The 229350-nt window shown below is 59.8% G+C and carries 214 protein-coding genes, 3 tRNA genes, 3 pseudogenes and 1 riboswitch (2 of these 221 only partly in view); of the genes and pseudogenes, 123 read left to right on the top strand and 97 right to left on the bottom strand.

What is annotated here, in order from left to right; genetic code table 11:
* Positions 1 to 699: the 3' portion of an RsmB/NOP family class I SAM-dependent RNA methyltransferase gene (locus BSF79_RS02365; RefSeq protein ID WP_090267775.1), read on the top strand. The gene continues 459 nt to the left of window position 1, outside the view; only the last 699 of its 1158 coding nucleotides appear in the window; its start codon lies beyond the left edge, outside the window; it ends in the stop codon at positions 697 to 699.
* Between the two features lie 146 nt (positions 700 to 845).
* Entirely contained in the window at positions 846 to 3104 is a 2259-nt protein-coding gene (locus BSF79_RS02360; RefSeq protein ID WP_090267773.1) for a hybrid sensor histidine kinase/response regulator, read from the top strand.
* Between the two features lie 215 nt (positions 3105 to 3319).
* Here BSF79_RS02360 and BSF79_RS02355 read toward each other — a convergent pair whose 3' ends face one another.
* Positions 3320 to 3916 carry a gamma-glutamyl kinase gene (locus BSF79_RS02355; protein ID WP_090267770.1) on the bottom strand — a complete coding sequence of 199 codons (597 nt, stop codon included), beginning with the start codon at positions 3914 to 3916 and terminating at the stop codon, positions 3320 to 3322.
* 195 nt (positions 3917 to 4111) lie between these two features.
* Between BSF79_RS02355 and recA the strand changes: the two genes are divergently transcribed.
* The 3 genes from recA (at position 4112) to BSF79_RS02340 (ending at position 8263) form a co-directional block, all read left to right on the top strand.
* The gene (gene recA / locus BSF79_RS02350; RefSeq protein WP_090267768.1) at positions 4112 to 5185 is read left to right on the top strand and encodes a recombinase RecA; all 1074 of its coding nucleotides are present in this window, start codon (positions 4112 to 4114) and stop codon (positions 5183 to 5185) included.
* A gap of 126 nt (positions 5186 to 5311) precedes the next feature.
* Positions 5312 to 7972, top strand: coding sequence for an alanine--tRNA ligase (gene alaS / locus BSF79_RS02345; protein WP_090267766.1), 2661 nt, complete (start codon positions 5312 to 5314; stop codon positions 7970 to 7972).
* 3 nt (positions 7973 to 7975) lie between these two features.
* Positions 7976 to 8263, top strand: coding sequence for a DUF1330 domain-containing protein (locus tag BSF79_RS02340; protein WP_090267764.1), 288 nt, complete (start codon positions 7976 to 7978; stop codon positions 8261 to 8263).
* Positions 8264 to 8317: 54 nt separating this feature from the next.
* Here the strand turns inward: BSF79_RS02340 and typA are convergent, their stop codons facing one another.
* Positions 8318 to 10135 (bottom strand): translational GTPase TypA, encoded by a 1818-nt coding sequence (typA, locus tag BSF79_RS02335; protein ID WP_090267762.1) that lies wholly within the window; start codon positions 10133 to 10135, stop codon positions 8318 to 8320.
* 71 nt (positions 10136 to 10206) lie between these two features.
* Entirely contained in the window at positions 10207 to 11184 is a 978-nt protein-coding gene (locus tag BSF79_RS02330; protein WP_090267760.1) for a GNAT family N-acetyltransferase, read from the bottom strand.
* 45 nt (positions 11185 to 11229) lie between these two features.
* Between BSF79_RS02330 and BSF79_RS19685 the strand changes: the two genes are divergently transcribed.
* Entirely contained in the window at positions 11230 to 11367 is a 138-nt protein-coding gene (locus BSF79_RS19685) for a hypothetical protein (RefSeq protein WP_175545236.1), read from the top strand.
* Positions 11368 to 11421: 54 nt separating this feature from the next.
* Here BSF79_RS19685 and BSF79_RS02325 read toward each other — a convergent pair whose 3' ends face one another.
* On the bottom strand, positions 11422 to 11940 hold the full coding sequence (locus BSF79_RS02325) for a single-stranded DNA-binding protein (RefSeq protein ID WP_090267756.1): 519 nt from the start codon (positions 11938 to 11940) through the stop codon (positions 11422 to 11424).
* Between the two features lie 225 nt (positions 11941 to 12165).
* Here BSF79_RS02325 and BSF79_RS02320 point away from each other — a divergent pair, with 225 nt between their 5' ends.
* The 4 genes from BSF79_RS02320 to BSF79_RS02305 all read left to right on the top strand — a co-directional run bounded on the left by BSF79_RS02320 (position 12166) and on the right by BSF79_RS02305 (position 14611).
* Positions 12166 to 12705 carry a cytochrome b/b6 domain-containing protein gene (locus BSF79_RS02320; RefSeq protein ID WP_090267754.1) on the top strand — a complete coding sequence of 180 codons (540 nt, stop codon included), beginning with the start codon at positions 12166 to 12168 and terminating at the stop codon, positions 12703 to 12705.
* Between the two features lie 35 nt (positions 12706 to 12740).
* Positions 12741 to 13238 (top strand): helix-turn-helix transcriptional regulator, encoded by a 498-nt coding sequence (locus tag BSF79_RS02315; protein WP_245776292.1) that lies wholly within the window; start codon positions 12741 to 12743, stop codon positions 13236 to 13238.
* 72 nt (positions 13239 to 13310) lie between these two features.
* A complete protein-coding gene (locus BSF79_RS02310; RefSeq protein WP_090267750.1) occupies positions 13311 to 13898 on the top strand; it encodes a lytic transglycosylase domain-containing protein in 588 nt (195 codons plus the stop codon).
* Positions 13899 to 14095: 197 nt separating this feature from the next.
* A complete protein-coding gene (locus tag BSF79_RS02305) occupies positions 14096 to 14611 on the top strand; it encodes a hypothetical protein (RefSeq protein ID WP_090267748.1) in 516 nt (171 codons plus the stop codon).
* A 57-nt stretch (positions 14612 to 14668) separates the two neighbouring features.
* On the opposite strand, the gene BSF79_RS02300 is transcribed toward BSF79_RS02305, so the two are convergent.
* The 6 genes from BSF79_RS02300 to miaA all read right to left on the bottom strand — a co-directional run bounded on the left by BSF79_RS02300 (position 14669) and on the right by miaA (position 22936).
* The gene (locus BSF79_RS02300) at positions 14669 to 16771 is read right to left on the bottom strand and encodes a dipeptide ABC transporter ATP-binding protein (RefSeq protein ID WP_090267745.1); all 2103 of its coding nucleotides are present in this window, start codon (positions 16769 to 16771) and stop codon (positions 14669 to 14671) included.
* A gap of 97 nt (positions 16772 to 16868) precedes the next feature.
* Positions 16869 to 18041, bottom strand: a complete 1173-nt coding sequence (locus BSF79_RS02295; RefSeq protein ID WP_090267743.1) for an ABC transporter permease — start codon at positions 18039 to 18041, stop codon at positions 16869 to 16871.
* A gap of 15 nt (positions 18042 to 18056) precedes the next feature.
* Positions 18057 to 19109, bottom strand: a complete 1053-nt coding sequence (locus tag BSF79_RS02290) for an ABC transporter permease (RefSeq protein ID WP_090267740.1) — start codon at positions 19107 to 19109, stop codon at positions 18057 to 18059.
* Positions 19110 to 19228: 119 nt separating this feature from the next.
* Complete coding sequence (locus BSF79_RS02285) at positions 19229 to 20887, bottom strand: ABC transporter substrate-binding protein (protein ID WP_090267890.1); 1659 nt, start codon at positions 20885 to 20887, stop codon at positions 19229 to 19231.
* Positions 20888 to 21126: 239 nt separating this feature from the next.
* Positions 21127 to 21840: an AraC family transcriptional regulator gene (locus BSF79_RS02280; protein WP_245776291.1), complete on the bottom strand. Its 714-nt coding sequence runs from the start codon at positions 21838 to 21840 to the stop codon at positions 21127 to 21129.
* A gap of 214 nt (positions 21841 to 22054) precedes the next feature.
* Positions 22055 to 22936 (bottom strand): tRNA (adenosine(37)-N6)-dimethylallyltransferase MiaA, encoded by an 882-nt coding sequence (gene miaA, locus BSF79_RS02275; protein WP_090267738.1) that lies wholly within the window; start codon positions 22934 to 22936, stop codon positions 22055 to 22057.
* Between the two features lie 216 nt (positions 22937 to 23152).
* Here miaA and pyrH point away from each other — a divergent pair, with 216 nt between their 5' ends.
* From pyrH to lpxB, 13 genes are all read left to right on the top strand, one after another.
* Complete coding sequence (gene pyrH, locus BSF79_RS02270) at positions 23153 to 23842, top strand: UMP kinase (protein ID WP_217650038.1); 690 nt, start codon at positions 23153 to 23155, stop codon at positions 23840 to 23842.
* Positions 23843 to 23902: 60 nt separating this feature from the next.
* Entirely contained in the window at positions 23903 to 24466 is a 564-nt protein-coding gene (gene frr / locus BSF79_RS02265) for a ribosome recycling factor (RefSeq protein WP_090267733.1), read from the top strand.
* 20 nt (positions 24467 to 24486) lie between these two features.
* Positions 24487 to 25212, top strand: a complete 726-nt coding sequence (gene uppS, locus BSF79_RS02260; protein WP_090267731.1) for a polyprenyl diphosphate synthase — start codon at positions 24487 to 24489, stop codon at positions 25210 to 25212.
* Positions 25209 to 26000, top strand: coding sequence for a phosphatidate cytidylyltransferase (locus tag BSF79_RS02255; protein ID WP_090267729.1), 792 nt, complete (start codon positions 25209 to 25211; stop codon positions 25998 to 26000). The genes uppS and BSF79_RS02255 overlap by 4 nt, the downstream gene beginning before the upstream one ends.
* Positions 25997 to 27181 carry a 1-deoxy-D-xylulose-5-phosphate reductoisomerase gene (gene dxr / locus BSF79_RS02250; RefSeq protein WP_090267726.1) on the top strand — a complete coding sequence of 395 codons (1185 nt, stop codon included), beginning with the start codon at positions 25997 to 25999 and terminating at the stop codon, positions 27179 to 27181. Before BSF79_RS02255 ends, dxr begins: the two co-directional genes overlap by 4 nt.
* A gap of 15 nt (positions 27182 to 27196) precedes the next feature.
* Positions 27197 to 28540, top strand: coding sequence for an RIP metalloprotease RseP (rseP, locus tag BSF79_RS02245; RefSeq protein WP_090267724.1), 1344 nt, complete (start codon positions 27197 to 27199; stop codon positions 28538 to 28540).
* Between the two features lie 100 nt (positions 28541 to 28640).
* Entirely contained in the window at positions 28641 to 28766 is a 126-nt protein-coding gene (locus BSF79_RS20175; protein WP_281248620.1) for a hypothetical protein, read from the top strand.
* 126 nt (positions 28767 to 28892) lie between these two features.
* Positions 28893 to 31247, top strand: a complete 2355-nt coding sequence (gene bamA, locus BSF79_RS02240) for an outer membrane protein assembly factor BamA (RefSeq protein ID WP_090267722.1) — start codon at positions 28893 to 28895, stop codon at positions 31245 to 31247.
* Positions 31247 to 31822: an OmpH/Skp family outer membrane protein gene (locus BSF79_RS02235; protein ID WP_175545235.1), complete on the top strand. Its 576-nt coding sequence runs from the start codon at positions 31247 to 31249 to the stop codon at positions 31820 to 31822. The genes bamA and BSF79_RS02235 overlap by 1 nt, the downstream gene beginning before the upstream one ends.
* Positions 31823 to 31898: 76 nt before the next feature.
* Positions 31899 to 32363, top strand: coding sequence for a 3-hydroxyacyl-ACP dehydratase FabZ (gene fabZ / locus BSF79_RS02230; RefSeq protein WP_090267720.1), 465 nt, complete (start codon positions 31899 to 31901; stop codon positions 32361 to 32363).
* A gap of 6 nt (positions 32364 to 32369) precedes the next feature.
* Positions 32370 to 33158: an acyl-ACP--UDP-N-acetylglucosamine O-acyltransferase gene (gene lpxA, locus BSF79_RS02225; protein WP_090267718.1), complete on the top strand. Its 789-nt coding sequence runs from the start codon at positions 32370 to 32372 to the stop codon at positions 33156 to 33158.
* Positions 33158 to 33961 (top strand): LpxI family protein, encoded by an 804-nt coding sequence (locus BSF79_RS02220; protein ID WP_090267716.1) that lies wholly within the window; start codon positions 33158 to 33160, stop codon positions 33959 to 33961. The genes lpxA and BSF79_RS02220 overlap by 1 nt, the downstream gene beginning before the upstream one ends.
* On the top strand, positions 33961 to 35118 hold the full coding sequence (gene lpxB / locus BSF79_RS02215) for a lipid-A-disaccharide synthase (protein ID WP_090267714.1): 1158 nt from the start codon (positions 33961 to 33963) through the stop codon (positions 35116 to 35118). Before BSF79_RS02220 ends, lpxB begins: the two co-directional genes overlap by 1 nt.
* A 3-nt stretch (positions 35119 to 35121) precedes the next feature.
* On the opposite strand, the gene BSF79_RS02210 is transcribed toward lpxB, so the two are convergent.
* Positions 35122 to 35739 carry a thiamine phosphate synthase gene (locus BSF79_RS02210; protein ID WP_090267710.1) on the bottom strand — a complete coding sequence of 206 codons (618 nt, stop codon included), beginning with the start codon at positions 35737 to 35739 and terminating at the stop codon, positions 35122 to 35124.
* 192 nt (positions 35740 to 35931) lie between these two features.
* On the opposite strand from BSF79_RS02210, the gene BSF79_RS02205 reads away from it, so the two are divergent.
* The 3 genes from BSF79_RS02205 (at position 35932) to BSF79_RS02195 (ending at position 39398) form a co-directional block, all read left to right on the top strand.
* Positions 35932 to 36672: an RNA methyltransferase gene (locus BSF79_RS02205; RefSeq protein ID WP_090267707.1), complete on the top strand. Its 741-nt coding sequence runs from the start codon at positions 35932 to 35934 to the stop codon at positions 36670 to 36672.
* Positions 36673 to 36778: 106 nt separating this feature from the next.
* Positions 36779 to 37921 carry a heme A synthase gene (ctaA, locus tag BSF79_RS02200; RefSeq protein ID WP_090267704.1) on the top strand — a complete coding sequence of 381 codons (1143 nt, stop codon included), beginning with the start codon at positions 36779 to 36781 and terminating at the stop codon, positions 37919 to 37921.
* 1 nt (position 37922) lies between these two features.
* On the top strand, positions 37923 to 39398 hold the full coding sequence (locus tag BSF79_RS02195) for a carboxypeptidase M32 (protein WP_090267701.1): 1476 nt from the start codon (positions 37923 to 37925) through the stop codon (positions 39396 to 39398).
* Positions 39399 to 39454: 56 nt separating this feature from the next.
* On the opposite strand, the gene BSF79_RS19420 is transcribed toward BSF79_RS02195, so the two are convergent.
* The 5 genes from BSF79_RS19420 to BSF79_RS02170 form a co-directional block, all read right to left on the bottom strand.
* Positions 39455 to 39646, bottom strand: coding sequence for a hypothetical protein (locus BSF79_RS19420; RefSeq protein WP_139246370.1), 192 nt, complete (start codon positions 39644 to 39646; stop codon positions 39455 to 39457).
* A gap of 350 nt (positions 39647 to 39996) precedes the next feature.
* Positions 39997 to 40836 carry a LysR family transcriptional regulator gene (locus BSF79_RS02185; RefSeq protein ID WP_090267883.1) on the bottom strand — a complete coding sequence of 280 codons (840 nt, stop codon included), beginning with the start codon at positions 40834 to 40836 and terminating at the stop codon, positions 39997 to 39999.
* 139 nt (positions 40837 to 40975) lie between these two features.
* Complete coding sequence (gene gyrA, locus BSF79_RS02180) at positions 40976 to 43711, bottom strand: DNA gyrase subunit A (RefSeq protein ID WP_090267696.1); 2736 nt, start codon at positions 43709 to 43711, stop codon at positions 40976 to 40978.
* A 247-nt stretch (positions 43712 to 43958) separates the two neighbouring features.
* A complete protein-coding gene (locus tag BSF79_RS02175; protein ID WP_090267694.1) occupies positions 43959 to 44576 on the bottom strand; it encodes a MarC family protein in 618 nt (205 codons plus the stop codon).
* Positions 44577 to 44591: 15 nt separating this feature from the next.
* On the bottom strand, positions 44592 to 46439 hold the full coding sequence (locus tag BSF79_RS02170) for an ABC-F family ATP-binding cassette domain-containing protein (RefSeq protein WP_090267692.1): 1848 nt from the start codon (positions 46437 to 46439) through the stop codon (positions 44592 to 44594).
* Positions 46440 to 46570: 131 nt separating this feature from the next.
* On the opposite strand from BSF79_RS02170, the gene ndk reads away from it, so the two are divergent.
* The gene (ndk, locus tag BSF79_RS02165; protein ID WP_090267881.1) at positions 46571 to 46993 is read left to right on the top strand and encodes a nucleoside-diphosphate kinase; all 423 of its coding nucleotides are present in this window, start codon (positions 46571 to 46573) and stop codon (positions 46991 to 46993) included.
* A 416-nt stretch (positions 46994 to 47409) separates the two neighbouring features.
* On the opposite strand, the gene BSF79_RS02160 is transcribed toward ndk, so the two are convergent.
* Both BSF79_RS02160 and BSF79_RS02155 read right to left on the bottom strand, forming a co-directional pair.
* Entirely contained in the window at positions 47410 to 47754 is a 345-nt protein-coding gene (locus tag BSF79_RS02160) for a RidA family protein (RefSeq protein WP_090267690.1), read from the bottom strand.
* A 140-nt stretch (positions 47755 to 47894) separates the two neighbouring features.
* The gene (locus BSF79_RS02155; RefSeq protein WP_090267688.1) at positions 47895 to 49517 is read right to left on the bottom strand and encodes a long-chain-fatty-acid--CoA ligase; all 1623 of its coding nucleotides are present in this window, start codon (positions 49515 to 49517) and stop codon (positions 47895 to 47897) included.
* A gap of 484 nt (positions 49518 to 50001) precedes the next feature.
* Here BSF79_RS02155 and BSF79_RS02150 point away from each other — a divergent pair, with 484 nt between their 5' ends.
* The 8 genes from BSF79_RS02150 to BSF79_RS19415 all read left to right on the top strand — a co-directional run bounded on the left by BSF79_RS02150 (position 50002) and on the right by BSF79_RS19415 (position 57135).
* Positions 50002 to 51018, top strand: coding sequence for a BMP family protein (locus BSF79_RS02150; RefSeq protein WP_090267686.1), 1017 nt, complete (start codon positions 50002 to 50004; stop codon positions 51016 to 51018).
* On the top strand, positions 51015 to 52556 hold the full coding sequence (locus BSF79_RS02145; protein WP_090267684.1) for an ABC transporter ATP-binding protein: 1542 nt from the start codon (positions 51015 to 51017) through the stop codon (positions 52554 to 52556). The genes BSF79_RS02150 and BSF79_RS02145 overlap by 4 nt, the downstream gene beginning before the upstream one ends.
* A complete protein-coding gene (locus BSF79_RS02140) occupies positions 52553 to 53602 on the top strand; it encodes an ABC transporter permease (protein ID WP_090267682.1) in 1050 nt (349 codons plus the stop codon). Before BSF79_RS02145 ends, BSF79_RS02140 begins: the two co-directional genes overlap by 4 nt.
* Positions 53603 to 53606: 4 nt before the next feature.
* Positions 53607 to 54551 carry an ABC transporter permease gene (locus BSF79_RS02135; RefSeq protein WP_090267679.1) on the top strand — a complete coding sequence of 315 codons (945 nt, stop codon included), beginning with the start codon at positions 53607 to 53609 and terminating at the stop codon, positions 54549 to 54551.
* Positions 54551 to 55834 carry an amidohydrolase family protein gene (locus BSF79_RS02130; RefSeq protein ID WP_090267677.1) on the top strand — a complete coding sequence of 428 codons (1284 nt, stop codon included), beginning with the start codon at positions 54551 to 54553 and terminating at the stop codon, positions 55832 to 55834. The genes BSF79_RS02135 and BSF79_RS02130 overlap by 1 nt, the downstream gene beginning before the upstream one ends.
* Before the next feature lie 54 nt (positions 55835 to 55888).
* A tRNA-Ile gene (locus BSF79_RS02125) sits at positions 55889 to 55965 on the top strand.
* Positions 55966 to 56322: 357 nt separating this feature from the next.
* On the top strand, positions 56323 to 56745 hold the full coding sequence (locus BSF79_RS02120) for a hypothetical protein (RefSeq protein WP_090267675.1): 423 nt from the start codon (positions 56323 to 56325) through the stop codon (positions 56743 to 56745).
* Positions 56746 to 56916: 171 nt separating this feature from the next.
* Positions 56917 to 57135, top strand: coding sequence for a hypothetical protein (locus tag BSF79_RS19415; RefSeq protein WP_139246369.1), 219 nt, complete (start codon positions 56917 to 56919; stop codon positions 57133 to 57135).
* A gap of 302 nt (positions 57136 to 57437) precedes the next feature.
* Here BSF79_RS19415 and BSF79_RS02115 read toward each other — a convergent pair whose 3' ends face one another.
* A complete protein-coding gene (locus BSF79_RS02115; RefSeq protein ID WP_090267673.1) occupies positions 57438 to 58763 on the bottom strand; it encodes an ATP-binding protein in 1326 nt (441 codons plus the stop codon).
* A 40-nt stretch (positions 58764 to 58803) separates the two neighbouring features.
* Between BSF79_RS02115 and BSF79_RS02110 the strand changes: the two genes are divergently transcribed.
* The 3 genes from BSF79_RS02110 (at position 58804) to BSF79_RS19410 (ending at position 60601) form a co-directional block, all read left to right on the top strand.
* On the top strand, positions 58804 to 59715 hold the full coding sequence (locus BSF79_RS02110) for an MBL fold metallo-hydrolase (protein ID WP_090267671.1): 912 nt from the start codon (positions 58804 to 58806) through the stop codon (positions 59713 to 59715).
* Between the two features lie 81 nt (positions 59716 to 59796).
* A tRNA-Asn gene (locus BSF79_RS02105) sits at positions 59797 to 59871 on the top strand.
* Between the two features lie 91 nt (positions 59872 to 59962).
* Positions 59963 to 60601 carry a hypothetical protein gene (locus tag BSF79_RS19410; protein ID WP_139246368.1) on the top strand — a complete coding sequence of 213 codons (639 nt, stop codon included), beginning with the start codon at positions 59963 to 59965 and terminating at the stop codon, positions 60599 to 60601.
* Positions 60602 to 60749: 148 nt separating this feature from the next.
* On the opposite strand, the gene BSF79_RS02100 is transcribed toward BSF79_RS19410, so the two are convergent.
* Entirely contained in the window at positions 60750 to 61796 is a 1047-nt protein-coding gene (locus BSF79_RS02100; protein ID WP_245776290.1) for a methyltransferase, read from the bottom strand.
* 477 nt (positions 61797 to 62273) lie between these two features.
* Between BSF79_RS02100 and BSF79_RS02095 the strand changes: the two genes are divergently transcribed.
* The 7 genes from BSF79_RS02095 to BSF79_RS02065 all read left to right on the top strand — a co-directional run bounded on the left by BSF79_RS02095 (position 62274) and on the right by BSF79_RS02065 (position 69309).
* Complete coding sequence (locus BSF79_RS02095) at positions 62274 to 63818, top strand: flavocytochrome c (protein WP_217650036.1); 1545 nt, start codon at positions 62274 to 62276, stop codon at positions 63816 to 63818.
* A gap of 69 nt (positions 63819 to 63887) precedes the next feature.
* The gene (locus BSF79_RS19680) at positions 63888 to 64553 is read left to right on the top strand and encodes a cytochrome c3 family protein (protein WP_175545234.1); all 666 of its coding nucleotides are present in this window, start codon (positions 63888 to 63890) and stop codon (positions 64551 to 64553) included.
* A 62-nt stretch (positions 64554 to 64615) separates the two neighbouring features.
* Positions 64616 to 65944 (top strand): surface lipoprotein assembly modifier, encoded by a 1329-nt coding sequence (locus tag BSF79_RS02085; RefSeq protein ID WP_175545233.1) that lies wholly within the window; start codon positions 64616 to 64618, stop codon positions 65942 to 65944.
* 335 nt (positions 65945 to 66279) lie between these two features.
* Positions 66280 to 67263, top strand: coding sequence for a thiamine pyrophosphate-dependent dehydrogenase E1 component subunit alpha (locus tag BSF79_RS02080; protein WP_245776289.1), 984 nt, complete (start codon positions 66280 to 66282; stop codon positions 67261 to 67263).
* Between the two features lie 22 nt (positions 67264 to 67285).
* A complete protein-coding gene (locus BSF79_RS02075; protein ID WP_090267663.1) occupies positions 67286 to 68302 on the top strand; it encodes an alpha-ketoacid dehydrogenase subunit beta in 1017 nt (338 codons plus the stop codon).
* Position 68303: 1 nt separating this feature from the next.
* Entirely contained in the window at positions 68304 to 68546 is a 243-nt protein-coding gene (locus tag BSF79_RS02070; protein WP_090267661.1) for a biotin/lipoyl-containing protein, read from the top strand.
* Complete coding sequence (locus BSF79_RS02065) at positions 68536 to 69309, top strand: lipoyl protein ligase domain-containing protein (protein WP_090267659.1); 774 nt, start codon at positions 68536 to 68538, stop codon at positions 69307 to 69309. Before BSF79_RS02070 ends, BSF79_RS02065 begins: the two co-directional genes overlap by 11 nt.
* Positions 69310 to 69688: 379 nt before the next feature.
* Here the strand turns inward: BSF79_RS02065 and BSF79_RS02060 are convergent, their stop codons facing one another.
* From BSF79_RS02060 to BSF79_RS02035, 6 genes are read right to left on the bottom strand one after another with little or no spacing between them, the layout of a single operon-like run.
* The gene (locus tag BSF79_RS02060) at positions 69689 to 69961 is read right to left on the bottom strand and encodes an amphi-Trp domain-containing protein (protein ID WP_090267657.1); all 273 of its coding nucleotides are present in this window, start codon (positions 69959 to 69961) and stop codon (positions 69689 to 69691) included.
* Positions 69962 to 69963: 2 nt separating this feature from the next.
* Complete coding sequence (locus BSF79_RS02055) at positions 69964 to 71328, bottom strand: metallophosphoesterase (RefSeq protein ID WP_090267655.1); 1365 nt, start codon at positions 71326 to 71328, stop codon at positions 69964 to 69966.
* Between the two features lie 13 nt (positions 71329 to 71341).
* Positions 71342 to 72049, bottom strand: coding sequence for a histidine phosphatase family protein (locus BSF79_RS02050; protein ID WP_090267652.1), 708 nt, complete (start codon positions 72047 to 72049; stop codon positions 71342 to 71344).
* On the bottom strand, positions 72042 to 73124 hold the full coding sequence (locus tag BSF79_RS02045) for an HprK-related kinase B (protein ID WP_245776288.1): 1083 nt from the start codon (positions 73122 to 73124) through the stop codon (positions 72042 to 72044). Before BSF79_RS02045 ends, BSF79_RS02050 begins: the two co-directional genes overlap by 8 nt.
* Positions 73121 to 74005 carry a GAK system ATP-grasp enzyme gene (locus tag BSF79_RS02040; protein WP_090267650.1) on the bottom strand — a complete coding sequence of 295 codons (885 nt, stop codon included), beginning with the start codon at positions 74003 to 74005 and terminating at the stop codon, positions 73121 to 73123. The genes BSF79_RS02045 and BSF79_RS02040 overlap by 4 nt, the downstream gene beginning before the upstream one ends.
* Positions 73998 to 75632 (bottom strand): phosphotransferase, encoded by a 1635-nt coding sequence (locus BSF79_RS02035; protein WP_090267648.1) that lies wholly within the window; start codon positions 75630 to 75632, stop codon positions 73998 to 74000. Before BSF79_RS02035 ends, BSF79_RS02040 begins: the two co-directional genes overlap by 8 nt.
* A gap of 237 nt (positions 75633 to 75869) precedes the next feature.
* On the opposite strand from BSF79_RS02035, the gene BSF79_RS02030 reads away from it, so the two are divergent.
* Positions 75870 to 77051 (top strand): GAK system CofD-like protein, encoded by a 1182-nt coding sequence (locus BSF79_RS02030; protein WP_090267646.1) that lies wholly within the window; start codon positions 75870 to 75872, stop codon positions 77049 to 77051.
* A 152-nt stretch (positions 77052 to 77203) separates the two neighbouring features.
* Here the strand turns inward: BSF79_RS02030 and BSF79_RS02025 are convergent, their stop codons facing one another.
* From BSF79_RS02025 to BSF79_RS01995, 7 genes are all read right to left on the bottom strand, one after another.
* Complete coding sequence (locus BSF79_RS02025; RefSeq protein ID WP_090267643.1) at positions 77204 to 77920, bottom strand: ABC transporter permease; 717 nt, start codon at positions 77918 to 77920, stop codon at positions 77204 to 77206.
* A complete protein-coding gene (locus BSF79_RS02020) occupies positions 77917 to 78615 on the bottom strand; it encodes an ABC transporter ATP-binding protein (RefSeq protein ID WP_090267640.1) in 699 nt (232 codons plus the stop codon). The genes BSF79_RS02025 and BSF79_RS02020 overlap by 4 nt, the downstream gene beginning before the upstream one ends.
* A gap of 2 nt (positions 78616 to 78617) precedes the next feature.
* A complete protein-coding gene (locus BSF79_RS02015; protein ID WP_090267639.1) occupies positions 78618 to 79556 on the bottom strand; it encodes an ABC transporter substrate-binding protein in 939 nt (312 codons plus the stop codon).
* Complete coding sequence (gene thiD / locus BSF79_RS02010) at positions 79553 to 80368, bottom strand: bifunctional hydroxymethylpyrimidine kinase/phosphomethylpyrimidine kinase (RefSeq protein ID WP_090267637.1); 816 nt, start codon at positions 80366 to 80368, stop codon at positions 79553 to 79555. The genes BSF79_RS02015 and thiD overlap by 4 nt, the downstream gene beginning before the upstream one ends.
* Complete coding sequence (gene thiE, locus BSF79_RS02005; protein ID WP_090267634.1) at positions 80365 to 80970, bottom strand: thiamine phosphate synthase; 606 nt, start codon at positions 80968 to 80970, stop codon at positions 80365 to 80367. The genes thiD and thiE overlap by 4 nt, the downstream gene beginning before the upstream one ends.
* Entirely contained in the window at positions 80967 to 81755 is a 789-nt protein-coding gene (thiM, locus tag BSF79_RS02000; protein ID WP_090267632.1) for a hydroxyethylthiazole kinase, read from the bottom strand. The genes thiE and thiM overlap by 4 nt, the downstream gene beginning before the upstream one ends.
* Positions 81756 to 81811: 56 nt before the next feature.
* Positions 81812 to 81906: riboswitch (TPP riboswitch) on the bottom strand.
* Between the two features lie 280 nt (positions 81907 to 82186).
* Positions 82187 to 83086 (bottom strand): LysR family transcriptional regulator, encoded by a 900-nt coding sequence (locus tag BSF79_RS01995; protein WP_090267872.1) that lies wholly within the window; start codon positions 83084 to 83086, stop codon positions 82187 to 82189.
* A 141-nt stretch (positions 83087 to 83227) separates the two neighbouring features.
* Here BSF79_RS01995 and BSF79_RS01990 point away from each other — a divergent pair, with 141 nt between their 5' ends.
* From BSF79_RS01990 to BSF79_RS01965, 6 genes are all read left to right on the top strand, one after another.
* A complete protein-coding gene (locus tag BSF79_RS01990; RefSeq protein ID WP_090267629.1) occupies positions 83228 to 84835 on the top strand; it encodes an ABC transporter substrate-binding protein in 1608 nt (535 codons plus the stop codon).
* A 4-nt stretch (positions 84836 to 84839) separates the two neighbouring features.
* Positions 84840 to 85877: an ABC transporter permease gene (locus BSF79_RS01985; protein WP_090267627.1), complete on the top strand. Its 1038-nt coding sequence runs from the start codon at positions 84840 to 84842 to the stop codon at positions 85875 to 85877.
* An 11-nt stretch (positions 85878 to 85888) separates the two neighbouring features.
* Complete coding sequence (locus tag BSF79_RS01980) at positions 85889 to 86752, top strand: ABC transporter permease (RefSeq protein WP_245776287.1); 864 nt, start codon at positions 85889 to 85891, stop codon at positions 86750 to 86752.
* A 2-nt stretch (positions 86753 to 86754) separates the two neighbouring features.
* Positions 86755 to 88386 carry a dipeptide ABC transporter ATP-binding protein gene (locus tag BSF79_RS01975; RefSeq protein WP_090267623.1) on the top strand — a complete coding sequence of 544 codons (1632 nt, stop codon included), beginning with the start codon at positions 86755 to 86757 and terminating at the stop codon, positions 88384 to 88386.
* A gap of 18 nt (positions 88387 to 88404) precedes the next feature.
* Positions 88405 to 90201, top strand: a complete 1797-nt coding sequence (atzF, locus tag BSF79_RS01970; protein ID WP_090267621.1) for an allophanate hydrolase — start codon at positions 88405 to 88407, stop codon at positions 90199 to 90201.
* A gap of 326 nt (positions 90202 to 90527) precedes the next feature.
* Positions 90528 to 91034: a hypothetical protein gene (locus tag BSF79_RS01965; RefSeq protein WP_090267870.1), complete on the top strand. Its 507-nt coding sequence runs from the start codon at positions 90528 to 90530 to the stop codon at positions 91032 to 91034.
* Positions 91035 to 91166: 132 nt separating this feature from the next.
* Here BSF79_RS01965 and BSF79_RS20040 read toward each other — a convergent pair.
* The 4 genes and pseudogenes from BSF79_RS20040 to BSF79_RS01950 all read right to left on the bottom strand — a co-directional run.
* A pseudogene (locus tag BSF79_RS20040) lies at positions 91167 to 91632 on the bottom strand (transposase); the annotation flags it as partial.
* A gap of 135 nt (positions 91633 to 91767) precedes the next feature.
* On the bottom strand, positions 91768 to 100680 hold the full coding sequence (locus BSF79_RS20035) for a calcium-binding protein (RefSeq protein ID WP_090267619.1): 8913 nt from the start codon (positions 100678 to 100680) through the stop codon (positions 91768 to 91770).
* A 246-nt stretch (positions 100681 to 100926) separates the two neighbouring features.
* A protein-coding gene (locus BSF79_RS01955; RefSeq protein ID WP_090267617.1) for an IS3 family transposase occupies positions 100927 to 102062 on the bottom strand; the annotation gives its coding sequence in 2 pieces (ribosomal slippage) (positions 100927 to 101816 and positions 101816 to 102062; 1137 coding nt in all).
* Positions 102028 to 102510, bottom strand: a complete 483-nt coding sequence (locus BSF79_RS01950; RefSeq protein WP_090267615.1) for a DUF6538 domain-containing protein — start codon at positions 102508 to 102510, stop codon at positions 102028 to 102030. The genes BSF79_RS01955 and BSF79_RS01950 overlap by 35 nt, the downstream gene beginning before the upstream one ends.
* Positions 102511 to 102803: 293 nt before the next feature.
* On the opposite strand from BSF79_RS01950, the gene BSF79_RS01945 reads away from it, so the two are divergent.
* From BSF79_RS01945 to BSF79_RS19395, 14 genes are all read left to right on the top strand, one after another.
* Entirely contained in the window at positions 102804 to 104060 is a 1257-nt protein-coding gene (locus tag BSF79_RS01945; protein ID WP_090267612.1) for a tyrosine-type recombinase/integrase, read from the top strand.
* Positions 104053 to 104706 (top strand): hypothetical protein, encoded by a 654-nt coding sequence (locus tag BSF79_RS19400; protein ID WP_139246365.1) that lies wholly within the window; start codon positions 104053 to 104055, stop codon positions 104704 to 104706. The genes BSF79_RS01945 and BSF79_RS19400 overlap by 8 nt, the downstream gene beginning before the upstream one ends.
* Before the next feature lie 72 nt (positions 104707 to 104778).
* Positions 104779 to 104994 carry a helix-turn-helix transcriptional regulator gene (locus BSF79_RS01940; RefSeq protein ID WP_090267610.1) on the top strand — a complete coding sequence of 72 codons (216 nt, stop codon included), beginning with the start codon at positions 104779 to 104781 and terminating at the stop codon, positions 104992 to 104994.
* Positions 104991 to 105263 carry a hypothetical protein gene (locus tag BSF79_RS01935; RefSeq protein ID WP_090267608.1) on the top strand — a complete coding sequence of 91 codons (273 nt, stop codon included), beginning with the start codon at positions 104991 to 104993 and terminating at the stop codon, positions 105261 to 105263. The genes BSF79_RS01940 and BSF79_RS01935 overlap by 4 nt, the downstream gene beginning before the upstream one ends.
* 6 nt (positions 105264 to 105269) lie before the next feature.
* Entirely contained in the window at positions 105270 to 106073 is an 804-nt protein-coding gene (locus BSF79_RS01930; protein WP_245776295.1) for a bifunctional DNA primase/polymerase, read from the top strand.
* A gap of 62 nt (positions 106074 to 106135) precedes the next feature.
* Positions 106136 to 107143 carry a helicase RepA family protein gene (locus tag BSF79_RS01925; protein ID WP_175545232.1) on the top strand — a complete coding sequence of 336 codons (1008 nt, stop codon included), beginning with the start codon at positions 106136 to 106138 and terminating at the stop codon, positions 107141 to 107143.
* 197 nt (positions 107144 to 107340) lie between these two features.
* Complete coding sequence (locus BSF79_RS01920) at positions 107341 to 108873, top strand: terminase large subunit domain-containing protein (RefSeq protein WP_090267601.1); 1533 nt, start codon at positions 107341 to 107343, stop codon at positions 108871 to 108873.
* Positions 108864 to 109220, top strand: a complete 357-nt coding sequence (locus BSF79_RS01915) for a hypothetical protein (RefSeq protein ID WP_090267598.1) — start codon at positions 108864 to 108866, stop codon at positions 109218 to 109220. The genes BSF79_RS01920 and BSF79_RS01915 overlap by 10 nt, the downstream gene beginning before the upstream one ends.
* Positions 109132 to 109551: an HNH endonuclease gene (locus BSF79_RS20265; RefSeq protein ID WP_342741830.1), complete on the top strand. Its 420-nt coding sequence runs from the start codon at positions 109132 to 109134 to the stop codon at positions 109549 to 109551. The genes BSF79_RS01915 and BSF79_RS20265 overlap by 89 nt, the downstream gene beginning before the upstream one ends.
* The gene (locus BSF79_RS01905; RefSeq protein WP_090267593.1) at positions 109545 to 110795 is read left to right on the top strand and encodes a phage major capsid protein; all 1251 of its coding nucleotides are present in this window, start codon (positions 109545 to 109547) and stop codon (positions 110793 to 110795) included. Before BSF79_RS20265 ends, BSF79_RS01905 begins: the two co-directional genes overlap by 7 nt.
* On the top strand, positions 110795 to 111361 hold the full coding sequence (locus BSF79_RS01900; protein WP_090267591.1) for an HK97 family phage prohead protease: 567 nt from the start codon (positions 110795 to 110797) through the stop codon (positions 111359 to 111361). Before BSF79_RS01905 ends, BSF79_RS01900 begins: the two co-directional genes overlap by 1 nt.
* A gap of 1 nt (position 111362) precedes the next feature.
* Positions 111363 to 111905, top strand: coding sequence for a hypothetical protein (locus BSF79_RS01895; protein WP_090267589.1), 543 nt, complete (start codon positions 111363 to 111365; stop codon positions 111903 to 111905).
* 62 nt (positions 111906 to 111967) lie between these two features.
* Entirely contained in the window at positions 111968 to 112960 is a 993-nt protein-coding gene (locus tag BSF79_RS01890) for a phage portal protein (RefSeq protein WP_245776286.1), read from the top strand.
* 52 nt (positions 112961 to 113012) lie between these two features.
* Positions 113013 to 113366: a hypothetical protein gene (locus BSF79_RS19395; RefSeq protein ID WP_139246363.1), complete on the top strand. Its 354-nt coding sequence runs from the start codon at positions 113013 to 113015 to the stop codon at positions 113364 to 113366.
* A 145-nt stretch (positions 113367 to 113511) separates the two neighbouring features.
* On the opposite strand, the gene BSF79_RS01885 is transcribed toward BSF79_RS19395, so the two are convergent.
* Positions 113512 to 113601 (bottom strand) — tRNA-Ser (locus tag BSF79_RS01885).
* Between the two features lie 251 nt (positions 113602 to 113852).
* Between BSF79_RS01885 and BSF79_RS01880 the strand changes: the two genes are divergently transcribed.
* The 3 genes from BSF79_RS01880 (at position 113853) to rpmA (ending at position 115777) form a co-directional block, all read left to right on the top strand.
* Positions 113853 to 114668 (top strand): DUF2059 domain-containing protein, encoded by an 816-nt coding sequence (locus tag BSF79_RS01880; RefSeq protein ID WP_245776285.1) that lies wholly within the window; start codon positions 113853 to 113855, stop codon positions 114666 to 114668.
* A 199-nt stretch (positions 114669 to 114867) separates the two neighbouring features.
* A complete protein-coding gene (locus BSF79_RS01875; protein WP_090267582.1) occupies positions 114868 to 115494 on the top strand; it encodes a 50S ribosomal protein L21 in 627 nt (208 codons plus the stop codon).
* A gap of 13 nt (positions 115495 to 115507) precedes the next feature.
* Complete coding sequence (gene rpmA / locus BSF79_RS01870; RefSeq protein ID WP_090267581.1) at positions 115508 to 115777, top strand: 50S ribosomal protein L27; 270 nt, start codon at positions 115508 to 115510, stop codon at positions 115775 to 115777.
* Between the two features lie 56 nt (positions 115778 to 115833).
* Here the strand turns inward: rpmA and BSF79_RS19675 are convergent, their stop codons facing one another.
* Entirely contained in the window at positions 115834 to 115977 is a 144-nt protein-coding gene (locus BSF79_RS19675) for a hypothetical protein (RefSeq protein ID WP_175545231.1), read from the bottom strand.
* Between the two features lie 108 nt (positions 115978 to 116085).
* Between BSF79_RS19675 and BSF79_RS01865 the strand changes: the two genes are divergently transcribed.
* Genes BSF79_RS01865 through BSF79_RS01850 form a run of 4 tightly spaced genes read left to right on the top strand, consistent with a single transcriptional unit; the run spans position 116086 to position 120086 of the window.
* On the top strand, positions 116086 to 116625 hold the full coding sequence (locus tag BSF79_RS01865) for a GNAT family N-acetyltransferase (protein WP_090267579.1): 540 nt from the start codon (positions 116086 to 116088) through the stop codon (positions 116623 to 116625).
* A gap of 32 nt (positions 116626 to 116657) precedes the next feature.
* A complete protein-coding gene (gene obgE / locus BSF79_RS01860) occupies positions 116658 to 117695 on the top strand; it encodes a GTPase ObgE (RefSeq protein WP_090267577.1) in 1038 nt (345 codons plus the stop codon).
* The gene (proB, locus tag BSF79_RS01855) at positions 117683 to 118789 is read left to right on the top strand and encodes a glutamate 5-kinase (protein WP_090267574.1); all 1107 of its coding nucleotides are present in this window, start codon (positions 117683 to 117685) and stop codon (positions 118787 to 118789) included. The genes obgE and proB overlap by 13 nt, the downstream gene beginning before the upstream one ends.
* A gap of 34 nt (positions 118790 to 118823) precedes the next feature.
* The gene (locus tag BSF79_RS01850) at positions 118824 to 120086 is read left to right on the top strand and encodes a glutamate-5-semialdehyde dehydrogenase (protein WP_090267868.1); all 1263 of its coding nucleotides are present in this window, start codon (positions 118824 to 118826) and stop codon (positions 120084 to 120086) included.
* On the opposite strand, the gene BSF79_RS01845 is transcribed toward BSF79_RS01850, so the two are convergent.
* The gene (locus BSF79_RS01845) at positions 120083 to 120676 is read right to left on the bottom strand and encodes a histidine phosphotransferase family protein (RefSeq protein ID WP_090267571.1); all 594 of its coding nucleotides are present in this window, start codon (positions 120674 to 120676) and stop codon (positions 120083 to 120085) included. The genes BSF79_RS01850 and BSF79_RS01845 overlap by 4 nt on opposite strands.
* Positions 120677 to 120702: 26 nt before the next feature.
* Here BSF79_RS01845 and BSF79_RS01840 point away from each other — a divergent pair, with 26 nt between their 5' ends.
* From BSF79_RS01840 to olsA, 3 genes are all read left to right on the top strand, one after another.
* Complete coding sequence (locus BSF79_RS01840) at positions 120703 to 120885, top strand: DUF3553 domain-containing protein (protein ID WP_090267569.1); 183 nt, start codon at positions 120703 to 120705, stop codon at positions 120883 to 120885.
* A 134-nt stretch (positions 120886 to 121019) separates the two neighbouring features.
* Positions 121020 to 121799, top strand: coding sequence for an L-ornithine N(alpha)-acyltransferase (gene olsB, locus BSF79_RS01835; RefSeq protein ID WP_090267865.1), 780 nt, complete (start codon positions 121020 to 121022; stop codon positions 121797 to 121799).
* Positions 121799 to 122626, top strand: coding sequence for a lyso-ornithine lipid O-acyltransferase (gene olsA / locus BSF79_RS01830; protein ID WP_090267567.1), 828 nt, complete (start codon positions 121799 to 121801; stop codon positions 122624 to 122626). The genes olsB and olsA overlap by 1 nt, the downstream gene beginning before the upstream one ends.
* Here olsA and mnmA read toward each other — a convergent pair whose 3' ends face one another.
* Positions 122627 to 123766 (bottom strand): tRNA 2-thiouridine(34) synthase MnmA, encoded by a 1140-nt coding sequence (mnmA, locus tag BSF79_RS01825; protein ID WP_090267564.1) that lies wholly within the window; start codon positions 123764 to 123766, stop codon positions 122627 to 122629.
* A 121-nt stretch (positions 123767 to 123887) separates the two neighbouring features.
* Here mnmA and sciP point away from each other — a divergent pair, with 121 nt between their 5' ends.
* The 4 genes from sciP to recG all read left to right on the top strand — a co-directional run bounded on the left by sciP (position 123888) and on the right by recG (position 129257).
* The gene (gene sciP / locus BSF79_RS01820; protein ID WP_090267562.1) at positions 123888 to 124166 is read left to right on the top strand and encodes a CtrA inhibitor SciP; all 279 of its coding nucleotides are present in this window, start codon (positions 123888 to 123890) and stop codon (positions 124164 to 124166) included.
* A 93-nt stretch (positions 124167 to 124259) separates the two neighbouring features.
* Positions 124260 to 124976, top strand: coding sequence for a response regulator transcription factor CtrA (ctrA, locus tag BSF79_RS01815; RefSeq protein WP_090267560.1), 717 nt, complete (start codon positions 124260 to 124262; stop codon positions 124974 to 124976).
* Positions 124977 to 125052: 76 nt separating this feature from the next.
* Positions 125053 to 127170: an NAD-dependent DNA ligase LigA gene (gene ligA, locus BSF79_RS01810; protein ID WP_090267558.1), complete on the top strand. Its 2118-nt coding sequence runs from the start codon at positions 125053 to 125055 to the stop codon at positions 127168 to 127170.
* Complete coding sequence (recG, locus tag BSF79_RS01805) at positions 127167 to 129257, top strand: ATP-dependent DNA helicase RecG (protein WP_090267556.1); 2091 nt, start codon at positions 127167 to 127169, stop codon at positions 129255 to 129257. The genes ligA and recG overlap by 4 nt, the downstream gene beginning before the upstream one ends.
* A gap of 439 nt (positions 129258 to 129696) precedes the next feature.
* Here recG and BSF79_RS01800 read toward each other — a convergent pair whose 3' ends face one another.
* Positions 129697 to 130152, bottom strand: coding sequence for an iron-sulfur cluster assembly scaffold protein (locus BSF79_RS01800; RefSeq protein ID WP_090267553.1), 456 nt, complete (start codon positions 130150 to 130152; stop codon positions 129697 to 129699).
* Between the two features lie 48 nt (positions 130153 to 130200).
* On the opposite strand from BSF79_RS01800, the gene hisI reads away from it, so the two are divergent.
* From hisI to BSF79_RS01765, 7 genes are all read left to right on the top strand, one after another.
* The gene (hisI, locus tag BSF79_RS01795) at positions 130201 to 130578 is read left to right on the top strand and encodes a phosphoribosyl-AMP cyclohydrolase (protein ID WP_090267551.1); all 378 of its coding nucleotides are present in this window, start codon (positions 130201 to 130203) and stop codon (positions 130576 to 130578) included.
* A 181-nt stretch (positions 130579 to 130759) separates the two neighbouring features.
* On the top strand, positions 130760 to 131155 hold the full coding sequence (locus BSF79_RS01790; RefSeq protein ID WP_090267549.1) for a DUF2946 family protein: 396 nt from the start codon (positions 130760 to 130762) through the stop codon (positions 131153 to 131155).
* A gap of 93 nt (positions 131156 to 131248) precedes the next feature.
* Positions 131249 to 133312, top strand: a complete 2064-nt coding sequence (locus tag BSF79_RS01785) for a TonB-dependent receptor domain-containing protein (protein ID WP_090267546.1) — start codon at positions 131249 to 131251, stop codon at positions 133310 to 133312.
* 67 nt (positions 133313 to 133379) lie between these two features.
* Positions 133380 to 134312 (top strand): MotA/TolQ/ExbB proton channel family protein, encoded by a 933-nt coding sequence (locus BSF79_RS01780; protein ID WP_175545230.1) that lies wholly within the window; start codon positions 133380 to 133382, stop codon positions 134310 to 134312.
* Complete coding sequence (locus tag BSF79_RS01775; RefSeq protein ID WP_090267542.1) at positions 134309 to 134686, top strand: ExbD/TolR family protein; 378 nt, start codon at positions 134309 to 134311, stop codon at positions 134684 to 134686. The genes BSF79_RS01780 and BSF79_RS01775 overlap by 4 nt, the downstream gene beginning before the upstream one ends.
* Before the next feature lie 3 nt (positions 134687 to 134689).
* Positions 134690 to 135073 carry an ExbD/TolR family protein gene (locus BSF79_RS01770; protein WP_090267540.1) on the top strand — a complete coding sequence of 128 codons (384 nt, stop codon included), beginning with the start codon at positions 134690 to 134692 and terminating at the stop codon, positions 135071 to 135073.
* Complete coding sequence (locus BSF79_RS01765; RefSeq protein ID WP_090267538.1) at positions 135070 to 135861, top strand: TonB family protein; 792 nt, start codon at positions 135070 to 135072, stop codon at positions 135859 to 135861. The genes BSF79_RS01770 and BSF79_RS01765 overlap by 4 nt, the downstream gene beginning before the upstream one ends.
* Before the next feature lie 514 nt (positions 135862 to 136375).
* Here BSF79_RS01765 and gluQRS read toward each other — a convergent pair.
* The 3 genes from gluQRS to BSF79_RS01745 all read right to left on the bottom strand — a co-directional run bounded on the left by gluQRS (position 136376) and on the right by BSF79_RS01745 (position 139809).
* The gene (gluQRS, locus tag BSF79_RS01755) at positions 136376 to 137248 is read right to left on the bottom strand and encodes a tRNA glutamyl-Q(34) synthetase GluQRS (RefSeq protein WP_090267534.1); all 873 of its coding nucleotides are present in this window, start codon (positions 137246 to 137248) and stop codon (positions 136376 to 136378) included.
* Position 137249: 1 nt separating this feature from the next.
* Positions 137250 to 138593, bottom strand: coding sequence for a methylenetetrahydrofolate--tRNA-(uracil(54)-C(5))-methyltransferase (FADH(2)-oxidizing) TrmFO (gene trmFO / locus BSF79_RS01750; protein WP_090267532.1), 1344 nt, complete (start codon positions 138591 to 138593; stop codon positions 137250 to 137252).
* A gap of 430 nt (positions 138594 to 139023) precedes the next feature.
* Positions 139024 to 139809 carry an enoyl-CoA hydratase gene (locus BSF79_RS01745; protein ID WP_090267863.1) on the bottom strand — a complete coding sequence of 262 codons (786 nt, stop codon included), beginning with the start codon at positions 139807 to 139809 and terminating at the stop codon, positions 139024 to 139026.
* 58 nt (positions 139810 to 139867) lie between these two features.
* Between BSF79_RS01745 and BSF79_RS01740 the strand changes: the two genes are divergently transcribed.
* Positions 139868 to 140284 carry a PaaI family thioesterase gene (locus BSF79_RS01740; protein ID WP_090267529.1) on the top strand — a complete coding sequence of 139 codons (417 nt, stop codon included), beginning with the start codon at positions 139868 to 139870 and terminating at the stop codon, positions 140282 to 140284.
* Positions 140285 to 140360: 76 nt separating this feature from the next.
* Here BSF79_RS01740 and BSF79_RS01735 read toward each other — a convergent pair whose 3' ends face one another.
* Positions 140361 to 140594: a DUF1127 domain-containing protein gene (locus BSF79_RS01735; RefSeq protein WP_090267527.1), complete on the bottom strand. Its 234-nt coding sequence runs from the start codon at positions 140592 to 140594 to the stop codon at positions 140361 to 140363.
* Between the two features lie 96 nt (positions 140595 to 140690).
* Here BSF79_RS01735 and BSF79_RS01730 point away from each other — a divergent pair, with 96 nt between their 5' ends.
* From BSF79_RS01730 to rpsI, 3 genes are all read left to right on the top strand, one after another.
* Positions 140691 to 142067: an aminotransferase-like domain-containing protein gene (locus tag BSF79_RS01730; protein WP_090267524.1), complete on the top strand. Its 1377-nt coding sequence runs from the start codon at positions 140691 to 140693 to the stop codon at positions 142065 to 142067.
* Between the two features lie 178 nt (positions 142068 to 142245).
* On the top strand, positions 142246 to 142707 hold the full coding sequence (gene rplM / locus BSF79_RS01725) for a 50S ribosomal protein L13 (RefSeq protein WP_090267521.1): 462 nt from the start codon (positions 142246 to 142248) through the stop codon (positions 142705 to 142707).
* 2 nt (positions 142708 to 142709) lie between these two features.
* Complete coding sequence (gene rpsI, locus BSF79_RS01720) at positions 142710 to 143195, top strand: 30S ribosomal protein S9 (RefSeq protein ID WP_090267519.1); 486 nt, start codon at positions 142710 to 142712, stop codon at positions 143193 to 143195.
* A 148-nt stretch (positions 143196 to 143343) separates the two neighbouring features.
* Here the strand turns inward: rpsI and BSF79_RS01715 are convergent, their stop codons facing one another.
* From BSF79_RS01715 to BSF79_RS01670, 10 genes are all read right to left on the bottom strand, one after another.
* Positions 143344 to 143916: a TorF family putative porin gene (locus BSF79_RS01715; RefSeq protein WP_175545229.1), complete on the bottom strand. Its 573-nt coding sequence runs from the start codon at positions 143914 to 143916 to the stop codon at positions 143344 to 143346.
* 336 nt (positions 143917 to 144252) lie between these two features.
* Complete coding sequence (locus BSF79_RS01710) at positions 144253 to 144867, bottom strand: TetR/AcrR family transcriptional regulator (protein ID WP_090267514.1); 615 nt, start codon at positions 144865 to 144867, stop codon at positions 144253 to 144255.
* Complete coding sequence (gene ppk2 / locus BSF79_RS01705; protein WP_090267861.1) at positions 144860 to 145729, bottom strand: polyphosphate kinase 2; 870 nt, start codon at positions 145727 to 145729, stop codon at positions 144860 to 144862. Before ppk2 ends, BSF79_RS01710 begins: the two co-directional genes overlap by 8 nt.
* A 117-nt stretch (positions 145730 to 145846) precedes the next feature.
* Positions 145847 to 146770: a homoserine O-acetyltransferase MetA gene (metA, locus tag BSF79_RS01700; RefSeq protein WP_090267512.1), complete on the bottom strand. Its 924-nt coding sequence runs from the start codon at positions 146768 to 146770 to the stop codon at positions 145847 to 145849.
* Between the two features lie 44 nt (positions 146771 to 146814).
* Positions 146815 to 147675 carry an ATPase gene (locus BSF79_RS01695; RefSeq protein WP_090267506.1) on the bottom strand — a complete coding sequence of 287 codons (861 nt, stop codon included), beginning with the start codon at positions 147673 to 147675 and terminating at the stop codon, positions 146815 to 146817.
* Between the two features lie 49 nt (positions 147676 to 147724).
* Positions 147725 to 148639, bottom strand: coding sequence for a DMT family transporter (locus BSF79_RS01690; RefSeq protein WP_090267503.1), 915 nt, complete (start codon positions 148637 to 148639; stop codon positions 147725 to 147727).
* A 127-nt stretch (positions 148640 to 148766) separates the two neighbouring features.
* Positions 148767 to 149876, bottom strand: coding sequence for an OmpP1/FadL family transporter (locus BSF79_RS01685; RefSeq protein ID WP_175545228.1), 1110 nt, complete (start codon positions 149874 to 149876; stop codon positions 148767 to 148769).
* Between the two features lie 121 nt (positions 149877 to 149997).
* Entirely contained in the window at positions 149998 to 150873 is an 876-nt protein-coding gene (locus BSF79_RS01680) for a DMT family transporter (RefSeq protein WP_090267499.1), read from the bottom strand.
* Positions 150874 to 151121: 248 nt separating this feature from the next.
* Positions 151122 to 152684, bottom strand: coding sequence for a glutamine-hydrolyzing GMP synthase (gene guaA / locus BSF79_RS01675; protein WP_090267495.1), 1563 nt, complete (start codon positions 152682 to 152684; stop codon positions 151122 to 151124).
* Between the two features lie 73 nt (positions 152685 to 152757).
* Positions 152758 to 154026, bottom strand: coding sequence for an OmpP1/FadL family transporter (locus tag BSF79_RS01670; protein WP_090267491.1), 1269 nt, complete (start codon positions 154024 to 154026; stop codon positions 152758 to 152760).
* Positions 154027 to 154353: 327 nt separating this feature from the next.
* Here BSF79_RS01670 and BSF79_RS01665 point away from each other — a divergent pair, with 327 nt between their 5' ends.
* Positions 154354 to 155898, top strand: a complete 1545-nt coding sequence (locus tag BSF79_RS01665; RefSeq protein ID WP_090267485.1) for a trimethylamine methyltransferase family protein — start codon at positions 154354 to 154356, stop codon at positions 155896 to 155898.
* Between the two features lie 29 nt (positions 155899 to 155927).
* On the opposite strand, the gene BSF79_RS01660 is transcribed toward BSF79_RS01665, so the two are convergent.
* On the bottom strand, positions 155928 to 156230 hold the full coding sequence (locus BSF79_RS01660) for a DUF6477 family protein (RefSeq protein WP_090267481.1): 303 nt from the start codon (positions 156228 to 156230) through the stop codon (positions 155928 to 155930).
* Positions 156231 to 156466: 236 nt separating this feature from the next.
* Between BSF79_RS01660 and BSF79_RS01655 the strand changes: the two genes are divergently transcribed.
* A complete protein-coding gene (locus BSF79_RS01655) occupies positions 156467 to 157609 on the top strand; it encodes a DUF6456 domain-containing protein (RefSeq protein ID WP_245776284.1) in 1143 nt (380 codons plus the stop codon).
* Between the two features lie 4 nt (positions 157610 to 157613).
* Here BSF79_RS01655 and BSF79_RS01650 read toward each other — a convergent pair whose 3' ends face one another.
* Both BSF79_RS01650 and BSF79_RS01645 read right to left on the bottom strand, forming a co-directional pair.
* Positions 157614 to 158330, bottom strand: coding sequence for a VIT1/CCC1 transporter family protein (locus BSF79_RS01650; protein WP_090267475.1), 717 nt, complete (start codon positions 158328 to 158330; stop codon positions 157614 to 157616).
* 176 nt (positions 158331 to 158506) lie between these two features.
* The gene (locus tag BSF79_RS01645) at positions 158507 to 159058 is read right to left on the bottom strand and encodes a peroxiredoxin (RefSeq protein ID WP_090267470.1); all 552 of its coding nucleotides are present in this window, start codon (positions 159056 to 159058) and stop codon (positions 158507 to 158509) included.
* A gap of 261 nt (positions 159059 to 159319) precedes the next feature.
* On the opposite strand from BSF79_RS01645, the gene lipA reads away from it, so the two are divergent.
* Complete coding sequence (gene lipA, locus BSF79_RS01640) at positions 159320 to 160273, top strand: lipoyl synthase (RefSeq protein ID WP_090267467.1); 954 nt, start codon at positions 159320 to 159322, stop codon at positions 160271 to 160273.
* 61 nt (positions 160274 to 160334) lie between these two features.
* On the opposite strand, the gene BSF79_RS01635 is transcribed toward lipA, so the two are convergent.
* Entirely contained in the window at positions 160335 to 160493 is a 159-nt protein-coding gene (locus BSF79_RS01635) for a hypothetical protein (protein WP_342741829.1), read from the bottom strand.
* Between the two features lie 20 nt (positions 160494 to 160513).
* Positions 160514 to 161059 (bottom strand): hypoxanthine phosphoribosyltransferase, encoded by a 546-nt coding sequence (gene hpt / locus BSF79_RS01630; RefSeq protein WP_090267461.1) that lies wholly within the window; start codon positions 161057 to 161059, stop codon positions 160514 to 160516.
* Between the two features lie 70 nt (positions 161060 to 161129).
* Here hpt and BSF79_RS01625 point away from each other — a divergent pair, with 70 nt between their 5' ends.
* Entirely contained in the window at positions 161130 to 161588 is a 459-nt protein-coding gene (locus tag BSF79_RS01625; RefSeq protein WP_090267457.1) for a type II toxin-antitoxin system RatA family toxin, read from the top strand.
* Between the two features lie 162 nt (positions 161589 to 161750).
* Here BSF79_RS01625 and BSF79_RS01620 read toward each other — a convergent pair whose 3' ends face one another.
* The 4 genes from BSF79_RS01620 to BSF79_RS01605 all read right to left on the bottom strand — a co-directional run bounded on the left by BSF79_RS01620 (position 161751) and on the right by BSF79_RS01605 (position 165226).
* On the bottom strand, positions 161751 to 162929 hold the full coding sequence (locus BSF79_RS01620; protein WP_090267453.1) for an ammonium transporter: 1179 nt from the start codon (positions 162927 to 162929) through the stop codon (positions 161751 to 161753).
* Positions 162930 to 163092: 163 nt separating this feature from the next.
* Entirely contained in the window at positions 163093 to 163566 is a 474-nt protein-coding gene (locus tag BSF79_RS01615; protein WP_090267449.1) for a CinA family protein, read from the bottom strand.
* Entirely contained in the window at positions 163563 to 164054 is a 492-nt protein-coding gene (locus BSF79_RS01610; RefSeq protein ID WP_090267445.1) for a phosphatidylglycerophosphatase A family protein, read from the bottom strand. Before BSF79_RS01610 ends, BSF79_RS01615 begins: the two co-directional genes overlap by 4 nt.
* Entirely contained in the window at positions 164051 to 165226 is a 1176-nt protein-coding gene (locus BSF79_RS01605) for a bifunctional 2-C-methyl-D-erythritol 4-phosphate cytidylyltransferase/2-C-methyl-D-erythritol 2,4-cyclodiphosphate synthase (RefSeq protein ID WP_090267441.1), read from the bottom strand. The genes BSF79_RS01610 and BSF79_RS01605 overlap by 4 nt, the downstream gene beginning before the upstream one ends.
* 190 nt (positions 165227 to 165416) lie before the next feature.
* Here BSF79_RS01605 and dusB point away from each other — a divergent pair, with 190 nt between their 5' ends.
* The 5 genes from dusB (at position 165417) to ntrX (ending at position 172633) form a co-directional block, all read left to right on the top strand.
* On the top strand, positions 165417 to 166400 hold the full coding sequence (gene dusB / locus BSF79_RS01600; protein ID WP_245776283.1) for a tRNA dihydrouridine synthase DusB: 984 nt from the start codon (positions 165417 to 165419) through the stop codon (positions 166398 to 166400).
* A complete protein-coding gene (locus tag BSF79_RS01595) occupies positions 166397 to 167485 on the top strand; it encodes a two-component system sensor histidine kinase NtrB (protein ID WP_090267437.1) in 1089 nt (362 codons plus the stop codon). Before dusB ends, BSF79_RS01595 begins: the two co-directional genes overlap by 4 nt.
* Positions 167485 to 168855 (top strand): response regulator, encoded by a 1371-nt coding sequence (locus BSF79_RS01590; protein ID WP_090267434.1) that lies wholly within the window; start codon positions 167485 to 167487, stop codon positions 168853 to 168855. The genes BSF79_RS01595 and BSF79_RS01590 overlap by 1 nt, the downstream gene beginning before the upstream one ends.
* Positions 168856 to 168954: 99 nt before the next feature.
* Positions 168955 to 171210, top strand: a complete 2256-nt coding sequence (locus BSF79_RS01585) for a sensor histidine kinase NtrY-like (RefSeq protein ID WP_090267431.1) — start codon at positions 168955 to 168957, stop codon at positions 171208 to 171210.
* Positions 171211 to 171217: 7 nt separating this feature from the next.
* Positions 171218 to 172633 carry a nitrogen assimilation response regulator NtrX gene (gene ntrX / locus BSF79_RS01580; protein WP_090267428.1) on the top strand — a complete coding sequence of 472 codons (1416 nt, stop codon included), beginning with the start codon at positions 171218 to 171220 and terminating at the stop codon, positions 172631 to 172633.
* A 6-nt stretch (positions 172634 to 172639) separates the two neighbouring features.
* On the opposite strand, the gene BSF79_RS01575 is transcribed toward ntrX, so the two are convergent.
* Positions 172640 to 173110: a hypothetical protein gene (locus BSF79_RS01575; protein WP_090267425.1), complete on the bottom strand. Its 471-nt coding sequence runs from the start codon at positions 173108 to 173110 to the stop codon at positions 172640 to 172642.
* Between the two features lie 113 nt (positions 173111 to 173223).
* Between BSF79_RS01575 and trkA the strand changes: the two genes are divergently transcribed.
* The 5 genes from trkA (at position 173224) to BSF79_RS01550 (ending at position 178544) form a co-directional block, all read left to right on the top strand.
* Positions 173224 to 174600 (top strand): Trk system potassium transporter TrkA, encoded by a 1377-nt coding sequence (gene trkA / locus BSF79_RS01570; protein ID WP_090267420.1) that lies wholly within the window; start codon positions 173224 to 173226, stop codon positions 174598 to 174600.
* A gap of 3 nt (positions 174601 to 174603) precedes the next feature.
* Positions 174604 to 176121, top strand: a complete 1518-nt coding sequence (locus BSF79_RS01565) for a TrkH family potassium uptake protein (protein WP_090267417.1) — start codon at positions 174604 to 174606, stop codon at positions 176119 to 176121.
* 132 nt (positions 176122 to 176253) lie between these two features.
* The gene (gene hfq / locus BSF79_RS01560; RefSeq protein ID WP_090267414.1) at positions 176254 to 176493 is read left to right on the top strand and encodes an RNA chaperone Hfq; all 240 of its coding nucleotides are present in this window, start codon (positions 176254 to 176256) and stop codon (positions 176491 to 176493) included.
* Positions 176493 to 177767, top strand: a complete 1275-nt coding sequence (gene hflX, locus BSF79_RS01555; protein ID WP_090267410.1) for a GTPase HflX — start codon at positions 176493 to 176495, stop codon at positions 177765 to 177767. Before hfq ends, hflX begins: the two co-directional genes overlap by 1 nt.
* Before the next feature lie 33 nt (positions 177768 to 177800).
* A complete protein-coding gene (locus tag BSF79_RS01550) occupies positions 177801 to 178544 on the top strand; it encodes a helix-turn-helix transcriptional regulator (protein WP_090267406.1) in 744 nt (247 codons plus the stop codon).
* 174 nt (positions 178545 to 178718) lie between these two features.
* Here the strand turns inward: BSF79_RS01550 and BSF79_RS01545 are convergent, their stop codons facing one another.
* Positions 178719 to 181184: a penicillin acylase family protein gene (locus BSF79_RS01545; RefSeq protein WP_090267403.1), complete on the bottom strand. Its 2466-nt coding sequence runs from the start codon at positions 181182 to 181184 to the stop codon at positions 178719 to 178721.
* A gap of 82 nt (positions 181185 to 181266) precedes the next feature.
* Here BSF79_RS01545 and BSF79_RS01540 point away from each other — a divergent pair, with 82 nt between their 5' ends.
* The gene (locus BSF79_RS01540; RefSeq protein WP_090267399.1) at positions 181267 to 182142 is read left to right on the top strand and encodes an NAD(P)-dependent oxidoreductase; all 876 of its coding nucleotides are present in this window, start codon (positions 181267 to 181269) and stop codon (positions 182140 to 182142) included.
* Between the two features lie 21 nt (positions 182143 to 182163).
* Here BSF79_RS01540 and BSF79_RS01535 read toward each other — a convergent pair whose 3' ends face one another.
* From BSF79_RS01535 to BSF79_RS01495, 9 genes are all read right to left on the bottom strand, one after another.
* Complete coding sequence (locus BSF79_RS01535) at positions 182164 to 182499, bottom strand: DMT family transporter (RefSeq protein WP_090267396.1); 336 nt, start codon at positions 182497 to 182499, stop codon at positions 182164 to 182166.
* 25 nt (positions 182500 to 182524) lie between these two features.
* The gene (locus BSF79_RS01530; protein WP_090267393.1) at positions 182525 to 183157 is read right to left on the bottom strand and encodes a YitT family protein; all 633 of its coding nucleotides are present in this window, start codon (positions 183155 to 183157) and stop codon (positions 182525 to 182527) included.
* 248 nt (positions 183158 to 183405) lie between these two features.
* Complete coding sequence (locus BSF79_RS01525) at positions 183406 to 184620, bottom strand: NADP-dependent isocitrate dehydrogenase (protein WP_090267386.1); 1215 nt, start codon at positions 184618 to 184620, stop codon at positions 183406 to 183408.
* A 111-nt stretch (positions 184621 to 184731) separates the two neighbouring features.
* Positions 184732 to 185952: a multidrug effflux MFS transporter gene (locus tag BSF79_RS01520; RefSeq protein WP_090267383.1), complete on the bottom strand. Its 1221-nt coding sequence runs from the start codon at positions 185950 to 185952 to the stop codon at positions 184732 to 184734.
* 101 nt (positions 185953 to 186053) lie between these two features.
* A complete protein-coding gene (locus tag BSF79_RS01515; RefSeq protein WP_090267380.1) occupies positions 186054 to 186413 on the bottom strand; it encodes a potassium channel family protein in 360 nt (119 codons plus the stop codon).
* Between the two features lie 4 nt (positions 186414 to 186417).
* The gene (locus tag BSF79_RS01510; protein WP_090267375.1) at positions 186418 to 187062 is read right to left on the bottom strand and encodes a DsbA family oxidoreductase; all 645 of its coding nucleotides are present in this window, start codon (positions 187060 to 187062) and stop codon (positions 186418 to 186420) included.
* A 72-nt stretch (positions 187063 to 187134) separates the two neighbouring features.
* Complete coding sequence (locus BSF79_RS01505) at positions 187135 to 188655, bottom strand: class I adenylate-forming enzyme family protein (protein ID WP_090267371.1); 1521 nt, start codon at positions 188653 to 188655, stop codon at positions 187135 to 187137.
* Between the two features lie 42 nt (positions 188656 to 188697).
* Positions 188698 to 188811, bottom strand: coding sequence for an entericidin EcnA/B family protein (locus tag BSF79_RS01500; RefSeq protein WP_090267368.1), 114 nt, complete (start codon positions 188809 to 188811; stop codon positions 188698 to 188700).
* Between the two features lie 5 nt (positions 188812 to 188816).
* Positions 188817 to 190631, bottom strand: a complete 1815-nt coding sequence (locus BSF79_RS01495) for an extracellular solute-binding protein (RefSeq protein WP_090267365.1) — start codon at positions 190629 to 190631, stop codon at positions 188817 to 188819.
* A 266-nt stretch (positions 190632 to 190897) separates the two neighbouring features.
* Here BSF79_RS01495 and BSF79_RS01490 point away from each other — a divergent pair, with 266 nt between their 5' ends.
* On the top strand, positions 190898 to 191671 hold the full coding sequence (locus BSF79_RS01490; RefSeq protein ID WP_090267851.1) for a 3-hydroxybutyrate dehydrogenase: 774 nt from the start codon (positions 190898 to 190900) through the stop codon (positions 191669 to 191671).
* Positions 191672 to 191770: 99 nt separating this feature from the next.
* Entirely contained in the window at positions 191771 to 192814 is a 1044-nt protein-coding gene (locus tag BSF79_RS01485; RefSeq protein WP_090267361.1) for a patatin-like phospholipase family protein, read from the top strand.
* Positions 192815 to 192881: 67 nt separating this feature from the next.
* Here the strand turns inward: BSF79_RS01485 and BSF79_RS01480 are convergent, their stop codons facing one another.
* The 4 genes from BSF79_RS01480 to BSF79_RS01465 form a co-directional block, all read right to left on the bottom strand.
* Positions 192882 to 193547 carry a DUF502 domain-containing protein gene (locus BSF79_RS01480; protein ID WP_090267358.1) on the bottom strand — a complete coding sequence of 222 codons (666 nt, stop codon included), beginning with the start codon at positions 193545 to 193547 and terminating at the stop codon, positions 192882 to 192884.
* Positions 193548 to 193626: 79 nt separating this feature from the next.
* Entirely contained in the window at positions 193627 to 194544 is a 918-nt protein-coding gene (locus tag BSF79_RS01475; RefSeq protein WP_090267355.1) for a pseudouridine-5'-phosphate glycosidase, read from the bottom strand.
* Entirely contained in the window at positions 194541 to 195434 is an 894-nt protein-coding gene (locus BSF79_RS01470) for a PfkB family carbohydrate kinase (protein WP_090267351.1), read from the bottom strand. The genes BSF79_RS01475 and BSF79_RS01470 overlap by 4 nt, the downstream gene beginning before the upstream one ends.
* Positions 195435 to 195482: 48 nt before the next feature.
* Positions 195483 to 196301: a DUF4198 domain-containing protein gene (locus tag BSF79_RS01465; RefSeq protein WP_090267346.1), complete on the bottom strand. Its 819-nt coding sequence runs from the start codon at positions 196299 to 196301 to the stop codon at positions 195483 to 195485.
* Between BSF79_RS01465 and BSF79_RS01460 the strand changes: the two genes are divergently transcribed.
* The 3 genes from BSF79_RS01460 to tsf all read left to right on the top strand — a co-directional run bounded on the left by BSF79_RS01460 (position 196279) and on the right by tsf (position 199529).
* Complete coding sequence (locus BSF79_RS01460) at positions 196279 to 197415, top strand: HupE/UreJ family protein (protein WP_090267342.1); 1137 nt, start codon at positions 196279 to 196281, stop codon at positions 197413 to 197415. The genes BSF79_RS01465 and BSF79_RS01460 overlap by 23 nt on opposite strands.
* 400 nt (positions 197416 to 197815) lie before the next feature.
* Positions 197816 to 198574, top strand: coding sequence for a 30S ribosomal protein S2 (gene rpsB, locus BSF79_RS01455; RefSeq protein ID WP_090267846.1), 759 nt, complete (start codon positions 197816 to 197818; stop codon positions 198572 to 198574).
* Between the two features lie 79 nt (positions 198575 to 198653).
* A complete protein-coding gene (gene tsf / locus BSF79_RS01450; protein WP_090267339.1) occupies positions 198654 to 199529 on the top strand; it encodes a translation elongation factor Ts in 876 nt (291 codons plus the stop codon).
* A 396-nt stretch (positions 199530 to 199925) separates the two neighbouring features.
* Here the strand turns inward: tsf and BSF79_RS01445 are convergent, their stop codons facing one another.
* On the bottom strand, positions 199926 to 200681 hold the full coding sequence (locus tag BSF79_RS01445; protein ID WP_090267335.1) for a LuxR family transcriptional regulator: 756 nt from the start codon (positions 200679 to 200681) through the stop codon (positions 199926 to 199928).
* 324 nt (positions 200682 to 201005) lie between these two features.
* Between BSF79_RS01445 and BSF79_RS19390 the strand changes: the two genes are divergently transcribed.
* Entirely contained in the window at positions 201006 to 201476 is a 471-nt protein-coding gene (locus tag BSF79_RS19390) for a hypothetical protein (RefSeq protein ID WP_175545227.1), read from the top strand.
* Positions 201397 to 201621: pseudogene (locus tag BSF79_RS01440) on the top strand (integrase core domain-containing protein); the annotation flags it as partial. The gene BSF79_RS19390 and the pseudogene BSF79_RS01440, both read left to right, overlap by 80 nt.
* Before the next feature lie 79 nt (positions 201622 to 201700).
* On the opposite strand, the gene BSF79_RS01435 reads toward BSF79_RS01440, so the two are convergent.
* A complete protein-coding gene (locus BSF79_RS01435; RefSeq protein WP_090267330.1) occupies positions 201701 to 203896 on the bottom strand; it encodes a thiamine pyrophosphate-dependent enzyme in 2196 nt (731 codons plus the stop codon).
* A 40-nt stretch (positions 203897 to 203936) separates the two neighbouring features.
* Positions 203937 to 205157, bottom strand: a complete 1221-nt coding sequence (locus tag BSF79_RS01430; protein ID WP_090267325.1) for an acyl-CoA dehydrogenase — start codon at positions 205155 to 205157, stop codon at positions 203937 to 203939.
* 137 nt (positions 205158 to 205294) lie between these two features.
* Here BSF79_RS01430 and BSF79_RS01425 point away from each other — a divergent pair, with 137 nt between their 5' ends.
* Entirely contained in the window at positions 205295 to 206203 is a 909-nt protein-coding gene (locus BSF79_RS01425; RefSeq protein ID WP_090267322.1) for a LysR family transcriptional regulator, read from the top strand.
* 102 nt (positions 206204 to 206305) lie between these two features.
* Here BSF79_RS01425 and phoB read toward each other — a convergent pair whose 3' ends face one another.
* The 10 genes from phoB to BSF79_RS01375 form a co-directional block, all read right to left on the bottom strand.
* Positions 206306 to 206995 (bottom strand): phosphate regulon transcriptional regulator PhoB, encoded by a 690-nt coding sequence (gene phoB, locus BSF79_RS01420; RefSeq protein WP_090267318.1) that lies wholly within the window; start codon positions 206993 to 206995, stop codon positions 206306 to 206308.
* A 4-nt stretch (positions 206996 to 206999) separates the two neighbouring features.
* A complete protein-coding gene (gene phoU / locus BSF79_RS01415; RefSeq protein ID WP_090267315.1) occupies positions 207000 to 207716 on the bottom strand; it encodes a phosphate signaling complex protein PhoU in 717 nt (238 codons plus the stop codon).
* A 12-nt stretch (positions 207717 to 207728) separates the two neighbouring features.
* Positions 207729 to 208526, bottom strand: coding sequence for a phosphate ABC transporter ATP-binding protein PstB (gene pstB / locus BSF79_RS01410; RefSeq protein WP_090267312.1), 798 nt, complete (start codon positions 208524 to 208526; stop codon positions 207729 to 207731).
* A gap of 14 nt (positions 208527 to 208540) precedes the next feature.
* Positions 208541 to 209875 (bottom strand): phosphate ABC transporter permease PstA, encoded by a 1335-nt coding sequence (gene pstA, locus BSF79_RS01405; protein WP_090267307.1) that lies wholly within the window; start codon positions 209873 to 209875, stop codon positions 208541 to 208543.
* Entirely contained in the window at positions 209872 to 211344 is a 1473-nt protein-coding gene (pstC, locus tag BSF79_RS01400) for a phosphate ABC transporter permease subunit PstC (RefSeq protein ID WP_090267303.1), read from the bottom strand. The genes pstA and pstC overlap by 4 nt, the downstream gene beginning before the upstream one ends.
* A 78-nt stretch (positions 211345 to 211422) precedes the next feature.
* Positions 211423 to 212463 (bottom strand): substrate-binding domain-containing protein, encoded by a 1041-nt coding sequence (locus tag BSF79_RS01395; protein WP_090267299.1) that lies wholly within the window; start codon positions 212461 to 212463, stop codon positions 211423 to 211425.
* A 267-nt stretch (positions 212464 to 212730) separates the two neighbouring features.
* Entirely contained in the window at positions 212731 to 213774 is a 1044-nt protein-coding gene (locus BSF79_RS01390) for an ATP-binding protein (protein ID WP_090267296.1), read from the bottom strand.
* 15 nt (positions 213775 to 213789) lie between these two features.
* The gene (locus BSF79_RS01385) at positions 213790 to 214320 is read right to left on the bottom strand and encodes a gamma carbonic anhydrase family protein (RefSeq protein WP_090267293.1); all 531 of its coding nucleotides are present in this window, start codon (positions 214318 to 214320) and stop codon (positions 213790 to 213792) included.
* On the bottom strand, positions 214317 to 214958 hold the full coding sequence (gmk, locus tag BSF79_RS01380) for a guanylate kinase (protein ID WP_090267288.1): 642 nt from the start codon (positions 214956 to 214958) through the stop codon (positions 214317 to 214319). Before gmk ends, BSF79_RS01385 begins: the two co-directional genes overlap by 4 nt.
* Positions 214959 to 214961: 3 nt before the next feature.
* Positions 214962 to 215840 carry a YicC/YloC family endoribonuclease gene (locus BSF79_RS01375; protein ID WP_090267285.1) on the bottom strand — a complete coding sequence of 293 codons (879 nt, stop codon included), beginning with the start codon at positions 215838 to 215840 and terminating at the stop codon, positions 214962 to 214964.
* Positions 215841 to 216124: 284 nt separating this feature from the next.
* Between BSF79_RS01375 and BSF79_RS01370 the strand changes: the two genes are divergently transcribed.
* On the top strand, positions 216125 to 216769 hold the full coding sequence (locus BSF79_RS01370; protein WP_090267282.1) for a PAS domain-containing protein: 645 nt from the start codon (positions 216125 to 216127) through the stop codon (positions 216767 to 216769).
* 100 nt (positions 216770 to 216869) lie between these two features.
* Here BSF79_RS01370 and BSF79_RS01365 read toward each other — a convergent pair whose 3' ends face one another.
* Positions 216870 to 218237: a class II 3-deoxy-7-phosphoheptulonate synthase gene (locus BSF79_RS01365; RefSeq protein ID WP_090267844.1), complete on the bottom strand. Its 1368-nt coding sequence runs from the start codon at positions 218235 to 218237 to the stop codon at positions 216870 to 216872.
* Between the two features lie 170 nt (positions 218238 to 218407).
* Here BSF79_RS01365 and BSF79_RS01360 point away from each other — a divergent pair, with 170 nt between their 5' ends.
* Positions 218408 to 219412, top strand: a complete 1005-nt coding sequence (locus BSF79_RS01360) for a GlxA family transcriptional regulator (protein ID WP_090267279.1) — start codon at positions 218408 to 218410, stop codon at positions 219410 to 219412.
* Positions 219413 to 219700: 288 nt separating this feature from the next.
* Here the strand turns inward: BSF79_RS01360 and BSF79_RS01355 are convergent.
* Positions 219701 to 220342, bottom strand: a pseudogene (locus tag BSF79_RS01355) (NAD(P)H-dependent oxidoreductase).
* 94 nt (positions 220343 to 220436) lie between these two features.
* Here BSF79_RS01355 and BSF79_RS01350 point away from each other — a divergent pair.
* The 6 genes from BSF79_RS01350 (at position 220437) to BSF79_RS01325 (ending at position 226441) form a co-directional block, all read left to right on the top strand.
* Positions 220437 to 220865, top strand: a complete 429-nt coding sequence (locus BSF79_RS01350; RefSeq protein WP_090267276.1) for a winged helix-turn-helix transcriptional regulator — start codon at positions 220437 to 220439, stop codon at positions 220863 to 220865.
* Positions 220866 to 221135: 270 nt separating this feature from the next.
* On the top strand, positions 221136 to 222332 hold the full coding sequence (locus tag BSF79_RS01345; RefSeq protein ID WP_090267272.1) for an ABC transporter substrate-binding protein: 1197 nt from the start codon (positions 221136 to 221138) through the stop codon (positions 222330 to 222332).
* A gap of 92 nt (positions 222333 to 222424) precedes the next feature.
* A complete protein-coding gene (locus BSF79_RS01340; protein WP_090267269.1) occupies positions 222425 to 223207 on the top strand; it encodes an ABC transporter ATP-binding protein in 783 nt (260 codons plus the stop codon).
* A 71-nt stretch (positions 223208 to 223278) separates the two neighbouring features.
* Positions 223279 to 224040 (top strand): ABC transporter ATP-binding protein, encoded by a 762-nt coding sequence (locus BSF79_RS01335; RefSeq protein WP_425443226.1) that lies wholly within the window; start codon positions 223279 to 223281, stop codon positions 224038 to 224040.
* 89 nt (positions 224041 to 224129) lie between these two features.
* On the top strand, positions 224130 to 225140 hold the full coding sequence (locus BSF79_RS01330) for a branched-chain amino acid ABC transporter permease (RefSeq protein ID WP_090267262.1): 1011 nt from the start codon (positions 224130 to 224132) through the stop codon (positions 225138 to 225140).
* Positions 225137 to 226441: a branched-chain amino acid ABC transporter permease gene (locus BSF79_RS01325; protein ID WP_090267259.1), complete on the top strand. Its 1305-nt coding sequence runs from the start codon at positions 225137 to 225139 to the stop codon at positions 226439 to 226441. The genes BSF79_RS01330 and BSF79_RS01325 overlap by 4 nt, the downstream gene beginning before the upstream one ends.
* 115 nt (positions 226442 to 226556) lie before the next feature.
* Here the strand turns inward: BSF79_RS01325 and BSF79_RS01320 are convergent, their stop codons facing one another.
* Positions 226557 to 228107, bottom strand: coding sequence for a helicase HerA-like domain-containing protein (locus BSF79_RS01320; protein ID WP_090267255.1), 1551 nt, complete (start codon positions 228105 to 228107; stop codon positions 226557 to 226559).
* A 453-nt stretch (positions 228108 to 228560) separates the two neighbouring features.
* On the opposite strand from BSF79_RS01320, the gene BSF79_RS01315 reads away from it, so the two are divergent.
* Positions 228561 to 229154: an invasion associated locus B family protein gene (locus tag BSF79_RS01315; RefSeq protein WP_090267250.1), complete on the top strand. Its 594-nt coding sequence runs from the start codon at positions 228561 to 228563 to the stop codon at positions 229152 to 229154.
* Positions 229155 to 229226: 72 nt separating this feature from the next.
* Here the strand turns inward: BSF79_RS01315 and BSF79_RS01310 are convergent, their stop codons facing one another.
* Positions 229227 to 229350 carry the 3' end of a beta-ketoacyl-[acyl-carrier-protein] synthase family protein gene (locus tag BSF79_RS01310; RefSeq protein ID WP_090267246.1) on the bottom strand. The gene runs 1085 nt beyond the window's last position, so the window shows 124 of its 1209 coding nt (coding positions 1086-1209); its start codon lies beyond the right edge, outside the window; it ends in the stop codon at positions 229227 to 229229.

Here is a 229350-nt window from a genome sequence, read left to right as displayed (position 1 = left end):
ACGGATCCTGCGGGGGCGATTTCCGCACTGGCAGAGGGCGGGATCATGGCCGAGCCTGACGCGATTTCACGGACAGCGTTGCGGGTTTTGGACGGCGCACGCAAGGTGTCAGGTAGCCGCGCCTATGCCGACGGGCTTGTAGAGTTGCAGGATGGCGCGAGCCAAGCTGTCGCGGATGAGCTCAACCTCGTAGATGGCTCAAAAGTATTAGATTTATGCGCAGGCGGAGGCGGTAAGACCTTGGCCATGGCTGGGCTATCGCGGGCACAATTTTATGCTTATGATGCCAATCCACAGCGGATGCGCGACCTGCCTGCGCGTGCCGAACGCGCAGGTGTCGTGGTGAACATTCTGGACGATGCCGGGGATGCGGCGCCTTACGATCTGGTACTATGTGATGCGCCCTGTTCGGGCAGCGGGGCGTGGCGGCGCGCACCTGAGGGGAAGTGGCTGCTGAGCGCCGAAGGGTTGGCCGATCTGAACCGCACACAGGATGAGATTCTGGACCGTGCGGCGGGCTTGGTTGCGCCAGCGGGCGAGCTTGCCTATGTGACCTGTTCGGTACTGGCGCGAGAAAACTTGCAACGTATCGAGGCGTTTATTGCACGCAATCCGGGATGGCGGGTTTTGTCAGAGCGACAATGGCTGCCGGGGCCGTCGGGTGATGGGTTTTACCTGTCGCGCTTGACGCAGGGCTGATTTCATACAACCGTAGAGAGAGGCTGGCCTGAGTTAAGCTTCGGTTAACTGTTCGTGCGCCTAATGCATATGGGCGAATCAATACGGGGGCTGCCTTGGCATATACAGTGTTCTCTTCCGGTCCATTGAGACGAGGCACAGGGCGGATGGCACAATTCTCGCTGGTGTTGGCTGGGTTGGGAGTCGCGTGCCTGATTGGTGCATTGCGCTATGCCGAGTCCTCTGTTGGTTTGGCGCTGATGGCTGCCGGGGCAAGCATGATAGCGATGGTTGTCCTGACGCAGGTGGTCAGGGCCGCGCATCGCCTGTTGAGGCGACGCACACTTGCCCAAGTTGCGGGGTTTGTTGAGCATGACGCCGCCGCCAGTTTTGTAACAGACGTTTTGGGGACGGTCGTATATTTCAATAGTGCGGCGCGGGCGCAGTTTGATTTGTCGGGCCAGACGACGCTGGCATCGGTATTGCAGGAAGTGTTCGCAAACCCCTCGGGAGTTTTGATGCGTCTGCAAGCGCGTGCAGACGCAGAGGCCGGAGCAACTGAAGATGTTGTAACGCGGCGCGGTCATATCCGACTGAATGTGCATAGGGTCCGCCACGACGGGTATTTGTGGCGGGTTGAAGTTATTGGAGAAGGGCAAGTAAGGGCGCGGTCTGGCGTGGGGTCTGGTCTGCCAATGCTGACTGTTGGGCGCGGTGGAACGATCTTGTTCATGAATGATGCCGCGCGGCAATTTGTCGGCGAGCGCACGCGTACACTTGATCGAATTTTCCCAGAATTGCCGTTGCGGCTGGGGAAAGAGAACCGAGTTTCCGGTGCCGCAGGAGTTGGCCGATGCATGGTTCACGAAGCACCAGGCAGCGCTGGACGTCGCGAGGTCTATTTTATGCCTGTGCAGAAAGAAGCGCTTGCAACGGAAGCCAGCAAGGCAGCTCTTGATGCCCTGCCTGTTGCTGTGTTGCGGTTGGGGAGCGAGGGCGAAATTCTGATGTCCAATCGGCTCGCACGCGATCTGCTCGGGATTCCCGATACGGATGGCCGTTGGTTGCCGCAGATGATGGAGGGGCTGGGCCGATCCATTACCGATTGGTTGGATGATGCGGCAATGGGGCGCGGACTGAACGCATCAGAGTTCTTACGGCTGAAACGCACTGACCGCGAGGTGTTTGTACAGGTGTCGCTCAATCGGGTGCATGATGCGGAAGGGAAGGCACTTATTGCAGTATTGCACGACGCAACCGAGCTAAAAAGCCTTGAGGCTCAGTTTGTACAAAGCCAGAAGATGCAGGCCATTGGCGAGTTGGCCGGGGGCGTGGCACATGATTTCAATAATCTTCTTACGGCGATCTCGGGGCATTGTGATCTGTTGCTGCTCCGGCATGATCAGGGCGATCCGGATTATGGGGATCTGGTGCAAATCAACCAGAATGCCAACCGCGCAGCGGCGCTTGTCGGTCAGTTACTGGCCTTTTCCCGTAAACAGACCCTGAGGCCCGAAGTGTTGGATATGCGTGAAACGCTGGCCGATCTGACGCATCTTCTAAATCGGCTGGTGGGCGAGAAAGTCACGCTGTCGTTGAGCCATGATCCCGCGCCGCGCACGATCCGCGCCGATAAGCGACAGCTGGAACAGGTGCTGATGAATTTGGTGGTGAATGCCCGAGATGCGATGCCGACAGGTGGAGATATTCGCATTGAGACGGAGACGCGCGGCCTGTCTGAGCCGATTGAGCGCGACCGCGCAGTCGTTCCAGTCGGCGAGTATGTGGCGGTTTGCGTGTCTGACGATGGCTGCGGGATTGCCCCTGACCGGCTGCAAAAGGTGTTTGAGCCATTTTACACAACCAAACGCACAGGCGAAGGTACTGGTTTGGGCCTGTCGACGGTTTATGGGATCGTAAAGCAAAGTGGTGGCTTCATTTTCGTTGATAGCGTCCTTGGTCGCGGAACATGTTTCACCTTGCTGTTTCCCGTCTATGAAGGGAAAGAAGCTCTCTCTCCGGTGGAGGGCAGGATATCTGCACCGGTTGCAGCGAGACATGGCGATGGGGTTGTTTTGTTGGTCGAGGATGAAGCGCCGGTGCGGGCATTTGCCTCTCGGGCCCTTCGTCTGCGAGGATATACTGTAATTGAAGCCGAGTCGGCAGAGGATGCGCTGAGCGTTCTTCAAGATCCCGAGTTGAGCGTGGATATTTTTGTCACCGACGTTATCATGCCGGGCATGGACGGGCCAACTTGGGTGCGCGAGGCGCTTAAGGACCGCCCTGGCGCACGGGTGGTCTTTGTTTCAGGTTATGCTGAGGATGCTTTTGATGACAGTAGCCGACGTATTCCGAATTCGGTGTTTTTGCCCAAACCGTTTTCTTTGAATGACTTGACAGAGACTGTGCAGCGCCAGTTGCATTGAGCCTCGCTCGTGGCCTTAAATGCTATTGCAGCGCTATCGAGAGGCTGCTCTCGCAAAGGGCGGACAACGGAATCCCGTTTCTGCGGACGCGCAGACCGTTCGGACGCTCAAAGAACAGAACGGTCTTGAGATGGCTGTTGGGCAGAGCGGAAAACACGGGACCTCAGCGCGACAAAAATACCGAAATGTTGCTTCCAAGCGAAGGTCGCGCTTGGTCAGTTGCCAATACTGTTCCAAAGCTCGAATTCAGCAGCACATTTTTGGCGTAACTTCTGCGCCGTTGCCTTGGAGAGGGTCAGGTCCATGACCGGCGAGACGTTCTCGCGCGACAGGTCAAGGTGCAGTGAAAGTCGGCTTTCGAGGAAGGAAATCAGGCGCGGTTGGTTTTCATAACGAAACAGATGGGTCACGCACGTGCCGTTAGGGCGCGGCTCCAGAAATTTGGCCTGGCTACCGACATTGGCAAACCCAGGAGTCTTGTTCTCTGCGTAGGCGTCTACAAAGGCGTCGAAGCTGATATCATGGGTGGAATTGGGCTTTCCCAACATGAACGGCCTGCGTCGATATCGATACCAGCTTCCAAGCCAGCTGATGGGCTCGCGCATCACTGCAAATGTTTCCAGCTCGGCCTTGCAGGCCTTTTCAAACATCGGGCGAAAGAAGCGGTTGTAGCGATAAACCGGCGCATGCTTCAGTTCAGGCGGGTCGAGAATCACCATGGATGCGTGTGGCGCCAGTGCCATCTCATATGCGGTCGTCCCGGTTTTGGGGACGGAAAGAAATACGAGTTTTTCCTTCCAAAACACTAGCATAAACGCTCCTTTCCCAAAGCCGGGCCATTTCAGAATTAGTGTAAACCATTCTTTAACCTTGCTGGGTCAAATTCAACACATGAAATTTCAAGTTGCAATGTTCCCATTTTGTGCTCATAGAGGTGATGGGAACAAGATGAGAACATGAAGCAGTGATTGCCGGCCGGTGGCGGGTATGGGATAAGGAAGCGAACAATGGCAGCGGCAGATCTTCTATCCATGGACAGCAAAAAAAACGCAGACAAGAAAAAGGCACTGGACAGCGCCTTGGCTCAGATCGAACGTCAGTTCGGCAAGGGGTCCATCATGAAGCTCGGCGACGAGAATGCCGTGCAGGAGATCGAATCCACATCGACGGGATCTCTGGGGCTAGATATTGCGCTTGGTATTGGCGGGTTGCCCAAGGGGCGCGTTGTCGAAATTTACGGCCCGGAAAGCTCTGGTAAAACCACTCTGACGCTGCATTGCGTGGCGGAGGAGCAGAAAAAGGGTGGGGTTTGCGCCTTTGTTGACGCCGAACACGCACTGGATCCGCTTTATGCGCGAAAACTGGGCGTCAACTTGGATGAGTTGCTGATCAGCCAGCCAGACACAGGCGAACAAGCGCTAGAGATAGTGGACACGTTGGTGCGATCTGGCGCTGTCAGCATGATCGTGGTTGATTCTGTGGCCGCCTTGACTCCGAAAAGTGAGTTGGAGGGGGACATGGGGGACAGCAGCGTCGGTGTTCATGCCCGCTTGATGAGCCAGGCAATGCGGAAGCTGACAGGATCAATCAGTCGGACCAAGTGCACGGTTGTGTTCATTAACCAGATTCGGATGAAAATTGGCGTCATGTTCGGGAGCCCGGAAACCACGACGGGTGGCAATGCGTTGAAATTTTATAGCTCGGTTCGACTTGATATTCGCCGTATCGGTTCGATCAAGGATCGTGACGAGGTGGTCGGGAACTCGACCCGGGTCAAAGTGGTCAAGAACAAGGTGGCGCCGCCGTTCAAGCAAGTTGAATTTGACATCATGTATGGCGAAGGAATTTCCAAGACCGGCGAATTGTTGGACTTGGGGGTTAAGGCCGGTGTGGTCGAGAAGTCGGGGGCTTGGTTCAGTTATGCCGATGAACGTCTGGGGCAAGGCCGTGAAAACTCGAAGCTGTTTTTGAAGGACAACCCGAAAGTGGCGATGGAGATTGAAGATAAAATCCGCGCGGCACATGGGCTGGAGTTCAACATGAACGAGGATGGCGGCGAGTCCGATATTCTCGAAGCTTAAGCAGTATGCAGGACTGATTTGGGGCCGTGGCTTGAGAAAGCCACTGGCCCTTTTACTTGCTGTGGACACGGGGGGCGCGGGGGGATAAATCTGCGTGACCTTTGCTTTGCCCGGGAAGACCCATCCATGCCGACGCTGAATGACATCCGTTCGACTTTTCTGAACTATTTTCAGAAACAGGGGCACGAGATCGTGCCGTCCAGCCCTCTTGTTCCCCGGAACGATCCGACTTTGATGTTTACCAATTCGGGAATGGTGCAGTTCAAGAATTTGTTCACCGGGGTCGAGCATCGCGACTATAAGCGTGCGACTTCGGCGCAGAAATGTGTGAGGGCGGGTGGCAAGCACAATGATTTGGACAATGTTGGCTATACCGCGCGGCATCATACGTTCTTCGAGATGCTCGGAAATTTCAGCTTCGGGGATTATTTTAAATCTGATGCGATCCCGTTCGCTTGGGAACTGATCACCAAAGAGCTGGATATTCCAAAAGACCGTCTGTTGGTGACAGTGTACCACACCGATGACGAGGCCGCAGAGATGTGGAAAAAGGTGGCGGGATTGAGTGATGACAAGATCATCCGCATCCCGACAAATGACAACTTCTGGATGATGGGACCGACCGGGCCGTGCGGGCCGTGCACAGAGATTTTCTTCGACCACGGTGATCATATCTGGGGCGGGCCTCCGGGTAGCCCAGAGGAAGATGGCGACCGGTTTGTCGAGATTTGGAACCTCGTTTTCATGCAGTACGAGCAGTTCGAGGATGGCACACGCCGCGATCTGCCGAACCAATCGATTGACACCGGAATGGGGATCGAACGTGTCGCGGCGCTGCTGCAGGGGACGAACGATAACTATGCAACCGACCTGATCCGCAGCCTGATTGAGGCCAGCGCAAATGCAACTTCGACCGATCCGGATGGCCCGGGCAAGATGCATCACCGGGTGATTGCGGATCATTTGCGTTCGACCTCGTTTTTGATCGCGGATGGCGTCATGCCGTCGAACGATGGGCGTGGCTATGTTCTGCGCCGGATCATGCGGCGCGCCATGCGCCATGCGCATTTGCTGGGTGCGAAAGATCCGCTGATGCACCAACTCGTGCCCGCTTTGGTGGGGCAGATGGGGGCGGCCTATCCTGAACTGGGGCAGGCTCAGGCGCTGATCGAGGAAACGCTGAAGCTGGAGGAAACTCGGTTCAAGCAAACGCTTGACCGCGGATTGAAGTTGCTGGACGACGAACTGGGCGATTTACCCGAAGGAGCAGCGTTGCCGGGCGAGGCTGCATTCAAGCTTTATGATACTTTCGGGTTTCCGCTGGATTTGACACAAGATGCGCTGCGCGAGAAGGGGCGTGCGGTGGACACTGACGGGTTTGATGCGGCAATGGCCGAGCAGAAGGCCAAGGCGCGTGCCGCTTGGGCTGGTTCAGGTGAAGCTGCGGATGCCACGATTTGGTTTGACGTCGCTGACAAGCATGGTGCGACGGATTTTTTGGGCTACGATACAGAAACCGCCGAGGCGCAGGTTGTGGCTCTGATCAAGGATGGAGCCGAAGTTGCCAAGGCCACGAAAGGCGAAACCGTACAGATCGCGCTGAACCAGACGCCGTTTTACGCGGAAAGCGGCGGTCAGGTGGGCGACACCGGGATGATCCGGGGCGAAGGTGGTGTCGCCCGGATAACTGACACGCGGAAATCGGCAGGTGTATTTATTCATTTCGCCGAGGTAACCGAGGGCGAGATTTCCAAGGGGGCAGCGGTCGCACTAGAGGTCGACCACGCGCGGCGGACGGCCATTCGTGCCAACCACTCGGCGACACATTTGCTGCACGAGGCACTGCGCGAAACGTTGGGCGCGCATGTCGCGCAGCGCGGATCGTTGAATGCGCCAGACCGACTGCGGTTTGATTTTAGCCACTCCAAGGCGCTGTCCGATGCCGAACTGAGCAAGGTGACGGCAGATGTGAACGCCTTTATCCGACAGAACAGTCCGGTTGTGACTCGGATCATGACGCCAGACGATGCCCGCGCGATCGGCGCGCAGGCGTTGTTTGGCGAGAAGTACGGTGACGAGGTGCGTGTTGTATCGATGGGGCGTGCGGCGACCGGGAAAGGTCAGGATCGGCAGACCTATTCGCTGGAGCTGTGCGGCGGGACACATGTGAAGCAGACTGGGGATATCGGTATCTGCGTGGTTCTGGGCGATAGCGCGTCCAGCGCAGGCGTGCGCCGGATCGAGGCGTTGACCGGGCAAGCCGCGCTGGATCATTTGCATGATCAGGCCGCGATTTTGGCGTCCGTTTCGGATGCGCTGAAGGCGCCATCGGCGGATGTGGCGGACCGGGTTAAGGCCTTGCTAGACGAGCGGCGGACGCTGTCGAATGAGGTGGCGCAGTTACGCCGCGAATTGGCGATGGCTGGTGGCGCCGGGCAGGGCGGCGCTGCTGAAGTGCGCGAGATCAACGGCGTGAAATTTGTGGCGCAGGTATTGTCGGGCGTATCCGGCAAGGATCTGCCTGCTCTAATTGACGAACACAAACAGCGGCTTGGGTCGGGCGCGGTGCTGCTTATCGCTGATGCCGACGGCAAGGCTGCGGTGGCTGCCGGTGTGACGGCGGACCTGATTGGCACTGTTTCGGCGGTCGATTTGGTCAAGGCGGCCGTACCGGTATTGGGTGGCAAAGGCGGCGGTGGCCGCCCGGATATGGCGCAGGGCGGTGGCAAGGACGTGTCGAACGCTGATGCGGCCATCAAGGCGGCGGAAACCGCGATCGGAGGATAAGAGATGGGCGCACTTTGGATTGCACATGTGACTGTGACGGACGCCGAGGCTTACGGCAAATACGCCGAATTGGCGGGGCCAGCGATCGCCAAGCACGGCGGCACATTTGTTGCGCGCGGCGGCAAGTTCGTTCAGCTTGAGGGCAAGGAACGGCCGCGCAATGTGGTCGCGCGGTTCCCATCGGTAGAAGTGGCTGTGGAGTGCTATCACAGCCCTGAATACCAAGAAGCGCTAAGCCATGCGCGCGGTGCGTCCGAGCGTGAGCTGATGGTGGTTGAGACCTCTGAGTAAGATCTAATACGCAGCAGAAAAAGGGCCTCGGCATTGCTGCCGGGGCCCTTTTTATTAGGTGTTGCGCGCGTGGCGCTTACGTTCGTGCGGATCAAGGTAACGCTTGCGCAGGCGGATCGCGTTCGGCGTCACTTCTACCAATTCGTCATCGTCGATATAGGCAATTGCCTCTTCGAGCGACAGCGTGATTGGCGTGGTCAGGCGCACTGCCTCATCGGTACCCGAGGCGCGTACGTTGGTCAACTGCTTGCCCTTGAGAGGGTTCACTTCAAGGTCGTTGTCGCGGCTGTGCTCGCCGATGACCATGCCCTGATAGACATTTTCCTGAGCGCCGATAAAGAAGCGACCGCGATCTTCGAGTTTCCACAGTGCATAGGCCACAGAGACACCGTTTTCCATCGAGATCAGAACGCCCTGACGGCGACCTGGGATCGGGCCTTTGTGCGGCGCCCAGCTGTGGAACACGCGGTTCAGAACGCCGGTGCCGCGGGTATCGGTCAGGAATTCACCGTGATAGCCGATCAGGCCGCGCGACGGAACATTTGCGATGATGCGCGTCTTGCCCGCGTTTTGCTTCATCTCGACCAGTTCGCCTTTGCGCGTGCCGGTGATTTTTTCGATGACTGCGCCGGAGTATTCGTCATCCACGTCGATGGTGACTTCTTCAATCGGCTCCAGTCGCTCGCCGTTCTCGCCTTCGCGGAACAGAACTTGCGGGCGCGAAATGCTCAGTTCAAAGCCTTCGCGGCGCATGTTTTCAATCAGCACGCCCATCTGAAGTTCGCCACGACCGGCGACCTCAAAGGCGTCACCGCCGGGAGTATCGGTGATTTTGATGGCGACGTTCGATTCGGCTTCTTTCATCAGGCGGTCGCGGATGACGCGGGACTGCACTTTTTTGCCGTCACGGCCTGCCAGCGGAGAATCGTTGATGCCGAAGGTTACGGTAATGGTGGGCGGGTCGATCGGTTGGGCTTCCAGCGGCTCTTCGACAGAGAGGGCACAGATCGTGTCCGACACGGTGGCCTTGGCCATACCGGCCAATGTGACGATGTCACCTGCGACGGCCTCGTCAATTTCCTGCAGCGCGAGGCCACGGAACGCCTGAATTTTCGAAACGCGGAATTGTTCGATCTTCTGGCCGATGCGGCTGATGGCCTGCACGGATGCACCGGCCTTGATGGTGCCGCTTTCGACACGACCGGTCAGCAGGCGACCGACAAATGGGTCGTTGCCAAGCGTGGTGGCCAGCATGCGGAAGGGTTCGTCCTTGTGCTTTTGCTGCTTGGGCGCGGGCACGTGGTTAACGATGAGATTATAGAGCGCGTGCAGGTCCTTGCGCGGCCCGTCCAGTTCAGCATCTGCCCAGCCAGAGCGGCCCGAAGCATACATATGCGGGAAATCCAGCTGATCATCATCGGCACCGAGGGTGGCGAAAAGATCAAAGCATTCGTCCAGCGCGCGGTCGGGCTCGGCGTCGGCTTTGTCGACCTTGTTCAGTACCACGATCGGGCGCAGACCCAAGGCGAGCGCCTTGGAGGTCACGAATTTGGTCTGGGGCATCGGGCCTTCGGCGGCGTCCACCAGCAGCACCACACCGTCGACCATCGACAGGATCCGCTCGACTTCGCCGCCGAAATCGGCGTGGCCTGGGGTGTCAACGATGTTGATGCGGGTGCCTTTCCATTCGACCGAAGTTGCCTTGGCCAGAATGGTGATCCCGCGTTCGCGTTCCAGATCGTTGCTGTCCATCGCGCGTTCGGCGACGGCCTGATTTTCACGGAAAGCGCCGGATTGCTTCAGCAGCTCATCCACCAGCGTAGTCTTGCCGTGGTCAACGTGGGCGATGATGGCGATATTGCGCAGTTCCATGAGATGTCCTTGGGTTGTTCGCGGCTCGGCTATACGGTCTTGTGCCAAAAGGCCAGAGCCAATGGACAGGATCAGGAAATAGTGGCCCCTCCGCCGCATTTCAAGCGGCGGGCTGGGCGCAAAAGACGTCCCAAGGGCGTGACCAGCGGCGCGTCGAGCCATGTATGCCCCAAAGGACGAGCCGTTGCGCCGGAGCCGATTTTGAATCGGGCAAGGCCGGGATTAATGTCCGTCTCTAACGTGCCGAGGTCAAGACCAGTGATTTTCTTGGATCGCAACCAGAGTGACGCGTGCCAGAGAAGCAGGTGATGCGCCGAGGCTGCACGCCCCTGCGGCCCGGTCCAGCCGATATGATAGCTGGCCTGCGGAGGATGCAGTAGAAAAAGCATCGCGGCGATTGGTGTTTCGCCAACCCAGGCGGTGAAAATGCGGGTTTGATGCGGGGCAAGGCGAGACAGGGTCAGCGGAAGAGACAGCGGCAGGTTGGCATAGCGGCGTATGCTGCGCTGTTTGGCCTCTGCCCGAAGCAGCCAGTGGTCTGGGTCGGGCGGCAGCGGCGCATTCATGATACGCAGGCCCTTGCGACCGGCGGCGCGCAGATGGTTGCGCCATTTGGGGTTCTGGGTGGCGAGACGGGTGTCATCATCTGGGCGCAGGTCAAGCGTGGCGATGTGTTGCGGAGTAATCAGCGCGCTGTGACCAAGGGTATGGTGGGCGGTGTCCTGATACGGGGTCTCGGCATTCGCGATCAGCGCAACGGGGCCAAGCGCAGGCAGGGTGTGTCGCAGCAGGTGCAGCGTGGTTCGTTGCTGTGCGGGGCTGGGCGGCTGTGCCCAGACCGGGCCGCGCGGCAGATAGGCCAATGTGCCAAGCCTCCCAGCAGAGCGCAGGATCAACTGCGCCTGGGCCAGATCCCTCCCGCTGTCGGTCAGGCGAGCATGGATCACACGCCGCCCCAGCGCGGTCAACGCAGTGGCATAGGCGGCGCTTTGCGGCAGCGGAGCGGGCAGGCCGGTCGGCGCGGCGGTGTCGGACCAGTGACATTCCATGTCTCTGTTAACGCTATGAACACCTAAGACGTGGTTAATGGGGGCATGAAAAAGACCTCTTCCCCGATTTTCGGCGTAACCGCACCCGCACCGCGCCTGACGGCGCGGGCCGCATTGCTTCTGGCTGTGGGGCTGTCGCTGCCTGTGGCCTGTGTAATGTGGGCAATCGAGTGGGTCATGTAACGCCAAAGGCCGCCCGGATAAGGGCGGCCTTTGGTCTGTAAAATGGTATTGCGATCAGAATGGGATTTCGTCGTCGATATCGCGGGAAGGCGCACGACCGCCACCGCCCTGTGCGGGGCCGCTATCATATCCACCACCCGCGCCGCCGCTATAGTCATTCCCGTAATCGCCGCCATAGCCGCCGCCCTGACTGCCACCGCCCTGGCTACCGCCGCCTTCGCCGCGGCCATCCAGCATCACCAGTGTGCCGTCAAAGCCTTGCAGAACCACCTCGGTGGAATAGCGGTCAGCGCCGGACTGATCCTGCCATTTCCGGGTTTGCAGCTTGCCTTCGATATAGACCTTGGAGCCTTTGCGCAGATATTGCTCCGCCACTCGGACTAGACCTTCCTGAAAGATCGCAACCGAATGCCACTCGGTGCGCTCTTTGCGCTCGCCAGTGCTGCGGTCTTTCCAAGTTTCCGAGGTCGCGATGCGCAGGTTGCACACTTTGCCGCCATTCTGGAACGACCGCACTTCGGGGTCGCGGCCGAGATTGCCAACGAGTATTACTTTATTCACCGATCCGGCCATGTTTTTCTCCCGTCGAGTCGTGATTTTTCACGGTTACACCACCCCAGCGCGCTGAAGGGAAGGCAAACTTTGCGTAAATAGATCGGCAACCCGCCTAAACCGCAGTTATAGGCCCCGGATTTCGCCATCATTGCTACCGCTGATCAATGTCCCTTTGTCACGGCTCTGTCACAGGGTGCCCGCAGATCAGGTGGCGCAAATGCTGGCGCGCAAGGAGACAGGACAATGCGGAAAGAAAAGATATGGGACCCGGTTGTGCGGGTGTTCCATTGGGCACTGGCAGCTGGGATTCTGGCAAACGGGCTGTTTGTGGATGATGAAAGCCAGCTCCATATCACGCTGGGATATGGCGTGGTGATGCTGGTGCTGCTGCGGATCCTGTGGGGGTTCACCGGCAGCAAACACGCGCGGTTTTCCGACTTTCCGCCCAGTATTGAACAGGCGATGGCCCAGCTGTCGCACATGGCGACAGGGCGCGGGCGGATATACCGGGGGCATACGCCGCTGGGGGCGCTGATGATGTATAATATGCTGGTCACGGTGCTGTTGATCGGGGCAAGCGGATATATGATGACGACAGCGATGTTTCGCAGCTCGGGCTGGGTGGAAGAGGCACATGAAACCTTCGTGATCTGGATGGGGTTTTCGATTTTGGTGCATGTGGGCGCGGCCATCTTGGAAAGTCGACGTTCGGGCGTTAACTTGCCGCTGGCGATGGTGACTGGCACCAAAACCTTTCCAGGGCACGAAGTGGACAAATATTGACGACCCCAGAAACTCAGAAAAGGCAGGGCCTTATTTTGGCCATCCTGATCTTGGTGCAAAGCTTTGCCGCAGTGTTTTTCCTGAGTGACACGATTGCCGATTTCTGGACTGAAGGTTTTGTCACAGACCCGGATGATCATATGTTTCTGGAAACAGTGGCTTCGCTGTCTCTGGTCGTCTCGGTTCTGTTCGAGGTGCGGTATCTGATGCAGATGCTGCGGCGCCAGGCGCACATGAGCCGTGGGCTGAGCATTGCCACAGGCGCGCTGCACGATTTGATGGAAAGCTTTTTTCGCGATTGGAGGCTGACCCCCGCTGAGCAGGACGTTGCGATGTTCGTGATCAAAGGCATGTCGATCTCGGATATCGCCCAATTGCGCGGTTCGGCTGAGGGAACGGTCAAGGCTCATCTGAACGCGATTTACCGCAAAGCCGACGTGTCTGGGCGGGGTGAACTGGTAAGCTTGCTGATCGAGGATCTGATGGCGCAGCCCTTGGTGGTCCCTGCAGGGGATGGGCAAAGCCCCGCCTGAGCGCGCAATCCGGGCTGGAATCGGAGAGAATTTCGGCTATGGTGCACGCAACGAAATGGCCGGGGCGGCAGGATGCGTGGATTTGCAGTGGCAGCGGTTGCTTTTGGGCTGGCCTTCGGGGGCAGTGCTCAGGCCGACATTCTCTCCTCAAAGTCGCGCAACAAGCTGTTCCACTCCCAAACCAAGGTTTTGGACACCCGCGCCGCCAGCCAGTATAAATCTTCGGTCCGGTTGCAGCCTGCTGCGGTGAACACTCCTACGAAATGGGGCACGCCGAGCGGGTATAAGGGGAAATATCGCGGCCCTTATCTGGAGATGGCGCGCGCAGCGGCGCGGCGGCACGGGGTGCCTCAGGATCTGTTCTTGCGGCTGGTGCAGCAAGAATCCGGCTTCAACGCCAAGGCGCGATCACACAAGGGCGCCTTGGGGCTGGCGCAATTGATGCCCGGCACGGCGCAGCGGCTGGGGGTTGACCCGCACGATCCAGAACAAAATCTGGATGGTGGTGCGAAGTATCTGGCGCAGCAGTATAGGACCTTCGGGTCGTGGCGGCTGGCGTTGGCGGCATACAATGCTGGTCCCGGCGCGGTGCGCAAGCATGGTGGCGTGCCGCCCTATGCCGAAACGCGCAACTATGTTCTGGTGATCTGGGGCAGCTAGGCCACGGTCTGGCGCATGAACGCCACAGGCTTTCGTCGGTTTTGAGTGTAAAAAAATACATTAAAATCAGCAGCTTGGATTATATTTTTGTCAGGGATCTGAGTTTCGCCGGAACCAATTGCGGTTTCACCCGGTTGTGTCTTCATACAGAGCGTGGCGCTTGTGCCGTGCCTGACCCAATCGAAGGAAACTGATCCATGATGAAGAAAACCATGACTGCGCTTGGCCTTGTGATGGCCCTTTCAACGACCGCTCAGGCCGCCCAGCTTCCGGTGGTTGATGTTGTCGTGACCTCTGAAATCGATGGCATCGAAAACGCCAATGCCATGCAATACTGGCCCGAGATCGAGGGTGATCTTGAATCCGCGATCGAAAAAGAGCTGACCAACATGGTCGAGGTGAACGGCTTTATCGTCGACGTGTTCATTCAGGAGGTCCGCCTGAACGATTCGCCGGTTCTGACCGATGACGGGCGGTTCAACTACATTGCCGGCTATATCGATGTGTACGAAAAGAACGAGAACGTGCCGCATCACACACTGCCGTTGATCCTGAAGGCCTATGAGGACGATACGCCCCAAGACGGCGTAATCTATGTCAGCCCCGATGTGGAAGACTTTTACGGCGCACTTCTGACGACCTTCGCCGAGAAAACGGCGACGTATCTGGACGAGTTGCCGGAAACCACCCCGGCGGATGAAACCAGCAAATAACAGGCATTGCCTGATGACGATTCGGCCCCTGTTCTGCGGAACGGGGGCCGTTTGCGTTTATGCCGTTTGCGGTTCTTCGGCGGCGGCGGTGCTTATCACCGGCAGCATGCGGGCCAGAATATCGCTTGCGAGGTGGCATTTGACCTGATGGTGGTCGCCAAGGTCGCGCATCGGTGGCACCTCGGTATCACACAGCCCCCCCGGCACCTGCGATTTCCAACGGCAGCGGGTCTGAAACGGGCAACCCGGCGGCGGGTTCATCGCTGAAGGGATATCACCATCCAGCACGATACGCTCTTTCTTGACCTTGGTGTCGGCGATGGGCACGGCGGACAACAGTGCCTCGGTATAGGGGTGATAGGGCGGGGCAAAGACCTGATCCGTTGTTCCCAGTTCGACCACATGGCCAAGGTACATTACCATCACCCGGTCGCTCAGATAGCGCACGATGCTCAGGTCATGACTGATGAACAAAAGCGTGGTTTTCTGGGTCCGTTGGATTTCCATCAACAGATCGGTCACAGCTGCCTGCACCGAGACGTCCAAGGCAGAAACAGGCTCATCCGCGACCACGATCCGGGCGTCGCCAGCAAAGGCGCGGGCAATGCCGACACGCTGCTTCTGCCCGCCAGACAGTTGTCGCGGCATCCGATTGGCAAAATCGCGCGGCAGTTTGACCAGATCCAGCAGCTCCAGCATCCGGGTTCGGCGCTCGGCCTCGGATGTGCCGATGCCGAAAATTTCCAGTGCGCGAATGATCTGTCGGCCCACCGTCATCGACGGATTCAGCGTGTCAAACGGGTTCTGGAACACCATTTGTACATCGGCCACGGTTTTGGTGTCGCGCTGTTGGATCGGGATCTGTTCGATCGATTTTCCATCCAGCAGGATTTCGCCATCGGTGGCGGTTTCCAGCCCCATCAGCACCTTGGCCAAGGTCGATTTCCCGCAGCCGCTTTCACCGACAATCGCCAGAGTCTCGCTTTCGCGGGCCTCGAAACTGAGGGTTTCATTGGCTTTGACCACCTTTTTGGCACCTGAGGAAAACAGCGCGCTCGCGGCCACTTCATAGTATTTCTTCAGGTTGTCGATCTTCAGAACGACCTTGCCGATCTCGGCCTTTTCCTTGACCTCGGCCAGCTCTGGGGGCGCTCTCCAGTCGATCTCTTTCCACCTCAGGCAGCGGGTTTCGTGGCTGGCCTCGGGGTCAATCGGATCCATGAATATATGGCCCTGATCACAGACCCCTTGCTGAAAGTAATCACAGCGCGGGCCAAAATTGCAGCCCGTAGGGCGCTCGTGCGGCAAAGGGAAATTTCCGGGGATCGCGACCAGAGGGTGCGCGTTTTTATCGGCGCCGGGCAGGGGGATCGAGCGGAACAACGCCTGCGTATAGGGGTGGCGCATCTTGTCGAACACGTCTTCGATGCTGCCACGTTCCACAGCCTCGCCGGAATACATCACACAGATCCGGTCGCAGGTTTCCAGAACCAGCCCAAGGTTATGCGAGATGAACAGCATGGAGGTGCCGTATTTGCGGCCCAGATCCTTGACCAGGTCAACAATCGCCGCCTCAACCGTCACATCCAACGCCGTGGTCGGCTCGTCGAGGATCAACAGGGATGGCTTTGACATCAGCGCCATGGCGATCACGATACGCTGCTGCTGCCCACCCGATAGCTGGTGCGGATAGGACCTTAGGATACGCTCGGGGTCGGGCAGCTTCACATCCATGACCACCTGAAGGGCACGTTCGCGCGCTTCGGTTTCGGAAATGCCCTCGTGGATCATCGGCACTTCCATCAGCTGCTGGCCGATTTTCATTGCCGGGTTCAGGCTGGCCATCGGTTCCTGATAGATCATCGCGATCTCATTTCCACGCACATCGCGCAGCTCTTCGGCGGTTAGCTCTGACAGGTCACGGCCCTTGAACTTGATCGAGCCACCAACGACGCGGCCGTTCTTGCCAAGATCCTGCATCACCCCCAGCGCGACGGTGGACTTTCCACAACCAGACTCGCCCACCAGCCCGACCGCTTCGCCGGGTTGCACCGTGACCGAAAAATCCATCACCGCCGGGATTTCACGCAGCCGGGTGAAGAACGAGATTGAAAGCTTGTCGATCTCAAGGATTGGTCCGTCGTGATCCCATTTTGCCATTCTCGTCTCTCCTCAGGGGCGGGTCATTTGGACCAATCCCGTTTCATCTTGCCAACAATGCTCCGGGGCGGGGGATGATCCCCGCCGCAGTCCGGAATCAGTCCTTCAGGCTTTCTTCACGCAGCCCATCCGCCAGCAGGTTCAGCCCCAGCACCAGGCTGAGCAATGCCAGTGCGGGCGGCAGGGCGGGGTGCAGATAGATCGACAGCAGCTTGCGCCCTTCGTTGATCGTCGATCCCCAATCGGGGCTTTCCGAGCTGAGCCCGAGGCCGAAGAAGCCCAATGTGCCCAGCAGAATGGTGGTATAGCCGATCCGAAGGCAGAAATCGACGATCAGCGGCCCGCGGGCGTTGGGAAGGATCTCCCACAGCATGATATACCAAGGGCCTTCGCCGCGGGTCTGGGCGGCGGCGACGTAATCGCGGGTTTTGATATCCATCGCCAGACCCCGCACGATGCGGAACACCGTGGGCGAGTTGACGAAAACGACCGAAACAAACACCACCAACAGGTTGGGCGGCATCGAAATCAGCCCCAGCGGATCGGCGTTCCAGGCAATGCCCAGATACAGCCACAGCCCCAACACCAGCGTGATCCCCAGATAGAGGTTGCGCTTGGACGGTTGAGTATGGAACCGCGCGTTGAACAGGATCACCAGAAATACGATCGGGAACATGAACAACACGCCCGCCATATAGACCGGAATGCCGGTCGCCACGATCTCCGGCGTGACCAGAAGATAGAACAGCAGGATCACCGGGAAGGCGAGGATCAGGTTGGCGAGGAACGACAGGAAGGTATCCAGTTTACCGCCGTAATACCCCGCCGGCAGGCCTAGGGTGATCCCGACCATAAAGGCAAACAGCGTGGCGAAGGGGGCGATCTTGATCACCTCCCATGCGCCGACGATGACACGGGAAAACACGTCACGCGCCAAGTTGTCGCCACCCATTAGATAATAGGGATATTCCCCTGCCTCGGCCCCGTTAAGCGGCGTACCGGGCACTTTGTTTTTCATGCCCGAAACCTGCGACAGCACGTCATGCGTGGTGATCAAGTCAAAACCGCCGCCGAAGACCCCGGCAAAGACCCAAAACATCACCAGCGCAAAGCCGGTCATGCCAATGGGGCTGTCAAACAGTTTGCCATAAAGACCCAGGCGCCGCTTGAAGCGGATCGACAGGGCGAAGGTGGCGAACAGCGCGGCCCAAACGGGCCAAAGCTGCGTCAGGATACGTGTGGTGATTTCGATCCAACCGATGGGTTCCATGTCTGTGCCCCTTCCTTAGCTGACGCTGATCCGGGGGTTCAGCCAGACATAGCCGATATCGGAAATCAGCTGAGTGACCAGAACCACGATGACAGACACGACTGAAACACCCAGCAGAAGCTCGATGTCGTTGTTGCTGGCTGCTTGCACCAGCGTCCAGCCGAAGCCTTTGTAATTGAACAGGGTTTCCACAATGACCACGCCGTTCAGCAACCATGGGAATTGTAGCATGATGACCGTGAAGGGGGCGATCAGCGCATTGCGCAGCGCATGTTTGACCACGATGTTGCGGAAACTCACACCTTTCAGCCGGGCGGTACGGATATACTGCGCCGTCATTACCTCGGCCATCGAGGCGCGGGTCATACGTGCGATATAGCCCATACCGTAAAGCGCAATGGTCAGCACCGGCAGGAAGAAGTTTTCAAACGTGGCGTCTTTCATAGCGCCGGTGGCTGTGCCCTTGAACCATTTCAATCCGACAGAAGACGAGGCGAAAACCGCGATCAGGATCACGCCCGACACATATTCCGGCGTCGCCGTCGACAGGATCGAGAAGGTGGAAAGGGTGCGGTCGGTGCGCGACCCTTCGCGCATGCCTGCCAGCACCCCGATGATAAGCGCCGAAGGCACCATCAGCACCATCACCCAGAACATCAGCTTGGCCGTCAGCCCCAGACGTTCGCCGATGATCGAGGCGACATCGGTTTTGAAAACCGTCGATACCCCCCAATCCCCCTGAAGGATGCCGCAGAACTGGCGCGCGTCAGCGGCTTGTGCCGGGGTCACTATGCCGTCGATACAGCGCCCGGTGACGCCGTCAGGAGTTTCCAGTGTCCAGCCCGGCAAGGCGCCCAGCCACTGGCCGTATTTAATCGGCGTCGGCTGCATATAGCCTTCTTTGCGCAGATAGCTTTCGACCTGTTCGTCGCTCATCCGGAAGTTGCCCTGGGTTTTGGCCAGTTTTTCCAGATTCGGATACAGGTTCGTCAGAAAGAAGACGATGAATGTTAGGCAAAGCGCCGTGAGGATCATCACCCCAAGACGGCGCAGGAAAAACAGTCCCATGTGTGCCCCTGTCGGTCAGGCTATGGCGGATCTATTGGCGATCCGTCCTTATTGGCGGCCAGTCAGGTTGGCCCTGAGGGCGCCGCGCCCCGAAAAGGGCGCGGCAAGAAGGGCGCGGATCAGGCCGCGAGACCCCATTTGTAGTGGTGATGTTCGAATGCGATATGCATGTCTGCGCCCATCACGCCTTCGCGCATGTGGCGATACAGCGAGCGCCAGTACGGTTGAACCGTGACGCCTTCGGACTGGATCAGCTGTTCCAGCTTGGCGGCGACCTCGCGGCGTTTGTCGACATCGGCGATCGACAGCGCCTGTTTCAACAGGGCGTCGAATTCTGGGTTCGACCAGCCGAACTCGTTCCATGCTTGACCCGAAGCATAGGCCAGCGCCCAGATCTGTACCGCAAGGGGGCGGTGGTTCCAGTTGGTCGAGCTGAACGGATATTTGGTCCAGTCATTCCAGAAGGTCGAGCCGGGCAGGATGGTGCGTTTGACCTTGAAGCCCGCGTCACGCATCTGCGCGGCGACGGCGTCGGTGGTGTTCTTGCGCCAATCATCGTCGATCGAGATGATCTCGTGCTCGAACTCCAGCATCCCTGCCTCTTCCATCAGCGCCTTGGCGGCTGCGGGATCGTGCTTGAGCGGGGGAAGCTTCGCATATTCCGGGTGCACCGGTGCGGCGTGGTGGTTTTCGGCCACTTTGCCGCGATTGCCGTACCCAAGCTCAAGGCAGATCGCATTGTCCACTGCCATGTTGATGGCCTGACGGACGCGGACGTCGGCATAGGGTGTCTTGCCGTCGACGACAGCCAACTGATTGGGGCGGATCACCAGCGTGGCGCCGGTCACGACCTCGGACTTCACCAGACCCAGACCATCCATGATGTCGATGAATTCGCCCACGGATTCGTGCAGCATATCGACTTCTTCGGATTCCAGCGCCGCCAGCCAAGCCGAGCTGTCAGTGCCGAAGTCGATATATTCGATCCGGTCCAGATACGGCCCGCCATAGACCTCGGTGCCCCACCATGCGTGATCGGCGTTCTTGACCAGCGTGCATTTCACGCCGACCTCAAGCTCTTCGATCGTGTAGGGACCGGTTCCGACGTTTTGGATCGCAGCGGCATCATAGCTGCTGTGGGTGATGGCAGCGGGGTAATCGGACATGCCGGGGATGATCGAAATGTCCGGCTGCGGCAGTTTCAGCATCACGGTGTGAGGGTCGACAACGGTGATTGCACCTTCAAGTGCTGCGCCGGTGGCTTCGTCCATCAGCGTGCCCATGCGCCCGGTCATCGAGTTGCCTTCGACTGATTTGTCGCACCAAGCGGTGATGTTGCGGACCACATCGTCGGCGGTGAAATCATCACCGTTGTTCCACTTGACGCCCTTGCGCACATGCAGGGTGTATTCGGTGGCGTCTTCGTTGACGTCCCAGCCCTCAAGCAACATGCCGCGGAAGGAACCATCGTTGTTGTATTCGACCAGATATTCCAGCGTGCCGCGGGTCTGGTTGGCAATCTCGGACCAGTCGGCGGTGCGGGTGTCTTTCAGCGCACGCACGCTCATCTGTACACGCAGTGTGCCGCCCATGGCAGGGCTGCCATGCGACGCGGCCTGCGCCGGGGCGCCCAGCCCGCCCAAGGAATACGCGGTGGTTGCGGCAACACCCAGTGCGGTGGCGCGGGCCAGAAATTCGCGGCGGTCCAGTTTGCCTGCCTTGAATTCCTCGGCGTACATGTGCGCAGCGCTATGAATGGATTTGGTGGGTTTCGTCATCATGTTCTCCCTGTGAGACATCCCGTTAGATTTGTCGGGTTCGGCACCCCAAGCAGCGGGGCGGTTGTTGGTCACGGGCCATTGTGTGATCCGGTAAGTGATCTGGCCTTCTGCCCGGCATTCGGCACGAGTTTTTCCCGTGCGTCAACGCGTGGTTTCGTCATATGCGGGTCTGAAAGCGACATTGCCCCTAATCAAAAGCGACATTGGGCCGCTGTGCAACCCCTAAACCAATTTATTCAACGGGATGTGACGGTGGAGGGAACTGCTTTTTTGCGCAGGGCGCTGGGAGAGGAGCCGGTGTGATGCTGGACAAAACGCGAAAAATAGGCGGCGCTGCCAAAGCCCAGAGCCTCGCCAATATCTTTCAGCGGCAGGTCTGTGGTTTCGATCATGTCGCGAGCGGCGCAGAGGCTGCGCAGGGTCAGCAGGTCGGCCGCAGTCATGCCGCAGCAGTCTTTGCAAGACCGGGTCAGGTGAGTGGGCGTGACCCCCAGCATGGTCGCATAGTCAGCCATAGGCTTGCCACTGCGGTAGTCGCGACTGACCAGAGCACAGAAGGCCGCGACAAGGCGATGCGCGGCTGTGGGGCGCTTGTCTTCGGATTGATCCGCAGGTTGAAGGCCAAGCTGACGCCGAAGGCAGACCGCAAGCAGGATGGCATGGGCGGTGACGGCATGGTGCCGGAACGGGCGGGCCGTAGAGATTTCCCGCTGGAGCGTGTCCAGCCGCCCGGTGATTTCAGCCTGCGCCTGAACATCGCGAACCCGGAGCAGAACCGCATCCTCGGGCAAGGGAAGGCCATGATTCAGCGGGATCTGAACAGCAAGACCAAAGCCGGTTTTGCCAAGATCGAGGGAAAATAATGTGCCTGCGGGGATGAAGATGGCATTATGTGGGCCAATACCACGGCGCAGCCCCTGAAGCATGGCGCGGCCTTGACCCCTTGTCACCCAAAGCAGCAGATGACACGCGCGATCATGCGGCAGGCCCAGTCGCCAAGTGGTACCCCGCGCGAGTTGCGCAAGGCTTTGTACTGTGATCGGAGGCGAGGCGGTATCGGGCACAGTCTTTTCTGAAAATGAGTAAAAGTCAGGACTCAAGAGGTAGCCCGTCCCTGAGTAGTGGCACCAATCATTGAAAATTGTAAAGCCGTTGCGGCCGGTTTTAGCTAATTTCAGGCTGGAATTTCTGCCAGCTTCGCATTTTTGACCGAAACCAGGTGCGCTGTCTTTTGGCGAATTGTCGCGTGGCGATGGTGGCGGTCTCGCGGGCGGTTTCAAGGCTGATTTCGCCGCGCAGATGGGCGATCAGTTCGGGGGCGCCGATGGCTTTGGACGACAGGCGCGCCGGATCCCAATCGGGCAAATTGGCGCGCGCCTCGTCCAGCGCGCCCTGATCAAGCATCTGATCGAAGCGGCGGGAAATGCGGGCATTCAACCAGTCTTTGTCGACGTCAAACAGTATCGGTATTACGTCGGTATTACGTAGGTATGGCGTCGGTGTTTCAGCCTGCCAAGCGGCCAGACCGCGCCCGGTGCTGCGCAGCACTTCCCAAGCGCGCTGCACCCGCATCGGGTTGAGCGGATCAACACGGGCGCGGGTGGCTTCATCAAGTTCGGCCAGCAGCGGGGCGTGACCTTCGGCCAGAATGCGGGCGTCGGCCTCGGCCCGGATCGCGGGTGGCGTGGCGGGGATCTCGGCCAGACCTTCGGTGAGCGCGGTGAAGTACAGCCCGGTGCCGCCGACGATGATCGGGCGCGGACCGTCGCGCAGCAGCGGCGCCACCTCGCGCAGCCAATGGCCGACCGAATAAGCCGCGTCGCCCGGCACATGGCCGTAAAGCAGATGCGGCACCTGGGATTCGTCCTGAGGGCTGGGGCGGGCGGTCAGGGTGCGCCAGTTGTCATAGACCTGAATCGCATCGGCGTTGATGATCACGCCGCCTTGTTCGCGCGCAATTCGCAGCGCCAAAGCGGATTTGCCCGAGGCGGTGGGGCCGGCAATCAGCACCGGCAGGTCAGAAGGGATGGTTTGAAGGTCCAGCATTCAGGCCACATAGTCCGATTTCAGCAATGTTTCGAGGGCGAACAGGCGGAATTTGTCTTCGGGGCCGTTCTCGGATTGAACCCGGCGACGTTTTCCGACATTTTGCGCGCGATCCGACCCCCTGCCAATTTGGAGCGCGCCATGGCCGATGATGCCCACACACCAACTTCACCGGATACGGCGGATTTGCCCTCACAGACCAGATTTCACCGCGTGATGCTGAAAATCTCGGGCGAGGCCCTGATGGGGCCGCAGGGATTCGGGCTGCATCCGCCCACCGTCGAACGGATCGCCCGCGAGGTGAAGACCGTGCACGACATGGGCGTCGAAATCTGCATGGTGATCGGCGGCGGCAACATTTTCCGCGGTCTGCAAGGCAGCGCCCAAGGGATGGAGCGCACGACCGCAGATTACATGGGGATGCTGGCCACAGTGATGAACGCGCTGGGGATGCAGGCCGCGTTGGAGCAGATCGGGGTGTTTACCCGTGTGATCAGCGCGATCCCGATGGATCAGGTCTGCGAGCCCTATATCCGCCGCCGCGCCGTTCGGCACCTTGAAAAAAAGCGCGTGGTGATCTTTGCGGCGGGCACCGGCAACCCCTATTTCACTACGGATACCGCCGCCACATTGCGCGCAAATGAGATGGCCTGTCAGGCGATTTTCAAGGGCACCAAGGTGGATGGGGTTTACGACAAGGACCCGGTGAAATTCCCCGATGCCAAGCGGTTCGACAAGGTTACCTATGATGAGGTGCTGGCGCAGCATCTGGGGGTGATGGATGCCAGCGCGATTGCTTTGGCACGCGACAACAACCTGCCGATCATCGTGTTCTCGCTGGACGAACCGGGCGGTCTCCGGGGCATTCTGGCCGGGGAAGGCACCTATACAACCGTTCACAGTTGACGCTAGATTGGCCCGGCCCCGTATCGTGGGGCGCCGGGCCACGCAGCAAGGAAAGAAGACATGTCAGAAGAAATCGAGATTGATACCGACGATCTGCAGCGCCGCATGGAAGGCGCGATGGGGGCACTGAAGACCGAATTCGCCTCGCTGCGCACCGGGCGGGCCTCGGCCTCGATGCTGGAGCCGATCATGGTTGAAGCCTATGGTCAGAAGACGCCGATCAACCAGGTCGGCACGATCAACGTGCCGGAATCGCGCATGGTCACAATCAACGTCTGGGATAAGTCGATGGTGGGTGCTGTCGAGAAGTCCATTCGGAACAGCGGTTTGGGGATCAATCCTCAGCTGAACGGCACGATCATCATGCTGCCGATCCCCGAGTTGAACGAAGAGCGCCGCCGCGATCTGACGCGCGTTGCCGCGCAATATGCCGAGCACGCCCGCGTGGCGATCCGCAATGTGCGCCGCGACGGGATGGATCAGATCAAGAAGGCCAAGGCGGACGGCATGTCGGAAGATGACCAGAAGTTCTGGGAAACCGAAGTACAGGCTTTGACGGACAAGTTCACCGGCCTGGTGGATACGGCGCTTGAGAGCAAGCAAGCCGAGATCATGCAAGTCTGACCCGGAAAGGGCCCGCCACAATGGCCGCCGATACTGCACAGGGAACAGGCCCGCGTCATGTTGCCATCATCATGGATGGCAACGGACGCTGGGCACAGGCGCGGGGCCGTCCGCGCCTGTTCGGTCATCATGCCGGGGCCAAAAGAGTGCGCGAAGTCGTGGATGCCTGCCCCGATCTTGGGGTGAAATATGTCACGATCTTTGCCTTCTCGACCGAGAACTGGAAGCGTACGCAGGTTGAAGTGGCCGGGCTGATGAGCCTGTTTCGCCGCTATATCGCCAAGGAAACGCGGGTTTTGTTCGAAGAGGGCGTGCGGGTGCGGTTCATTGGGGATCGGGTCAAGCTGGACGCCAAGCTGATTTCGCTGATGGACGAGCTGGAGCGGATGACGGCGTGCAATGATCGCGTGCATCTGACCATCGCGCTGAATTATGGCGGACGCGACGAGGTGGCCCGCGCCACCAAGCGGCTGGCCGAGGATGTGGCGGCGGGGCGGTTGGACCCGGCCTCGGTCGACGAGGAGACCTTGCCGAAATATCTGGATACCTGCGTGTTGCCCGACCCCGATCTGGTAATACGCACCAGTGGCGAGGCGCGGATTTCAAACTTCCTGCTCTGGCAATCGGCCTATGCGGAATATGAATTCATTGACACGCTTTGGCCGGATTTCACCCGCGACGTTTTTGCCGGTCTGGTGCAGAATTACGGCACGCGGGATCGGCGATTTGGGTCTGTCAAACCATGACCGCGCCGTCAAAATGGGATGATCTGAGGCCAAGGGTTCTGTCTGCTGTCGCCCTGGTGGCGATTGGCGGGGCGGGGATCTGGCTGGGCGGGACTGCATTTCTTCTCATGATTTCAGTGCTTTGTGGCGTGATGTTGTGGGAGCTGATGCGCATGCTTGCGCCAGAAACTCCAAGCTCGGCACTGAGTGTGGGGCTGTTGGGCGCGGTGGTGGTTGCGGCGGTCGCTTATGTGCCGGTGTCGGCCATTCTACCGATGGTGCTGGCGGTTGCGCTGGTCGGGATGGGGTGGGCCGGAACGAACAAGCTGATCTGGTTGGCCTATGCGCCGGTGATCCTGCTGAGCGGGGTGAGCGCGCTGATCTTGCGGGAAAATCACGGGTTGTTCTGGGTTCTTTGGCTGGTGCTGGTGGTGATTGCCAGCGACGTGGCGGGATATTTCGCCGGGCGGATGATCGGTGGTCCGAAGTTCTGGCCCCGCGTCAGCCCCAAAAAAACCTGGTCGGGCACGATTGCAGGCTGGGGTGGTGCGGCGTTGGTCGGGGCGTGGTTCATGGCCAACAGCGCCGCTGGTCCGGGGTTGATCGCGGTCAGCGTGGGTATGGCGCTGGCGGCACAGCTGGGCGATATCGCTGAAAGCGCGATCAAGCGGCATGCCGGTGTCAAGGACAGCTCGGCGTTGATTCCCGGTCATGGCGGGTTTCTGGACCGGTTCGATGCCATGCTGGGCGCGCTGCTGCTGGCGTTGTTTGCCGGGCTGCTGATGGGCTTTCCGCCGGGGGCTGTATGAGGCGGGTTTCAGTTTTTGGTGCGACGGGGTCAATTGGGCAGAACACGCTGGACCTGATTGCGCGCGCGCCGCAGGAGTATGACGTGGTCGCCCTGACGGGCGGGCGCAACATCGCGCAGCTGGCCGCCGATGCGGTGGCGTTGCGGGCCGATCTTGCGGTGACAGCGCATGAAGAACTGTTGGACGATCTGCGCGCGGCATTGGCGGGCAGCGGTGTTGAGGCAGCAGCCGGGCAGGCCGCGCTGATCGAGGCCGCGACGCGGCCCGCCGATTGGGTGATGTCGGCGATTGTCGGCGCGGCCGGGTTGGCGCCGGGGATCAAGGCGTTGGAGCAGGGCGCCACGCTGGCGCTGGCCAACAAGGAATCGCTGGTGACGGCGGGGCCGTTGCTGATGCAGACGGCGCGCGCGCATGGCGCCACGATCCTGCCGGTGGACAGCGAACATTCGGCGATTTTTCAGGCGCTGGTCGGCGAGGAGATGGCCGCGGTCGAGCGCATCATCATTACCGCCAGCGGCGGCGCGTTCCGCGACTGGCCGATGGAGCGGTTGGCAGGGGCAACGCTGGCCGAGGCATCCGCGCACCCGAATTGGGACATGGGGCAGCGGATCACGATTGACAGCGCTTCGATGTTTAACAAGGCCCTTGAGGTCATTGAAACCAAAGAGTTCTTCGGCGTGAAGCCTGAGCAGATCGAGGTGCTGGTGCATCCTGAGTCCTTGGTGCACGCGCTGGTCGGGTTCCGCGATGGGGCGCTGATGGCCCATGTCGGCCCGCCGGATATGCGCCATGCGATCGGCTATGCGTTGCACTGGCCCGAACGGCGTGCGTTGCCGGTGGAGCGGCTGGATCTGGCGCAGATCGGACGCTTGAGCTTCTGCGCGCCCGATCCGGCACGGTATCCGGCGTTGCGGCTGGCACAGCAGGTGATGGCGCAGGGCGGGATGTCGGGCGCGATTTTCAACGCGGCCAAGGAACGGGCGTTGGATCATTTCATCGCCGGGCGCATCGGGTTTCTGGACATGGCGCGGGTGGTCGAGGCCGTTCTGACGCAAATGTCATCCGACCTTAGCCTTCTCAATGCCGCGATTAGCCTTGATAACGTGGGTGAAACTGACCATCTGGCCCGTATAAGGGCTGACGAGGCCCTGCGTGGCCTCATGCAACAAAGCCAGACATAAAGCTAGGACAGGCATTTGGATATTTTTTCATTAATTCCCGAAGTTGGCGGATTTCTTACGACCGCGCTGGCCTTTGTGGTGGCTTTGTCGGTGATCGTCGCCGTGCATGAATATGGGCACTATATCGTTGGGCGCTGGTCCGGGATCCGGGCCGAGGTGTTTTCGCTGGGGTTCGGGCCGGTGCTGTTCTCGCGGATGGACAAGCGCGGCACGCGTTGGCAGTTCGCGCTGTTGCCGTTTGGCGGCTATGTGAAGTTTCTGGGCGATGCGGATGCGGCCTCGGCGGGTAAGGACGGCGCGGCGATGCAGGCGCTGTCGAGCGAAGAGTTGCGCCACACGATGCATGGTGCGCCGCTTTGGGCGCGCACGGCGACCGTGGCAGCGGGGCCGGTGTTCAACTTCATTCTGTCGATTGCAGTGTTCACAACCATCGGGTTGAGCAGTGGCGTGGTCACTGAACCGCTGACCGTTGGCGCGCTGCGCCCGATGCCGTTCGAGACCGCGTTGCGGCCGGGCGATGAGGTTATCGCCATCGCGGGGCAGGATCTGCCGGATTATGCCGGGGGTGACTTCAGCGATTTTCTTGATGCGATTCCGGTGGAACCGCAGTTGGAGTATGTCGTGCGTCGCGACGGGACCGAGATGACGGTCAAAGGGCCGTACCCGATGGCGCCCGCGATTTCGCAGCTTGCGCCGCAATCGGCGGCCTATGAGATCGGGCTGAAGATTGACGACGTGATCACCGCCGTGGATGGCACGCCGATCTTTGCGTTTGATCAGCTGAAGGATGCGGTTCTGGCGGCAGAGGGGCAGCCGCTGTTGCTGACGGTCTGGCGCGCAGGCGAGATGATGGAATTTACGCTGACGCCGCGCCCGATGGACGAGCCGCAGGAGGATGGCGGGTTTGAAACCAACTGGCGGATCGGGATTATGGGTGGGCTGGCGTTTGAGCCGGCGACCGAGGCCCCCGGTCTGGGGCAGGCGCTGTGGGGCGGCGTCAGCATGACGTGGAACATCGTCAAAAGCTCGGTCTCGGGGCTGTATCATATGATCAGCGGCGCGATTAGCACCTGCAATATGTCCGGCCCGTTGGGCATTGCGCAGGTTTCGGGCGCGATGGCCAGCCAGGGCACGCAGAGCTTTGTCTATTTCATCGGGGTGCTGTCGGCGGCGGTGGGGCTGTTGAACCTGTTCCCGGTGCCGGTTCTGGATGGCGGGCATCTGACGTTTTACGCTTTTGAGGCGGTTACCGGTCGGCCGCCCAGCGAAAAAGCGCTGCGCATTCTGATGACGGTGGGGCTGACGCTGATCCTGTCGATGATGGCATTCGCGCTGTTTAACGATCTGTTTTGCCCGTAATCGCGGGAATTCCGAGACGAAATCTGTTGTTGCGCCCAACTCCCGCCACATTCTCTGCTTAAGGTTGTGTGCGACGACAGAATTTTCGAAAGACGGAACAATGCAGACACTAACGAGCGGATATCGCGGACTTGGGCTTTTGGTTTTGTTGAACTGGGACCGCATCTTGGTTGTTGGCATGGTCGGCATCGCCATGGCTGCAGGGGCACACCTGCGCAGTTTCTGATGATCGCAGCCACTTGCCCGATTTGACACACCCGCCCCGGTTTCGTGGCGGGTGTTTGCGCTTTTGACAACACGAGGCAATCCCGTTAGTCAGACAAGTAGTGTGATGTCTGACTGGGTTGACCGAATGAACAATAATACGGGGGGTCGGCGCGTGCGCCATGCCGCAATCACAAACAGTCTGCGCCAGACCGGTGCAGCGATTTTCCTTTGTGCGACAACGGCGTTGGTCTCTTTGCCAACGGATGCCGCAGCGCAAAGCTATCGTTTCAACACGGTCTCGATTGAGGGCAACCAGCGGATCGAGGCGGGCACAATTCTGAGCTATGCGGGAATCGCCCGTGGAAAAACGGTTTCGGCAGCAGAGTTGAATGCGGCCTATCAGCGTATTGTCGCCAGCGGATTGTTCGAGTCGGTCGAGATCGAGCCGCGCGGTGGCAAGCTGGTTATCGTCGTGCGCGAATTCCCGACGATCAACAAGATCAGCATCGAAGGCAACCGCCGCCTGAAGGATGAGGCGTTGGAGGCGATGATCCAGTCGAAATCCCGTCTGGTGTTCAGCCCGACCGTGGCCGAACGTGATGCCGCAAGTATTGCTGAAGCCTATAATCAGGCGGGCCGGTTGTCGGCCACGGTGACCCCGCGGATCATCCGACGCAGCGATAATCGCGTGGATCTGGTGTTTGAAATCTTCGAAGGTGGCATTACCGAGATTGAACGCCTGAGCTTTGTCGGCAACGAAAAATATTCTGATGGCCGCCTGCGCCGGGTCTTGCAGACCAAGCAGGCCGGTCTGCTGCGGACGCTGATCAAGCGTGACACGCTTGTCGAAGATCGGATCGAGTTCGACAAGCAGGTGCTGCGCGATTTCTATCTGTCGCGCGGGTATGTCGATTTTCGCATCACCGGCGTGAACGCCGAGCTGACCCGCGAGAGGGACGGCTATTACCTGACGATGAACGTGCAGGAAGGGCAGCAGTTCCGTTTTGGCGAAATCTCGGCCTCGAGCGAATTGGCGGATGTGGATTCTGACGAGTTCATGGCCGCGCTGAAGGTGAAGCCGGGCGTGATCTATTCGCCGACGATCGTTGAAAACTCGATCGCTCGTCTGGAACGGCTTGCCAACAAGAAGGGCCTGAACTTTGTGCGGGTCGAGCCGCGCATCACCCGCAATGATCGCGATCTGACGCTGGATGTGGAGTTCGTGCTGTCGCGCGGGCCGCGCGTTTTTGTCGAGCGGATCGATATCGAGGGCAACACGACGACAATGGATCAGGTGATCCGGCGTCAGTTCAAGATCGTCGAGGGCGATCCGTTCAACCCGCGTGAGATCCGTGAAAGCGCAGAGCGCATCCGTGCGCTTGGCTTCTTTAGCGCATCCGATGTGAAGGCGCGCGAAGGGTCAAGCCCGGACCGGGTCATCGTGGGGGTCAACGTTGAAGAAACCACCACGGGTTCGCTGTCTTTTGGCGGCACCTATTCGACCAACGGCGGTATCGGTTTGGTCGTGAGCTTCAAGGAAGAGAACTTCCTTGGGCGGGGGCAGAAAATTGGCCTGTCATTCTCGGGTGCGGATACCAACCGGGTGTACGGGCTGCGGTTTTCAGAGCCCGCCTTTCTGGGGCGTGATCTGCAATTCGACTTCGACCTGTCCTATCGTGAGACGCAGAGCGATTTTTCAAGCTACGATTCAACAGTTGGTCGGTTCAGCCCCGGCTTTACCTTCCCGGTCAGTGATAACGGTCGTCTTGGCCTGTTTTACAAGGCGGAACGGTTGGATATGCAGGATGGTGGCGATGTTTACGGCGGCATCATCGGCAGCGAGATCGCGCAGGGCGTGCTGTGGAGCAGCGGCATCGGGTATAACTTCAGCTATGACACGCGGCGCACCGGGTTGAATCCCAATGCGGGGGTTCTGTTCCAGTTTGGTCAGGAGTTCACCGGTCTTGGCGGAGATTCCGAATACGTCAAGACAACCGCCAAGGCGGTGGCCCAGACCAAGGTCATGAACGAAGAAATCACGTTGCGCGCCACGGTTGAGGCCGGGGTTCTGAGCATGAACAGCGGCTCTAGCCGTGCGGTTGACCGGTTCCAGATCGGCAACGGCATCATGCGCGGTTTCGAGCCGGACGGCATTGGCCCGCGTGAGATCGACGGTGTCACAGGATCGAACGACGCGTTGGGGGGCGACATGTTTGCTGTCGCCCGGTTCGAGGCGGAATTCCCGCTGGGCCTGCCTGAGGAATACGGTATTTCGGGCGGTGTGTTCTATGATGTCGGCTCGCTTTGGGGCTTGGGTGACACAAGCACGGCCAGCGGCACGGTGTTGTATGAAGGTTTCAACGCCCGCCATGTGCTTGGCCTGTCCCTGTTCTGGACCACGCCGGTGGGGCCGTTGCGGTTCAACTGGACCAAGGCGCTGAAGAAAGAGGACGAGGATCTGGAGCAGACCTTCAACCTGACGATCTCGACCGAGTTCTGATGACTGGGGCTTTGGGGCGTGGTCTGCGCGTCGTCGGCCTGTGGGCGCTGATGGCGTTGGCCGCGCCAGTCGCGGCGCAGGAAACGCAGGGCATGCGCAGCCCGGTTCTGACGATAGATTCCGAGCGTCTGTTCGCTGACTCGGCCTTTGGCAAGCGCGTCGCCGAGGAGTTCGAGGCCGAAGGCAGAGTGCTGGAAGCCGAAAACCGGCGCATCGAAGGTGAGCTGATCGAGGAAGAAAAGCGCCTGACCAATCAGCGCCCGCAGATGACGCCCGAAGCTTTTCGAAAGCTGGCGGATGCGTTCGATGCAAAGGTGCAGAAGATCCGCGCTGAACAGAATGCCAAAACGCGGGCGCTGACCCAGCAAACCGATCTGGCGCAGCTGCAATTTCTGACGGCGGTGCGCCCAGAGTTGGAAGGTCTGATGGCCGATGCGGGGGCCGCATTGATTGTCGAGCGCCGCAGCGTTTTTCTGAGTGCGCGCATCATTGACGTAACAGAAGAGGCGGTTGCGCGGATTGATGCGGCGATCGGTGATGGCAGCGGTCTGCCAGACCCCAAACCGCAAGAGTAGCCCGCTTGCTCCGGCTGCGCCTTATTGCTAGGGGTCAACGCCAGTCGAGACGCTTCGGCCAGAAAGGGAAAGACCAATGACAGAGCAGCTGCTGACAGCGGACATCGGAATGATCCAACGTATTATTCCACATCGCTATCCGTTTCTTCTGATTGACAAGGTTGTGGATATTGATGGCTGTGTCTCGGCGCGGGGGATCAAGAACGTGACCATGAACGAGCCGCATTTTCAGGGCCATTTCCCCGGCAAACCGATCATGCCCGGTGTGACGATCATCGAGGCGATGGCGCAGACCGCTGCCGTGATGGTGGGGGCCGCGCTGGATATGGCCGACAAGAATATGCTGGTGTATTTCATGGCGATCGACAAGGCCAAGTTCCGCCGTATGGTGGTGCCGGGCGATGTGCTGGAGATGCAGCTGACGACCCTGCGCGGCAAACCCGGTGCGAAGGTCTGGAAGTTTGGCGGCGTGGCCACGGTCGAGGGCGACATGGCGGCCGAGGCCGAGTTTACCGCGATGATGGACCTGCCCAAGGAGTAAGCGCCGATGAGCACCAACATACATCCTTCTGCGATCATCGAGGCCGGTGCTCAGCTGGGCGCGGGGTGCCGTGTCGGCCCGTTCTGCCTTGTTGGGGCGGACGTGGTTCTGGGTGACCGGGTCGAGCTGAAAAGCCATGTGGTTGTGACCGGCCAAACCGTGATCGGTGACGATACGGTGATCTTTCCCTTCGCGTGTATTGGCGAGATCCCGCAGGATCTGAAATTCCGCGGCGAGCAGACTCGGCTGGAAGTGGGGCGGCGCAACCGTATCCGCGAACATGTGACGATGAATGCAGGCACCGAAGGCGGTGGCGGGCTGACCAAAGTTGGCGATGACGGGCTGTTCATGGCGGGCAGTCATGTGGCGCATGATGTGATGCTGGGGGACCGGGTTGTTGTGGTGAACAACGCGGCGCTGGCGGGGCATTGTGTGATTGGCGATGATGTGATCATCGGCGGGCTGTCGGGCGTGCATCAATGGGTGCGGATCGGGCAGGGCGCGATCATCGGCGCGGTCACGATGGTGACGGCGGATGTCATTCCTTACGGTCTGGTGCAGGCCTCGCGCGGCGAGCTGGACGGGCTGAACCTGGTTGGGTTGAAGCGGCGCGGCGTGGCGCGGGCGGATATTACGGCACTGCGCGATGCGATGAAGCGGCTGGCCAGCGGTGAAGGCGCGTTTCAAGAGCGCGCGCGCGCCTTGGGCGAGGAAACCGACAGTGCCTATGTGCGCCAGATCGTTGAGTTTATCACCGGCAGCAGCGATCGGTCGTTCCTGACCCCGCGGAGCTGATGGCGGGGCGTTTGGCCATTCTGGCGGGCAGTGGCGCGTTGCCCGCCGAGATTGCGGCAGCGCAGCCAGAGGCGCTGTGCGTGGCGTTTGACGGCGTCGCCCATCAGGTGCCCGGCGCGGTTGTGCACCAGTTCGAGGCGTTGGGCGCGGTGTTCGACGATCTGCGTGCGCAGGGCGTGGGGCAGGTGGTGCTTGCGGGATCCATGGCGCGGCCGCCTTTGGACCCGGCGAAGTTTGATCCGGTGATGTTGGCGCTGGCGCCGCGTTTGCTGGCGGCGATGCAGGGTGGCGATGACACGTTGCTGCGGTTGGTGATCACGATTTTCGAAGAGCAAGGGTTTGACGTTCTGGGCGCGCATGAGGTGTTGCCGGGGCTGACGGCTGAAGAGGGGCTGTCGGTTGGGGCTGCGCCAACTGCGGGCGATCTGGATGATGCGGATCGCGCGGCGGATATTCTGGATGCGCTGGCGCCGGTGGATGTCGGGCAGGGTGCGGTTGTGGCCGGTGGTCTGTGTCTGGGGATCGAGACGATTCAGGGCACCGATGCGTTGCTGGAGTTCGTTGCCAAAACGCCGCCCGCTTTGCGTCGTGGGGCGCGGGGGGTGTTTGTAAAGGCTGCCAAGCGCGGGCAGGATTTGCGGGTCGATATGCCTGCGATCGGCCCCGATACCGTGGCGCGGGTGGCCGCCGCTGATCTTGCCGGGATCGTGGTGCAGGCGGAACATGTTTTGATTCTGGAACGCAAGAGCACCTTGGATGCCATTGAAAAGGCAGGGCTGTTCCTGCTGTCGCGGGTTTTGTAATGAAGGTGTTTGTGATCGCGGGTGAAGCGTCGGGCGATAAGCTGGGCGCGGCTTTGATGGCGGGGCTGTCCAGTCTGACCGAGGTTGAGTTTCTGGGCGTTGGCGGGCCATTGATGCGCGATCAGGGGTTGGACAGCCTGTTCCCGATGGACGAGCTGAGCGTGATGGGAATCGCCGAGATCCTGCCGAAATATCGCCAACTGATGCGGCGGATCAATCAGACGGCGGCGGCGGTTCTGGCGGCGCAGCCGGATGTACTGATCACCATCGACAGCCCCGATTTCTGCCTGCGCGTTGCACGCCGGGTGAAGGCGCAAAGCGCCATTCGCACCGTGCACTATGTGGCACCAACGGTCTGGGCGTGGCGGTCGGGGCGGGCGGCGAAAATGGCGAAGGTCATTGACCATGTGCTGGCGCTGTTCCCGTTCGAGCCACCTTATATGCAGGCCGCAGGGATGGCGTGTGATTTCGTAGGCCACCCAGTGGTGGCCGAGCCGGTGGCAGATGCGGCGGGTGCGCAGGCGTTTCGCGCTGAGCATGGGCTGGGCGATACGCCGGTTCTGCTGGTGCTGCCGGGATCGCGCCGGGGCGAGGTGACGCGGATGACGCCGGTGTTTGGCGCGGCCTTGCAGAAAATTCTGACGGCACGGCCCGATCTGCGGCTGGTGATCCCGACCACGGGCAACGTGACCGAACTGGTGCAGGCGGCTGTGCGCGATTGGCCCGGAGCGCCGATTGTGCTGGACCCGCGCGGGCGCGCGAGTGACGACTATAAACGCGAGAAAGCGCAGGCCTTTGCGGTGGCGGAAGCGGCGCTGGCGACCTCGGGCACGGTCTCGTTGGAGTTGGCGGCGAACGATACGCCGATGGTCATCGCCTATGACATGAGCTGGATGAGCCGTCAGGTTATCAGCCGGATGCTGAAGGTGGACACGGTCACATTGGTCAATCTGGTCAGTGAAACCCGCGTGGTGCCGGAATTCATTGGCGAGAAATGCCGCCCCGAGGCGATCGCGCCCGCGCTGTTGCAGGTGCTGGATGATCCGCAGGCGCAACACGCCGCGATGCGATTGACGATGGAGCGGTTGGGGCGGGGTGGCGAAGCGCCAGGGCTGCGCGCGGCAAAGGCGGTTCTGGACCGTTTGCCGCGCGGCTAAGCCTTAGAAGTTGGATTTCAGCGCGGCAAGGGCGGCGGAGGCATCCTCGGCCTGCCAGATCTCATCGCCGATGCCGAAGAAGTCGGTGAGCGGCGACAGTGTCTGGATCAACTGCGGCGTCAGGGCGCCTTCGGCGACGACGGGCACTTCGATCATTTCCGACCACCACTCGAACACTTCGGTTTCAGCTTTGGTGCCATCGCCCAGTGGCGTGTCGCCCACAGGGCCGAAGCTGACGTAGTCCGCCCCGGCTTCGGCGGCGTTGATGCCTTCGTGCCGCGATGTGCCGCAGAACGCGCCGATGATTGCGTCGTCGCCCAGGGCCTTGCGGGTTTTGCGGATCGAGCGGGCGCCGTCGGTCAGGTGCACGCCGTCAAGCCCAAGCCGTTCCACCATCAGCAGGTGGCTTTCGATCACCAGCGCCACGTCGCGCGCGTGGGTCACTTCGCGCAGCGCGTCGGCGGCGCGGCTGATCCGGTCTTCGTCGCGGGTGGCAAGGCTGAGGCGGACGCAGGCGATCTCGTGCGTGTCCAGAACCGCACCGAGGCGATCAGGGAACTGCGACAGTTCGAACTCGGTCGGGGTGATGAGATAGATCTGTGGCTGCTCGAACTCGGCCATTGCGGGCTCCTGATTTGCGATATCGCGCCGGTATAGCGTGGAAAAACCGGCTTGGCTACGGGGGGCGTATCTGTGCGGGCGTTGGTGGCGGCGGCGGAGGCTGGGGTGAGTATTTGGATCAGAAAGAAGCGCGAGGGGTTGGATTGGCGGGGGGGCTGGCGTATCAGGCGCGCAATGGAATGGAGTAAACCGATGCCAAGCGAAACCCCGCAACCTGCCTTTGTTCTGGTGCGCCCGCAGATGGGCGAGAATATCGGCGGGGCCGCCCGTGCGATGTGGAATTTCGGGCTGGACCGGATGCGGATCGTGGCGCCGCGCGATGGCTGGCCCAATCCGCGTGCAGTGGCGTTGGCCAGCGGCGCGGGGCGGTTGCTGGACGAGGCGGTTTTGTGTGACGATGTCGCCGGAGCGCTGGCGGATTGTTCATTCGTGTTTGCCACCACGGCGCGGGCGCGGGGGCTGACCAAGCCAGTTGTCAGCCCGGAACGCGCGATGGAGATGGCGCGCGAGATGATCGGGCGCGGTGAGAAGGTGGCGGTGATGTTCGGGCCGGAGCGCGCCGGGTTGGAAAACGAGGATGTGGCGCGGGCGAATGCCATTATCTCGGTCCCGGTGAACCCTGAGTTTTTCAGTCTGAACCTGGCGCAATGCGTGTTGCTGACGGCCTATGAGTGGCGGCGGCAATCGGTTGAGGTCGTGGCGGAAACGGTCGATCTGGCCAAGACCGATTGGGCCAGCGGGATCGAGATCGAAAAGCTGGCCGAGCATTATGAAGAGCGGCTGGACGAGGCAGGTTTTTTCTTTCCAGCAGACAAGGCGCCGGGGATGAAGGTGAACCTGCGTAATCTGTGGGGCCGGATGCGGCTGACGCGGGCGGATGTGCAGATGTTGCACGGTATTTTGCGGCAGATTATCCGGCGGCGCGATAGCTGAGCCTTTGGGGGTGCGGAAAAGCGTGCGGAGCGGCAATTGGCCCGGCGCTTGCCCTTGCACGCAGGCGCGGTCGCGCCATAATCTGCGCTGAAACCGGAGGGGCAGCATGAGCCAGAAACGCAGTATCTTTGAAGAGGTTGGGACCCAGACCGCAGAGCAGAAGCCAGCGGTCGGCGGGATGATCGACACGGCCCGGCGCGGTGCGCGCGGGGCGATCCGGGGTTGGCTGGCGGTCTTGTTTGCGCTGGTGGTGGCGATGATTGCGGTGGGTGGGCTGACGCGGCTAACCGACAGCGGGCTGAGCATCACCGAATGGCGCCCGCTGACGGGGGCATTGCCGCCGATGAACGCGGCGGATTGGCAGGCGGAGTTCGCCAAGTATCAGGAGATCCCAGAATTCCAGATGCAGAACAAGTGGATGGATCTGGCTGATTTCAAACAGATTTACTGGTGGGAATGGAGCCATCGGCAGCTGGGTCGGGTGATCGGGCTGGTTTGGGCGCTGGGGTTTGCGGGCTTTGCGCTGGCGCGCAAGGTGCCGGTGGGCTGGACGCGGCGGTTGCTGTTGATCGGTGTCTTGGGCGGAGCTCAGGGCGCCGTCGGTTGGTGGATGGTCAGTTCGGGGCTGAAGGGGTCGATGCTGGATGTGGCAAGTTACCGGTTGGCGGTGCATCTGGGGTTGGCGTTTGTTATTTTGGGGTTCATCGCGTGGTACATGTTCCTGTTGGGCCGCGAAGAGCGCGATCTGATGCAGGCGCGGCGCGGGCGTGAGGCCAAGCTGTTTTCGCTTTCAACCGGCTGGTTGCATTTCGCCTTTCTGCAGATCCTGATCGGGGCGCTTGTGGCGGGGATTGATGCGGGGCGGTCCTATACCGATTGGCCGTTGATGGGCGGGCAGGTTTTGCCGCCCGATCCGTTTATGCTGAGCCCGCTGTGGAGCAACTTCTTTGAAAATCCGGGGTTGGTGCAGTTCATTCACCGCTGTGTCGGCTATGCGCTGTTTGCCTTTGGGATCATGGTGCTCCTGCGTGGACGCAAATCTGCGCATGGGATCACACGGGCCGCATTTGCAGCCGCGTTTATCGCGCTGTGCGCGCAAGTTGCGCTTGGCATTGCGACCGTGATTACCGGCGCGCCGTGGCAGGTGGCGATTGTGCATCAGGTGCTGGCCGTTGTGGTCTGGGTCCTGATTTTGCGGGCGCGGTTCCTGAGCGCCTATCCCAAAGTAACCTCGATCCGTGGAGCATGATATGACAGCCTTTGAACAGTTGATGGCGTTTCAGCGCGAAACCGGGGCCTTGGCGCAAGTCGCGGGGCGGCTGAACTGGGATCAGGAAACGGTGATGCCGCGCGGCGCCGCAGATCAGCGGGCCGAGGAGATGGCGGCGATGGAAAGCGTGTTGCATGCGCGCCGTACCGATCCGCAGGTTGGCGCGTGGCTGGCGGCGGTGGACGATGCGGCGCTGGATCAGGTGGGGCAAGCGCAGATGCGCCATATCCGCCGGTCGTTCGAGCGCACCAACCGGGTGCCTGCTGCGCTGGCGACTGAACTGGCGCGCACCACCAGCCGGGCGCATCTGAAGTGGGCCGAGGCGCGAGCGGACAATGATTTTGCCGGATTTACCCCGTTGCTGAGCAAGGTTCTGGAGCTGAAGCGCGAAGAGGGGGCGGCGCTGGCCGAGGGTGGTGATGTCTATGACGCGCTGCTGGATGACTATGAGCCCGGCGCGAAGGCAACCGATCTTGAGGCGATGTTTGCTGCCCTTCGGCCGCGACTGGTCGCCTTGCGCGCCGCAGCTTTGGACAAGCCCGCCCCCGAGGGTTTGCAGGGGACGTTCGACGAAGGCGCGCAGATGAAGCTGACGCGCCTTTTGGCGAAGACCTTTGGCTATGACATGAGCAAGGGCCGGGTGGACAAGGCGGTGCACCCGTTTTCAAGCGGCTCGGGCAGCGATGTGCGGATCACCACGCGCACCAATCCGAATGATCCGTTCAACTGCTTCTACTCGACCATCCACGAGGTTGGGCATGCGTGTTACGAGCAGAATATCGACGAAGACTATGCGCTGACGCCATTGGGGCAGGGTGTCTCGATGGGGGTGCACGAAAGCCAGAGCCGGATTTACGAAAACCAACTGGGCCGCAGCCGTGCCTTTACGGGCTGGCTGTATGCGCAGATGCGCGATTCCTTTGGAGATTTTGGCATTGCGAGCGAGGATGCGTTCTATGCGGCGGTGAACCGGCTGTCGAACAACTTCATCCGAACCGAGTCGGATGAGGTGCAATACAACCTGCACGTCATGTTGCGGTTCGATCTGGAGCGGGCGCTGATTTCGGGCGATTTGGCGGTGAAGGATCTGGAAAGCGCCTGGAATGACCGCTTTCTGGCGGATTTCGGGTTTGCGGTGGATCAACCGGCGCATGGCTGTTTGCAGGATGTGCACTGGTCCGAGGGGCTGTTTGGTTATTTCCCGACCTATAGCCTTGGCAACGTCTATGCGGGGTGCCTGTATCAGGCGCTTCGCGCGGCGGTTCCGGGTTTGGATGATCAGCTGGCCGAGGGCGATCTGAGCGGGGCAACGGGGTGGCTTTCAGCAAACCTGCAAACTCATGGCGGGTTGTACGAGCCGCGCGATGTGATCGCGCGCGCCAGCGGAATGACCCCATCGGAGGCGCCTTTGCTGAGCTATCTTGAGGAAAAGTTTGGCGGGCTCTACGGTATCTAACCGCCTGGAAAATCGTATAAACATGGCCGTGCCAAGGCACGGTCATGTTTGTTCATTCAGGCATGAAGATCGGGCGAACGGTTGATCATGCGGCGCAGGTCGGAGAATGATCCGCCGCCGAACATCAGCAAAAACAGGCAAACCAAGATCGCAATAGCCATCGTCGGCAGCGATTCCGGCGAGGCGGAAAGATCAACCGTCTGATTGAGGCTGCTCCACGCGAAAAGGGCGGTGCCGATGAAGGCCATGGCCTGTGTCCAGATCCCGAACATCAGCAAGATGTTTGACAGGACCACAACGGAAAAGACAGCCACTGTGAAGGTCGGCAAATCAGAAACCCCCTTCACAGTGACCAAGTCCGCCGGGAGGATTTGAATTGTGGTGTGAAAGCACAGCAGAATGGCGAGTCCGACCCTGAGAATGGCTTGAACGAGGGGAAGGGGAGAAAACATTTTTTGATGCTGCCTTAGCTGTATTCTTCTTTAGGTTTAGTTAGACACACTCATCACGGGCAAACAACATCGAAGAATGCATGCCTGCTATTGCAAAAAAGTCGGATGGTAGGGGCGGCGGTGGGCGGAACATCCCAAAATCTGGGTCAGAGTTGTTCTTGCAGGCCGTGAAACCGGTCTTTGACCCATTGTACCACACATTGCAGAACGGCGTCGGTGCGCCGCGTTTCGTGGAAGCACAGGTAAAAGGTGAATTCGGACGCAGGCACGTCAGGGAAGCAGGGGGCGAGGTCGGGATCGGCGTCGGCTTCCAGGCGTGGCAAGATGCCGGGCAATCGGGTGGAGCGCATGACTTCGTGCACCGCGTCGAATGTGTCCAGCCGGACGCGCGGGGCGGCGGACATCTTCGGCAGTTCCGAGGGGCTTGTGCCACGTTGATCGTAAATCGCGGAAAGCCCGATCCAGCCCTGATCAAGCGGGCTGTCGGGATAGGCGTAATAACCTGTTTTGTAATGCCCCAGCGGGCTGACGACCAAGCGGCCCTGTTCGGGGCGGGCCAAGGTTATGAACAGGTCATTGTCGCCCAGTGAGTCCTGAAAAATGGTGCGGTTGAAGGTCAGCGATATGTCCGGCGCGATGCGCTGAAAATCACCCAGACCGGTAAACAGGACACGGTGCGCAAGGAAAGGCGGGCACCCGATGGTGATCGCACCTTTCAACGGCACACCCGTCGTCAGGGGGGTATTGAGCATCTTTTCGAGTTCATTCTCGAACGCCGTTACGCTGTCGAGCAAATCAAGAATGGCCACATTGGGTGACCATCCGCCCGGCGTTTTGAGAAACAGATCAACCCCCAGGGTTGAGGACAAACGCGCCAGCCTGCGTGATACCGTGGCGGGGTTGGTGCCCAACAGATCGGCGGCCTTGGTCATGCTGCCGGTTTTATGAACGGCAACAAGGTGGCGAAAGTCATCCCAGTTTTTCATGTTCATCCTTCCGAAGAGAGAAAAAAACAGGCACCGGTTTACGGATAGGATACAGGTATAGGTTGAATATTTAGCCTATAGGCTTTGCTGGGGTCGGTCCAGCATTTCCGGCTGCCCCGCGCCGGGGCAGCCGTGTTGCTCAGGCTTCGTCTTCGGGCGCTTCTTCGTCGCCCTGATCGGCGATCCGGGCGACCGAGACCACAAGCTCGCCCTTGCCAGTGTCGAAGACCTTGACCCCGCCAGCGCTGCGCGAGCGGAAGGAAATCCCCTCGACCGGGACGCGGATCGACTGACCCTTGGAGGTGGCGAGCATGATCTGATCGTCAACCTCGACCGGGAAAGAGGCAACAAGGTCGCCGCCGCGCATCGCCTTGTCCATCGCGGCCACGCCCATGCCGCCACGCCCACGCACCGGATAGTCATGGCTGGAGCTGAGCTTGCCTGTGCCCGTTTCCGAGATCGTAAGGATCAGGTTTTCGGCGGCCGACATTTCAACGTACCGTTCGTTCGAGAAGTTCGGATCAGCGGCTACGTCTTCGTCGTCGCTTTCGCCATCATCAGCAAGACCGGCCATGGCGCGGCGCATTTTGAGATAGGCGGCGCGTTCTTCGGACGTGGCGTCGAAGTGGCTGATCACCGACATCGAGACAACTTTGTCATCGCCCGACAGACGGATACCACGCACGCCGGTCGATTTGCGGCCCTTGAAGACCCGCACATCGGTCGACGGAAAGCGGATCGCGCGGCCCGAATTGGTGGTCAGCATCACATCGTCATTCGCATCGCAGATGCGGGCGTTAACCAGCGAGACATCATCGGGCAGGTCCATGGCAATTTTGCCGTTGCGCATCACGTTGGTGAAATCCGACAGCGCATTGCGGCGCACGTCGCCTGCGGAGGTGGCGAAGACGATCTGCAGATCGGCCCATTCCTCTTCGGGGCGATCAACCGGCATGATTGCGGCGATCGAAACACCCGGTGTCATCGGCAGGATATTGACGATGGCCTTGCCCTTGGCGGTGCGGCCCCCCAGCGGCAGGCGCCAGGTTTTCAGTTTATACACCATGCCGTCGGTGGTGAAGAACAGCAGCTGCGTGTGGGTGTTGGCCACAAACAGCGTGGTGACCACGTCTTCGTCCTTGGTGGACATGCCTGCCAAGCCTTTTCCGCCCCGGCGCTGCGCGCGGAAATCGACCAGAGGTGTGCGTTTGATATACCCGCCCGAGGTAATGGTCACGACCATATCCTCGCGTTCGATCAGGTCTTCGTCGTCCATGTCACCGGACCAATCGACGATCTCGGTGCGGCGCGGCACGGCGAACTGATCGCGGACTTCGCGCAGCTCGTCGGCGATGATGCCCATGATCCGTTCCCGGCTACCGAGAATTTCGAGGTATTCACGGATCTTGCCGGCCAGTTCCTGCAGCTCGTCGGTGACTTCCTTGACACCGATCTGCGTCAGGCGCTGCAGGCGCAGTTCCAGAATGGCGCGGGCCTGTGTTTCGGAGAGGTTATAGGTGCCGTCGTCATGGACCTTGTGGGTCGGATCGTCGATCAGCTTGATGTATTCGATGATCTCATGCGCGGGCCAGCGGCGGGTCATCAGTTTTTCGCGCGCGTCCGCCGCATCGGCAGAGGCGCGGATGGTGGCGACGATTTCATCGACGTTGCTGACGGCGACGGCCAGGCCACACAGGATATGGCTGCGTTCGCGGGCCTTGCGCAGCTCGTAAGCGGTGCGGCGGGCGACAACGTCTTCGCGGAAGTCGATGAAGCAGGTCAGGAAGCGGCGCAGCGTCAGCTGTTCCGGGCGCCCCCCGTTCAGTGCCAGCATGTTGCAGCCGAAATAGACCTGCATCGGGGTGAAGCGGAACAGTTGGTTCAGCACCACTTCGGGGGTGGCATCGCGCTTGAGCTCGATCACCACACGCACGCCGTTGCGGTCGGATTCGTCCTGAACATGGGCGATGTTTTCGATCTTTTTCTCGCGCACCTGTTCGGCGATCTTCTCGATCATGCTGGCCTTGTTGACCTGATAGGGAATCTCGTCGATGACGATGGCATAGCGGTCTTTGCGGATCTCTTCGACGCGGGTTTTGGCGCGGATGATGACGCTGCCGCGGCCTTCGAGATAGGCTTTGCGCGCGCCGGTGCGGCCCAGCATGATGCCGCCAGTGGGAAAATCGGGGCCGGGCACATAGTCGATCAGCTCTTCGCTGGTCAGGTCGGGTTCGTCGATCAGCGCCAGCGTGGCATTGATGACTTCGCCCAGATTGTGCGGCGGAATGTTGGTGGCCATGCCGACGGCAATACCGCCCGCACCATTGACCAGCATGTTGGGAAAGCGCGCGGGCAGAACGGTTGGCTCGCGGTCTTTGCCATCGTAGTTGTCTTGGAAATCAACAGTTTCCTTGTCGATATCGGCAAGCAGGAAGGCGGCAGGTTTGTCCATCCGCACTTCGGTATAACGCATCGCGGCTGCGTTATCGCCATCCATCGAGCCGAAGTTGCCCTGACCGTCCAGAAGGGGCAGCGACATCGAGAAATTCTGAGCCATCCGCACCAGTGCGTCATAGATCGCGCTGTCGCCGTGCGGGTGGTATTTACCCATCACATCGCCGACGGGGCGGGCCGACTTGCGATAGCTTTTGTCATGCGTGTTGTTGGTCTCGTGCATGGCATAAAGGATGCGCCGGTGAACCGGTTTCAACCCGTCGCGCAGGTCGGGAATGGCGCGGCTGACGATCACGCTCATGGCGTAGTCGAGATAGGATGTTTTCATCTCGTCCGTGATCGACACGGTGGGGCCGCTGTAGGCGGGCCGTGCAATTGGGTTTTCGTCTTCGTTTTCAGGGGTTTCTGGCGTGTCGTTCACGTGGTCTAACCGCTCTGCTCTGAGTGTCTATATTTTGTTACACTCTTATAACAGAGCCACGATATGGGGTGCAATGGTTGTGGTCCTTGCTGGCTGCTTGTTGCCGCGAAGATATGCTAGTTATTTGTTTTTATTGCATATTATTTTCGTTACCCGCGAATATTTTTTCTGCTTGGTCAAAACGATTTTGCGGCGGTGCGGGTTTGGGTCGACGAAAGCATAATTTGGCTATCGATCCGGTGGGAATTCAGGCGGAAATTCCGAAGGCACGCAGGCCGTCCAGCACGAATTGCACCGACAGCGCGGCCAGCAGCATGCCCAGCAGACGGGTGACGACATTGATGCCGGTCTTGCCCAGAGCGCGCTCTAGCACACCTGCGGCCAGAAACAGCAGCATGACGATGGCCAGAACCGCCAGCATCACCGCCAACGTCGTCAGCAGGCCCAGCATGCCGGGGTTTTGGCCGACAAGCAGGATCATCGTGGCGATGGCGCCCGGCCCGGCGATCAGCGGGATGGCCAGCGGAAACACCGAAGGGTCAGGGTGGTCTTCTTCTTCGGCCTGATCCTCGCGGCGTTTGGTGCGGCGCTGGAACAGCATGTCGAGGGCGGTCAGGAACAGCAAAATCCCGCCCGCGATACGAAAGGCGGCCATGGAAATACCGACAAACCCCAGCACGGCTTCGCCGAACAGCGCGAACATGCTGAGCAAGACCGCCGCCACCAGACAGGCCCGCAGGCCGATGCTGCGCCGGGTCTTTTCGGACATGCCTTGGGTCAGCGCCACGAACAATGGCGTCAGGCCGATCGGATCAATGATCACGAACAGCGTCACGAAAGCAGTGATCAGAAAGGCACTGTCCATTCTACGGCCCCCAATTTATGCCCCGGCTGTTTCCAGTTTTTCCAGGGCGCGCATCCAAAGTGCCTCGGCGCGTTCGAGCGCTTCCATCACTTCGGAGTATTTCTTTTGCCAAACGATGGCTTCGTCCTTGCGGTCGTCGTCGTACATGGCGGGGTTGGCCAGCTTTTTCGCCAGCTTATCGCTCATGTCGTTCAGCTTGCTAACACGTTCTTCGCATTTGCGCACCTCTGCGCGCAGGGCCATCAGCTGATCGCGGCTGGCGCGTTTGGGCGCGGGCTTGGGTTTGCTGGGTTTGGCGGGGGCGTCGCCTTGCAGCAGCATTTTGCGATAGGCGCCCAGATCTTCGTCGTAAGGGCTGACGGTGCCATCTTGCACCAGCCACAGCCGGTCGGCGACCATCGACAGCAGGTGCATGTCGTGGCTGACCAGAATCACCGCGCCGGAATAGGCGGTCAGCGCCTCGACCAAGGCTTCGCGCGATTCGATATCAAGGTGGTTGGTCGGCTCATCGAGGATCAGCAGATGCGGCGCGGGCAGGGTGGCCAGCAGCAGCGACAGGCGCGCCTTTTGCCCACCGGACAAGCGGCCCACCTCGGTTGTGGCTTGATCCGGGCCAAGCCCGAAGCCCGCAAGACGGGCGCGCAGCCGGGCCTGCCCCTCTTCGGGGCGTTCGCGCAGAAGGTGTTGCAGCGGGGTTTCGTCGATATAAAGCTCGTCCACCTGATGCTGCGCAAAGAAGCCGATGCGCAATTTGCTGGATTGGGTCAGCTTGCCGCCCATCGGGTCGAGGCGACCGGAAAGCAGTTTCGACAGGGTCGATTTGCCCTGACCGTTCTTGCCCAGCAGGGCGATGCGGTCATCCTGGTCAATGCGCAGGTTCAGGTTTTTCAAAATAACCGTATCGCCATAGCCGCACGAAACACCCTCGGCGGAAATGATCGGCGGCGACAGCTCCTCGGGTTCGGGGAAGGAAAACACCGTACGCGCCGCATCTTCGGGGGCGCGGATGGTTTCCATCTTTTCCAGCATCTTGACGCGGCTTTGCGCCTGTTTGGCCTTGGAGGCCTTGGCTTTGAAGCGGTCGACGAAGCTTTGAAGGTGGGCGCGGCGCAGATCCTGTTTCTTGGCCTGAGCCGCTTGCACCGCACGCTGTTCGGCGCGTTGGCGGGCAAATTGATCATAGGGGCCAGTGTAATAGGTCAGCCGCTTTTCTTCGAGGTGCAGGATCGCACCGACGGCCCGGTTCAGCAGGTCACGGTCGTGCGAAATGATGAGCACCGTATGCGGGTATTTCATCAGGTAGTTTTCCAGCCACAACGCGCCTTCGAGGTCGAGATAGTTGGTCGGTTCGTCAAGCAGCAGGTAATCGGGCTGCGAAAACAGTACTGCGGCCAGCGCCACACGCATCCGCCAGCCGCCCGAAAACGCGGAGCATGGCATCAGTTGTTCTTTGGCATCAAAGCCAAGCCCGCGCAGGATCGACGAGGCGCGGCCTTCGGCGGACCAGGCATCGATATCGGCCAGACGTGTCTGCACCTCGGCGATGCGGGTCGGGTCGGTTGCGGTTTCGGCCTCGGCCAGCAACTCGGCGCGTTCAAGGTCGGCGGCCAGCACGGTATCGAGCAGCGAAACCTCGTTGCCGGGCACCTCCTGTGCGACACCGCCGATGCGGGCGCGGGCGGGCAGGGTGATTGTGCCGCCTTCCAGCGCAAGCTCGCCGCGGATCAGTTTGAACAGGGTGGTTTTGCCAGCCCCGTTGCGACCAATCAGGCCAACCTTGTGGCCGGTGGGAATCGTGGCTGAAGCGCCCTCGAACAGAGGACGACCTTCGACGGAATAGCTGATGTCTGTGATGCGTAACATGGGCCTCCCTTGCCCGAACCACGCGGCGGGGTCAATCGCGGCTTTTCAAAGCCGGGGGCGCATGCTAGATGCGCGGCGAAATAGATGGGGATGGGCACAGGGCCGATCCCAAGACACAGGAAAGAGCGATCATGGCCATTCAACGCACATTCAGCATCATCAAGCCCGACGCCACCAAGCGCAACCTGACCGGCGCCATCGTCGCCAAATTCGAAGCGGCGGGCCTGCGGGTTGTTGCTTCCAAGCGCATCCACCTGAGCGTTGCTCAGGCTGGCGTGTTCTATGCCGTGCACAAAGAGCGCCCCTTCTACGGTGAGCTGTGCGAATTCATGGCATCCGAGCCGATCGTTGTTCAGGTTCTGGAAGGCGAAGACGCTATCGCGAAAAACCGCGAAGTGATGGGCGCAACCAACCCGGCAGAAGCCGCTGAGGGCACCATCCGCAAAGAGTTCGCGCTGTCGATCGGCGAAAACTCGGTTCACGGTTCGGATGCCGAAGACACTGCAAAAGAAGAAATCGCGTATTTCTTCTCGGGTCTGGAACTGGTGGGCTAATTTAGCTCCGCGGACCGGTCGGGCCAAGCGCTCGATCATGCTGACGATATCAAGGGCCGCTTCCGATTGGGAGCGGCCTTTGTTTTGGCCGTCTTGCCAAGAGCGTGACCGGAGGACTGCCGGGGCAGCCCGCGATCAGGCGGACGGGGCACTGACTTGGCGGAGCCCTGTCGGGGCGGCTCAGATGCTGGCGTAGTCGGTAAACACCGGAGTTTGCTGCGCCGGGGGCTGCGGTTCGGGCGTTTTCTGCTGCGTTGGAGCCGGGGTCGGTTGGGGGGTGGTTGCCTGTGCCATTTGCGGTCCTTTTTACCTGATCCACCGCCGGTTGATCCGGCGATGTGGCTTATATCTGGCCAGAATATTAAGAGATTCTGGCGGTTCCGGGGATCAATCGTGGCTGAAACCGGGCGTGCGGGTCAGGATTTGACCGCAGCCGTCACGATGATTTCAACTTTGTATTTCGGGGCGGCCAGCTTTGCTTCACCGGTGGCGCGGGCCGGGGTGTGGCCCTGCGGAACCCATGTATCCCAGACGGCATTCATTTCGGAGAAATCAGCCATGTCGGCCATCCAGATGGTAACGCTGAGCATATGTTCGCGCGAGGATCCGGCCTGCGTCAGCAGAGCGTCGATCTGGGCCAGACAGTCGTTGGTCTGTTCGGTGACGGTAAGGCCTTCACCCACCTGACCAGCCAGATATACAGTGCCGTTGTGCACGGTGGCCTGGCTCATGCGCGGGCCGGTGCCGATACGTTGGATCATGGACTGTCCTTTCAGAAGCGCAGGGCCGGAGTGGCCCCTATCAGAAGCTGACAGGCGGATACTCAGACCGCTGTGAAAGGACAAGGGGGAAAAAGGGCGGCGGCAAAGCACTGCTTAGCCGCCGCCTGAAAATGCGCCGCTTAGGCGGGCATCAGGATGTCGCCGAACTGCTCGCGCAGTTTGTTTTTCAACACTTTTCCGGTGCCACCGATTGGCAATGCGTCGACAATGATCACCTTGTCGGGCACCTGCCAGCTGGCGATTTTTCCGTCATAGAAGGCCAGCAGCTCTTTCTCGCTGGGCGAGGCGCCGCTCACGGGCAGAACAACCAGAACCGGGCGTTCATCCCATTTGGGATGGCGTGCGGCGATCACGGCGGCATTGGCCACGCCCGGATGCGCGATGGCGATGTTTTCCAGCTCGACGGTGGAAATCCACTCGCCACCCGATTTGATGATGTCCTTGGAGCGATCGCGGATGATCATGTATCCATCTGCGTCGATCGTGGCGACGTCGCCGGTGTCAAACCACCCATCCATGGTCAGCGTGCTTTTGTCGGCGCGGAAATACGTGTCGACGATCCAGTGCCCGCGGATTTGCAGCTCGCCCTGGCTGGCGCCATCGTTGGGCAGCACGTGGCCTTCTTCGTCAAGAATGCGCAGCTCAACCCCAAAGGGCGGGCGGCCCTGACCTTCGCGGATTTTGTTCTGTTCGTCCACAGACAGGGTGTCGTGCTTTTGCAGCAGGTTGTTCAGCGTGCCCAGCGGGCTGGTTTCGGTCATGCCCCAGGCGTGAATCAGCGTGGTGCCGTATTTCTCGCGGAAGGTTTTGATCATCGACGGCGGGCAGGCAGATCCGCCCACGACCGTACGCGTCAGCGACGCGGCGGTCGAGCCGGAGTTTTCCAGCGCTTGCAGCAGGCCCATCCAGATTGTCGGCACGCCAAGCGCCAACGTCACCTTTTCGCCGTCGATCAGCTTGACCAGGCTGTCGCCATCCAGCCCCGGCCCCGGCAGCACCAGTTTGCACCCGGTTCCGGCGGCGATATAGGGCACGCCCCAAGCGTTGACATGAAACATCGGCACCACGGGCATAACCGTGTCGCGTGCCGAAATGGCCAGACCGTCGGGCTGATTGCCGCCCAAAGAATGCAGCACCGTCGAGCGGTGGGTATAGAGCACACCCTTGGGGTTGCCCGTGGTCCCGGATGTGTAACACAGCGAGGAGGGCGCGTTTTCCTCCACATCGGGCCAGGTGTAGGCGTCATCGCCTTCTGCGATCAGCTCTTCATAGAACAGGATGCCGTCGATCATCGCGGCGACTTCGGGGTCGCGCGCCCCCATATAGACGACATACTTGAGCGTCTTCAGGTGTTCGCCCAGCTTGGCGGCGATCGGCAGGAACGTCTTGTCGAGGAACAGCACCTGATCCTCGGCGTGGTTGATGATATAGATCAGTTGTTCCGGGAAAAGCCGCGGGTTGATCGTGTGGCAGATCATACCGGCCCCGGCGACGCCGAAGTAAATTTCAAGGTGGCGCGTGTTGTTCCATGCGATCGTGGCGCAACGTTCGCCCTTCTGAATGCCCAGACCTTCCAGAGCCGAAGCGAGTTTGCGCGCGCGCTGCTCGACCGTGCCCCAGTCGGAGCGCATCAGGCTGCCGTCGGTCTCGACCGAAACAACCTCTGTTGCGGCATGATAGCGTGCGGCATGAGCGATCAGCGAACTGATTGTCAGTTGCTGTTTCATCATTTGTCCAAGCATGGGCTTTCTCCTGTGGTCTGGTCCGGTCCGGGCGGGCTTTTGCCGCTGGATCGGAGGCCGCATCGCGCATCAGCACGGCGCGGGCGAATGATCTGTGCGAAGACCGGGGCGTAACGCCCTAATTTCCAACCCGATGCGCACGAGGCGCTGGGTGGGTCTCCTCCCTAAGTCGGCCCGAGCGGGCCTTGCGCGGCAAGTGAAACGATCAATCGATCTTTGTCCAGCCGCAAATTCCGAAGGTGTTTTCGACGCTGCGTCGTATCTGTTGAGCGCGGAACCTGTCCGCGCTCTGGAGCGCGTGGTGCGCGGGGAGAAGCGGAATTGGCGCCTAAATTTCGGGCACCATCAAGGGTGTTGATCGGAATTCGATCGCGGAACAGGCTGTCGCGGGGATACCTGATGGATTCGGGTTCGTCTCGCTGTCAGCTTGATGATATGAATTGACCATATGGTAAAATAAACCCAACAGGGAAAGGGTATTGAAATGACAACCAAAACGGGGATGACCCGCCGTGGAATATTGCTGGGCACTGGTGCTGTATTGGCGGCAACGGGCTTGGCGGGCCGTGCGACAGAGTTGTGGGCGGCCGAGCCGCTGAAGGTCGCGGGTATCTATACTGTGCCGGTCGAACAGCAGTGGGTCAGCCGCATTCACAAGGCCGCAGAGGCCGCCAAGGCCGAGGGCCGGGTGGATTATACCTTTACCGAGAACGTCGCCAACACGGACTATCCGCGGGTGATGCGTGAATATGCGGAACAAGGCTATAAATTGATCGTAGGCGAGATTTTCGGGGTCGAGCAGGAAGCGCGCGAGGTTGCTGCAGATTACCCCGACGTGGCTTTCTTGTTGGGGTCCAGCTTCTTGCAGGATGACGCGCTGCCGAACCTGTCGGTGTTCGACAACTACATTCAAGACGCCTCGTATCTGTCTGGAATTATTGCGGGGTCGATGGCCAAGGGCAATATCGGCATGGTGGGCGGCTTTCCCATTCCCGAGGTCAACCGGTTGATGAATGCCTTCATGGCCGGCGCGAAAGAGGTGAACCCGGACATCAGCTTCCAGGTCAGCTTTATCGGATCGTGGTTCGATCCGCCCAAGGCCAAGGAAACCGCTTTTGCGATGATCGAAAACGGCGCGGATCTGCTTTATGCAGAGCGGTTCGGGGTTTCGGACGCAGCGATGGAAAAGGGTATTCTGGCGATTGGCAACGTGATCGACACGCAGGCTGATTATCCTGATACGGTGGTCGCCTCGGCCATCTGGCATTTCGAGCCGACCTTTGAAAAGGCCGTGGCTGAGGTGATGGCGGGCACGTTCACGGCGGCGAATTACGGCGTCTATTCCTTTATGAAAGAAGGGGGATGTTCGTTGGCGCCGCTGGGCACGTTCGAGGGCAAAGTGCCTGCGTCCGCGCTGGAACTGGTCGCCGCGAAAGAGGCCGCAATCAAGGATGGCAGCTTTGTTGTGACGGTGGACGACAGCGAGCCAAAATCCTCGTGACGGCGATAAAAACGGAGGCGCAGGATGTCCTGCGCCTCACCAATATTTCAAAAAGTTTCGGCGCGACCAAAGCGAACTCCGATATAAACTTTGCCCTCAAGAAGGGGGAAGTCATTGCTTTGCTTGGTGAAAATGGTGCCGGAAAAACGACGCTGATGAATATCCTGTTTGGGCATTACACGCCTGATACTGGCACGGTCGAAGCGTTTGGTCAGATGTTGCCGCCGGGCAAGCCGGGGGCTGCGCTGGCGGCGGGCATCGGCATGGTGCATCAGCATTTTACGCTGGCCGACAATCTAACAGTGGAAGAGAATATCCTGCTGGGAACCGAACCGCTTTGGAAGCTGGGGCTGGGGCGTGCCGCGGCGCGGGCACGGATTGTGCAATTGTCGCAGGATTTCGGGTTGGCGGTACATTTGGCGGCCAAGGTGGGGTTGCTGTCTGTCGGTGAACGGCAGCGGGTTGAGATCCTGAAGGCGCTGTACCGTGACGCACGGGTTCTGATCCTGGACGAGCCGACCGCCGTTCTGACCCCGCAGGAAACCGACGCGCTGTTTGTCACCCTGCGCAAGGCAGTGGCGCTTGGCCTGTCGGTGATCTTCATCTCGCACAAGTTGCACGAGGTGATGGCGATCGCCAGCCGGGTGTTGGTGTTGCGGCACGGGCGGTTGGTGGGCGAAGTGGCGGTGGCGGACACCGACAAACACGCGTTGGCCGAGATGATGGTTGGAGCTGAGGTCGCTCCGCCGGAGATTGCAGCGGCACAGATCGGGGCGCCGATTTTGTCTTTGCGCGCGGTTTCTGTCGTATCTCAAGGCACGAAGGGTGGCCTTCAAGATATTGATTTGCAACTGAAGTCAGGTCAGATCACAGGCTTGGCCGGCGTGTCGGGGAATGGGCAGGCGGCCTTGGCCGATCTGTTGTCCGGTCTGATTGTGCCGGATCAGGGCGAGGTGGAGATCGACGGCAGAGCGATTGCGCAATGGTCGCCCCGGATTGCGTTGTCGAACGGCATCGCGCGCATCCCAGAGGACCGGCACAAAACCGGGGCGATTGCCGATTTTACCCTGACCGAAAACGTTATTCTTGAGAGTTTCAAGTCAGCGCAGTTCAGTCGCAGGGGCTGGATGAATAAGGCCGAAGCGGATCGTTTCGCCCGCCATGTCATTGATACCTATGATGTCCGCTGCCCGGGGCCTGCGACGCCGATCCGGCTGCTGTCTGGGGGCAATATGCAAAAGCTGATATTAGGGCGGGCGTTGGAGCCGGGGCCCAAAGTCATTCTGGCCAATCAGCCCGTGCGAGGGCTTGATATTGGCGCGGTGACCTATGTGCAGTCGCGACTGATTGCGGCGCGGGACGCGGGGGCCGCTGTGTTGCTGATATCAGAAGATTTGGATGAAATCATGGGCTTGTCAGACGTAATTCATGTGATTTCAGAGGGGCGGCTCTCGCCCGGCTTTGCGCGAGGTAGCAAAAGTGCGACGGAGCTTGGGATCTGGATGGCGGGCCATGGGTTTGCGGAGGACGCGGCATGAGGCTGGAGCCGGTGACCGCGCCAACATTGGCGCGCACGTTAGGCTATCCGGCGCTCGCGATTGCGCTGACCGTGATACTGGCCTCGGGGTTGTCATTGCTGGCGGGGGCAAATCCGTTTGCGACGCTGGGGTTGATCATCAAAGGCGCGGTGGGGTCGAAATTCGCGCTGCTGGAAACGCTGAACCGCGCAACGCCGCTGATTTTTACCGGGCTGGCGATTGCGGTGGCGTTCAAGGCCAAGCTTTGGAACATCGGGGCCGAGGCGCAGTTGTATGCGGGGGCCGTGGTGACCGTGCTTTTGGGGACCGGCGCGGTAGGGCTGCCGCAGCCGTTCTTTTGGGTCGTGATGGCGGGCGGGGCGATGCTTGCGGGGGCGCTGGTGTTACTGGGGCCGGTTTTGCTGAAAACCCGGCTGGGCGTGGATGAGGTGGTGACGACGCTGCTGATGAACTTCATCGTTTTGCTGTTTGTTTCCTATCTGCTGGAGGGGCCGATGAAGGACCCGATGGGCATGGGATGGCCGAAATCGGCGGCCCTGCTGCGCGAAGCGCGGCTGCCGCGCATTGTGCCGGGGCTGCGTTTGCACTGGGGGTTCGGGCTGGCGTTGGTGTCGGCGGGGGTCGTATGGCTGATCCAGACCAAAACCACGCTGGGGTATGAGATCCGGGCCGTCGGGCTGAACAAAGAGGCGGCGCGGTTCGCGGGCATTTCGGTTAGCCGTGTGTTGGTGCTGACCGCGCTTTTGTCGGGGGGGCTGGCCGCGCTGGCGGGGTTTTCCGAGGTGGCGGGGCTGAAGGGGAACCTGACGCTCGATCTGTCTCCGGGGTTTGGCTATACCGGGATCATCGTGGCCATGTTGGCGCTGTTGCACCCTTTGGGGGTGGTGGTGTCGGCGCTGTTCGTGGCGGGGATTTTCGTTGGTGCGGATAGCATGAGCCGCGCGGCCGGAGTACCATCATATATCGCCGATATTCTGCTGGCTTCGGCCTTGCTGCTGATGGTTCTGGCCATTCTGCTGACGCGATTTCGCGTGGTGAGGGGATAATAAGATGGAGCTGTTCGATATTCTTATGACGGCAAGCTTCTGGGCGGCGGCGGTGCGGATCGCCAGCCCGCTGATCTTTGCCACCATGGGCGAAATCATCTGCGAGCGCGCCGGGGTGCTGAACCTTGGGATCGAGGGGATCATGGTGATCGGCGCCTTCACCGGCTGGATGGCGGTATATTCCGGGACCGGTCTGTGGGGCGGGGTGGCTGTGGCGATGGCCGCGGGGATGCTGTTCGGCCTGCTGCATTCGGTCCTGACGGTGCCCTTTGGGCTGTCACAGCACGTTGTGGGGCTGGGGATTACGCTGCTTGCGACCTCTTCCGCGTCGTTCGCGTACCGGCTGTTGTTGCCCGAGGTGACCAGCCCGCCACGCATCGTGCCGTTCCAACCCTATGAGGTGCCGATGCTGTCGGAAATCCCGCTGATCGGGCCAGCTTTGTTTGCGCAGACGCCGATGACCTATCTGGCCTTTGCCACGGTGGCGGTGGTGGCGCTGGTGCTGTACCGCACGCCGTTGGGGTTGGCGGTGCGGGCGGCGGGGGAAAACCCTTCGGCGGTGGCATCACAGGGCCTGTCGGTGACCGGGTTGCGGATGGGCGCGGTAATCGTCGGATCGGGGTTGATGGCGGTGGGTGGTGCGTTTCTGACCATGTCGGCGTTTTCGTCGTTCTTTTTCGAGATGGTCAATGGGCGCGGCTGGATCTGCATCGCGCTGGTGGTATTTGGCGCGTGGAAGCCGGGCAAGGCGCTGCTAGGGGCCTTGCTGTTTGCCGCCTTTGACGCGCTTCAAGTCCGGCTGCAGCAGACGCCGCTGGGGGCGCAGGTGCCGTATCAGGTGTTCTTGATGATCCCCTATGTTCTGTCGATCCTGGCGCTGGTGCTGATGTCGCGCCGGGCCGAGGTGCCTGCTGCGCTGATGGTGCCGTTCAATAAAGGGGAACGCTGATGTTCGATATTGTGGTCAAAGGCGGCGCTTTGCCGGATGGAACGCGCGCCGATATTGGCATCACGGGCGACCGGATCGTGGCGGTTGAGGTATTGCCAGAGGATGTGGTCGCGGGGCAGGTGATTGACGCCAGCGGCGACCTGATCAGCCCGCCGTTTGTCGATCCACATTTCCATATGGATGCGACGCTAAGCTATGGCACGCCGCGTATCAATGCTTCGGGCACGCTGCTGGAGGGGATCGCGCTGTGGGGCGAGCTGAAGCAGATCGTGACGGTCGAGGAGATGGTGGCGCGCGCGTTGGAGTATTGCGACTGGGCCGCCTCGCTTGGCCTGCTGGCGATCCGCAGTCATGTCGATGTCTGCGATGACCGGCTGTTGGGGGTACAAGCGCTGTTGGAGGTGCGCGAACAGGTGAAGGGCTATATCGACCTACAGCTGGTCGCGTTCCCGCAGGATGGGCTGTACCGCGACCCGACGGCGCGGGTCAATACGATCCGGGCGCTGGATATGGGGGTGGATGTGGTCGGCGGCATCCCGCATTTCGAGCGTACGATGGCGGACGGTGCAGCGTCGGTCAGGGATCTGTGCCAGATCGCGGCCGAGCGCGGTCTGATGGTCGATCTGCACTGCGACGAGACCGATGATCCGATGAGCCGCCATATCGAGACGCTGGCATTCGAGGCGCAGCGGTTGGGGTTGCAGGGCAGGGCGGCTGGCTCGCACCTGACCTCGATGCATTCGATGGACAACTACTATGTCTCCAAGCTGTTGCCGCTGATGGCCGAGGCGGGGGTAGCGGCGATCCCCAATCCTTTGATCAATATCGTGTTGCAGGGGCGGCATGATACATTCCCCAAGCGCCGCGGCCTGACGCGGGTCAAGGAAATGCAGGCGATGGGGATACCCGTGGGCTGGGGGCAGGATTGCGTGCTGGACCCATGGTATTCGCTGGGCACCGGCGACATGCTGGACGTGGCATTTATGGGGCTGCACGTGGCGCAGATGACCAGCCCTGAAGAAATGCGCCGCTGTTTCGATATGGTCACGCAGGGCAATGCGGCGATCATGAACCTGACAGATTACGGTCTGCATGTTGGCGCGCAGGCGTCTTTGGTGGTGCTGGATGCGGGAAATTCGATCGAGGCGCTGCGGCTGAGGCCGGACCGGCTTTGCGTGATCTCCAAGGGACGTGTGGTGGCGCAACAGGCGCGCAATGATGCGCGGCTGAGCCTGCCGGGGCGGCCGGAATCGGTACGCAGGCGGCATTCGGCGCTTGGGTAGTACGAACACCGCTTGACCCTTGGGCGTCGCCCGCATAATCAAACGCCTCAGGTGGGGCCTGTAGCTCAACTGGTTAGAGCAGAGCGCTCATAACGCTTTGGTTGCGGGTTCAAGTCCTGCCGGGCCTACCAAATCACCCCTTTCAAGATTGAATGCAGCGAATTTCAGGTTAAGAAAGCCGTTTGTATTCAGCTTTCTAGGTTTGACACGACCCCGATCAGTCTCTGAGTGTCCCTCACGATCGCCGACGTCAGACACATGAGGACCTCTGTTGACCTTGTGAAACCCTTGGTAAGACGACTATTCGTCGAAATGTCGCTGTTGGTGGGAGTTTTTCTGGCAAAACGGGGTCGAGAAGTACTTCTGCATGACTTTGTTGGTGTCGAAGTGGCAACATAGGAAACTCTCCGGCGCAGCACCGTGATTTGTATTTCCGGGATTGTCGCTTTTCGACCTAAGAAGGCTGTAACAACAAACGGCCCCATGGCATGGAAGTGTTGGGGCGCAGATATCAGGAGTTGTCGGGCTTGCGGGTTCTTGTTCACGCCGGTTTCCATAAGACCGGTACGACTACGTTGCAGCGAACAATGCAAGCAAACAGGGCGGTGTTGTCTCGTCAGGTGAATTTTCTGTTGCCGAGCGATTTGGATAAAATCGGACACTTCGCGAAACGGTATTCTATGAAGGCAAACGAGGCGACGCTTTTAAAGTTGAAGGCTGACCTGCGGATGTGCCTTTCACGTTTTTCTCACCAGCCGGACACACCGATTTTTCTGAGCTGCGAAGCACTGGCGGGGCAAATGCCGGGGCGAAAGGGCGTGTGGTCCTATGGCCAGACACATCGCATCCTGGAGGCCGTGGTTGAGGAAATTACACAAACCCTTGGCAGCTCGGCCGACGTCGTGATCTAGTTTACAACAAGAAATTCACAAGATTGGACGAAGAGCCTGTATTGGCAGAATTTACGCTCGAACCGAATTACAGATGACCTTGAGGCTTATCGCGCCAAGCTGCGGCCTGCTGCGCGGCTGGATGAGGTGGTAGGTAGAACGCGCGCCTGTCTGAGGAATGCCGCAAACGTCTTGTCGACGGATATCTCTGCGTGTCAGGGAGGACTCGGTCCGCTCAGCATTGCGCTTGGCTTACTTGGTGTAAGTGATGAAGGCGTTACTCCAAAAAAATGGCAAAATATCCAGCCTGAGGGGGGCATTGAGGCTCTTCTTGAGCTGAACAGGTCAAACCGGAGTGATGATGAGTTGGCCGCTGCGAAGCGGGCTTATCTGGATCAGATGCGCAAGTGAACAGGAAGTTGAGCCACTCCCCGAGTGTCGGAAAGGTTCTGGGATAAATTAAACGCGTCTTTGCACCTGCTGATCGGGGTTGGTTGTCGCATTTCGCTGGCAATAAAGCACCGGGGCCGGGGGCACTATCATCCACTCCATCGCTCGGGCGGGCCGTCAGACCGTGCGGATACGTTGCGTGGTTCTTATCGTGCCTACCAGTCCCGGTAGTTCCCACCGATTGGGTGGCTTTCAGCGGTGTTATTTCTCGTAAATTATTGATTTATAATTTCATATTGGGTTCTGGGCGCGCCGGTCTGCCCTCAGCGCCCGATCACGATATCCGCGCGCAATCCGCCCAGCGTGTTGCTTTCGCCCAGCCGCAGCACGCCGCCATGGGCGCGGGCGATGTCGGTGGCGATGGCCAGCCCCAGCCCGACCCCGGTACCGCGGTTCTGATTTCGTGCGGAATCAAGCCGTGTAAAGGGCTTGGTTGCTTCGCCGCGCTGGTCGGGGGGGATGCCGGGGCCATCATCCTCGACCCGGATGCGCAGGGACTTTTCGGTCAGGACGACGGAAATCTCGGCCTTGTTGCCATAGCGGACTGCGTTTTCGATCAGATTGCCAAGGGCGCGACGGATCGCCAGAGGGCGCAGGGCGACGCATCCCAGATCCTCGCCTTCAGTCTGCACCAGTGTCACTGGCACCCCGGCGCGCTGATTGTCTGCGACAACTTGCGAGACAAGCTGAAACGGGTCGGTTTGCTCGGGCTCGCCTTCACCGGTGCCGCGGGTGAAGGACAGGAATTCATCCAGCATCCGCTGCATGTCTTCCACGTCACGCTCCATCGCTTCGCTGTCTTCATTATCCAAAAGCGACAGCCCCAGTTTCAGCCGGGTCAGGGGCGTGCGCAGGTCATGGCTAACCCCGGACAGCAGTAGCGTTCGCTGCTCGATCTGCCGCTCGATACGGGCGCGCATGTCCAGAAACGCATTCCCCGCCGCCCGTACCTCCAATGCGCCCGCAGGGCGATAGGGCAGGTTGCGACCCTTGCCAAAAGCTTCGGCCGCGCGGGCAAGCCGGGTGATCGGACGCAGCTGATTGCGCAGATAGAAGAAGGCGATCAGCGTCATCAGAACGCCGAAAAATACCATGTTCACGAATAGCTGATGCGGGTTGGAGGCAGACACCCGGCGCCGGTCAAACCGCAGTTCCATCACGCCCAGCGGTGTGTCGGCAAAGACCAGCACATCATCATCGTCGGGCAGGGCGACCATGCGTAGTGTCGGCAGCGCCTCTTTGAAGGTGGCCAGAACGACAACCCCGGACAGATCGAACCAACGCCGCCCAGACGTTTGCGGTACCTGAGCGGTGTCGGGAAAGGTGACTGTGATCTCCAGCGGGCGTGCGAGCCGATGCAGTTCCTGCAGCACCGTGGCGGCGGGCAGGTCAGCGTTGGCTTCCTCGATCAGCATACGTACTTCGCGCGAGGCCGAGCGCGTCATCTGCCGTGTGACGCCTTCGAAGTGGCGCTGAATGAACACGACCGAGACCACCAGTTGCAGTGCTACAACTGGCAGGATCAGGATCAGTGCCGCCCGCGTATATAGCCCGCGCGGCAAATAGCGTTTGAGCCAGCTAAAGAACATGGGCTAAACCTAGCTTGCACACGCAGGAAGAGGAAGCAGAATGCAGCCCCCCGACGATTTCGATCCCGCCCCCGGTCAGGCCGAAGAATTGAGCGAGGGGCTGCGCCGGATCGTGGCGCCCAACCCGTCACCGATGACCTATCGCGGGACCAATACCTATTTGTTGGGCGAGCGCGATATTGCGGTGATCGACCCCGGCCCCGAGAGTGCCCCGCATCTTGAGGCGATCATGGCTGCGCTGCATCCGGGGCAGCGGATCAGTCATATCATCGTGACCCATGCACATCTGGATCATTCCCCGCTGTCGCGTGCGCTGTCGGAACGAACCGGCGCGCCGGTGCTGGCTTTTGGCGATGCCAAGGCGGGGCGCAGTGAAGTGATGCAGCAATTGGCCGACGCAGGGCTGGCGGGCGGCGGCGAGGGGGTGGATCGCGCCTTTCGGCCCGATGTTCTGCTGGCCGACAACGAGGTTATACGTGGCGATGGCTGGGATATGCGCGCGGTCTGGACGCCGGGGCATTTTGGCAACCACCTGAGCTTTGTCTGGGAGGATGCGATTTTCAGCGGCGATCTGGTGATGGGCTGGGCCAGTTCTCTGGTTTCGCCGCCCGATGGCGACCTGACCGATTTCATGGCGTCATGCGAGCGGTTGCAACAGATCCCGGCCTTGGTGTTTCATCCGGGCCACGGAGCACCGGTAACTCAGACTGCTGAGCGGTTGGACTGGTTGCTGAGTCACCGCCGCGCGCGCGAAGCGGCTATTCTGGAGGCGTTGTCCAAGGGAAGCGCGACCGCAGACATTTTGGCCCGTGCGATCTATACCGAAACCCCCGCCGCGCTTTTGCCTGCTGCTGCGCGCAATGTCTTTGCCCATCTCGTTGATTTGAAAGGGAAAGAATTGATTGAAGCGAGCGGCGCCTTATCTGCGGACGCGAAATTCATGCTGATTTGAGCAGGCGTTTCACTTTTTCTCAGGAATATGACAAAAGCCACTGGACGCGGGAAAATACCATTGCTATATCGCCCCTCGTGTTCCGGCGTAGCTCAGCGGTAGAGCAGTTGACTGTTAATCAATTGGTCGTAGGTTCGATCCCTACCGCCGGAGCCAATATCTCATTGATATTTAAGCTACTTATGGCGAGTCCCTTCGGGGGCTTGCGCCGTTTTTCGAGCTTGGGGTAACGTGGGAGCCGTTACAAATGACCGGAAAAAATATTACAAACCCTAGCCTTGCCTTGATCGAAGTGCTTGGCTCCGACACTGGGGTAAGCAGTTTTGCAGTCTCTCTAGCCGATGCAGCTTCGGGTTCGCCTTTGCCGTCAATCATTTCCTCAGCCGTACAGAGCTTTGAAACGGTACGAGCCCATTTGGAAATGGTAGCTATCACAGAGTTTCTGCAGGGCCTTAAGGGGTCATCTCCACAGCAACGCGCGAATTTCATGTCGAAATATTCAACAGAGAAAAGAGAGAAATTTGCCGCCAACCTTCTGCTCAAGATAACTACGGCGGATGATGTGCGAAAGGCACGAGCGATAGGCCATCTGTTTGACGCAATGATACTATCTGATCTTCCCGAACCAATTGCCTTTCGACTTATTGAGGCAGTGCGAAGGAGCTACTGGGAAGATCTCGTTACGCTGTCGAGTTTTAAAGACGATAGAGTGGTAGCGAGCGAAAATCCGCAGGGGGATGCTCTTGCCATTGCAGGGTTAGTTGTAATGTCAGGCGTGGATCTGGGAGGAATCTCGCCGGGATCACATTCTTCGACAAGGTCTTACCGATTGACAGATTTAGGTGTCAAATTGCTGACTTATGGTGGGCCAATGGAAGTCACTTGAGCAAGAGTATTGGCCAAAATGGGCACCCACGTTCGTCGCGGCATCCCGGTCGGTATTCAGGGCTGGCGGGTACGCCTGCTTAGGCGTCGAGCCAGCCCTGCTGAAGCGGCTCTAAGTGCAAACCAAATGTCGACATGGCGTTGTCGGATCAGGAAGGTTTCGAAAATACGACCAACTTGGTCATTGCGGGGATAAGGTTGTCGACTTGGTCGACGTCGAAGCCGATCCTTTTTCCTGTTTGCGTCAACCACCCGACCGAAAGCGAGTGGGCGTCAGGCGTAAATGCCATGTGTTGCAGTTGCCAGAGCGCCGCGAGAGCCGGTCCGCGCCGATCCTCTTCGACCATGAAATCATGCACCATCAGCTTTCCGCCGGGCGCCAGCGCATCGAAAGCCTTGTGTACTAATTCTTCCACGTTGTCGCCTGGCACGCCGCTCATCAGATAGGACATCAGGATGGCATCCTGATTGCCCGGCCACTGGACTTCGACCGCGTTTCCGGGAATGTAGCGCACGCGGTCGACCAAATCGGCTTCCGAGATAAAGCGCCAGCCGATCTCGGTCACGTTCGGGAAATCGATGATGGTCGCTTGTAGGTTGGGATATTCCCTGCACAGGCTGATCGTCATCGCGCCGGTTCCGCCGCCCACGTCCAGAAGAGTGGAGGCCGTGGCCAAGTCCACCTTCCGCGCCAATGTCCGACCCGGCCCAAGCGACCCGGCATGTTGGCTTTCGGAATAGACTGACGCCTGTTCTTCGTCCGCCATCCAGTGCCGATAGGACGCAATCGCATCGTCGGATAAATCACCTTTCATCACCGCGTTGAGCTGGAGCAGGAACGGGTACATCTGCTGGTCGATCTGATAGCGCAGGTAGTCGCCGAAATCGTATTTCGTTTGCTTGGAAAGAAAGCTCTGGGCCGCGGGAGAATTCTGGACCTTCTTGTCATCGCCAATGGTGAGTAGGCCCACGCTGGCGAGCGCCGTCGTCAGCATCACGATACGGTTGATCGGGATGTCGGCTGCCCCGGCCAATTCTTCAGCCGACTTTGGACCGTCTGCGAGCGCCGAAAAAATATCAACATGGAGCCCCGCGAATAAGGCTTTGGATGCCATGAAGCCGAATGCTATTGACGACAGGTCTTCCGCAGTTTCGATTGCCTTTGCACTGGGTGGCATCGAGTCTTGGGTCAGCATGCTGTTTTCTCTTCTTTCCGTCTTTTGTGACTATGCACAAAGCATACACAGCCGGTGATGCATCGCAACATGGGGGCCAGGATCGCGCGGGCGTTTTGCGCGGGCAACCTGACTTTGGTTGGTTCTGCGGTAAAAATAGGCTCTCCTACTTCCGTTCAAAACGCGGGGTCGAAACCGGCGCGCAATCGGTTCTTGCGGTTCTTGTCAGCAGCAAAGCCCGTCGCATTGCCGCTGACATAGCTGGAAAACACGATCACTTTCGCTGCCATCCAGACAGAGGACCGAGATCAACAGCCGGTTTCAGTCAGAGTATCGGGCGTACTGACGAAACCAAATTACGGGGCCTTTCTACCACCACTTGACCCTGATCAATTCGGCGCAACCGAACTGTGGTAAGTCTTATGGCGAGGTAACCGCTGAGTAGGAGCGACGGTTTTTCACGTCAGTTCCTTGTGGCGAAAAAAGGAGGGTCGTTTGATGAAAAGCAAATACATGGGCCGAAAAGCAAGGCTTACACGGCGCGAGATGTTGGGAACTGGCGCGCTGGCGGGGGTTTCTGTCGCACTTGCAGGTGCCGTAGAAGCCGCGCCACGCGCTGGCATTCCGGACAGTTGGGATGAAGAGGTTGACGTTGTCGTTGTGGGCACCGGGTTTGCCGGGCTTGCTGCCGCCATTGAAGCCGCCAAGGCCGGTGCGTCGGTGGCGCTTTTGGAAAAGATGCGTACCCCCGGTGGGAACTCGATCATCAGTGGTGGCGTGATTGCCGCCGCAGGTTCGCCCATGCAGGCTGAGGAAGGGATCGAGGATTCGGTCGACAGCCTTTACGACGACATGATGAAGGCGGGGCTTCACTTGAACCACCCGAAACTGGCGCGGATCGTTGCCGAGAAATCGGTCGAGACCGTGCAGTGGACCATTGACGAGCTTGGCGTCGAATACCGTGGGTTGACCCATATGGGTGGGCATGCGGTGCCGCGCTCGTACTCGTTGTCGGCGGGGAGTGGCTCGGGGATTATTGTGCCCCAGTTGAACAAGCTCAAGGAAATGGGGGTTGAACCGCGCACCCGGACGCTGCTGAAGCACTTGATCCGTGACGCGGAGGGGCGTGTTGTGGGCGTGCAGATCCACGAAAAGTTCAAGCACCCCAATATGGATAGCGGAAAGCCCAAGACCATACGCGCCCGTAAGGCCGTGGTGATGGCCACGGGCGGTTTCGGCAGCGACCCCGATTTTCGGATGCTGCAAGACCCGCGCCTTGGCGGCGATCTTGATACCACGAACCATCCGGGGGCAACCAGCGAGGCGCTGCGCGAGGCGATGAACATTGGTTGCGTGCTGATCCAGCCTTCTTGGATCCAGCTTGGGCCGTGGACCAGCCCCGATGAGCGTGGTTTTGGCTATGCGCCGCATTTCGTACAGGGTGTTTCGGCATCCTTCGGGCTGTGGATCGACACTTTGACCGGGAAACGCTTTGTCAACGAATTGGCTGACCGCAAAACGCGCGCCGATGCGATTCTTGCCGCGGGCAACAAGTGTATCGCCATGTCCGATGCCGAAGGCTATGCGAAAGGGTCTGCGGGCCGTCCGACCGATACCCTCGACAAGATGAAAGCCAACGGCGTTCTCATGGAATACGCCACGCTTGAGGACATGGCTGCGGCACATGACATCCCGCTTGAGGCGCTTCAGGCCACGATCGACACGTTCAACCAAAGTGTCGATGCGGGGGTAGATTCCGACATGAAGCGGTATTTTCCTAACAATGTCGGCAAAATCGGGACGGCGCCATACTATGTGGTGCGTCTGTCGCCCAAGATCCACCACTGCATGGGCGGCTGCGGGATCAACGAAAAGGCGCAGGCACTGGATGTGGTCACGGGCGATCCCATCCCCGGCCTTTACGTTGCTGGCGAAGCTTCGGGCGGCGTGCATGGCGCATCGCGGCTGGGGTCTTGCGCCTATGCCGATTGCTTGACGTTCGGTCGCATCGCCGGTCAAAATGCAGCAGCAGAAGCTGGTTGAGCCTGTTGCAAAACACCATGGCGGCTTGATCGCCGCCATGGCCCTTTTCCGGCTCTGCCTGAGGTATGAATGACGATACCGACCAAACTGCGCCGTATGTTCTGGGCGTCTGGGTTTTTCGCTGTATGTCTGGTTCTTGTCAGCATTTGCTTTCCGTCATCTTTGGTGGGGCAGAATTGCGGCATTCCAGGCTATACTGGGTCCGAACAAATTTGCGCGCCCGCCAACGGAGGGCTTGGGATCGTCCTGGCATCGGACAGTGGCGACAGGCGTAGATCGCGCCAGCAGAAAGGCGAGGAAGGCCATTCGGGCAATGCCTTTTCTGTGCTGGGCAAGTGCAGCAGCTGTCACCTTGAAGATCCAGTTCTGCCTGAGGGGCACGTGGCCACCGTCGAGATGCCCTTGGCACATTGCAGAACGTGCCACACTCCGAAACGGCCGATGTCGCTGGCGGGGAAAATGCCGCTGGATCACAAGCACGCTTTGGTCGGGTTCGGCTGTGTCGCATGCCACAGTGAAGAGGCCCCGTTCGAAGAGCCGGAAATGGAGGTCTGCCTGACCTGCCACGGCACGTTGGCACAGCTTGCCGCGCGGACGGACCCAAGTCTGCATGCCAACCCGCATGGGTCACCCCATGGTGCGCCATATGCCGAATGCACGTTGTGTCACTGGCAGCATGAAGAGTCGGAGGATTATTGCGCAACATGCCATGACTTCGACTTTGCGCTGCCGTGAGCTGCCGGGCGGTGGCTCGCATCCAGGGGCTGAAAGCTACGAAAGGTAAAACAATGATCTCAATGACTTTTCGTTCTAAAAGCCAGTTGCGGGCATTGATCCTTGTCGTCGGCGTCGTGGTGGCGGCATTTGGGGGGGCAGTGGCGGCAAAGGCCAGCCCGCAATTTGGCGATGATTGTACTGGCTGCCACCAGAGCAACGCCAGGCTTCCAGCCGCACACCCGCCGTTGTCGGCTATGTCCTCGTCACAGTGCGTGTCCTGCCACAGGACCAGCAGCAGCGCGCCGCCAGCGGCCATCACAACAGTCGCGCCCGCCCAGTCTACAGTTCAGGTGCAGGTGCAGGACCAACATCAGGACCGCGAACAGGAGCAAGAGCGCGAACAGGAACAAGCGCGGCTGCAGCGCACCATCGGACGACCAATATCAAGCGATACCGAACTGCGCGGGCAGCATGATGCGGGGAAGGGCAGTCACGCCCACGATGCGCCGCTTAGCCCGTGGGATTTCCGAATGACTCTCGGATTGTTGTCCAGTTCCGATCTTGCGCAGCACCATTCGAACTCAATCTTCTATGGGAATCTGGATGGGCTAGGGTCGTTGGCAGGTGCCAGCAATGAGGGCGAAAGCCCGTCAGGGTCTCGCATCCATCTGGGCGCTTTGGCTAAATACTCCGTTGATCTGGGCGCACGGACAGAGTTGGCCTATGGGCTGAAACTGACCCGTGACCGGTTCGTCGAGGAGGATCTGAACCGTACCAATGCCCGGCTGAGCTCTGAGTGGAAGCGGAAAACCGACAATGAGATCATCAAACTGGAAACCTATCTGCAAAGGATAACCTTTGATGGTGCGGGGGCCGCGAGCGAAACCGATCACACCTCGCTTGGCGCAAACCTTACCTACCACAGTTTTGTCTCGTCCACCGGGGTCTTATCCACGTCCCTGCGCGCCCGGCGCAGCAAATATGACGGCGAGACGGCGTGGCGGCATCCCGATTTCAGTCTGTCCATCGGGATGGCGGACAAATTGCAGGGCGATGTAGAATATTCATACGGGCTTGCTTTCCTGAGCCGCAACAATCCCAAGAGGGCACGGAATAGGTATTTCAGCCAGTCGTTGTTTGCCTCGCTCCAGAAACCGGTGAATGGGCGTCTGACTTTCGGGGTGTCTGGCGAGTTTGGGCTGCGCGACTATGGCGCTCCGGACGAACACACCGGGGTGACAAGATCGGACCGGTTCTGGGACGTCGGTATCGAGGCTTATGATGATCTTCTTCGTATCTTCGGCAGCGTCCCGCGGTTGTCTTGCCACTATACGCAAACCAACTCCAATATTGCGACGTCGGACTCTGAGGCCGCCTATTGCGCCGTCATGGTGGAAAAGCGCTTCTGATGGGGTTTCACGGGTGAACCGGGCGCGCTCGCGCGTGATCCCGATTGTTTCAATCGTGTAAGGGTGCGGTCGCCCCCGAACCAATGCCAGGATCGAAGAAACCAAGCAATAACATATGTCGCCCCGCAGGCGATGCCAAGAAGCGGCTTCTGCCAAAACCCCGCAAAAGCGGGGGGCGATTTCGACGTCAGGAAAATCGGAGTTGAAGTGCCTTTTGGATAGAAACTGATCTGAGTCAAGGCATAGCCATGTCAGAGGGATACCGTCTGAGGGATCGGGCAGAATGGGGATTTTCTGCAAATTACGGTAACTCAAGCCATGAAGGGAGAGAGTTCATGCCGAGTAAATCACAAGTTCTTTGGATGTATGAGGTCATGGAGAAGGCCCGTTATTATGAGGACACGATGGCGGCCGTGTACATGGAAGGGAAATCGCCAAAATTCGATATCGGGGCCGGAACGGTTCCGGGCGAGATGCACCTTGCTGCGGGGCAGGAGCCTTGTGCCGCAGGTGTTTGCGTTCATCTCAGACCCGACGATGCGGTGACGGCCACACACCGGCCGCATCATGTTGCCATCGCCAAGGGCGTGGACTTGAAGAAGATGACAGCCGAGATTTTCGGCAAGGCCGAGGGGCTTGCGGGCGGACGTGGTGGGCATATGCACCTGCTGGATCCGGCGGCGAATTTCTCGTGCAGTGGCATCATCGCGCAGGGCACAAGCCCCGCCGTGGGCGCGGCGCTTGCCACCAAGATGAAGGGCACGGATGCGGTCGCTGTCGCCTATTTGGGGGACGGGGCCGCCAACCAAGGTGGGTTTCATGAGGCGCTGAATTTGGCTGCGCTGTGGAAGCTGCCGGTGATTTTCGTGATAGAGGATAACGGCTGGGGTATTTCGGTTTCCAAAGAGAAATCGACCTCTGTGCCGGATAACAGTGTTCGCGCTGCGGGGTATGGCATTCCCGGTGTGCATATCGCCGAAAATGACACGCTGAAACTGTTTGATGCCGCCAAAGAGGCCGTTGCGCGTGCGCGTCGCGGCGAGGGGCCGACCCTGATCGAGGTGGAAACTTATCGGTACTACGGCCACTTCCAAGGCGACCCGGAAACCTATCGACCCAAGGGTGAGGTCGCGGCGCTGAAGGCCAAAGACCCGATCAAGCGGTTGCGCGATGCGGCCATTGCCGACGGCACCATGACCGAAGCCGAGGCGGACGCGGCGCTGGCACGGGCCAAGGCCGAGGTGGATGAGGCCTTTGCCTTTGCCCGTGCCGCCACCGAGCCCGCACCCGAAGACGCGCTGACCGCCGTTTTCGCGTGACACGTATTCAAGGAGTCAGACCATGACCAGCAATCGCATTCTTCCCATGTCGCGCGCGATCTCGGAAGCTATCGCTCAGGAAATGCGCACCGATCCTTCTGTCTTTGTGATGGGAGAAGACATTGGTGCCTATGGCGGCATTTTCGGGGCCACATCGGGCCTACTTGACGAATTCGGCGATGGCCGGGTTCGGGACACGCCGATTTCGGAAACCGGTTTCATTGGCGCGGGTGTTGGCGCCGCCATGTCGGGCATGCGCCCCATCGTCGAATTGATGTTCGTCGATTTCTTTGGCGTCTGCATGGATTCCATTTACAACCTAGCGGCCAAGAATACTTATTTTTCAGGCGGCAATTACAAGGTTCCGATGGTGATCATGACGGCGACCGGCGGGGGGTATTCCGATGCCGGGCAGCATTCGCAGACCTTGCACGGAACCTTTGCCCACCTGCCGGGGATGAAGGTCGTTGCCCCGTCGAACGCCTATGACGCCAAGGGGTTGATGGCCACGGCGATCCGTGACGACAGCCCGGTGATGTTCATGTTTCACAAGGGGTTGCAGGGGTTGGCGTGGATGGCGTCGCCCGATGGCGCGGCAACTGTCGTGCCGGAAGACACGTACGCGATCCCCTTTGGTCAGGCCAAGGTCGTGCGCGAGGGCAAGGACGCAACCATCGTGACGCTGTCGATGATGGTGCACCACGCTCTTGATGCCGCAGAGGCGCTGGCGAAAGAGGGGATCGAGGCCGAGGTGATCGACCTGCGGACCATCGTTCCGCTGGACCGCGACACAATCCTGAAATCTGTCGCCAAGACCGGTCGGTTGATCGTGGTGGACGAGGATTACAAAAGCTTTGGCCTGACGGGAGAGATCATCGCCACCGTGGCTGAACATGATCCGACTTGCCTGAAATCGGCGCCCCGCCGTCTGGCGGTGCCCGATGTGCCGATCCCCTATAGCCGGGTGATGGAGCAATTTGTGCTGCCGAATGCCAAAACCATCGCTGATAGCGTACGCGCAAGTGTGAAGGGGGCCTGAGATGACCGATATTATCGTGCCTGAAGGGTTATGGGACGCGGATGTGACCCCCGAGGGCATCGTTTCCAACTGGTTCTTTGCGGACGGGGCGACGGTTTCCAAGGATAGCGTCGTTGCCGAGATCATGGTCGAGAAATCGACCTTCGATATCGAAACCCCAACTGGTGGTGTCCTCAAGCACAGCGTGCCCAAAGACGGGGTCATCCGCCCGGGCACGGTCATTGGAACCGTGAATGCGGGCTGAGGCCTCGGTCGGCAGCTCTTTGGCCGTACAAATGAAGCGCTTCTGCTCTGCGGCAGAGGCGCTTCGTCGGCAGGACTACTTTCAAGACAGCCCCTTTGATCCCGGTCAGCCCGCGCTGCTGATCTGGCAGTCGCCGCGCGCCTTGCTGGCGTCGCCTGAGGATGCCCGCCTGCCAGACTTTGAGACGGTCGCGCAGGGCAGTGCCGAGGCGGGGTGGCCGGTTGCGATCCGCCGTGGCGGCGGGCGGTTGTGCCCGGTCTCACCCGGAACGCTGCAATTCGCCATCAGCCGCCCTGTGTCGGCTGGCGTCACGATTGAGACGGGTTATGACGAAATGGCTGCGCTGCTTGAAGGGCTGCTGGCGCGCTTCCAACTGCCCGTCGCGCGTGGCCTTTGTCGCGGTGCTTTCTGCCCCGGGCGATACGACTTGGCGGGGGCCGGGCGCAAAGTCGCCGGCCTTGCACAGGCGTGGCGCCTGCATCAGGGGCAAAGGATCGTGATCACCGGAGCCTCTCTTATTGTCGACGAAGAGGCTGCGGGCCTCGCTGATGCGGTAAACCGGTTTTATAACGCCTTTCAGGCGGCCCCGGCCTGTCGTCCGAACGCCATTGGATCGCTTAGCCAGATGGCCGACCATCCCATATCAGTGGAAGATGTCATGGGCGTTCTGGGCACAATGCTTTGGAACGATGGCGCGCCACCACGCGCCACGCATCGACCCATCTGGATGCAGGCGGCAGATCCCGACACGAGATTTTACTGACGCCGTGCCTGTGCACCGGGTCGAAGAACAATACACGAGGGGGACGTCAATGACGAGAATATGCCGCAAACAAGGACGCCCCCGGCCTTGACGCCAAACGGATCAAAGGCCGCTGATCCGGCCTCACCGATTGGACTGGATCATCCTGCTTGGATAGGGCTGCAGAACACTTTTAACTCTGGTCCCATAGCAGATAGCTCCGATACGGTGTGCTGTTCGCCTTCCGAGGCCTGTACCGCGACGCGCAACTTGCGGTTCGCGTCAGAATTCCCGCATGCTGATCGCTTCGTCTTTGCAGATCGGGAAACTTCAGCCCGTTGCCGACGCCACCGTCCGAATTTCAGAGAGCCGTTCGATGCGCGCAAGACTTGTTGCGGCTTCACGATACGATTTTAGGTGTTCCTTTGGCGATGCTCTGGCTTGGCTGATCGGTCCAAGAGACACGTAAATTTACCTTGCACTGGCCGTCTTCGCGTTCGGCCTTGATCCGCACCGTCATGAGGCCGCTGGGATGTAGCACAAGCTCGTCCTGCTCGTCGGAAAGGGTCAGCTCGCCTTTTGAAAACCCTTTTGTTAGCGCGGCAAGCAACGACTTGATCGTCTTGGCATCATGGAGGGACTCATGCGTAAAACGTGTCGTTTCTTTAGCCATGATCAACTCCAGTTTTCTGCAATGCGTTCCGGTGCAAAGTGCTTTGCTCGCGGATAGTCTCGGCTGAGACCGATCACATCTCCTGAAGGAAAAATCAAGGTGGCACCGGCGCCAATGCCCGGCAAGCCTTCCAGACTGCGCGACGCCCGATCAAGGGTTACATCTCCTTCAAGGTGCAAGACCCCGTGTTTCGCCAAAAGACGCTGACCCGCATGATTGTTCACATGGCCCTGTACGATCATGTGAATGCCGGCCCGGTGCAGTTGATCGACACCCGACGATGTCAACTTGCAGTCCGAAGTGCGGTACTTGGTGCGCACAAGATTGGCCAGAGGCCCGAAATAAAAGGCAAAGGAGGCGCGTTCGGCCTCGGCACGGTAGCGCGCGTTGACCAGATCAGGACCACCTTCCGACAAGAGAGCGCACATGCTGTCATCCAGCCCCGCGTGGACAAAAAGCAGCGAGCCAATACGGGTAACGACATCCATGCGGTCATAGAACCACGCATAAGGGCCACCGGGCGTAAAGAACAGGTCGTGGCATTTTAGCGCGGCGGCGAGCAACTCGCGGGTAGTGAGGCCTGTTTTGGCAACCTGCCGGTCGAATTGGGCGCTTTTTTGCTGCAACTTTTTGATTTCCAGACGGATCACCTTGGCGGGCAGTTGGCCTTTGGCCGCCTGTGAAAAACGCGCGGCCCAATCTGCGGGTGGCACCAGTCGCGCGGCGCAGGCCGTTTCGTCCGGAAGGGCCGCAATATCCGCGTCTGTGACATAGCGATCAAAGACTTCGCGCAGGGCAGGCAAAAGCTTGCGGCCCATTCGTACGAAAAGATGGTCGGTCAAAGGACTGCGGGGGCCGCGAAGCGCATCGACCGCAAGACGCAACCGCAGATCGTGATTGCCTGCAAGAAGATGCAGATCCACCCCGGTGGCGATCACGTCTGCCAGCGCATCGAGCATATCGAGGTTGCTGGGGCCCTTGTCGATACAATCGCCGCCAACCAACACCGTGGCACTGTGGCCAAAGGCCGTGAGCGTAAAACCGGCTTGATCGCTATTCTTTGCAGCCGAGCGGCAGATGACCCCGGCGGCCACAAGAGACCGCAGAAACCCTTCGGCATCCGCATGGGTATCTGACAGGAACACCACCGGCTTAGAGGGCCAGTGCCAGCCACCATGGGTCCGAGCTTTCTCCAGACAGGCCGAAATTTTCTGCATGTGTTTTGGATCGCCGGTGGCGGAATGTGATGCCTGCAACGACCATGGTTCAACGTCGCGCGGCAGGTCCGGAATATCGCAGTTCTCGTCGAAAACGGGCGGTAACAGCTGTGCGGCAGAGGGCGTCGAAAATGCTGTGGCGTTCTGCAAGACGTGGTGATCCTCAGTCCAGTGGCTCTTCCTTGATCGGTCGTTTCTTCCAGGCGCCGTCAAAGTGTTGCCAGCTAACACGGGCATTGTAACAAAGCAGTAACGGCTGGGCGTGGTGCATCGAGTGTGACGCGATCTGCGCATAAGGCAAGACGTTTAGGTGGTGCGCGCCATGGCGGAACGACGCACCATGCCCAACAAACAGTGTTAGCACGCCGGGCGCGGACGGTTGGCACGGTTCAATGACATCGCGCAAGTATCGGGCGACGCGCGCGCCTGCGTCCATAAGGCTTTCCGCGCCGTGCAGCGGCAGGCAATAGTGGCTGTCGGATTTCCATCCGGGCGGGGCAGGGGCATAGCGTGGGTCAGTCTCCAGCACGGCCTCGATCTCTTCCACCGTCAGGTTGGCCGCGCTGCCAACGCTGCGTTCGGACAGGGAAGGCGTTTCGCGGATTTCTGCAACCTGGTGACCATGGGCGCGAAGTTTGCCTGCGATTTCAAACGCGGTCTGCCAGGCGCGCAACTGTGGCGAACAATGCAGGGTCGGGTTCAGCGTGACCTCATAGCGTTCAAGCCGGGCTGCAATGTCATCTCCACACGCCCGCGCCTGTTCAATCCCCTCCGTTGTCAGAGGAAAAGGTTGCAGGGCCGAGGGCGCACCAGCGCGTTGATGATACTCCCCATGCCGGATCAACGCGGCAAGGTTCAGCGGCTCAGCCATTGAACAGCACACGGCCTTGTTCGGCGAGCGCGTCAAAATCGATCCCGCCTGAAACCTCTTTCACCCGCACCCCTTGTAGCGCCTCAAGATATGCGGCGGGGATGGGGGCGATGCCATTGCGCAAGAACTGGCCATCGGGAAATTGATAGAAGGGTCCCGGACTTTTCATGATTGCGCCCAAAAGGTCAGGACGGTCCGCCAGCGCGACCTCGGTTACGCGTGTTGGTGCATTGGACTGACGGCTCCAGTTGAGAACCCAGAAGTCGGTCAAAGGCGCCGCATATTGCACGCGGTTCGGCCCATAGACGTCTTCGATGATTAGGTCGTATTTTTCTTCAAGCGTCCACAGGGCCTCGGGCGCCATTTCCCGCAGTTCGGTGTGTCGGGCCGGTGAGAGCATACCGTGCAGGCGTGGATTGCCCACGATCGTGCCCGGATTGATCCGTGGATGTTTCGGGATTCCCAGCGCCTCGACAGGCGAGCCACCGCGCACCATAAGCCGGTCATTGGTGACGAACCGCGTGCCTTCCAGGTCCATCATGCGCAGGATGGATGTGGATTTTCCGCCGCCCGACAAGCCGGCGATGGCCAGCGTCCGGATGCCGTTGGTTACCGCTGCTGCATGGCAGATTTGCCAACCACCGCGTTGACAGATGTTGAGCACTTGCGTGTTGATGAAGTTGATCACCGTGCTGACGTTGTCCATCAATGGTCCAAAGGCAAGAACTTCGGTTTGCGATTGAAGGAACGTGACGCCAGTTCGGACCTTGTGGATCAGGCGGGCGTCGTTCAGATCAAAGATGGCATCTTTGCGCCCAGCTTTGCCGGGCTCGCGCGCCCATTCGACCCATTTCGGCGCGACCCCAAGCATCTGACCGGGAAGCAGCTTCACCGTTAATTGCGCGGCCCCATCGCCCAGCGCCTCGGCGAAATACTCTACAAGCGCGCCGCGCAGGGGCTCGGGAGACAGAACTTTCAGAGTGATTGGGCCGACCTGAAGATAGAACGGGTCTGCCTCCTCAGCGGGGGAAAGGTCAAGCTGCGCAAGAACGTCTGTGGCTTTAGTCAAAGTCATGGCTGAACCTCGTGAAGAACATGCTCCGCGATGCGCGCTGCTGCATCGATCCCGCAGCCTTCCAGCGCACCGCGATAGCCGCCAAAGGCCGAGACCTCGAACACGATCGGGCCTGCGTCAGTCAGGGCAATATCGACTGTGGTAAAGCTCAGCCCAAAGGGGTCCTGTGCCCTGCGACCGAGCGCAATTAATTCGGCATCCGGTTGGAAGGGCGCGTATTTTCCGCCTGAATGGATGGTCGTATTCCAACTGTCCGACTGGCTGATGCGTGAATAGGTACACAGATATTCGCCGTTCAGGAACACCATGCCAAGATCCTGTCCCGACAGGTTCTGTTTCTGCTGGATGTACATCACCGGGTTATCGGCGTGAAAGCTGGCGATTTGTTGCACGGCATCGGGGGCATCGTGATCCAGCAGGATCATGCCGCGCGCCTTGGTGGAAAACAGTGGCTTAAACACCGCAGAGCCATAGCGCGACAGCGCGTCGTGCGCGGCGCTTTCGTCTTCTGTGATGATGGTTGGCGGCATGGGGATTTTAGCATTGGCGAGGGTGACAGTGCAGGCCAGCCGATCCATCAGCCTCAAGATCGCCTCGGGGCGGCTGAACATTTTTACGCCACGCGCCTCGGCCACGCGCAGCATTTCCAGCCGGTCAAGCGCATCGGGGTTGTAAATCTCGGAGATCTTTTTGATCACCAAACCGTCCAATGACCCCAGATCGACGCCGTTAAACATCAAGGTTCCCGCGGCCAGATCAAGTGTCACCCGCGCCATGTCGATCACCAGACGAAAACCCGTGCGCGCCTCCAGCGTATCTGCGATCGCTTCGGTGGACCATTTTCCGGGAATGCCGACCACCCCGATTTTTACGTCAGTCACTAAACAGCTCCCTTATGGGCAGTTTCAAACGCGCCTCGCGTCCCACCGGGACAGCCAGCACCATTTCCAGTAGATATCGCGCCCGCAGGAACATCCGTGTTGCGTGGTCGTGATCAAAGATAAAGCGGGTCGAACTGGCAAACGACCGGGCCAAGCCCAGCGCCAGTCGGTATTCGAAAGTCTTGTCGCCCTGCGTCCGGGCGAATTTTGCGGCGGTGTCATGCAGGCCGATGGCGACCCGCGCAATGCGCGCGCGCGTGGCGGCATCAAGCACCTGCAGGCGATAGTTCGATACCATAAAGACTGACACGTCCTGAACGTAGTCCATATAGCGTGACCGGTGCAGGTCGATGAACCGGATCTTTTTCTCAACCGGATCAAAGATCACATTATCAAGATTGAAATCGCCATGGATATAGACCGAAAACGGCGCCGTCAGAGTGCGTTCGCGGGCGGCTGCGGCGGCGATCAGGTCTTCAAAGCCGGGCAACTCAACGCCTTGAAGCATTTTTTTGCCGCCGTGAAATCGTGGATGGATGCGATACACATCGCCCATCCGGCGCGACAGCTGATCCATCGAGGCGGCCTCGGCGGGGTCATCGGTTTTGGTCTTGCGCCAGATATCACGCACGGTTTTATGCAAGGCTGCCTGCGCCGCAGCAAGTTGCGCGTCGGACCCGTTCAACACAATGTCCTCGAAGGTCTTGCCGGGAAGATGCTCGATCAACAGCGCCGCTGATTCACCGCGCTTTTCATAGGACAGGATTTTGGGCGCGAGGCCGGGATAGACAGAATTCCAGCTTTTGACCCCCGCGCGTTCTTCCTTCACCTTCTTGTGGTCGCCATCCTTGAACACCGCATCAATCGGTTTGCCTTGGGCGGTGTGGGTGCTGACGCTGGAAATGGCACTGCCTGACCGGGTTTCGGCCAAGGGTTCCAAAGCGATATCGTCGTCCGATGTGCTGGCCCCCGCCAAGACACTGCGCAGGGTGAAATAGCGATCAAACTGAACGACCTGACCGATGTTGATCGACAGGATCGCCTCGCTTACCCCCTGAACCGCCTCGCCCATCCGGCGGATTTCATTGGCCGCCAGCAGGCTATTGGCCAGATCAGCGGTGTGTTTCGAGCCGTGCATGTCGCGCGTATAGGTGCGAAACAGCCGGTCATAAAAGTCATCAAGATTGGCGCGGGTCTGGCCGATTTTAACTGCTTTCCGACTGTCGCGCGATTGCAGCGCGGCCTGAACCAACCTCAGCGAGCTGCGTACCTGCTGGATTGGTTTCACATAGGCTTCCGCGCGCAAAAGCTTTCGTTGTGCCACGCTTTCGGCGTGCTGTACCGCGCGCCGCGCCAACCGGCTGAGTAGGTTTAGATTGCGCGCCAGTGTATCGATGCTTTGCAATTGCAGGTGGCGGGTTTGCGTGCTTTTGCCGCGTAAAAGGCCGGACAGACAAGCCTTTTGAACACGCGATCCAAGGTTGTGCGAATATCCCGCCCGCTGGACCAGCCGCTGCGCGGTCTCGGTCTGGGGGGCTTCGAAATAAGCTTGCAGCGTGGTGAGCTGACTGTCGAGTTCGGCCAGCAGAAACGACAGGTTTTCATCAACCGCTTCGGGCAACTTCATTGCGGTGTCCTCAACACTGTTGTGCGGGTCCGTTCTTCCAGACAATTGGGTGAAAGGCAATCGTGGGTCCAATATGTTGTCCTGGTTTCGAAAGACGAAACTCTGTTCCTTCCTAAGGGTGACAGCGCCCACTGTTGGCCTTATCTGGGTGTTGGGCATAGTTACGCCCTTATCCGCGACGCGGGTCTCCTATCCAAGGCGGAACAGACCGCCGTCGAAAAAAGGCGTTTCTGTCCCATGGCGAAGATCACGATACAGCGCGAGGCACGCCTGCCCGACGACCTGCGTGTCGCCCGATCTCTGAGTGCAACCCACCTTGGGCCGCGTATCCTGTTCTTTAGCGGCGGCAGCGCTTTGAATGATATCTCGAGGCATCTCAAGCGCTACACTTATAATTCATGCCACCTGATTACCCCGTTTGACAGTGGCGGCAGTTCGCAGGTTCTGCGCGAAGCCTTTGATATGCCAGCGGTCGGGGATTTGCGCAGCCGTCTGATGGCGCTGGCCGATGAAACGGATCTTGGTCAGCCAGACATTTACCGTCTGTTTACACATAGATTGTCAAAAACCGCCGAACAAGAAGACCTGAAAGCCGAGGTTGACGCGATGATCGAAGGCAAGCACCCGTTGATCAAGGCGATTTTGCGCCCGATGCGGATGCTGATCCAATCCTTCATCCAGGATTTTGCCAAGGCCGCACCAGAAAGCTTCGACTATCACAATGCCAGCATCGGCAATCTGATCCTTGCCGGCGGTTACCTCAGCAATGATCGCTTGTTGGAGCCTGTGTTGTTCTTGATGTCCAAGATGGTGGACGTGCGCGGTACTGTGCGCGCTGTGGTCGACGAAAACCTCCAGCTTGGGGTGGACCTGGCAAACGGTCAGCGTGTCATTGGCCAGCGTCGCATTAGCGGCAAAGAGACAAGCCCTATCACCTCATCCATCTCGCGGCTGTTTCTAAGTGATGGTAAAAAGGAAATCTTGCCGCGCGAAGTTCCGCTTCCGAAAAGAAACAGGAAACTCATAAGTCAGGCGGATATCATCTGCTATCCACCGGGAAGCCTGTTTTCCAGCGTTGTCGCCAACCTCCTGCCTGCGGGCGTTGGGCGCGCGATCGCCGCCAGTGATGTGCCCAAAGTCTATGTTCCCAGTCTGGGCCATGATCCTGAAGCATTTGGCCTCAGTCTTGCGGATCAGGTTTCGGCGCTTTTGGCTCCACTGCGCGCCGACGCAGGAGAGGACACCCCAACCCATCGTCTGCTTTCACATGTCATCTGCGATAGCGGTGTCGATCGTTCGATCTGCGCCGAAGTGACCGCGCGGCACGCAATTCCGTGTCATCGTGTTCCACTGGTTGATGGCACCCCTGATCGATACGATCCGGCCCGCGTCTGTGAGATGCTTGTCTCTATGGTTTAGAAGACTGCGGTGCACGCGTTTGATGGCGCGGTTTCTGTCTGAACGATCGCGCATTCAAGGTCTTGAAGCGTCGGAAAAGCAGTGTTCGTCAAACACGTCCAGTTTGGACACTGAGGCGGTAGCTGAAGGGCAACTTGTGGCGATCCCGGAGGTCAAATTTCGAAACGACGCAGAAACCGGTGGGTTACTATATTCAGCACGAGTGTCATTGCGACGATAAGGGCCAGCGCCGCGAACATCAGGTCGATGCGCAGCCGGGCATTCGACATCAACATCAGATACCCCAGACCTTTCGATGCGCCGACCCATTCACCGATGACGGCCCCGGTGGGGGCGTAAGTTACCGCGATCCGCAGGCTTGCGCCGAGCTGCGGCAAGGCGTGAGGCAAGCGCAACCAAATTAGGGTGCGCCATTGGCTGGCCTTGGCGATATGAGCTAAATCAAGCGTTGCGGCGGGCGTTGCAAGCAAACCGTCCAGAAGACCAGATGCAACAGGGAAAAACACCAACAGGACCGTCATGAGGATTTTCGGTCCCGCGCCATAGCCAAACCAGATGGTCAGTACAGGTGCCAAGACGAAGACGGGCAGGGCTTGTGAGCCGGTGAGGACAGGGCGCAGCACCCTGCGAACCCCCGCCGACAGCATCATGATGAAAGCGGCTGCAATGCCGAAGAACAGGCCGATCGCGATACCCGCCAGAACCTCGCCCAAAGTCACCAATGTATTGTGATACAGCAGTTCCGAGTTGTCGATCATGGCGCGCAAGACAGACACAGGCGTGGGCAGAACGAAGGCTGGTAAAAGCTGCAAGCTGGCAACGATCTGCCAAAATCCCAAGATGGCAAAAAATGGGGCTGCGCGCTTCATGATGATTGCCTGATCCGGGTCAGAATTTGCCCTGCGGCCAGTGCCAGTTCCAGGTCGCTAGAATCGCGTGGATGCGGTGGGGCAAGGGCAGGGACCGTTGCCAAGCCACCCTGCGCAAGCATGAAAAGATGTGTGCCCAACCGCAGCGCTTCTGCCGGGTCATGGGTAACAAGCAAGACGGTGCGCCCGGCCAACTGCGCGTAAGCCAGTTCTTGCATGGCGGCGCGATTGGCGGGGTCGAGCGCGGAAAAGGGCTCATCCAGAAGGATCAGAGGCGCATCCTCGATCAGCGTGCGGGCCAGCGCGACGCGCTGCCGTTGCCCTCCGGACAAAGTCTCGGGGCGGCGCGGCCCAAAGCCCGCCAAACCGACAGAGCGCAGAATGCTTTCAGTGCGAACCGGATCGTGGGGGCGTGCGGCAAGCCTTGCCATCAGCGTTACATTCTGGGCGACTGTGAGCCGGGGTTGCATGAGATCTGTCTGACCCATCCACCCGATACGGTCCGGTCGGCGAATGGTGCCCTCGAAGGTCGCACTGGTTTCGAGCCCGGCCAACAGCCGCAGGAGAGTGGATTTCCCTGCCCCTGACGGCCCCATCAGGCAGGTCCAGCCGGGCTCAAGCGTCAGCTCAAGCCCAGTGAACAGCTGCTGACGGTCGATCCGCGCCGACCCGGTTATGCCCCAGTTCGCGGCCATATCTATTGCGCGCCAAGCGTGGTCGCGATGGTAGAGACCTCCGGCGCCTTCGCGATCATGCCGATATCGGCCATATAGGCGCCAAAGGCTGCGTATCGCTGAATATCGAGGGTGCCGGGATCTGTCGCAAAGAGCGGTGCGGTTGCCTGCCATGCTGCGGCATTGAGTGTGTCGTCCAGCTCGGCGGAATAGGCGCGGAACGTCTGCCACCCGGCTTCGGGATCTGCCATGATTTCGGTCGTGGCGCGCTTTGTGGCTGCAAGGAACCGCGCGATCTTGTCGGCGTCCACGGTTTCGGGGTTGGTCAGATAGATCAGTTCGTCATAGACGGGAACGCCATGTTCTTCGGGTAAGAAGCACCGGCCGGTTTTTCCGATGGCTGTCATTTGAGACAGTTCAAAATTCCGAAATGCGCCGGATACCGCATCAACTTGACCCGCAGCCAAAGCAGATGTCAGCGCGAAGTTCACGTTGATTTGCTCGACGTTTGCCGGATCTACGCCGTTGGCGCGCAACATGGTGTGCATCAGCGCCTCTTCGAGGCCGGGCACGGAATAGCCGACCCTGCGGCCTTTCAGATCGGCGAGGGTCTGAACCGGGCCGCCCGCATCGACCATCACACAGTAAAGCGGCGATGAGATCAGCGTACCGACGCGCATCAGCGACAGCCCTGCCGCGTGTTGCAGATAGAGCTGCGGCTGATAGCCAACTGCCAGATCCACCTTGCCTGCCGCGGCCATCTTCGGCGGATCGGATGGGTCGGCGGGGGCGATTATATCAACTTCAAGCCCGGCCTCGGCGAAGTAGCCACGGCTTTGGGCGACGATGATCGGCCCGTGGTCAGGGTTTACGAACCAGTCAAGCATAATGGACAGCTTGTCTTGGGCCTGTGCTGGGGTCGTCAACAGTGCGAAGGCGGCGGCCGTCAGGAGATGTTTCATGGGTATGTCCTTTGGGAGAAAAAGTGATCGACTGGGCCGTGCCCGTGGTCATTTCTGTGCCCAACGCTGAGGGCATCGGCGCCACGAATGGCGCCAAGCGTATAGGTTTTTGCGGCCCGCACGGCCGAGAGCGGATCACCCGTCAGGGCAATTTGTGTCGCAAGCGCTGAGGACAGCGTGCAGCCTGTGCCGTGCGTGTTTTTCGTGGCGACCCGAGGGGCTTCGATCCAAGTTCTGCCCGTCTGAGTAAGGAACAGGTCAGGGCTGTGACCACCAGAAAGATGTCCGCCCTTGAGCAATACGGCCTTGCATCCAAGGGCCAACAAGGCCGCCGCCTGCGCCTCCATCGCCGCGCGCGTGGTGGCTTCGGGTTCATTCAGAAGATCTGCGGCCTCTGGCAGGTTCGGCGTTATGACACTTGCATGTGGCACCAGGTGGTCGCGCAGGGCCGCGACGCTCTTGGCCTCGAGCAGTCGGTTGCCGCCCTTCGCCACCATGACCGGATCCAGCACGATGGGTATATCGCGGCCCTTGAGGCAGGCCGAGACAGCCGAGATAACGCCCACGTCGCCCAACATGCCGATTTTGACAGCATCGACACGAATGTCATCAAATATTGCGTTAATCTGTGCAGCCACAAACGCAGGGGCAAGCAATTCAACGCCAAAGACCCCACAGGTATTTTGCACTGTCAGTGCCGTGATGGCGGCCATTGCGTAGCCGCCGTTGGCCGAAATCGCCTTGAGATCGGCTTGGATGCCGGCCCCGCCTGAAGGGTCAGACCCGGCGATCGAAAGAATGTTGGGGATCATTCTGTTCTCCATTTTTGGAACATGTCGCGCGTTGCCATCTCGGGATCAGGAGCCTGCGCAATCGCGGACACGACGGCTAGGCCCGCGCATCCGATGGATTTGAGCATCGGAATATCCATTGCCTTCACGCCGCCAATGGCAACGGTGGGCACAGGGCTGACGGCGGAAATGCGGGCAAGCCCGTCCATACCAATCGGCGTGGCGTGGTTGGTTTTCGATCGGGTCGCGCGGACAGGGCCTGCGCCAATGTAGTCCACGTCTTGCATTGGCAGAGCGGCCAATTGGTCAAAGCTCTCAATGGAAAGGCCGAGGATTTGATCGCGCCCGAGGGCGGCGCGGATGCCGCGCGGGTCGCCATCTGACTGTCCAATGTGCAGGCCCGCAGCGCCGCTGGCCAAGGCAACTTCAAGCCGGTCATTGATGATCAGTGGAACGCCGGCTGCTGCACAGGCGGGTGCCAAGCGACGGGCCTGCGCGATTAGTTCGGCGTCGGTTGCCTGCTTGTCGCGCAACTGGATCACGGTTGCCCCACCACGCAGCGCGGCAAGGACAAGCGTGTCTTCGGCCCCATCTGGTGTCACGAAATAGATCGAGAGATTCATGTCGCGACCACTTTTGCCCCGTTGTTTACGTCCTCCGGTGTTATCGCGTGCAGCGCATCGATGAAGCCCATGGCGAAGCTGCCAGGACCCTGCGCCACCTTCGCGGCATGTTCGCCTGCCAGCCCGTAATATGCCAGCGCCGCGACTGTGGCCTCAAGCGGGTCTTGCCCGACAACAAAGGCGCCAACCACGCCCGTCAAAGCACAGCCCAAGGCCGTTACTTGCGGCATCAAAGCGTGACCATTGGCAATGCGAAACGCTTCTGTGCCATTTGTCACGAAATCTATTGGTCCGGTGACGGCAACAACTGCGCCGGTTTGCTGCGCCAAGATACGTGCCGCGTTTTCCGCTGCACTGACCGTATCCGCCGCATCAGCCCCTTTGCCCTTGGCGGCTTCGCCGGTGAGGGCGATGATCTCGGACGCGTTGCCGCGAATAACTGTCGGTTTGCAGGTCAAAAGCTGTGCAGAGGTTTCGCGCCGGAACGCCGTCGCACCTGCGGCGACCGGATCCAGAACCCACGGTGTGCCAACGGTATTGGCGACCTGAGCCGCAGCGGTCATTGCACGAACCCAAGCGGGGGATAGGGTTCCGATGTTGATCGTCAACGCCTGTGTGAAAGATGCAAACTCGGCCGCTTCTTCTTCGGCGTGGACCATTGCCGGCGACGCGCCGCTGGCCAACATGGCGTTGGCCATCACGTTCATCGCGACATAGTTGGTGATATTTTGCACAAGCGGCGCATGTGCGCGCATCGTGGCGAGGTTTTTGCCCCAGTTTGTCATTCCATCGTCCTTTTTCGTGCGGATGGAATGACGGAACGCGTGGCCGGATTAGATCCGGGGCTGAAACCGCGACTTCCTCCGCCAGCATGATCTGGTTCAGGTTCAAAGGGTGCTTCTCAGCCCGGCAATCCGGACGCCCCTGTCACAACGTTAGGTATAGCCGACCTTAACCGATCTGCCAGCCCTAATTTCCGAACAGCCAGCGGTTGGTCTGACGTGGTCGGGCCGCTCCGGACAGGCTTGGACCAACCAAGATGCAAGCGGGGGTGGTGGCGATCATACACGTGGCGATGGACTTCAATCGTGAGTGCGTTGCTTCCGCCATTCGGCGCGGAGGGCAAGGGGGCAAAACAACGAGGCCCCGCTTATTCTAGGAGGCAATTTTAGCAATGCTTGGTTTCATGCAAAGAGCTGGCCAAAACAGTTTTCTATCAATCAACCTGCTCAGCCAACACGGCCATGAGTTGGTTGGAGAACCGCGCGGACGCGACGGGCAGAACCCGGCCTTTCATCTGACCCAGCAAGAGCTTGCCTGTCGGCACGTCTCTTTCCAGCAAGGGGCGATGGGTGATCGCGTTCTGCTGGTGCTCATCCAGGCCAATCGGGATCTGAAACCCAACGGCGTTTTCGTGGGTGACATAGTGGCGGATCATCTCGAAGGATTCGGTTTCGACCGCAGGATAGAGCGACCTGCCGATCCGCTTGGCGCCTAGTTCCAAAAGGTGGCGGACGCCATAGGGCAGGGCGGGCAGAGCCAGCTTCTGGCCCAAACAGTCGCGCAGGCGGAGGACTTCCTTGCGTGCCAGCGGATTGTCTTTGCGAAAGACCGCATGGACGGACTGGGTAAGGGTAAACAGGACTTCGAATTCGACAAGGTGAATGGGCTCGAACACCAGCGCCAGATCACTGCTGAACGATGCCAGGTCCTGTTCCGCTTGCACGCGATCGCGGACGTTGACGGAGAAGGTTACACCGGGGTGATTGGCGCGATAGATCGCAATCTGCTGCGGTAGGAAATAGGGTAAAAGCGCCTGCGAACAGGCGATAGAAACATGCCCGCGCCGCTCGCCCGACAGATCAGCGACCTGTGACTGGATACGCGCGAGATCGGTGCGCTGCGCACGGATGTGCTGCATCAGGAGTTCGCCTGCCGGATTCAGGCGCATCCCGCGCGGCAGCCGCTCGAAAATGGTCCATCCGAACTCCTGCTCGAAGCCCTGAATACGCCGGTTCAGAGCCGAGGCAGTAAGATTCATATCCTCTGCCGCTTTGCGAATAGAGCCCGCCCGCACAACCGCCTCGATCAGCTCGAATGTCTTCAAGTGCTTCATACTGATAAGTTTTTCCATATGTGTTGCAAAAAATGCACCGCTATAATGAGTATATAGCAATAGAAGTTGGCGCTGGTCCAGCGCACCCTTTTTCCAAGGGCCGAATCTGCACGGCCGGATCAGCAGCGAGAGGGTTTTTCCATGACGGACACGACGACACGACGCAACTTTCTGAAAATGGGTATGGCCGGGGCGTCTGTCCTGCCGTTCCTGCGTGCCATGCCGGCGGCCGCCCAAGGGGCGGACACGTTGGTGGTGGTCTCTGGCCAGACAATCAACAGTCTGGACCTGCACCGTACTGGCACCAATCGCGCGTCATATCAGGTGGCGGTGAACTGCTATGACCGGCTTGTGTCCTTCGGCACCAAAGAGGTGCCGGGCGGCGGCTTGTCCTATGATTACGACACCATCGTACCCGAGCTTGCCGAAAGCTGGACGGTGTCAGAGGATGGCCTGACGATCACCTTCAAGATCAAACCCAATGCAACGTTTTGGGATGGTGCGAAGGTGACTGCAGAGGATGTAAAGTGGTCCTTCGATCGCGCTGTTTCTGTTGGGGGGTTTCCCTCGGTTCAGATGAAGGCCGGTGGGCTTGTGCGCCCTGATCAGTTCGAGGCCGTCGACGCAGAGACCTTTGTCATCACGCTTGACCACCCGTCAAAGCTGGCGATCCCCGATTTGGCTGTGCCGGTGCCCTTCGTCATCAACTCGGCCGTGGCAAAGGCAAATGCCACGACGGATGACCCTTGGGCGATGGAATACCTGCATATGACGCCCGCAGGCTCGGGTGCGTTCAAGGTGCTGCGTTGGACACCCGGAGAGCAGTTGGTCTATGAGCGGAACGACAATTGGGTCGGCGGCCCGGTTCCGGCTGTCAAGCGCGTCGTGGTGCGCGAAGTGCCCAGCCCGGCCACCCGTCGCGCGCTGGTCGAGCGGGGCGATGTGCAGATGTCGTTTGATATTCCCGACAAGGATGCCGCCGAGCTGGCCGAGATCATTGATGTCTATTCGACGCCGATTGAAAACTGCATTCATTGCCTGTGCACGAATACCAAGTTCGAGCCGTTTCAGGACGCTGATGTGCGCAAGGCCGTCGCCTATGCCGTGCCTTACGAGGATATCTTCCAAGCTGCGGCTTACGGGCGTGGCGCGCCGCTCTGGGGAGGCGAGGCGGAAATCACCGACATCGCCTGGCCACGCAAGACACAATATTACACCGATATCGACAAGGCTAAGGAATATATGGCAAAATCGGGCTATCCCGACGGGTTCGAAGTGCCTTTGTCGATCAGCCTTGATCTGGCTTCATGGATGGAACCTGCGGCTTTGTTGATTCAGGAAAGCCTGGCGCAGATTGGTATCACCGCCGAGATCGAAAAGATCCCCGGCGCCAACTGGCGCACCGCCGCGTTGGTGGAAAAGCGTTTGCCGCTGCATCTGGAAAACTTCGGCGGTTGGCTGAACACGCCGGATTACTATTTCTTCTGGGCCTATCAGGACGGGCATCTGTTCAACTCCTCCAATTATCGTAACGAAGAAATCGAGGATCTGGTGAATGCCACGTTGCACATGCCGATGGATGACCCGGACTATGCGCCCAAGATCAAGCGCATGTTCGAGATCGTGTTGGAGGATCTGCCGCGTATTCCGCTCTATCAGCCGGCGCTGAACGTCGCGACCAATGGGGCAGAGGGCTATGAGTTCTGGTTCCATCGTCAGCTCGACGTGCGCCCGTTGTCGGCCGGTTAAGCCTGTGTCCGTCGCCGCATATCCCCGGCTGCGCGCCGTCGCCTTTCGCGTCGCGCAGTCTATTCCGGTCGTCATCGGTGTCGTGGTCATTAGCTTTCTGCTGACCCGGACGCTGCCCGGTGATCCTGCGGCCTATTTTGCCGGGGCAGCGGCGGATGAAGCCTCCATTGCGGAGGTGCGCAAGGCTCTGGGGCTGGACAAGCCCTTGATTCAACAGTTTTTCATCTATGTTGGCGATCTGATGCAGGGGGATCTGGGGCAGTCGATTTCAAGCGGTCGACCGGTCGCAACCGATCTGGCAAGTCGCTTGCCCGCCTCGTTGGAGCTGACGCTGACGGCGCTGATCCTGTCGTGTGGCATCGCTATTCCTTTGGGGATTCTGGCGGCCACACGCCCCGGATCCTGGGTCGATCATCTGTGTCGTGTGCTGGTGACTGCGGGGGTTTCTTTACCGACGTTCTTTACCGGGATCGTACTGATCTATGTGTTTTACTATCTCCTTGGCATTGCGCCGTCGCCTTTGGGGCGGCTGGATTTCATCTATCTGGATCCTGACCGTGTCACCGGGTTTTACCTGATCGACGCCGCGCTTATGGGCGACTGGGAAACCTGGCGCGGGGCGGCGAAACAGTTGATCCTGCCGGCGATTACTCTGGCTTTGTTCACTCTTGCGCCGATTGCGCGGATGACGCGCGCGGCGATGCTGACGGCGTTGTCGTCGGATTTCATCCGCACGGCGCGGGCCGCCGGATTGTCCCGTGGCACCATCCTTTATGGATATGCCTTTCGCAATGCGCTGCTTCCGGTGGTGACGACCTTGGGCATGGTCTTTTCCTTTACACTTGGCGCCAATGTTCTGGTGGAAAAGGTCTTTGCCTGGCCCGGCATCGGATCCTACGCGGTCGAGGCGCTTGTGGTGTCGGACTATGCCGCCGTGCAGGGCTTTGTTCTGGCTATGGCACTGCTGTTCGTTGCGCTCAACCTGGTGATCGACCTGCTTTATACCGCGATTGATCCGCGTATCGGGTTCTCCTCAAAATGACGGATACGCCCTTGAAAACAACGCCCAAGGCAACCGGCGGCTTTGATCATCTGATCTATGTCCTGCGTGCTAATCCGGTGACTTTGCTGGCCTTCGGGATGTTCGCGCTGATCATGCTGTCCGCGATCCTTGGTCCTGCGCTGGTGCCCTATGATCCGCTACAGACCAACGCCGCAAAAGCGCTACATCCCCCGTCTTGGGATCACTGGTTCGGCACCGATAACGTGGGCCGGGATGTCTTTAGCCGCGTCATTGTGGCCACGCGCCTGGACCTGTGGATTTCGGTGGCGGCCGTCGCGCTGTCCTTTGTGGTGGGCTCTGTTCTGGGCTGTATCGCGGGGTATTGGGGGGGCTGGCCGGATATCGTGTTGAACCGCATCCTTGATACGATCATGGCCTTTCCACTGTTCGTGCTGGCGATGGGGATCGTGGCCGCGCTTGGCAATACGATCGAGAATATCATCTATGCCACCGCGATCATCAACGTGCCGTTCTATGCCCGGCTTGTCCGCGCCGAGGTGAACATCCGCCGCAGCGCAGGGTTTGCTCAAGCCGCCAAACTGTCCGGCAATTCCGATGTCCGCGTTTTGGCGATGCATATCTTCCCAAACGCGCTGCCACCGATGATGGTGCAGGTATCGCTGAACCTCGGCTGGGCGATCCTGAATGCGGCGGGGCTGTCTTTTATCGGGCTCGGCGTGCGCCCACCGACCCCGGAGTGGGGGATCATGGTAGCCGAAGGCGCGAATTTCATCGTCTCGGGCGAATGGTGGATGGCGGTTTTTCCGGGGCTTTGGCTGATGATGGCCGTCTTTACCTTCAACCTTCTGGGCGACGGGCTTCGTGATATCGTCGACCCCCGCAAAAGGACGTGAGCATGTTGAGCGTCAAAGACCTTGCCGTGTCGTTTCAGACCCGGCGCGGCACCGTCGACGCGGTGCGCGGTATCAGCTTTGATTTGGCCAAAGGCGAAATCCTTGGCATCGTCGGCGAAAGCGGGTCGGGAAAATCGGTGACCTCCTATGCCTTGATGCGCATTCTGGATGCGGGCGGCACCATCGCGGCGGGCGAGGCGACCTATAGCGGGATCGACCTGCGCCGCGCAGCGGAACGCGACATGCGCGACATTCGCGGCCGCGAAATTTCGATGATCTTTCAGAACCCGCGCGCCGCGCTGAACCCGATCCGCAAGGTGGGCCATCAGATCGAGGATGTGTTGCGCCGCCATGCCCGCGCCACCCGTCAGGATGCCCGCGCCAAGGCGATTGCCGCGCTCAGGGCGGTGCGTATCAACGATGCCGAAGCGCGCTATGATGCCTATCCGTTCGAGCTTTCGGGCGGCATGTGCCAACGTATCGTTTGCGCCATTGCACTGGCCTGTGATCCGCGTCTGCTGATTGCGGACGAGCCCACGACAGGGCTGGATATCACTACGCAAAAGGCGGTGATGGATCTGGTGCGTGACCTGATCCGCGAACGCGGCATGAGCAGCATCCTGATCACCCATGACCTTGGCCTTGCGGCGCAATATTGCGACCGGATCATGGTGATGAAGGACGGGGTGATTGTCGAGCAGGGCGATCCGGTGCAGATTTTCAGCGCGCCACAGCATCCCTACAGCCGCAAGCTGGTGGATGCGACCCCGCGCGTTGGCGAAAGCATTCGCAGCCTGCTGCCGCCCGAGGACCGAAAGGCTGAGCTGCCCCATCATGTGCATGACCGTCCGCTTGTTGAGGTGCGTAACCTGACCAAGACCTATCGCGGATCCTCTGGCCCGGTCCATGCGGTCAAGGGCATTTCCTTTAGTATCAAGCAGGGCCAAAGCGTTGGGCTGGTTGGGGAAAGTGGCTGTGGAAAATCCACCACATCGGAAATTCTGGTGCGCCTGATGGATGCCACCAGCGGCGAAATCCTGTTTGATGGCCACGACATCGCGGGCATCCCGGCGCAGGGATTTGCCCGCAACCCGCGCCGCGCCGAAATTCAGATGGTGTTTCAGGATGCCACCGACAGCCTCAACCCGCGTCATACAGCGCGTCAGACGATTGCGGACCCTTTGCATCGGCTGGGCGGGTTGCGCGGTGCGAAACTGGCGACTCGGGTCGAGGAACTGGCCACGCTTGTCGGCCTGCCGCTACCTTTGCTCGATCGCTTTCCACATCAGCTTTCGGGCGGTCAGAAGGCGCGCGTGGGGATTGCACGTGCGGTGGCACTGGAGCCCAAATTCCTGATCCTGGACGAACCGACCGCCGCGCTGGACGTGTCGATTCAGGCCGTCGTTCTGAACCTGCTGGTCGATCTGCGCGCCAAGCTTGGCATGACCTATCTGTTTGTCAGCCATGATCTGCATGTTGTGCGGTTGTTGTGCGACCATGTGATCGTGATGAAAGCGGGCGAGATCGTCGAGCAAGGCCCTGCACAGGATGTCATGTCCAATCCGCAACACGACTATACCAAGACGCTGCTGGCGGCGGCGCCCAAACCACCTGCGCGCCGCCAAGTGGCCTGAATAACCGGAGACATTGTTATGCTAAGCGATCTGCCCTTCACATTGACCAGCCTGAAAGACGCCTATGCGACGGGTACGCGCCCGATCGATGTCATCGACGAAATTTTTGCCCGGCTGGATGCCGTCAATGATCCGGGGATTTTCATTCACCTGCGCGACCGCGACAGTCTGCGGGCCGAGGCGGCGGGACTGGGGGCATATGATCCATCCTTGCCGCTCTGGGGGATCCCCTTCGCGGCTAAGGACAATATCGATGTGGGAGGGATCGAGACGACAGCCGGTTGCCCGGCGTACGCCTATACCCCCGAGGCCGACGCCTTTGTCATCGCGAATTTGCGGGCTGCCGGTGCGTTGATGATCGGTAAGACCAATCTGGATCAATTCGCCACGGGTCTTGTCGGGGTGCGCACGCCCTATGGCGCGCCGCGCAATGCGGTTGATCCACTGATTGTGCCGGGCGGGTCTTCGGGCGGTTCTGGCGTAATTGTGGGCCACGGGATCGTGACCTTTTCGCTTGGTACAGACACTGCAGGATCTGGCCGGGTGCCTGCTGCACTCAATAACATTGTCGGGCTGAAGCCCACGCTGGGCGCATTGTCGGCGACTGGTGTGGTGCCAGCCTGTCGTACGTTGGATACGATTTCGATTTTTGCGCTGACCGTTGATGATGCTTACGCGGCCTTTGCCGTGGCGCGAGGGTATGATCCGGCCGACGCGTACTCCAAACTTCTTGTGCATGAGAAACTCACCGCCCCTGCATCAGATATTCGGATCGGAGTTCCTGATGCCGCGTCCATCGAATTTTTCGGGGACCAGATTCAGAAAGAAGCATTCGACCGTGATGTTGCTGCCCTCGCGGCCACGGGCGCGCGGATCGAACATATAGATTTCAGCCCGCTCTATGCCGTGGCGCGTATGCTTTATGAGGGCGCTTGGGTTGCCGAGCGCTACACGGTCATCCAGGATCTTCTGACGCGCGACCCTGATGCCGTTCATCCCGTTACCCGACAGATCATCACGCATGCCGAAACGATGTCCGCCGCCGATGCGTTCCGGGGCATTTACAGGCTGGCGGACCTCAAACGCGCGGCCGAACCTATGCTCGCCGGTCTCGACATGCTTTGCGTGCCGACAATTCCGACGTTCTACAGCGTGGCCGATCTGGAGGCGGACCCGATTACGCCGAATTCAAACTTTGGAACCTATACAAATTTCGTCAATCTTCTGGACATGTGCGGCATCGCCGTGCCCACGGCGGCGCGCAGAGATGGCAGGCCGGGCAGCGTCACATTGTTGGCGCAGGCGGGGCAGGACGCCAAGGTCGCATCGGTCGCGCGCGGCTTCGAGCAGGCATGTTCGCGTAACATGGGGGCCACACCGCATTCGGTCCCGAACCCCGCACCGTTAGCCGCGGCGGCTTCGGACACCATCGAGCTTGCCGTCTGTGGTGCGCATATGGCGGGTCTGCCGCTCAACTGGCAGCTTTCTGATCGCGGCGGCCAGTTTCTGCGCAAAGCGCAGACTGCGGCGCAGTACCAGTTCTACGCATTGGCGGGCGGGCCGCCGGAACGGCCGGGCCTTGTTCGCGCGATTACGCAACCGGCCGCCTCGGTCGCACTGGAAATTTGGTCCCTGCCGAAAAGCGCGCTTGGGAGTTTCGTCGAGGGTATTCCAGCGCCGCTTGGGATCGGATCAATCGAATTATCGGATGGAACCTGGGTGAAAGGCTTTGTTTGCGAGGCGAGCGGGACCGAGGGCGCCACAGATATTTCCGAAATCGGGGATTGGCGGAAATACCTTGGACATACGGCCTGAAGATTGATGACGGCGGGGCGGATGGGGCGCTATTGTTGAACAAATACCTGATGCGTGACGTCCCTGTTGCTCGTTGTGTTTTGGCCACGCGCACGCGATCTGCCGTGCCAAGGGCAGGCAATCGGTTCAACGAGCCCGCGCCGCTGCCGCATGCTGTGTTTGCGAGCACGCCGTTCGCCATAGCCAAAGAACTTGATCCCGATGCTGTTCGTCAGAGAGAAAAGTGGCCATGTCAGCCTGACGACCTCCTTCGGATCTGCTAGGATGCCGCGACCATGTGTTTAGATTTGGACGCAATCGGAGCACCATTGAGCGAAGAGAAGGCCATGACTGACCGAAGAGAAATTGTCGTAAATGACAAGATGCAAACCGGATATAGATATACTCTGTCAGCGCCGGAAGGTGAGCAGTTTGATGTTGAGTTCAAACCCCACTATTCGCCTCAAACGATGCTGGAAATGGGTGTGTTCGAGGGCCGCTACCTCAACGATTGTACCGACGAATTCCCCTCCGAGTGGTATCAGAACGCGAAAATTAGTCCAAAACCTGACATAACCCTGAACTTTTTCGGTGTTAAAAGCCGTCAGCCCCTCAAGGTCTGGCAACAGAAAGGGTGGATATACGGCCCCGATCCGCGCGGATGGTTTCAATGGTATTGCCGATACTATCTTGGTCGGCGCCTTGCCGATATCGATCGCATTCAAATCAAACGATGGAAAGGGTTTGCGCGTCATGCCGGGCAAATCCGGGCCAACTGCTATCCTGGCGATGTCTTTTGCCGCCCCCGTCAACGCCAAGGCCTTTTGCAGTGGTCTTACGATCCTTTGATCTGAAGTGGTTCCACTATTTTGGACTGGTTTGCGGGTCGTTTAGGATGAGATTTGTTTGGGTTCACGCGGCCAATTGGGATTGATCCGTGTCGAAGAATGAGCTGTGCCGGTTTCGTGGACGGGTAATTTAAGCTTTCATCGCTCTTTCCACGTATTGATAGGGCATAGATATTTGATGGACGAGTGGGGGTGTGTCGGGTTGTAGAAGCGTTCGATGTCGTTGAGGACATTGGTGCGGGCTTGATCGCGCGGTCGGTAGGCTTTGCGCATCACGCGCTGGATCTTGAGCGACGAGAAGAATGTTTCGGTAGCTGCATTTTGCGCCGTCAAACGACCCCCCAGATCGTTTGACGTCACTGACGTGGACCAGCCGAACGTCCCAGACGTTTCCAAACCGGCTCATCGAACAGGTGATGCCGTTGTCTCCCGTCAGGCATTGGAACGGTTCAGATGTGTATTTGGCTGCCCTGATCTGAGTGATGCAACAGTTTCTTTGCCCGACCGCGCCGCCAGATCGTCAATTCATCGATCAACCCACGACGCGTGGTGAGAGTAGATCGGTGACGACTACCCAATAAAGCCAACCCTTCGCTGTCCAGATATTTGGCCGCTTGCGCGAGACTCACATCGCGAGCCGTCATAGCTGTGTCGGCTCGCGCTCATATTCTCGGCATTGCTGTTCTCCAATTTCATAAACACCTCGTCCCGGTGTTCACGAAACCGGCATCAGTTCAGATCATAGCAAATCAAAGACATTGCCTGTGATCTGAATATTGATCTCGTCCTGCCCGCCGCCATCAACCAGCGCCCACAAGATCTGACCCGTGGGGCGATAGATGACAAAGGCCTCCTCGACACCGGCCGTACCGGCATTGGCGGTCTCGATCAGATTCACCTGGAACTGATCAATCGTGGCCGCGCGGCCGAAGACCAAAACATCACCATCCGCTGCCGTATAGTCCTGTATCCAGTCCGAGCCGTGATCCGCGACCCCGAGATGGAAGAACCGGTCGGCCCCTGTCCCGCCGTTCATCCGGTCATAGCCGAAGCCGCCGTTGAGGAAATCGTTGCCCGCGTTGCCGTAGAGCACGTCGGACCACGCCCCGCCCGTCAGCACATCATTGCCGTCCGCGCCAATGACCGTATCGGTGCCGAAGCCGCCCGAAACCGTATCGTCACCGTTGTCGCCACGCAGCTCATCATTGCCATAACCGCCGTCGATATTGTCGTTGCCATCGCCGCCATAGACCACATCGCGCAAATCGGCCTCGGTCGCGCCGCCATACAGGAAATCGTCCCCAGCCCCGCCGATGAGCGTATCGCCGTCATCGCCGCCTTCAAGCCGGTCATTTCCATCACCACCATCCAGACGGTCATTGCCATCGCCGCCCAATAGCGTGTCGTGTCCGCCCAAACCATTGACGGTGTCATTGCCAGCAAGTGCGTCAATGCTGTCATTCCCTGCTGTGCCGTTGATCAAATCCGGGCCCGCTGTTGCCGCAGGAGGAAGAGTCGCCAACGCGGCGGAAAGGGTCATGTCGTTGAAGCGGAAGAATTCCACTTCGTGAAAGACGCTTGTGACGCCAGCAAGTAGGATCTCGATGGCATCGCCGTTTTCGGTAACAGACACCTGCGCCCGCGTGGCATCGATAACAGCGGTATCGGTCCCGATGCCGCCGTCTATGGTATCCGCACCGCCGCCGCCGGTCAGAACGTTATCGAATGCGTTTCCGACCAAATGGTTGGCGGCACCATTGCCAATTGCGTCGATGGCGGACGTCCCCATTAGAAACAGAGCCTCGACATTCTGCGGCAGAGTGAACGTCACGCTGGTATAGAGGCTGTCCATTCCCTCACCAGTCGCCTCAACAACAACGTCGCCCGCTTCGTTGACGACATAGACGTCATCGCCAGCTCCGCCCATCGCATGATCCGCACCGATCCCGCCATCCAGCGTGTCGTTTCCGTCGCCACCATGCACATGATCATCGCCGACTTCGCCCTCTATCAGGTCATCGCCCGCGCCGCCTTCCAGGGAATCGTTCTCGCTTCCCCCTCGCAGCCTGTCGTCTCCGGCTTCGCCAAACAGTGTGTCGTCGCCCGCGCCGCCTTCAACGGTGTCATTACCCGCGCGGGCTTCGATCCGGTCGCTGCCACCTCGCCCGATCAACCGATCTGCCAGAGGCGTGCCAAACAGCGTATCGTCAAGGTCGGTGCCCGCAGCGCGGGCAGGGTAGAGCTGCACGGCATAGCTATAGCTGACTGACCCATTATTGGCGAACGACAGCCCCTCTACGTCGTCGGCAACGAAATCAACGCCGCCGGTCGAGGAAACCCAGATGCCTCCGACGCCCTGAGCAATGACAACTTGCGAAAGATCCGCATCGAAAGTCGCGGTGTCATATCCTGCGCCGCCGACGATTGTATCGTCGCCGTCCCCGCCGTGCAGTGTATTGTTCGACGTATCACCGACAAGCAGGTTCGCCAAATCGTTGCCATAGGCATAGTCGTTTGCCTCTGCGGTCAGGATCAGGTTCTCGACATGCGCCGGGAGGTATTTGCTGATGGCTGAAACGATTGTGTCCAAACCTTCGCCGGGGAGTTCGAGCACCACATCCAACGCATCGTCGATGTAGAAAATATCATCTCCGGTCCCACCCATGGCGTGATCAGCGCCGGTGCCGCCGTCGATCGTGTCGTTGCCTGCGCCACCGTGCACGTGGTCGTTGCTTGCGCCACCTTCCAGATTGTCGTTCCCGTCGCCCCCCTCAAGGGAATCGGTGCCGGTGTACCCGATCAGAGTATCCGCGCCCGCCATCCCGAAGAAGTTGTTGGCCGTGGCAAAGCCCGTCATCAGGTTGTCGCCGCTATTGCCCGTTGCGTTGACCGTACCGCCGTATTTAACGACAAGCTCTTCGATATTTTCCGAGAGGACGTAATCCTTGTTGATCCAGACGGTGTCGTAGCCGTTGTTGCGCGCCTCATAGATCGTCTCGGCAGGGTCTTCGATGAGATAGAGGTCGTTGCCAGCCCCCCCTTCGAAGTGGTCAATCCCCGTGCCGCCGGTCAGCGTGTCGCGTCCATCACCACCCAGCAGGGTGTCGTTGCCGGCGCCACCATCAAGCCTGTCATAACCGCCGCGGCCATCAATGACATCATCGCCGTCGCCACCGTCAATGGTATCGTTGTTCGACGTGCCAAGCAGTGTGTCGTTTCCTGTCCCGCCGCCAATCGCAAGCGCGGCGACCTCGGCATAGGTAAGGGTTGCGTCCGAAAAGCGGAAGATTTCCACATCCGCATCAATCCGGTCGGTCCCTTCCAAAGACGCCATGATCAGCGCGCCATCGGGGGTGACCGTGACGCTGACATCCGTCGAAGCGACGTCAAACACGGCCTCGTCGATCCCACCACCGCCATGCAGGGTGTCATTCCCAGAACCGCCAATCATCGTGTCGTTGCCGTCATCCCCGCCGCCCCAAATCTGGTCGTCGCCGAGGCCGCCAATCAGTCGGTCGTTGCCGGTGCCGCCATCAAGCAGGTCATCGCCTTGATCACCGTCCAGCGTGTCATTTCCGTCGAAGACAAAGAACGCCGGATCGGTAACGCTCTCGCCCGGATTGTGGAAAGGCGTCGGGATCGTGTTGGGGTAGGGGAAGGTGGCGACGTTGTATTTTTCCTTGTCGCCCTGTCCACCCATAATGGTATCGTTGCCAGCATAGCCAAGGAGGTGATCGTCAAAATATCCGCCGATCATGCTGTCATTGCGATTGAAAACACTGTCCTCGAAAAAAGCCCAGTCAGCATTGATCAGATCGTAGAGCCGCAGGTCCAGCCCGTCGATCGACACATCAGCGGTGTTCCCACCCTGAAAATCAACAGAAATTCGATTCACGGTCGCTGTGTCGATCCAGCTCAGGTTGTTCGTGCTGTAGTTCTGAAACCCTTGGCCGCCATAGAATGCACGCCCGGTTTCGGCGAGAAACTCTGTCGTGAAGTGGAACTGGTTGTTGCGGTTCGACCCCTGTGACGCCGTGCCGAAATACAGGAATTGCGTGCCGCCGCCTTCGCGCGAGGTATCAACGCCGTTATCGTTGTCGAAATAGTCCCCGGCATAGAGCCGACCAGACGTCGTAGGCACCTCTGACTCGTGCAGGCTGGTCACATCGACCAGCTGGTCAGAGAATTGCAGGAATTCGATGTCTTCCAGCCGATCAACACCCAAAGTCGAGGTGACAAGAAAGAAGTTCGGCGCACTGAAGTCGAACTGCGCATCAGCAAAGGCAATGTCGAAAACCACAGTGTCGGTTCCGGTGTCACCCTGAAACAAGTTGTTGCCACTGTTGCCGGTCATCCGGTTGTCTTCATCGTTTCCGGTCACGCCGATATCATCAGAGCCGAGCAGAATCGCATTCTCGACGTTGTCAGACAACCGCACGCTGACCGCCGTCTCGACCGTATCCGTCCCGGCATCTTGCGCCTCGGTCATCTGGTCGCCTGCGTCGTCAACAACGTAAATATCATCGCCCAGCCCGCCGAACATATCGTCGATGCCGGTGCCGCCAATCAGGCTGTCATTTCCGTCCTCGCCCAAGAGCGTATCATTCCCGGCGCCCCCATCCAGCGTGTCGTCGGCACCGCGACCCTCGATGTGATCGTCGCCGCCGCGCCCCGGAATGATGTCCGCCTGCGACGTGCCTATCAGGGTGTTCGCCTGATCGTTGCCTTGCGCGATTCGCGCAATCAACTCGGCCTGCGTCAGGGTGACGTCGGTAAAGCGGAAAAACTCGACGTCGGCGCTGACGCGATCATCCTCTAGAATGACGTTGCCATCCGCTTGAACGACCTTGAAGCCTTCGGGCGCATAGCCGATACCGACCTCGGTGCTGGCAACGTCAAAGACGACCGTATCCTCGCCAGCGCCACCTTCCAGCGTGTCGTTGCCGCGTCCGCCGACAAGGACGTTGGCACCGGAATTCCCCGTCAGATGGTCGCCATGCTGTGACCCCGACAGGTGTTCAAACCCGTTCAGCACGTCGCCTTCAGCGTCGCCACGAAAGTTGCCCCCAGTGGTCAGATTTACAGTAACGCCCGCCTCGGAGCCTGTGAAATCAGCCGTGTCTATGCCGCCTCCGGCGAAAATCGTATCCGCTCCAAAGCCGCCGTGAAAGGTGGTGGACTCGTCGTTGCCAAAGATCGTGTCGTTGCCCGACCCACCAGCAATCAACTCAAACCCGGAAAAGTAATCCCGCGCCACAACATACTTCTTGAGAACACTGAACTTCTGTTCCGGCAATAACACGTCAGGCAGGAACCGCACCGGGCTCAGGTCCGAAGGCGTTCGCGCGAACGTCGGGTCCAGCCGGAACAGGCGTTCCGGCGTGATCGGGTCTTCCCGGCGATACGTATCGTCGGATGGATCGTCGGTGCCATGGTCGAACAGCTGATAGGTATAGCGCACCTCATCTGTTCCGACCTGGATCATTTCGCCTGGGCGGCCAAGCGGGTCAGCGACCTCCTGAACCGTATCGGACCAGACAGCCCAGTCCAGTTCGGCGTGGCGGGTGGCAAGTCCGGTTGCCTCTGCCGCGCGGGTGCCCGCGCCGACCATCTCGATTTTCATGGCGTAGCCGACGATGCCATAATCCAGCGTGTCATAGCCCGCACCACCATCAAGGTGGTTGGTGCCCGCGCCGCCGCTCAACCAATCATCGCCGTCTCCGCCAAAGATCGTGTCGTCGCCTTCGCCGCCATCCAGCACGTCATCGCCTTCACGACCGTTGATACTGTCTGCACCCAGATCGCCCGCCAGCACGTTATCACCCGCATCACCAAATATGGTGTCGTTACCCATGCTGCCTTTGACGTTCTCGATGTTCCAAAGCATCTCACCGCCCGCACTGTGGTTGGCAAGATCCACAGCAACGCCGACCGACAGGCCGGTTATCAGGAAATTGCCGCCCTTGGGGTGGCTCTGACGCTCAGAGAAAATGGCGGTGTCTATGCCATCCCCGCCATCCAGCGTATCAAGGCCCAGGCCACCATGAAGTTGGTCATTCCCTTCACCGCCCGATAGAACGTCGTCGCCATCGTTGCCAAAAAGCACGTCATCGCCATGACCGCCTGAAAGGGTGTCGTTCCCGTCATAGCCAGTCAGCACGTTTGTCCCACTGTCCCCGGTCAGGATGTCATCATCCACGGACCCGATCACATTCTCGATCCCGTCGAGATGATCACCCTCGGCATATCCGCCAGAGGCTTCGCCGGTCTCAAGGTCAATGGTCACGCCGCCGAGACCCGTCTCATAGGTCACTTCGTCGGTGCCGACCCCGCCAATGATATCCTCGCGCACGTCGCCCGCAACAAGCGTATCGTCGCCATCCCCACCATCAAGCAGAATGATCTTATCGTCGGCATAGTTCCGCTGGAACGAGTCACCGCCCAGAGACTGGTTGTAGGTGCCTAGAACGTCGTCGCCTTCGCCCCCAAACAGGCTGTCCGCAAATATCTGCGCGCTGAAAAGAACGTCGTCGCCGCCGTTGCCCTGCACTAGGATCGCGTTTTCATCGCTCCCGACCGCGATAATATCACGGTTGTTCGATGCAAGGATGACTTCGAATTCGCCGATCCTTCCGGTGCCGCCGGGTGTCAGCGTGTTGCTGTCGGGCACCCGCAGTTCAAAATTCACGCCCTCGACCACTTGGCCGTTCTGGTTGGTGCCCGGCACGCGGGCTACGGCCCCATTTACGCCTGCGGTTGCCTGAATGTACTTATGATCTGTCGCCGCCGTCATGCTTAAAGGGGACTTGCCGACAAGGTCGCCAAAACCAGATCCAGCGTTCAGGTAGATTTGCCAGGAATATTCGGTTTCAGTCAGATTAAGGACGTCGATCCCCGCCAGAGCATGAGAGCCGTCCCCCCCGGTCAGGAAATCGCGGTCCACGTTCTGGCCCGCCAGAACGTGAATGGTATCGCTGCCTTCATCGCCGTAGATCTGATTTTCAACGCCGCCAAGATAGAGGTGGTCATCGCCGCCATCGCCGTGAAGACGGTTCGAAGATCCATTTGCAAATTGGGCACCAGATCCGCCCTCGATCGTGTCATTCCCGTCACCGCCCCAAATCTGCTGGACTACGACACCATCTGCCGCCTGAATGAAATCATCACCGGTGGTGCCGACAAGGCGGGTCATGTTCTCCAGCCGGTCTTCGCCGATAAAGGCGCCGGATTCGTCGTATTTACTGACCCATGCCACACCTTGGGTCGCGCTGCGATAGACCGTTATCCGGAAGTTGAAGTCATGGTCGGCCGGTCCCGTGGTCTGAAAATCAACGAAGCTCGGGTTGAGCGCGCTCAGCGTATTCGAGGCCGAGATGCCGTAGATAACGGTGTTGAATCCGCTCTCATCGCCGGTGATCGTGTCGCTACCCCATCCGCCGATGAACTCGTTATAGCCCGCGCCACCATCCATGACATCGTCGCCGCGATCACCGATCAGCGTGTCATTTCCGTCGCCACCGCGCAGAATGTCGTTGCCGTCCAGCCCGCGGATCTGATCATTCCCGGCCCGACCAAGGATAATGTTGCTGACGGCCGATCCCCAGAAATGATCGTCATAATCGGTGCCGTTGATGTTCTCAACATCCCGGATCACCCCGACACGAGGTAGATTCGGATCTGACTGAAGACGCCCGTTGAAATCGACATCAATCGCCACAGAAGAGGGGCGGAACAGCGCGTCGTCGGCTCCGGTCGCCATAAACACAGATAGCCCGCTCTTCATCGCCTGATAGACGATCGAGTCGACGCCAGAGCCACCGTAAACAACGTCATAGATTCCGCTGCCCGCGCCGATCAGGAAAAGGTCGTCGCCCTCTTCACCGCCAAGGATGTCGCCGGGGTGCCCCATCTCGGTCGAAATCGGCCCGTTGGCATAGCTGGTGATTTGATCCTTGCCCGGCCCAGCCCAGATTTCTTCGAAACCGGGGCCGGTGAAAACCCAGTCGACGCCGTTGGACGTATAGAGCAGGTCGCCGGTCTTGTATTGCCCATCTGGATATCCCTCCGGGGCCGACCCGATTTCGCGCACGTCCGAATAGGTGCGGCTGATGTAATAGCCATAGATCCCGTCGGTCCACCCAAAAGGATAGCCCGCAGGGCTATCGCCATAACTGCCATCAACACTGCGGGTGCGGATATAGGTGTCCAGATCGCCAATTGGCACCGTGGCATCCATAAAAACGATGTCCTCGACGTCGATCAGCTTGTCATAGCCGTCGTTCGTGGTGGAGTTCATCGAATAGTCGCCGATGTACCAGACACCGTGGTTAAGCCCATCCGCGCCCAATTCGCTGACAATGGAATAGTCGTTGATGTAGCCCGAGTAGATGACCACGTCGCGCTCGCCGGGGGCACCTTCGCCGCCGTCAATGGTGTCGTCGCCGCCCCCACCGATCAGATAGTCAACGCCGGCCCCCCCATTCAGCGTATCGTCGAAATCACCTCCGACGATCAGGTCGTCCCCACTTGTCGGGCGAACGTATTCACCGCCTTCGCCATGAAACAGTGCGAGGTGCGTGTCATTTCCATCGCTGCCGTTCTCGCCGATATCGGTGACCGGTCCGATGACAGAGGGGAGGAACTGCGCCGGGTCCAATTGCGCCAGCAGAGCATCCAGACGGTCAAGGATACCTGTGTTCAACAGCACGTTGAACTCAATGTCCATGGCATCCGCAAGCGCCTTCTGGATCGTATCGAGAATCTCGATGTCCGGCAGTAGCCCCGTGATATAGTCGGCTGCATCCTCGATCAGCCCCTGAATGCCCGTTGCTTCCAGCACCGCGTCCAGAACTGCCTCAAGCGGTTTCAGAAGGAATCCGAAGATAGAGCCAAGCGCGTCCAGAACGGCCCCCGCCGCGTCATAGACGGCCTCCAGCGGGGCCGCCAGAACGCCCAGTGCGTCCTCGATTTCCTGAATTTGGTCTTTGAAATCGACAAGAAGCTGAAAGTCGGGGAGATCGAGAAGATTGCGTAGATCATCCGCTGCCTTCTCAACCAATGCCATGACGTTGTTCATCGGGGCCAACGCGTTATATGCGATAGTCGCCCCTGTATCGATCTCCGAAAACAGCGTAGTCAACCGAGCCTTGATCTCAATCGCCTGAACCGTATTTACCGACGAATCGACGAAAATCTTCGCGTTGTTGAGGCGATCATTGACCAATCCGATGCGGTCCGAAAGGTTCTTGGTCGCCTTTGATTCGTCTTCCAGTGTTTCATTGATGACGTCGAGCGCCTCTTCGGCGACCTCCATTTTCTCGATGTAAGGCTCGAATTTCTTCTCAAGATCTTGCGCCTTGTCGTCGATCTTCTTGAACGTATCAGAGACCTCATAAAGGACTTCTTTGAAGGGCCGTGCGACGACCTTGAGAACTCCGATTTTTGAAAAGGCTTCGGCGATAACACCACCGCTTTTGGCAACCTTTTCAAGTCGCAGCGCAGCTTTGTGGATATCGCTTGGGATCTCAAGTATGTCCTTGGCAGTACCTAGAATGTCGTTGACCGTTTCTACGGTTCCGGCGGTTGTTTCGAGGTGGCCAGAAAATTCTAGAATCTCTGCTTCGAGGTCAACGAGTGCTTGGCTTGCGGGCATTGTATTGGGCCTTGTGAAAGAAAATTTTTGGAAAAAAAGAAACAGAATCGAAGTGCTTTGTGATTTGCTACTTTACACATAAATGTGATTTTCTCTCATTGAATGAGCACCTGCCGAAATTCGGACACTGACGCGAGCTGCAGTTCGTTGTCTGTGGAGCCTCAATACGAACGAGATCGAAGATGGCGAAACGGAAGCAAGATCACCAGATGTGGTCTTGTCACGGTTGTGTTCCGGTCTCTCAACTCATTTAGGCAGCCTTTCTCGTTCGAAGGCTAAGGGGCTTTTTCTCCCTAGCGATGAATGCCGCCGTCGTGGATTATAGAACCCGTTGATATACTGGAATATCGCGCCCTCTGCCTGGCGATGTGTGTCCCAAGGGTTGCGCCAGATCAACTCTGCCTTGATTGATTTGAAGAACATCTCGACCATGGAATTGTCGTAACAATTGCACTTGCCGCTCATTGAGACCTTGAAGCCGTGCTTTGACAGGCGTCGCTGACACTCGTTGGAACAATATTGCGACCCGCGATCCGTATGATGAATGCAGCCTTTGGGCGGTTGCTGCAGCGCCACGGCCATGTCCAACGCTCGGATCGCCAGATCCCGCTTCATGCGGTTGCTGACAGCCCAACCAATGACGCGCCGGGAATACAGATCGAGGATGACGGCCAGATATAACCACCCTTCGCTGGTCCAGATGTAGCTTATATCACCGGCCCACTTCTGGTTTGGCCCATCCGAAGAAAAACCCTGATCCAGCAGATTGGGCGCAATGTTGAACCTGTGGTTGCTGTCAGTCGTGGCCTTGTATTTTCGGGTTCTGATGATCTTGATGTCGTTCTCACGCATCAAACGACCTATGCGCCGATGACCGACTTTCAGTCCCAGCTCTTGGAGCTCTTCGGTCATGCGTGGCCGTCCATAGCTTTGCAGACTCAAGCGATGCTGCTCGCGGATATGGGCCAGGATCACCATATCATCGCGTTGACGCTGGCTCATTGGGCGCACTCGCCACGCACGGAACCCACGCGATGAATCCTGCATAATGCAGCAGAGAAACTCGACCGACCATTCTTCTTTCCAGGCGTCGATGAAGGCGAACCTCACCGACTTTGGCCTGCAAAGAAGATTGCCGCCTTTTTTAGCACTTCCCTCTCCTCGCGCAACAAACGGACTTCCTTACGAAGGCGTTCGTTCTCTTTCTCGGCGTCCTCGTGCGGACCCGACATTAGATCATCGTGTTGATGCTTTTGAACCCATTTGTTCAGCGTCGACAGCCCAACCCCTAAATCGGAGGCCGCTTGGGGCCGTGTCAGTCCACTGGTCGTCGCGATGCGCACAGCATCACGGCGAAACTCGTCCGTGTATCTCGTTGCCATTCTTTATCTCCTTCATAGCAAAAATTGCTCGAAAGAGACCGGAACTAAACCGTGGCAATACCAGTGCGGAGACGCCGCCCATGATGGCATTGGCGTCGCGCATATCGGGCCTGCCATCCTTGCGCTCTTTGACTGCTCCGACTCTGGCAAGCAAATCGTCTTGGGGCAATTCGGCCACGCAATCTACCGGGAGGTAGCGGAATCCCCGCACGGCGGCGAGATTTTTGGCGGCTTCAAATCGCTTTTCGGCGTCGCTTGTGTCTCCGGCAAGCCGGGCTTCCCAGCCTTCGACGATGTGCTGCCAAGCTGCGTGCGCCTTTTGCTGGGCGACGCTCAAGGAGTCCATATGCAGGCTGACCCACACGCTCTTGCGCTCGTCCACGTCCTGATACCGACGCGGCACGCGCTTTCTCAAATGGTAGTTATTGCCGCGCTTCACTATGGTCATGGCCGATCCCCCGCAAAGAGCTTGTGCGGCGAAATGTGTTGTAAACCAAGCCAAATTAGCGAACCCAAGACGAGCCGCATTTGTTTAACTTACTATTTTTGCTTGAAAATGTGCCAAAATCACTATGGATTTTGTGGCGGAGAGACAGGCGGCCAATGTGCCGTAACGCCCAGTAACGCGATGCACCATATAGCTATGAAATTAAGGGGTTTTCTGACATTCCTTGTAACGTCCTGTTGCGTACCGTCTATCCCAATGCTATTTCTTATGGCGGGTAGGATGATAGGAGTGGTATGCCACGAAAAGCAAAAGAGTTGTCGGCGGTCGAGGTGAAGCGGCTGGAACATTCCGGCAAGGGTGGCAATCAAACGGTTGCGGTTGGCGGTGTTGATGGCCTGTTGCTGCAAATGACGCCAGTGAACGGACGGTCATGGCTGTTGCGTTGCAAGATCGGTGACAAGCGGCGGCACATCGGCCTAGGGGGCTATCCTGACGTGACGTTGGCGCAAGCCCGTGATCGGGCGCGGGATGCGCGAGAAATGATCTGGCAAGGCATTGATCCGGTAGAACACCGCAAGGCGAACCGCGCGGCGCTGGTCACGGCGCAACGTCGCGGCCTGTCTTTCGATGATGCGATGGAACGCTATCTTGAGGGCAAGCTGCAAGAATTTGACAATGACAAACACCGAAAGCAATGGCGGGCCACGTTGGACAAGTATGCGATCCCGACTTTGGGCAAGATGCTGGTCGCGGATATTGACGTGTCCGACATCAAGCGAACGCTGGAACCAGTCTGGGCCACCAAGACGGAAACCGCGTCACGTCTGCGCGGACGTATCGAAGCGGTGATGGCGTGGGCAACGGTCGCGGGGCATCGCTCAGGTGACAATCCGGCGCGATGGAAAGGCAACCTTGACGCGATCCTGCCCAAGCCGTCGAAGCTGGCAAAGGTTGTGCATCATCCCGCTTTGCGGATGGATGAGGCGGCAAGCTGGTTTTCCGATGTGCAGGGCCGTGAAGGGTTCGCCACGCGGGCGTTGGAATTTATGGCGATGGTCGCGGCACGATCCGGCGAGGTGCGCGGCGCTGTCTGGTCTGAGATGGATTTGGACAAAGCAGTCTGGACGATACCGTCTGAGCGGATGAAGGCACGAGCAGAACACCGCGTCCCGTTGACCAAAGAAACCGTTGATCTGTTGAAAGCTCTGGATCGGCTTGCGGGGTCCGAATTTGTATTCCCTGCACCGCGCGGCGGTGAGTTGTCCGACGCGGCACTGTCGGCTTGTATGAAGCGGATACACGCGGCCAAGCCTGACAAGTATCTTGACCGCCAGTCAGGGCGTCCAGCGGTCCCGCATGGCTTGCGCAGCACGTTTAGGGATTGGGTAGCTGAGCGCACCGAGTATCCCCGCGACATGGCAGAGATTGCCTTGGCGCATACGGTCGGCTCAGAGGTCGAGCGGGCTTACCGGCGCGGCGATATGGTAGAGAAACGTCGGGCAATGATGGCCGCATGGGGGCATTTCTTGAGGGGTACGCAAGATGAATGAGTGGGGTGTACCTGATTGGCGTGACGCAACGGCCTACGTTGGAGAACCTGACTGGCACTTGGCCCGTTGGAAATGGGAGTTTCTGAGGCGGCGCAGCGATCTAAGGAAAGAGTTTGATAGCAAGAAAGCGGCCTCTTATGAGCAAGATGAAGCTTGGACAAAGATAGATAGTACGGTCCCTTTTTCGGAATACCCAAACCCTGACATGGCGGGTTTTTGTGTATCAACCTTTTTGATTGAGCCGGACTGCCCTGCGGCTACACGCCTTCCAAACCCTAGGATTGGCAATCAACCCTCAAATTGCTTGCCGCGATTGAATGATAGCACTCTGACCAAAGTTGCAAAGCGCGACCTACCTTTCGATAGCGGGTTTTATCGAGTTGATTGTGACTTATCACGACCAATAGAACCACAATTAAAGGCGGCTAAGTGTGCCTTGAAATCGTTTCAAAAAGAGTATGCTGGCAAAGTGATTGGCAAGCGTAGACACCCTGAAAAATGGCCCACTTATTTGAGGGTATTAGACGCACGGGACGCAGGCGCGTCATGGGCGGAAGTTTCTGAAATTCTAACGTATTCAGCGGCAACTGAACAGAACGCCCGCGACATTCATAAGCAGGCCTTAGCCTTGTGTTTTAATTTCTAGTTTTAAATCGCAATCCCCAAGCGTGAAAAAGGAGGGCAACTAAAGAGCAACTTGTAACAAGGAGTTGCTCTTATGCCTGACACATATCTTTCAGATAAAGACCTGTCCAACCGCTACAGTATTACACGCAATACCGTGTGGCGCTGGCATCGTGAGCGGGCTGACTTTCCCCGAGCTGTCAAACTTTCCCCGAACTGCACACGCTGGAAAATAAGTGAAATCCTGCGTTGGGAAGCGGACCAAATGCTTGCCGAAGCCAATGCGCTCGAAGCGGAGGCGGTGGCATGATTCCTCAAAACCAACGCAACAATTTTGAACGCACATCGGACCTTTTGCACGAGACGCGTGTGCTGCTGACCGCTCTTGAATTGGCGGATGACAACGCACCGGATCGTAACAATTTGGACCAATACGCTCAGGCCGTACCGGCACTGATCCGAATGTTGGAACTCAAGCTGATTGAAGTTGAAAAGGGTCATTTTCTTGAGTGGATCGGCATCGGTGGCAACTCAAACGACCTGACTGACGACGAAATCAAACTGGCGCGGGGCGAATAATTGAGCGTGCCTCACATCCCGTTCAACATCTTTCCGGCTGGACCTGACAAGGCCCCATTGATTGCAGGCTGGCAGGCAAAGGCCACCCGTGATCCGCACATTATTGCCCAATGGCGGGCCAACGGTGCGCAGGCATGGGGCATCCCGTGCGGTGCGGCTAACGGTCTGTTTGTCATTGATCTGGACTTGGATAAGGCAACGGGCGAACCCGTTGGTGAGGCGTCTTTGAAGGCCCTGCCACGCTATGCGGCGCTGATGGACCGTGCAAACGTGCATACACCCTCTGGCGGGCGTCACATCTATTGCCAGCACTTTGACGGTGCGCGGAATACGCAAGACAAGATCGGTCTGAAAATCGACACGCGGGGCGAAGGCGGCTATGTGGTCGCGCCCGGTTCGTTCACTGATGGCGGTTCCTATATTGGGTTCTTTCCCGACACGTTGCCCACGGTTCCGATGGGATTGCGGGCCAAGCTGTTGCAAGCGCCACCCGCGCCAACGCCTTCCCGCACCTTTGACCGGATCACGCCAACGGGGGAGGTTGAGGAACTACTGTCGCACCTTCCCGCTGATCTGACCTATAGCGATTGGGTGTCTGTCCTGATGGCGCTGCACGACCGTTACAACGGGTCTGACGAGGGTTTGGCGCTTGCGGATCGGTGGAGCGCAACGGGCGCGAAATACAAGGCGGGCGAGGTTGCCGCAAAGTGGCGCAGCTTCAAGCGCAGCGGCGTATCATGGGCAACTATTCCAGCACTGGCACGGCAGCATGGCGCTGACCTTTCCGCAATCGCGCGGGGTCACATGTGACGACTGTTTTCAACCTAAGCGGCATGAAGCCGAACCGTGCATCTGAAATTGAAACCCGACTTGTGAGCCTGTCGGCAATCGAGGCGGTGTTGACCAGTAACTATATGGTCAAAGGCTGGCTGGATCGTAATTGCCTTTCGATGCTCTACGGCCCGTCTAACGCGGGCAAGACGTTCGTGGCGCTGGATATTGCCATGCACATCGCGGCGGGCAAGTCATGGCGCGGGTTGCGCGTCAACGGCGGGCCTGTCCTCTACATCGCTGCTGAGGGTGGTGCAGGTATCCGCAACCGCCTCGCCGCAATCAAGCGTGAACGCCCTGACATGGCGTCTGCGCCCTTCACGTTGTTGCCTATCGGGCTGGACCTGCACGGGCAAGGCGATGCGCTGGCGGTGTGCGAGATCATGCCCAATGCTGACCCCGCTTTGGTGGTGATCGACACTTTGGCCCGGTCTATGGGAGCAGGCGATGAGAACACCGCAAAGGATGCGGCCATGTTCGTCCGCAACTGCGATCTGATCCGCGAGGCGACCGGCGCGCACGTCATGGTTATCCACCACACCGGCAAGGATGAGGATCGGGGTGCGCGTGGATCGTCTGCCCTACGTGCGGCGGTGGATAACGAGATACAGGTTACAGCCGATTGGGAAATCCTATCGCGCAAGCAACGCGATCAAGAACCGCCTGAGCCACTGCACTTCAAGCTGCGCTCAGTCACGCTTGGCATGGATGAGGATGGTGAGCCTGTCACAAGCGCAGTGGTGGGCGAGGCTGATGCACCTGCACCAACTCGCAAGCCAATTCGCGGCAAGAACGGGGTGGCTATTCAGGCCCTCAACGATGCGTTGCGTGACCACGGCACGACCAGAACAGGCAACTGCTACCCGACCAATCGCAAGGTTGTCGATGTGGATCACTGGCGTGAGGCGTGTGGCGTCCACGGACTGACCACGGGTGCAACTGCTGCGGCGGCTCGGATGGCGTTCAAGCGGGCCAAGGACAAGCTGATGGACATGGATGAGGTTCGTGAGTTTGGCGGTCATGTTTGGAGGGTTCAAGATGATGATTGAGCGTAACGAACGTAACACATGCGAACGGTTCGTAACGTGTTCTGACCCCTCTGAGCGTAACGAACGTAACACACCTCTAGGAGGTGTTACGTTTGTTCGCGGGGGTGAACTGGTCCCAATGCCCCTTTTTGATAGTGGTGCTGTTACCGTCGTCTCAACTCTTGCGTTCTCTCTCCCGAAAAATCGGGGGGAAAATCATGGATAGGGCGTCTAAAGAGGCGTCTGCGGCGCTGCGGTTTTTGCCTAAGCTGGTCGTTCCTGAGGGGCGGCTTGCAGGCAAACGGGTCAAGCTGGCAAAGTATCAAAAGCAATTTGTGCGCGGTGCCTTTGCCAAGGGTATCGAGGCGGGTTGCCTGTCGATTGGTCGCGGCAATGCTAAAACGTCCCTGTCGGCGGGTTTGGCTTTGGGTCACTTGATGGGCGAAATTGCCCCCCAGCCTAAGCGCGAAATCATCTTTGCAGCGCGAAACCGCGATCAAGCCAAAACGGCCTTTGGGTTCTTGCTGGGCTTTATCGAGGGCTTGCCTGAGGACGATCAGGAACAATTCACGATCCGGCGCGGGTCTAAGCTGGAAGTCGAAACCTCAGAGAATGGTGGCGGTCTGGCCCGTGTTATCGCGGCGGACGGCAAGTCTATCCTGGGCGGTGCGCCAACGCTGGCGATCTTGGATGAACGGGCCGCATGGGAACGCGAAAAAGGCGATGCGCTCGAAAACGCGATCCTGTCCGGTCTGGGCAAACGCGATGGCCGCGCATTGATTATCAGCACGTCCGCACCAGACGACGCCAACACCTTTTCACGCTGGTTAGACGAACCGCCCCCCGGCACCTATGTGCAGGAACATCGCCCCGACCAAGGCTTGCCGCCTGACGATCTGGCATCCCTTCTTATTGCAAACCCCGGCGCGTCTGAGGGCATTGGCCCGTCTGCAGAATGGCTTGTGGCACAAGCGCGGCGGGCGATTGCTCGGGGCGGGTCTGCCCTGTCCAGTTTTCGCAACCTGAATCGCAACGAACGTGTGGCAAGCGATGATCGGTCTGTGCTGCTGACTGTCGATGAATGGCTATCGTGCGAAGTGTCACCCGACGATCTGCCCCCGCGTGACGGCCCCGTTGTTCTGGGCGTGGACCTTGGCGGGTCGCGGTCTATGTCGGCGGCGTCAATGTACTGGCCCGAAACTGGACGGTTGGAATGTGTCGGGGCTTTCCCGTGCAATCCCGGTTTGGCGGATCGTGGGCAGGCTGACGGGGTGTCTGGTCGCTATGTCGAAATGTCCGACCGTGGGGAACTGGTGACAATGGGTGACGCCACTGTGCCGGTTGCCCGGTTCATGGCGGACGTTGTGACCAAGCTGGACGGGCAAGCCCCGGCGGCAATCGTGGGCGATAGATTCCGACATGCTGAGTTTGTCGAGGCGCTGCGCGATGCGGGGCTTGAGCGTGTGCCGTTCATTTGGCGCGGCTTTGGCTGGAAGGACGGTTCGGAGGATTGCGAACGTCTGCGCCGCGCGGTGTTTGAGGGCGAGGTGAAGGCCATGCCGTCCCTGCTGCTGCGCTCTGCCTTTTCAGACGCAATCACGCTGGTGGACCCGGCGGGCAATCACAAATTGGCGGCGGGCCGTTCAACGGGCCGGATTGATCCGGTTGCGGCAACGGTTCTGGCCGTCGCTCAGGGCGTTCGGATGCGCCGCGCACCTTCACACAAATCAGGGAGATTAGCATGGGGCTGACACACATTGCATCGCGCCTAATCAAGAAACATGGGCAAGCGGCAACGCTGCTGCGCCCCGGTGAAGGCACGGTTGACGAATACGGCGGATACACCCCCGGCCCGGATACGGGATACCCGGTTACGCTGCTATCCGCGACCTATGCAATCGAGTTGCAGCTATTGGCGGGCGGCTTTCTGGATGTGGGCGATCAACGGGTGCTGCTGTCAGTCGAGGGGCTGACGGTGGTTCCTCAAACCACTGACAAGCTGCTGATTGATGGCATCGAATTTGAGACGCGCCGGGTGGCCCCATTGGCCCCGGCTGACGCGGTCATTTTCTGGGAAATGCAGGTGCGCAATGTCTAAGCGCAAAGAGCATATCCGCCATTCACGCGCGATCACACGCGGCCCCCGCTGGCGCGCTTTGCGGATGCAGGCGCTTGAGCGTGACGGCTGGGCTTGCGTCCAGTGCGGCACCCATAAGCGGCTTGAGTGTGACCACGTTCACCCCGTCCGAACGCACCCCGAACTCGCTTACACCCTGAGCAATTTACAAATTCTGTGCGGTGCCTGTCACACGCGCAAAACCCGAATTGAGGTGGGGCATAAGCCCCTGACCCCAAAGCGCCAGCAATGGCGCGATCTGCTGCGCGATATGCAGCGAAACCCGTCGAGCATAGGAGAAAAAACATGCTGACATCGAAGAAACTTGAACTGCGCCGCTCTGAAATCCGCCAATCTCTGGCCGAACTGGCGAACATCGAAACCCCGTCTGAGGATGAGGTGCGCAAGATGGGCCAACTGGACTCGGAATACCGGGCCAAGGAATCCCAATTCCGCGCGGCTCTTGTCGCTGAGGATGAGGAACGCAAAGAGGCCGGGGCCGAACTGGAAACCCGCTCTGAGGCAGAATGGGCGAACATGGCGTCTCAATTCGAGGTCCGCCAAGTCGCTTTGGCTTTGGATGAGGGCCGCAAGCTGGACGGCGCGACGGCTGAAATGGTGCAAGAGCTGCGCAATGCGGGCGGCTTCCAAGGCATCCCGGTTCCGCTTGAGGCTTTGGAAACCCGCGCGGGCGAAACGATTGCAGGCGGCGTTCCTGACCCGATGCGCACAATGCCCACGATCGACCGCATCTTTGCCGGTTCCTCTGCAACTCAGATGGGTTGCCGCATGATTAACGTGGGCGTGGGCGAAATCGAATATCCGGTTGCCACGGGTGGCGCGCAACCCGGCTGGGCGGGATCTGAAACGGGCGATGTGGCGGGGCCTCAGGCTTACACCACGGTTGACCGGCCCATGAAGCCCGACAACACGCTGGGCGTTCAAATGAAGATCACCCGCAAGGCGTTGAAACAAGCGGGCGCTGGCCTTGAGCAAGCGGTGCGGCGTGATATGAGCGCGGCAATTCAGCAAGAGACGGATCGGGCGATTTTCCTTGGGTCCGGTTCCAGCGGGGAACCTCTGGGCATTTTCCCCGGCGCGTCCACTTACGGCATCACGGAAACGGCGGTTGATGCGGCGGCATCTTATGCAGCGTTCCGCGCGGCGGCGGTGCGGTTCATGACGGCAAACACGGCATCCGGCCCCAGCGCCGTCAACCTGCTGCTGCGCCCTGAGGTCTTTGACGGCATGGACGACCTGATTAGCGGCCTAGCCATTTCCGAATGGGACCGCTTGATTGCCAAAATCGGCAAGGTGGTCATGACGACCAACGGCATTGCCGCCCCGTCTGGCGATCCTCTGGAATCCAAGGCGCTGCTGACCACGACGACAAACGGGGTTGCCCCGATTTTCTGCGGTATGTGGGGCGCGGTGGACGTTATCCGCGATCCATTCAGCGACGCCAAGTCTGGGCAACTGCGCCTGACGGCACTGACGACACTGGACGTGACGGTTGCGCGGGGTGTGCAACTCGAAATCCTGACGGGTGTTCAGTAATGCTCTGGGGCGGTTCCAAAGGCGGGCTTGAGGTCCGCACCTCTGGGGACGGGTCAACCGTCCTCAGGGGCCGCTTTCCCTATGCAATCCCGACTGTCCTGAGTGACGGTCGGGAAAGGCGCAGGGAGGTATTCGAGGCGCGGGCCTTTGGTCGGTCTGTGTCGGATGGTGGTGACGTTCACTTGCTGGTGCATCACGATATGAACAAGCCGCTGGCATCCCGTGGGGCGGGTTCCCTGACCCTTGAGGATACCGACGACGCGCTGACATTCGAGGCCACGCTTGCGCCTGAAATGCGCTCTGTAGGGTATGTTGTGGACTTTCTGGGCACCCTTGGCGCGGGATTGGTGGGCGGCATTTCCCCCGGCTTTCGCGTTCCCCAGGGCGGCGATTATGTGAAGCGATCCGGTGGCGGCATCATGCGCGTGGTGCGCTCTGCTGACCTGATCGAGATTAGCGCGGTAACAAAGCCCGCTTATCCGGCGGCGCAGATCGAGGCGCGCAACTGGACGCCTGACCATGCCGTGAAACCCCGCACCAACGCGGCCCAACGGTGGAGGGCGTGACATGACAGACCTGTTGCAAGAGATCGAGGCAACCCCAGCAAGCTATCCCGCCACCCCGTCCGGGCTTTCGACACCGGCGGCGGTGCTTGATGCTGAAATGATCTGGGAACGGATCGAAGCCTATACCCGCACCCGCTACACGGCACGTGAGGTGGTTTGGACTGTCGAGGGGTGCGAGGATGAAAGCTGGACACCCCCACTGGCCCCTCTGGCGTCACAAGAGGCTGAGAAATGGGAAAGCGGCGCGTGGGTGTCTGTTACCCTTCCTGACGGCCACGTAGGATTCTGCCTGCCCTCTGACGGGGTGTTCAAAGTCACCGCGCAAGTGGGCGCAGGCGATCCACCTAAAGCCGTTTCTGAGGCGTTCCGGCGGCTTGCTGAATACATGGCTGACGATACCGACCGCGCGGGCGTGTCCAGCTACAGCGTGAACATGGGCGGGGCTATTCAAGAAAGTTATCAGCGCAATGCGGCCCACGCGGCCCGCGCGCTTCAAAATAGCGGGGCGGCTGACATGCTGCGCCCATATCGGAGGCAGAAATAATGTGGCCATTCAAACGCAAAACTGAAACGCGGGCGGCGTCGGGTTCGGGATACACCGCACAAATGATCCAAGCCCGCACCGCATATATCACCGGAACAAGCGGACGGGCCGAATTGACCGCGACCGTTCAAGGCGCTGTCACGCTCTGGGAAAACGGGCTGTCGGTGGCTGACGTGACCGGCACCACGCTGTTGACCCGGCGGGCGCTGGCGATCACGGGCCGGATGCTGGCACTGCGCGGTGAGGCGCTTTTCTACATCACCGACGACATGCTTATTCCGGTTGCCGATTGGGATTTATCTACCCGGCTTTCCCGTCCATCGGCATACCGCCTGACCCTTCCCGATATGGGCGGCGGCAAGACCCTGACGGCGCTTGCGGGCGAGGTGCTGCACTTTCGGATCGGGGCAGACGCGGCGCAACCGTGGTACGGAACGGCCCCGCTCAAACGGTCGAGCCTATCGGCGGACTTGCTGGAAATTATCGAGCGCGCGCTTGTCGAGGTCTACGGCGACGCGCCTTTGGGTTCCTCAATCGTGCCCATGCCTGAGACGCCAGAAACCGACCTTGCAGACATTGCGCGGGGCTTTCGCGGCTCACGCGGCAAGGTGCTGGTGCGGGAATCGGTGCAAGTGCAGGCGGCGGGCGGTCCAGCCCCGGCGCAGGATTGGCGGGCAAACGATCTGACCCCCGACCTGTCCAAAGCCCTGCTGGACAAGACGCTGGACCAAGCCCGCGACCAGATCAACTCGGCCTTTGGCATCTTGCCGGGTCTGAATAACAAAGCGACCACGGGGCCGATGGTAAGGGAAGCGCAACGCCACCTTGCAAGCTGGACCCTACAGCCAATGGCTGAGGGCATGGCAGAGGAAGCAACCGACAAGCTGGGCAACGCGGTCACACTGGACGTTATGCGGCCCCTACAGGCGTTCGATAGCGGTGGACGTGCAAGGACTGTCACGGCTCTTGTGAAGGCGCTGGCAGAGGCCAAGACGGCGGGCGTTGATCCGGCGGCGGCCCTGAATTTAGTAGATTGGAAAGAAAAAGTCGCATAGCTTAACTTGTGTTTGAACTGGCACTTCACGCCGAAAAGATTAGGTTTTTTCTATGAATAAATTGTCTGTTGCTCTGTTAATGTCGATTTGTGTTCTTGCTGGTTGCAATACAAGCACTTTTGCAAAGATTGAGGAAAGCAAGCGCATACCTTTGTCATCTGATCAGATGACTCAGATAGAATCGACCGTGACGCGTGACTTTCTTGATCCAGAATCTGCGCGTTTTCGAAATACTCGGGCGGTTGAAGTGTCACTAGCATCCGGTGACCGCGAAGTGCGCGTATGCGGAGAGGTTAACGGAAAAAATGCGCTCGGTGGCTATACCGGATATAGCATGTTTGGTGGCAGTCTTGTGAATGGCCGTTTCCAGCAAGCTGACTTCTTTGCCCCTTGTGAAGCTTGGTGACTGAGGCAAAAACCTAGTTGTTGAGTGCTGCACGATTGCTCAAGAAGTGCTAATTTCAAGTGCTTTGCTGTTGGCGGGTAGTTAAAGGGGCGAGTAATTGGCCCTGACTATTTTTTCAGCATTAACAATGCACTAGAAGGGTTTGTGGCGGAGAGACAGGGATTCGAACCCTGGGAACCCGTGAAGGCTCAACGGTTTTCGAGACCGCCCCGTTCGACCACTCCGGCACCTCTCCGCGGGGAATGGTTTGGAGCGTTTAGTCGCTCTTGCATCGGGTGGCAAGAACGATTCACGTTGCAGCGTGAACAAATTTTCCATGTCGGGCGACTTTGCTCTGATCTCTGTATTTACATTCGAGTAGCGCAGCGTGGGACGGAGCCACGAGGCGTTGATTTTTCTGCCGACGCAGGTGATGGTGCTGCAACCGGTGCCAATCTATTGCGCCGAGAACTTTAACCAGAAACGATCGGGATCATTGTGCGCAAGTTGCTGACACTAATGTTTGTGCTGATCTGTGCGGCTATGCCCGCGCACGCCCAGACTCAGGATGCGGAGAGGATTGATGCGCTGTTTCAGGCGCTCGGCATGAAACAGGTCTTTGTTGTCATGCGAGAGGAAGGATTGGCCTATGGCGAAGATCTGGCGGCAGATATGCTGCCCGGCGGATCTGGTCCGGCTTGGAAAGGGCTGGTCAGCCGGATCTATGACCCGGTGAAGATGGAACAGGTGGTGCGCACAGCCTTCGAGAGTTCCTTTGGCGCCACCGACACCGCGTCTTTGATTGCGTTTTTCGACAGCGAGACCGGGCGACGGATTGTGCAACTGGAGATCGAGGCCCGGCATACCGTTTTGGACAAGGTCGTTGAAGAGGCGGCACGCGAACGCTTCCGCTCTGCCGACGTACCCTATGAGCCGCATCTTGCGGCCATTGCGGCTTATATCGGCGCCAATGATTTGGTGGAATACAATGTTGTGGGAGCGTTGAACGCAAATTACATGTTTTTTCGTGGCCTGACGCAGGGCGGAGCGATGGATATGACGGAAGAGGATATATTGCGTGATGTCTGGGCACAGGAAGACGAGACACGAGAGGATACACGCGAGTGGCTGTTTGCCTATCTGATGCTGGCCTATGAACCGTTGAGCGCGGCTCAGATACGCTCGTATGCCGAATTGTCGCTGACGCCCGAGGGCAAGGCGCTCAACCATGCACTGTTTGCCGGGTTTGACCGGATGTACGGGGATATTTCCCTGACGCTGGGCTTGGCATTGGCGCAGCAGATGGAAGGCGAGGCGCTGTAGCTACAGTTTTTTATGCCTGCGCCCCAAACGCCCTTGACTTGATGGGGTGATCCGACGATAAGCCCGCATCCCGGGCAGGGCGATCTTTGTCCGGTGTTGGTGTAATGACGTCCACAAAGGACGCGCTGTTCGCGGTGGCCATCGGCCGAAACGCCCGGAAACGGGGACCACAGGACGCGGTAGAATGAAGGAAAAGCACATGTTTGCGGTCCTCAAGACCGGCGGCAAGCAGTACAAGGTTCAGTCGGGCGATGTGCTCCGGGTTGAAAAATTGGCTGCTGATGCGGGTGAAAAAGTACAATTCAATGAGATTCTGATGCTGGGCGGTGACAGCACGGTCGTTGGCGCGCCTTTCGTGGCAGACGCTGGTGTACAAGCCGAAGTCGTCGATCAGATCAAGGGTGACAAGGTCATCCACTTCGTTAAGCGCCGTCGTAAGCACAGCTCGAAGCGAACCAAAGGCCATCGTCAGCAGTTGACCATGTTGCGCGTGACCGAAATTCTGGCATCGGGTGCCGACGCATCGGGCGTCAAGGCGGCCATCGGTGCCGGTTCGGTTTCCGGCGCTGTTGCGGCGACTCCTGCTGCTAAAGCGGCTCCTGCCAAGAAAGCTGCCAAAGCAGCTGCTGGCGGCGACGACCTGAAACAGCTGTCGGGCGTTGGTCCTGCACTGGAAAAGAAACTGCACGAGAATGGTGTAACCACCTTTGCTCAGATCGCCGGCTGGAGCGCCGCCGACGTGGCCGACATGGACGAGAAACTTTCGTTCAAAGGTCGGATCGAGCGCGAAGGCTGGATCGACCAAGCCAAAGCCCTGGTAAACTGAGGAGTAACGACAAATGGCACATAAGAAAGCTGGCGGTTCATCCCGGAACGGTCGCGACTCTGACGGTCGCCGCCTTGGCGTGAAACTCTACGGGGGGCAAGCGGCCATCCCGGGCAACATCATCGCACGTCAGCGCGGCACCAAGTGGTGGCCGGGCGAGGGCGTCGGTATGGGCAAGGATCACACCATCTTCGCGAAAGTCGAAGGGAACGTGACCTTCCACAAAGGCCTCAAGGGACGCACCTTTATTTCGGTTCTGCCAATGGCGGAGGCCGCTGAGTAAGCTGACCTTAAGGCGCAAAGCATATTAGGGATCGGCATAACCGCCGGTCCCTTTTTTCATTTCAGGAAAGGCAGCCAGATGACCGTTGCCAATACAGTGCCCCAGACCACAGGCTCGCTGACCGGGACATGGCGCAGCCGTGCCCGCGCAAAAGCGCTCAATATAGTGAACAGGGTTGCATCGTGGTCTTCGATTGCCATTTGTTTGATACCCCACAGGTCTTGCATATCATCGGACTGGCTTGGAGGAGAGACGAGCCGACCCCGCATGATCCCAGACCTGAATATGTTTTCCGGAGGAGAAACATCATGATGCTTCAGACAGTCCCAAATCAACGGGTGATTGACACCGAGCGGTTCGTTTTGCGCCCGCTACGCAAGTCGGATCAGGGTCTGATTGACATGTATGGTGGCGACCCGCGCGTATCGCGCAATACCCGCTCGATCCCGCACCCGTTGCCGCCCGGCGCGACCGAGGCGTTCATCGCCCGCACGCTGGCCGCAGACCGGACCGAAGATGTCTGGGCCATGGATGCCACCAAATCGGGCGGATCCGAGCTGATGGGCTTGATTGCGCTGGAGCGGATGGATCGCGATCAATCTGAAATCGGCTATTGGGTCGGCCCGGCTTTCTGGAACACCGGCGTCGCCTCAGCTGCGGTCGCGGGTTTGATCGAGGCCAACCCTCAGAACAGCAAAACGCTGTTTGCCGAAGTCTTTCAGGACAACGCAGCCTCGGCGCGGGTCCTGACCAATTGCGGGTTCGAATATCTGGGCGACGCCGAAACTTTCTCGGTGGCGCGCGGGGCCAAGGTGGCCACCTGGACCTATAGCCGTAAACTGGATTGAGCAAAGCACAGCCTTTGCGCTAGGAGAAGACCATGAAATTTCTTGATCTCGCAAAGGTCTATATCCGCTCTGGCTCGGGCGGCGGTGGCTGTGTCAGCTTCCGCAGCGAAAAGTTCATCGAATTCGGTGGCCCCGATGGCGGCGATGGCGGCGGCGGCGGTTCGGTCTGGGCCGAGGTCGTTGACGGGCTGAACACGCTGATCGACTTCCGCTATCAGCAGCATTTCTTCGCTGACAACGGTCGCCCCGGCATGGGGCGCCAGCGTACCGGCAAGGACGGTCAGGACATCGTGCTGCGCGTGCCCGTCGGCACCGAGATCCTTGATGAAGACGAAGAGACCGTGATTGCCGACATGACTGTGGTTGGCGAACGGGTGCTGCTGGCCCGTGGCGGTAACGGCGGCTGGGGCAACTTGCATTTCAAATCCTCGACCAACCAAGCGCCACGCCGCGCCAATCCGGGGCAGGAGGGGATCGAGCGCACCCTGTGGCTGCGCCTGAAGCTGATCGCTGATGTGGGTCTTCTAGGCATGCCGAATGCGGGCAAATCCACATTTCTGGCGGCCACCTCGAACGCTCGGCCCAAGATCGCCGATTACCCGTTCACCACGCTGCACCCCAATCTTGGGGTTGTGGGTGTTGATGGCGTGGAATTTGTGGTCGCCGATATTCCCGGCCTGATCGAAGGCGCCAGCGAAGGCCGCGGTCTGGGCGATCTGTTCCTTGGCCACGTCGAACGCTGTGCGGTTCTGCTGCATCTTGTCGACGGCAGCTCGGGCACATTGATCGAGGATTATCACACGATTATCGGTGAGTTGAATGCCTATGGCGGCGGGCTGGCAGAAAAGCCACGCATTACTGTGCTGAACAAGATCGACGCGCTGGACGATGAAGAACGTGCGTTCCTGCGTGACGAGCTGGCCGAGGCCAGCGGCGGACCCGTTATGCTGATGTCGGGCGTGTCGCGCGAAGGCGTCGAGGACGTGCTGCGCGCGTTGCGCGCCCAGATCGACGACAATCGCTTGCGCCACCGCCTTGCGGAAGAAGAGGAGGAAACGTGGCGTCCCTGACCCTTTCCAAACGGCTGGTCATCAAGATAGGATCGGCGCTTCTGGTGGATCGCAAAACCGGCGCGTTGCGCGCCGATTGGCTGAAAGCTTTGGCCGAGGATGTGGCTTGGCTCAAGGGGATGGGCAAGGACGTTATCCTTGTATCCTCGGGTTCGATCGCGCTGGGGCGTGGGGTGCTGGGCCTGCCCGCCACCGAACTGGCGCTTGAACAATCGCAGGCCGCTGCCGCCGTCGGCCAAATCCGTCTGGCGCGCGCCTATGAAGAGGTGCTAGCGCCGCACGGCATCACCACCGGTCAGGTTCTGGTTACGCTCGAAGACAGCACTGACCGCCGCCGTTACCTCAACAGCCGCGCCACGCTGGAGCAGTTGATCACACTGGGTGTCGTGCCGATTGTGAACGAAAATGACACCATCGCCACCGATGAAATCCGTTATGGTGACAACGACCGACTGGCCGCCCAGGTCGCTGTCACTGTCGGCGCCGATCAACTGATCCTGCTGTCCGATGTTGATGGCTTCTATTCCGCCAACCCGCAGATTGACCCGACCGCGCAGCGCTATGACGTGATTGCCGCCATCACGCCCGAGATCGAAGCCATGGCAGGCGATGCCGGCTCTGGTCTCAGCAAGGGTGGCATGAAGACTAAACTGATGGCTGCTAAAACCGCAATTGCGGGCGGTTGTGGCATGGCCATCACCGAAGGGTCGGTGTTGCGACCGCTCTGGGCGCTGGAAAACGGGGCCAATGCCACATGGTTTCTGGCCGATGATGACCCGCATCTGGCGCGCAAACGCTGGATCGCCGCGATGAAGCCCAAGGGCGAGATAGTCGTCGATACCGGTGCGGTTGCGGCGCTCGGCAAAGGCAAAAGCCTGCTGCCCGCCGGTGTTGCCACCGTGCGAGGCCGCTTTGGACGCGGCGATCCGGTGTCGATCCTAACGCCGCAGGGCCACAAACTGGGGCAGGGGCTCAGCCGCTACACCGCGACCGAGGCCGGGGCAATCGCTGGCCGCCGCTCGGATGAGATCGAGGCTGTACTTGGCTATCCGGCGCGCGCCGCGCTGATCCACCGCGATGACATGGCGCTCTGACGCTGTACATATGACCAACAAGGGTATTGATCACATGAAAGACGCACAGACCATTCCCGAGATGATGACCGAGATTGGCAAGCGCGCCAAGGCCGCCGCAGCCGAGCTTGGCTATGCCACCGCTGAATGCAAGCACGCTGCCCTGATCGGCGCTGCCGATGCTGTTTGGGCCAACCGGGCGCAGATCATCGAAGCCAACGCGCAGGATATGGATTATGCCCGCAACAAAGGCCTCAGCCCCGCGATGATGGATCGCTTGATGTTGGATGAGGCGCGCATTCAGGCCATCGTCGACGGGCTGCGTGCCGTGGCCGAACAGCCCGATCCGGTGGGCGAGGTTCTGGCCGAGTGGGACATGCCTTCGGGGATTCATATCCGCCGGGTGCGCACGCCTCTGGGCGTGATCGGGGTGATCTATGAAAGTCGCCCCAACGTGACCGCCGACGCCGGTGCGCTCTGCTTGAAGTCGGGAAATGCAGTGATCTTGCGCGGTGGCTCGGAAAGCTTCCATTCCTCGCGCGCCATCCACGCCTGTCTGGTCGAAGGTCTGCGCAGCGCGGGGCTGCCCGAAGATGCTGTGCAACTGGTTCCGACCCGCGACCGCGCGGCCGTGTCCGAGCTTCTGACGATGACCGATTACGTCGACGTGATCGTGCCGCGCGGAGGCAAGGGGCTGGTTGGGCTGGTCCAACGCGAGGCGCGCGTGCCGGTCTTTGCTCACCTAGAAGGCATCGTGCATATCTATGTCGACAAGGCTGCCGATCCGGTTAAGGCGCTGAACGTGTTGCTGAACGCCAAGACCCGCCGTACCGGCATTTGCGGCGCGGCCGAATGCCTTCTGGTACATCAGGATATAGCCGCAACACTCGGAAAAGAATTGATTTCTGCTTTGGTTCAGGCTGGGGTCGAGGTGCGTGCGGATCCGGCGCTAGCTGGCCCCGGCACAGTACCTGCTAACGAAGATGACTGGGGCCGCGAATACCTCGATATGATCATCGCCGCGCGGCAAGTCGCTGATGTTGACGGTGCTATCGCTCATATCCGCAAGTACGGTTCGAACCACACCGATTGTATCCTGACCGAGGATGACGCCACCGCCGAGCGGTTCTTTGAGCGCCTCGATAGTGCGATTCTGATGCGCAATACCTCAACCCAATTTGCTGATGGCGGTGAGTTTGGCATGGGGGCCGAGATCGGGATCGCCACCGGAAAGATGCACGCGCGGGGGCCGGTCGGGGCAGAGCAGCTGACCAGTTTCAAATACCTTGTTGACGGCGCCGGTGCAGTACGCAGCTAGAAGGCGAGGCTGATCCGGTCGTCGGCAATCTCAACACTTAGTTCGCGCTCCATCTCGGCGACAAGCAAAGGCAGCAAGGCGAATTGTACCTCGGCCGGGCTAACAGAGGTTGCTGTTTGGCCGGTCAGGTTTTGCCACAGGTTCTCTTGCAGACGCAGGCGCGGCCCGTGCCCTTCGATACGCCAACCGGCGCCAGACGAGATTCGAACCTCGCCCCCATAGGGCAACGCAGTTTCAAGGCACAGCAATGCCAGAAACACGGCGCGTAATTCGTATCGGGGGCAATCATCATCCGATTGCCAGAGATAGCGGAGCCGGGAGCCGCGCGACAGATCGGCAAGCACGCGGCGCACCTCGATCGCGGCCGCGCTCTGCCCCTCTGAAGCCAGACCAAATGCGATGCGAAAAAATCGGATCCTCGCATTGGCGTTTTCAAGGCTTTCTGAGATCAGCGCGAGTTCCGGATCGCTGCCGGTGCGGTTCATTTGCATCAGCTCAAGCCCGTTGCCAATCGCACCAATCGGGCTGATAAGATCGTGGCAGATGCGTGACCCTATCAGCGCGGTCAGCTCGTGGTTACTATACCCCATGCGAATCCTCCCAGAAAGACAGCACCATGACAGATTTGAACGCCATTCTTGAGCCGGGGATGCGCGTGCGCCATCCCAATCGTCCTGATTGGGGCATCGGGCAGGTGCAGTCCAACATCGGGTCAAAAATTACGGTGAACTTCCCCGAAGCCGGCAAGGTTGTCATTGAAGGCTCCCGTATTTTGCTTGTCCCGGTCTTTGATGACTGAGGTTGGTTAGGAAATGATTAACACAACTTTGGGTTTTGATCACCTTCGAAATCGGTGATCGTTCGGCCGCGCTGTTGCCATTCCGGTTCCGCTTGCCTAAAACCCACGAAAACCAAGGACTGGATGCGCCCGGGATGACACGGACTCCGCCGCAATTCGCTGTAAAACTTGCAGAAACCGACGAAGAACTGATGGGCGCGCAACGGCTGCGCTATCATGTCTTCGTCGAAGAGCTGGGCGGTGGTGGCACCATGGTGGATCATGTCGCGCAGTTAGAGCGCGATCGGTTTGATCCGTTTTTCGATCACCTGATCCTGCTGGACAATGCCTTGCCGGGGTCGGTGGCAGACCGCATCGTTGGGGTTTACCGCGTATTGCGCGATGATCAGGCGGTTGCGGCTGGGCAGTTCTATTCCGAAGACGAATATGACCTGAGCGTTCTGAAAGATAGCGGACGCAAGCTGTTGGAGTTGGGGAGATCGTGCCTACACCCAGCGTATCGCGGGGGCGCGGCCATGTTCCATCTTTGGAGCGCTTTGGCTGACTATGTTTCTGCTCACAAAATAGAAATCCTGTTTGGCGTCGCCAGTTTCCACGGTACTGATCTGGACCGGATTGCAGCCTCTTTATCAATGTTGCACTTCAATCATCTGGCGCCGCCTGACTTGCGCGTGCGCGCACGCGAGGCGCATTTCGCGCGGATTGACCGGGTTGCTCCACAGGATCTGGATCGCCGCAAGGCGATGCTTGAGGTGCCAGCGCTGATCAAGGCCTACCTGCGGCTGGGCGGGTTCGTTGGCGAAGGCGCATATGTTGACCAAGCCTTCAATACCACCGACGTCTGTCTGATCATGGACACAAACCGCCTGAACGAGAAACAGAAAAGCATCTACTCCAAAGGGGTTGGGGCCTGATGCTCACCCAAAAACTTCCCCCCGAACCCGTACCTGAACCGATCACGCTCATGGGGTGGGTTCGGGTCTTATGGCGCGGATTTATTTTGGGAAGTGTGGTGTTCGGTGGTCTGCTTGTACTACTGCTGGTGCGACTGATCGAGAGGCCGCTGTATGGCCAGCACCGACCAATAACGCCATATATCACACAGTTCGTATGCCGCATGGCCTTCGTGATCCTCAGAATACGGTATGCTACCCAAGGCGAACGTATGCAGCAGCGCGGTGCAGTGGTGGCTAACCACTCGTCCTGGCTGGATATCTTTACGCTGAACGCCCGCAAACGGGTCTATTTTGTGTCCAAGTCCGAGGTCGCAGGATGGCCTGGCATTGGCTGGCTGGCGCGCGCCACTGGCACGGTCTTCATCGCGCGCAACCCGAAAGAGGCCAAAGCCCAACAAAACGTATTCGAGGAGCGTTTGCTGGCCGGGCACAAGTTGCTGTTTTTCCCAGAGGGCACCTCGACGGATGGGATGGTTGTGTTTCCATTTAAATCAACGCTCTTTCAGGCATTCTTTACAGATCACCTGAGGCACGAGATGTATATTCAACCCGTCACGGTGATTTATCGCGGACCAGACGGAGGTGACCCGCGGTTCTATGGCTGGTGGGGAGAAATGGATTTCGGCTCGCACCTTCTGAAGGTCTTGGCGGCGCGTCGCCAAGGCTCGGTTGAGGTGATCTATCATCCGCCGGTCCGAGTGGATGATTTCCCCAACCGTAAAACCTTGGCCGCGCATGTCGAAGAAGTGGTACGGCAAGGCATGCCCAACGACAGGCGCGGCTGATCAGCCCTTCCAGATCCAACCGCCGCCCAGAATGCGGCTGCCATCCGGCTGATAGAACACGCAGGCTTGCCCCGGCGAAACACCTTCTTCGGCAGCCAGCAACTCGACCTCGGCCGTGGTGGCCGACAGGGGCCGGATCACAGCTTCACGCGGTGGACGGGTCGAGCGCACCTTGACCATGACATTCCACTCTGACTGGCTGTCGAAAGGCTCATCGCCCAGCCAGTTGATCTCGCGCACCGGAATGACACGAGTCGCCAACAGCTCTTTTGGCCCGACAATCACCCGCCGGGTATCGACATCCAGCCGAACCACATAGAGCGGGTCGCCCAAGCCCCCGATCCCCAACCCCCGGCGTTGCCCAATCGTATAGTGGATCACGCCGCGATGCTTTCCCAGAACATTGCCGTCGACATCAACAATATCCCCCGGCTCTGCGGCGCCAGGGCGGAGCTTTTCAATCACGCTCGCATAGTTGCCGTTTGGCACAAAACAGATGTCCTGACTGTCGGGCTTGTCCGCCACGCTTAGCCCATATTTTCCCGCCAAGGCGCGCGTCGCATCCTTTGAGGGCAGGTGCCCCAGCGGGAACCGCAGATACTCCAACTGCTCCGGGGTTGTCGAGAACAGAAAATAGCTCTGATCGCGGTTTGCGTCCGTCGCGCAATGCAGTTCGGCGCCGTTGGCGCCCATCTTGCGCTGAATATAGTGCCCGGTCGCCATACAGTCGGCCTCCAGATCACGAGCGGTTTGCAGCAGATCCTTGAACTTTACCCGCTCGTTGCAGCGGATGCAGGGCACTGGTGTTGCCCCAGCCAGATAGCTGTCGGCGAACTCGTCAATCACCGCGTCTTTGAAGATGTTCTCATAGTCCAGAACATAGTGCGGGAACCCCATTTCCTCGGCCACACGGCGGGCGTCATGAATGTCCAAGCCGGCGCAGCACGCGCCCTTTTTGGCCAGCGCAGCGCCGTGATCATAAAGCTGCAAGGTTACGCCCACCACGTCATAGCCTTCCTCGGCCAGCTGTGCCGCCACAACAGAGCTATCCACGCCACCGGACATGGCCACCACCACCCGCGTCTGCGAGGGCGGCTTGGCAAACCCAAGGGAGTTCAGTTCGATGTCATGATCCAGCATTTGCGCGGTCCTCGTGAAAGTCTGCGAGAATATAGGAAAATCCTACATACTCTCAAGGCCTCGTTTCACCTGCTGTTAAGGGCGACTGCCCAAACTGATACAAACGGCAAGGAAAACAAAGATGTATCTGAAAAAAGTTGATGGTCTGCGTGCAGTCACGCTGCCCGACGGGTCTGTGATGACACGGGCGGATCTACCCAACCCTGATACCCGGCGTTGGGTGGCCAGCCGAAAGGCGGCGGTGGTGCGTGGCGTCCTGTATGGATTAATCTCGCGCGAAGAGGCGCTGAAGCGATATAGCTTGAGCGAAGAAGAGTTTCATGAATGGCTTCAGGCTATTACCGAACATGGCGAGATGGCGCTGAAAGCAACGGCAGTTCAAAAATATAGACAACTTTAGGTAGAGTATGCTATTTGTTCTTCGGCGGTAACGAGTGATTAACCTTTTTTGCTCACGGTTAATTTCAATAAACGCCGATAACGGAGAGTGAATATGCGCGTGCTGCTGGTCGAAGACGATCCTACCACCTCGAAGAGCATTGAGATGATGCTGACCCATGCTAACCTCAACGTCTATACGACCGATCTGGGCGAGGAAGGTATCGATCTCGCTAAACTATATGATTACGATTTGATCCTTTTGGATCTGGGGCTGCCGGATATGAACGGGCACGAAGTGTTGCGCCAATTGCGCCTAGCGCGAGTGGAAACACCGATTCTCATACTCTCTGGGTCTGACGATGCCGAGAGCAAGATCAAGGGTTTCGGGTTCGGCGCGGATGATTACCTGACTAAACCTTTCCATCGGGAAGAACTAGTGGCCCGTATTCACGCCATCATTCGCCGCTCCAAGGGCCATTCCCAATCGGTGATCCGCACCGGCAAGATCAACGTCAATCTGGACGCTAAGACCGTCGATGTAACTGGGAAAACCGTGCATCTGACCGGCAAGGAATATCAGATGCTCGAGCTTCTTTCTCTGCGCAAAGGCACCACGCTGACCAAAGAGATGTTTTTGAACCATCTTTACGGCGGGATGGACGAACCAGAGCTGAAGATTATCGATGTTTTCATCTGCAAACTACGTAAGAAACTCAGCACAGCCACCGGTGGTGACAACTACATCGAAACAGTTTGGGGCCGTGGATATGTCTTGCGTGACCCCGAACCCGCCGGGATGGACGATCAACGCATCGCCGTTGGCGCCTGATCAAACACCATTCACGGGCTGGACCTTGTCTCTGAGCGCCCCTATCACTTTGGACAAGTGAACAGGGGGCGCTCAGGTGGCGACAGGCAAAGCAATAGATCAGCTGACCGAGGTAGAGGCACAGGCCGAACTAGAGACTCTGTCGGCGGTATTGTCTCAGGCAAACAAAGCGTATCACACCAAGGATGCGCCCGAGATGTCGGACGCAGATTATGATGCACTAAAGCTGCGCAACGCCGCGATCGAGGCGCGCTTTCCGCACCTTAAGCGCGCCGACAGCCCCAGCGAACAAGTTGGCGCCATGCCCTCCGAAGGTTTTGGCAAGATCACCCACGCTGTGCGGATGTTGTCACTTGGGAACGCTTTCGCAGACGAGGACGTCGCCGAATTTGATGAATCTGTTCGAAAGTTCCTTGGCTTGCCCGAGGGCAGCGTTGCCTATACCGCCGAGCCTAAGATCGACGGCCTCAGTCTGTCTTTGCGCTATGAAACTGGTCAGCTGATACAGGCCGCGACCCGCGGTGATGGCGAGACCGGCGAAAACGTCACCGAGAACGCCCGAACCATTGCCGATATTCCTACCCGGCTGAGTGGCGCCCCCGATCTTCTCGAAGTGCGCGGTGAAGTCTACATGAGCCATGCCGATTTCGCTGCCCTGAACGTACGCCAAGTCGAAGCTGGGGCCAAGCCCTTTGCTAATCCGCGCAACGCTGCTGCCGGTTCTCTACGGCAACTGGACGCCGAGATTACTCGTGCCCGTCCGCTAAAATTCTTTGCCTATGGCTGGGGCGCGCTGTCGGCGCCATTGTCCGACACACAGATGGGCGCAATTCGGTGTTTGGCTGCTCTGGGATTCAGCACCAACCCGCTAACGCAGTTGTGCACCGGTACCGACGCGATGCTGACGCAATACCGACGTATCGAAGCGCAGCGCGCGACCTTGGGCTATGACATCGACGGCGTGGTTTACAAAGTCGATGATTTGTCGCTTCAGGCCCGGCTGGGCTTCCGTTCGACCACGCCACGTTGGGCAATTGCGCACAAATTCCCCGCCGAACTGGCTTGGACCCGGCTTGAGGCGATCGATATTCAGGTCGGACGTACGGGCGCCTTGTCGCCGGTGGCGCGACTGACACCCGTGACGGTTGGCGGTGTAGTGGTTTCAAACGCAACCCTGCACAACGAGGACTACATTGCCGGTCGCGATGCCAAAGGTGGCCTGATCCGCGGGGGCAAAGACATCCGCGAAGGCGACTGGGTGCAGGTTTACCGCGCTGGTGACGTGATCCCCAAGGTGGCCGATGTAGACCTTTCGAAACGCCCCGAGGGCGCGCAGCCGTACCGCTTTCCAGATCATTGTCCCGATTGCGGATCCGAAGCCGTACGCGAAGACGGTGACGCCGCACGGCGCTGCACTGGCGGCATTATTTGTCCCGCCCAAGCGGTTGAAAAACTGAAACATTTCGTTTCGCGCGCCGCGTTTGATATTGAAGGGCTGGGCGCGAAACAGGTCGAGCAGTTCTATAAGGATGGCTGGATCGCAGAACCCGCTGATATTTTTACCCTACAGGATAGGTTCAGCACCGGACTGCAGCAGTTGAAAAATCGCGAGGGATGGGGCGAGAAGAGCGCATCAAACCTGTTTCAAGCTATTGATGAAAAGCGAAAAATATCCTTCGCGCGTTTACTGTTCGCTTTGGGTATTCGCCATGTCGGCGAAGCGGCAAGCAATCTGATTGCAATGCATTATGGCACATGGGACGCGTTTGAGGCCGCCATGCGCCGAGCGGCTGATCCGGAAAGTGCCGATTGGGCAGAACTACTGGCCATTGATGGCGTGGGCGAGGTCATGGCGCGCTCTTTGGTGACCGCGTTGGCGCAGGACAGCGAGCGCGCGGGCATCGACCGTCTTGTTGAACAGCTTGAGGTTCAGGAAACGCGCCGCGCCTCGACAGAAGGCAGTCCGGTTGCGGGCAAGACCGTGGTTTTCACGGGTACGCTGGAAAAGATGACCCGCGCCGAAGCCAAGGCCCGCGCCGAGGCGCTTGGCGCCAAAGTCGCCGGGTCCGTCAGTGCCAAAACAGATTTACTGGTTGCGGGGCCTGGGGCGGGATCCAAGGCAAAAAAGGCGGCTGAACTGGGGATTGAAACCCTTGATGAGGATGGCTGGCTACAGCTCATTTCGGGACTATGACCGGGCGGCCGGAAGCACTTTTTCCGCTGTTTGCGGACATTGAAACGCTGGACGGCGTCGGCCCGAAAACTGCGGGTCATTTTGAACAAATGGGCGTGAAGCGACCGCGCGATCTTCTGTTCACCTTGCCCTATTCCGGTATCGACAGGGCCCGCCGCAACAGTTTGCGAGACGCGGTATTGCCCGATGTTGTTACCGTCGAGGTGACGGTGGGCGCACATCGCGCCCCGCGCAATCGTGGCGGGGCATACCGGATCACGGTCGAGGATGCGGAAACTAGCTTTCAGTTGGTATTCTTTCACGCGCGAACCGATTATTTGCAGCGAATTTTGCCGGTTGGCGCGCGGCGTCTGGTCTCGGGCAAGGTCGAGCTGTTCGACGGACTGGCGCAGATGGTGCACCCCGATTACGTGTTGCCGCCTGAGGAGGCGGGCGAGATACCCGCCTTTGAGCCGGTTTATCCGCTGACCGCCGGGGTCAGCCTGAAACAGATGAGCAAAGCGGTGGCCTCTGCGGTGGCACGGGCGCCAGTACTGGCTGAATGGATTGACCCCGAACAGAAAAAACGCAGCAAATGGCCGAACTGGGCTGAGGCCGTGCAGCAAGCCCATTCACCGCAAAAGCCCGAAGACCTGGCGGCGACAGCGCCCGCGCGCGAACGGCTGGCCTATGATGAACTGATGGCGCATCAGCTGACTCTGGCGGTGGCGCGCTCCCGCTTGCGGCGTGCCAAGGGCCATAGAACCAAGGGGACAGGCGCGTTGCAGGCCCGGGTGTTGACCGCACTGCCCTATAAGCCGACCGGTGCTCAGCTGCGTGCGATCCGTCAGATCGAGGCTGATATGGCGCAGCCGTTGAAAATGAACCGTCTGTTGCAGGGGGATGTCGGCTCGGGCAAGACATTGGTTGCCTTCATGGCGCTGCTTTTCGCGATCGAAGCAGGAGGGCAGGGCGTGATGATGGCCCCCACCGAAATCCTTGCACGACAGCACCTTGAAGGGCTTCGCCTATTGGCCGAGGAGGCTGGTGTGGTCCTGGAAATCCTGACAGGGCGCGACAAGGGGGCAGAGCGCAAGGCCAAGCTGGCTGCGCTGGCGACGGGCGGTATTCAGATTTTGGTTGGCACCCATGCGGTGTTTCAGAAAGACGTCGAATTCCGAGATTTGCGTTTGGCTGTGGTCGATGAACAGCACCGTTTCGGGGTGCGCCAGCGGTTGGAACTGGGTCAGAAAGGGCAGCGCGCCGATGTGCTGGTGATGACTGCTACACCGATCCCTCGCAGTCTGGCGCTGGCGCAATATGGCGATATGGATGTGTCGGTGCTGGATGAAAAGCCACCCGGACGTAAATCGATCCAGACAGCGATGGTTTCGACCGGGCGGATGGCGGAGGTGGTCGAACATCTGCGCCAAGCTGTATCTGAGGGGCGGCAAGCCTATTGGGTTTGCCCGCTGGTCGAGGAAAGCGAAATCGTGGATCTGACCGCCGCCGAAGAACGTTTCAAACGCCTGCGTGCAAGTCTGGGCGAAGACGTGGTTGGGCTGGTTCACGGTCAGATGCCGGCTGCCGAAAAAGACGCTGCGATGGCGGATTTTGCGGCCGGACGCACCAACGTTTTGGTTGCAACAACGGTGATCGAGGTCGGTGTCAACGTCCCGAACGCAACGATTATGGTGATCGAGCGCGCCGAGATCTTTGGCTTGGCACAACTGCATCAACTGCGGGGCAGGGTCGGGCGCGGCAGCGCAGAATCGACCTGCCTGTTGATGTATCAGGCCCCCCTATCTGAAAGTGCCGAGCGGCGCCTGACGACGCTGCGCGACACCGAAGACGGGTTTCGCATTGCCGAGGTCGATTTGGAAATGCGCGGCGCTGGGGATTTGATCGGCGTGGCGCAATCAGGGTTGCCCCGGTTCCGGGTTGCCGATCTGGAACGGCAAGCCGCGCTGATGGAAGTGGCGCAAAGCGATGCCCGCGCCTTGCTGGAACGTGACCCCGATCTAACCTCGGACCGGGGAAAAGCCGCGCGCGTGCTGTTGTGGCTGATGGAACAGGATCAAGCGATTCGTTTGATTTCAGTGGGTTAGATCTTTCGTTCTCAAATGTTCTCAAATGTTCTCAAAAAGTTCTTTACGGATGATTAATAATATGAGAACAAATAGGCAACAAAACAGATCAACAGGAGGCCCCGATGTTCCACGAGATAAAAAATGTAATTTCCCGGTCGCAGGATACGCTACTTGGCGATGCCGTCGGAGTTGCTGCTCTGATGATTATGTTGGTGGTTGGGTTGCACCTGCCTGTTTTTTCCTAAGTTTCTGCCTGCGTTCCTGTGCCTAAGTCTCTGACGCGCATACTGTCCCCAAATTGATGCGCCTGACTGACACTGCCTGTCCCAAGTCCCGGGGGGCCGCCCCCCGATGTCAGAGGTCGGATCAACGCATGAACGCGCACCTTGCCGCCGCCTTTCTTTGGAAAGTGCGGCGGTTTTTTTTTGTGTGTGCATGTAGAAGAAGTACGGCTTTATTACGCGCAGGAACTGGCCTGCGCCGCGAGGTCCATCGCCTCCAGCGTTGCCTCGATCGCCAGCATGATCGAGGCATGGCGGTTCTTATACTCGCGCGCGGGGCGCAGCACCTCGAACCCATCGAAGGGGGCTGCCGGTGTTGGGCCATCATTTTTCAGCATCTCTTTCAGCCCGTCCCGGGCCTGTGCTATCTGCGCACGGGTACAGCCCGGCGCCGCTGCCCCCACGATTGCAGCCGCAGCTTGGCCCAAGGCACAGGCCTTCACATCCTGTCCGAACTGATTAATTCGTCCGTCTTGTAGCGTTAGATCGACCGTGACAGTTGAACCGCATAGGGGGGAACGGCGTTTGACGCTGGCATCAGGTGCGCTCAGACGGTCAGTGTGCGGAATATCTGCGGCCAGCGCAAGAATACGCGAGGAATAGAGTTTGATCAGGTCGGTTTCGCCGCTCATGGCTTTTCCTTTCGGGACGTGTCCCATAGATAGAACCCTGACCCTCAGATGCAAAAGGTTTTTGCTATGTCCTTTGATCCGGCAACACTAAAGTATGATGCGAACGGCCTTATTCCAGCGATTGCGCAGGATGAGCTGAGCGGCGAGGTGTTGATGATGGCCTGGATGAACGCCGAAGCCGTGACAAAAACGTTGAACAACGGGCGCGTGACCTATTGGTCTCGTTCGCGGCAGGCATTCTGGGTCAAGGGCGAGAGTAGTGGTCACCTGCAGCATCTGGTGGATTTTCGCGTCGACTGCGACCGGGACTGTCTACTGATTATTGTGCGCCAGACCGGACCAGCCTGCCACACCAATCGGCGCAGCTGTTTTTATACGGCGGTGCGGAATGGTGACGAAGTGGAATTGATGGCGCCCGAGGCATAAGGGGCGCCGCCCGCTCGTCGTATTCATTGTCGGGACTACTCACGATCCGCGGGTTTTCAATGTTAGGCTCGCGAGTTGAAAGCCGCCATTGCCCGGGGGCCTAAAGCGGGAAGATACGAGAATGACGATCACGTGATTTTGTTGCTTGCCAAACATTCGCTTTTCCGAAAGTAAGGCCGGTATGGGAGTAATATCGGCATTCAAGATGGTAGGACGTGGTTTCGGCCCCGTTTTCTTGTCGTTGCTGCTGATGCTGCAAGTTTCTCTGGCAGCCTTCCCTGTTCAAGCCAGCGCTTCCGATGACGGCATACGGATCGTCATCTGTGGCGCGGGCGGTATGCGGACAGTGACATATGACCCCACGGATGGGTCGATCAGCGAAGGATCCGACGAAGAGGTCCTTACGAAATGCCCGTTCTGTGTTGTCGGTCTGGCGGCGCTTAACGATACACCAGACTGTCTTCCGGCAGAGTTCCACCACTCGCCCTTCAAGCCGAGCTGGCGCGAAGCACTCGATCTTTCAGACGAGTTGTGGGACCGTCCGATCGCGATACGCGCACCACCGCTCTCTCTTTGATTTTCTGATCTGAAATGCTGGCGCTACGCATGGCCTTCCTCTTTTGGGGCCATTTGCTGTCGCGCCGATAAGAAAACTTTTGAGGGACACAACATGAAACCCCACTTTCCGGTGCGCCTGAGCGCGACCGCTCTGCTTCTGTGCAGCCTATCCACCATCGCGCTTGCGCAGGCTGATACAGCCTCCGCCCCAGAGATCGACCTTGGCGAAATAGTCGTGCAGGCGGACAAGCCTTTGGCTACTGCAAATTCCTATGAATTCACCCCGGTGGGGCAGATGAGCGTTCCGGCTGCCGACGGCGGCGCACTGCTCAGTTCAGTCCCCGGTGTCACGGCGGGTCGAATGGGCGGCCACGGGCTGGAGCTGGTGATCCGCGGCCAGTCGCAGAACCAGTTGAATATCATCGATGGCGGCTCCTTCACTTTCGGAGGTTGCCCGAACCGCATGGATCCACCGACCAGCATCGCGAGCGTGGCCCGAGCGGACAAGATTATCGTCGAGCGCGGCTATGCCAGCGTGACCCACGGGCCGGGCGGCAGCGGCGGAACCGTCATCCTTGAGCGTGAAGCGCCCGAATTTGAAGAAAACAAACGCTGGGAGGGCGAATTCCATAGCGGCATCACGTCGAATTCCAACACGCGCGAGGCGGGCGGCACGATCAGCTACGATCTCGGGAATGGTTTCTATCTCGAAGCCGCAGGCGAATATCGCACTGCGGACAACTACGAGGACGGCGACGGGAACGAGATCCGCAGTGCCTATACTCAGAAAAGTGCAGGCCTGACTTTTGGGTACGACCGAAATGGGGTCGATTTTGCGTTGGACCTGGAGCGAGACCGTGCCGAGGACGTTCTGTTCGCCGGTGCCGGTATGGATAGCCCGCTGTCGGAAACCGACACCATCCGTTTGCGTGGCGGGATCGATCTGGACCATGGCGCGCTGCGCAGGATTGAGGGCAATCTGTTCCAAAGCAACGTCGACCACGTGATGGATAACTACTCTCTGCGCAATCCGTCCGCGATGATGGGAATGATTGCCCCCACGACGTCGGACACTTGGGGTGGGAAGATCGAGGCACAACTCGATTTCGGCGCGACCCGCGCGAAATTCGGGGTGGATCATCTTTCCAACAATCGGATGGCCCGCGGTTATATGGGGCCCATCGCACTGATCGAGGCATATGACCCGACCCGCGAAGTGGCGCTCAGTTGGCCGGATGTCACCATCGCGCAAAGCGGCCTGTATGGGGAAACCGAGACAGATCTGAATGACAGTACTGTTCTGAAACTGGGTGTCCGCTATGACTATGTCCGCGCGACCTCTGACATGGCTGATGTCGTCCCCGGTGCCGCTTCGGCGACGATGACGGCAAACGACTTCTACACCACATACTACGGCACCACGTTCGACGAAGCACGTGAGGAACACAACTTCGGTGGGCTGGCGCGTCTGGAATACAAACTCGACGCCTCTTCGGTCCTGTTTGTTGGTCTGTCGCGTTCGGTGCGCACCGCAGATGCTAACGAACGGGCAATGGCACGCAGCAACTGGGTCGGCAATCCGGACATCAATCCCGAGAAACACAACCAGTTCGATGTTGGCTATGAAACGGTGCGCGACAACTGGTCCTTCAACGCAACGGCCTACTTGGACAAGGTGGATGATTATATCTTGCGTGATGCAGTCTCGGTGCCGGGTGTGACGACCTATCGCAACGTCTCTGCCGACCTGAAAGGGATCGAGCTGTCCGGGTCGTGGGAAAACAACGGCTGGTCAATTTTAAGCGATATGACCTGGACCCACGGTCAAAACAACACCGACGACCGTCCTCTGGCACAAATCCCGCCGCTGCAGGGGCAGATCACCCTGTCCTATGGGCAAGACAAGTGGCGCGCGGGCGGCCGCGTGAACTGGGCGCTAGAGCAGGATCGGATCGATCCGTCGCGCGATCCAGGTGTGACGCCTGGCTATGCGACCTTGGACGTTTTCGGCAGCTATGACGTTAGCAAAAGCGCCGTGCTTATTGCGGGCGCTGACAACGTCACGGATGAGACCTACGCCAACCACTTGAGCCGCTCCAGTGTGTTCGATCCCGCATTGGTTCAGGTGAACGAACCCGGCCGAACCTTCTATGTCAAGCTGGAAGCCCGGTTTTGACATTGGCAACGGCGCGCCGCTCTCGAGTGGCGCGTCTCTTGTGTTCTCAACAAAATGGAGATGCCGAATGCCTATCCCCGGCAAGCGCGCCATTCCGACCGCTATAACTTTTCTCGCTCTGCTGGTTGGACCTATTCTAGCTCAGGATTTGCCAGCAGACAGCTTTAGGATCGACACCACAGCGCCGGTTCTGATGGCTCCGGCGGACGACAGGGCGGCAACATTCCGCAGCTCTGCCTCTGAACTCAGCCCGCAACCTGTTACAGTGGCAGAGGCGGCCGCGCCGTCCCCCGACGAAAGCGCGACAGAGCCTCTCTCGACCACGGTTCCCGACCAGATATTGGAACATCCCGCAGTGTCGTTTCTGATTGCTGGGGGGGCGTCGCTATGGGCGATTGCAGGGCTTTCGGTCGCCACGGTCGGGCTGATCCTGTGGAAAATCTGGGCGTTGCTTCTGTTAGGCGCCTGGTCGCGCAGGCGCGCCCGCAGGGCCGTGAGGCTTTGGCAAAACGGGGATCTGGCGCGTGCTGAGGATACCGTTCGCAACCGTCGCGGCCTCAGAAACCGCGTTTTGGAACGCGCGTTCAGCAGCAGCCAGCGCCTGCCAGAGCCGACCGCGCGGGAAGAGACGACGCGGGTCGCGCAGCGTGTCCTTGGAGATGCAACCACGGGGCTGCGCGCGCTGGAACTCATCGCAACGACTGCGCCATTGCTGGGTCTTCTGGGGACGGTGCTTGGCATGATCTCGGCATTTCAGGCGCTTCAGCACAGCGGAGCACAGGCTGATCCGGCCTTGCTGGCGGGCGGGATCTGGAAAGCCTTGTTGACCACAGCCGCAGGCATGGCCGTAGCGATCCCAGCCTCAGTTGCGCTCAGCGCATTCGATGCTGTTATCGAACGCGTCCGCCGTGATATCGAGGACCTTTGTACACGTGTTTTCGTAGCCCAAGTCGAACGAGGCCTGTCCGCGGATGCGCCGCCACAGGCACATGCCGCATGAGCCAGTTTACACTGCCCGTCCCAAAACGTCGCAAGCCAAGCCTGACACCGATGATCGACGTGGTGTTCCTGTTGCTGGTCTTCTTCATGTTGGCGTCGCGGTTTGGTGCCGACCAGGTTTTGCCGCTCCCTTTGGGTGGCGGCGGAAGCTATGCAGGACAGCCACGGCTGGTGGACATCCTGCCCGACGGCTTTCGTCTCAACGGGGTCGCCTGTGACGCAACTGTTCTGGTGGCGCAGTTGCAGGGGCTTCTGACCGATCCAAGCCAGACTATTGTACTGCGCGCGGATGACAGGATCGATACTCAGCGTGTCGTCAATGTCAGCCGAATACTGCGGCGGGCGGGGTTCACCTCGCTGGTCCTGATGGAGTGAAGCATGCGCATTCCTGCCCCCACGACCCGCAAGCAGAGTGAATCGATCTTGCCCATGATCAACGTGGTCTTTTTGCTGCTGATCTTTTTTCTAATCACGGCCCAGATACGGCCGCCCGAACCGGTCGAGGTCAAGCCGCCGCTCGCGGCGGATGGGGAGACTGCGAAAAACGGCACCCAGATCATATTTCTGGATGCAGCGGGTGAGCTGTATTTCCAGAGTTCTGTCGGGGATCAGGTTTATTCTGCCATCGCGCAAGAAAACTGGACGGGACGTGTGCAACTGAGGGTGGATGCCCGAACGCCAGCCCCCGTGCTCGCGCGTGTCATGCGGCGACTGGCCGAGGCCGGAGGGCGTCAGGTGGATATTGTGGTGCGGTTGGAATGAGGAGGTCACTGGAATTCGTCGTGTTCCTTTCGGTTACGATTGCCCTGCACGCCGCAGTATTGCTTTACCTGCCCAAGACAGGAAGCAACGCCAACGGATCGGGCGGGGAAACGCTGGTGTCCCTTGTCGCCGTCAGTGGTGATCTCGATGCTGTTGTTGCCGACTGGACGGCCTCGCCTGCGGCGCAGCTTGAAACGGCAACTCCCGATCAACCCGATCAGCCCGATGGCTCGGATGCGCCGGTGAGTCGCGCAATTCAACCTGTCCGCCCTTTTGCCGCCCCTGTCGCCATGATGGAGGTGGCGCAGCAAACCTCGTCGGGAATGCCCCAACTGGATACGGCGCCGCCCGCCTATGCTCTCCCCAAGCCGAAACCGCGCCCCAAGATTGGGGCCTCCAAAAAAGCGCTGCCGCGCAAGCAGCAGGTGGCGGTTGGGGCTGGCGGCGGAGCACAGGCCGGAACCGGGCGCAAAAGCGCTCAGGCAAATTTGTCCCAAGGTCAGCGCGCCAGCCTTCTGTCCGCTTGGGGTGCCAAGATTCGTAGCCGCGTCGAAAGCCGCAAGACATATCCCAAAGGCCAACGTGGTAGCCACTCTGTCCGGTTGCGCATCACGGTATCGCGCAACGGACAGCTTCTGGCCACCAAGGTTATTGAATCTTCGGGCATCAATGCCTTTGAAATGGCAGCTCTGAACGCGACAACGCGCTCGGGCCGCTTTCCGCCAGCACCCAGACAGCTGACCGAAAAAAGCTACTCATTTACTCTGACCATGAGGTTTCGGCGCTAGTTAAGTTGAGGCACTCGTAGATTTGCAGAGGCTTTGCCAAGCAACTTCAAATCAAGGAATTTGGCTGTCCCGTTTCGTGTCGCCTCCGGTACTCGTTTGGGTGATTTTCCATACTTGGGTGCGGGCCACGCCACGCGCGAAGCAATCCGTGGCCTCAAGCGCTACATCGCACACGAGGGCATCAACATCATTGCGCTACGCCACAAACGGATTAATCAGCTTTCAATTGCTACTCGAGTCCTAGTGGGGCACCAAGCCAGCACACTTACTTTTCAATACGGCGTTGTTTGGCAGTTCAACATCGAATGGTTTCAAATCACGTGTCTAGCCGTCGCTCTGGCGACTACTCTTTGACTGACTTCAAAATGGCATACCGCCAAACCGCATCAGTGATCATCCGAGGTGGAAAAAGTGGTGCTTGCCGCTGAGTCACAAGGGCGCTCGATGTGTCGATTGCCGCGCTGACAGCCACGGCCCAAAAAAGGTCGTATCGACCTTGGTCTGAACACACGCTCTAGGACAGTCCAATCATTTGGCGGATGTCCTGTGAAGTTGCGCCCTCGCTGCGATATTTGGCGATTGCGCTGGCGTCATCGCGTTTGGCAAGGCGCTTGCCATGCTCATCCCGGATCAACCGGTGATGATGATAGAGAGGTGTGGGCAGAGCCAGAAGCCGTTGCAGAAGAATATGGATCTGTGTGGCCTCGAATAGGTCGCGACCTCGGGTGACATGGGTAACGCCTTGCGCGGCATCGTCCAGCACCACAGACAGGTGATAGGATGTGCCCATGTCGCGCCGTGCAAGAACGATGTCACCAACGCCGTTGCACAGATCGTCAGGTGAAACCGTGATTGTACCGGTTTCTCCCAGCGGCCCCGAACCGGTTTCTACAAACGTCAGCTGCGGCGCCCCCAGCAAATCAAGAGCCCGACGCATGTTCAGCCGCAGTGCGGCCTGGGGCAGCGGAAGTCCGGCCTCGGGCAGGTGACGGCATGTCCCAGGATAGACGACACCGTCAGGCCCGACCGCGGGCGGCGCCCCTTCTTGCGGCGCGGATGCGGCCTCAAGAATATCGCGGCGATTGCATATGCAGGGGTAAAGCAAGCCTTGCGTCCAGAGCCGCTGCAACGCGCGGCGGTATATGGGCAGGCGGTCAGACTGGCGCATGATGGGGTCAGACCAGTTCAGCCCCAGCCAATGAAGATCCGCTTCAATTTGCGTTTCCCATTCTGGACGGGCTCGGGATTGGTCGATATCCTCGATCCGCAAAAGGAAGGTGCCTCCCTGTGCGTGCGCCATGTCATGCGCAAGAATGGCGGCATAGGCGTGCCCCAGATGCAGCGGCCCGGTGGGGCTGGGCGCAAATCGGGTCACGCAGATCGTCATCTTAGCTTTGATCCGCAAGCCATTCTGAAAACGCCTCTTTTGCCCGATCAGTATAAGCTTTGTAGCGATCCTTGCGTCCGCGGCGACCACCCTTCAAACCGTCAACCGGACGGAATAAACCGAAGTTTACATTCATCGGCTGAAAGGTTTTTGCCTCGGCCCCACCGGTGATGTGGTGGATCAACGCGCCCATTGCGCTGTCCTGTGGCGCAGTTGGCAAGGTCTTGCCAAGGATCTCGGCCGCCGCAAACCGACCTGCCAACAGCCCCATAGCAGAGGATTCGACATAGCCCTCAACGCCGGTGATCTGACCGGCAAACCGGATATGCGGGCGCGATTTCAGGCGCATCTGATCGTCCAGAAGAGTGGGGGAATGCAGGAACGTATTGCGATGAATTCCACCTAGGCGAGCGAAGCTGGCATTCTGCAGACCGGGGATCATACGAAACACATCTGTTTGTGCTCCGTATTTCATTTTTGTCTGAAATCCCACGATGTTATAAAGTGTTCCTAAAGCGTTGTCGCGGCGCAGCTGCACCACCGCATAGGCTTTGTTCTCGGGGGCATGGGTATTCGTCAGGCCCACTGGTTTCATCGGGCCATGCCGCAGGGTTTCGCGACCCCGCTCTGCCATGACTTCTATCGGCAGGCAGCCATCAAAATAACCAGCGGTTTCTCCCTCGTGGAATTCGGTTTTATCAGCCGCAAGAAGCGCGTCGATAAACGCCTCATATTGCGGTTTCGTCATCGGGCAGTTGAGATAAGCTTTCTGTTCTTCCTCGGTCTCACCTTTGTCATAGCGTGATTGCAGCCATGCCACATTCATATCTACGCTTTCAGCATAGACAATCGGCGCAATCGCATCAAAAAACGCCAGCGCATCGGCGCCGGTCTCAGCAGAAATCGCTGCCCCCAACCCCTGCGAGGTCAATGGGCCGGTCGCGATGATCCAATGGCCGTGTTCGGGAAGTTCGGTGATTTCGCCATATTCAACCGTTACATTAGGGTGGTCGTGCAGAGCGTTGGTAACGCTTTCGGAAAACTGATCCCGGTCAACAGCTAAAGCACCGCCGGCAGGCAGGCGATGGCGCCCGGCCATCTGCATTATTAATCCATTTGCAGCGCGCATTTCCCAATGCAACAGGCCCACTGCGTTCTGTTCATCGTCATCCGAACGGAACGAGTTGGAGCAGACCATTTCGGCCAGATTGCCAGTACGATGGGCAAAGGTTTCAACCTTCGGCCGCATCTCGTGAATGATAACCTGAACGCCCATATTGGCCGCCTGCCAGGCGGCCTCGGATCCGGCCATACCGCCGCCAATGATGTGAAGTGTCTTATCCATGTTCGGCGATGTAGGGTAAGGTTGCGGCTTTGGAAAGCCCTTCAGCGCTTCAGCAGTCGGCGCAGCGACACAAAAACGTGAGGATACGGCGGGCAGGGGGCGCAAAATTGCGATTGGTTAACACCATGTCTCGCATATTTGCGTAGGGGAAGGTCGAGTGGGTCACCTTATCCGATAAATCAGCGGCCAGAGAGAGGCTGGCTTGGAGAGACAATATGCCGACGGTGACCCACACTCGCATCATCAAGAGGCTAAGTTCGCGCCTCTATCACGCTTTTAGCAAAGGCAAATGCGGCGGAAAAGCGGCAAATTGGAAATAGTTTTGATCGTTTTGGAAACACTGCCTTAGTCTGTTGAAAATTTTAGGAAATTCCACCGCTAGGGCCGTTTCTGACCCCGAGAGGATAGCGTGAAACTGGCCGACTTCGTGTCACTGGGTCCAGTCGGGTGGGCGTTTGTCCAGAAAGGCCGCGATTCCCTCGGCCGTATCCCTGTAAAGCATGTTTTCGACCATGACATCACCAGCATAGTCGTATGCCTCGGCCATGGGCATCTGGAGTTGATTGTAGAAGGCTTCCTTGCCGATCCTGACCGCTGCCCCCAGCTTGCCCGCCACCAGTTCAGCCATGTCGGCAGTGGCCGCCCCCAGCGTGTCATGCGGTACCACGCGGTTGATCAGCCCCAGTGATTCGGCTTTGTCCGCCGGGATGAACTGTCCTGTGCTTAGCATCTCAAACGCTTGTTTGCGCGGGATGTTACGCGACAAGGCCACCATTGGGGTCGAACAGAACAGGCCGATATTCACCCCGTTGACGCCAAATTTCGTGCCCTCTGCCGCAATCGCCATATCGCAGGAGGCAACCAGTTGACAGCCCGCCGCAGTGGCGATTCCATGAACTTGTGCAATGACCGGCTGCGGAAGGCGCTGAATTGACAGCATCATGCGGGCGCAGCGGTCAAACAAGTCCTTGAAATAGGTCTTTCCGCCATCCTCGGCCTGACGACCGGCGGTCATCTCTTTCAGATCGTGCCCCGCACAGAATACTTTGCCCGCACCTGACAGAATGACAGCACGAATATGGGGTTGCTGTGCCAACTGGTCGAATTCGTCTTGCAGTGCCCGCAGCATCCCATCACTCAGGGCGTTCAGCTTTTCAGGGGCGTTCAGCGTCAGATGCGCCACCGCACCTGTATCGTTGCGTTCGAGTAATGCCATCTTGTTCTCCTCCCACATTCACTGCAACTCTAGGAGCAACAGAAGAGGGAGGAAAGTGATGGCTTTGAAAATGTCGTCGGAGGAATTGATGGAATTCATCGGCGCGGAGTTTCCGCAGGTGAAAGAGGACTTCATCATCGAAGGCTTGGCCGACAAACGGATTACCGTCAGGATGCCGGTGGCCGAGCGCCATTTGCGCCCCGGCGGAACAGTCTCGGGGCCGTCAATGTTCGCGCTTGCCGATGTCAGCGTCTATCTGGTCATTCTGGCTATGATCGGCCCCAAGGCGCTGGCGGTGACCACGAATTGCTCGTTGGACTTCATGCGAAAACCGGCCGCCGGGGTTGATCTGATTGCCGAATGTCGCCTGCTCAAACTGGGTCGCGCGCTGGCCGTCGGCGATGTGCTGATTTTTTCGGAAGGGATGGACCAGCCCGTGGCGCGCTCGACCATGACCTATTCCATTCCGGCCTGAGATTTTGCACTTTGTACCCATAAAAAGAAGCCGGGGATAACCCCGGCTTCCAGTACATTCAGGCGCGGACGGGGTGTCAATCACGCCAGAATGGGCGGGCGGCCTCCGTATAAGCCGCGTCGCGTGCGATGCCGATATCGTGCAACTGCTCAGGCGTCAGCTTGGCCAGCGCCTTGCGGGTACGATGTCGGCAGTCCCATTTTGTAACGGTCACAGCGAACATCAGCGCCCAGCGGGCCACAACCGGCGCGGGCTGGCCAAGGTCGTAAGTGATGATCTGAGCGGCGTGCAGGGCAGGCTGCTGTGACATGGGACAAATCCTTTGATTGTATTGACACAATGTAGCGATATAGCTACATATAGAATGATACAATTGGTGCAATTGAACGTCTAGGAAAAGATTGTCATGGATACAAAGTGGCAGCCAACGCTGAACACTGTGGGGCGTTCGAAGTACAAAGCGCTTGCCGACAATATCCGCGAAGGTGTCGCTGCAGGAACTTTGCTCAGCGGCGACAGGTTGCCCCCTGTACGCGATCTGGCCTATCGCTTGTCCGTGACGCCGGGGACCGTGGCGCGGGCATATACCGTGTTGACTGAAGAGGGGGTTTTGCAGGCCGGGGTCGGGCGCGGCACCTTTGTGGCCGAGGCCGCAACCCAAGCCGATTCAGCGCACGATTGGCCAACCACACTTACTCTGCGCAGCCCGCAGGTGCCGGACATGGGGCAAAGCCAACTGTTGCGCGAGGCGATGCAGACTTGTGCTGACAGCATGACGGCACAGGACCTGCTGATGTATCCCTCCCGGATGGATGACCTGCCGCTGCGTCGCGCTCTGCGCCATTGGATGGCCGACCTGCCAATCGGCAACTTCACGGCCGAGGATATCGTGCTCAGTCACGGTGCCCAGAGCGCGCTGATGCTGGTGATGCAGACCGTGTTGCGTGGGCCCGATCCGGTGGTTGCTGTCGAATCCCTAACTTATCCTGGCTTCCGTCGTGCGGCTGAGCTTTGCCGGGCGCGCGTTATCGGTATCGGCTGTGACACCGAGGGTCCGATCGTGGCCGAGCTTGAGGCGGCCGTGCGTGACCACGGCGCACAGCTGTTCTGCACCTCGTCCGAGGTGAATAATCCGACGCTGCGCACCACCTCACCCGCCCGGCGACGCGAGATCGCCGCGCTGGCGCAGCGGCTTGGCCTGCATGTTGTGGATGATGATTGCTATACGATTGGGCCGCATCGCGATGAAAGCTATCACTCGCTGTTGCCAAACCTCGGGTGGTATGTCTCGTCTCTATCCAAATCGCTGACGCCCGCCCTCAGGGTTGGCTATGTTGTGGCGCCCTTGGACCGGGTGCCCGATCTGGCCCGCACCGCCGCCTTCAGCTATTTTGGCCTGTCGCGCCCGCTGGCAGAGCTGACATTGGCCGTCATGAACGACCCTCGAATTTTGTCTGTCGCGGCCAAAATTCGCGCCCGGATCAACGAAATGGTGCGCGTCGCCGTCAACCATCTGGGAGGGCACAATGTGACTTGGCATCAGGACGTGCCGTTTTTGTGGGTCTCTCTGCCGCAGGGCTGGCGTGCCTCAAGCTTCACCCGCACTGCCGAGGCGCAGGGCGTGATCGTCAAAAGCTCGGAAGAGTTCGTCCTGCGTGATGCCCGCGCGCCACATGCGGTCCGGGTCGCGGTCAACGGCTTGGTCGATCCCGCCCGGTTCGAGGCCGGAATCATTCAGTTGCGTAAACTTCTGGATAATCCACGCGAAGAAATCACCGTTTAACCCGATCCGCGGTCAAAAACTGGGGGTATTATAATACCTATTTCGTAAGATATTGTTTTTGCTTATATAAATTGGATTTACTGCGCTTGACTGTGAATTCACTGCGGATATAACCCGGCAATCGCATTTGGACCGTGGCCTATCGCCCGCTCCTGAACTGAACAAGGGTAACCCCGCAATGAAAACCTTTTCTGCTACTCCGGCAGACATCGAAAAGAAATGGATCCTGATCGACGCTGAAGGCGTTGTTCTGGGCCGTCTCGCGTCGATCGTTGCCATGCGCTTGCGCGGCAAGCACAAGCCGTCCTTCACGCCGCACATGGATATGGGCGACAACGTCATCATCATCAACGCCGACAAGGTGCAGATGACTGGCAAGAAGCGCACCGACAAGAAATACTACTGGCACACAGGCCACCCGGGCGGCATCAAGTTCCGTACCGCAGAGCAGATCCTGGAAGGCGCATTCCCCGAGCGCGTCGTGACCGCTGCCATCAAGCGCATGCTTCCGGGCAATAAGCTGTCCCGTCAGGTGATGACCAACCTGCGTGTCTATGCCGGTGCCGAGCATCCGCACGAGGCACAGTCGCCTGAAGTGCTGGATGTGAAATCCATGAACTCCAAGAATACGCGGGTGTAATCATGACAGACCAAATCAATTCGCTCGAAGAGCTGGGTGCCGTGGCCGGTGATGCCGTGGTGGTCGAAGTCGCAGCGCCTCGTGAACCCGTTCGTGATGAACTGGGCCGTTCCTATGCCACCGGCAAGCGGAAAGACGCGGTTGCCCGCGTTTGGATCAAGCCGGGCTCCGGCAAGGTCGTCGTCAACGGCAAAGAGATGGGCGTTTATTTCGCCCGCCCCGTGCTGCAGATGATCCTGCGTCAGCCGTTCTCGGTCGCTGGTCGTGAAGACGAGTTTGACGTGACGGCGACTGTCAAAGGCGGTGGCCTTTCCGGTCAGGCCGGTGCGGTCAAGCACGGCATCTCGAAAGCACTGCAACTTTACGATCCCAGCCTGCGCGCCGCTCTGAAAGCCGCCGGCTTCCTGACCCGCGACAGCCGGGTTGTGGAACGTAAGAAGTTCGGTAAGGCGAAAGCCCGTAAGAGCTTCCAGTTCTCCAAGCGTTAATTCGTTCGGACATGGTTTCGGAAAGGGCTGCCTTCGGGTGGCCCTTTTCTTTTGGTACAGGTTCTTTTGGTACTCGTTTGGCGCGCCTCGGCGCATTAAAAAAGGCGGGCCATCAGACCCGCCTTTGCCATTCAACGAAACCGAGGGATCAGCCGCCGAACAGATTGAAATCGTATGATACGATGAACGACAGTGTGCCTGCGCTGTCATCCGCGTCTTCATACAGCAATTCCAGCGCTGCCGCGTCCGTCAGCGCATAGCCAACACTCAGCTCGGCATAGGTGTTCGCATCCGCATCGCTTTCACCAACGAGGCCTCTCAGCCACACACGATCTGTCAGCGCGATTTCCAGCTCGATCGAACGATCCAGGTCTTCGTTGTCGGGATCATAGGCCAGCTCAAGCGATCCGGTCACGCTGTCGTTGAACGCATAGGACAGCGCGGTGGTGATATCATAGTTCTGATACCCGCTGTCGTTCAGGTAGTACCCGGTCAGGCTGATATCATATCCCAGCCGATCCGAAATATCGCCGCCATAGCCCAGATAGACTTCGATTTCGGCGTCGTCAGCTGGATCGTCCTCCAAGGACCCGATCCAGACTCCGCCGTAAATCCCGTTCATTTCGGCTTCGATATAGCCTTCCAGAATGTTTTCCGAGTGGTTCAACCCGTCCGAGGTATCATAGGCAGCCGTGGCAGCAACCCCGGCAGTGACAGACAAATCCCCGGCAAAAGCAAGCTGAGGTAGCAGGCAGAGTGCAGCGGCCGCGCACAATGGGCGTTGGATGAACATGGTGGTGGTGTCCCTTCAAAGTAGCGTTCATTTTCCAAAAAAACGGCAGCTGCCTACTGCGGATCGGGATGTTTCCCTGCAATCCGGTTGGGTGGCGGGCAAAGGGCCGGGTTTTGTCCCGGTCAGCGCCACGATAAAGCCGATCAAAACTATAAGGTATAAGGCGCGAGAGAAGTCCAGAGCAGGACGGGGAAAAGGTGCCCGAGATTTTCCCAGCGCTCACCAATGTGGCGCAAAGGCATCACTGACGTCAGGTCGTTGGATCTAGTCTGGCTTGATCAGCCCCAGCCCGCGCAAATAGACACCGATCCCGGTTTCCAAAAGCTCTTCGGGCGGGAAGGGACTTTGAGTGCCCGGAGAGTTACGCGCAAAGAGCTCAACAACCCCGTGCGACATCGCCCAGATGTGCGCCGAGAACATGCTGGCAGGGGGGCGCTTCTCCGGCGGAATATGCTGTGCCAAATCGATTGCCGCGCGCTCCATCACGCCGCGCGCTCTGGCCGAAACCATGGCCAGCGCTGGCGTGCGGTTGACTGAAATTCCACTTTCAAACATCGCGATGTAATGGCCGGGGTATTTCCGCGCAAATGCCAGATAGGCCCGTCCCGTCGCCTCGAACGCGGCCAATGCCGACGGCTGCCCCTTGTCATAGGCGTATTGCATCACGTCGGCGAAAATTTCGTATCCCTGCCGCGCGGCTTCGGCGATCAAGTCTTCGCGCCCTTCAAAGTGACGATACACCGCTGCAGGGGTTACGCCCGCTTGTTTCGCGGCTTCGGACAGGGTGAACCCGGTCGGGCCTTTCGCTTCGATCAGCTCAAGCGCGGCTTCGACCAGGGCCTGCCGCAAATTACCGTGGTGATAGCCGCGTTTACGCATCCCACAGGTCCGGCCCGCCACAAATTTCGCTGTCCAGCGGGCCAAGCGCCTTCGCATCCTTGCCGTCATAGTCAATCGCATGCAGCACCCGCCGAACTGCTGCCAGTCGCGCGCGTTTCTTGTCGTCGGAGCGGATCACCGTCCACGGCGCAACGCTTGTGTGGCTAAGGCTCAGCGTTTCGGAAATGGCGCTGCTATACTCATCCCATTTCTTTAGCCCCTCGACGTCGATCCAGCTCAGTTTCCACTGTTTCAGCGGATCTTTCTCGCGGTCCAGAAAGCGTTTCAGCTGCTCCGCACGCCCGACATTCAGCCAGATCTTGAACAGATAAATCCCCTCATCCACCAGCATTTTCTCGAAATCCGGTACCTGCGCAAAAAAGTGCTCACGCTGTGTATTGCTGCAAAATCCAAACACATGCTCGACCACAGCCCGGTTGTACCAGCTGCGATCATAGAACACGATTTGACCGCCCGAGGGCAGGTGATCAATATAGCGTTGGAAATACCACTGCGTCGCCTCGGTCTCGGTCGGTTTTGACAGGGCCACCACCCGCGCACCGCGTGGGTTCAGGTTTTCGCGAAACCGCTTGATCGCGCCGCCCTTGCCAGCCGCATCGCGACCTTCGAACACAACTGCAATACGCGCGCCGGTTTCCCGCGCCCAGTTTTGCATTTTCGCCAGCTCGATCTGCAGGTCGTGCATTTCCTTGTCATAGGTCTTGCCCCGCATCCGTTCGGAATAAGGATAGCTGTCAGTCAGAATATCATCCTTATCCGCGCGCCGGATCGCGTTGCGGATCGCCTTTGGGGCGTGGTTTTCGTAAAAGTCGCTGATCGCACCATCAAAGGGCAGCTTCATCATGCCTCTCCTTGTTTTTTCAGACTAATATGGGGCGTGCGGCCACGCAGCGCAATCCAGCGCGTAGCGTCGCTCCGAGAATAGCGGCATTCCCATCATGCAACTTGGCCGATATGCCTAGGTGCCAATCGCCTGAATATCGTAAGGTGTATCCTGATAGATCTCGGTCAGCCAGTTGCCATACATCAGATGAGCGTGGCTGCGCCAACGGTTCTGGGGTTTGCGCGCAGGATCGTCGTTGGGATAATAATTGATTGGCACATTGATTGCGGTGCCGCTGGCCACGTCGCGGTCATATTCCTGCTTCAGCGTATCACTGTCATATTCAAAGTGATTGAAGATATACAGCGCCCGATGCCCTGGATCCTCGACCAAAGCCGGACCAACCTCATCACTGCCCAGCAACGTCACCAGACCGGGCGCGCGATCAATCTCGGTCTGCTTTACCTCGGTCCAACGGCTGACCGGGATAACGCAATCATCTGAAAATCCGCGTAAATATGGCGAAGCTGGTGCCAAATTCTGATGCCGAAAACAACCGAAGGCCTTGTGGTCCAGCAGGTGCTTTTGCACGCCGTGGAAATAGTTGATCATTGCCATCCCGCCCCAGCACACCCCAAAGGTGGATTGCACATGGGTCTGGGTCCAGTCGAAAACCTGCGTCAGCTCCTCCCAATAGGTGACCTCTTCGAACGGCAGATGCTCGATCGGCGCGCCGGTAATGATCAGCCCGTCAAACTTCTCGCCGCTCGCGAGCACCTCGTCAAAGGGCCGGTAAAAGCTCTCCATATGCTCGGCGGCGGTGTTCTTGGTTTGATGCTCGCTCATTCGGATCAGGCTCAGCTCGATCTGCAGGGGCGTCGCCCCGATCAATCGCGCAAACTGGTTCTCTGTCTGGATTTTCTTTGGCATCAGGTTCAGCAACCCGATCCGCAAAGGCCGGATATCCTGCCGCGCGGCCTGATCCTCGGACATGACCATCACGCCCTCGCGCGTCAGCACGTCGAAGGCAGGCAGGTCAGCTGGGATCTTGATCGGCATTGTAGTGCTCCGGTTCAGGCTAGGGGTCTCAGATAGGGCAGGGATCAGCGCCGCTCAAGGGCCGCCGCGATCAACGCATCGAAATCCGCAGGCGAGGCGACCTGCGCCACCTCATCCGCGGTGACGGTCACGCCCCAGTTTTTCGCCATCGCGGCATAACGTGGTTGCCGGTGCGCCAGCGCCTGCGCATAGGTCCAGCGGATGAAGGCATCCGGGTCCACCTGATCTTCTTTCAGCGCGTTCAGCTCCAGATATTCGTGCCAGACCCGGTCAAGGAACTCCGCCTGATATGACATTGGCTTGGGGGCCTTGTCGAACCGTCGGATCAATTCCGCCGTATGCGCCGCATCGCCCTTGATCCAGACCATCAGCGTCTCGGCAGCCAGTGCTTTCAGCACCGGGTCGTGCGCATCCTCCGGCTCGACCCACTCGCAAATCGACCCGCCGGTATCACAGATGAAATGCGGATAGCCATACAGCGCCTCAGCGCGCTCGATGAAATATCCGGTATCCATCAGCGCCTTGATCTCGGCCTGGCGGAATTGCTCCTGCCGCCGAGTGTATTCGGCATAGGGCAGTCCCCCCTTCGCTGGATCGCCCGGCTTGCCCAGATAGGCCGATACCGGTGTCAGATTGTGAAACGTGATATTCGATCCGATATAGATCGAATCCGACATCAGCAGCTCGCGCAGAAACGGCACCTTCATCGCCTCGCGCTTGGCATTGTCGGCGATATATTCGCCCATATACCGCGTGCCGATCCGGTAATCTATTGAGTAGTGAAACCAATCGCCCTGCGCCCGCAACAGGTTCGACACATGGGTCTTGCCCAGACCTGACATGCCGAAAAACAGCACCTTCTTCTTCGGGGCACTCAGCCAGTCTCTGGCGGTTTCATAGATCATTACTCAATTCCTCTGCGCCCCGCAGTCCTAGCTTTGGCGCACAGAGCGGTCAAACCCTATTGCGAAATACCCGCAGGATCCGCCCGTCAATCACCAGCAACCCCGCCGCCAGCAACGCAAATCCCACATATGCCCGTGGTGGCAGCGCCTCGCCCAGAACCACAGCCCCCAACAGAATGGCAATGGGGGCCACCATCAGCGTCACCAGCAACAAATTACCCGATCCCGCCATTGCCAGAACCCGGTAATACAACAGATACGCCGCTGCCGTCGCAAGCACCGACAGATACAACAGCGCACTCCAGACCTGCAGTGAATAGTCTAAACTCGGCACACCCTCGGCCCAGATCGCATAGGGCGCCATCACGATCGCGGCGCCGGTCAGCATCCCCGCCGCCGCCACCTGCGGCTGCAAGCCTGACAGTTTCGCGCGCCCCCAAGCCCCGGCGAAGGCATAACACAATGATGACCCGATCAGCGCCAGCTGCGCAAGCGAGGTCAGGTTCACCTCACGCAGCGCCCCCACGCCAATCGCAGTCGCCGCCCCGGCGAACCCCAATGCCACACCAATCAATTTGCGCGGCCGCAACCGCTCGTCAGCGAACACAATCGCCGCAACCACCACGCCAAATACTGCCGTCGAGGCGTTCAAAATCCCCGTCAGCCCCGATGGGATATGCAGCTGCCCCCAGGTGATCAGCGTGAAGGGAAGCGCGTTGTTCAACACCCCCATGACCAGAAAAGCCCCCCAGACTCGCGGTGATCGTGGCACCGGTAAACCGCGCCACGCCACATAGGCCCAAAGCACCACCACCGCGCCACTCAGTCGAAGGGCCACGGCCGTCAGATATCCGACCTCGCGCAGAATCACGGCGGTCGACAAGAATGAAGCGCCCCAGATGCAAGCCAGCAGGATCATCTCGGCCCAAGCGCGCGGCGATACGGATTTTTGTACAGGTGTCATGGCGCGACGCTATGCATCCAACAGCCCGGAAACAATCCGATTCCTGCGCTTTGAACGTTGTCATCCCAAAATGCAAAACGGCCCCGTGCAAACCTGCACAGGGCCGAATTTTGTCGTGTTCTGTGGATCAGAAGCTCTGCGTCAGCTTCACCCCAAATGCCCAGGCGTCGTTGTCGGTGAAATCACCGGTGTTGCCGCCCGCACCGCTTGAGGTTGCATTGCCGATCTTCACATAGCGAACCCCGGCGCTGATCTTGGTTTTGCCGCTTGTATAGCTGCCACCGACCCCGATGCTGGTATACCCATCCGTCGGTGCAAGGTTGCCTGTGGTACCACCCTGAGAGCGCTCATGCCCCAGCGTGACCGCCCCGGACCACGTGTCGGAAAACCGGCGCCCAATCCCCAACGTATAGGTATAGACATCTTCACTATACGACTGCAGCGGCCCAAGGCCGATGGTGTTGGAATAGTGCTCTGGCGAGATATTCGTCGCGGTCCAGTCTGCCCAACGGATCGAGCCGAACACCAGTGTGTCCTTGGCAATCCCGCTCTGGAAATCCAGATTAAGCGATTGCGGCATGTTCACCCGCGTATCAGGCGAGGTGATCGTGGCCCCACCGGTATAGGCCGAAGATTCCGTCGTTTTGAAATCATGGCTCACTTCCGAAGAATAGGTCAACGCAACCCGCAGCGCGATGTCGGGAATCTCGTAGGCCGCGCCCACAACATATCCTGCCCCAAAGGACCGATCACCAGAGCCGGTATAGTTCAACGCGCCGCCGCCGGGCACGGTGACGTCCATTTCGACCCACTCACCCTTGATCCCGCCGTGCACGCTGAACCGATCTGTCAGCTTGTACCGTGCCAACGCCGTCAGCGCGGTGGATTTTAGCTCTGCAGTGGTTCCGACCAGCGGCGTAAAGGTGCCCGCGCTGGTATAATCCACGGAGGCGCCAAACGGCTGATCCATGATCATCGCCAGCGACAGCTTGTCATTGACCTGCTGCTTGAAACTCAACCCTACCTGCGTGAAATCCTTGCCGATATTGCCCGAGCTGGCCGCACCGCCGACGTAAGTGCCGGAAATCGAAGGTGATACCGCACCAAAGCTCAGCTCGGCCACGGTGCCCTGTTCAAACAGGATCCCAATCCCCTGACCCGAGCGATCAAGCCCACCTGCAACAGCAGGACTGACCGAAAGCGCAGCCACAGCTGCGCCCAACAAAAATCGTTCCATTTCCCCTCCCTGGAGTTTTTTATTATGGGAAATGGCTAAGCCAAGTCATTTTGACGGGTCAACGGCGCCCTAGGGTCAACTATACGGATGATATATGCGACGTTGCGTCACTTCGTCGTACCTACCGCCGCCGCGTTTCTGACCAGATGTTCAGATAATTCCCGCCGAATATCACCAGCGCCCCCAGCAGCACAAAGATATCCACCGGTTCGTCATAAAACACCATCCCAACCACCGCGATTGCGGGCAGACGGATAAAGTCGATCGGTACCACCACGGTTGCCGGCGCAATGCTCAACGCGGTGGTCAGGCAGAAATGCGCCAACAGTCCCGCACAGCCGATCAGCACCAGCCAAGGCGCGGACGTGGCAGAGGGCAGGGCGATATCGCCGTCATACCCGGCGCAGATCACGCCCAAAACGGCCTGTATCGCCGTCAGAAAAAACAAAATGCACGTGATCGTCTCGGTCCGCGTCAGTCGCTTGGTGAAAATGATGGAGCCCGCGAAACAAATGGCTGACAACGCCGCCGTGATTACACCCGCATTCACCGTTTCCGCCGACGGGCGCGCCACGATCAGAATGCCGACAAACCCCAACAGCGCGGCCAATACCCGGATCCGTGTCATGCGCTCGCCTAATACGAAAGGCGACATCACCAGCACCCAAAGCGGTGAGGTGAACTCCAACGCAAAAACCTGCGCCAATGGCGCCACCGTGATGGCGAAAAACCAAAGATTCTGACCGGTAAAATGACTGACATTGCGGATTAGGTGCAGCCCCAGCTTGTCACGCCGGACCTGCCCCAACGTTCCCGCGCGCCCGGCGACGACGAGCACGATCACGAAGCCAACGATGCTGCGATAGGTCATGATCTCGAATGTATCAAGCTCGAATGACACCGCCCGTCCGGCAACTGCCATCGCCGAAAACGACGCAATCGCCCCAACCATCCACAACGCGGCCTTCAACACATTCGGCGCAGACTTGTCTGTCATACCCGACCTCCCCCAATCTGCGCCGCACCTAGGCTTCACATTTTTCAAAATATTCCCGCCGGAGGCATACAACCTCAAACCCACCCGAAGGTGGAGCGGTTTTTTCGCCTCCGGCGGGGATATTTAAGAAATGTGAAAGCTGTTGGTGGTTCAATCAAACCTGCGGAACAGGCGGGGACGCCGATGGCCGTAAATGTGAAGGCCGAAAAGTCGCCCCGCCCGTCGGACGGCAGGGCGCACTGTTTGTGTTATTCCCACTCGATCGTGCCCGGCGGCTTGCTGGTGATGTCATAGGTGCAGCGGTTGATGCCCTTGACCTCGTTGATGATCCGCGTCGCAGTCTCGCCCAGGAAGTCATGGGTGAAGGGGTAATAATCCGCCGTCATCCCATCGACCGAAGTCACTGCGCGCAGCGCACAGGCAAAGTCATACGTCCGCCCATCGCCCATCACGCCCACGGTTTTCACGGGCAGGATCGCCACGAATGCCTGCCAGATGTCGTCATACAGACCGTGCTTGCGGATCTGGTCGATGAACACCGCATCCGCCTTGCGCAGGATCTCCAGCTTTTCGCGGGTGATCTCGCCGGGGCAACGAATGGCCAGACCGGGGCCGGGGAAGGGGTGGCGACCAATGAACGAGGCCGGCAGGCCCAATTCGTGGCCAAGTGCGCGCACTTCATCCTTGAACAGCTCGCGCAGCGGCTCGACCAGCTTCAGCCCCATCTTCTCGGGCAGACCGCCTACATTGTGGTGCGACTTGATCGTCACCGAGGGTCCGCCGCTGAACGACACGGACTCGATCACATCCGGGTATAGCGTGCCCTGCGCCAGGAACTCAGCACCATCAATCCCATTGGCGTATTTCTGGAATACATCAATGAACAACCCGCCAATGATCTTGCGTTTGGTTTCGGGGTCCGAAACCCCCTCAAGCTTGCCCAAGAACAGCTCGCTTTCGTCCGCATGGATCAGCGGCAGATTGTAGTGCTCGCGGAACATGCCCACGACCTGTTCGCTTTCGTTCAGCCGCATCAGCCCGTGATCGACGTAAACACAGGTTAACTGATCACCGATCGCTTCGTGGATCAACACCGCCGCAACAGAGCTATCAACCCCGCCCGACAACGCACAGATCACCTTCTTGTCGCCGACCTGTTCGCGGATCTTGCGGATCGCTTCTTCGCGATACGCGCCCATGGTCCAGTCGCCGGAAAAGCCAGCAGCCTTGATGAAGTTTTCATAGAGCGTGGCGCCGTTTGGCGTGTGGTGTACTTCCGGGTGAAACTGCACCGCAAAGAAGTTCCGGCTCAGATCCGCCGTGATCGCATAGGGCGCGTTGGGCGAGGTGCCATAGACCTCGAACCCCGGCGCAATCGCCGACACGTGATCGCCGTGGCTCATCCAGACCTGTTCGCGGCCATCAAGGAACCAGCCGTTCAGCAGGTCGATACGCGCCTCTGCCGGTGTCACATAGGCCCGGCCAAATTCAGCCGTGCCATGCCCGCGCTCGACCTTGCCGCCCAGCATTTGCATCATCACCTGCTGGCCATAGCAGATCCCAAGGATCGGCACGCCAAGGTCAAACACGCTGGCCGGGGGGCGCGGTGATCCCTCGTCGATCACGCTCGCCGGCCCGCCCGAGAAGATCACCGCCTTGGGTGAAAACTCGGCCAGAAACGCGTCAGTGACGTTCTGATAGGGGTGAATTTCGCAATAGACGTTCAACTCGCGCAGGCGACGCGCAATCAGCTGCGTTACCTGGCTGCCAAAGTCTATGATAAGAAGGCGGTCATGGGATGTCTGGCTCATGTCCGCCTACTAAAGCCCAGAACCTTTCTGCGCAAGAGGCCCCGCGCCCACACCGGGGCACTGGGCGCAGGTTTTACCACTTATAGGTCATGCCGATGGCAAACTCGTTCTGGCTCATCCTGAGTGTCACGGGTTGCGTCGGTGCCAACGCCGGGTTGGTCCCGGTCACTTCATTGTCAAACGCATGCGTGAACGAGGTCGTCACCCCCCAACGATCATTGAGCTTATAGCTTGCCCCGATCGAAACGTGCCATTGCGGCGTCGCGGGCGCCAGAATGTTCAGCAACGCCTCGTCATTCTTGATGAACTGCGTCGAATAGGACAGCCCGCCGCGCAGGGTCAGCTTGTCACTGGCCCGGTAAATCGCCCCGATCCGCAGCACATCCATGTCTTTCCAGCCAAATCCGGGCCCATCATCCGCCCCAAACGGCGCGGTGATCTCGGTGCCGGTATTGCCCAGCGCCGCCACATCGCCATAGAAAATACGCTGATATTCCGCTGTCAGCGTCCACCGCGGATCCGATTGCGGCGTATAAGCCGCGCCCAGCGTCGCCACCGCAGGCACATCGAAATCGCCCTGTTCGGCAAACAGCCCGGCGTATTTGTCAAACGCCTCCATTTCCATACGCGACCGATACGCGGCGCCAATGCTCCAGCTCTCGCTTGGCTCATACAGCACCCCGACGTTGAACCCGTACCCGACCGACCAGTCATCGCCGTTGTTGGTCAGCGCCGTAGGGTCAGATGAATAGCCCGCGAAATTTTCCAACCCTGTCGCGCTGAACCGCTGCAATGCAAAAACCGGCGCAATACCAAAGGTCAGCTGATCATTCACTTCAAAGGAGTAGTTCGCGCTGATGAACAGCTGCTCCAGATTCACGCCAAGCGGCGAGGTGCCCGCAACACCATAGCCGGGCACAAACACGTTGGTGTCGTATTCAGAGTTCATCCCGCCATTGCCGAACATAAAGAACCCAATAGATGAACGTTCGTTCAGCTTGAAATTGACCCCGCCGCAGGGGATCGCAAACAGATCATTGCGACTGCTGAAGTCTCCGGTGGTCAGTCCTCCGGCCCCGGAAACGCTAAAGCCACGGTCAGGTGCAAACATCGTCAGGCAGAAACCGGCTTGATTGCCGACCTTCATCCCCATGGCCGGGTTTTGCGCCAGCCCCAAAACCCCGGTCGGCACGGCCACCCCGGCCCCCGCCATCCCCTTTGACCCCCCGCCATAACCATTGGCAAAATATCCGTTCGTGGCCTGTGCGGGCAGGGCCGCCATCAGGCCAAGCGCCATCGTGGCCCCAGCCACAGAGTGGCGGCGCAAGTTTATGATTTTCATGTAATTTCCTCTCCCTATCGCGCACCGTATTCTCCTCCGGTGCACGTTTTTTATCGTTGACCTAGCCGCTGTTGGTACCGGACCGGGCGGTGCGCGTTTCTCCCTTTTCTCGCGACATTCTGATTTCTTTATATGTAAAGAGTTGAATATCACCTGTCACCCTAAAATGCGTCTCAAGGTCGCATCGTGTCCTCGCGACTCGTGCGCGCGCCGTGCCTTGCACGCGCGGAAAGGTCGTTTTTTCGTCTCAAAGGCCGTATTTATTCCAAAGCCCAGCCAGCCAAGCGCCTAATAAGAAAGTCTCGCAAGCTGTCAGGAGAATCAGGGATGAGCGAACAGGCAACCCAAAGACGGACCCGCGGTGGTGGCGGGGCCGCACGCCGCGCCGAACGCAGCGCCGTTTCGTTTGAAACCGCGAAATTCATCGAGCGCAACATCCCGAATTTCGAAATCCTCACCGAAGAGGCGCTCGAAATCATCGAGACAAACGCCGAAACCGTGCTGGAGGAAGTGGGCGTCAATTTCGTCAACAACCCCGGTGCCTTGGCTCTGTGGCGCGAGGCGGGCGCCGATGTGCAAGGCGAGCGCGTGCGCATCCCGCGCGGTCTTGCACGGCAGCTGTGCCAAACCGCGCCGTCGCAATTCACCCAATATGCCCGCAACCCGGCGCGCAACGTCGAAATTGGCGGCAAAAATCTGGTGCTGGCTCCGGTTTACGGCCCGCCCTTCGTGCATGACGTCAAAGGCGGGCGCCGCTATGCCACGATGGATGATTTCAACAACTTCGTTAAACTTGGCTATATGTCGAAATGGCTGCACCATTCCGGCGGGACGGTCTGCGAACCCACTGATGTGCCGGTGAACAAACGCCACCTTGATATGCTGCTGGCGCACATGACCCTCAGCGACAAACCCTTCATGGGCTCTGTCACCGAACCCAGCCGGGCACAGGATTCGGTCGACATGTGCGAGATCCTGTTCGGCAAGGAGTTCGTGCAGAACAACACCGTGATGACCTCTCTGATCAATATCAACTCGCCGATGACCTTCGACGATGTGATGATGGGCAGTCTCGAGGTCTATGCCCGTAACAATCAGGCCGCGATCATTTCGCCCTTCATCGTCGGTGGCGCCATGGCGCCGGTGTCCGTCGCAGGCACCCTGACGCAGGTCATGGCCGAGGTTCTGGCAGGCATCGCCTACAGCCAGCTGGTGCGCAAAGGTGCGCCGGTGATCTTCGGCGCCTTCGTGACCTCGATCGACATGAACTCCGGCGCACCCACGTTCGGCACACCCGAAGCCGCCCATATCACTTATGGCGCAGGCCAGTTGGCCCGCCGCATGGGGCTGCCGTATCGCTCTGCCGGGTCGTTCTGCGGCTCGAAACTGCCGGATGCACAAGCGGCATATGAGACGTCAAACAGCCTGAATATGGGGCTGTTGTCGGGCGTCAACTTCATGCTGCATGCCTGTGGCTGGCTTGAAGGCGGGCTGGTGTCCTCGTACGAGAAATTCGTGATGGATGCCGATCAGCTGGGCGCGCTGCATCATCTGGCACGCGGCATCGCAGTTGACGAGAATGCCCAAGCGATGGACGCCATCCGTGAAGTCGGCCCCGGCGGCCACTACCTTGGTTGCGCCCATACGCAGGCCAATTTCAAATCGGCCTTCTGGCGCTCGGAACTGCTTGACTACAAACCGTTCGAGACCTGGGCAGAAGAGGGCAGTCGCGATACCATGGCTCTGGCCAGCGCGCGCGTGGACAAATTGCTTGGCGATTATGTCCAGCCCGCCATGGACCCGGCCATTGCCGAAGCCCTGAATGCCTATGTGACCCAGAAAAAGGCCTCGATGCCCGACGCCTTCCTCTGATCCGACCGCTGTTTCAGATCTGCCGCGCCTTATACTGGCGCGGCAGCTAACGCTGAGGCGCGCAAAACCCGCGCCTCGCCCATCATTGCAATCAGAATTTCGACATGGCGAATGGGGGAATATCCGGCCTCGTCGCCACGGCGCTGTTCGTTCAGCGCATCCTCCAGCTCCATCAGCCGGATCAGGGCCGGGCCGCTGCGGGGCAGGGCGCCTTGCCCCAGAACGCGACGCAGATGAATGTCCCGGCGATAGTCATCGACGCCAATTCTGGCTGCCCGGATCAGCAGGCGCGGGCGGCGCAATGTGTTCAGCATTCCCATCAGGTCGTTCATGTCTGTGTTCCTTTCGGCGCAAGTAAGGCCTTCACTATGCACATGCTAAGGTGGTGTTGCGTGGCGAAGTGCTCATCCGTACGGCGATTTACCCGTCTGTTCATCTTTTGGAAACAATCATTGAAAAACAGGAAACTGTTAACCAACGGGTAATAATTGCACGTCTAGGTTGTGGATCGTTCTGGGGATAAATTGTGGATAACCAGAGCAACGACCGTGACCATAAGGGAGTCGACATGTCGCAAACACTCATGTCCGATCTTTTCGCCCCGTCGATGCCCGGCTGGGTGCCTGAGACCGCTTTGCGTTACCTGGCCCATACTGAAACCGGACTGCCGATCCGGGCTCTTGCACGGGCAGCGGGCTGCCATGCCTCTACCGTTCTGCGCCAGATCCGAAAACTGGAAAACCGCCGCGATGATCAACTGGTTGATGAAGCCCTGCGCTGTCTCGGCCATGCCTGCATCCGTTCCAGCCACACCAAATTCCCCACGGACCCGACCAAGGAGCCAGCCAAGATGACCGCCTTTCCCTCCCGGATATCTCCAACCCCTGACGAGGATGTGCTGAACCAACAGGCCCGACGCATCCTGCGCAGGCTCAGCGAACCCGGCGCGGTGCTGGCCGTTGCGTCTGAAATGGACAAGGCGGTTGTCGTGCGTGACAGCGACAGCGGCACCACAACCCGTACCGCCGTTGTGGATCGCGCCGTTGCACAGGCCATGGCGTTGAACGAATGGATCACCTGCGATGCACCTGGCCGCATCTCTCGCTATCGGATCACCTCCGAGGGGCGCGCCACCCTGGCCCGGCTTCTGGCCGAGGCGGAAAACCAAGCCCGGCAGGGCTTTGCCGAGGCGCAGGCGCCCTTCGCAGGTCAGCATCGCGTCTGGGACACGCGCCAGACGACCGAGCAGGGCGAGGCCCCCCGGCGCCAACGCTACAATGCCGCAGAATCACCTTTGACGCTGCTGGCCCGACGGCGTGACAAAGACGGCACGCCCTTCCTGTCGGATGATCTTGTGGCCGCGGGCGAGCGTCTGCGTGAGGATTTCGAGCTGTCGCAGATGGGGCCAAATGTCGCGCAGAATTGGGACCGCTTCCTGACAGGGGGGGATCGTGGCGGGTTTCAACCCGGCAGCGATGTTGGTCGCGGCTCATCCGGCGCGCGCGACCGCGTGGCGGGCGCACTGCGTGATCTGGGGCCGGGTCTGGGCGATGTGGTGCTGCGCTGCTGCTGCTATCTCGAGGGGCTGGAATCGGCAGAAAAACGCATGGGCTGGTCCGCACGTTCGGGCAAGATCGTCCTGCGGATCGCGCTGCAACGGTTGAAGCGTCACTATCAGGAACTGGGGCAGGCCGGCGCGATGATCGGCTGATCGCTCAGCCGCCCACCAACCAGCCCACGACAAAGGCCACAGCCGCGCAGATCGAGCCAACACCCAGCGTTTCGGCCACCGCCCGGCGACGGTTTTCGCCGGTGGCAATGCCGCGCAGCAATCCCAGTGCCGCCAGCGCTGCCAAGGTGGCGCTGAGCGACAGAACAAGGCTCAGCTCATCGGCCTCACGCAGCAGATAGGGCAAAAGGGGCACCACACCAAACGCGACGAACGCGGCAAAGGTAACAAGCCCGTTCAGCGCCGAATCTTCGGATTCGGGTGCGGTGCCGCCCTTGGAGTGCGACAGCATCATATCCGCCATCACCGGCGGGCTCGAGCTGATCGCCTCTGCCGCTTGGCGCGCAGACGCTTCGGCCAGCCCTCTGTCGCGCAGAATCTCGGTGAAACGGTCAATCTCGGCATCAGGTGCCCCTTCGATCCGGCTCAGCCGGGTTGCCCGCCGGGCACGGTACATCTGATGCTGTGACCGCGCCGACAGGAATTCACCCAGCCCCATGCTGACTGCATCGGCAAAAAGATTGGCCAGACCGAACACCAGAACCGCCAACCCGCCGATCTGCGCCACGCCGTCCGACTGCGCCCCGGCAAAGCCGGCCACGATCGCAAAGGTGGTGACGATCCCGTCATTCCCACCATAAACGATCTGTTTGAGGAAATCCTGAATGCCGTCGAGGGCGCTGGAGCGATCTGGCTTGTCCATTGATATGGCCCTTTGCTGGGGTCAGAGCCTGCAAGGTATCTGTGCCTGCCACTGCGCGCAATCTGCAACGTCCCGTCTTGCCGCCAAGATGCCCACCGAAGGCCGGGTTCCCTTGCGCGACACATGAATAAGGGCGCCCGGTTCCCCGAACGCCCCCTTCAAGCTTTCGTCAAAGCTTACTCAGCCGCAATCCCCGAGGCTTTTGCCTCAAGATACTTCAGTAGGTTCTCGGGCGAGCTTTCACCATATGGATCTTCGCCGTGGTTGTCACAGCGACCCGGCTCTTCGAACCACGCCTCGACAACACCGTTGTTGATCACAGCGGCATAGCGCCAGCTGCGCATCCCGAATCCAAGGTTGTCCTTGGCCACCAGCATTCCCACCTTGCGGGTGAACTCGCCCGACCCATCGGGGATTACTTTGACCGTTTTGATACCCTGCATCTCGGCCCACTTGTTCATGACAAAGCTGTCGTTAACTGACATGCAGTAAATCCCGTCAATGCCCAGAGCGGCGAACGTCTCGGCGTTCTTCTCGAACCCCGGCAACTGATAGGTCGAGCACGTCGGCGTAAACGCCCCCGGCAACGAGAACAGAATCACGCGCTTTCCGGCGAAATAATCGGCGGTGGTCATGTCCTGCCAGCGGAACGGATTTGTGCCGCCTACGGCTTCGTCGCGGACACGAGTGCGAAAGGTCACATCGGGCAGTTTCAGGCCTGCTTGCATAACAGAGATCCTTTTTTTTACAGAATTTTCGCAGCACACCTAGACCGGATTGGCCACATTGGCCAGCATGTTTTCTGCACTTGCACAAATATGAAATGCGATGCGAATCAACGAATTAGTCCGAAAACTGTTTGAAAAATATGAAAAATTTGCACACGCAGCATGATTGTCCTTCGCCACACGCATGCCCCCCATGCAAAGCTGGTGCTTTTTCTGGTGCCGTTTTATGATAGATGCTGAAAAAACAGCAGGAACAGTACTGTGCGTGATCTTAAAATCCCCCAGCAACGGCACCCTGAAAAGGCGCATCGCCCTGACAATGCCCAGCCGAAGAAACCGGATTGGATCAGGGTCAAAGCGCCCACCGGCGACGGCTACCGCGAAACCCATAAGATTATGCGCGAGCACAAGCTGGTCACGGTCTGCGAAGAGGCCGGATGCCCCAACGTCGGCGAATGCTGGTCCCAGGGCCACGCCACCATGATGATCATGGGCGAGGTCTGCACCCGCGCCTGTTCCTTTTGCAACATCGCCACCGGCAAACCGCCTGAGGCGCTGGATGTGTTCGAACCGGGCCGCGTCGCCGATGCGGTGAAAAAGCTGGGTCTGAAACATGTGGTGATCACCAGCGTCGACCGCGACGACGTCGAGGACGGCGGCGCCGAACATTTCGCCCAGACCATCCGCGCCGTGCGCCGCCAGTCGCCCGATACCACCATCGAGATTCTGACACCCGATTTCCTGCGCTGCGCCCCTGAGGTGCTAGAGGTGGTCGTCGCCGCCAAACCTGACGTGTTCAACCACAACCTTGAAACCGTTCCTGGCCTCTACCCCGAGGTGCGCGTCGGCGCGCGGTATTTCCACAGCCTGCGGCTGTTGCAGCGCGTCAAGGAAATTGACCCGACCATGTTTACCAAATCCGGCATCATGGTCGGTCTGGGCGAGGATAAACAGGCGGTGCAGCAGGTGATGGATGATATGCGAGCCGCTGACATCGATTTCCTGACCATCGGGCAATACCTGCAACCGACGTCCAAACACCACGCGGTGGATCGGTTCGTGCATCCCGAAGAATTTGCCGCCTATGAAAAAGCCGCCTATGGCAAGGGATTCCTGATGGTTTCGGCCACGCCGCTGACGCGCTCGTCCTATCATGCCGGTGATGATTTTGCCCGTTTGCGCGCCGCGCGTCTGGAAAAGATCGGCCGCGCCTGATTTGAGAATGCGCCGCCCGGTCAAGGGCGGCGAAACGGCCCCAAGGCAGGCAGCCTACATGTTACCGCGCAACCCGCGAGCCACGCTCCGGTGTTAGTGTCAGAAACTCCGGCCAGCCGATCCAGCGTTCCACCGCATACAGTGCCAAACAGGCGGCAATCACCGCCAGCAGCAGCTTCACCCGCCGTGCACTTGGCGGATGCCGTGCCCATTTGGACATCCGCAGGAAATGCCGCGGGTTCATGCCTCGTCCGTGAACCGCACCTTACCGATAAAGGGCAGGTTGCGATTGCGTTGGGCGAAATCGATGCCATAGCCGACAACAAATTCATCGGGGATCTCAAATCCGGTCCAATCCGCGCGCATGTTGGTCTCGCGCCGCGACGGCTTGTCCAGCAAGGCGATGGTTTTCAACCGCTTCGGGTGGCGTGAATTCAGCAGATGCAGCACATGGGTCAGCGTATGGCCAGTATCGACGATATCCTCGACAACCAGCACATCGCGCCCTTCAATTTCGCCTCTTAAATCTTTGAGAATACGCACTTCCCTGCTGCTTTCGGTCGAATTTCCGTAAGATGACGCCTCCAGAAAATCCACCTCAACCGGCAGGTCCAGCTCGCGCACAAGATCGGCGATGAAGACAAAACTGCCGCGCAACAGCCCGACAACCACCAGCTTGTCGGTGTCGGAAAATTCGTCGTGTATTTCCTGTGACAGCGCCTCGATCCGCGCTGCGATCCGCTTGGCCGAGATCATTTCGTCGATGACATATGGACGCTCTGGCATAACACCCCCTTGAATTTCCGGCCTCAGTCTACGAAATGGAAGCCCACTGTCCACGCGAAAAAGGGGCGACATGCCTACCCACTCCGAGATACGCCGCCTGCCATACACAGCGCAACAAATGTATGACCTTGTCGCCGATGTTGCGGCCTATCCGCAATTCCTGCCGTGGTGTTCGGCGGCGCGTGTGCGCTCGGTCACGCCACGCGACGATGGCGCACAGGTGATGGAGGCAGATCTGGTGATCAGCTTCAAGGTGTTCCGCGAACGCTTTGGCAGCCATGTCGTGCTCTGGCCCGAGACGAAGAAGATCGACACCGAATATCTGGATGGGCCGTTCAAATACATGAAATCCACTTGGGGCTTCGCCGACACCGATACCGGTTGCGAGGTCGATTTTTTCGTGGATTTCGAATTCAAGAACGCCGTGCTGCAAGGCATCATCGGCCTGGTTTTCAACGAAGCGATGCAGCGGATCGTGCGCGCGTTCGAACGCCGCGCCGCCGACCTTTACGGGACAAGCGCGGCCTAAAGGCACCCCGAACAAAAACGCTGTTTTCCCGCAAATGGCCAATGGATTTGCGATGGCGCTGCGGGGTATGCCGCCCCGATTGTGGGCGGGCTTGTTCTTAGCTGACCTTAGTAAGAAGGCCGCCCGAACTGGACGGCCTTTGTTGTTTTGCGCGATTCCCGCTTACGACCGGTGATCGTAGGCGCGTTCGCCATGCACCGACAGGTCAAGCCCGTTGGTCTCGGTCTCGGCATCCACCCGCAGCGGCGTGATCATCCCCACCACTTTGGCCAGCACCGCCGACACCACCAGCGTGAACACGCCAACAATCACCAGACTGCCCAACTGTGCCGTCCATGTGCCCACGCCAAAGGCCGCAATCATGATCGTGCCGAAAATCCCGCCAACGCCGTGCACGGCAAACACATCCAGCGTGTCATCAATCTTGGCCTTGTTGCGCACCAGATTGACCGCCTCCTGACACAGAACCCCGGCAATCGCGCCAATGATCAGCGCCTCAACCGGGCCGACAAAACCACTTGCGGGCGTGATCGAAGCCAACCCCGCAATTGTGCCCGTGACGATCCCCACCAACGAGGCGCGCCCGAACTTGATCTTCTCCCACAAGGCCCAGCTCAGTGACGCCGTTGCCGCCGAAATATGCGTCACCGTCAGCGCCATCGCAGCTCCGCCATCAGCGGCCAGCTGCGACCCACCGTTGAAGCCGAACCAGCCGACCCACAGCATCGCGGCCCCGATCATCACATATCCGGGGTTGTGCGGCGGGGTGGTGTGGTTCTGCCGCGCGCCCAGCATCACGGCCAGCACCAGCGCCGCGATCCCCGCGGTCTCATGCACCACGATGCCACCGGCGAAATCCTTCACCCCGGTTTCGCCAAAAATCCCACCGTCCGACAGCATCCCGCCGCCCCAGATCCAATGGGTCACGGGCGCATAGACCAGCAGCATCCACAGCCCCGAGAACAACAACACAAAGCCAAAGCCGATCCGCTCGACATAGGCCCCGACGATCAGCGCCGGGGTGATGATCGCAAAGGTCATCTGAAAGGCAAAGAACAGCACCTCGGGCAGGGTGCCCGACAGGCTGTCCGCATCGACGCCGGACAGGAACACCTTGTCCAACCCGCCCCAAAGCGCATTGCCGTCCCCAAATGCGATCGAATAGCCCGCGATGAACCACAAAACGCTCATCAGGCAGGCAATCGCATAGCAGTGCATGAACACGCTCAGCACGTTGCGCGCCCGCACAAGCCCGCCGTAAAACAGCGCCAGCCCCGGCAATGTCATGAACAGCACAAGCGCTGTTGCGGTGATGATCCAGGCGGTATCCGCTCCGTTCATTGGTTGTTCCTTTCCGTCCCTTTAACTCTGATTGGGGCGGATCAAACGGAACAGGAGTGCAAATTAAAGAGGCGTAGAGCAAATAAAGCGTCTATAACTTCGGCGTTAATTAAATTGCTACAAAGTTACGCAATATTAGGTGTGTGTGGCGCAAATATAGGCATCATTTTGTCGACGCAAAAAGCAGCAAGTCGAGCGCCTTTTCAACAGCCCCGGCGCGCACCTTTGCCCGCCCCAGCGCCCCGAACTCCACCGTTTCGCTGCGCACAGGTGCATTTCTGACCGCCAGTCCAAAGCAAACCCGCCCCTCGGGCTTGAACTCAGATCCGCCCGGTCCGGCAATGCCTGTGATTGCCACTGCCACATCCGCCTCGGACCCGGCAAGCGCCCCATGGGCCATCTCGCGTGCCACTTCTTCAGACACAGCGCCAACCGCGTTCAGCGTCTCTTCCTCCACGCCCAGCATCTGCACCTTGGCCGTGTTGGTATAGGTCACGAACCCGCGCTCGAACACATCCGACGACCCGGCCACATCGGTCAGCGCCGCCGACACCATGCCGCCGGTGCAGCTTTCCGCCGTGGCGATACGCCAGCCCAACGCACGATAGCTGCTCAGAATCTCCTCGGCCTTGCTCATAACCCCAGAACCCCGTGCGAAATGCCCGCGCCGATCACCACAACCACTGCGGCAAACAGCCCCGCGATCACGTCATCCAGCATCACACCCAAGGCATCGCCGCGCCGATCCGCCCAACCGATCGGGCCGGGTTTCCAGATATCGAACAACCGGAACGCAGCAAAGGCCGTGACCCAGCCGGGCCAAAGCGCCAGCACATCCGCCCCTGCATGCGCCGCCCCGATCAGCGCCGGCGCCAGCGCGATCCACTGGCCCGCGACCTCGTCGATCACAATCTCGGATGGGTCGTGATCGGCCTTGCCTGCGGTCTCGATTCCGGTCGCCCACCACCCCAGCGCAAAGACCACGACCGTCGCGATCAGGAACAGCGGCACCCCGCCCAGCATATACAGACCCCAGCCCACCGGCAGTGCCGCCAGCGACCCCCACGTGCCCGGCGCCGGGCGCAGGTGACCGATATAGAAGAATGTCGCAATCAGATGTGTCATGATTTCACCAATGTTGCCGTGGCCAGTGCCGCGATGCCTTCTTCGCGGCCGGTAAAGCCCAGCCGCTCGCTTGTCGTCGCCTTGACCGAAACACGGTCGGGCGACAGCCCCATGATCCGTGCCATTTCGGCCTGCATTGCCGCCGCATGTGGCCCGACCTTGGGGTGTTCGCACACAAGTGTGCAGTCCACATTGCTGATCTTAAACCCTTTTTCCGCCACCAGCGCCACAGCATGACGCAAGAAGATCTCACTCGCGGCGCCTTTCCACTGCGGATCAGAGGGCGGGAAATGGCGGCCGATGTCGCCCTCGGCCAGCGCGCCATACAGCGCATCCGTGACCGCGTGCATCCCTACGTCGGCGTCCGAATGTCCCTGCAACCCGCGCCCATGCGGCACTGCTACCCCGCACAGCATCACGTGATCACCCGGCCCGAACCGGTGCACATCATAGCCATTGCCCAACCTGACATCCATCTGTCGGCTCTCCATCCTATTGTTCAATATCGCCTCGGCCCGCGCAAAATCCGAGGGCTGAGTGATCTTCAGATTGTCCTCATCTCCCGCCACGATCGCAACCTCGATCCCGGCGGCACGGGCCACCTCGACATCGTCCGCCGCGCCGCCCGGATGCGCCCGGTGCGCCGCCAAAAGCGCACCAAACTGAAACCCCTGCGGGGTCTGCGCCCGCCACAGCCCGCTGCGGTCCTGCATCCCGGTCACCGTGCCTGCCGCCCCGCGCCAGAGCGCATCATTCACTGGCAGGGCCGGCGCTGCCCCCGCAACATGCTGCAACGCCTCGATCACATCGCTGATCACCCGCGCCGACACGCAGGGCCGCGCCACATCATGCACCAGCACCCGGTCGATCCCCTGATCTGCCAGCGACTCCAGCCCGTTGCGCACCGATTGATCGCGCGTGGCACCGCCGATGGCCGTGCTCAGTTTCGGGTGGCGCATCCCGGACACCATCCCGGCATCGTCTGGATGAATCACCAATATCACCCGGTCGATTCCCGAATGCTCCAGAAACGCCGCCAGGGTCCAGTCCGCCACCCGCTGCCCGTGCAACGCCCGCCATTGCTTGGGCGCGCCATCGCCCGCACGGGTACCGCGCCCGGCGGCCACGATAAGGGCGGCTGTAATCGTGGTTTTTACTGCGGATTTGGCCATCGCATCTTCCGATCTGCTGTCGTTTTATGTGCATAGGCTTTGTAACAGTTAAGAGCAATCCGGCAGGCCGCCCGCAGATGTGCGCCTATTTTTTAGGCAACTGCCCGCATTGGGTTCAAATTGGGGTCCGATTCATTGAAGCACCCGAAGCGATGAGTTAGCCATAGGCAAACGCACAAGGATTAGGCATGTGCCCCTGACATTCGCGGACGACGCGCTCCTCCCACCGGTTTTTCTGGCCCCGCTCGCGGGAATCACCGATCTGCCATTTCGCGATCTGGTCGCGAAATTTGGGGCAGGGATGGTTGTTAGCGAAATGGTGGCAAGTCAGGAAATGGTGCAGGCCAAGCCCGGCGTGCGCGAACGCGCCGAGCTGGGGTTTGGCAAGGCAAACACCGCCGTGCAACTGGCCGGACGCGAGGCGCATTGGATGGCCGAAGCTGCCCGTATGGTCGAGGCGAACGGCGCGCGGCTCATCGACATCAACATGGGCTGCCCCGCCAAGAAAGTCGTAAATGGCTATTCCGGGTCGGCGCTGCTGAAAGACCTCGATCACGCGCTTGGGTTGATCGAGGCCGTGGTCGAAGCCGTCGCCATTCCCGTCACGCTCAAAACCCGCCTTGGCTGGGATGATGCGCTGCTGAACGCGCCGACACTGGCGCGCCGCGCGGAAAATGCCGGTATCCGCATGATCACCATCCACGGTCGCACCCGGTGCCAATTCTACAAAGGCCACGCCGATTGGTCTGCGATCGCGCGGGTGAAACAGGCCGTCTCGATCCCGGTGATCGCCAATGGTGACATCACCAACAGCGCCGATGCCCGCCGCGCACTGGCGCTGTCGGGCGCCGATGGCGTGATGATCGGGCGTGGTGCGCAGGGCCGCCCCTGGGCGCTGGCACAGATCGCCCATGATCTTCATGGCGCGGCACAGCCCGATGTTCCGCAGGGCGATGCGCTGGCCGATATGGTGATCGCCCATTACGAGGCGATGCTGTCCTTCTACGGTCCCGATCTGGGCCTGCGCGTCGCGCGCAAACATCTGGGCTGGTATATGGATCAGGCAGGCGCCGATCCGGTCAGCCGCCGCGCCATTCTGACCGCTCGTGCCCCGGCTCAGGTTATCGCGCTGCTTCCTGCAGCACTGTCGCAACCGCAAAGGGCCGCCGCATGACCGACTATTGCACCATCTGGTCCTCCTTGCCTGTGCCCGGCCTGATCGTCGATCCGCAGGACCTGATCCTTGACATCAATCCCGCGGCCGAGGGCTTCCTTAACGCCTCGGCCAAGTCGATCATTGGCCAACCGGTCTGGGATCGCGTGACCATTGATGCCCAGCTGGAAGAGGCGTTCTCGCGCGCCCGATCCAGCGACACGCCGCTGTTTGTCAACGATGTTGATGTCGGCACGGGCGAACGCGCGCCGCTGCATTGCAACCTGCAAATCGCGCCGTTGCAGGACATGCCCGGCCATATGATCTTTCTGATCTCGCCGCGTGAACTGGCCGGTCGGATGACCCAGAACCACTCGGTCAAGTCCGCCGCCAAATCCGCCATCGGTATGGCCGAAATGCTGGCGCATGAAATCAAGAACCCGCTGGCGGGCATTACCGGTGCGGCGCAGTTGCTGTCGATGAACCTGTCCAACGACGATCTGGAACTGACCGATCTGATCGTCGAGGAAAGCCGCCGCATCGTCAAACTTCTCGAACAGGTCGAACAGTTCGGCAATCTCAGCGCGCCCGACCGCAAACCGGTCAACGTACACGACGTACTGGACCGGGCGCGGCGTTCGGCTCTGCTGGGGTTCGGCGCCCACATGAAAATCATCGAGGATTACGACCCCTCGCTGCCCATGGCCTATGGCGACCCCGACCAATTGCTTCAGGTGGTGCTGAATCTGGTCAAGAACGCCTCCGAGGCCGCCAGCAAAGATGGCGGCACCATCCGGCTGCACTCCTATTATGAACACAGCTTCCGGCTGCGCCGTGCCGATGGCACCGGACAGTCGCTGCCCCTGCAAGTCGAAGTCATCGATGATGGCCCCGGCCTGCCCGAAGAGATTGCCGGCGATATCTTCGACCCCTTCGTGTCGGGGCGTGAAAACGGCACCGGGCTGGGCCTGGCGCTGGTAAGCAAAATCATCTCTGACCACGGCGGCTGGATTTCGGTCACATCCGTCCCCGGCCGCACGGTCTTTCGCATTTCCCTGCCCATGGCGCCTGACCTCAAGCGGCGCAAAAAGAAGGAGAGCCTCTGATGGACGGCACTGTACTGGTCGCAGACGACGACCGCACCATCCGAACTGTTCTGACACAGGCTCTGACCAGAGCCGGTTGCAAGGTGCACGCCACTTCCTCTCTGACCACGCTGATGCGCTGGGTCGCCGAGGGCAAGGGCGACGTCGTGATCTCGGACGTGATGATGCCCGATGGGAACGGTTTGGAAATGCTGCCGAAAATCGCCCAAGATCGGCCCGGCCTGCCGGTCATCGTGATCTCGGCGCAAAATACCATCATGACGGCGATTCAGGCGGCCGAGGCCGAAGCCTATGATTATCTGCCCAAACCGTTCGATCTGCCGGACCTGATGAAACGCACAGCTCGCGCGCTGGAACAGCGCCGTCGCGCGGCCCCTTCCGCGCCAGTGGTAGAGGAGCATGACCGCCCCGACGAGCTGCCCCTGGTCGGGCGCACCCCCGCGATGCAGGCGCTCTACCGGCTGGTCGCACGGGTGATGAACACCGATTTGCCGGTTCTGATCGCAGGCGAATCCGGCACCGGAAAGTCGCTGATCGCCCGCGCGATCCATGATTTCTCTGACCGGCGCACGTTGCCCTTCATTTCGGTCACGGCTGCCGATCTGCAAGACATCGAAGGCCCGGCACGAGTACTGGCGCGGGTCAAGGGCGGCACGATTTTGTTCGACGAAATCAGTGACATAGACCCCGAACTTCAAGCGCGTATCGTGCGGATGATGGACAGCCCCGGCGATCACGTTCCGCGCTTCATGGCCACCAGCCAAAACGACCTGTCCGACGCGATCGACAAGGGCCGGATGCGGCAAGATCTCTACTACCGGCTCGGCGGGGCGACGCTTCTGGTGCCGTCCTTGCGCGAACGGGTCGAGGATATTCCGCTGCTTGCCGAGCATTTCCTGATCCGCGCCGAACGTGATGGCGCGCCCAAGCGCTACCTGTCGCGCGACTCGCTGGAACTGATGCGCGCCTACAGCTGGCCCGGCAACGTCCGGCAGCTTGAAAACGCGATTCGCCGTCTCGTCCTGACCTCGCGCGCGGATGAAATCAGCCGCAGCGAAGTGGAAATGGTGCTGGGCAACCAGCCCGAGATGGAGCCGGTTCTGGGAGGGGGCGATTCGGAGAAACTCTCGGCCTCGGTCGCTCGCCATCTGCGGCGCTATTTTGATCTGCACGGCAATATGCTGCCGCCTCCCGGCCTGCACGGGCGGATTCTACGCGAGGTGGAACAGCCCCTGATCGAAATCGCGCTTGAAGCAACAGGCGGAAATCAGGCGAAATGCGCCGACTTGCTTGGGATCAACCGCAATACTTTGCGCAAGAAGATCACCGATCTGGATATTCGCGTGACACGGCGCCGGAAGTTGATGTAAAACAGCAACAGAACCGTGGCAAATGGGCGGCACAAGCCCGTAAGACCACATGATCTGGCGGTAAGCCGCGACAGCGGCACATCAGGAAGAAGGTGGCGGGTGGCAACCCGGACACAGCAAAATAGTTCCTGGATCAGGCTCAGTCGTCTGCGGCGTCAAAAACGCGTGCAGACTCTGGCCACATTCGGGCTTGTCTTCCTGGGGCCGGTTCTGGTGATCAGCACCTTTCTTGTGCTCGGTCCGCTGGATCAGGGCTCGTCTGCGCCCAGCCTGCGGCTGATCCTGCTGACGGATTTCGTGTATGTTCTGCTGGTCGCGGCGCTGGTGATGCAGCGTGTGGTGGCCATGATTTCGGCACGCCGCGCCAAATCCGCCGGATCGCGCCTGCACATGCGCCTGACTGGGGCTTTTGCCATTCTGGCGTTGCTGCCCACGGTGTCGGTCGCGATCTTTGCCGGGCTGACCGTTAATATCGGCCTCGAGGGGTGGTTCTCGGATCGTGTCCGGCAGGTTGTGGGCAGTTCGCTCGATGCCGCCGTAGCATATGAAAACGAACACCGCCGTGATTTGACCAATGATGCCAAGGCTCTGGCGGGCATTATTGATGCAACCCGCAAGGTCACCGTTTTCATGAGCGACGCTGATGTCCGGCAGGTTCTGACCTCTGGCCAGTCGCAAATTCAGCGCGGCCTGCGCGAGGCTTATGTCATCGACGGCACCGGCACCATTCGCGCGCGTGGCGACCGCAGCTATCTGTTCGATTTTGAAAAACCCACCGCCGCCCAGATCGCCCAAACTGACACTGATGGCATCGTGATCATTCAGGACTGGACCAACAATGAATTCCGCGCGCTGGTGCGGCTGACCGAATTTGTCGATCGATTTCTCTATGTCAGCCGCGAGGTTGATGGCGAATTGCTCAGCCTGCTCGATGACACCCAGAAAACCGCGCAATTCTATCAGCAGCTCGAAAGCGAACGCGGTCGGGTGCTGTTTGAGTTCGGGCTGATTTATCTTGGCTTTGCGGTGATCCTGATTCTGGCCGCGATCTGGCTGGGCCTGTGGTTCGCCGAACGCCTGTCGCGCCCGGTCGGGCGCCTGACCGGTGCCGCGCAGCGCGTCGGGGCAGGGGATCTTGATGTGCAGGTGGTCGAGGAAGACGGCGATGACGAAATCGCCATGCTCAGCCGCTATTTCAACCAGATGACCAAACAACTCAAGGCGCAGCGCGAGGCGTTGCTCGACAATACCAGCCAGATCGAGCGACGCAGACGGCTGTTCGATTCCGTGCTCAGCTCGGTTACCTCCGGTGTTGTTGGCGTCGATACCGAGGGCAAGGTCGCCTTCGTCAACCGCTCGGCCGAGCGGTTGCTGGACTGGCAGGACGAACAGCAATCTCTGGCGCTGGCCGTGGCCGTGCCGGAGTTCGGCCCGCTGTTCGACAAGCTCGCCTCGGGCCAAAACGAAGTGGCGCAGGAAGAGATCAAAGTCAGCCGCAACGGGCGGATGGAAAACCTGCTGGTGCGCATGTCCACCCGCCGCGCCGAAGATGGCCACCGCGAGGGTTATGTGGTGGCTTTCGACGATGTGACCGATCTGGTCGCCGCACAGCGCATGGCCGCATGGGGCGATGTTGCCCGCCGTATCGCGCATGAGATCAAGAACCCGCTGACCCCAATTCAGCTTTCCGCGGAACGGATCAAACGCAAGTTTTCGCGCCATCTGGCCCCAGAACTGGTGCCGGATCTGGAGCAGCTGACCGAGGTGATTGTCCGTCAAACCAATGACTTGCGGCGCATTGTTGATGAGTTTTCGAAATTCGCCAGAATGCCGGAACCGGTCCGGCGCTCCGAAAGCCTGACCCAATTGCTACGCGAGGCGGTGCTGCTGCAACAGGCAGGCCAGCCCGACGTCACGATCACCACCGAGTTCGACGACAGCCCGTTGTCGGCCGATCTGGACAGCACCATGATCAATCAGGCGCTGACCAACCTGATTAAAAACGCAGGCGAAGCCATAGAAAGCTACAAGAAAAAGGGCGCCGAAGATGGATTTTCGGGCGCCATCCGCATCACGTCGGCCATCGAAGGCCAGCATGCGGTGGTGCGGATCAGTGACAACGGCATTGGCCTTCCCGAAGATCGCGCACGCCTGTTCGAACCCTATGTGACCACGCGGGCCGAAGGCACCGGGCTGGGCTTGCCAATCGTCAAGAAAATCATCGAAGAACACGGCGGCACTCTGGTGCTGGAAGACGCGCCGATGTTCGCCGGAAACACCCATGTTGGCGCGATGGCCTTGCTTCGACTCCCGTTGAGCTTCGCGCCACAAGACGCTGATAATAAAAATATTTGAGGGCAATATGAGTGACATTTTAATCGTTGACGATGAACGCGACATCCGCGAACTAATCTCGGATATCTTGCAGGATGAAGGCTATACCACCCGCGTTGCCGGCAATTCCGACGACGCGATGGCGCAAATCAACGCCGCCCCCCCGGCGCTGCTGATCCTCGACATCTGGCTGAAAGACAGCCGGATGGATGGCATCGACATCCTGAAAACCGTCAAGCGCGACAACCCGGATGTGCCGGTGGTGATCATTTCCGGCCACGGCAATATTGAAATCGCCGTCGCCGCGATCAAGCAGGGGGCGTATGATTTCATCGAAAAGCCCTTCAATATCGATCAGCTCATGGTCGTGATCCGCCGTGCGATGGAAACGTCACGCCTGCGTCGCGAAAACCTTGCGCTGCGCCGCAAGGATGTCACCACAGCCGAGATGATCGGCAGTTCCGCCGCCTTCCGAACGCTGCTTGGGCAGCTGGAAAAGGTGACCAAATCCAACGGTCGGGTCATGCTTTCAGGCCCCGCCGGCGTTGGCAAAGAGGTGGCCGCGCGCCATATCCACAGCAATTCCAACCGCGCCAGCGGGCCCTTTATAACCGTCGGCTGCGCCACCATCGAACCCGACCGGATGGAGGACGTGCTGTTCGGTCGCGAAACCCCCGAGCGCGGCATCGAACCCGGCCTGCTGGAGCAGGCGCACGGCGGCGTGATCTATTTTGACGAGGTCGCCGATATGCCGCAGGGCACTCAGGGCAAGATCCTGCGGGTGCTGGTCGATCAGCAGTTTCAGCGCGTTGGCGGCACCGACAAGGTCCGCGTCGATCTGCGCGTGATTTCCTCGACCAACCGCGATCTCGAGGTCGAAATCGCCGCCGGGCGTTTCCGTCAGGAACTGTTTCACCGGCTCAACGTGGTGCCGATCGCCGTGCCCTCACTCGAAGAGCGGCGCGAGGATATTCCGGTTCTGGCCTCCCATTTCATCGACATGTTCCACCGCACGCAGGGCCTGCCGCACCGCAGCCTGAACGAAGATGCTGTGGCGCTGATGCAAACGATGGTCTGGCCGGGCAACGTGCGCCAGTTGCGCAACCTGATCGAACGGGTGCTGATCCTCGGCGACGGCACCGGCCCGATCGAGGCGCGCGAATTTTCCGCCGAGGACGAGACAGGCGGCGATGACGGGCGCGTGGTGTTGACCGGCTCGCTGGCGACGCTGCCATTGCGCGAAGCGCGCGAGGTGTTCGAGCGCGAATACCTGCTGACCCAGATCAACCGTTTTGGTGGCAACATCAGCCGCACCGCCAATTTCGTCGGCATGGAGCGCAGCGCGCTGCACCGCAAACTGAAATCGCTGAATGTGGTGACCACCTCGAAATCCGGCGCCCGCGTCGCCCATATCGACAGCGAGGACGACGATCAGGAAGGCTGAGCCGCGTCAGCCCGGCGTCACGATCTGCCAGCTGCCATCCGCATTGCGGATCACGCAAGAGGTCGGCGCCAGCCGCGGCAGAACCGTCGTGACCGCCTTCGGCGCGGCGTTGGATATGGCGCTGCTGCATTGCGGCAGCTCGACCGGGGCATATCCCTTTTCGGCCATGCATTGCGCCTCGACCTTGTCACGCAGCCGTTTGTTGGCATCAACCGTATAGGTCTGCCCGCCCATGATCTCGACCGAGGTATAGCACCGCCCATGGCGGTCACAGACCGTGCGCGGAAAGGTCTGGATCGGTGTCGTGCGGATCTGTGTATTCACCGGCACCTTCGACAGGGCACTAACCTGACATTGGGTCAGGTCGCCGTCCATCTGCACCACGGCCACGCCGGGCTTGTGATACAGCGACAGCGGCGCACAACCGGTTGCGGCTGCGGTCAGACCAAGCGCAAGAAACAACGGCATACGGGACATTTGGGGCCTCCTTGTGTGCCGATAGACTGCCCCGCGCGGCGACGGATTACAATTCAATTGACCATCTTCTGGGCGCGTGCGATCCAAGGCACCTAAGACAGAGGATCGGGGATATGAAAGTCATCATCTGCGGTGCCGGTCAGGTCGGCTGGCAAATCGCGCGCCACCTGTCGGGCGAAAAGAACGATGTCACCGTGGTGGATAACAATCCCGACCTGGTGCGCCGGGCGACGGATACGCTCGACGTGCAGGGCATTGCCGGCTTTGCCAGCTACCCGGATGTGCTGGACCGGGCAGGGGCCCGCGACGCCGACATGATCATCGCCGCCACTTACTCGGACGAGGTCAACATGGTCACCTGTCAGGTGGCCCATTCTGTGTTCAACATCCCGCGCAAAATCGCCCGCCTGCGCTCGCAAAGCTATCTCACCGCGATCTACTCCGATCTCTACCGCCGTGATCACATGCCGATCGACGTGGTGATCAGCCCCGAACGCGAGGTGGCCGAGGCCGCGCTGCAACGTCTGGCCTCGCCCTCGGCCTTCGACACCGAAACATTTCTGGGCGGTCGGGCGAACCTGCTGGGCATCTCGATCGAAGAAGATTGCCCGGTGGTGAACACGCCGCTGCGCCAGCTGACCGATCTGTTTTCCACCCTGCGCGCCATCGTGGTGGGCATCCGCCGCGACGGGCGGCTGTTTGCCCCCGAAGCCCGCGATCAGATCTTTGTCGGCGATGAATGCTATATCTTTGCCGTCAACGAAGACATCCCCCGCACCATGGAGATCTTTGGCAAAACGGCCAAGAAACAGGAACGCGTGGTGATCATCGGCGGCGGGAACGTCGGTCTGGCCGTTGCCAAAGCGCTCGAGGATCGGGTCGACCGTGTCCGTGCCAAGGTGATCGAAAAGAACCGCAAGATCGCCGAACGTGCGGCGGATGCGTTGGAACGCACCATCGTGCTGAACGGTGACGGGCTGGATGCCGCCCTGCTGGCCGAGGCCAATATCAGCCGCGCCGATGCGGTGCTTTGCGTCACCGACGACGACAAAACCAACATGCTGGCCGCCGTCCGCGCCAAGGCCGAGGGGTGTCCGATGGCGATTGCCCTGATCAACGACCCGACGCTGGTGCCGATGATGGCCCCGCTGGGGATCGACGCCTATATCAACCCGCGCGCCACCACCGTCAGCTCGATCCTGCGCCACATTCGCCACGGTCGGGTGCGCGGCGTCTATTCCATCGGCGACGCCGAGGCCGAGATGATCGAGGCCGAAGTCCTGTCGACCTCGCCCATTGCCGGCCAACGGGTCCGCGACATCGATTTCCCCGAAGGCGTGCTGGTGGGCGGCATCCTCAAGGGCGACAAGGTGGTCAAACCCGCCGCTGACACCCGCATTGACGAAGGCGACGTGATCGCGCTGTTCTCGATGGCCTCTGACGTCCCCGAGGTCGAAAGGCTGCTCCAGGTCTCGATTGATTTCTTCTAAGCCATGAAACCCCGCATCCTCGACCAACCGCTGTTTCTGCTACTGACCGGGATCGGGGCCGCGGCGATGTTCGTGCCCGCCATCCATGCCTCGGTCCTGAACCAGCATCACGAGGCGCGGGCGTTCTTCTATTCCGGTGCCTTGGGGCTGTTTGTCGTGGCAATGGTGGCGCTGGCCATGTCGTCGCGCAACCGCAAACGCGGCGAGATGGGCAACCTTCTGGCGCTGTTCGCCTGTTTCAGCGTGCTGCCCGCCATGCTGGCCGTACCGTTTTACGAGGCGCTGCGCACCACCAGCTTCCTCAACGCCTATATGGAAATGGTCTCAAGCCTGACCACGACCGGCTCCACGCTCTTCGCCCCCGAACGCCTGTCGTCCACCCTGCATCTGTGGCGGGCACAGGTCGGCTGGATGGGCGGGCTGCTGATGTGGGTCGCGGCGGCGGCCATTCTCGCCCCGCTCAATCTGGGCGGGTTCGAGGTCACGGCCTCTGCCGAACCCGGCCAGTCCGAAACCCGCCACAGCCAGTTCGAGCGCGCGGACCCCCAACGCCGCATCATCCGCGTCACCGCGCAGCTGCTGCCGATCTATGCCGGGCTGACACTGGCGCTCTGGATCATGCTGGTGGCCGCAGGTGACAGGCCGCTGGTGGGTCTGTGCCACGCGATGTCCGTGATGGCCACCAGCGGTATTTCCCCCATCGGCGGCGTGCAAAACGCAGGCTCCGGCATGGCGGGCGAGGCGGTGATCGCGCTGTTCTTGCTGTTCGCCCTGTCGCGCCTGACCTTTTCCAGCGATACGATCACCACCGCCCGGCGCGGCATCCATCACGACCCCGAGTTCCGCCTTGGTATGCTGATCGTGATCGGCGTGCCGCTGGTGCTGTTCCTGCGCCACTGGCTGGCGTCCTATGGCGCGCAAGACGGGCAGGACGGCCTGCTGACCGCGCTGCGTGCCCTTTGGGGCGGGATCTTCACAACCCTGTCGGTCCTGACCACAACCGGGTTCGAAAGCGCCGACTGGACCACCGCGCGCGACTGGTCGGGGCTGACCACGCCGGGGCTGATCTTTCTGGGGCTGGCGCTGACCGGCGGCGGGGTGGCCACCACGGCGGGCGGGGTCAAACTGCTGCGGGTCTGGGCGCTCTACCTCAATGGTCTGCGCGAGATGGAGCGACTGGTCCACCCATCCTCGGTTGGGCGCGCCACCGGCCTGTCACGGCGGATCCGCAAACAGGGTGCCTATATCGCATGGATCTTCTTCATGCTGTTCGCCCTGTCGCTGGCCGCAGGCACCGTGGTATTTTCCGCCCTCGGCTCCAGCTTTGAAAATGCCATCATCCTGTCGGTGGCGGCGCTGTCCACCACCGGGCCGCTGATCTCGCTGGCGCCGGAAACCAAGATCGTGCTGGCTGATCTGGCAGGCTCTGCCAAACTCGTGTTCTGCGCCGTGATGGTGTTGGGACGGCTGGAAATGCTCGCGATCATCGCGCTTTTGACCAGCGATGTCTGGCGGCGCTAGACCTATGTCGTACACGCTCGGGTAACAGACTGATTTTTGGGCTGGAAACTCACCTCGCCGCGCGACATACTGCCCCACGAGGGCGAAGGGATGGCCGAGCCGCGGCCACCAGCAAGAACAAAGGTTATTTGAATGGCTTCCGACAAACAGAATCTTCAGGATGCATTTCTGAATCACACCCGGAAAACCAAAATTCCGGTGACGATATTCCTGATCAACGGCGTCAAATTGCAGGGCGTTATTACATGGTTTGACAATTTTTGCGTACTCTTGCGCCGTGACGGGCAGTCGCAGCTTGTTTACAAACATGCGATTTCCACGATCATGCCCTCGCAGCCGATCAACCTTTATGATGGCGAAGACAATAATTGATGACACATGAACGGGACGCCACCCGAGCCTGGGTGCTGCATCCCGAGATGAAATCCGACCAACACCGACGCCCGGCGCATTTTGCGCTGGACGAAGCCGTCGCTCTGGCCGCCGCCCTGCCGGAAATTGACGTTGTCGGCTCTGAAATCGTTCGCCTTCCCAAGGCCCATGCCGGGTATCTGTTCGGCAAAGGCAAGATCGCCGAGCTGAAGGACCGGATGAAGGCCGCCGAGGTCGATCTGGTGCTGGTCGATGGCACCGTCACCCCGGTGCAGCAGCGCAACCTGGAAAAGGAATGGGGCGTCAAGCTTCTGGACCGGACCGGGCTGATCCTCGAGATTTTCAGCGACCGCGCCCGGACCCGCGAAGGTGTGTTGCAGGTCGAAATGGCCGCCCTCAGCTATCAGCGCACCCGGCTGGTCCGCGCCTGGACCCACCTTGAACGCCAGCGTGGCGGGCTTGGCTTTGTCGGCGGCCCCGGCGAAACCCAGATCGAGGCCGACCGCCGCGCGATCGACGAACAACTCGTGCGCCTGCGTCGTCAGCTCGACAAGGTGGTGAAAACCCGCGAACTGCATCGCGCTGCGCGCGCCAAGGTGCCGTTTCCGGTGGTGGCTCTGGTTGGCTATACCAACGCTGGAAAATCCACGCTGTTCAACCGCCTGACCGGCGCCGATGTCATGGTCAAGGACATGCTCTTTGCCACCCTTGACCCGACCATGCGCCGCGTTGATCTGCCCCACGGCGGACCCGAGGTGATCCTGTCCGACACCGTGGGCTTCATCTCGGATCTGCCGACCGAACTGGTTGCCTCGTTCCGTGCCACCCTGGAAGAGGTGCTGGGCGCCGATCTGATCTGCCATGTGCGCGATATTTCGCATCCCGAAACCGAAGGGCAGGCGCGCAACGTCAACGACATCCTGACCTCTCTGGGGGTGAAATCCACCACCCCGATGATCGAGGTCTGGAACAAGATCGACCTGCTGCCCGAAGAGCAGCGCACCGCCATCGCCCAGCGGGCCGAGCGTGAAACCCAGGTCTTTGCCATCTCCGCGATCTCTGGCGAAGGCATTCCCGCGCTCATGGACGAGGTTACGCGCCTGCTGGAAAGCGAAACCCATATCAGCGAAATCGTGCTGCCCTTCGCCGAAGGCCGCAAACGCGCATGGCTGTTCGACCAAGACGTGGTCGAGGCCGAAACCCAGACCGAAGACGGCTTTGCCCTGACCCTGAACTGGACCGCACGACAGGAAAAACGCTTCCGCGAGATGTAAGACACGGGGCCACGACACCAACCGAGGCTGACAATGAAAGACGCCGCATTTCTTGAACTGGAACAGGCCCTTGGAACAACCACATCCGGGGATGCGTGCTGGTCATTATGCACCGACGCCTTTGCCGACATCGGCGTGAGCGGCATTGGCTACGGCGTCGTGCCCTTGCGGGGTGAAGCCGCAGCCATCGGCAACACGCAGGCCGTCTTCTTTCGCCACAGCTACGGCCCCGAGTGGGAAGCCACCTTTGGCGCCTCCGAGGTGCTGGACAATGACGTCACCGTCGATCTTCTCGCCGCCGGGCATTCCGAGGTCTTCTGGCACCAAACCCCAGAGGACGGGATCTCAGAGGCGCAGAAGCGTCAGTGGCACATCGAAGACGACCTTGGCATGGCCTTCGGAGTCAGCCTGCTGCTGGTCGATCCCCGGCTTGGCAGTGTCGCCTCGGGGCTGGGCCTGTGCATGAGCGATGTCGCGGGCAAGGATTTCGACCGCTACTGGCAAAGCTACGGCAGCACCGCCCGGCGCATGGCGCATACGCTGGATTACGCCATGCGCGGCATTGCGCGCGACGCTCTGGTTCAGCTCAGCCCGCGCGAAACCGATTGCCTGACCTATCTGGCGATCGGCCTGCGCCCGGATGAAATCGCCTTTCGCCTGCGGATCAGCCCGAAATCTTTGGAAAAATACGTGGCATCCGCCAAGGTCAAACTGCGCGCCCGCACCCGCGATCAGGCCGTCGCCAAGGCGCTGATGTTGGGCGCAATCCGCCCCTGAACAGCCCGATCAGATCGCGCCGGACTGGGGATTTTTCCCCAATCGACGCGACCACAACAATTTTGTATCGCTGCACGGTAATTGGTAAAATTTTAATTTCTGTTTCCCACCCCCCGGATCGTCCGTGAGTGGTTTTTTCCGGGGGGACATTTACCGCCCGCCCCGCCTTCACCTTCAGTCAGGGGTCAGATGGGTAATCCCCACCGCGGCTGCCCGCGCCAGACCGGCATCCAGTGACATCGGAATATATTCCCCGCGCCGCCACAGCTCTCCCAGATCGTCATAATGGCGTGACAGGAAATGCCCCGATTGCCCCGTCGCAGTGACAAAAACCGAACTGTCGGGATCGGCAAAATCATATACGCCGCGATACCCCGCCCCGTGCACATTCTCGAACGGGGCCTCGGGCGCGCCACTGGTCAACCCACGCATCAGCGTGTGATCGCCGCCGCTGGTCGACTGACGAATGTTCACGAAATAGCGCAGCAACGGCAGCTTGCCCAATACCGGATGGTCATGCGTCGCCTGATGCGCATCGCCCCAGCGCAGGCTTTCCAACGCCGGGCCATAGCGTTCGGTGATCCAGATCAGCGCATCATCCAGCGCCAGCCGCGCCATGTCGGTGCAAGTCTCCACCGGCGCACTCTGGATCACATCACACCACACCGCCGCACCGTCCACATCGCGATACACCCGCTCGATAAACAGCGGCTCGACATGCAGAAACTCATCCGCCAGTGGCCCCAGGTCGTCGCGGATCAGCCGATCCTGCAACGCCCGCAGCCACGCCGCATACAGCAGCGGCTCGGGCAGATGCTCGTTCATCTCGCCGTTCCAATCCGCCAACAGCGCCAACGCCCGCTGGCGCTGTGCCTCGGGCGTGCCCTTCGGGGCCGCCTCGCCGGTGAACCACAGATCGGCCCCGATCAGCGGCAACAGCGTGCGCGCCGCCGGGCTGACCGTGTCCAGCTGCGCCTCGATGAAACTGTCGCGCGTGTGCACCTGCCGCGATTGCATCAACCGCTGCCAGCGCAGAACCCGCTGGCTGTCGCCCCAGTCGAACGAGATGTGCAACGGAAACGGCCGATCGACGATCTTGTTGTTGGTATTGCCCAGAATGCCGCCCAAAGGCGCCACGAATTCTGGGTTCGCCGCATAAGACAAACGCCCCTGCCAGCGGTTTGCCTCGATCCATCCCGGCGAGGGCATCCGCCCCCGGCTTTGATGCGCCACCGACCGACGCGGCATCGCGCCGATGGTTTTCAGCGCGATCTGCGTCTTGTCCACCAGCGTCAGGTTCTGCGCTGGCGCGACAAAGCTTACCGTCGCCGCGATCGCCGCCTGAACCGTGCGCGCAGACATCAGCCCGATCCCGGCGCTCATCGTGGTGTCCTTCGGGCTCAGCGCGGTCCAGGCCAGCGCCGCCACATGCCCCGGCGGCGTGATGGCCTCCAGATTGTAATGCGTCCCCGGCAGAACCGGGCCATTGTCGGTCCAGCGCAGGGTCAGCGTGACCGGCTGCTCATCCTTGATCTGGATGATCGACTTGCGCGTCACGAACGGCTTGAACCCGTCCGGCGTGCGATATTCCTCGGGGTTTTCCGGGTTGATCTGCTCGATATAGACGTCCTGATCATCCACATAGGCCGAGGTAAGCGCCCAGCCCAGACTGTCTGACCGCCCCGACAGCACCGATGGAATCCCCGGTATCGTCGCGCCGATCACGCCGCCGCCCTGCAACTCCAGCCGCGCAAGATACCACATCGTCGGCGCGCTGAACCCCAGATGCGGGTCATTCGCCAGCAACGTCCCCCCCGAGGCCGACCTTGACGCCGCTGCCGCCCAGGCGTTCGACGCCCCGGCAAAGGCGCTGTGCCGGAACGGCGACAGCGGATGCTCCGGCAGCGCGACCGAGGCGGTAAACTGCGGCAAAGGGGCGTCGATCAGACTGGCATAGGCGGGCAGGGCGGCCACGCCGCTGCCCGGCGCATCCGGCAGCAGATCCGACAACCGCGCAAGGTCGGGCAGCAACAGCGAACTGCGCGCCCGCATCACTTCGGTCTCCAACTGCCCCGACATCTCCAGCGCCATCAGCTTGACCATGGCCAGCGAATCGGCGGGCTGCCAGAGGGCAATCGGCACGTCGAACAGGAACATCTCGGGCGCACCACGCCCCAGCGCATCCCGGTTGATCTCAGCCAGCCGCGCATTCACCCCGGCGGCATAGCCCTCAAGCGCCACAATCGTTTGCGCATCCTGAGCCGCCACCGATCTTTGCGCCAACGTGTACAGATCCAGCCGTCGCATCAGCTTGTCCACCGCCAAGGTGCGGGTGCCAAATACCTCGGACAGCCGCCCTTGCACCGTGCGGCGCATCGTCACCATCTGCCACAGCCGGTCCTGCGCATGGGCATAGCCCAGCCCGAAAAACACGTCCCGATCAGCCGCGCCAAAGATATGTGGCACATTGGCGTGATCGCGCACGATCTCGACCGGCGCGGACAGGCCCGCCACCTCCAGCGACTTGGAATAATCCGGCAACGACCGCGACGCCAGAAAATACACCGCCGCCACCGCCAGCGCCGTCAGAATGACCGTGCTGCCTGTCAGTCTCAACAGCCATCGGAATAGAAGCGCCATCTGAGTCCCCTGTTGACCCTTGCCTTTGCGGCGTTAGCTAGCCACAAACCTAGGGAAACACAAATGCAAGGGGGGCGATACAATGGCGAAACTGGCGTTTCTGGGGCTTGGCGTGATGGGATACCCGATGGCGGGGCACCTTCAGGCGGCGGGCCACACGGTCACGGTCTTCAACCGCACGGCGGCCAAAGCGGAAAAATGGGTGGCGCAACACGGTGGCGCGTCGGCTCCAACCCCGCGCGAGGCGGCCGCAGGGGCCGATTTCGTCATGGCCTGCGTTGGCAACGATGATGACCTGCGCTCGGTCTGTCTGGGCACGGATGGGGCCTTTGCGGGCATGGATAACGGCGCGATCTTTGTCGATCACACCACGGTCTCGGCCAAAGTCACGACCGAACTTTACGCCGCAGCCAAGGCACTAGGCGTGTCCTTCGTCGACGCGCCAGTATCAGGTGGGCAGGCGGGGGCCGAAAACGGCGTACTTTCCGTCATGTGCGGCGGCGACGATGCCGCTTATGCCAAGGCCGAACCGATGATTGACGCCTATGCGCGCATCTGCCGCCGCCTGGGCGACAGCGGTGCCGGGCAAATGACCAAGATGTGTAATCAGATAGCCATTGCCGGTCTGGTGCAGGGCCTGTCAGAATCGCTGCACTTCGCCGAAAAAGCAGGCCTCGACGGCGCCGCCGTGATCGAGGTCATCAGTCAGGGCGCTGCCGGAAGCTGGCAAATGTCCAACCGCTACAAAACCATGATCGAGGATCATTTCGAACATGGCTTCGCGGTCGATTGGATGCGCAAGGATCTGGATATCTGCCTGTCCACCTCGGACGAGATCGGCGCAACCCTGCCGGTCACCGCGCTGGTCGATCAGTTCTACAAAGACGTGCAGCAGATGGGCGGCGGGCGCTGGGATACCTCCAGCCTGATCAAGCGCCTGCGCGCGCTGTCCGCCTAAAACCGCTCGGCCACCTTGCCCTCAATGCGGCGAGGTGGCCGAAAACAGATGGATCACCAGGATCCCGCTCAGGATCATCGCCATGCCCAGCACCGCTGGCCAATCCAGCCGCTGACCAAATACCAGCAGGCCGATGACCGCGATCAGCACAATCCCCAACCCCGACCAAAGCGCATAGACAACCCCCACCGGCATCACCTTCAGTGTCAGTGACAACAACCAAAAGCTCAGCCCATAGGCCAGAACCACCAACACCGACGGCCACAGCCGGGTGAATTGCTGACTGGCCTGCAAGGCCGTCGTGCCAATGGTTTCGGCCGCGATCGCCAAAATCAAAATCAGATAAGTCTGCCCCATGTCCGTAAATCCTGTAAACCCAGTCTCAGGTCGCGACATACCAATCGCGGCGGTGATTGATGGCAATGGTCAGATTGACCACCAGCGATCCCAGCATGGAATACAACACCAGCGGCGCGTCAATCACCGCAAACGCCAGTCCGAACACACAGGCATCAAACAACAGCTGGGTATAGCCCGCCCGAAACCCGGTGCTATCCTGCAAATACAGCGCCAGAATGCCAACCCCGCCCAGACTTGCGCCGTGCCGGAACAGCGCAAGCAACCCCGCGCCGGTCATCATCCCAAAGATCACCGCGCCCACGCCCGGCTCCAGATAGGCAATCTGAAAATACGGCGGCAGCAGCGTTGAAAACGCCGACAATAACCCGACCGCGGCAAAGGTCTTGAGCGTGAACCGCAGCCCCATCCGCCGATACCCGAACCAGTAAAACGGCAGGTTGACCACGAAAAACACCGCACCAAAGCCATATCCGGTGACATAGCTCAACAACACCGCAAGGCCCGCCGTCTGCCCGGTCACCAACCCCATATGGGTCAGAATGGTCAACGCGGCGGCGGCCATGCCGCTGCCAAAGAGAATTCCCTGCGCATCGGCAAGGATGCTGTGGCGGTTCGGGGCCGGTTCATCTGTCGGCAAGGTGTCTGTGCTGCTCATGCCCCCGTTCTGCCGCACCGCGGCATCACGCGCCAGCCCCCGCGCGCATCGACCCTGTCAAAATCTCCTCAACGCGGCAATTCTGTCCGATCCTTGATCGCGTGCCCCAAGTCCCCGCCTGACCGCTCTGCGCCCGGTTTCTTTCTGATGAAAATACTCAAACCCACAGCACCACCATCACCGCGCCGCCAAAAGAAAACGGGGGCCGCCAAGCCCCCGCTTTAATCTCATACAGTGAACAGTCGGGATTACCCCGCCAGCGCCTTGTTCAGGTTCTCGTTGACCTTCTCAAGGAAGCCCATCGTGGTCAGCCAGCTCTGATCCGGCCCCACCAGCAGCGCCAAATCCTTGGTCATCGATCCCGCCTCAACGGTATCCACCACGGTTTTCTCCAGCGTATCGGCAAAGCGCATCAGAGCGGCATTGTCGTCCAGCTTGGCCCGGTGCTTCAGCCCCCCGGTCCAGGCAAAGATCGACGCGATCGAGTTGGTCGAGGTTTCCTCGCCCTTCTGGTGCTGACGATAGTGACGCGTCACGGTGCCGTGCGCCGCTTCTGCCTCGACGATCTTTCCGTCCGGCGTCATCAGTTGGCTGGTCATCAGACCCAGCGAGCCAAACCCCTGCGCCACGGTGTCCGACTGCACGTCGCCATCATAGTTCTTGCACGCCCAGACAAAGCCGCCGTTCCACTTCATGGCACAAGCGACCATGTCGTCGATCAGGCGGTGCTCATAGGTGATGCCCTTGGCTTTGAACTGCTCTTCGAACTCGGCCTCGAACACCTCCTGAAACAGGTCCTTGAACCGCCCGTCATAGGCTTTGAGGATGGTGTTCTTGGTCGACAGATACACCGGCCAGCCGATATTCAGACCATAGTTCAGCGACGCCCGCGCAAAATCGCGGATCGAGCTGTCGAGGTTATACATGCCCATCGCCACCCCGGCCTCAGGCGCGTCGTAAATGACTTTCTCGATCACCTGACCATCTTCGCCGACGAACTTCATCGTCAGCTGGCCCTTGCCAGGAAAGCGGAAATCGGTGGCCTTGTATTGATCGCCAAACGCATGGCGGCCGATCACGATCGGCTGGGTCCAACCGGGCACAAGCCGCGGCACGTTCTGGCAGATGATCGGCTGACGGAACACAACCCCGCCCAGAATGTTGCGGATCGTTCCGTTGGGCGACCGCCACATCTCTTTCAGGCCAAACTCTTCGACGCGCTGCTCGTCCGGGGTGATGGTCGCGCATTTGACGCCAACGCCATATGTCTTGATCGCTTCCGCCGCGTCGATGGTGATCTGGTCGTTGGTCTCATCGCGTGTTTCGATGCCCAGATCGTAATATTTCAGGTCAATATCCAGATAGGGCAGGATCAGCTTGTCCTTGATGAACTGCCAGATGATGCGGGTCATTTCGTCGCCGTCAAGTTCGACGACCGGGTTTTCCACCTTGATCTTGGACATGGGTCAGATCCTTCTGGGTATGGGTTGAAATGAGTCTCGCTGCGTCATAGCGCAAACCGGCTTCTCCGCATAGACGGTATGCAATCGCATACCGCACAAATTTAACGCAGGTCAGTCGCGGCCATATATCCGCTCGACCCGTTTCATCCACAGCATTGTGGCAAAGGCCACCGCTGACGCCGCGCCAATCCCCAACGACAAGGGCAGCGGCGTGCCATCAAACGCCAGCCCCACTGGAATGGCCAAAGCCGCCCCAAACACCGTGGCCACCGCGCCGCTGACGCTGGCCGCCATGCCGGCAATATGCCCCATTGGCTCCATCGTGATTGCGTTCAGATTGCCCAGTGTCAGACCGGTCTGGAAAAACACCGTCGTCTGCCAGGCCACGAACACAAAGAACATCCCGTCGGTGCCGAAAAAACCGCTCAGCCAGATCAGCGTCATCAGCGTCGAAAGCACCACCTGCGCCCCCAGCGCCACCGACGCCAGTTTCCGCATCCCGAACCGCATCACCAAGGCCGCGTTCAACAGGCTGGCGCTGCCCGACACCAGAGCGATCGCGGCGAACCAATAGGCAAAGCTGTCGGCCCGACCAAACACCGTGTCAAACACCGGCTGGATTACACTGATCGACATGAACAGCAGCGAAAAACAAAGCGTCTGTGCCAGAATTGCCAAACGCACGGTGTGGTGGGAAAACATCTCTTTGACCCCGTCCCACATCAGGCTCAACCGTAAGGGGCGCCGCGCCTCGGGCGGCAGGGATTCAGGCTGACGCAAGCCCAGCCACCCCGTCGACAGGATCGCAAACCCGATGAACGAGATGAAAATCCCGCGCCAGCCCGCGACCGCGATCACCGCCGACCCCAACAACGGCGCCACGGCGGGCACCAGCGTGAAGACCATCATCACAAAGGACATGATCCGCGCCATTTCACGGCCCGAATACAGGTCGCGCACAATCGCCATGCCCACAATCCGCGGCCCCGCAGCCCCCAATCCCTGCACAAACCGTGCGACCAGGATCATCTCCAGCCCCTGCGCCGAAAACGCCATCGCCGCACCGACAATATACAGCGCCGCCCCGGCCAGAATCACCGGCTTGCGCCCGAATGTGTCCGACAGTGGCCCGGTAAAGAACGTGCCCAATCCCATTCCCAGCACAAAACTGGTCAGGATTAACTGCGCCTTGTTCAGGTTGTCGGGGCTCAGCTCTGCCGCGATTTGGGGCAGGGCGGGCAGCATGGAATCAATGGAAAAGGCGACAGTGGCGAATAACATGGCCAGAAGGGCGATGAACTCGACACGGGACAGGGGCGCGCGTGCTGACATGGATGAGCTTTCAGGTGGTTACCTGTAGGCGCTAACACAGCCAAACCGGCGGGGCCAGACGGGGTTTCTACGGTATCCCGTCGGGTAAGGCGCGCACAGGCCTATGCCTCGGGCCGGTCATCCTCATTCGCGGCGCGTGGCTCTTCGCTGGCCTGATGATGCCCCAGCCGCGCCACCAACCACTCGGTATGTTCCTCGCGTTTGCGCATGGCAAAGGCGCCGAATTGCTGAATCGTGACGGCAAACACCCCAAGCCCGACGAAAATGAACACCGTCGTTCCGATCTTGCCCGCCACCGTCGCCGGCACCAGATTGCCATATCCCACCGTCGACAGCGTCACGACGGTGAAAAAATATGCGTCGATCCAGTCCCAGCCCTCGACATGATGAAAATAGATCGTGCCGCCGATCACGATCAGCATCAGCGATGCCAGTAAACTCAGAACCCTCAGCAATTGCACCCGATTACACCTGCTGCGCGACCATTTCGTCCATGACCTTCAGCCACAGCTCGGTCGGCTGCGCGCCGGGCACGGCATGCTGGCTGGCGACAATAAAGGTCGGCACCGCACTCACCCCCATCTCGCGCGCCGACACATCGCGGTCGCGGATCTCCTGCTCGTCCGAATCCGACTTCAGCAGGCGCTGCACCAGCGAGGCATCCATGCCACAGCTATCAGCGATGTCCGCCAGCACATCGTGGTCGCCAATATCGCGCCCCTCGCGGAAATAGGCCGCGAACAGCGCCGAAACCACCGCCGTCTGCCGCCCCTCGATCCCGGCCCAATGGATCAGCCGATGCGCATCCAACGTGTTGGGTGTGCGGTCCATCGCCTCGAAATTGATCTCAAGCCCCGCGTCCTGCGCATGTTGCGCGATCTGCGAATAAACCTTGATCGCCTTTTCCTTGCCGCCAAACTTGGCCTCAAGATAGGCCCGCCGATCAACGCCTTCGCGCGGCATCTCGGGGTTCAACTGAAACGGGTGCCATTCGATCACAAACGGATGGTCCGGCCGCGCCTCCAGCGCCCGGTCCAACTGTGTCTTACCGATATAGCACCAGGGACAGATCGGGTCTGACAGAATATCGAGCTTGACCGCTTTGTTCATGACATCATCCTCTTTTGCGCTTCTTAGGTAGTGGCCCAGCCCCGAAAGGAAAAGAAAAAAACCGGCTTTTCCTTACCCCGCCGGATACAGCGCCTTCAGCGCCCGGCGCGACAGCTTGCCATTGGGGTTGGTCGGCATCGCGTCGATCCGCACCCAAACCCGTGGTTGTTTGTACCGCGCCAATCGGTCCTCAGCATAGCGGCGCAAGCTGTCCTCGTCCAATGCCGCGTCCGAGGTGTAAAAGGCGGCGATGATCCGCGCATCCTCCTTCACCTCGATATCGGTCACGCCGACATCGCGCAGCCCCGGCGCATGATGCAGCACCGCCTCGACCTCCAGCGGCGACACCCGGTACCCGCCCGCATTCATCATGTCATCCACCCGCCCAAGATAGGCGATCTGCCCATCCTCGGCCATCGCGCCATGATCGCCGGTCAGAAACCACGCCCCCTGCATCCGCTCGGCGGTTTCCGCCTCGGCGCCGTAATATCCCAGCATCAGCCCCGGATCGCTGCGCGCAATCGCGATCGTGCCTTCCTGGCCGATCTCGACCGGGCCATCGTCGTCCACAATCGCCACCCGTCGCCCGACCTGAGGCCGCCCCAGCGTGCCCTGCGTCGCCAGCGCCGTCGGGCTGGCCGAGATGAAAGTGGAGCATTCCGACATGCCGTAAGCCTCGAAGATCAGCTTGCCACCCGTGGCTGCATTCCACTGCGCCCGGATGGTCTCTGACAGCTTTTCACCCGCCGACAGACCATGACGCAGATTTGGCAGGTCCAGCTTCGGGTGATGGTTCAACAGCTTGCGGTAAACCCCCGGTGCGGCTGCAAAAATCGTGGCGTCATTGGCTTTCAGAAGCTCTGGCAAGGCCTCGATCGCAACGCCCTCGGCCGGGATAAGCGCCGTCGCCCCCACGCTCCACGGGTCCATCAACCCGGTGCCCAGCGTATAGGTCCAGTTGAACGCCCCCGCATGTAACAGCCGGTCGTCACTGCGCAAGCCGCACCAACCATCATGCATCATCCGCCGCGCCCAGACCGCGCGATGGGCATGGCACACCGCCCGTGGATTGCCCGAGGTGCCAGAGGTGAAAATGATATATGCCAGCCGCTCCGGGTCGCCCATCGCATAATCCGCAGGCGGCAGATCGCGCATCGCCAGCAACTCGTCCGTGCCGATTACCGGCAGGCCGGTGTCGTCAGGGCAGGCCACCCCCGCATCGCGCAAGATCCCCGCAGGCGATAGCTGCGCCACCATCTTGGCCACCTCGGGCGCCGTCAGCATCGACGAGGTTGGCACCGGCACGATCCCCACCGCGATCGCCCCCAGATAGGCCAGCGGAAACTCCACCGTATTGCCCAGCCGCATCAGTAAAATATCACCGGGCCGAAACCCACGCGCCAGCAATCCCGCGCCGGTGCCCAGCACCGCCGCCTTCAGCCGGGCATAGCTCCAGATATCCGGCCCCGCCGGTGACAGTACCGCCAGCGCTGTCTTCTCAGGCAACGCATCGGCACAGCCCAGCACATAGGCGGCCATATTGAACGGGACGGGGCAGGGCGCGGGGGCACCGCGATCAAAAACAGCAAGCATGCCCCCGATCTACGCCGCCATCAGGGGGCTTGCAAGCCGCCTTCAGAACCAGCCCTGAACCCGACGCGCCCCGCCGGAAATATCCTGCCCGACACCATCAACCGTGGCGCACCCTGCCACAAAACTCACGATCAGAACCAAAAACAGTTTTTTCATCTCGCTCACTCCTCAGACCACCAGACATCTGGCATCCACCCGGTCCGGTCCCCATAGATCGGGGTATGGTCCGGGAATTTCAATCCCTTACGATGCGCAATCCGGTCCGGTCCAGTGCCCCAGATCGGAATCACATAACGCCCCGCCATCAGCACGCGGTCAAGGGCCCGCGCCGCATCGGTGAATGCCGCACGGTCCTGCGCTGCCAAAAGCGCCTCGATCATCGCATCCGCCGCCGGGTCGGTCATGCCCATCAGGTTGCGTGATCCCGGCTGATCCACCGTCGCAGCCCCCCAATACAGCTTTTGCTCATTGCCGGGGCTCAGCGACAGATCCCGCCGGATTGGCATCATGTCGAAATCCTGCGCCGCCTCGCGCGCTGCATATTGCGCGTTGTCCACCGCCCGCACCGTCATCGTGATCCCCAGCCGCTCCAACGCGGCGCGGTAAATCTCCATCACCGACTGGCCGGTCTTGTCGCCCTGCCGCAGCAGCACTTCGAACGTGAACGGCGTGCCCGCACCGTCGACCAGGCGGCCCTCGACCACGTGCCACCCCGCCGCTTTCAACAACGCCACCGCCTCGCGCAGGTCGCGCCGGTTGCGCGGCGCGGCATCGCCCTTGGGCAGGGCAATCCCTTCCAGCGTGCCGGGCGGCAGCTGCGCCGCAAAGGGCAGCAACAGATCGCGCACGGCGCCTTCGGCCGGGCCGGGGCGCATCCCCAAGTCCGAGTTGCTGAAATATGACGCGATCCGCGCCTGCCGCCCGCCCGTCACCGTGCCGTTGATATAGGGAAAGTTGAACGCCAAAATCAGCGCCTGCCGCACTCGCCAATCGGCAAGCTGCGCCCGCCGTGTGTTCATCACATATCCGGTCATCCCGGTCGGGCGCTGATGGGAAATCTCGGATTTCACCACATCGCCCGCGCTCACCGCCGGAAAATCATACTGCGCTGCCCACTTTTCGGCATTGGTCTCGCGGTAAAAATTCAGCGTGCCCGCCTTGAACGCCTCGAACAGCACGCCCTCGTCGCCGAAATACTCGATCCGGATTTCATCCAGATTGTTCATCCCCCGCCGCAACGGCAGATCCTTGCCCCAATAATCGGGGTTGCGCCGCAGGGTCACATGATGGCCCTGCTCGAAATCGCTGACCACATAGGGCGCGCTGCCCACCGGCCTGTCGTGGATCGAGGAGGCGGCGAAATCCTTGCCCTCCCATCCCGCTTTTTTCAGGATCGGCCGCATCCCGGCAATCAGCGCCAGCTCGCGGTCGGGCACGGTAAAGGTGATCCGCAAGCTGCGCGGCCCGGTCTGATCAATCGCCGCCACCTGCCGGGCAAACCCCAGATACCGCGGATGCCCCTCACGCCCCAGAATGTCATAGGACCACAGCACATCCTCGATCGTCACCGGGCTGCCATCCGAGAAACGCGCGCCTTCGCGCAGGGTGAATTCCACCCAAGTGCGGTCCTCGGCCACCTCCACCGATTCGGCCAAAAGACCGTAAAGCGTGAACGGTTCGTCCAGACTGCGCCCCATCAGCGATTCGTAGGCCAGAAACCGCAACTGCCAGGGCGCGGTCCCTTTCAGGATAAACGGGTTGAGCGAATCGAATCCCCCCGTCGATCCCTCGATCAACCGCCCGCCCACCGGCGCATCGGGGTTGGCATAGGGCAGGGACACAAAATCCGGTGGTAGCGCCGGGCTGCCGTACATAGCTATGCCATGCGCAGGGTCAGACCGACCAACAGAGCCCAACAAAACAAGTGCCAATCCAAGGCTGGCCGTCCTCACGGGGCGGAAAATATCTGATCCCATATCGGCAACAATCCTGCTCTGCTCTTTTTTTCTTGACGCTCAGACTAACGCCGGATTCATGCCTTTTCAAACTTTTAGCTTGGAAGCGCGCGGCAGATTGCTTATAAAGACCTCACTGCTCGATAGGTTTCTTGCCTGTATGAAACCTGCCTCAATAACTTAACGCCAGCTTCGTGCTGGCGTTTTTTTTTGCATCCATCACTGGCACTCTATGCTATTTGCCACAGGTAATGCTGCAAGTGCATAATGGATCACAGGAGAACACCATGTCGTTGAAAGGCAAAACCGCCATCATCACCGGATCGAATTCCGGGATCGGTCTGGGCGTCGCGCGCGAACTGGCGCGAGCGGGGGCCGATGTGGTGCTGAACTCTTTCACGGATCGCGACGAAGATCACGCGCTGGCGGCCGAAATCGGCGCCGAATTCGGCGTCACCGCGCGCTATATCAAAGCTGACATGTCCAAAGCCGCGGAATGCCGCGCACTGGTCGAACAGGCGGGAAGCTGCGATATTCTGGTGAACAACGCGGGCATTCAGCACGTTGCTCCGATCGACGAGTTCCCGACCGAGAAATGGGATGCGATCATCGCCATCAACATGTCCTCGGCGTTTCACACCACCGCTGTCGCACTGCCGATGATGCGCAAGGCCGGATGGGGCCGGGTGGTCAACATCGCCTCGGCCCACGGGCTGACAGCGTCGCCGTTCAAATCCGCCTATGTCGCCGCCAAACACGGCGTTGTCGGCCTGACCAAAGTGACTGCCCTGGAAACCGCGGAAGAGCCGATCACCTGCAACGCGATCTGCCCCGGATACGTCCTGACCCCGCTGGTCGAGGCGCAGATCCCCGACACGATGGAAAAATACAACATGGGCCGCGAAGAGGTGATCAAGAAGGTCATGCTCGAACGTCAACCCTCGCGCGAATTCGCCACGGTCGAGCAGCTGGGCGGCACCACCGTTTTCCTGTGCTCAGAGGCCGCGACCCAGATCACCGGCACCACCATCAGCGTCGATGGCGGCTGGACCGCACTTTAATTGGCGGCGCAGGGGGGCTGTCTGCCCCCCATGTTCAAAACCTTCGGATTTTGAACGCCCCCCGAGAGTATTTTTGTCAGAAAGAAGCAGGGGAAGAACATGGCGGTAAAGAAGCGGATCAATCTGGCGCTTCAGGGGGGCGGTGCCCACGGTGCCTTCACCTGGGGCGTTCTGGACCGACTGCTGGAAGAACCCGAGATCGAGATTTCGGGAATTTCCGGCACCTCTGCCGGGGCAATGAACGGCGCGGCGCTGAAATCGGGCTGGATCGACGGCGGGGCCGAGGGCGCGCGCGAACGTCTGGACTGGCTCTGGAGCAAGCTTGGGTCGGTGCATGACATGCGGATGACCACGTGGCTGGCAGGATTTGTGCCCGACACCAGTTTTCTGGATACCGCGCTGGAATATTCGCTGCCCTACACCTTTGCCGATTCCGTCGCGCGGATGACCTCGCCCTATGCGTTCGGGCCGTTCTACAAGAACCCGCTGCGCGCCGTGGCCGAGGCATTTGAGTATGACAAGGTCTGCGCCGAACATGGCCCGCGCCTGTTTATCGGTGCGACCAACGTGCGCAGTGGCAAGATCCGGGTGTTTTCCGGCTCTGAAATCTCAACCGACGTGCTTCTGGCCTCGACCTGTCTGCCGACGTTGTTTCAAGCGGTCGAGATCGACGATGCCGCCACCGGCGAGACCGAAGTGTATTGGGATGGCGGCTATACCGGTAATCCGGCGCTGTTCCCGCTGTTCGATCGCGACCTGCCCGATGACATCCTGATCGTCAACATCAACCCGCTTGAGCGCGCCGAGGTGCCCGTGACCCCGCAGCAGATCCAGAACCGGATCAACGAGATCAGCTTCAATTCGTCGTTGCTGCGCGAATTGCGGGTGATTTCCTATGCGCAGCGGATCGGGGCAAAGAAGACTGGTAAGCAAGCAGACCGGATGGCGCAGATCAACATGCATATGATCGCCGATGATGTTCTGATGAATGACCTGTCAGTGACCACCAAGATGATGCCCAGCCCGTTCCTTCTGGTGCGGATGAAAGAGGCCGGACGGGTCGCCGCCGATGCCTTTCTCGAGGCGCACCTTGGCGATATCAACAGGCGCGGCACCATTGATCTTGAAGAGATGTTCGGCTGAGGCCGACGACTGCCCGCTTGGCCGGTTTTACCGCTTAGCGGGCCGCCGCACTGCCCTTGACCGGTTTCTACGGGTCCTTGGCATTGGGATAGACCAGCCCGGCCGAAATCACCAGTTTGGCCGCATCTTCGACCGTCATATCCAGCTCGATCACGTCCTCTTGCGCTACGTACAGCAAAAACCCCGAGGTCGGGTTTGGCGTGGTCGGGACAAAGATGCTCATCAGCTTCTCCCCGGTTCTTGCATGCGCGGCGATCTCGCCCTTGGCTTCGGTCGAGACAAACCCGATCGCCCAGATCCCCTTGCGCGGATATTCGATCAGGCAGGCCTTCTCGAACGAACGTTCAGACTGGGCAAACACCGTTTCGGCAATCTGCTTCGCCCCGGAATAGATCGAGCGCACGACCGGCATCCGGTCCACCAGCGACTCGGCCCAGCGGATCAGGGACCGCCCCAACAGCCCTTTGGCAATCCAGCCCATGAGAATGGTGAAAAACAGGAAAAAGATGATCCCGACACCGCGCAGGTTGATGCCGATGTATTTTTCAGGCTGAAAGGTTTCCGGAACCAGCGGCAGAACCACGCCGTCAACCCAGCCCGCAAGCGCCCACACCAGCCAGATGGTCAGCCCAACCGGCATGATTACCACCAGACCGGTCAGAAAGCTTGAGCGCAGCCGGGCAAACAGCCCCGGCCGCCGCAATGAAATGTCTTCCGAAGAACGCTTGGTCATGACTGTGAGAGGCTTTCGCGCAGGTATTGCCGCTGCAACTTAGGGGCTTTGCACAGACGCTACAATGGGCGCCCGTGCGCTAGTGCGCCGATTGCGGGGAATTGACCAGTTCGGTGGCGATCGCCGCCGCCAGACGCGCATTGTTCAGCACCAGCGCGATATTGGCCTCCAATGATCGCCCGCCGGTCAGGTCGAAAATCCGTTGCAGCAAGAACGGCGTGACCGCTTTGCCGGAAATGCCCATCGCGGCGGCATCCCTGGTCGCCTGGGCGATAACGGGGGCCATCTCGGCCTGGCTGATTTCGGCGCTGGCGGGGATCGGGTTGGCAACCAGCTGCCCGCCGGGCAGCTCAAGCGCCACGCGCATCTGGTGTGCTGCCGCGATCTCGGCGGCGCTGTTCATCCGCAGCGGCGCGGGCAGCTCGGATGTGGCCGACCAGAACGCCGGAAAGCTGTCCTGACCATAAGCGATCACCGGCACCCCCAGCGTCTCCAGAACCTCCAGCGTTTTGGGCAGGTCCAGAATGGCCTTGGCGCCCGCCGCAACCACCGTCACCGGGGTTGCCGCCAGTTCGTAAAGATCGGCCGAAATGTCAAAGGTCTGCTCGGCGCCCTGATGCACGCCGCCAATGCCGCCGGTGGCAAATACCGCAATGCCCGCCCGCGCCGCCGCAATCATGGTCGAGGCAACAGTCGTGGCCCCGGTGCCGCCCGTGGCCATGCAGGCCGCCAGATCGGCACGGCTCAACTTGGCCACGCCCTTGGCGCGTGCCAACCCTTCCAGCTCGGGATCGGTCATGCCCACATGCAACCGCCCCTCCAGCACCGCAACGGTTGCAGGAACGGCCCCCGCGCTGCGCAGCTCAGCCTCGACCCGGCGGGCGGTCTCAAGGTTTTGCGGAAACGGCATGCCATGGGTGATGATCGTGCTTTCCAACGCGACAACCGGGCGGTTTTCGAACAGGGCCGTGGCCACTTCGGGCGACAGGGTGATCATGCGGGGGGTTCTCCTGCGACATAGGTTGCGGCGGCCTGCAAGGCGCGGTTCAGCGCCGCCTCGTGCGGCATGCCGCTGATTTCAGCAGCCATGTGGGCTGCCATGAAGGTGTCGCCCGCGCCGGTGACCCGTGTCACCAGAACCTCGGGCGGGCAGGCACTGATCACGCCCGCTGCGCTTGCATCACTGGCCGACCGTCCGCCATCCGTCACCAAGGCGCGCGCGGCCCCGCGACTGACCAACCCCACCGCTGCGGCCTCCGAGGTGTCAAACACCTGCTGGCACAGCAGCCCGGCTTCTTCCAGATTGACATACAGCATGGCGCGCGGATGACGCAGAAACGGCAGCAACCGCTCGGCCTTCCCCGGAGAGGCCGGAGCCACCCGCAGATCCGCCGCCGCAAACGCCGCGCTGACCGCGATTTCTTCCAGCAAGGCCGGGGTCAGATTGCCATCCAGCGCCACCCGCCCGGCATAGGGCCGCTCGACCGATCCAAGCACGCCACCCGTCAGTGGCTGCAGAATCTTCGACCCCGCCGCCTCCAGCGAATGGGCATCCGCGATCGCCGCGATCAACCCGTTGGTCCCTTCGACCGCCATATACACATCTGTCGGTAAATCTTCAGACCGATAGGCAAGCTGCGTGTCGACGCCCAACCGCTCGCAGGCCGCGATCAGCTCTTCGCCCTCGACGTCCCGCCCGATCGCGGTCAGAACCCTGGGCCGCAGCCCGAACCGCCCCAGCGCCATGGCGATATTCATCGCGACGCCCCCGGGCAACCGGGTGATCCGCCCCGGCACATCCGACCCATGTCGCATCGGGCTAGGTGCCCGCCCGATCACGTCCCACAGCACCGATCCGATGCACAAAATATCCGTTTGCTCGCTCATGCCACCGTCTTGGCCCGATCCGCGCCCCAAGACAAGCCCCGCCGATGTTTACCCCGGCACCGCGAAACTCAGCGCCGCCCACAAGCTTTCCCAAACCGCATTGCGCGCTTCGGCCAGATCCGGCGCCGGGTCGCGCAAAATGACCGCATCCAGCAAATAGACATGCCCCGGCGTCACCGGCACATGCACGACGCCCTCTGCATCGGTCCGCAGCAGGCTGATCACCACGGCACCATCCGGCGCGCGTTCAAACACCTCGACCTGCGCCGCCGCCCGCGGCGCCCCGTCAAAGCTCAGACGCACCGGAAACCCGTCCGACAGATCATCAACATAGGGATTGGCCAAGGCGACAAATTCGGTCTCGAACCCCATCGCGCGATCCGCGCCGCGGCCATGACCAACCCCGACCAATGCCTTGGAATAGCGCGTATAAACCTCGCGGAACGGTGCCTCTGGCAGACCGCGCGCCAGATGCCGCGCCCGCACATCGCCAAAATCCTTATGCTCGACGAAAGCCTGAAACTTCTCCCACGTCGGATAGCTGACCACACTGGGCTGCGACTGATAGGCCATGACCGCCAGCCCATCCTCCAGAACCAACCCCTGAACCGCCGGAATATCACCGGCCCGCCCGGTGATCGGCGCGCGCTGATCGCCCTGCACCCAATCAAACACCGCGATCCGACTGTCATACCAGGCCTGTTCGGCCCCTTCGAATTTCTGACCGTTTTTCAGCGATGCCACCACCGGCGCGCCGCTTTCGACTTGATACTGCTCCGGTTCAATCCATAACTCGTGCGACAGGGCAGGGACCGCAGGCAGCAGCAGACAGACGAGGGCAAAGATGCGCAAAACAGTGTTTTTCATACAGACCAAGCTGGCGTTGGCGCTGCTTTTGTCAAGTATTCTCGGCACACCCGCCCATGCGCACGAGGTCACACCCGCCATTGCTGACCTCAGCACCGCCGAAACCACCGTCACGCTGCGCTTGCGGTTGAACGCCGAAGCCCTGCTTGCCGAAATCGACCTCGACGGGCTCGAAGATACCAACGAGGCCGAAGGCGCGGCGCAATACGACAGCCTGCGCGCGCTGCCGCCTGCCGCGCTTGAAACCCGGCTGCGCCGCAGCTGGGATCGGTTGGGGCAGGGGCTGTCGCTGTCGATGAACGGCACCGATCTGCCGCTTGCCCCGGACACCATCCAGATCCCCGAGGTTGGAAACCCCGACCTGCCCCGCGCCAGTATTCTGACGCTGACGGCCGACCTGCCCCCGCAAGACGGTGATCTGGTCCTCAGCTGGCCACGCGGCTTCGGCACGCTGATCCTGCGCCAACAAGGGGTCGAGGCGCCCTATACCGGCACCCTGTCGGGCGGCGACAGCTCGCCGCCGATCCCGGTGGTCGGCGGGCGCCAGATCTCCGCTTGGCAGGCCTTTGGCCAGTATATCCCGGTTGGCTTCGATCACATTCTTCCCAAAGGCCTGGACCATATCCTGTTCGTGCTCGGGCTGTATTTTCTGTCCACCCATATCAAGCCGCTGCTGTGGCAGGTGTCCGCCTTTACGCTGGCCCACACCGTGACGCTGGCGCTTGGGGCCATGGGATGGGTCAGTATTCCTGCGTCGATTGTCGAGCCGCTGATTGCGGCCTCGATCACCTTTGTGGCAATCGAGAACATCTTTGCTCACGGGCTGAATCCTTGGCGGCCCATCATCATCTTCTGCTTCGGCTTGCTGCATGGGCTTGGCTTCGCATCGGTCCTGGGGCAATTCGGCCTGCCCGAGGATCAGTTCTTTCCGGCGCTGATCGGCTTCAACGTCGGGGTCGAACTGGGTCAGATCACCGTCATTGCGCTGGCATTTCTGGCCGTCGGCGCGTGGTTCCGCAACAAACCGTGGTACCGCGCCCGCATCGCCATTCCGGCTTCGACCGTGATCGCGCTGGTGGGCGGCTGGTGGTTTATAGAGCGTGTGTTCCTGTGAACAAGCAGCCGCAGGTCTCAAAGCGTCATACATCCTCCTTCATATCGGTGGCAGGTCGGGGCAGGGGCAGTGTTGCCCCAAAACCGTAAATAATCCGTTCACGGTGGTCAGGTCGTCCCGAAAAAAGTAAACGGCGCGCAGACCCGGCCAAGATGCCACGCCCGGTGCACAGGTGGTGCACGCCCGGTGCACATATTGCGCCGCCCTCGCGCGGGCGCTCTGAGGCCGGTAAACAAAGCGGCCGCAACCTCTTGCCTTCGCCGAAAATCCGATCTATATGCGCGCCATTCAAACCCGCAGACGGGGTTGGGCCTATGAGGGAGAAATCCTCATATGTCCGCCGGTTGGAGCATCCGCTCTGAACCCCCGTCGAGGCGAAAACCGGAAAGGAAACAAAGACATGGCTCTTCCTGAGTTCACCATGCGCCAGTTGCTTGAAGCAGGCGTTCACTTCGGCCACCAGACGCAGCGTTGGAACCCCCGCATGGGCGAGTACATCTACGGCGCGCGCAATGGCATCCATATCATGGACCTCACTCAGACCGTTCCGATGCTGGATCAGGCCCTGAAAGTCATCCGTGACACCGTCGCCAAAAACGGCCGCATCCTGTTTGTCGGCACCAAGCGTCAGGCCGCGCAACCCATTGCGGATGCAGCGGAAAAATGCGCTCAGTACTACATGAACCACCGCTGGCTGGGCGGCACTCTGACCAACTGGAAAACCGTTTCGCAGTCGATCTCGCGTCTGAAAAGCATCGACGAGCAGATGGAAACCGGTGCCGAAGGTCTGACCAAGAAAGAGCGCCTGAACATGGAACGCGATCAGCTGAAGCTTCAGGCTTCGCTGGGCGGGATCCGTGAAATGGGCGGCGTGCCGGACCTGCTGTTCGTCATCGACGTGAAAAAAGAGCAGCTGGCCATCGCCGAAGCCAACAAGCTGGGTATCCCGGTTGTGGCCGTGGTTGATACCAACTGCTCGCCTGCCGGCATTGACTACATCATCCCCGGCAACGACGACGCGGCCCGTGCCATCGCTCTGTATTGCGATCTGGTCAGCCGCGCTGCTCTGGACGGGATGACCGCTCAGATGGGCGCCGCCGGTGTCGATCTTGGTGCGCTGGAAGAGGCCCCTGTTGAAGAGGCCGTCGCCGAGGCTTAAGGCCCCGCGTCACAAAACTGATACGGGGTGCGGGCTATGCCGCCCCCGGACCACTCAATTCTATCCTAGGAGAGCCACGATGGCGATCACTGCTGCACAGGTAAAAGAGCTGCGCGAAACGACTGGCGCGGGCATGATGGACGCGAAAAAAGCGCTGACCGAAACCGACGGCGACATGGAAACAGCAATCGACTGGCTGCGCACCAAAGGTCTGGCCAAAGCCGCCAAGAAATCCGACCGTACCGCAGCCGAAGGTCTGGTTGCAGTTTGCGTCGAAGGCGGCAAGGGCGTTGCGGTTGAAGTGAACTCCGAAACCGACTTCGTTGGTAAAAACGCTGATTTTCAGGCGATGGTTCGCGGTATCGCGTCGGTTGCCATTGGCGTTGATGATGTCGAAGCCCTGAAAGCGGCGGACATGGGCGGCAAGCCGGTTTCCGAAGTTCTGACCGACAAGATCGCCACCATAGGTGAAAACATGTCCGTGCGCCGTATGGCTGTGCTGAAAGGCGAAACCGTTGTGTCCTATGTGCACAATGCCGCCGCCGAAGGCATGGGCAAAATCGGTGTTCTGGTCGCGCTGACTGGCGGCGACGAGGCATTCGGCCGTCAGGTCGCCATGCATATCGCTGCCGTCAACCCGGCCTCGCTGGGCGAAGCGGATCTGGACCCGGCACTGGTCGAGCGTGAGCGCAATGTTCTGACCGAGCAGGCACGTGAGTCCGGCAAGCCCGAAGCCGTCATCGAAAAGATGATCGTTGGCCGGATGCAGAAATTCCTGTCCGAAGTTACGCTTCTGGGTCAGAATTTTGTCGTCAACCCCGACCTGACCGTCGCTGCAGCCGCAAAAGAAGCTGGTGCCGAGATCACCGGCTTTGTTCGGCTTGAAGTTGGTGAAGGTATCGTCGTCGAAAAAGAAGATTTCGCCGCCGAGGTTGCCAAGGTCGTCAAAGGCTGATTCCTTCAGCTCTAGCGAAAAGAAAAACGGTGCCGTCAGCGATGACGGCACCGTTTCTGTGTCGACCCCACCCCCGGACGATTGGGGATGAACAAGGGGCGGGCCAAGGTGCCAGCTTGCGAATGGACTATACATTCGCAAACTGGCGTCCGGCAGAACCGGCCGGGCAGGAGAGCCTTGAAATCACAAGGGGTCCTTTCCGATGTTCCTTTGGCTAAAGCCACCACTCACGGAACATGATCAGGTTGCCCCTTTACGCTGCGTTAAGAAAGTATGGGATTCCTTACTCGACGTCATTTAGAGCCAAATTCCGCGAAAAACTATGGAATTCCATACCTTTGCACCCTCATCTTGAGAGTCGATGCAATGGCTGGCAGATCGCGGCCCGAAAGGGCCTCAGGCTTCCAGAACGAACATCTGGTTCTGCAATGCAGCCTTCAGAACGGCCTGCGCGGTGGTCTCAACGTTAAGCGCCTCTCGCGCCAGCCGCAGATGCTTTTCAACCGTCGCCGGGGTCAGCCCCATGAGCAAAGCTGTGTCCTGCGTGGTCTTGCCGTCTCCGACCCATTCCAGCGCTTCGCGCTGACGCTTTGTCAGAGTACGGCTGGGACCAGAATAGGGCAGGGTCAGGATTTTCAGATGCGCCACGTTGTTGATCGCCAGAATGTCGGGCCCGTGTTTTTCCCAAATCGCGTCGACGGTATCTTGGGTCAGGTCAGCGCGTCCGGTCAGCGCTATCGCGCCCTTGGCCCGCGGCGAAATTGACTTGAAGCTGATCGAATAACCGCAATGCACTTTTTGGGTCAGGTTGAACTCGATCACCCGGCGCTCGCTTTCTGTAAGGGTCCCGGTGCTGATCATCTCGCCAATGATGCGCCAGCTACACGCGCCTTCGTTCTCCAGAACCCATCTGACCATCGGCGCATGAAAATACAGGCCTTGGCCCATGAACACATCCGTATAGGCCTCGCTGTGGTTGGTCAGAATGACAAAGTCCTCTGGGTCACCAAGTGAGGTGTTCGTCTTGTAGCGCGTGAACCCATAAAGCAGCCGATCAAACCCGTAAGAGGCCATTTTGCGCGTATGCAGGTCCCAGAGCTCTTCAATGCTTTGGGTGTTCGTCAGGGCTTCCAAATAGCGGCTAATGCTCATTGGTGGTCTCCGGCGTCGTCCGGCCTGTACGTCTGGTCACAGATGGCATGAAATTTGATTAACATAAAAATGTCTAACCTCATGTCGCACAGTATGTCGAGCGGTTGAAATGTGCATTTTGCTGATATTATTGCAATCTAGGTGCCGCATAGGAGCGGTTCAGTGAAATAGTTTACATAATACTGATTACGCGACTCAGGCCTGGCAAAGTGGTCGTTTGTTCCAAAATACTCTATTGCTTTATTGCTTACCACACACAGCGCCCTGCAACGAAGCCCACCTAGGAAATCGCATAAGTGATCCCTACCAAAAAGCGGTAGTTTTTTGACGATAAAAAATTTCAACTTTCGATTTCTGAAAAAAATGAAATTACCATTGTCTGAGCAGAAGCTGCGCCTTGTTTTTGAGGTTCAGCGCCCTGCCAAAGGATGGCGCGTGTCTGGATTATATCGTAATACTGGTGACTACCTTTTCAAGGTGAAAAGGTATGTACGCCCAGACGGCGAACGCTTTGCGACAGTCGTCGATCGGTTCGGGGTGCCATCCTACTATCCTACAGCACTGATGTTGTCGCGACGTCCCAAGGGCATCTCCGTAAAGACCATGGAGGCCACCGCCGCTGACTTGGTTCATGTTGGTCTATGGACGCAGAGAGAGCGGATCGACCTAAACGCTCGCCTCGAAGCTTTGGCGGATATCGAATACGCTGGAGGCCGACAACATCTTTGTCGAGCGGATCTGGCGGGCGATGAAATACGAACGCGTTTATATGCACGCTTGGGAGACAGGCTCTGAGGCCAGGGCTGGCGTCAAGACCTGGATGGACTTCTACAACAACAAACGCCCACATTCCGCGCTTGGCGGCAAACCACCCGCTGTGATCTACTGGCAGCGAAATGAAGCAACACAACTCGATCAGCAGGAGCAAAGAGTAGCTTAAATCACGCCAGATCCTGTCCAACTATCGGGGAGTAGCTCAATCAATATGCGAATTTCTGTGCGTATTCTTTATGAACTTGTCACAAGCCGAGAATGTTACACGCAGCAGTCACAATCCCATCCCGCGATGGCAATGTGGCAGCATATGCCGGGCCTGTCGCAATGAAGCTGTCCTCGGCAGTGATCCGCGCTGCGTTAGGGGTTCCATTTTCGGCAAACAGCGCCATCAATGCTTCGCTCTGCGATCCGGTGCGGCGGCATTCATCGACGATCAGAATGGCACCGCAGCCTGTAACGGCATCCAGCAGCGCATCCTCTGCCAAGGGCGCCAGCCAGCGCAAATCGACGATCCGCGCATTAACGCCTTTCTGAGCCAGTATCTTCGTCGCTTGCGATGATAGATACACACCATTGCCATAGGTCACGATCGCCAGATCACGCCCGGCACCGATTACCCCAACCTCGCCGGGCGGCAGCTCAAGCCCGGCCTTGGGATAGCGCTGCATCCAACCGCCATCTCCGTCCTCGTGCAGATCGCGCATCGGATACAGTGCAATCGGCTCGACCATGACAACAACGCGCTGCTCCTCGTGCGCCAGACGCACGGCAGCGCGATACATCGCGACCGCATCGGCCCCGTTCGAGGGGCACCCGATGACCAGTCCTGGAATGTCTCGCAGTACCGCCAGCGAATTGTCGTTGTGAAAATGGCCCCCAAAGCCTTTTTGATACCCAAGCCCCGCGATCCGAACGACCATAGGGTTGGTGAACTGCCCGTTCGAGAAGAAAGGCAACGTCGCGGCTTCGCCCCGCAGCTGATCTTCGGCGTTGTGCAGATAGGCGAGAAATTGAATTTCGGGCATGGGCAGATAGCCCGCCTGCCCCAAACCAAGCGACAGCCCAAGAATGCTCTGCTCGTCCAACAGCGTGTCGACCACACGGGTCGCCCCGAACCGGTTTTGCAGGCCTTTGGTGATGCCATATACGCCGCCCTTGCGCCCGACATCCTCGCCCGTAACGACGATATCGGGATTGGATAGCATCATATCCGTCAGGCCAAGATTGATCAGCTTGTTCATCGGCTGGGGCTCGGCGAAAGCGCGCAGATCTGCGGCGCCGAACACCTCGGCGCGATCCGCCTCGGACGGGCCGTTTTCTGCTGTCCGGGAGCGTCTGGGCGGGATGATCGCTGCCATAACTTGTTCAGCACTGGTCAGCTTCGGCCGCACAATGGCGCGCTCCGCAAACTCTGAAGTCCGGCTTTCAATAGACTGATAAAGCGAAATAATATCATCTCGTCCAGCTACACCTTCGTCGATCAGGCGCGCGGCAGAATGCAACAGGGGATCGTTTGCCTCTTGTGTCTCAATCTCGGATTTGGGGCGATAGACCGCTTCAACATCCGCTCCCGCATGGCCATAGAGCCGCACACAGGACAGGTGCAGAAAGCCTGGCTTGCGACGGGTGCGCACCCACTCGGCCAACGCCCGCGTTTTCACATAGGTTTCAACAAGATCAAGACCGTTGCACGCAACATATTTCAACCCCGGACGTCCCCGCATCGAGGCTTCAACCCATCCCGACGGCGTCTTGACCGATATGCCGATCCCATTGTCCTCGCACACCATCAGCAAGGGCATCGGCACCCCCTGAAACGCCGCCCATCCTGCCGTGTTGATTGCACCCTGCGCCGTTGAATGGTTCAATGAAGCGTCACCAAAGCTACACATGGCGATGGAGTCACTTGGGTATTCCGGTTCCGCAGGTGGGTTCTTGCGTGCCATACCAAACGCATAGGCCATTCCCATCGCCTTGGGCAGATGGCTGGCGATGGTAGAGGTCTGCGGCGGAATATTTAGCTGCTTCGAGCCAAGCACTTTGTGCCGCCCGCCGCTGATCTGGTCCTCTGATGATGCGGTGAAGCTTAGTAACATGTCCCAGATCGGGTCTTGCCCTGCGACCTGCCCTGCGCGCGCGATCTGAAATGCAGCATCGCGGTAGTGCAGAAACGCCGGATCTGTCACCCGCAGAGCCGCCGCAACTGCCGCGTTGCCTTCATGGCCGGAAGATCCGATGGTATAGAACCCCTGCCCGCGCGCCTGAAGCTTGCGCGCAACGCGGTCCAACTGACGGCTGGCGACTTGCGCCTCGAACAACGCCAGAAGCTGCGCCTTGCTCAGCCCGCTCCCCTCAAGCGCGGGGCCGACAACCTTGGGAAGGTCGCCGGTTTTCACGCGCCTGAGGAAATTTGTGTGAACAATTTCAGATCGGTCCACGGCTCACCTACTGTATTTCATCGTCATTGACGCAGTGCGATCAAAAGAACGCCTGCAAACCTGTTTGCGCCCGACCAAGGATCAGCGCGTGCACATCATGCGCGCCCTCATAGGTGTTCACTGTTTCAAGGTTTACCATGTGCCGGATTACGCCAAATTCCAAACTGATCCCGTTGCCGCCGTGCATGTCGCGCGACATGCGGGCGATCTCCAATGCTTTGCCACAGTTATTGCGTTTTACGATGCTGATCATCTCGGGGGCCGCCTGTGCCTTGTCCATCAACCGCCCCACTTGCAGGCTTGCCTGAAGCCCGAGCGCAATTTCGGTCTGCATATCCGCGAGTTTTTTCTGATACAGTTGTGTCTGCGCCAGCGGGCGCTTGAACTGATGACGATCCAGGCCGTACTGCCGCGACGCATGCCAACAGAATTCCGCCGCGCCCAAAGCGCCCCAACTGATACCATAGCGCGCCCGGTTCAGACAGCCAAACGGCCCTTTCAGGCCCTCCACATACGGCAGGAGGGCGGCTTCGGGGACTTCTACGTTGTCCATTACGATTTCGCCGGTGATTGACGCGCGCAATGACATTTTGTTGAGTATTTTCGGAGCGCTGAGGCCCTTCATGCCTTTTTCCAACACGAAACCGCGGATCTTGCCGCCGTGCGCGTCGGACTTGGCCCAGACCACAAAAACATCTGCGATCGGCGAATTGGAAATCCACATCTTCGCGCCGTTAAGGACATAGCCGCTATCGGTTTTTACCGCGCGGGTCTTCATGCCTGCGGGGTCGGAACCGGCATCGGGTTCGGTCAAACCGAAACAGCCAATCCATTCACCCGAAGCCAGTTTCGGCAAATATTTATTTCGTTGTTCCTCGGAGCCATAGGCGTAGATCGGATACATCACCAGACTGGACTGCACCGACATCATCGAGCGATAGCCGCTGTCGACGCGCTCGACCTCGCGCGCAACGAGGCCATAGCTGACATACCCGGCGCCGATACCGCCGTATTGCTCGGGCGTGGTTGCGCCCAAAAGCCCCATTTCACCCATTTCGCGGAAAATCTCGGGATCGGTGTATTCTTCGGAAAATGCTTTCAAAACGCGCGGTTGCAGCTTTTCCTGACAGTATGCGTGGGCGCTGTCACGGATCATCCGTTCGTCTTCGGTCAGCTGATCGTCAAGCCGGAACGGATCGGTCCAGTCAAACGCGCTCAGGTCGGGGGCATCTTTGGCGCGGACGGTGGGCTTGTCAGTCATTTTTCGGCTCCGTGGGGCTGGCACGGATGGGTTAATATCCGATGCATGAGTTTTTCGGTCGATTCACCAGAGGTTAGCGTTGGAATTGCGATAAAAATAGCGAATATTCCGCATCATCTTATGAGGATACCGCATAGATGCAAACGCCGCGCCGATTTTTGCCCTCAATCGCCTCGCTTCGGGCGCTGGAATCGCTGGACCGGCTGGGCAGTGCCACAGCGGTTGCGGACGAGCTAAACCTGACCCAAAGCGCGGTCAGCCGACAGTTGCAGACGCTGGAGGCGCAGCTTGGCGTGTCGCTGATCATCCGCGACCGCAAGGTGATGCGCCTGACCGAGGCGGCCGCGGATTATGCGGCGTCAGTCAGAGAGGCGTTACAGCAGATCACGCAGGCCTCGCTGAAGGTGCAGGTCAATCCAGAGGGCGGCAGCCTGAATTTGGCGATCCTGCCCACGTTTGGGATGCGTTGGCTGGTGCCACGTCTGGCCGATTTCGCCAAGCGCCATCCAGAGATCACAATCAACATGGCGACCCGCCTGTCGCCCTTCAACTTTGGCACGCAACCATTTGATGCTGCGATACATTTCGGACATGCGGAGTGGCCGGGCACCGGGAATTTGCGGCTGAAGCCGGAACATGTCGTGCCGGTCTGTGCGCCGCAGGTTCTGGAGCGAACCACGATCGCGCACCCGCGCGATCTGTTGGCGTTGCAGTTGTTGCATATTGAGACCCGCCCCTATGCCTGGGCGCAGTGGTTTGCCACATACGGGGTCGATGCGCAGGGGCTGCAAGGCACGCTGTACGATCAGTTTTCAACGATCACCCAAGCCGCAATTCATGGCTTGGGCGTGGCCTTGTTGCCGGATTATCTGGTTGAACAGGATCTGGCGACCGGGCGGTTGGTTGTGGCCTATGGCGGGCCGACGCGGTCGCTGGGGTCGTATTATCTGGTCTGGCCGTTGGAGAAGGCGCGCAATGCCTCGTTGCAGGTGTTCCGCGATTGGCTGGCGACGCAGGCCGAGGATGAAGACGCCCTGCCCCGTTAACGAGAAATGAATGAGCATTTGGAATGGACGTCGCAAAAAGCCGACGTGTGATTTGCGTGCACAACCTGTGCACCCCCCGTGCACCGGCTGCGCAGACATCGCCTAGCCCAGAGCATACCCCGCGCCGCGCACCGTGCGCAGCGGGTCATCGCCACCATGCAGGGTCAGCGCCTTGCGCAAGCGGCCGATATGCACGTCGACGGTGCGGGTATCGACATAGATGTCGCGCCCCCAGACCCGGTCGAGCAGCTGTTCACGCGACCAGACGCGGCCGGGTTTTTCCATGAAGGTGGACAGCAGGCGAAATTCGGTCGGCCCGAGCTTCAGCGGCAGGTCCGAGCGTGTGACCCGGTGGGTTTCGGCATCAAGCACGATATCTTCGTATTCCAGCCGCTCGCCCACGGTTGCCGGCCGGGTGCGGCGCAACTGGGCGCGCACACGGGCCATCAGTTCGACCAGAGAATAGGGTTTGACGACATAATCGTCGGCCCCGGTTTCCAGCCCGCGCACGCGGTCCACTTCCTCGGACCGGGCGGACAGCATGATGATTGGCACGTTGCGGGTTTCCGACCGGGTTTTCAGGCGGCGGCACACTTCGATCCCCGAAACATTCGGCAGCATCCAATCGAGAACGATGATGTCCGGCTGTTCTTCATCCACCAGAATCAGCGCCTCTTCGCCATTTTCAGCGCGGGCGACGCGGAACCCTTCGGCTTCGAGGTTGTAGGCCAGCACTTCGCGCTGTGCTGGCTCATCCTCGACCACAAGCACGGTCGGCTGAGTGGTGGACATTTGGTCAGACCTTTCCGAGGGCTACGTCGACCGAGGTCTGATCGCCTTTGGGGCGGTTGTCCTCGGGCATTTTGCCGGTCACCAGATAAACCACCTGCTCTGCGATCGAGGTGACGTGGTCGCCCATGCGCTCGGTGTTCTTGGCGATGAAATGCAGGTGCATGCAGGCGGTGATGCTGCGCGGGTCTTCCATCATGAAGGTCAGGAATTCGCGGAACAGGGCGTTGTACATCTGATCGACGTCCTGATCGCGGTGGATCACGTCCATCGCCAGTTCGGCGTCGCGCTGAATATAGGCGTCAAGCGCGTCCTTGAGCATCAGCTGCACTTCGCGGGCCATCCGGCGCAGGGCAGAGTACGAGCCGTTGATCGGCGTCATCTGCACCAGAACACCGGTGCGTTTGGCCATGTTTTTCGCGTAGTCGCCGATGCGTTCGAGGTTGGAGGCGATTTTCATCACCGTCAGGATGACACGCAGGTCCACGGCGGCGGGCGCACGCAGGGCAATCAGCCGGGCGGTGTTTTCGTTGATCAGGTCCTCGAGCTCGTCAATGGCGATGTCGGCGGAGCGGACGCTTTCGGCCAGCTCTTCGTCGCGCTCTTCCAGCGATTGGGCGGCTTTGAGGATGGACTCTTCGACCAGCCCGCCCATTTTCATGATCTGGGCCTGGATGGTTTCGAGATCGCGGTCAAAGACCGATGCGATGTGTTTGTCTGACATGGGAATGTCTCCTTAGCCGATCCGGCCGGTGATGTAGCTTTCGGTGCGCGGGTCCACCGGCGTGGTGAAAATCTGGCTGGTGTCGCCGTATTCCACCAGATTGCCGAGGTGGAAGAAGGCGGTTTTCTGGCTGACACGGGCGGCCTGCTGCATCGAGTGAGTGACGATCACGACCGAGAAATTCGCGCGCAGTTCGTCGATCAGCTCTTCGACCTGAGCAGTCGCGATGGGATCGAGCGCCGAGCAGGGTTCATCCATCAGCAGCACTTCGGGTTCGGTGGCGATGGCGCGGGCGATGCACAGGCGCTGCTGCTGGCCGCCGGACAGGCCGGTGCCGGGCGATTGCAGACGGTCTTTGACCTCGTCCCAGATGGCGCCGCGACGCAGGGATTTCTCCACGATCTCGTCCAGTTCCGCCTTGGTGCGGGCCAGGCCGTGGATCTTCGGGCCATAGGCGATGTTGTCGTAGATCGACTTGGGGAACGGGTTGGGTTTCTGAAACACCATCCCGACCTTGGCACGCAGCTGCACCGGGTCGACCTTGGGGTCATAGATGTCTTCGTTGTCGAGCAGGATCTTGCCTTCGACGCGGCAGATATCGATCGTATCGTTCATCCGGTTCAGACAGCGCAGGAAGGTGGATTTACCACATCCCGACGGGCCGATGAACGCGGTGACAGTATTGTCCTGAATCTGAACGGACACATCTTTGATGGCGTGGGTGTCACCGTAATAGACCTGAACATCGGTCGCGGCGATCTTGATTGCTTTCTGGTCCAAGGTGTTCTCCAAACTGGGCGCGTCATACATGGTGTGTTTACCTTCTACCAACGGCGTTCGAACCGGCGGCGCAGGATGACCGCGATCGTGTTCATGGTTACGAGGAATACGAGCAGGATGATGATACCACCCCAGGCGCGTTCATAGAATGCAGGGTCGGCGCGCTTGGCCCATTCATAGATCTGGGCAGGCATGGCCGAGTTGGGCGACAACAGCCCCTCGGAGATACCACCGGGCGCGTTCGAGGCGATGAAACCGATCATGCCGATCAGCAACAGCGGCGCGGTTTCGCCAAGCGCCTGTGCCAGACCGATGATGGTGCCGGTCAGGATACCGGGCGCGGCCAGAGGCAGCACATGGTGGAACACCGACTGCATTTTCGAGGCCCCGAGCCCCAGTGCCGCATCACGGATCGACGGCGGGACCGCCTTGAGCGAGGCACGGGTCGAGATGATGATGGTCGGCAGGGTCATCAGCGTCAGCACCAGACCCCCGACAAGCGGCGCGGACTGCGGCAGGTGCATGTAGTTGATGAACACCGCAAGGCCAAGGATACCGAAGACGATCGAGGGCACGGCGGCAAGGTTGGAAATGTTCACCTCGATGATATCGGTGATCCAGTTCTTGGCGGCGAATTCTTCGAGATAGATCGAGGCGGCGACACCGATGGGCAGCGCCAGCGCCAGCACCACCAGCATCATGAAGAACGAACCGGCCATGGCGACGCCCATGCCTGCGGCCTCGGGGCGTTGGTCCGAGGCGTCGGCGCCAAGGATGAAGTCCATGTTGAAGCGCTTTTTCAGCACGCCCGCCTGTTTCAGCTGATCGACAAAATCCAGCTGCTCGACCGAGATGTTTTTGTCGTTGGCGATGCTTTCACGGGTCACGCGACCTTTGAGATAGCCATCGACGCGGCTGTTGGCGAGAAATTCAAACTCGATGGTCTTGCCGATCTGATCGGGGTCGTTCAGCACATAGTCGCGCAGCTGCGCGGGGGCGCTTTTGGACAGGATGCCGGACTGATCCTTGGGTTTCAGCGTGGTTTGAATGCCAGTATCGGCAACAACCTTGTTGAACCCGCCGGCGATCAGCGGCGCATAGCCGAAGGTCGAGACCTTTTTGATCAGTTCGAGGTCGCGGGCCCCGGTTTTGTCGAGCTTGTTTTCCAACAATTCGACCTGAAGGGTAATGAAGGTCTGCTGGAATGCGCCCACACCTTTGGTGAGGATTGTGAACATCAGCACCAGCAGCATGGTAAGGCCGATGCCGATGGCCACCATGCCATAGAAGCGAAAGCGGGCCTCGGAGGCGTTGCGTTTCTTGGTGCGGGCGTCGGGGCGCAGCAGGGTGCTGGCCTTGGGGATCGAAGCGTCGGTCATTCGTACTGCTCCCGGTATTTGCGCACGATATAGAGGGCGAGGACATTCAGCCCCAGCGTCAGGACAAAGAGCGTCAGGCCAAGGGCGAAGGCGACCAGCGTTTCAGGGCTGGAAAAGTCGCCGTCGCCGGTGAGCTGGCTGACGATGCGGGTGGTGATCGTAGTCATGGTTTCAAGCGGGTTGAGCGAGAATTTGGCAATCGCCCCTGCCCCCATCACAACAATCATGGTTTCGCCAATCGCGCGGCTGGCGGCGAGCAGGATGGCCCCCACGATGCCCGGAAGGGCGGCGGGGATCACCACCTGACGGATGGTTTCGGACTTGGTGGCGCCAAGGCCAAGCGAACCGTCGCGCATGGATTGCGGCACCGAGTTGATGATGTCATCGGACAGCGAGGACACGAAGGGGATCAGCATGATGCCCATCACGATGCCAGCGGTCAGCACCGAGGTGGCACCGCCCATCCAGCCAACACCCAGCAGGCCTTCGGCGCCGAAGATGTTCAGCAGCAACGGGCCGACGGTCAGCAGGGCAAACAGGCCGTAAACGATGGTCGGGATACCTGCGAGGATCTCGAGCAGCGGTTTGGCGAAGGCGCGGACTTTGGGGCCGGCATATTCCGACAGGTAGATCGCGGCAAACAGCCCGATCGGCACGGCAACCAGAAGCGCGATGATCGAGATATAGAGCGTGCCCCAGAGCAGCGGCAGGATCGACAGTTCGCTATCGCCGCGAAAGTTGGGCGCCCATGTGGTGCCGAAGAAGAAGTCACGCCAGTTGTGCAGTTTGAAGAAGTTCACGGTTTCGAACAGCATCGACAGGACGATGCCGACCGTGGTGAGGATCGCCAGCGAGGCGGCGGCCATCAGCAGCACCTTGATGCCTTTTTCGACAACGTTACGGGCGCGGAAATCCTTGTGGGTCCGGCTGTACGACAAGACAAAGCCGACCAGAGCGATCAGGATCACCACGATGTTACGCAGCAGCGCGCCGGTGGAATTGAGCGCCCGGTAGCGTTGGGCGGCATAGAGCACCTCGGGGCGGACATCGGAGCCGAGGGCCACGCCGACATCGCCCAGGCGGCGACGCACGTCGGTCAGCCCGGCGCGCACGTCGTCGGCCTCGGCGTTGGTCATGGCGCCTTGGCGCACGGCCTCGTCCAGACCATCAGCGACGCGGCGGACATCCGACATCACCAGATCCAGCGATCCGCTTTGTTCCAGCACATGGTCGGGAATAACGCGCGCGACGGAAGAGTTGATCACGCTGGGCTGCGCCAGCAACCAGATGGCCAGAACCAAAAGCGCGGGCACTGCGGCGCTGAGCGCACCGTTGGCGGCATAGAAATGCGGCAGCGAATGTAATTTCCGACTGTCGCCTTCGGCGGATTTCATCGCGCGGGCACGGCTTAGAACATAAGCAACTGCGGCGATGGCAAAAACAATCAGGACAAGCCAGAAAACCGACATTTCCGCTCCGATTTATGTTTGGAAAATTGTCAAAAAAGATGGACAGGGCAGCGGGGGGCTGCCCTGTCCGGGTGGGTCTTACATGTTCGAGCCGAGAACGGCTTCGTCAGCAACCAGAGTCTGGGTTTTGGCCAGCTCGGGGTCGGAAACCAGACCGTATTGGGCCAAGGGGCCATCGGGGCCTGCGATTTCGTCAGACACGAAGAACTCGGCGTATTCTTTCAGGCCGGGGATCACGCCGATGTGGGCTTTCTTGATGTAGAAATACAGCGGACGCGACACCGGGTATTCGCCGGTTGCGATCGATTCAGTCGACGGCAGGATGCCCGACATGGTTGCGACTTGCAGCTTGTCGGTGTTGTTCTCGTAGAAGGCCAGACCGAAGACGCCGATGCCGTCTTTGTTGCTTTCGATGCGGGCCAGAGTTTCGGTGTAGTCGCCGTCGATGTCGACCGATACGCCGTCGGTGCGCAGGCTGATGCAGGCTTTCTCGGCGGCTTTCTTGTCGTCGCCGTTGGACGCTTTGATCACGTCGAATGCGCCGGTTTCTTCGCAGCCAGCCAGAATGACTTTGTCTTCGAAGACTTCACGGGTGCCGTGCTTGGTGCCGGGGATGAACGCCTGGATCGGCTGTGCCGGGAAGGAGGGGTTCACGTCGGCCCAGGTTTTGTTGGGGTTGGCGACCAGCTTGCCGTCAACCAGGATCTGGTCGGACAGGGCCAGGAACCAGTCGTTCGGCGTGAAGGCAAAGCTGTTGCCATTGATGTCGGAGGCGAAGACGATGCCGTCATAGCCGATTTTAACTTCGATGATGTCGGTCACACCGGCTTCGGCGCAGGCTTTGATCTCTTTGTCTTTGATCTTGCGCGAGGCGTTGGCGATGTCGATGGTGGTTTCGCCCACACCTTCGCAGAAGCGCTTCAGACCAGCCGAGGAGCCGCCCGATTCAACAACGGGGGTCGGGAAGTCGAAGTTTTCGCCGAAGGCTTCGGCAACGATGGAAGCGTAAGGCAGCACGGTGGACGAACCTGCAACCTGCACCTGATCGCGCGCGATGGCGGCGGTGGCGGAAACAGCTGCGATCGCCAGCGTGGAGGCGGTCAGTTTCACGAATGACATGGGGAAACTCCTGATTTCGAGTGGTGGATCATCTTTGTGATGACCTCTGAGTGGCGGCGTAAGCCCGTTCAGCAATGCTTTTGTGACAGTTGTGTAACGTTTTTATGACGCTCGCTTTTGTCGTGACGTCAGCTTGGAGTGCTTAAAGAATAATCGTTCCCAAGTTTTTGTTTTCATGAGGTTTCATCGGCCACGATTTATAACAGGCGCGAAAGTCGGCACCATTGATCGAATCCCGCCGACCCCGGCGAGGCTGAAAACGGTGCCTTAATCGAGTGCCGGAAGAATCACCGTAAAGGTGGTGCCCTGTTCCTGCCCGCTTTCGATTTTCATCCGGCCGCGGTGACGGTTGACGATGTGTTTGACGATCGCAAGCCCCAGCCCGGTGCCCCCCATTTCACGCGAACGGTGGCTGTCGACGCGGTAGAACCGTTCGGTCAGGCGGGGGATATGCACGGGGTCGATGCCCGGCCCGGTATCAGAGACCTCGAGCCGCACTGCGGGGCTGCGCAGGGCCGGATCGCGCATCATATGGCTGAGCCGCACGGTCACCGTACCCTGTCGCCCGCCATATTTGATCGCATTTTCCAACAGGTTGGTGACCACCTGCCGCAGTTGATCGGCATCAGCCGGCACGGCAAGCGGCGCGTCGGGCAGTTCGGGCACCAGCGTCACCTCGGATTTCTCGGCCAGCGGCGCCAGAGAGCGCAATGTGGACTGCACCAACCCGACCAAATCGACGCTTTGACCGGGGCGGATCCGCTCTTCGGCCTCGACATGGCTGAGCGACAGCAGGTCGCGCACCAGACGGTTCATCCGGCCAGACTCGGTTGCCATGATCGCCAGAAAGCGGTCGCGCGCAACGGGGTCGTTGCGGGCCGGGCCTTGCAGGGTTTCAATAAAGCCCATCAGTGCGGTCAGTGGCGTGCGCAATTCGTGGCTGACGTTGGCGACGAAATCGCGGCGCATCTGGCCGGCGGTTTCGAGGTGGGTCACGTCATCAAAGGTGACAAGCACGCCGTTGGCCGGCGGAAAGGACAGATAGCCGCAGTGCACCTGATAGGTGTTTTCGCTGCGCCCGTCGGTCATCAGATAGCGCGTGGTTCTGGGTTGGCGCGAGGTTGTGCACGCCTCGATCGCGTCCAGCACCGAGGGTTGGCGCAGCACGGTGACCAGATGGCGGCCGGTGATGCCCTGCCCCAGCAGCGCCTCGGCCCGAGTGTTGGTGCCGACGATGCGTTCGCCGTCGGCCACCAGAACGGCGGCCAGTGGCAGCGCCTCGAGCAGGCTTTGGATTGCGGCTTCGGTCATGGTCCCTGCCCGGCCCTAGTCCGCGACCGTGAGGCCCGCGCGGAACCGGCGCATGTTGTCCTGATAGTGCAGCGCGCTGCCACGCAGGCCGGCAATCGCGGTCACGTCCAGTTGCCGCACGACTTTGCCCGGCGCGCCCATGACAAGGCTGCCATCGGGGATTTCCTTGCCTTCGGTCACCAGAGCCCCGGCGCCGATCAGGCAGTTCTTGCCGATTTTGGCGCCGTTCAGGATGGTGGCCCCCATGCCGATCAGGGTGTTGTCGCCGATGGTGCAGCCGTGCAGCATCGCCTTGTGCCCGATGGTGCAGCCCGCGCCGATGGTCAGCGGATACCCCTTGTCGGTGTGCATGACGGTGTTTTCCTGCACGTTGCTGCCGGTGCCGATGTGGATCAGCTCGTTATCGCCGCGCAGGGTGCAGCCGAACCAGATCGACGTGCCGCTGTCGAGCCGCACGTTGCCGATCACGTTGGCATCCGGAGCGACCCAGAAATCGCCGTCTTCGGGGGTTTGCGGCGCGGTGCCGTCAAGCGCATAGAGTGTCATGTCAGGTCCTCGAATTCCAGTTGCAGGTTGCGCACGTGATCCATCAGGGCGGGTTGTTGCAGGCGGCGCAGACGGGTGGCGGTGACGATGGTCTTCAGGTCGGCGGTGGTCTTGGTCAGGTCATCGTTGACCAGCACGAAATCATAGCCATCCCAGTGGCTGATCTCGTCCCAGCTTTTCTGCATCCGGCGGGCGATGACGTCGGGGCTGTCCTGATCACGGCTGACAAGGCGGCGGTGCAATTCGGTGATCGAGGGCGGCAGGATGAAGATCGACAACGTGTGCGCCCCAAGGGCGGAGTTGCGAATTTGCTGCGCGCCCTGCCAGTCGATATCGAACAGCACGTCCTGTCCGGCGTCGATGGCCGCCTGGACCGGGCCTTTGGGCGAGCCGTAGAAATTGCCGAAGACATGCGCGTGTTCCAGCATCTCGCCGCTGGCCACATCGCGTTTGAACTGATCTTCGGTCAGGAAATGATAGTCCTGCCCGTCGATTTCACCGGGGCGTGGCGACCGGGTGGTGGCCGAGACGGAAAAGCGGATGGTCGGATCCCAGTCGCGCAGGGCACGCGACAGGGTGGATTTGCCCGCGCCCGAAGGCGAGGACAGGATGATCAGAAGGCCGCGACGCTGGCTCATGTCTTACTCCACATTCTGGACTTGCTCGCGCATCTGGTCGATCACGGTCTTGAGGTCCAGCCCAATTCGCGTGAGCGCCGCAGATTGCGACTTGGAGCACAGAGTATTTGCCTCGCGGTTGAATTCCTGCATCAGGAAGTCGAGCTTGCGCCCCACGGGGGTGCATTCGTGCAAAAGCGTGCGGGCGGCGGCGACATGGGCACGCAGGCGGTCGATTTCCTCGGTCACGTCGGTTTTGACCGCGATCAGCGCCAGTTCTTGCGCGACGCGCTGCGGATCGGCGCCGTCGGTATTGTCCAGCACCCGCGCCAGTGAGGTACGCAGGGCCGCGGCCATTTCGGGCTTGCGGGCGGTGGCAGTCGTGGCCGCAGCCTCGACCAGATCGCCAATTTCGCCGACCTGTCGGGCCAGCACCGCGCTTAGCGCCTGCCCCTCGCTGGCGCGCATGTCCAGAAACGTGGCCAAGACCGGATCAAACCCGGCCAGAAGCGCCTCGAGCAGGGCGGCGGTGCTTTGTTCGGGCGAGGTTTGTTCCAGCACGCCGCGCACCGACAGGATGTCAGCCGGGGTGGCGGGCGCCAGCGACAGGCCGACATCCATCGCCTGCTCTTCGATCCGGGCCATGGCCGTCAGCACCGAGGCAAGAACCGCCTCGTTCACGGCCAGATCACCGGCGGTTTCGTCGCGCTGCACCCGCAGCGACAGGGTGACGCTGCCGCGCCCCATCGCCCGGCTGAGCCGCGCGCGCAGGGCCGCTTCGAGCCCTTCGATCCAGTCGGGCACGCGCAGCCGCAGGTCCAGCCCCTTGGCGTTGACGCTGCGCAGCTCCCAGCTCCAGTTGAAGGGCGGCGCAGTGCCGGTACCCGATGCAAAGCCGGTCATTGATTGTATCACGCGCACCTCCCAATGCTTGTGCCACAGACCTAGGCCATTTCGCCCCCAAGGGGCAAGCACGGGATCGGTGCACGGAGCGGGCGTTGGGGTGTCGAAGGGTTAACCAATGGCTGCGAATTTATGCCCAAATTGCCTCAAACCATGGCACATTAAGACTTAGGTAACCTTTGCCTCGGTAATCTGTGTTAACAGATCATGAGCGCCTGGGTTTTGTATCAGTCGAGGGCGAAAACGTGTGGTGTGGTGTAGAACGCGGACGAAATGTGATCGAGATGAGCCGGTTTCACAAGGACAACAGATTTCCGGAAATCGCAGAGGTTGAGGCCTATTGGACCGCGCTGCGCGGGGCGCGGGCGGTGCCGGCACGGATCGACATTGATCCACGGGGCATAGAAGGCGCGCTGTCGCATACCTTTTTGCTGGAGCGGGTCGCCCCCGGTGTCGGGCGGCTGCGGCTGGCGGGGATGCATCTGAACGATCTGCTTGGCATGGAAGTGCGCGGGATGCCGCTGAGTGCGCTGTTTGCGCCGCAGCATCGCGCCCGGATTGCTGATCTGATGGAACAGGTCTGTGCCTGCCCCGCCATCGCAGATCTGACGCTGACCGCCGAGCGCGGCATTGGCAAGCCTGCGCTTGAGGCGCGGATGAAGATGCTGCCGCTGACGGATTCGCAGGGCCGGGTGACGCGGATATTGGGATGTCTGTCGATGCTGGGCCATGTCGGGCGCGCGCCGCGCCGCCTGATGATCGCGTCGGACCGGCTGACGCTGCTGGACGGGCGTGTGGTTCAAGCGCCGCAGCCCGAAGCGGCCGGGTTTGCAGAGCCCGCGCAGCCGTTTGAGCGGGCTGATCGGCGGCATTTGCAGGATGTGGCGGACAAGCACCCGTATCTGCGGCTGATCAAGTCCGAAGGATAAGGTTCTGTTTTAGCTTCTACTTTTCCGATCTGACATACCAAAGGCGCGCCCGGTGAGGCGCGCCTTTGGTATGTGTTGAGCCGCGATTTCTAAGCTTGGCTTAGACCGCTTCGGCCTGACGTTCCTGACGCAGGGCGGACAGTTCCTCGGCCACGAGGAAGGCCAACTCCAGCGATTGGCTGGCATTCAGGCGCGGATCGCAGGCGGTGTGATAGCGGTCGCTCAGATCCTCATCCGTCACGGCGCGGACGCCGCCGGTGCATTCGGTCACGTCCTGTCCGGTCATCTCGAAGTGCACGCCGCCGGGAACGGTGCCCTCGGCCTTGTGGACGGCGAAGAATTCACGCACTTCGCGCAGCACCGATTCAAACGGCCGGGTCTTATAGCCGGTCGAGGATTTGATCGTGTTGCCGTGCATCGCGTCGCAGGTCCACAGCACGTTTGCACCCTCTTCCTGCACCGCCTTGATCAGGCGCGGCAGATGCTCGCCGACCTTACCGGCACCAAAGCGCGCGATCAGGGTCAGTTTGCCGGCCTCGTTGGTCGGGTTCAGCTTGGCCATCAAGATCTTGAGGTCATCGGTGGTCATCGTCGGGCCGCATTTCAGCCCGATGGGATTGAGCACACCACGGCAGAATTCGACATGCGCGCCGTCGGGCTGACGCGTGCGATCGCCGATCCAGATCATGTGGCCAGACCCGGCCAGCCATTTGCCAGAGGTCGAATCGTTGCGGCACAGGGCCTCTTCATATTCCAGCAGAAGCGCCTCGTGGCTGGTGTAGAAATCCACGGTTTGCAGGGTATGCGCGCGGGTGCTGTCAACGCCGGCGGCCTTCATGAAATCCAGCGTATCGCTGATCCGGTTGGCCATATCGCGGTACTTGGCGGCGTTTTCACCTTCGGTGAAGCCCAGCGTCCAGGCGTGGACCTGATGCACATCGGCATAGCCCCCGGTCGAGAACGCACGCAGCAGATTCAGTGTGGCGGCGGCCTGCGTATAGGCTTGCAGCATCTTGGCGGGATCGGGAATGCGGGATTCGGGGGTGAAGGCCAGTTCGTTGATGATATCGCCACGATAGCTGGGCAGCTCGACGCCGTTCACGGTCTCGGTCGGGGCCGAGCGCGGTTTGGCGAATTGCCCGGCCATGCGGCCGACTTTGACCACCGGTACCTTGGCGCCATACGTCAGCACCATCGCCATTTGCAGCATCACCTTGAAGGTGTCGCGGATCGCATTGGCGCTGAACTGATCGAAGCTTTCGGCGCAATCGCCGCCCTGAAGCAGGAACGCCTCGCCGCGTGAGGCCGCGCCAAGGGCGGCCTTGAGCTTGCGCGCTTCGCCGGCAAAGACCAGCGGCGGATATTTCGACAGTTGCGCCTCGACGGCGTTCAGGGCTGCCATATCCGTATAATCGGGCATTTGAACCCTGGGCTTGGTGCGCCAATCGGCTTTTTGCCACTCGCTCATCATACTACTCCGCTTGGTCTGATCAGGTGCCCTTCTATACAAAAGCGCGTCGGGTCATGCCACAGCGGATTTGCATCAGGCTTTCCCGACGTGTTTGCGTCGCTTTCATGCCTCTTGAACGTGACAATCAAACCTGCTCAAGTGTCGGGCACCAGCTAAGGACCGCAGCGATGCAGAGCTCTCGTCAGACCGTCAAACTTTCCGACACGCCCGTCAAACCGCGGCGCTTTGTCTTTGTGTTGATGGAAAATTTCACGCTTTTGAGTTTCGCCTCGGCGTTGGAGTGTCTGCGGATTGCCAATCGGATGGCGGATGCAAAGCTGTATGAATGGGTGCTGTCCGGCGAGGGCGGCGAGACCGTGACCTGTTCGGCGGGCACCGAGTTCAAGCTGGATAGTGATCTGGGCGAGCTGACGCGCGATGACACTGTGCTGCTGTGCGGCGGAATCAATGTGCAGAAGTCCACCACCAAGCGGTTGATCGGCTGGATGCGGCGCGAGGCGCGCAAGGGGGTGACCATGGGCGGGCTGTGTACGGCCACCTATGCGCTGGCCAAGGCGGGGCTTCTGGATGGCAAGCGGGCGACGATCCACTGGGAAAATCAGGACAGCTTTTCCGAGGAATTCGAAGAGGTTATGCTGACGAAATCGGTGTTTGTGGTCGACGGCAACCGGATGACCACCGCCGGGGGGACCTCGTCCATCGACCTGATGCTGAAGCTGATTGCCGATGACCACGGCGAAGAGTTGGCGAATGCGGTGGCGGACCAGCAGATTTACTCGTCGATCCGCACCGATCAGGACACGCAGCGGCTGTCGGTGCCGACGCGGATCGGGGTGCGGCATCCGAAGTTGAGCCAGGTGATCCAGAAGATGGAAAGCCATATCGAGGAGCCGATCAGCCCGTCGATTCTGGCGCGGGATGTGGCGATGTCGACCCGGCAGCTGGAGCGGTTGTTCCGGCGGTATCTGAACCGCAGCCCGAAACGGTATTACATGGAGTTGCGGCTGAAAAAAGCGCGCAACCTGTTGATGCAAACGGATATGAGCGTGATCAACGTGGCACTGGCCTGCGGCTTTGCCTCGCCCTCGCATTTCTCGAAATGTTACCGGGCGCATTACGACACGACGCCCTATCGCGAGCGCGGCAGCCACGCGGCGCGACTGTCGATCTGACGTCTGTTGGCCGCAAAAGGCCCGTCGGTAAAACGTCGGTATTGCGTCGGTAAACTGTCGGTGGGCAGAGGGAGCGGGCCGGTTGCACGCCCCCTGCCCTTTTTGATGATGCAGAGCGTGACCATTGGGGCGCCGCAATTGACAGGCGCGCATCGGGGGACTTCGGGAAAACGGGTCATTCACAGAAAACGGCCCACCATCGACATGGCAATGATCGGGCATCGGTCAAAGCGGGCATTCAAAACAATCCATCGAATGCCCGCTTTGGTTTGCGCGCAGGGCGGCCTTTTAGTCGACTTTGGTGACAATGGCGTCGAGTGGCTTGCGGACCTTTTTCATAGGCAGCAACCAATCAGCCGACGCGTCACGATACCCAAGGGGCAGAAGCACGACCGAACGCAAGCCGCGCTCTTTCAGGCCGAGAATTTCGTCAACTTTGCTCGGGTCGAAACCTTCCATCGGAGTGCTGTCGACTTCCTGCTCGGCGGCGGCAACCAGTGCAATTCCCAAAGCAATATAGGCTTGGCGGGCGGCGTGTTCATAATTGACCTGAGCGTCACGCGGCAGGTAGTTCGCTTTTAGGTTTTCATAATATGCGTTCAACATTGGCAACTAGCCACGCGCTTGGGTCAACAATTCAGTGACCTCGTCGATACGCTCGGCTGTGTAATTGTCCCACGCGGCAAAAACCAAAAGATGAGAGCCATCCGTAATCTGAGCTTGATCGCCGGCGGCGGCGCGAATTTTGCGCAATACCTCGGGGTTGGTCACCACTATGAGCTCGAACGGTTGGGTGCCGCTTGACGTCGGCGCCATGCGGATCGCCTCGATGATTGCATCGACTTTGTCTTGGGGCACGGCGGTGTTTGGGGTCATTTTCTTTGTGGCATAACGCCAGTTCAACTGGTCTATCAGGGTGCTGTTCGTCATTCTTTGATCCTATTGTCGGCACCTGAAAGGTGCGGTATACTTTTGTAACCGACGACATATAAGGAACCTGATTTCCCCACAAGTAGGCACAAATATGAGCCTCGGTTACACGAAGGGAACCGACATGCTAGATTCCGAACAATGCCCCGATTGCAAACGCATCAACGAGGTTCTGTCACGTGTTGGCGACCGTTGGAGCGTTCTTGTCGTCATCTCACTTTCCCGATACGGGACGTTGCGTTTCAATGAGTTAAAGCGGCATTTGGGTATTTCACAGCGGATGCTGAGCCTTACTTTGCGTGAATTGGAACGAGACGGCCTTGTCAATCGCACCTATCACCCGACGATACCGCCCAAGGTGGAATACAGCCTGACACCGATGGGCGAGTCATTTCGCGAACCTGTGCGCGCGTTGGGGCATTGGGCGCTGGAGAACCAAGCCATCATCGACGCCGCCCGTGAGACTTACGATGCTGCGGCGGAAGGGCAAAACGCGGGCAAACCCGCCGTGCCGTCAATCTGACTGTTGGCCGTGCGATGCTGCGCGTAAGCGGCTGTTTGACCGGGCGTACTGCGACAAGATGCGGGCAGATATCGCATCCAGCGGCATATCAGTGCAGTCATGCGATCCGTGTTGGCCAGGCAGAAAATGCCGCCTTTTCTGCCCCCGATGTCGGAGGTTTCCCCGGAAACAAACAGCAGCGCTGCACACCCCGCTTCTGGGCACTTTTCTTTTCCAAAAACCGGAGATAGGCTTCGCATCGGACCTTTGTTCCAACCTGGGAGTTGAAAGATGAAAAAGTTTCTTATGGCCACAGCAGCGACGGCGCTGATGTCTGGCAGCGTGATGGCGGCAAGCCATTCGACCGAAGTCAAAATCGGCGTGATTCTGGGCTTTACCGGGCCGATTGAATCGCTGACCCCGGCGATGGCCGCCGGCGCCGAAATGGCGATGAAAGAAGTCAGCGACAGCGGCAAGCTGTTGGGTGGTGCGATGGTGACGCCAGTGCGCGCCGACAGCACCTGTGTTGATGCCGGTGCGGCGACCGCCGCGGCAGAGCGTCTGATCACCTCGGACGGGGTCAAGGGCATCATGGGGGCGGATTGCTCGGGCGTGACCGGGGCGATTCTGGCCAACGTGGCAGTGCCGAACGGTGTTGTGATGATTTCGCCCTCGGCGACCTCGCCTGCGCTGTCGACCGCTGAGGACAACGGTTTGTTCTTCCGCACCTCGCCTTCGGATGCGCGTCAGGGTCAGGTTCTGGCCGATGTGCTGATGGAAAAGGGTCTGACGTCGGTGGCTGTGACCTATACCAACAACGACTATGGCAAGGGTCTGGCCGACAGCTTTGCGGCGGCTTATGCGGCGGCGGGCGGCACTGTGACCGCGACCACCGCGCATGAGGACGGCAAGGCCGATTATTCGGCTGAAGTTGGCGCGCTGGCCTCGGCTGGTGGTGATGCTTTGGTTGTGGCGGGTTACGTCGATCAGGGTGGTCCGGGGATCATCCGCGCGGCGCTGGACACTGGCGCGTTTGACACGTTCGTTCTGCCCGACGGCATGATCGGGGCGGCGCTGGAAGAGAAGTTCGGTGACGAGCTTGACGGATCGATCGGCACCGTGCCGGGCACCGAAAGCGAAGGCGCTGCGATGATCCTGACGATGGCCGAAGCGGCCGGGTTCAGCGGCGAAGGCCCCTATATCGGCGAAAGCTATGATGCGGCGGCGCTGATCATGCTGGCGATGGAAGCGGCGGGTTCGGTTGAGCCGGGCGATTACAAAACCAAGATCATGGATGTGGCCAACGCACCGGGCGAAAAGATCTATCCCGGTGAGCTGGCCAAGGCGCTGGAGATCCTCGCAGGTGGCGGCGACGTCGATTATGTCGGGGCGACAGCGGTTGAGCTGATCGGTGCCGGGGAGAGCGCGGGGTCGTACCGCGAGATCCTGATCGAAGGTGGCAAAATGACCACGGCGGCCTATCGCTAAGGCGCGCGCAATATCATTCGTCAGCCCGGTCTTTGTGCCGGGCTGACTCGTTTTTAATAAGGCGCAAAAATGTGCCATGACGGGGGACGCCTATGATCGTCGTTGAAGACGTGCATAAGCATTTTGGCGGGTTTCACGCGGTTGACGGGGCCTCGCTTACGATTGAACAGGGGTCGATCACCGGGTTGATTGGTCCGAATGGCGCCGGGAAAACCACGTTGTTCAATGTGATCGCGGGGGTTTTGCCGCCAACATCGGGGCGGGTCACGATGGGGGGTGAGGATATCACCGGGTTGCCGCCGCACGCGCTGTTCCACAAGGGACTGCTGCGGACCTTTCAGATTGCGCATGAATTTTCGTCGATGACTTGCCGCGAGAACCTGATGATGGTGCCGGGCGGGCAATCGGGCGAAGCGCTGTGGAACACCTGGTTCGGGCGCAAGCGGATTGCCAACGAGGAACGCGCGCTGCGGGCCAAGGCCGATGAGGTGCTGGAGTTCCTGACGATCACGCACTTGGCCGATCACAAGGCCGGGCAGGTTTCGGGCGGGCAGAAAAAGCTGCTGGAGCTGGGCCGCACGATGATGGTCGACGCCAAGGTGGTGTTTCTGGATGAGGTCGGCGCCGGGGTGAACCGGACGCTGCTGTATACCATCGGCGACACCATTTTGCGGCTGAACCGCGAGCGCGGGTACACCTTTGTGGTGATCGAGCATGACATGGATTTCATCGAGCGGCTGTGTGATCCGGTGATCTGCATGGCCGAGGGCAAGGTGTTGGCGCAGGGCACGCTGGCCGAGATCAAGGCCAATGAGCAGGTGATCGAGGCCTATCTGGGCACGGGGCTGAAGAACAAGGACAAGGTGGGCGCATGAGCGGCAATCCCTATCAGGACGACCGGGGCAACAACGACGCGTCGATCACCAAGCCCGGTGGGCAGAGTCGTATGACGCCGGGCACGAGTACGCAAACCGGCGGCAGGAAGGAACAGCACACTGGCGACGCCTTTCTGATCGGGGACAGCATGACCGGGGGGTACGGCAAGGGGCCTGATATCCTGCATGACTGCACGATTGCGGTGAACAAGGGCGAGATTGCCGTGATTGTTGGCCCCAATGGTGCGGGCAAGTCCACGGCAATGAAGGCGGTATTCGGGATGCTGGACGTGCGCAGCGGCTCGGTGTGGCTGGACGGTGAGGATATCACCGACCTTAGCCCGCAGGACCGGGTGGGACGGGGCATGGGGTTCGTGCCGCAGACCCAGAATATTTTCACCTCGCTGACGGTAGAGGAAAACCTTGAGATGGGGGCCTTTATCCGGCGCGATGATTTTTCAGACACGATGGCGCAGGTTTACGAGTTATTCCCGATCCTGAAGGACAAGCGCAAGCAGGCCGCAGGCGAGCTGTCGGGTGGGCAGCGTCAGCAGGTGGCGGTTGGGCGCGCCTTGATGACCAAGCCCAAGGTCTTGCTGCTGGATGAACCCACGGCCGGCGTGTCGCCGATTGTGATGGACGAGCTGTTTGACCGCATCATCGAGGTGGCCCGCACCGGCATTCCGATCCTGATGGTGGAACAGAACGCGCGTCAGGCGCTGGAGATTGCCGACAAGGGCTATGTTCTGGTGCAGGGGGCGAATGCCCATACCGGGACCGGCAAGGAATTGCTGGCCGACGCCGACGTACGCAAATCGTTTTTGGGGGGCTGAGGGATGTTTCGAAATCATGACAGGCTGCCCTGTGTGGGGCCGGATGGCGGGATTGCGCCCGCGTTGTGCTTGGATTTGAGGGGGCTGGCATGGAGCTTCTGAACGCGTTTGTGGTGCTGTCCAACTTTGTGCTGATCCCGGCGATTGCCTATGGCAGTCAACTGGCGCTGGGCGCTTTGGGTGTGACGCTGATCTATGGCATCTTGCGGTTTTCCAACTTTGCCCATGGCGACACGATGGCCTTTGGCACCATGGTTGTTGTCTTGGTGACGTGGTTGTTCCAGTCATGGGGCATCAACCTTGGGCCGCTTCCGACGGCCCTGCTTGCCCTGCCCTTCGGGATTGCGGGCTGTGCAGCGCTGGTGCTGCTGACCGACCGGATGGTGTATCGGTTCTACCGGGTGCAAAAGGCCAAGCCGGTGATCCTGGTCATCGTCTCCATGGGGGTGATGTTCATCATGAACGGGCTGGTGCGGTTCATCATCGGGCCGGACGATCAGCAATTTGCCGATGGCGAGCGATTTATCGTCTCGGTGCGGACGTTCAAGAAACTGACCGGGCTGGACGAGGGTTTGGCGATCCGCACGACGCAGGGCATTACCGTGGTGACTGCGGTGATCGTGGTGGCGGTGCTGTTTTGGTTCCTGAACCGGACCCGCACCGGCAAATCCATGCGCGCCTATTCCGATAACGAGGATCTGGCGCTGCTGTCGGGCATCAACCCCGAGCGCGTGGTTCTGTACACTTGGCTGATCGTGGCGGCTTTGGCGACGGTGGCGGGTACGCTGTACGGGTTGGACAAGACCTTCAAGCCGTTCACGTTTTTCCAGCTGTTGCTGCCGATCTTCGCGGCGGCAATCGTCGGTGGGCTGGGCAGCCCGCTGGGGGCAATTGCGGGCGGGTTTGTGATCGCGTTCAGCGAGGTGACCGTGACCTACGCGTGGAAAAAGGTACTGGGCTATGCCCTGCCCGAGGGGTTGGAGCCGACCGGGTTGGTACAGCTTTTGTCGACGGATTATAAATTCGCGGTCAGCTTTGTGATCTTGCTGGTGGTGTTGCTGTTCAGGCCAACGGGTCTGTTCAAGGGGAAATCGGTATGAGCGATACTGTGAAGAAATTCGGGCTGTTCGCCGGGGTCGGCGCGCTGATCCTGCTGACCGGGGTTTTGCAAAGCTGGAACTCGGCTTTGCTGATCCTCAACATGGGGTTGATCAGTGCGGTTATGGCGCTGGGCGTAAACCTGCAATGGGGCTTTGCCGGGCTGTTCAATGTCGGCGTGATGGGGTTTGTGGCGCTGGGCGGGCTGGCGACGGTGCTTGTCTCGACCGATCCGGTGCCGGGCGCCTGGAGCAGCGGCGGCGTGCGGATCGTGCTGGGGCTGATCCTTGGCGCGGCCACGGTTGTGCTGGCGGCGCTGGCGCATCGGCGCATGGCAAAGGGCAAGACGCGGGCAGTGGTGGTGCTGGCGATTCTGGTGGTCGGGTTTTTCCTCTATCGCGGCGTGTTTGATCCCGGTGTGGCCGGGGTCGAGGCGATCAACCCGGCCGCAGCGGGCAATCTGGGCGGGCTTGGCCTGCCGGTGCTGCTGGCGTGGCCGGTCGGCGGAGTTCTGGCGGCAGGCGTGGCGTGGATCATCGGCAAGACGGCGCTGGGGCTGCGGTCGGACTATCTGGCGATTGCGACGCTGGGCATCGCCGAAATCATCATTGCCGTGATGAAGAACGAAGACTGGCTGGCGCGCGGGGTGAAGAATGTGATCGGCCTGCCGCGGCCGGTGCCCTATGAGGTGGATTTGCAAGCCTCGTCCGCGTTTGTTGAACGAGCGGCGGGGCTGGGGCTGGACCCGACAACCGCGTCGACGCTGTGGGTCAAGCTGCTCTATGCGGGCCTGTTCACGGTGGTGCTGCTGATCCTGCTGTGGATGGCGCAGCGCGCGCTGCATTCGCCCTGGGGCCGGATGATGCGGGCGATCCGCGATAACGAGGTCGCCGCCGAGGCGATGGGCAAGGACGTGACCCGGCGCCACCTGCAGGTATTCATTCTGGGCAGCGCGGTCTGTGGCATTGCCGGTGCAATGATGACAACGCTGGACGGGCAGCTGACGCCCGGCACCTATCAGCCGCTGCGCTTCACCTTTCTGATCTGGGTGATGGTGATTGTCGGCGGCTCCGGCAACAACCTGGGCGCGGTGCTGGGCGGGTTCCTGATCTGGTTCCTGTGGGTTCAGGTCGAACCGATGGGCCTGTGGCTGATGCAGACAATCACGTCGAACATGGCCGATGGCAGCGCTTTGAAGTCCCATTTGATCGACAGTGCGGCGCATATGCGGCTGCTGACGATGGGGGTCATTCTACTTCTGGTGCTACGGTTCAGCCCACGTGGGTTGATCCCGGAAAAGTAACCCGCCGCCCCTGCCCGTGCGCAAGACATCTTGGGCGCCTTCGGTTTCTTTCTGAGCAAAATACTCCCCCGCCGGAGGCGTCCTGAGCCTGCGGCGGGGGACACGTTTTGTTGGGTCAGCGCCCTTTGAACAAGCTGCCCAGAATGCCACGCACCAGACGGCGGCCGGTGGTGCCGGTCAGTTCCTTGGCCACCATCTTGCCCATCTTCTCGCCAAAGGTATCGCCGCGTGAATTGCTGCGGCTGTCGCGCGCGGTAGAACGCCCGACGCGCGTGCCGGAATAGCGCCGCCCGGCTTTGTATTCGCGCTCGGCGGCTTCGGCTTCAGCCTCACGCTTTTCGGCCTCTTCGGCGGCTTTTGCGGCCTCTTGCGTGCGCTGGGTCAGGATCTCATAGGCCGAGCGGCGGTCTTGCAGGGTCTCGTATTTGCCTGCGACCGGCGAGGTGTTGATCAGCGCATCGCGGGCGGCATCGCTGATCGGGCCAAGTTGCGAGGATGGCGGGCGGATCAGGGTGCGTTCGACGATGCCGGGCACGCCCTTTTTCTGCAGCATCGAGGTCACGGCCTCGCCGACGCCGACTTCGCGGATCGCCTGTTCGGTATCGAAGCGCGGGTTGTCGCGGTAGGTTTCCGCCGCCATGCGCAGTTCCTTGCGGTCCTTGGCGGTGAAGGCGCGCAGGGCGTGCTGCACACGGTTGCCAAGCTGCCCGAGGATATCTTCGGGCACGTCGGCGGGGTTCTGGGTGATGAAATACACGCCCACGCCTTTCGACCGGATCAGGCGGGCGACCTGTTCGACTTTGTCGACCAGCGCCTTGGGGGCGTCATCGAACAGCAGGTGGGCTTCGTCGAAGAAGAACACCAGCTTGGGTTTGTCGGGGTCGCCGACCTCGGGCAGGTCTTCGAAGAGTTCCGACAGCAGCCACAGCAGGAAGGTGGCATAAAGCCGGGGGCTGTGCATCAGCTGATCGGCGGCAAGGATATTGATGCGGCCGCGCCCGTCGGGGTCGGTACGTATCAGGTCCGAAAGCTCGAGCGCCGGCTCACCGAACAGCTGCGTGGCGCCCTGATTTTCCAGCACAAGCAGGCGGCGCTGGATGGCGCCGACCGATTGCACCGAGATATTGCCATAGCGCAGGCTGAGTTCGGCCCGGTTTTCGCCGGTCCAGACCAGCAGCGCTTGCAGGTCTTTGAGGTCCAGCAGCGGCAGGCCCTGTTCATCGGCCAGGCGGAAGGCGATGTTAAGGATGCCCTCTTGCGCCTCGCTGAGTTCAAGCAGGCGCGAGATCAGCAGCGGGCCCATATCGGCCACTGTGGTGCGAACCGGGTGGCCTTGTTGGCCGAAGAGATCCCAAAAGGTCACCGGGAACGCGGCATACGTGTAATCGGAAAAGCCGATTTTGGCGGCGCGTTCGCTGAAGGCGTGATGCAGTTTGAACGTGTCCGAGCCAGCGGCGGCCAGCCCCGACAGATCGCCTTTGACGTCGGACAGGAACACCGGCACCCCGGCGGCAGAGAAGCCTTCAGCCAGAATTTGCAGGGTCACGGTTTTGCCGGTGCCGGTGGCCCCCGCGATCAGCCCGTGACGGTTGGCGTATTTCAGCGCCAGGTCCTGTGGTTCGGCGTAGTCCGTTCCGCCGCCTCCGATGAATATACTGTCCTGCACGCGGTTGCCCCTTTTTTACGCAAGTGTTCGGGGTGAAAATACAACCTTAACCTCTTTGCGCCACACTGAAATTGGTCCTTATCACATGTCCTCTGGGATTTGGGCCGACTTCCTCCCTGTCAGACTGGCCGCGCCTTCGGGTGCGGCCCTTTTTGTCGCAGGGGGTCCAAAATCGCTGTTGACCGTTGACACTAAAAAATCTAGCTTTCGTGTAATGATAAGTCGGCCAGTCCGACGGGGAGAAAAAGAATTGGGAAAGGGGCCGTTGGCCCCTTTTCTCATTTTCCGGGGTGCTTTGATATTTCGATGTGTCGGGCGCGGGTTGCGGGGCGGGCGCGCTTTGAAAACCGAATGGCAGGTTTCCGCTGTAAAGGGATATTTTGCACCCTGACAGCGCCCTATGGCCGTGTTAAACCCTCGCGCGACATGAACTGAGTAACCAATGGGGACCCCATGCCCGGATTTCTGAAAACACTTCCTTTGCTGGCCGCGCTGGCTTTGACTGGACCGGCCTTTGCGCAGGACACCACCACGACGCCCCCCGCCGAAGCGGACGCGCCCGCCGAGACCTTGAGCATGGGGGAAGATGTACAGGTCGAGCCCTATGTGCGCGAAACCTCGGGCGATTGGTCGTTGGAGTGCATCCGCACCGGCACCGACGAAGAACCCTGCCAGCTGTTTCAGGCGCTGAATGACGCCGATGGCAATCAGGTGGCCAACATCCGCATTTTCCGCCTGAAAGAAGGCGGTCAGGCCGAGGCTGGTGCGCTGGTTGCCGTGCCGCTGGAAACGCTGCTGACCTCGAAGCTGACGATTGCGGTCGATGGCGCCAAGGGCAAGCGCTATGACTTTTCGGTCTGCGACCGTCTGGGGTGCTATGCGCGCGTCGGGCTGACGAGCGAAGATATTGCCTCGTTCAAGCGTGGCGCCAAGGCGACCGTATCGCTGGTGCCGTTCGTTGCGCCGGATCAGAAAGTGATGCTGGACCTGTCGCTGAAAGGCTTCACGGCGGGCTATGAAGAAGTGTCGGTCGTCAACGCCCAGTAAGCGCTGCGCGACTGCAACAAGAAAAGGCCGCCCTGTGATGGGCGGCCTTTTTCGTTGTGAGGTCGGGTGGGATCAGATCTTTTTCAGGGCCAGCACCGCGTTCAGCCCGCCGAAGGCGAAGGCGTTGGACAGGACCACGTCGACATTGGCCTCGCGCGCTTCGTTCGGGACCACATCGAGGGCGCATTCGGGATCG

Source organism: Thalassovita taeanensis (genome assembly GCF_900110775.1).
Classification (GTDB): Bacteria; Pseudomonadota; Alphaproteobacteria; order Rhodobacterales; family Rhodobacteraceae; genus Litorimicrobium; species Litorimicrobium taeanense.
This window is presented reverse-complemented; position numbering and strand designations above follow the sequence as displayed.

Coding starts and splice junctions, on each gene's coding strand:
- BSF79_RS02360 (WP_090267773.1), top strand. CDS start 846: ATGGCACAATTCTCGCTGGTGTTGGCTGGGTTGGGAGTCGCGTGCCTG.
- BSF79_RS02355 (WP_090267770.1), bottom strand. CDS start 3,916: ATGCTAGTGTTTTGGAAGGAAAAACTCGTATTTCTTTCCGTCCCCAAA.
- recA (WP_090267768.1), top strand. CDS start 4,112: ATGGCAGCGGCAGATCTTCTATCCATGGACAGCAAAAAAAACGCAGAC.
- alaS (WP_090267766.1), top strand. CDS start 5,312: ATGCCGACGCTGAATGACATCCGTTCGACTTTTCTGAACTATTTTCAG.
- BSF79_RS02340 (WP_090267764.1), top strand. CDS start 7,976: ATGGGCGCACTTTGGATTGCACATGTGACTGTGACGGACGCCGAGGCT.
- typA (WP_090267762.1), bottom strand. CDS start 10,135: ATGGAACTGCGCAATATCGCCATCATCGCCCACGTTGACCACGGCAAG.
- BSF79_RS02330 (WP_090267760.1), bottom strand. CDS start 11,184: ATGGAATGTCACTGGTCCGACACCGCCGCGCCGACCGGCCTGCCCGCT.
- BSF79_RS19685 (WP_175545236.1), top strand. CDS start 11,230: ATGAAAAAGACCTCTTCCCCGATTTTCGGCGTAACCGCACCCGCACCG.
- BSF79_RS02325 (WP_090267756.1), bottom strand. CDS start 11,940: ATGGCCGGATCGGTGAATAAAGTAATACTCGTTGGCAATCTCGGCCGC.
- BSF79_RS02320 (WP_090267754.1), top strand. CDS start 12,166: ATGCGGAAAGAAAAGATATGGGACCCGGTTGTGCGGGTGTTCCATTGG.
- BSF79_RS02310 (WP_090267750.1), top strand. CDS start 13,311: ATGCGTGGATTTGCAGTGGCAGCGGTTGCTTTTGGGCTGGCCTTCGGG.
- BSF79_RS02305 (WP_090267748.1), top strand. CDS start 14,096: ATGATGAAGAAAACCATGACTGCGCTTGGCCTTGTGATGGCCCTTTCA.
- BSF79_RS02300 (WP_090267745.1), bottom strand. CDS start 16,771: ATGGCAAAATGGGATCACGACGGACCAATCCTTGAGATCGACAAGCTT.
- BSF79_RS02295 (WP_090267743.1), bottom strand. CDS start 18,041: ATGGAACCCATCGGTTGGATCGAAATCACCACACGTATCCTGACGCAG.
- BSF79_RS02290 (WP_090267740.1), bottom strand. CDS start 19,109: ATGGGACTGTTTTTCCTGCGCCGTCTTGGGGTGATGATCCTCACGGCG.
- BSF79_RS02285 (WP_090267890.1), bottom strand. CDS start 20,887: ATGACGAAACCCACCAAATCCATTCATAGCGCTGCGCACATGTACGCC.
- miaA (WP_090267738.1), bottom strand. CDS start 22,936: ATGCTGGACCTTCAAACCATCCCTTCTGACCTGCCGGTGCTGATTGCC.
- pyrH (WP_217650038.1), top strand. CDS start 23,153: ATGCTGAAAATCTCGGGCGAGGCCCTGATGGGGCCGCAGGGATTCGGG.
- frr (WP_090267733.1), top strand. CDS start 23,903: ATGTCAGAAGAAATCGAGATTGATACCGACGATCTGCAGCGCCGCATG.
- uppS (WP_090267731.1), top strand. CDS start 24,487: ATGGCCGCCGATACTGCACAGGGAACAGGCCCGCGTCATGTTGCCATC.
- BSF79_RS02255 (WP_090267729.1), top strand. CDS start 25,209: ATGACCGCGCCGTCAAAATGGGATGATCTGAGGCCAAGGGTTCTGTCT.
- dxr (WP_090267726.1), top strand. CDS start 25,997: ATGAGGCGGGTTTCAGTTTTTGGTGCGACGGGGTCAATTGGGCAGAAC.
- BSF79_RS20175 (WP_281248620.1), top strand. CDS start 28,641: ATGCAGACACTAACGAGCGGATATCGCGGACTTGGGCTTTTGGTTTTG.
- bamA (WP_090267722.1), top strand. CDS start 28,893: ATGAACAATAATACGGGGGGTCGGCGCGTGCGCCATGCCGCAATCACA.
- BSF79_RS02235 (WP_175545235.1), top strand. CDS start 31,247: ATGACTGGGGCTTTGGGGCGTGGTCTGCGCGTCGTCGGCCTGTGGGCG.
- fabZ (WP_090267720.1), top strand. CDS start 31,899: ATGACAGAGCAGCTGCTGACAGCGGACATCGGAATGATCCAACGTATT.
- lpxA (WP_090267718.1), top strand. CDS start 32,370: ATGAGCACCAACATACATCCTTCTGCGATCATCGAGGCCGGTGCTCAG.
- BSF79_RS02220 (WP_090267716.1), top strand. CDS start 33,158: ATGGCGGGGCGTTTGGCCATTCTGGCGGGCAGTGGCGCGTTGCCCGCC.
- lpxB (WP_090267714.1), top strand. CDS start 33,961: ATGAAGGTGTTTGTGATCGCGGGTGAAGCGTCGGGCGATAAGCTGGGC.
- BSF79_RS02210 (WP_090267710.1), bottom strand. CDS start 35,739: ATGGCCGAGTTCGAGCAGCCACAGATCTATCTCATCACCCCGACCGAG.
- BSF79_RS02205 (WP_090267707.1), top strand. CDS start 35,932: ATGCCAAGCGAAACCCCGCAACCTGCCTTTGTTCTGGTGCGCCCGCAG.
- ctaA (WP_090267704.1), top strand. CDS start 36,779: ATGAGCCAGAAACGCAGTATCTTTGAAGAGGTTGGGACCCAGACCGCA.
- BSF79_RS02195 (WP_090267701.1), top strand. CDS start 37,923: ATGACAGCCTTTGAACAGTTGATGGCGTTTCAGCGCGAAACCGGGGCC.
- BSF79_RS19420 (WP_139246370.1), bottom strand. CDS start 39,646: ATGGCCTTCATCGGCACCGCCCTTTTCGCGTGGAGCAGCCTCAATCAG.
- BSF79_RS02185 (WP_090267883.1), bottom strand. CDS start 40,836: ATGAAAAACTGGGATGACTTTCGCCACCTTGTTGCCGTTCATAAAACC.
- BSF79_RS02175 (WP_090267694.1), bottom strand. CDS start 44,576: ATGGACAGTGCCTTTCTGATCACTGCTTTCGTGACGCTGTTCGTGATC.
- BSF79_RS02170 (WP_090267692.1), bottom strand. CDS start 46,439: ATGTTACGCATCACAGACATCAGCTATTCCGTCGAAGGTCGTCCTCTG.
- ndk (WP_090267881.1), top strand. CDS start 46,571: ATGGCCATTCAACGCACATTCAGCATCATCAAGCCCGACGCCACCAAG.
- BSF79_RS02160 (WP_090267690.1), bottom strand. CDS start 47,754: ATGATCCAACGTATCGGCACCGGCCCGCGCATGAGCCAGGCCACCGTG.
- BSF79_RS02155 (WP_090267688.1), bottom strand. CDS start 49,517: ATGCTTGGACAAATGATGAAACAGCAACTGACAATCAGTTCGCTGATC.
- BSF79_RS02150 (WP_090267686.1), top strand. CDS start 50,002: ATGACAACCAAAACGGGGATGACCCGCCGTGGAATATTGCTGGGCACT.
- BSF79_RS02140 (WP_090267682.1), top strand. CDS start 52,553: ATGAGGCTGGAGCCGGTGACCGCGCCAACATTGGCGCGCACGTTAGGC.
- BSF79_RS02135 (WP_090267679.1), top strand. CDS start 53,607: ATGGAGCTGTTCGATATTCTTATGACGGCAAGCTTCTGGGCGGCGGCG.
- BSF79_RS02130 (WP_090267677.1), top strand. CDS start 54,551: ATGTTCGATATTGTGGTCAAAGGCGGCGCTTTGCCGGATGGAACGCGC.
- BSF79_RS02120 (WP_090267675.1), top strand. CDS start 56,323: ATGGAAGTGTTGGGGCGCAGATATCAGGAGTTGTCGGGCTTGCGGGTT.
- BSF79_RS02115 (WP_090267673.1), bottom strand. CDS start 58,763: ATGTTCTTTAGCTGGCTCAAACGCTATTTGCCGCGCGGGCTATATACG.
- BSF79_RS02110 (WP_090267671.1), top strand. CDS start 58,804: ATGCAGCCCCCCGACGATTTCGATCCCGCCCCCGGTCAGGCCGAAGAA.
- BSF79_RS19410 (WP_139246368.1), top strand. CDS start 59,963: ATGACCGGAAAAAATATTACAAACCCTAGCCTTGCCTTGATCGAAGTG.
- BSF79_RS02100 (WP_245776290.1), bottom strand. CDS start 61,796: ATGCTGACCCAAGACTCGATGCCACCCAGTGCAAAGGCAATCGAAACT.
- BSF79_RS02095 (WP_217650036.1), top strand. CDS start 62,274: ATGAAAAGCAAATACATGGGCCGAAAAGCAAGGCTTACACGGCGCGAG.
- BSF79_RS19680 (WP_175545234.1), top strand. CDS start 63,888: ATGACGATACCGACCAAACTGCGCCGTATGTTCTGGGCGTCTGGGTTT.
- BSF79_RS02085 (WP_175545233.1), top strand. CDS start 64,616: ATGACTTTTCGTTCTAAAAGCCAGTTGCGGGCATTGATCCTTGTCGTC.
- BSF79_RS02080 (WP_245776289.1), top strand. CDS start 66,280: ATGCCGAGTAAATCACAAGTTCTTTGGATGTATGAGGTCATGGAGAAG.
- BSF79_RS02075 (WP_090267663.1), top strand. CDS start 67,286: ATGACCAGCAATCGCATTCTTCCCATGTCGCGCGCGATCTCGGAAGCT.
- BSF79_RS02070 (WP_090267661.1), top strand. CDS start 68,304: ATGACCGATATTATCGTGCCTGAAGGGTTATGGGACGCGGATGTGACC.
- BSF79_RS02065 (WP_090267659.1), top strand. CDS start 68,536: ATGCGGGCTGAGGCCTCGGTCGGCAGCTCTTTGGCCGTACAAATGAAG.
- BSF79_RS02060 (WP_090267657.1), bottom strand. CDS start 69,961: ATGGCTAAAGAAACGACACGTTTTACGCATGAGTCCCTCCATGATGCC.
- BSF79_RS02050 (WP_090267652.1), bottom strand. CDS start 72,049: ATGGCTGAGCCGCTGAACCTTGCCGCGTTGATCCGGCATGGGGAGTAT.
- BSF79_RS02045 (WP_245776288.1), bottom strand. CDS start 73,124: ATGACTTTGACTAAAGCCACAGACGTTCTTGCGCAGCTTGACCTTTCC.
- BSF79_RS02035 (WP_090267648.1), bottom strand. CDS start 75,632: ATGAAGTTGCCCGAAGCGGTTGATGAAAACCTGTCGTTTCTGCTGGCC.
- BSF79_RS02030 (WP_090267646.1), top strand. CDS start 75,870: ATGGCGAAGATCACGATACAGCGCGAGGCACGCCTGCCCGACGACCTG.
- BSF79_RS02025 (WP_090267643.1), bottom strand. CDS start 77,920: ATGAAGCGCGCAGCCCCATTTTTTGCCATCTTGGGATTTTGGCAGATC.
- BSF79_RS02020 (WP_090267640.1), bottom strand. CDS start 78,615: ATGGCCGCGAACTGGGGCATAACCGGGTCGGCGCGGATCGACCGTCAG.
- BSF79_RS02015 (WP_090267639.1), bottom strand. CDS start 79,556: ATGAAACATCTCCTGACGGCCGCCGCCTTCGCACTGTTGACGACCCCA.
- thiD (WP_090267637.1), bottom strand. CDS start 80,368: ATGATCCCCAACATTCTTTCGATCGCCGGGTCTGACCCTTCAGGCGGG.
- thiE (WP_090267634.1), bottom strand. CDS start 80,970: ATGAATCTCTCGATCTATTTCGTGACACCAGATGGGGCCGAAGACACG.
- thiM (WP_090267632.1), bottom strand. CDS start 81,755: ATGACAAACTGGGGCAAAAACCTCGCCACGATGCGCGCACATGCGCCG.
- BSF79_RS01995 (WP_090267872.1), bottom strand. CDS start 83,086: ATGAAGCACTTGAAGACATTCGAGCTGATCGAGGCGGTTGTGCGGGCG.
- BSF79_RS01990 (WP_090267629.1), top strand. CDS start 83,228: ATGACGGACACGACGACACGACGCAACTTTCTGAAAATGGGTATGGCC.
- BSF79_RS01975 (WP_090267623.1), top strand. CDS start 86,755: ATGTTGAGCGTCAAAGACCTTGCCGTGTCGTTTCAGACCCGGCGCGGC.
- atzF (WP_090267621.1), top strand. CDS start 88,405: ATGCTAAGCGATCTGCCCTTCACATTGACCAGCCTGAAAGACGCCTAT.
- BSF79_RS01965 (WP_090267870.1), top strand. CDS start 90,528: ATGACTGACCGAAGAGAAATTGTCGTAAATGACAAGATGCAAACCGGA.
- BSF79_RS20035 (WP_090267619.1), bottom strand. CDS start 100,680: ATGCCCGCAAGCCAAGCACTCGTTGACCTCGAAGCAGAGATTCTAGAA.
- BSF79_RS01950 (WP_090267615.1), bottom strand. CDS start 102,510: ATGACCATAGTGAAGCGCGGCAATAACTACCATTTGAGAAAGCGCGTG.
- BSF79_RS01945 (WP_090267612.1), top strand. CDS start 102,804: ATGCCACGAAAAGCAAAAGAGTTGTCGGCGGTCGAGGTGAAGCGGCTG.
- BSF79_RS19400 (WP_139246365.1), top strand. CDS start 104,053: ATGAATGAGTGGGGTGTACCTGATTGGCGTGACGCAACGGCCTACGTT.
- BSF79_RS01940 (WP_090267610.1), top strand. CDS start 104,779: ATGCCTGACACATATCTTTCAGATAAAGACCTGTCCAACCGCTACAGT.
- BSF79_RS01935 (WP_090267608.1), top strand. CDS start 104,991: ATGATTCCTCAAAACCAACGCAACAATTTTGAACGCACATCGGACCTT.
- BSF79_RS01920 (WP_090267601.1), top strand. CDS start 107,341: ATGGATAGGGCGTCTAAAGAGGCGTCTGCGGCGCTGCGGTTTTTGCCT.
- BSF79_RS01915 (WP_090267598.1), top strand. CDS start 108,864: ATGGGGCTGACACACATTGCATCGCGCCTAATCAAGAAACATGGGCAA.
- BSF79_RS20265 (WP_342741830.1), top strand. CDS start 109,132: ATGGCATCGAATTTGAGACGCGCCGGGTGGCCCCATTGGCCCCGGCTG.
- BSF79_RS01905 (WP_090267593.1), top strand. CDS start 109,545: ATGCTGACATCGAAGAAACTTGAACTGCGCCGCTCTGAAATCCGCCAA.
- BSF79_RS01900 (WP_090267591.1), top strand. CDS start 110,795: ATGCTCTGGGGCGGTTCCAAAGGCGGGCTTGAGGTCCGCACCTCTGGG.
- BSF79_RS01895 (WP_090267589.1), top strand. CDS start 111,363: ATGACAGACCTGTTGCAAGAGATCGAGGCAACCCCAGCAAGCTATCCC.
- BSF79_RS01890 (WP_245776286.1), top strand. CDS start 111,968: ATGATCCAAGCCCGCACCGCATATATCACCGGAACAAGCGGACGGGCC.
- BSF79_RS19395 (WP_139246363.1), top strand. CDS start 113,013: ATGAATAAATTGTCTGTTGCTCTGTTAATGTCGATTTGTGTTCTTGCT.
- BSF79_RS01875 (WP_090267582.1), top strand. CDS start 114,868: ATGTTTGCGGTCCTCAAGACCGGCGGCAAGCAGTACAAGGTTCAGTCG.
- rpmA (WP_090267581.1), top strand. CDS start 115,508: ATGGCACATAAGAAAGCTGGCGGTTCATCCCGGAACGGTCGCGACTCT.
- BSF79_RS19675 (WP_175545231.1), bottom strand. CDS start 115,977: ATGGCAATCGAAGACCACGATGCAACCCTGTTCACTATATTGAGCGCT.
- BSF79_RS01865 (WP_090267579.1), top strand. CDS start 116,086: ATGATGCTTCAGACAGTCCCAAATCAACGGGTGATTGACACCGAGCGG.
- obgE (WP_090267577.1), top strand. CDS start 116,658: ATGAAATTTCTTGATCTCGCAAAGGTCTATATCCGCTCTGGCTCGGGC.
- BSF79_RS01850 (WP_090267868.1), top strand. CDS start 118,824: ATGAAAGACGCACAGACCATTCCCGAGATGATGACCGAGATTGGCAAG.
- BSF79_RS01845 (WP_090267571.1), bottom strand. CDS start 120,676: ATGGGGTATAGTAACCACGAGCTGACCGCGCTGATAGGGTCACGCATC.
- BSF79_RS01840 (WP_090267569.1), top strand. CDS start 120,703: ATGACAGATTTGAACGCCATTCTTGAGCCGGGGATGCGCGTGCGCCAT.
- olsB (WP_090267865.1), top strand. CDS start 121,020: ATGACACGGACTCCGCCGCAATTCGCTGTAAAACTTGCAGAAACCGAC.
- olsA (WP_090267567.1), top strand. CDS start 121,799: ATGCTCACCCAAAAACTTCCCCCCGAACCCGTACCTGAACCGATCACG.
- mnmA (WP_090267564.1), bottom strand. CDS start 123,766: ATGCTGGATCATGACATCGAACTGAACTCCCTTGGGTTTGCCAAGCCG.
- sciP (WP_090267562.1), top strand. CDS start 123,888: ATGTATCTGAAAAAAGTTGATGGTCTGCGTGCAGTCACGCTGCCCGAC.
- ctrA (WP_090267560.1), top strand. CDS start 124,260: ATGCGCGTGCTGCTGGTCGAAGACGATCCTACCACCTCGAAGAGCATT.
- recG (WP_090267556.1), top strand. CDS start 127,167: ATGACCGGGCGGCCGGAAGCACTTTTTCCGCTGTTTGCGGACATTGAA.
- BSF79_RS01800 (WP_090267553.1), bottom strand. CDS start 130,152: ATGAGCGGCGAAACCGACCTGATCAAACTCTATTCCTCGCGTATTCTT.
- hisI (WP_090267551.1), top strand. CDS start 130,201: ATGCAAAAGGTTTTTGCTATGTCCTTTGATCCGGCAACACTAAAGTAT.
- BSF79_RS01790 (WP_090267549.1), top strand. CDS start 130,760: ATGGGAGTAATATCGGCATTCAAGATGGTAGGACGTGGTTTCGGCCCC.
- BSF79_RS01785 (WP_090267546.1), top strand. CDS start 131,249: ATGAAACCCCACTTTCCGGTGCGCCTGAGCGCGACCGCTCTGCTTCTG.
- BSF79_RS01780 (WP_175545230.1), top strand. CDS start 133,380: ATGCCTATCCCCGGCAAGCGCGCCATTCCGACCGCTATAACTTTTCTC.
- BSF79_RS01775 (WP_090267542.1), top strand. CDS start 134,309: ATGAGCCAGTTTACACTGCCCGTCCCAAAACGTCGCAAGCCAAGCCTG.
- BSF79_RS01770 (WP_090267540.1), top strand. CDS start 134,690: ATGCGCATTCCTGCCCCCACGACCCGCAAGCAGAGTGAATCGATCTTG.
- BSF79_RS01765 (WP_090267538.1), top strand. CDS start 135,070: ATGAGGAGGTCACTGGAATTCGTCGTGTTCCTTTCGGTTACGATTGCC.
- gluQRS (WP_090267534.1), bottom strand. CDS start 137,248: ATGACGATCTGCGTGACCCGATTTGCGCCCAGCCCCACCGGGCCGCTG.
- trmFO (WP_090267532.1), bottom strand. CDS start 138,593: ATGGATAAGACACTTCACATCATTGGCGGCGGTATGGCCGGATCCGAG.
- BSF79_RS01745 (WP_090267863.1), bottom strand. CDS start 139,809: ATGGCATTACTCGAACGCAACGATACAGGTGCGGTGGCGCATCTGACG.
- BSF79_RS01740 (WP_090267529.1), top strand. CDS start 139,868: ATGGCTTTGAAAATGTCGTCGGAGGAATTGATGGAATTCATCGGCGCG.
- BSF79_RS01735 (WP_090267527.1), bottom strand. CDS start 140,594: ATGTCACAGCAGCCTGCCCTGCACGCCGCTCAGATCATCACTTACGAC.
- BSF79_RS01730 (WP_090267524.1), top strand. CDS start 140,691: ATGGATACAAAGTGGCAGCCAACGCTGAACACTGTGGGGCGTTCGAAG.
- rplM (WP_090267521.1), top strand. CDS start 142,246: ATGAAAACCTTTTCTGCTACTCCGGCAGACATCGAAAAGAAATGGATC.
- rpsI (WP_090267519.1), top strand. CDS start 142,710: ATGACAGACCAAATCAATTCGCTCGAAGAGCTGGGTGCCGTGGCCGGT.
- BSF79_RS01710 (WP_090267514.1), bottom strand. CDS start 144,867: ATGCGTAAACGCGGCTATCACCACGGTAATTTGCGGCAGGCCCTGGTC.
- ppk2 (WP_090267861.1), bottom strand. CDS start 145,729: ATGAAGCTGCCCTTTGATGGTGCGATCAGCGACTTTTACGAAAACCAC.
- metA (WP_090267512.1), bottom strand. CDS start 146,770: ATGCCGATCAAGATCCCAGCTGACCTGCCTGCCTTCGACGTGCTGACG.
- BSF79_RS01695 (WP_090267506.1), bottom strand. CDS start 147,675: ATGATCTATGAAACCGCCAGAGACTGGCTGAGTGCCCCGAAGAAGAAG.
- BSF79_RS01690 (WP_090267503.1), bottom strand. CDS start 148,639: ATGACACCTGTACAAAAATCCGTATCGCCGCGCGCTTGGGCCGAGATG.
- BSF79_RS01685 (WP_175545228.1), bottom strand. CDS start 149,876: ATGGAACGATTTTTGTTGGGCGCAGCTGTGGCTGCGCTTTCGGTCAGT.
- BSF79_RS01680 (WP_090267499.1), bottom strand. CDS start 150,873: ATGACAGACAAGTCTGCGCCGAATGTGTTGAAGGCCGCGTTGTGGATG.
- guaA (WP_090267495.1), bottom strand. CDS start 152,684: ATGAGCCAGACATCCCATGACCGCCTTCTTATCATAGACTTTGGCAGC.
- BSF79_RS01670 (WP_090267491.1), bottom strand. CDS start 154,026: ATGAAAATCATAAACTTGCGCCGCCACTCTGTGGCTGGGGCCACGATG.
- BSF79_RS01665 (WP_090267485.1), top strand. CDS start 154,354: ATGAGCGAACAGGCAACCCAAAGACGGACCCGCGGTGGTGGCGGGGCC.
- BSF79_RS01660 (WP_090267481.1), bottom strand. CDS start 156,230: ATGAACGACCTGATGGGAATGCTGAACACATTGCGCCGCCCGCGCCTG.
- BSF79_RS01655 (WP_245776284.1), top strand. CDS start 156,467: ATGTCGCAAACACTCATGTCCGATCTTTTCGCCCCGTCGATGCCCGGC.
- BSF79_RS01650 (WP_090267475.1), bottom strand. CDS start 158,330: ATGGACAAGCCAGATCGCTCCAGCGCCCTCGACGGCATTCAGGATTTC.
- BSF79_RS01645 (WP_090267470.1), bottom strand. CDS start 159,058: ATGCAAGCAGGCCTGAAACTGCCCGATGTGACCTTTCGCACTCGTGTC.
- BSF79_RS01635 (WP_342741829.1), bottom strand. CDS start 160,493: ATGTCCAAATGGGCACGGCATCCGCCAAGTGCACGGCGGGTGAAGCTG.
- hpt (WP_090267461.1), bottom strand. CDS start 161,059: ATGCCAGAGCGTCCATATGTCATCGACGAAATGATCTCGGCCAAGCGG.
- BSF79_RS01625 (WP_090267457.1), top strand. CDS start 161,130: ATGCCTACCCACTCCGAGATACGCCGCCTGCCATACACAGCGCAACAA.
- BSF79_RS01620 (WP_090267453.1), bottom strand. CDS start 162,929: ATGAACGGAGCGGATACCGCCTGGATCATCACCGCAACAGCGCTTGTG.
- BSF79_RS01615 (WP_090267449.1), bottom strand. CDS start 163,566: ATGAGCAAGGCCGAGGAGATTCTGAGCAGCTATCGTGCGTTGGGCTGG.
- BSF79_RS01610 (WP_090267445.1), bottom strand. CDS start 164,054: ATGACACATCTGATTGCGACATTCTTCTATATCGGTCACCTGCGCCCG.
- BSF79_RS01605 (WP_090267441.1), bottom strand. CDS start 165,226: ATGGCCAAATCCGCAGTAAAAACCACGATTACAGCCGCCCTTATCGTG.
- BSF79_RS01595 (WP_090267437.1), top strand. CDS start 166,397: ATGACCGACTATTGCACCATCTGGTCCTCCTTGCCTGTGCCCGGCCTG.
- BSF79_RS01590 (WP_090267434.1), top strand. CDS start 167,485: ATGGACGGCACTGTACTGGTCGCAGACGACGACCGCACCATCCGAACT.
- ntrX (WP_090267428.1), top strand. CDS start 171,218: ATGAGTGACATTTTAATCGTTGACGATGAACGCGACATCCGCGAACTA.
- BSF79_RS01575 (WP_090267425.1), bottom strand. CDS start 173,110: ATGTCCCGTATGCCGTTGTTTCTTGCGCTTGGTCTGACCGCAGCCGCA.
- trkA (WP_090267420.1), top strand. CDS start 173,224: ATGAAAGTCATCATCTGCGGTGCCGGTCAGGTCGGCTGGCAAATCGCG.
- BSF79_RS01565 (WP_090267417.1), top strand. CDS start 174,604: ATGAAACCCCGCATCCTCGACCAACCGCTGTTTCTGCTACTGACCGGG.
- hfq (WP_090267414.1), top strand. CDS start 176,254: ATGGCTTCCGACAAACAGAATCTTCAGGATGCATTTCTGAATCACACC.
- hflX (WP_090267410.1), top strand. CDS start 176,493: ATGACACATGAACGGGACGCCACCCGAGCCTGGGTGCTGCATCCCGAG.
- BSF79_RS01550 (WP_090267406.1), top strand. CDS start 177,801: ATGAAAGACGCCGCATTTCTTGAACTGGAACAGGCCCTTGGAACAACC.
- BSF79_RS01545 (WP_090267403.1), bottom strand. CDS start 181,184: ATGGCGCTTCTATTCCGATGGCTGTTGAGACTGACAGGCAGCACGGTC.
- BSF79_RS01540 (WP_090267399.1), top strand. CDS start 181,267: ATGGCGAAACTGGCGTTTCTGGGGCTTGGCGTGATGGGATACCCGATG.
- BSF79_RS01535 (WP_090267396.1), bottom strand. CDS start 182,499: ATGGGGCAGACTTATCTGATTTTGATTTTGGCGATCGCGGCCGAAACC.
- BSF79_RS01530 (WP_090267393.1), bottom strand. CDS start 183,157: ATGAGCAGCACAGACACCTTGCCGACAGATGAACCGGCCCCGAACCGC.
- BSF79_RS01525 (WP_090267386.1), bottom strand. CDS start 184,620: ATGTCCAAGATCAAGGTGGAAAACCCGGTCGTCGAACTTGACGGCGAC.
- BSF79_RS01520 (WP_090267383.1), bottom strand. CDS start 185,952: ATGTCAGCACGCGCGCCCCTGTCCCGTGTCGAGTTCATCGCCCTTCTG.
- BSF79_RS01510 (WP_090267375.1), bottom strand. CDS start 187,062: ATGAACAAAGCGGTCAAGCTCGATATTCTGTCAGACCCGATCTGTCCC.
- BSF79_RS01505 (WP_090267371.1), bottom strand. CDS start 188,655: ATGCTTGCTGTTTTTGATCGCGGTGCCCCCGCGCCCTGCCCCGTCCCG.
- BSF79_RS01500 (WP_090267368.1), bottom strand. CDS start 188,811: ATGAAAAAACTGTTTTTGGTTCTGATCGTGAGTTTTGTGGCAGGGTGC.
- BSF79_RS01495 (WP_090267365.1), bottom strand. CDS start 190,631: ATGGGATCAGATATTTTCCGCCCCGTGAGGACGGCCAGCCTTGGATTG.
- BSF79_RS01490 (WP_090267851.1), top strand. CDS start 190,898: ATGTCGTTGAAAGGCAAAACCGCCATCATCACCGGATCGAATTCCGGG.
- BSF79_RS01485 (WP_090267361.1), top strand. CDS start 191,771: ATGGCGGTAAAGAAGCGGATCAATCTGGCGCTTCAGGGGGGCGGTGCC.
- BSF79_RS01480 (WP_090267358.1), bottom strand. CDS start 193,547: ATGACCAAGCGTTCTTCGGAAGACATTTCATTGCGGCGGCCGGGGCTG.
- BSF79_RS01475 (WP_090267355.1), bottom strand. CDS start 194,544: ATGATCACCCTGTCGCCCGAAGTGGCCACGGCCCTGTTCGAAAACCGC.
- BSF79_RS01470 (WP_090267351.1), bottom strand. CDS start 195,434: ATGAGCGAGCAAACGGATATTTTGTGCATCGGATCGGTGCTGTGGGAC.
- BSF79_RS01460 (WP_090267342.1), top strand. CDS start 196,279: ATGCGCAAAACAGTGTTTTTCATACAGACCAAGCTGGCGTTGGCGCTG.
- BSF79_RS01465 (WP_090267346.1), bottom strand. CDS start 196,301: ATGAAAAACACTGTTTTGCGCATCTTTGCCCTCGTCTGTCTGCTGCTG.
- rpsB (WP_090267846.1), top strand. CDS start 197,816: ATGGCTCTTCCTGAGTTCACCATGCGCCAGTTGCTTGAAGCAGGCGTT.
- tsf (WP_090267339.1), top strand. CDS start 198,654: ATGGCGATCACTGCTGCACAGGTAAAAGAGCTGCGCGAAACGACTGGC.
- BSF79_RS01445 (WP_090267335.1), bottom strand. CDS start 200,681: ATGAGCATTAGCCGCTATTTGGAAGCCCTGACGAACACCCAAAGCATT.
- BSF79_RS01430 (WP_090267325.1), bottom strand. CDS start 205,157: ATGACTGACAAGCCCACCGTCCGCGCCAAAGATGCCCCCGACCTGAGC.
- BSF79_RS01425 (WP_090267322.1), top strand. CDS start 205,295: ATGCAAACGCCGCGCCGATTTTTGCCCTCAATCGCCTCGCTTCGGGCG.
- phoB (WP_090267318.1), bottom strand. CDS start 206,995: ATGTCCACCACTCAGCCGACCGTGCTTGTGGTCGAGGATGAGCCAGCA.
- phoU (WP_090267315.1), bottom strand. CDS start 207,716: ATGTCAGACAAACACATCGCATCGGTCTTTGACCGCGATCTCGAAACC.
- pstB (WP_090267312.1), bottom strand. CDS start 208,526: ATGTATGACGCGCCCAGTTTGGAGAACACCTTGGACCAGAAAGCAATC.
- pstA (WP_090267307.1), bottom strand. CDS start 209,875: ATGACCGACGCTTCGATCCCCAAGGCCAGCACCCTGCTGCGCCCCGAC.
- pstC (WP_090267303.1), bottom strand. CDS start 211,344: ATGTCGGTTTTCTGGCTTGTCCTGATTGTTTTTGCCATCGCCGCAGTT.
- BSF79_RS01395 (WP_090267299.1), bottom strand. CDS start 212,463: ATGTCATTCGTGAAACTGACCGCCTCCACGCTGGCGATCGCAGCTGTT.
- BSF79_RS01390 (WP_090267296.1), bottom strand. CDS start 213,774: ATGACCGAAGCCGCAATCCAAAGCCTGCTCGAGGCGCTGCCACTGGCC.
- BSF79_RS01385 (WP_090267293.1), bottom strand. CDS start 214,320: ATGACACTCTATGCGCTTGACGGCACCGCGCCGCAAACCCCCGAAGAC.
- gmk (WP_090267288.1), bottom strand. CDS start 214,958: ATGAGCCAGCGTCGCGGCCTTCTGATCATCCTGTCCTCGCCTTCGGGC.
- BSF79_RS01375 (WP_090267285.1), bottom strand. CDS start 215,840: ATGACCGGCTTTGCATCGGGTACCGGCACTGCGCCGCCCTTCAACTGG.
- BSF79_RS01370 (WP_090267282.1), top strand. CDS start 216,125: ATGAGCCGGTTTCACAAGGACAACAGATTTCCGGAAATCGCAGAGGTT.
- BSF79_RS01365 (WP_090267844.1), bottom strand. CDS start 218,237: ATGAGCGAGTGGCAAAAAGCCGATTGGCGCACCAAGCCCAGGGTTCAA.
- BSF79_RS01360 (WP_090267279.1), top strand. CDS start 218,408: ATGCAGAGCTCTCGTCAGACCGTCAAACTTTCCGACACGCCCGTCAAA.
- BSF79_RS01350 (WP_090267276.1), top strand. CDS start 220,437: ATGAGCCTCGGTTACACGAAGGGAACCGACATGCTAGATTCCGAACAA.
- BSF79_RS01345 (WP_090267272.1), top strand. CDS start 221,136: ATGAAAAAGTTTCTTATGGCCACAGCAGCGACGGCGCTGATGTCTGGC.
- BSF79_RS01340 (WP_090267269.1), top strand. CDS start 222,425: ATGATCGTCGTTGAAGACGTGCATAAGCATTTTGGCGGGTTTCACGCG.
- BSF79_RS01335 (WP_425443226.1), top strand. CDS start 223,279: ATGACGCCGGGCACGAGTACGCAAACCGGCGGCAGGAAGGAACAGCAC.
- BSF79_RS01330 (WP_090267262.1), top strand. CDS start 224,130: ATGGAGCTTCTGAACGCGTTTGTGGTGCTGTCCAACTTTGTGCTGATC.
- BSF79_RS01325 (WP_090267259.1), top strand. CDS start 225,137: ATGAGCGATACTGTGAAGAAATTCGGGCTGTTCGCCGGGGTCGGCGCG.
- BSF79_RS01315 (WP_090267250.1), top strand. CDS start 228,561: ATGCCCGGATTTCTGAAAACACTTCCTTTGCTGGCCGCGCTGGCTTTG.